The organism is Methylobacterium sp. 88A, from assembly GCF_000376345.1.
In the GTDB taxonomy this organism is placed as follows: Bacteria; Pseudomonadota; Alphaproteobacteria; order Rhizobiales; family Beijerinckiaceae; genus Methylobacterium; species Methylobacterium bullatum.
Genome location: NZ_AQVT01000001.1, coordinates 3,825,430 through 4,049,636, shown reverse-complemented (window position 1 = coordinate 4,049,636; position 224,207 = coordinate 3,825,430). Strand labels below are relative to the sequence as shown.

At 68.0% G+C, this 224,207-nt stretch carries 205 protein-coding genes, 2 tRNA genes, 1 pseudogene and 1 riboswitch (2 of these 209 only partly in view); of the genes and pseudogenes, 106 read left to right on the top strand and 102 right to left on the bottom strand.

The features are described from left to right. Both A3OM_RS0119355 and A3OM_RS0119350 read left to right on the top strand, forming a co-directional pair. A protein-coding gene (locus A3OM_RS0119355; protein ID WP_018045436.1) for a putative DNA modification/repair radical SAM protein crosses the window boundary here: on the top strand, window positions 1–1,168 show its 3' portion. Its footprint begins 47 nt before the window's first position; only the last 1,168 of its 1,215 coding nucleotides appear in the window; its start codon lies off the left edge, out of view; the stop codon is at window positions 1,166–1,168. Window positions 1,169–1,450: 282 nt separating this feature from the next. Continuing rightward, window positions 1,451–2,860 carry a UdgX family uracil-DNA binding protein gene (locus tag A3OM_RS0119350; protein WP_026176217.1) on the top strand — a complete coding sequence of 470 codons (1,410 nt, stop codon included), beginning with the start codon at window positions 1,451–1,453 and terminating at the stop codon, window positions 2,858–2,860. Window positions 2,861–2,905: 45 nt separating this feature from the next. Here A3OM_RS0119350 and A3OM_RS24360 read toward each other — a convergent pair whose 3' ends face one another. The 4 genes and pseudogenes from A3OM_RS24360 to A3OM_RS0119330 form a co-directional block, all read right to left on the bottom strand. Beyond that, a complete protein-coding gene (locus tag A3OM_RS24360) occupies window positions 2,906–3,091 on the bottom strand; it encodes a hypothetical protein (protein WP_018045434.1) in 186 nt (61 codons plus the stop codon). Then, a pseudogene (locus tag A3OM_RS26430) lies at window positions 3,088–3,294 on the bottom strand (PepSY domain-containing protein); the annotation flags it as partial. The pseudogene A3OM_RS26430 and the gene A3OM_RS24360, both read right to left, overlap by 4 nt. 113 nt (window positions 3,295–3,407) lie before the next feature. Continuing rightward, window positions 3,408–4,286 carry a TonB-dependent receptor gene (locus A3OM_RS0119335; RefSeq protein WP_018045432.1) on the bottom strand — a complete coding sequence of 293 codons (879 nt, stop codon included), beginning with the start codon at window positions 4,284–4,286 and terminating at the stop codon, window positions 3,408–3,410. Between the two features lie 51 nt (window positions 4,287–4,337). Then, on the bottom strand, window positions 4,338–4,607 hold the full coding sequence (locus A3OM_RS0119330) for a hypothetical protein (RefSeq protein ID WP_018045431.1): 270 nt from the start codon (window positions 4,605–4,607) through the stop codon (window positions 4,338–4,340). A 282-nt stretch (window positions 4,608–4,889) separates the two neighbouring features. Here A3OM_RS0119330 and A3OM_RS0119325 point away from each other — a divergent pair, with 282 nt between their 5' ends. The 4 genes from A3OM_RS0119325 to A3OM_RS0119310 are packed head-to-tail and all read left to right on the top strand — an operon-like array spanning window position 4,890 to window position 7,872. After that, window positions 4,890–5,420: a sigma-70 family RNA polymerase sigma factor gene (locus A3OM_RS0119325; protein ID WP_026176215.1), complete on the top strand. Its 531-nt coding sequence runs from the start codon at window positions 4,890–4,892 to the stop codon at window positions 5,418–5,420. A 2-nt stretch (window positions 5,421–5,422) separates the two neighbouring features. Beyond that, on the top strand, window positions 5,423–6,208 hold the full coding sequence (locus tag A3OM_RS0119320; RefSeq protein WP_081612752.1) for a hypothetical protein: 786 nt from the start codon (window positions 5,423–5,425) through the stop codon (window positions 6,206–6,208). A gap of 9 nt (window positions 6,209–6,217) precedes the next feature. Further along, window positions 6,218–7,330, top strand: a complete 1,113-nt coding sequence (locus tag A3OM_RS0119315) for a catalase family peroxidase (protein WP_018045428.1) — start codon at window positions 6,218–6,220, stop codon at window positions 7,328–7,330. Beyond that, complete coding sequence (locus A3OM_RS0119310) at window positions 7,327–7,872, top strand: cytochrome b/b6 domain-containing protein (RefSeq protein ID WP_018045427.1); 546 nt, start codon at window positions 7,327–7,329, stop codon at window positions 7,870–7,872. Before A3OM_RS0119315 ends, A3OM_RS0119310 begins: the two co-directional genes overlap by 4 nt. A 310-nt stretch (window positions 7,873–8,182) precedes the next feature. Here A3OM_RS0119310 and A3OM_RS24830 read toward each other — a convergent pair whose 3' ends face one another. Further along, window positions 8,183–10,381 carry a right-handed parallel beta-helix repeat-containing protein gene (locus tag A3OM_RS24830; RefSeq protein ID WP_018045426.1) on the bottom strand — a complete coding sequence of 733 codons (2,199 nt, stop codon included), beginning with the start codon at window positions 10,379–10,381 and terminating at the stop codon, window positions 8,183–8,185. Window positions 10,382–11,089: 708 nt separating this feature from the next. On the opposite strand from A3OM_RS24830, the gene A3OM_RS24350 reads away from it, so the two are divergent. Beyond that, window positions 11,090–12,133, top strand: coding sequence for an acyltransferase (locus A3OM_RS24350; protein WP_018045425.1), 1,044 nt, complete (start codon window positions 11,090–11,092; stop codon window positions 12,131–12,133). A gap of 237 nt (window positions 12,134–12,370) precedes the next feature. On the opposite strand, the gene A3OM_RS0119295 is transcribed toward A3OM_RS24350, so the two are convergent. Further along, window positions 12,371–13,438 (bottom strand): spore photoproduct lyase family protein, encoded by a 1,068-nt coding sequence (locus A3OM_RS0119295; RefSeq protein WP_018045424.1) that lies wholly within the window; start codon window positions 13,436–13,438, stop codon window positions 12,371–12,373. Between the two features lie 238 nt (window positions 13,439–13,676). Between A3OM_RS0119295 and A3OM_RS25930 the strand changes: the two genes are divergently transcribed. Beyond that, the gene (locus tag A3OM_RS25930; protein WP_157196508.1) at window positions 13,677–13,823 is read left to right on the top strand and encodes a hypothetical protein; all 147 of its coding nucleotides are present in this window, start codon (window positions 13,677–13,679) and stop codon (window positions 13,821–13,823) included. A 175-nt stretch (window positions 13,824–13,998) separates the two neighbouring features. Here A3OM_RS25930 and A3OM_RS0119285 read toward each other — a convergent pair whose 3' ends face one another. From A3OM_RS0119285 to A3OM_RS0119250, 9 genes are all read right to left on the bottom strand, one after another. Next, window positions 13,999–16,626, bottom strand: a complete 2,628-nt coding sequence (locus A3OM_RS0119285) for an EAL domain-containing protein (RefSeq protein WP_245257808.1) — start codon at window positions 16,624–16,626, stop codon at window positions 13,999–14,001. A 443-nt stretch (window positions 16,627–17,069) separates the two neighbouring features. After that, complete coding sequence (locus A3OM_RS25420; RefSeq protein WP_081612751.1) at window positions 17,070–17,321, bottom strand: hypothetical protein; 252 nt, start codon at window positions 17,319–17,321, stop codon at window positions 17,070–17,072. 426 nt (window positions 17,322–17,747) lie between these two features. Beyond that, the gene (locus A3OM_RS0119280) at window positions 17,748–19,529 is read right to left on the bottom strand and encodes an ABC transporter ATP-binding protein (protein ID WP_018045421.1); all 1,782 of its coding nucleotides are present in this window, start codon (window positions 19,527–19,529) and stop codon (window positions 17,748–17,750) included. Beyond that, on the bottom strand, window positions 19,523–20,236 hold the full coding sequence (fhuF, locus tag A3OM_RS0119275) for a siderophore-iron reductase FhuF (protein WP_018045420.1): 714 nt from the start codon (window positions 20,234–20,236) through the stop codon (window positions 19,523–19,525). Before fhuF ends, A3OM_RS0119280 begins: the two co-directional genes overlap by 7 nt. Next, window positions 20,233–21,471, bottom strand: coding sequence for an MFS transporter (locus A3OM_RS0119270; protein WP_018045419.1), 1,239 nt, complete (start codon window positions 21,469–21,471; stop codon window positions 20,233–20,235). The genes fhuF and A3OM_RS0119270 overlap by 4 nt, the downstream gene beginning before the upstream one ends. 334 nt (window positions 21,472–21,805) lie before the next feature. After that, a complete protein-coding gene (map, locus tag A3OM_RS0119265) occupies window positions 21,806–22,558 on the bottom strand; it encodes a type I methionyl aminopeptidase (RefSeq protein WP_018045418.1) in 753 nt (250 codons plus the stop codon). Between the two features lie 140 nt (window positions 22,559–22,698). After that, entirely contained in the window at window positions 22,699–23,922 is a 1,224-nt protein-coding gene (locus A3OM_RS0119260; RefSeq protein WP_018045417.1) for a CoA transferase, read from the bottom strand. 159 nt (window positions 23,923–24,081) lie between these two features. Further along, window positions 24,082–25,377 (bottom strand): MFS transporter, encoded by a 1,296-nt coding sequence (locus A3OM_RS0119255; protein ID WP_026176213.1) that lies wholly within the window; start codon window positions 25,375–25,377, stop codon window positions 24,082–24,084. A gap of 121 nt (window positions 25,378–25,498) precedes the next feature. Further along, window positions 25,499–26,674, bottom strand: a complete 1,176-nt coding sequence (locus tag A3OM_RS0119250; RefSeq protein ID WP_026176212.1) for an aminotransferase class V-fold PLP-dependent enzyme — start codon at window positions 26,672–26,674, stop codon at window positions 25,499–25,501. 158 nt (window positions 26,675–26,832) lie between these two features. Between A3OM_RS0119250 and A3OM_RS0119245 the strand changes: the two genes are divergently transcribed. Then, complete coding sequence (locus A3OM_RS0119245; RefSeq protein ID WP_018045414.1) at window positions 26,833–27,588, top strand: GntR family transcriptional regulator; 756 nt, start codon at window positions 26,833–26,835, stop codon at window positions 27,586–27,588. Between the two features lie 7 nt (window positions 27,589–27,595). Here A3OM_RS0119245 and A3OM_RS0119240 read toward each other — a convergent pair whose 3' ends face one another. Beyond that, on the bottom strand, window positions 27,596–28,642 hold the full coding sequence (locus A3OM_RS0119240; RefSeq protein WP_018045413.1) for a threonine aldolase family protein: 1,047 nt from the start codon (window positions 28,640–28,642) through the stop codon (window positions 27,596–27,598). A gap of 126 nt (window positions 28,643–28,768) precedes the next feature. On the opposite strand from A3OM_RS0119240, the gene A3OM_RS0119235 reads away from it, so the two are divergent. The 4 genes from A3OM_RS0119235 to A3OM_RS0119220 all read left to right on the top strand — a co-directional run bounded on the left by A3OM_RS0119235 (window position 28,769) and on the right by A3OM_RS0119220 (window position 33,578). Next, window positions 28,769–31,771, top strand: coding sequence for an FAD-binding and (Fe-S)-binding domain-containing protein (locus A3OM_RS0119235; protein ID WP_018045412.1), 3,003 nt, complete (start codon window positions 28,769–28,771; stop codon window positions 31,769–31,771). 104 nt (window positions 31,772–31,875) lie between these two features. After that, window positions 31,876–32,259, top strand: a complete 384-nt coding sequence (locus A3OM_RS0119230) for a nuclear transport factor 2 family protein (protein ID WP_018045411.1) — start codon at window positions 31,876–31,878, stop codon at window positions 32,257–32,259. Window positions 32,260–32,733: 474 nt separating this feature from the next. Beyond that, window positions 32,734–33,150, top strand: a complete 417-nt coding sequence (locus tag A3OM_RS0119225; protein WP_018045410.1) for a YeeE/YedE thiosulfate transporter family protein — start codon at window positions 32,734–32,736, stop codon at window positions 33,148–33,150. After that, window positions 33,150–33,578 (top strand): DUF6691 family protein, encoded by a 429-nt coding sequence (locus A3OM_RS0119220; protein WP_018045409.1) that lies wholly within the window; start codon window positions 33,150–33,152, stop codon window positions 33,576–33,578. Before A3OM_RS0119225 ends, A3OM_RS0119220 begins: the two co-directional genes overlap by 1 nt. 157 nt (window positions 33,579–33,735) lie before the next feature. On the opposite strand, the gene A3OM_RS0119215 is transcribed toward A3OM_RS0119220, so the two are convergent. The 9 genes from A3OM_RS0119215 to A3OM_RS0119175 all read right to left on the bottom strand — a co-directional run bounded on the left by A3OM_RS0119215 (window position 33,736) and on the right by A3OM_RS0119175 (window position 43,061). Further along, window positions 33,736–35,769: a family 2A encapsulin nanocompartment cargo protein cysteine desulfurase gene (locus tag A3OM_RS0119215; protein ID WP_026176211.1), complete on the bottom strand. Its 2,034-nt coding sequence runs from the start codon at window positions 35,767–35,769 to the stop codon at window positions 33,736–33,738. Further along, window positions 35,756–37,147 (bottom strand): family 2B encapsulin nanocompartment shell protein, encoded by a 1,392-nt coding sequence (locus A3OM_RS26620; protein WP_018045407.1) that lies wholly within the window; start codon window positions 37,145–37,147, stop codon window positions 35,756–35,758. The genes A3OM_RS0119215 and A3OM_RS26620 overlap by 14 nt, the downstream gene beginning before the upstream one ends. A gap of 350 nt (window positions 37,148–37,497) precedes the next feature. Next, on the bottom strand, window positions 37,498–38,364 hold the full coding sequence (cysE, locus tag A3OM_RS0119205) for a serine O-acetyltransferase (RefSeq protein ID WP_018045406.1): 867 nt from the start codon (window positions 38,362–38,364) through the stop codon (window positions 37,498–37,500). 66 nt (window positions 38,365–38,430) lie between these two features. Then, on the bottom strand, window positions 38,431–38,622 hold the full coding sequence (locus A3OM_RS0119200) for a hypothetical protein (protein WP_018045405.1): 192 nt from the start codon (window positions 38,620–38,622) through the stop codon (window positions 38,431–38,433). 472 nt (window positions 38,623–39,094) lie between these two features. Beyond that, window positions 39,095–39,874, bottom strand: a complete 780-nt coding sequence (locus tag A3OM_RS0119195) for a molybdopterin-dependent oxidoreductase (RefSeq protein WP_018045404.1) — start codon at window positions 39,872–39,874, stop codon at window positions 39,095–39,097. Then, the gene (locus A3OM_RS0119190) at window positions 39,871–40,518 is read right to left on the bottom strand and encodes a cytochrome b/b6 domain-containing protein (protein WP_043764908.1); all 648 of its coding nucleotides are present in this window, start codon (window positions 40,516–40,518) and stop codon (window positions 39,871–39,873) included. Before A3OM_RS0119190 ends, A3OM_RS0119195 begins: the two co-directional genes overlap by 4 nt. Window positions 40,519–40,739: 221 nt before the next feature. Next, the gene (locus A3OM_RS0119185; protein ID WP_018045402.1) at window positions 40,740–41,339 is read right to left on the bottom strand and encodes a hypothetical protein; all 600 of its coding nucleotides are present in this window, start codon (window positions 41,337–41,339) and stop codon (window positions 40,740–40,742) included. Between the two features lie 112 nt (window positions 41,340–41,451). After that, a complete protein-coding gene (locus tag A3OM_RS0119180) occupies window positions 41,452–42,057 on the bottom strand; it encodes a hypothetical protein (protein WP_018045401.1) in 606 nt (201 codons plus the stop codon). A gap of 143 nt (window positions 42,058–42,200) precedes the next feature. After that, window positions 42,201–43,061, bottom strand: coding sequence for a universal stress protein (locus A3OM_RS0119175; protein WP_018045400.1), 861 nt, complete (start codon window positions 43,059–43,061; stop codon window positions 42,201–42,203). A gap of 369 nt (window positions 43,062–43,430) precedes the next feature. Between A3OM_RS0119175 and A3OM_RS0119170 the strand changes: the two genes are divergently transcribed. Next, the gene (locus tag A3OM_RS0119170) at window positions 43,431–44,132 is read left to right on the top strand and encodes a DUF4142 domain-containing protein (protein WP_026176209.1); all 702 of its coding nucleotides are present in this window, start codon (window positions 43,431–43,433) and stop codon (window positions 44,130–44,132) included. A gap of 168 nt (window positions 44,133–44,300) precedes the next feature. On the opposite strand, the gene A3OM_RS0119165 is transcribed toward A3OM_RS0119170, so the two are convergent. The 3 genes from A3OM_RS0119165 to A3OM_RS0119155 all read right to left on the bottom strand — a co-directional run bounded on the left by A3OM_RS0119165 (window position 44,301) and on the right by A3OM_RS0119155 (window position 46,439). Further along, window positions 44,301–44,972, bottom strand: coding sequence for a carbonic anhydrase (locus A3OM_RS0119165; protein ID WP_026176208.1), 672 nt, complete (start codon window positions 44,970–44,972; stop codon window positions 44,301–44,303). Between the two features lie 144 nt (window positions 44,973–45,116). After that, window positions 45,117–45,677, bottom strand: a complete 561-nt coding sequence (locus tag A3OM_RS0119160) for an NUDIX domain-containing protein (RefSeq protein WP_081612694.1) — start codon at window positions 45,675–45,677, stop codon at window positions 45,117–45,119. Between the two features lie 9 nt (window positions 45,678–45,686). After that, complete coding sequence (locus A3OM_RS0119155; protein ID WP_018045396.1) at window positions 45,687–46,439, bottom strand: DUF429 domain-containing protein; 753 nt, start codon at window positions 46,437–46,439, stop codon at window positions 45,687–45,689. A 123-nt stretch (window positions 46,440–46,562) separates the two neighbouring features. Between A3OM_RS0119155 and A3OM_RS0119145 the strand changes: the two genes are divergently transcribed. From A3OM_RS0119145 to A3OM_RS0119135, 3 genes are all read left to right on the top strand, one after another. Then, the gene (locus A3OM_RS0119145) at window positions 46,563–46,961 is read left to right on the top strand and encodes a DUF3775 domain-containing protein (protein WP_018045395.1); all 399 of its coding nucleotides are present in this window, start codon (window positions 46,563–46,565) and stop codon (window positions 46,959–46,961) included. 341 nt (window positions 46,962–47,302) lie between these two features. Beyond that, on the top strand, window positions 47,303–47,875 hold the full coding sequence (locus A3OM_RS0119140; protein WP_245257853.1) for a transglutaminase-like cysteine peptidase: 573 nt from the start codon (window positions 47,303–47,305) through the stop codon (window positions 47,873–47,875). A 114-nt stretch (window positions 47,876–47,989) separates the two neighbouring features. Beyond that, window positions 47,990–48,334, top strand: a complete 345-nt coding sequence (locus tag A3OM_RS0119135) for a hypothetical protein (RefSeq protein ID WP_018045393.1) — start codon at window positions 47,990–47,992, stop codon at window positions 48,332–48,334. A gap of 8 nt (window positions 48,335–48,342) precedes the next feature. Here the strand turns inward: A3OM_RS0119135 and A3OM_RS0119130 are convergent, their stop codons facing one another. Continuing rightward, entirely contained in the window at window positions 48,343–50,538 is a 2,196-nt protein-coding gene (locus A3OM_RS0119130; protein ID WP_245257807.1) for an EAL domain-containing protein, read from the bottom strand. 451 nt (window positions 50,539–50,989) lie between these two features. Here A3OM_RS0119130 and A3OM_RS0119125 point away from each other — a divergent pair, with 451 nt between their 5' ends. The 3 genes from A3OM_RS0119125 (at window position 50,990) to dut (ending at window position 52,702) form a co-directional block, all read left to right on the top strand. Continuing rightward, entirely contained in the window at window positions 50,990–51,205 is a 216-nt protein-coding gene (locus A3OM_RS0119125) for a hypothetical protein (protein WP_018045391.1), read from the top strand. 106 nt (window positions 51,206–51,311) lie between these two features. Continuing rightward, on the top strand, window positions 51,312–52,199 hold the full coding sequence (locus A3OM_RS0119120; protein ID WP_018045390.1) for a CoA ester lyase: 888 nt from the start codon (window positions 51,312–51,314) through the stop codon (window positions 52,197–52,199). After that, window positions 52,196–52,702, top strand: coding sequence for a dUTP diphosphatase (gene dut, locus A3OM_RS0119115; RefSeq protein WP_018045389.1), 507 nt, complete (start codon window positions 52,196–52,198; stop codon window positions 52,700–52,702). Before A3OM_RS0119120 ends, dut begins: the two co-directional genes overlap by 4 nt. A 150-nt stretch (window positions 52,703–52,852) precedes the next feature. Here the strand turns inward: dut and A3OM_RS0119110 are convergent, their stop codons facing one another. Further along, window positions 52,853–53,848, bottom strand: a complete 996-nt coding sequence (locus A3OM_RS0119110; RefSeq protein ID WP_018045388.1) for an aldo/keto reductase — start codon at window positions 53,846–53,848, stop codon at window positions 52,853–52,855. 97 nt (window positions 53,849–53,945) lie between these two features. On the opposite strand from A3OM_RS0119110, the gene A3OM_RS0119105 reads away from it, so the two are divergent. Beyond that, window positions 53,946–54,839, top strand: a complete 894-nt coding sequence (locus A3OM_RS0119105) for a LysR family transcriptional regulator (protein WP_026176207.1) — start codon at window positions 53,946–53,948, stop codon at window positions 54,837–54,839. A gap of 276 nt (window positions 54,840–55,115) precedes the next feature. Continuing rightward, on the top strand, window positions 55,116–56,177 hold the full coding sequence (locus tag A3OM_RS0119100) for an HD domain-containing phosphohydrolase (RefSeq protein ID WP_018045386.1): 1,062 nt from the start codon (window positions 55,116–55,118) through the stop codon (window positions 56,175–56,177). Window positions 56,178–56,190: 13 nt separating this feature from the next. Here the strand turns inward: A3OM_RS0119100 and fabI are convergent, their stop codons facing one another. The 4 genes from fabI to fabA form a co-directional block, all read right to left on the bottom strand. Beyond that, on the bottom strand, window positions 56,191–57,018 hold the full coding sequence (gene fabI, locus A3OM_RS0119095; protein WP_018045385.1) for an enoyl-ACP reductase FabI: 828 nt from the start codon (window positions 57,016–57,018) through the stop codon (window positions 56,191–56,193). Window positions 57,019–57,170: 152 nt separating this feature from the next. Beyond that, window positions 57,171–57,293 (bottom strand): hypothetical protein, encoded by a 123-nt coding sequence (locus A3OM_RS26615; protein ID WP_018045384.1) that lies wholly within the window; start codon window positions 57,291–57,293, stop codon window positions 57,171–57,173. Window positions 57,294–57,403: 110 nt separating this feature from the next. Then, entirely contained in the window at window positions 57,404–58,630 is a 1,227-nt protein-coding gene (gene fabB / locus A3OM_RS0119085) for a beta-ketoacyl-ACP synthase I (RefSeq protein WP_018045383.1), read from the bottom strand. Window positions 58,631–58,725: 95 nt separating this feature from the next. Beyond that, a complete protein-coding gene (gene fabA / locus A3OM_RS0119080) occupies window positions 58,726–59,283 on the bottom strand; it encodes a 3-hydroxyacyl-[acyl-carrier-protein] dehydratase FabA (protein WP_018045382.1) in 558 nt (185 codons plus the stop codon). 353 nt (window positions 59,284–59,636) lie between these two features. On the opposite strand from fabA, the gene irr reads away from it, so the two are divergent. Beyond that, on the top strand, window positions 59,637–60,143 hold the full coding sequence (irr, locus tag A3OM_RS0119075) for a Fur family transcriptional regulator Irr (protein ID WP_018045381.1): 507 nt from the start codon (window positions 59,637–59,639) through the stop codon (window positions 60,141–60,143). 166 nt (window positions 60,144–60,309) lie between these two features. On the opposite strand, the gene A3OM_RS0119070 is transcribed toward irr, so the two are convergent. Further along, complete coding sequence (locus A3OM_RS0119070) at window positions 60,310–60,885, bottom strand: SH3 domain-containing protein (protein ID WP_018045380.1); 576 nt, start codon at window positions 60,883–60,885, stop codon at window positions 60,310–60,312. A 265-nt stretch (window positions 60,886–61,150) separates the two neighbouring features. On the opposite strand from A3OM_RS0119070, the gene A3OM_RS0119065 reads away from it, so the two are divergent. From A3OM_RS0119065 to A3OM_RS0119055, 3 genes are all read left to right on the top strand, one after another. Beyond that, complete coding sequence (locus tag A3OM_RS0119065; RefSeq protein WP_018045379.1) at window positions 61,151–62,155, top strand: D-glycerate dehydrogenase; 1,005 nt, start codon at window positions 61,151–61,153, stop codon at window positions 62,153–62,155. A 189-nt stretch (window positions 62,156–62,344) separates the two neighbouring features. Continuing rightward, the gene (locus tag A3OM_RS0119060; RefSeq protein ID WP_018045378.1) at window positions 62,345–63,385 is read left to right on the top strand and encodes a PAS domain S-box protein; all 1,041 of its coding nucleotides are present in this window, start codon (window positions 62,345–62,347) and stop codon (window positions 63,383–63,385) included. Window positions 63,386–63,487: 102 nt separating this feature from the next. Further along, entirely contained in the window at window positions 63,488–63,910 is a 423-nt protein-coding gene (locus tag A3OM_RS0119055; RefSeq protein WP_018045377.1) for a SufE family protein, read from the top strand. 15 nt (window positions 63,911–63,925) lie between these two features. Here the strand turns inward: A3OM_RS0119055 and A3OM_RS0119050 are convergent, their stop codons facing one another. Further along, window positions 63,926–64,732 (bottom strand): DUF6456 domain-containing protein, encoded by an 807-nt coding sequence (locus tag A3OM_RS0119050; protein WP_026176204.1) that lies wholly within the window; start codon window positions 64,730–64,732, stop codon window positions 63,926–63,928. Window positions 64,733–64,928: 196 nt separating this feature from the next. Continuing rightward, on the bottom strand, window positions 64,929–65,363 hold the full coding sequence (locus tag A3OM_RS0119045; RefSeq protein WP_018045375.1) for a MucR family transcriptional regulator: 435 nt from the start codon (window positions 65,361–65,363) through the stop codon (window positions 64,929–64,931). 533 nt (window positions 65,364–65,896) lie between these two features. Here A3OM_RS0119045 and A3OM_RS0119040 point away from each other — a divergent pair. Further along, the gene (locus A3OM_RS0119040; protein ID WP_245257806.1) at window positions 65,897–68,047 is read left to right on the top strand and encodes a S9 family peptidase; all 2,151 of its coding nucleotides are present in this window, start codon (window positions 65,897–65,899) and stop codon (window positions 68,045–68,047) included. Between the two features lie 77 nt (window positions 68,048–68,124). After that, window positions 68,125–68,829: a DUF4163 domain-containing protein gene (locus A3OM_RS0119035; RefSeq protein ID WP_244478981.1), complete on the top strand. Its 705-nt coding sequence runs from the start codon at window positions 68,125–68,127 to the stop codon at window positions 68,827–68,829. A 29-nt stretch (window positions 68,830–68,858) separates the two neighbouring features. Here the strand turns inward: A3OM_RS0119035 and A3OM_RS24345 are convergent, their stop codons facing one another. Both A3OM_RS24345 and A3OM_RS0119025 read right to left on the bottom strand, forming a co-directional pair. Continuing rightward, on the bottom strand, window positions 68,859–72,515 hold the full coding sequence (locus A3OM_RS24345; protein ID WP_018045372.1) for an AsmA family protein: 3,657 nt from the start codon (window positions 72,513–72,515) through the stop codon (window positions 68,859–68,861). A gap of 130 nt (window positions 72,516–72,645) precedes the next feature. Beyond that, on the bottom strand, window positions 72,646–72,897 hold the full coding sequence (locus tag A3OM_RS0119025; RefSeq protein WP_018045371.1) for a hypothetical protein: 252 nt from the start codon (window positions 72,895–72,897) through the stop codon (window positions 72,646–72,648). A 142-nt stretch (window positions 72,898–73,039) separates the two neighbouring features. Between A3OM_RS0119025 and A3OM_RS0119020 the strand changes: the two genes are divergently transcribed. From A3OM_RS0119020 to A3OM_RS0119010, 3 genes are all read left to right on the top strand, one after another. Next, the gene (locus A3OM_RS0119020; RefSeq protein WP_018045370.1) at window positions 73,040–75,445 is read left to right on the top strand and encodes a UvrD-helicase domain-containing protein; all 2,406 of its coding nucleotides are present in this window, start codon (window positions 73,040–73,042) and stop codon (window positions 75,443–75,445) included. Between the two features lie 437 nt (window positions 75,446–75,882). Then, entirely contained in the window at window positions 75,883–76,599 is a 717-nt protein-coding gene (locus A3OM_RS0119015) for a PhoH family protein (protein ID WP_026176203.1), read from the top strand. A gap of 131 nt (window positions 76,600–76,730) precedes the next feature. Next, a complete protein-coding gene (locus A3OM_RS0119010) occupies window positions 76,731–76,976 on the top strand; it encodes a hypothetical protein (RefSeq protein ID WP_018045368.1) in 246 nt (81 codons plus the stop codon). 288 nt (window positions 76,977–77,264) lie between these two features. On the opposite strand, the gene A3OM_RS24340 is transcribed toward A3OM_RS0119010, so the two are convergent. Beyond that, entirely contained in the window at window positions 77,265–78,809 is a 1,545-nt protein-coding gene (locus tag A3OM_RS24340) for a L,D-transpeptidase family protein (RefSeq protein ID WP_245257852.1), read from the bottom strand. Between the two features lie 393 nt (window positions 78,810–79,202). Further along, entirely contained in the window at window positions 79,203–80,165 is a 963-nt protein-coding gene (locus A3OM_RS0119000) for an acetyl-CoA carboxylase carboxyltransferase subunit alpha (protein WP_018045366.1), read from the bottom strand. 280 nt (window positions 80,166–80,445) lie between these two features. Between A3OM_RS0119000 and A3OM_RS0118995 the strand changes: the two genes are divergently transcribed. From A3OM_RS0118995 to A3OM_RS0118985, 3 genes are read left to right on the top strand one after another with little or no spacing between them, the layout of a single operon-like run. Continuing rightward, window positions 80,446–81,564 carry a patatin-like phospholipase family protein gene (locus A3OM_RS0118995; RefSeq protein WP_018045365.1) on the top strand — a complete coding sequence of 373 codons (1,119 nt, stop codon included), beginning with the start codon at window positions 80,446–80,448 and terminating at the stop codon, window positions 81,562–81,564. 35 nt (window positions 81,565–81,599) lie between these two features. Continuing rightward, on the top strand, window positions 81,600–82,343 hold the full coding sequence (locus A3OM_RS0118990; protein WP_018045364.1) for an acetoacetate decarboxylase: 744 nt from the start codon (window positions 81,600–81,602) through the stop codon (window positions 82,341–82,343). Window positions 82,344–82,369: 26 nt separating this feature from the next. Further along, window positions 82,370–83,155: a 3-hydroxybutyrate dehydrogenase gene (locus A3OM_RS0118985; protein WP_018045363.1), complete on the top strand. Its 786-nt coding sequence runs from the start codon at window positions 82,370–82,372 to the stop codon at window positions 83,153–83,155. A gap of 69 nt (window positions 83,156–83,224) precedes the next feature. Here the strand turns inward: A3OM_RS0118985 and A3OM_RS0118980 are convergent, their stop codons facing one another. The 3 genes from A3OM_RS0118980 to meaB form a co-directional block, all read right to left on the bottom strand. After that, window positions 83,225–83,569: a CsbD family protein gene (locus A3OM_RS0118980; protein ID WP_018045362.1), complete on the bottom strand. Its 345-nt coding sequence runs from the start codon at window positions 83,567–83,569 to the stop codon at window positions 83,225–83,227. A gap of 127 nt (window positions 83,570–83,696) precedes the next feature. Next, window positions 83,697–84,329: a hypothetical protein gene (locus A3OM_RS0118975; RefSeq protein WP_018045361.1), complete on the bottom strand. Its 633-nt coding sequence runs from the start codon at window positions 84,327–84,329 to the stop codon at window positions 83,697–83,699. After that, a complete protein-coding gene (gene meaB, locus A3OM_RS0118970; RefSeq protein ID WP_018045360.1) occupies window positions 84,326–85,330 on the bottom strand; it encodes a methylmalonyl Co-A mutase-associated GTPase MeaB in 1,005 nt (334 codons plus the stop codon). Before meaB ends, A3OM_RS0118975 begins: the two co-directional genes overlap by 4 nt. Window positions 85,331–85,563: 233 nt before the next feature. Here meaB and A3OM_RS0118965 point away from each other — a divergent pair, with 233 nt between their 5' ends. The 3 genes from A3OM_RS0118965 (at window position 85,564) to A3OM_RS0118955 (ending at window position 87,694) form a co-directional block, all read left to right on the top strand. Beyond that, on the top strand, window positions 85,564–86,601 hold the full coding sequence (locus tag A3OM_RS0118965) for an alpha/beta hydrolase (protein WP_026176202.1): 1,038 nt from the start codon (window positions 85,564–85,566) through the stop codon (window positions 86,599–86,601). Between the two features lie 147 nt (window positions 86,602–86,748). Further along, on the top strand, window positions 86,749–87,111 hold the full coding sequence (locus A3OM_RS0118960; RefSeq protein WP_018045358.1) for a hypothetical protein: 363 nt from the start codon (window positions 86,749–86,751) through the stop codon (window positions 87,109–87,111). Window positions 87,112–87,319: 208 nt separating this feature from the next. Next, complete coding sequence (locus tag A3OM_RS0118955; RefSeq protein WP_018045357.1) at window positions 87,320–87,694, top strand: VOC family protein; 375 nt, start codon at window positions 87,320–87,322, stop codon at window positions 87,692–87,694. Between the two features lie 5 nt (window positions 87,695–87,699). Here the strand turns inward: A3OM_RS0118955 and A3OM_RS24335 are convergent, their stop codons facing one another. Further along, window positions 87,700–89,217 (bottom strand): L,D-transpeptidase family protein, encoded by a 1,518-nt coding sequence (locus A3OM_RS24335; RefSeq protein ID WP_018045356.1) that lies wholly within the window; start codon window positions 89,215–89,217, stop codon window positions 87,700–87,702. A gap of 144 nt (window positions 89,218–89,361) precedes the next feature. Here A3OM_RS24335 and A3OM_RS0118945 point away from each other — a divergent pair, with 144 nt between their 5' ends. Further along, on the top strand, window positions 89,362–90,198 hold the full coding sequence (locus A3OM_RS0118945; RefSeq protein ID WP_018045355.1) for an SDR family NAD(P)-dependent oxidoreductase: 837 nt from the start codon (window positions 89,362–89,364) through the stop codon (window positions 90,196–90,198). A gap of 42 nt (window positions 90,199–90,240) precedes the next feature. Here A3OM_RS0118945 and A3OM_RS0118940 read toward each other — a convergent pair whose 3' ends face one another. After that, on the bottom strand, window positions 90,241–91,785 hold the full coding sequence (locus A3OM_RS0118940) for a Dyp-type peroxidase (RefSeq protein ID WP_018045354.1): 1,545 nt from the start codon (window positions 91,783–91,785) through the stop codon (window positions 90,241–90,243). Between the two features lie 739 nt (window positions 91,786–92,524). Here A3OM_RS0118940 and zwf point away from each other — a divergent pair. Together zwf and A3OM_RS0118930 are read left to right on the top strand one after the other, a co-directional pair. Then, entirely contained in the window at window positions 92,525–94,003 is a 1,479-nt protein-coding gene (gene zwf / locus A3OM_RS0118935) for a glucose-6-phosphate dehydrogenase (RefSeq protein WP_018045353.1), read from the top strand. A gap of 144 nt (window positions 94,004–94,147) precedes the next feature. Beyond that, window positions 94,148–94,822: a GntR family transcriptional regulator gene (locus A3OM_RS0118930; protein ID WP_018045352.1), complete on the top strand. Its 675-nt coding sequence runs from the start codon at window positions 94,148–94,150 to the stop codon at window positions 94,820–94,822. Window positions 94,823–94,894: 72 nt separating this feature from the next. Here A3OM_RS0118930 and A3OM_RS0118925 read toward each other — a convergent pair whose 3' ends face one another. Together A3OM_RS0118925 and A3OM_RS0118920 are read right to left on the bottom strand one after the other, a co-directional pair. Continuing rightward, a complete protein-coding gene (locus A3OM_RS0118925) occupies window positions 94,895–96,571 on the bottom strand; it encodes a methyl-accepting chemotaxis protein (protein ID WP_018045351.1) in 1,677 nt (558 codons plus the stop codon). A gap of 127 nt (window positions 96,572–96,698) precedes the next feature. Next, window positions 96,699–97,355 (bottom strand): GntR family transcriptional regulator, encoded by a 657-nt coding sequence (locus A3OM_RS0118920; RefSeq protein WP_018045350.1) that lies wholly within the window; start codon window positions 97,353–97,355, stop codon window positions 96,699–96,701. Between the two features lie 163 nt (window positions 97,356–97,518). Here A3OM_RS0118920 and dctP point away from each other — a divergent pair, with 163 nt between their 5' ends. From dctP to A3OM_RS0118905, 3 genes are read left to right on the top strand one after another with little or no spacing between them, the layout of a single operon-like run. Further along, entirely contained in the window at window positions 97,519–98,538 is a 1,020-nt protein-coding gene (dctP, locus tag A3OM_RS0118915; protein ID WP_018045349.1) for a TRAP transporter substrate-binding protein DctP, read from the top strand. After that, window positions 98,535–99,179 carry a TRAP transporter small permease gene (locus A3OM_RS0118910; protein WP_018045348.1) on the top strand — a complete coding sequence of 215 codons (645 nt, stop codon included), beginning with the start codon at window positions 98,535–98,537 and terminating at the stop codon, window positions 99,177–99,179. The genes dctP and A3OM_RS0118910 overlap by 4 nt, the downstream gene beginning before the upstream one ends. After that, the gene (locus tag A3OM_RS0118905; RefSeq protein WP_018045347.1) at window positions 99,176–100,528 is read left to right on the top strand and encodes a TRAP transporter large permease; all 1,353 of its coding nucleotides are present in this window, start codon (window positions 99,176–99,178) and stop codon (window positions 100,526–100,528) included. Before A3OM_RS0118910 ends, A3OM_RS0118905 begins: the two co-directional genes overlap by 4 nt. 109 nt (window positions 100,529–100,637) lie before the next feature. Here the strand turns inward: A3OM_RS0118905 and A3OM_RS0118900 are convergent, their stop codons facing one another. After that, the gene (locus tag A3OM_RS0118900) at window positions 100,638–101,234 is read right to left on the bottom strand and encodes a TIGR00730 family Rossman fold protein (RefSeq protein WP_018045346.1); all 597 of its coding nucleotides are present in this window, start codon (window positions 101,232–101,234) and stop codon (window positions 100,638–100,640) included. Window positions 101,235–101,449: 215 nt separating this feature from the next. Here A3OM_RS0118900 and A3OM_RS0118895 point away from each other — a divergent pair, with 215 nt between their 5' ends. The 10 genes from A3OM_RS0118895 to A3OM_RS0118850 all read left to right on the top strand — a co-directional run bounded on the left by A3OM_RS0118895 (window position 101,450) and on the right by A3OM_RS0118850 (window position 115,159). Then, complete coding sequence (locus A3OM_RS0118895) at window positions 101,450–103,060, top strand: LysM peptidoglycan-binding domain-containing protein (RefSeq protein WP_018045345.1); 1,611 nt, start codon at window positions 101,450–101,452, stop codon at window positions 103,058–103,060. Window positions 103,061–103,182: 122 nt separating this feature from the next. Then, window positions 103,183–105,150: an ABC transporter ATP-binding protein/permease gene (locus A3OM_RS0118890; RefSeq protein WP_018045344.1), complete on the top strand. Its 1,968-nt coding sequence runs from the start codon at window positions 103,183–103,185 to the stop codon at window positions 105,148–105,150. Between the two features lie 223 nt (window positions 105,151–105,373). Then, the gene (locus tag A3OM_RS0118885; protein WP_018045343.1) at window positions 105,374–105,628 is read left to right on the top strand and encodes an acyl carrier protein; all 255 of its coding nucleotides are present in this window, start codon (window positions 105,374–105,376) and stop codon (window positions 105,626–105,628) included. Further along, window positions 105,625–106,788, top strand: a complete 1,164-nt coding sequence (locus tag A3OM_RS0118880) for an acyl-CoA dehydrogenase family protein (RefSeq protein ID WP_018045342.1) — start codon at window positions 105,625–105,627, stop codon at window positions 106,786–106,788. The genes A3OM_RS0118885 and A3OM_RS0118880 overlap by 4 nt, the downstream gene beginning before the upstream one ends. Then, window positions 106,788–107,723 carry an amino acid--[acyl-carrier-protein] ligase gene (locus tag A3OM_RS0118875; RefSeq protein WP_018045341.1) on the top strand — a complete coding sequence of 312 codons (936 nt, stop codon included), beginning with the start codon at window positions 106,788–106,790 and terminating at the stop codon, window positions 107,721–107,723. The genes A3OM_RS0118880 and A3OM_RS0118875 overlap by 1 nt, the downstream gene beginning before the upstream one ends. A gap of 3 nt (window positions 107,724–107,726) precedes the next feature. Continuing rightward, window positions 107,727–108,692 carry a DUF1839 family protein gene (locus tag A3OM_RS0118870; RefSeq protein WP_018045340.1) on the top strand — a complete coding sequence of 322 codons (966 nt, stop codon included), beginning with the start codon at window positions 107,727–107,729 and terminating at the stop codon, window positions 108,690–108,692. 11 nt (window positions 108,693–108,703) lie between these two features. Continuing rightward, window positions 108,704–111,178, top strand: a complete 2,475-nt coding sequence (locus A3OM_RS0118865; protein WP_018045339.1) for a glycoside hydrolase family 2 protein — start codon at window positions 108,704–108,706, stop codon at window positions 111,176–111,178. Continuing rightward, entirely contained in the window at window positions 111,168–112,898 is a 1,731-nt protein-coding gene (locus A3OM_RS0118860) for an alpha/beta fold hydrolase (protein WP_018045338.1), read from the top strand. The genes A3OM_RS0118865 and A3OM_RS0118860 overlap by 11 nt, the downstream gene beginning before the upstream one ends. Before the next feature lie 61 nt (window positions 112,899–112,959). Then, window positions 112,960–113,880: an ADP-ribosylglycohydrolase family protein gene (locus tag A3OM_RS0118855; protein WP_018045337.1), complete on the top strand. Its 921-nt coding sequence runs from the start codon at window positions 112,960–112,962 to the stop codon at window positions 113,878–113,880. Window positions 113,881–113,983: 103 nt separating this feature from the next. Further along, window positions 113,984–115,159: an MFS transporter gene (locus A3OM_RS0118850; protein ID WP_018045336.1), complete on the top strand. Its 1,176-nt coding sequence runs from the start codon at window positions 113,984–113,986 to the stop codon at window positions 115,157–115,159. A gap of 30 nt (window positions 115,160–115,189) precedes the next feature. Here the strand turns inward: A3OM_RS0118850 and A3OM_RS0118845 are convergent, their stop codons facing one another. From A3OM_RS0118845 to A3OM_RS0118830, 4 genes are all read right to left on the bottom strand, one after another. Next, window positions 115,190–115,510, bottom strand: a complete 321-nt coding sequence (locus A3OM_RS0118845; RefSeq protein ID WP_018045335.1) for a hypothetical protein — start codon at window positions 115,508–115,510, stop codon at window positions 115,190–115,192. A 67-nt stretch (window positions 115,511–115,577) separates the two neighbouring features. After that, on the bottom strand, window positions 115,578–116,351 hold the full coding sequence (locus tag A3OM_RS0118840; RefSeq protein WP_018045334.1) for an ABC transporter ATP-binding protein: 774 nt from the start codon (window positions 116,349–116,351) through the stop codon (window positions 115,578–115,580). Beyond that, window positions 116,348–117,388, bottom strand: a complete 1,041-nt coding sequence (locus A3OM_RS0118835; RefSeq protein WP_018045333.1) for an iron ABC transporter permease — start codon at window positions 117,386–117,388, stop codon at window positions 116,348–116,350. The genes A3OM_RS0118840 and A3OM_RS0118835 overlap by 4 nt, the downstream gene beginning before the upstream one ends. Beyond that, complete coding sequence (locus A3OM_RS0118830) at window positions 117,385–118,482, bottom strand: iron ABC transporter substrate-binding protein (protein WP_018045332.1); 1,098 nt, start codon at window positions 118,480–118,482, stop codon at window positions 117,385–117,387. Before A3OM_RS0118830 ends, A3OM_RS0118835 begins: the two co-directional genes overlap by 4 nt. 262 nt (window positions 118,483–118,744) lie before the next feature. Here A3OM_RS0118830 and A3OM_RS0118825 point away from each other — a divergent pair, with 262 nt between their 5' ends. Beyond that, on the top strand, window positions 118,745–120,061 hold the full coding sequence (locus A3OM_RS0118825) for a UDP-glucose/GDP-mannose dehydrogenase family protein (protein ID WP_018045331.1): 1,317 nt from the start codon (window positions 118,745–118,747) through the stop codon (window positions 120,059–120,061). A 13-nt stretch (window positions 120,062–120,074) separates the two neighbouring features. On the opposite strand, the gene A3OM_RS24330 is transcribed toward A3OM_RS0118825, so the two are convergent. Then, window positions 120,075–121,061, bottom strand: a complete 987-nt coding sequence (locus tag A3OM_RS24330) for a M10 family metallopeptidase C-terminal domain-containing protein (protein ID WP_245257805.1) — start codon at window positions 121,059–121,061, stop codon at window positions 120,075–120,077. Window positions 121,062–121,261: 200 nt separating this feature from the next. Further along, on the bottom strand, window positions 121,262–123,238 hold the full coding sequence (locus A3OM_RS0118815; protein ID WP_018045329.1) for an acyl CoA:acetate/3-ketoacid CoA transferase: 1,977 nt from the start codon (window positions 123,236–123,238) through the stop codon (window positions 121,262–121,264). 612 nt (window positions 123,239–123,850) lie between these two features. On the opposite strand from A3OM_RS0118815, the gene A3OM_RS0118810 reads away from it, so the two are divergent. Continuing rightward, on the top strand, window positions 123,851–124,771 hold the full coding sequence (locus tag A3OM_RS0118810) for a bestrophin family protein (RefSeq protein ID WP_018045328.1): 921 nt from the start codon (window positions 123,851–123,853) through the stop codon (window positions 124,769–124,771). 22 nt (window positions 124,772–124,793) lie between these two features. Here A3OM_RS0118810 and A3OM_RS0118805 read toward each other — a convergent pair whose 3' ends face one another. After that, complete coding sequence (locus A3OM_RS0118805; RefSeq protein WP_018045327.1) at window positions 124,794–125,936, bottom strand: type II asparaginase; 1,143 nt, start codon at window positions 125,934–125,936, stop codon at window positions 124,794–124,796. Between the two features lie 378 nt (window positions 125,937–126,314). Here A3OM_RS0118805 and A3OM_RS0118800 point away from each other — a divergent pair, with 378 nt between their 5' ends. From A3OM_RS0118800 to A3OM_RS0118785, 4 genes are all read left to right on the top strand, one after another. Next, a complete protein-coding gene (locus A3OM_RS0118800; protein ID WP_018045326.1) occupies window positions 126,315–126,782 on the top strand; it encodes a MarR family transcriptional regulator in 468 nt (155 codons plus the stop codon). Between the two features lie 400 nt (window positions 126,783–127,182). Beyond that, a complete protein-coding gene (locus A3OM_RS24325; RefSeq protein WP_043764370.1) occupies window positions 127,183–127,671 on the top strand; it encodes an NUDIX hydrolase in 489 nt (162 codons plus the stop codon). Window positions 127,672–127,730: 59 nt separating this feature from the next. Further along, window positions 127,731–127,805, top strand: a tRNA-Thr gene (locus tag A3OM_RS0118790). 355 nt (window positions 127,806–128,160) lie between these two features. Then, window positions 128,161–128,763 carry a hypothetical protein gene (locus A3OM_RS0118785; protein WP_245257804.1) on the top strand — a complete coding sequence of 201 codons (603 nt, stop codon included), beginning with the start codon at window positions 128,161–128,163 and terminating at the stop codon, window positions 128,761–128,763. Between the two features lie 73 nt (window positions 128,764–128,836). Here the strand turns inward: A3OM_RS0118785 and argB are convergent, their stop codons facing one another. Beyond that, a complete protein-coding gene (argB, locus tag A3OM_RS0118780; protein ID WP_018045323.1) occupies window positions 128,837–129,748 on the bottom strand; it encodes an acetylglutamate kinase in 912 nt (303 codons plus the stop codon). Window positions 129,749–129,975: 227 nt separating this feature from the next. Here argB and A3OM_RS0118775 point away from each other — a divergent pair, with 227 nt between their 5' ends. Together A3OM_RS0118775 and A3OM_RS0118770 are read left to right on the top strand one after the other, a co-directional pair. Next, entirely contained in the window at window positions 129,976–130,239 is a 264-nt protein-coding gene (locus A3OM_RS0118775; RefSeq protein WP_018045322.1) for a hypothetical protein, read from the top strand. A 196-nt stretch (window positions 130,240–130,435) separates the two neighbouring features. Then, window positions 130,436–130,711 (top strand): hypothetical protein, encoded by a 276-nt coding sequence (locus tag A3OM_RS0118770; protein ID WP_018045321.1) that lies wholly within the window; start codon window positions 130,436–130,438, stop codon window positions 130,709–130,711. A gap of 117 nt (window positions 130,712–130,828) precedes the next feature. Here the strand turns inward: A3OM_RS0118770 and A3OM_RS0118765 are convergent, their stop codons facing one another. After that, a complete protein-coding gene (locus tag A3OM_RS0118765) occupies window positions 130,829–131,620 on the bottom strand; it encodes an MOSC N-terminal beta barrel domain-containing protein (protein WP_026176199.1) in 792 nt (263 codons plus the stop codon). A gap of 202 nt (window positions 131,621–131,822) precedes the next feature. Here A3OM_RS0118765 and clpB point away from each other — a divergent pair, with 202 nt between their 5' ends. Continuing rightward, complete coding sequence (clpB, locus tag A3OM_RS0118760) at window positions 131,823–134,453, top strand: ATP-dependent chaperone ClpB (protein WP_018045319.1); 2,631 nt, start codon at window positions 131,823–131,825, stop codon at window positions 134,451–134,453. 124 nt (window positions 134,454–134,577) lie between these two features. On the opposite strand, the gene A3OM_RS0118755 is transcribed toward clpB, so the two are convergent. After that, complete coding sequence (locus A3OM_RS0118755; RefSeq protein ID WP_018045318.1) at window positions 134,578–134,934, bottom strand: hypothetical protein; 357 nt, start codon at window positions 134,932–134,934, stop codon at window positions 134,578–134,580. A 188-nt stretch (window positions 134,935–135,122) separates the two neighbouring features. On the opposite strand from A3OM_RS0118755, the gene A3OM_RS0118750 reads away from it, so the two are divergent. Continuing rightward, entirely contained in the window at window positions 135,123–136,604 is a 1,482-nt protein-coding gene (locus tag A3OM_RS0118750) for a TIGR00366 family protein (protein WP_018045317.1), read from the top strand. 104 nt (window positions 136,605–136,708) lie between these two features. Here A3OM_RS0118750 and A3OM_RS0118745 read toward each other — a convergent pair whose 3' ends face one another. From A3OM_RS0118745 to rpmH, 6 genes are all read right to left on the bottom strand, one after another. Further along, window positions 136,709–137,296: a hypothetical protein gene (locus tag A3OM_RS0118745; protein ID WP_018045316.1), complete on the bottom strand. Its 588-nt coding sequence runs from the start codon at window positions 137,294–137,296 to the stop codon at window positions 136,709–136,711. Between the two features lie 60 nt (window positions 137,297–137,356). Beyond that, window positions 137,357–137,737 (bottom strand): DUF423 domain-containing protein, encoded by a 381-nt coding sequence (locus tag A3OM_RS0118740; RefSeq protein ID WP_018045315.1) that lies wholly within the window; start codon window positions 137,735–137,737, stop codon window positions 137,357–137,359. Beyond that, a complete protein-coding gene (yihA, locus tag A3OM_RS0118735; RefSeq protein ID WP_018045314.1) occupies window positions 137,734–138,384 on the bottom strand; it encodes a ribosome biogenesis GTP-binding protein YihA/YsxC in 651 nt (216 codons plus the stop codon). The genes A3OM_RS0118740 and yihA overlap by 4 nt, the downstream gene beginning before the upstream one ends. A 142-nt stretch (window positions 138,385–138,526) precedes the next feature. After that, entirely contained in the window at window positions 138,527–140,371 is a 1,845-nt protein-coding gene (gene yidC / locus A3OM_RS0118730; protein WP_018045313.1) for a membrane protein insertase YidC, read from the bottom strand. Beyond that, window positions 140,364–141,008, bottom strand: coding sequence for a ribonuclease P protein component (gene rnpA / locus A3OM_RS24825; protein ID WP_051074341.1), 645 nt, complete (start codon window positions 141,006–141,008; stop codon window positions 140,364–140,366). The genes yidC and rnpA overlap by 8 nt, the downstream gene beginning before the upstream one ends. 52 nt (window positions 141,009–141,060) lie before the next feature. Then, window positions 141,061–141,195 (bottom strand): 50S ribosomal protein L34, encoded by a 135-nt coding sequence (rpmH, locus tag A3OM_RS0118720; protein ID WP_018045311.1) that lies wholly within the window; start codon window positions 141,193–141,195, stop codon window positions 141,061–141,063. Window positions 141,196–141,737: 542 nt separating this feature from the next. On the opposite strand from rpmH, the gene A3OM_RS0118715 reads away from it, so the two are divergent. Continuing rightward, window positions 141,738–142,265 (top strand): DUF1465 family protein, encoded by a 528-nt coding sequence (locus A3OM_RS0118715; RefSeq protein WP_018045310.1) that lies wholly within the window; start codon window positions 141,738–141,740, stop codon window positions 142,263–142,265. Between the two features lie 149 nt (window positions 142,266–142,414). On the opposite strand, the gene rpmE is transcribed toward A3OM_RS0118715, so the two are convergent. Next, window positions 142,415–142,669 (bottom strand): 50S ribosomal protein L31, encoded by a 255-nt coding sequence (gene rpmE, locus A3OM_RS0118710; protein ID WP_018045309.1) that lies wholly within the window; start codon window positions 142,667–142,669, stop codon window positions 142,415–142,417. Between the two features lie 170 nt (window positions 142,670–142,839). Between rpmE and A3OM_RS0118705 the strand changes: the two genes are divergently transcribed. Together A3OM_RS0118705 and dnaE are read left to right on the top strand one after the other, a co-directional pair. Next, a complete protein-coding gene (locus tag A3OM_RS0118705) occupies window positions 142,840–144,687 on the top strand; it encodes an ABC transporter transmembrane domain-containing protein (RefSeq protein WP_018045308.1) in 1,848 nt (615 codons plus the stop codon). A gap of 111 nt (window positions 144,688–144,798) precedes the next feature. Further along, entirely contained in the window at window positions 144,799–148,308 is a 3,510-nt protein-coding gene (dnaE, locus tag A3OM_RS0118700; protein WP_018045307.1) for a DNA polymerase III subunit alpha, read from the top strand. 5 nt (window positions 148,309–148,313) lie between these two features. Here dnaE and A3OM_RS0118695 read toward each other — a convergent pair whose 3' ends face one another. Further along, the gene (locus tag A3OM_RS0118695) at window positions 148,314–148,703 is read right to left on the bottom strand and encodes a helix-turn-helix domain-containing protein (protein ID WP_018045306.1); all 390 of its coding nucleotides are present in this window, start codon (window positions 148,701–148,703) and stop codon (window positions 148,314–148,316) included. A 99-nt stretch (window positions 148,704–148,802) separates the two neighbouring features. Here A3OM_RS0118695 and A3OM_RS0118690 point away from each other — a divergent pair, with 99 nt between their 5' ends. The 3 genes from A3OM_RS0118690 to A3OM_RS0118680 all read left to right on the top strand — a co-directional run bounded on the left by A3OM_RS0118690 (window position 148,803) and on the right by A3OM_RS0118680 (window position 150,561). Beyond that, window positions 148,803–149,573, top strand: coding sequence for an SDR family oxidoreductase (locus A3OM_RS0118690; RefSeq protein WP_018045305.1), 771 nt, complete (start codon window positions 148,803–148,805; stop codon window positions 149,571–149,573). A 179-nt stretch (window positions 149,574–149,752) separates the two neighbouring features. Further along, a complete protein-coding gene (locus A3OM_RS0118685; protein WP_026176196.1) occupies window positions 149,753–150,112 on the top strand; it encodes a hypothetical protein in 360 nt (119 codons plus the stop codon). Window positions 150,113–150,126: 14 nt separating this feature from the next. Next, the gene (locus A3OM_RS0118680; protein WP_018045303.1) at window positions 150,127–150,561 is read left to right on the top strand and encodes an MEKHLA domain-containing protein; all 435 of its coding nucleotides are present in this window, start codon (window positions 150,127–150,129) and stop codon (window positions 150,559–150,561) included. Window positions 150,562–150,719: 158 nt separating this feature from the next. Here A3OM_RS0118680 and putA read toward each other — a convergent pair whose 3' ends face one another. The 3 genes from putA to A3OM_RS0118665 all read right to left on the bottom strand — a co-directional run bounded on the left by putA (window position 150,720) and on the right by A3OM_RS0118665 (window position 155,852). Beyond that, entirely contained in the window at window positions 150,720–154,472 is a 3,753-nt protein-coding gene (gene putA, locus A3OM_RS24315; protein WP_051074340.1) for a bifunctional proline dehydrogenase/L-glutamate gamma-semialdehyde dehydrogenase PutA, read from the bottom strand. Window positions 154,473–154,639: 167 nt separating this feature from the next. Continuing rightward, entirely contained in the window at window positions 154,640–155,356 is a 717-nt protein-coding gene (locus tag A3OM_RS24310; RefSeq protein ID WP_018045301.1) for a gamma-glutamylcyclotransferase, read from the bottom strand. Between the two features lie 58 nt (window positions 155,357–155,414). Continuing rightward, a complete protein-coding gene (locus A3OM_RS0118665) occupies window positions 155,415–155,852 on the bottom strand; it encodes a hypothetical protein (protein WP_018045300.1) in 438 nt (145 codons plus the stop codon). Window positions 155,853–155,994: 142 nt separating this feature from the next. On the opposite strand from A3OM_RS0118665, the gene recO reads away from it, so the two are divergent. The 3 genes from recO to A3OM_RS0118650 all read left to right on the top strand — a co-directional run bounded on the left by recO (window position 155,995) and on the right by A3OM_RS0118650 (window position 159,362). After that, on the top strand, window positions 155,995–156,735 hold the full coding sequence (gene recO / locus A3OM_RS0118660) for a DNA repair protein RecO (RefSeq protein WP_018045299.1): 741 nt from the start codon (window positions 155,995–155,997) through the stop codon (window positions 156,733–156,735). A gap of 53 nt (window positions 156,736–156,788) precedes the next feature. Beyond that, window positions 156,789–159,041 carry a DNA topoisomerase IV subunit A gene (parC, locus tag A3OM_RS0118655; RefSeq protein ID WP_018045298.1) on the top strand — a complete coding sequence of 751 codons (2,253 nt, stop codon included), beginning with the start codon at window positions 156,789–156,791 and terminating at the stop codon, window positions 159,039–159,041. 84 nt (window positions 159,042–159,125) lie between these two features. Then, a complete protein-coding gene (locus A3OM_RS0118650) occupies window positions 159,126–159,362 on the top strand; it encodes a hypothetical protein (RefSeq protein WP_018045297.1) in 237 nt (78 codons plus the stop codon). 32 nt (window positions 159,363–159,394) lie between these two features. Here A3OM_RS0118650 and infA read toward each other — a convergent pair whose 3' ends face one another. Both infA and A3OM_RS0118635 read right to left on the bottom strand, forming a co-directional pair. Continuing rightward, window positions 159,395–159,667 carry a translation initiation factor IF-1 gene (gene infA, locus A3OM_RS0118645; protein WP_018045296.1) on the bottom strand — a complete coding sequence of 91 codons (273 nt, stop codon included), beginning with the start codon at window positions 159,665–159,667 and terminating at the stop codon, window positions 159,395–159,397. Between the two features lie 435 nt (window positions 159,668–160,102). Continuing rightward, window positions 160,103–161,248: a branched-chain amino acid ABC transporter substrate-binding protein gene (locus tag A3OM_RS0118635; protein WP_018045294.1), complete on the bottom strand. Its 1,146-nt coding sequence runs from the start codon at window positions 161,246–161,248 to the stop codon at window positions 160,103–160,105. A 265-nt stretch (window positions 161,249–161,513) separates the two neighbouring features. Here A3OM_RS0118635 and A3OM_RS0118630 point away from each other — a divergent pair, with 265 nt between their 5' ends. The 4 genes from A3OM_RS0118630 to A3OM_RS0118615 are packed head-to-tail and all read left to right on the top strand — an operon-like array spanning window position 161,514 to window position 164,186. Beyond that, window positions 161,514–161,837, top strand: coding sequence for an XdhC family protein (locus tag A3OM_RS0118630; RefSeq protein WP_018045293.1), 324 nt, complete (start codon window positions 161,514–161,516; stop codon window positions 161,835–161,837). A gap of 9 nt (window positions 161,838–161,846) precedes the next feature. Beyond that, window positions 161,847–162,563, top strand: coding sequence for an XdhC family protein (locus A3OM_RS0118625; protein ID WP_018045292.1), 717 nt, complete (start codon window positions 161,847–161,849; stop codon window positions 162,561–162,563). Continuing rightward, window positions 162,560–163,600, top strand: coding sequence for a molybdopterin-binding protein (locus tag A3OM_RS0118620; protein WP_018045291.1), 1,041 nt, complete (start codon window positions 162,560–162,562; stop codon window positions 163,598–163,600). The genes A3OM_RS0118625 and A3OM_RS0118620 overlap by 4 nt, the downstream gene beginning before the upstream one ends. After that, window positions 163,593–164,186 (top strand): nucleotidyltransferase family protein, encoded by a 594-nt coding sequence (locus A3OM_RS0118615; RefSeq protein ID WP_018045290.1) that lies wholly within the window; start codon window positions 163,593–163,595, stop codon window positions 164,184–164,186. The genes A3OM_RS0118620 and A3OM_RS0118615 overlap by 8 nt, the downstream gene beginning before the upstream one ends. A 16-nt stretch (window positions 164,187–164,202) precedes the next feature. Here A3OM_RS0118615 and A3OM_RS25415 read toward each other — a convergent pair whose 3' ends face one another. After that, window positions 164,203–164,364 (bottom strand): DUF2256 domain-containing protein, encoded by a 162-nt coding sequence (locus A3OM_RS25415; protein ID WP_018045289.1) that lies wholly within the window; start codon window positions 164,362–164,364, stop codon window positions 164,203–164,205. Window positions 164,365–164,376: 12 nt separating this feature from the next. Further along, on the bottom strand, window positions 164,377–165,243 hold the full coding sequence (locus tag A3OM_RS0118605) for a formyltransferase family protein (RefSeq protein ID WP_018045288.1): 867 nt from the start codon (window positions 165,241–165,243) through the stop codon (window positions 164,377–164,379). Between the two features lie 113 nt (window positions 165,244–165,356). On the opposite strand from A3OM_RS0118605, the gene A3OM_RS0118600 reads away from it, so the two are divergent. Next, a complete protein-coding gene (locus tag A3OM_RS0118600) occupies window positions 165,357–166,091 on the top strand; it encodes an SDR family oxidoreductase (RefSeq protein ID WP_026176194.1) in 735 nt (244 codons plus the stop codon). A gap of 5 nt (window positions 166,092–166,096) precedes the next feature. Continuing rightward, a complete protein-coding gene (locus A3OM_RS0118595) occupies window positions 166,097–167,638 on the top strand; it encodes a cryptochrome/photolyase family protein (RefSeq protein ID WP_043764889.1) in 1,542 nt (513 codons plus the stop codon). 3 nt (window positions 167,639–167,641) lie between these two features. Here A3OM_RS0118595 and bcsS read toward each other — a convergent pair whose 3' ends face one another. After that, window positions 167,642–168,337, bottom strand: a complete 696-nt coding sequence (gene bcsS / locus A3OM_RS0118590) for a cellulose biosynthesis protein BcsS (RefSeq protein WP_081612691.1) — start codon at window positions 168,335–168,337, stop codon at window positions 167,642–167,644. Window positions 168,338–168,732: 395 nt separating this feature from the next. On the opposite strand from bcsS, the gene A3OM_RS0118585 reads away from it, so the two are divergent. Beyond that, window positions 168,733–169,335, top strand: a complete 603-nt coding sequence (locus tag A3OM_RS0118585) for an exopolysaccharide biosynthesis protein (protein ID WP_274533755.1) — start codon at window positions 168,733–168,735, stop codon at window positions 169,333–169,335. 2 nt (window positions 169,336–169,337) lie between these two features. On the opposite strand, the gene A3OM_RS0118580 is transcribed toward A3OM_RS0118585, so the two are convergent. Genes A3OM_RS0118580 through A3OM_RS26610 form a run of 3 tightly spaced genes read right to left on the bottom strand, consistent with a single transcriptional unit; the run spans window position 169,338 to window position 171,213 of the window. Further along, entirely contained in the window at window positions 169,338–170,162 is an 825-nt protein-coding gene (locus A3OM_RS0118580; protein WP_187273414.1) for a metal ABC transporter permease, read from the bottom strand. 38 nt (window positions 170,163–170,200) lie between these two features. Next, a complete protein-coding gene (locus A3OM_RS0118575) occupies window positions 170,201–171,079 on the bottom strand; it encodes an ABC transporter ATP-binding protein (protein WP_026176192.1) in 879 nt (292 codons plus the stop codon). 2 nt (window positions 171,080–171,081) lie between these two features. Beyond that, window positions 171,082–171,213: a hypothetical protein gene (locus A3OM_RS26610; RefSeq protein WP_018045281.1), complete on the bottom strand. Its 132-nt coding sequence runs from the start codon at window positions 171,211–171,213 to the stop codon at window positions 171,082–171,084. Between the two features lie 133 nt (window positions 171,214–171,346). On the opposite strand from A3OM_RS26610, the gene A3OM_RS0118565 reads away from it, so the two are divergent. Further along, on the top strand, window positions 171,347–171,841 hold the full coding sequence (locus tag A3OM_RS0118565; protein WP_018045280.1) for a Fur family transcriptional regulator: 495 nt from the start codon (window positions 171,347–171,349) through the stop codon (window positions 171,839–171,841). 19 nt (window positions 171,842–171,860) lie between these two features. Here A3OM_RS0118565 and A3OM_RS0118560 read toward each other — a convergent pair whose 3' ends face one another. Further along, on the bottom strand, window positions 171,861–173,366 hold the full coding sequence (locus tag A3OM_RS0118560; RefSeq protein WP_018045279.1) for an exopolysaccharide biosynthesis polyprenyl glycosylphosphotransferase: 1,506 nt from the start codon (window positions 173,364–173,366) through the stop codon (window positions 171,861–171,863). Window positions 173,367–173,646: 280 nt separating this feature from the next. Here A3OM_RS0118560 and A3OM_RS0118555 point away from each other — a divergent pair, with 280 nt between their 5' ends. Further along, entirely contained in the window at window positions 173,647–175,509 is a 1,863-nt protein-coding gene (locus A3OM_RS0118555) for a hypothetical protein (protein WP_018045278.1), read from the top strand. Window positions 175,510–175,596: 87 nt separating this feature from the next. On the opposite strand, the gene A3OM_RS0118550 is transcribed toward A3OM_RS0118555, so the two are convergent. Beyond that, window positions 175,597–175,956 carry an antibiotic biosynthesis monooxygenase gene (locus A3OM_RS0118550; RefSeq protein WP_018045277.1) on the bottom strand — a complete coding sequence of 120 codons (360 nt, stop codon included), beginning with the start codon at window positions 175,954–175,956 and terminating at the stop codon, window positions 175,597–175,599. Window positions 175,957–176,422: 466 nt separating this feature from the next. Here A3OM_RS0118550 and A3OM_RS0118545 point away from each other — a divergent pair, with 466 nt between their 5' ends. Next, window positions 176,423–176,821, top strand: a complete 399-nt coding sequence (locus tag A3OM_RS0118545) for a helix-turn-helix transcriptional regulator (RefSeq protein ID WP_018045276.1) — start codon at window positions 176,423–176,425, stop codon at window positions 176,819–176,821. 11 nt (window positions 176,822–176,832) lie between these two features. Here A3OM_RS0118545 and A3OM_RS0118540 read toward each other — a convergent pair whose 3' ends face one another. The 4 genes from A3OM_RS0118540 to A3OM_RS0118525 all read right to left on the bottom strand — a co-directional run bounded on the left by A3OM_RS0118540 (window position 176,833) and on the right by A3OM_RS0118525 (window position 180,855). Then, window positions 176,833–178,161, bottom strand: a complete 1,329-nt coding sequence (locus A3OM_RS0118540; protein WP_018045275.1) for a cobyrinate a,c-diamide synthase — start codon at window positions 178,159–178,161, stop codon at window positions 176,833–176,835. Continuing rightward, window positions 178,158–178,940, bottom strand: coding sequence for a precorrin-4 C(11)-methyltransferase (gene cobM / locus A3OM_RS0118535; RefSeq protein ID WP_018045274.1), 783 nt, complete (start codon window positions 178,938–178,940; stop codon window positions 178,158–178,160). Before cobM ends, A3OM_RS0118540 begins: the two co-directional genes overlap by 4 nt. Continuing rightward, complete coding sequence (locus A3OM_RS25925) at window positions 178,937–179,392, bottom strand: cobalamin biosynthesis protein (protein WP_051074431.1); 456 nt, start codon at window positions 179,390–179,392, stop codon at window positions 178,937–178,939. Before A3OM_RS25925 ends, cobM begins: the two co-directional genes overlap by 4 nt. Window positions 179,393–179,625: 233 nt before the next feature. Next, window positions 179,626–180,855 (bottom strand): bifunctional cobalt-precorrin-7 (C(5))-methyltransferase/cobalt-precorrin-6B (C(15))-methyltransferase, encoded by a 1,230-nt coding sequence (locus tag A3OM_RS0118525; protein ID WP_026176190.1) that lies wholly within the window; start codon window positions 180,853–180,855, stop codon window positions 179,626–179,628. A 32-nt stretch (window positions 180,856–180,887) separates the two neighbouring features. Here A3OM_RS0118525 and A3OM_RS0118520 point away from each other — a divergent pair, with 32 nt between their 5' ends. Continuing rightward, window positions 180,888–181,622: a cobalt-precorrin-6A reductase gene (locus A3OM_RS0118520; protein ID WP_018045271.1), complete on the top strand. Its 735-nt coding sequence runs from the start codon at window positions 180,888–180,890 to the stop codon at window positions 181,620–181,622. Window positions 181,623–181,792: 170 nt separating this feature from the next. Here the strand turns inward: A3OM_RS0118520 and cobJ are convergent, their stop codons facing one another. The 10 genes from cobJ to A3OM_RS0118470 all read right to left on the bottom strand — a co-directional run bounded on the left by cobJ (window position 181,793) and on the right by A3OM_RS0118470 (window position 192,150). Next, the gene (cobJ, locus tag A3OM_RS0118515) at window positions 181,793–182,548 is read right to left on the bottom strand and encodes a precorrin-3B C(17)-methyltransferase (protein WP_018045270.1); all 756 of its coding nucleotides are present in this window, start codon (window positions 182,546–182,548) and stop codon (window positions 181,793–181,795) included. Next, window positions 182,545–183,336: a precorrin-2 C(20)-methyltransferase gene (locus A3OM_RS0118510; protein WP_018045269.1), complete on the bottom strand. Its 792-nt coding sequence runs from the start codon at window positions 183,334–183,336 to the stop codon at window positions 182,545–182,547. The genes cobJ and A3OM_RS0118510 overlap by 4 nt, the downstream gene beginning before the upstream one ends. Then, window positions 183,336–183,968, bottom strand: coding sequence for a precorrin-8X methylmutase (locus tag A3OM_RS0118505; protein WP_018045268.1), 633 nt, complete (start codon window positions 183,966–183,968; stop codon window positions 183,336–183,338). Before A3OM_RS0118505 ends, A3OM_RS0118510 begins: the two co-directional genes overlap by 1 nt. Continuing rightward, on the bottom strand, window positions 183,965–185,293 hold the full coding sequence (locus A3OM_RS0118500; RefSeq protein WP_018045267.1) for a hypothetical protein: 1,329 nt from the start codon (window positions 185,291–185,293) through the stop codon (window positions 183,965–183,967). Before A3OM_RS0118500 ends, A3OM_RS0118505 begins: the two co-directional genes overlap by 4 nt. Then, window positions 185,290–188,775: a cobaltochelatase subunit CobN gene (gene cobN, locus A3OM_RS0118495; RefSeq protein WP_018045266.1), complete on the bottom strand. Its 3,486-nt coding sequence runs from the start codon at window positions 188,773–188,775 to the stop codon at window positions 185,290–185,292. Before cobN ends, A3OM_RS0118500 begins: the two co-directional genes overlap by 4 nt. A gap of 13 nt (window positions 188,776–188,788) precedes the next feature. After that, window positions 188,789–189,574 carry a DUF4349 domain-containing protein gene (locus tag A3OM_RS0118490; RefSeq protein WP_245257803.1) on the bottom strand — a complete coding sequence of 262 codons (786 nt, stop codon included), beginning with the start codon at window positions 189,572–189,574 and terminating at the stop codon, window positions 188,789–188,791. A gap of 143 nt (window positions 189,575–189,717) precedes the next feature. Next, the gene (gene cobW, locus A3OM_RS0118485; RefSeq protein WP_018045264.1) at window positions 189,718–190,752 is read right to left on the bottom strand and encodes a cobalamin biosynthesis protein CobW; all 1,035 of its coding nucleotides are present in this window, start codon (window positions 190,750–190,752) and stop codon (window positions 189,718–189,720) included. Next, window positions 190,749–191,171, bottom strand: a complete 423-nt coding sequence (locus A3OM_RS0118480; RefSeq protein ID WP_018045263.1) for a DUF1636 domain-containing protein — start codon at window positions 191,169–191,171, stop codon at window positions 190,749–190,751. Before A3OM_RS0118480 ends, cobW begins: the two co-directional genes overlap by 4 nt. Next, on the bottom strand, window positions 191,164–191,943 hold the full coding sequence (locus A3OM_RS0118475; RefSeq protein WP_018045262.1) for a CbtA family protein: 780 nt from the start codon (window positions 191,941–191,943) through the stop codon (window positions 191,164–191,166). Before A3OM_RS0118475 ends, A3OM_RS0118480 begins: the two co-directional genes overlap by 8 nt. Before the next feature lie 30 nt (window positions 191,944–191,973). Next, on the bottom strand, window positions 191,974–192,150 hold the full coding sequence (locus tag A3OM_RS0118470) for a CbtB-domain containing protein (protein ID WP_018045261.1): 177 nt from the start codon (window positions 192,148–192,150) through the stop codon (window positions 191,974–191,976). A 56-nt stretch (window positions 192,151–192,206) separates the two neighbouring features. Continuing rightward, window positions 192,207–192,401, bottom strand: a riboswitch (cobalamin riboswitch). A 106-nt stretch (window positions 192,402–192,507) separates the two neighbouring features. Here A3OM_RS0118470 and cobU point away from each other — a divergent pair. Both cobU and cobO read left to right on the top strand, forming a co-directional pair. After that, window positions 192,508–193,020 carry a bifunctional adenosylcobinamide kinase/adenosylcobinamide-phosphate guanylyltransferase gene (gene cobU / locus A3OM_RS0118465; RefSeq protein WP_018045260.1) on the top strand — a complete coding sequence of 171 codons (513 nt, stop codon included), beginning with the start codon at window positions 192,508–192,510 and terminating at the stop codon, window positions 193,018–193,020. Further along, window positions 193,017–193,637, top strand: a complete 621-nt coding sequence (cobO, locus tag A3OM_RS0118460; protein WP_018045259.1) for a cob(I)yrinic acid a,c-diamide adenosyltransferase — start codon at window positions 193,017–193,019, stop codon at window positions 193,635–193,637. The genes cobU and cobO overlap by 4 nt, the downstream gene beginning before the upstream one ends. 13 nt (window positions 193,638–193,650) lie before the next feature. On the opposite strand, the gene A3OM_RS0118455 is transcribed toward cobO, so the two are convergent. Both A3OM_RS0118455 and A3OM_RS0118450 read right to left on the bottom strand, forming a co-directional pair. Beyond that, window positions 193,651–194,292 (bottom strand): hypothetical protein, encoded by a 642-nt coding sequence (locus A3OM_RS0118455; RefSeq protein ID WP_157196507.1) that lies wholly within the window; start codon window positions 194,290–194,292, stop codon window positions 193,651–193,653. 5 nt (window positions 194,293–194,297) lie between these two features. After that, window positions 194,298–194,711, bottom strand: coding sequence for a RusA family crossover junction endodeoxyribonuclease (locus A3OM_RS0118450; RefSeq protein WP_018045257.1), 414 nt, complete (start codon window positions 194,709–194,711; stop codon window positions 194,298–194,300). Between the two features lie 139 nt (window positions 194,712–194,850). Between A3OM_RS0118450 and A3OM_RS24305 the strand changes: the two genes are divergently transcribed. The 3 genes from A3OM_RS24305 to A3OM_RS0118435 all read left to right on the top strand — a co-directional run bounded on the left by A3OM_RS24305 (window position 194,851) and on the right by A3OM_RS0118435 (window position 198,445). Next, window positions 194,851–195,525, top strand: a complete 675-nt coding sequence (locus A3OM_RS24305) for a hypothetical protein (protein WP_018045256.1) — start codon at window positions 194,851–194,853, stop codon at window positions 195,523–195,525. 57 nt (window positions 195,526–195,582) lie between these two features. Next, on the top strand, window positions 195,583–197,043 hold the full coding sequence (locus A3OM_RS0118440; protein ID WP_018045255.1) for a cobyric acid synthase: 1,461 nt from the start codon (window positions 195,583–195,585) through the stop codon (window positions 197,041–197,043). A 67-nt stretch (window positions 197,044–197,110) separates the two neighbouring features. Then, window positions 197,111–198,445 carry an MFS transporter gene (locus A3OM_RS0118435; RefSeq protein ID WP_018045254.1) on the top strand — a complete coding sequence of 445 codons (1,335 nt, stop codon included), beginning with the start codon at window positions 197,111–197,113 and terminating at the stop codon, window positions 198,443–198,445. 4 nt (window positions 198,446–198,449) lie between these two features. Here A3OM_RS0118435 and A3OM_RS0118430 read toward each other — a convergent pair whose 3' ends face one another. Both A3OM_RS0118430 and cbiB read right to left on the bottom strand, forming a co-directional pair. Continuing rightward, window positions 198,450–199,442 (bottom strand): DUF3616 domain-containing protein, encoded by a 993-nt coding sequence (locus A3OM_RS0118430; protein ID WP_018045253.1) that lies wholly within the window; start codon window positions 199,440–199,442, stop codon window positions 198,450–198,452. A 110-nt stretch (window positions 199,443–199,552) separates the two neighbouring features. Further along, window positions 199,553–200,554 carry an adenosylcobinamide-phosphate synthase CbiB gene (gene cbiB, locus A3OM_RS0118425; RefSeq protein WP_018045252.1) on the bottom strand — a complete coding sequence of 334 codons (1,002 nt, stop codon included), beginning with the start codon at window positions 200,552–200,554 and terminating at the stop codon, window positions 199,553–199,555. Window positions 200,555–200,598: 44 nt separating this feature from the next. Here cbiB and cobD point away from each other — a divergent pair, with 44 nt between their 5' ends. Further along, the gene (gene cobD / locus A3OM_RS0118420) at window positions 200,599–201,618 is read left to right on the top strand and encodes a threonine-phosphate decarboxylase CobD (protein WP_018045251.1); all 1,020 of its coding nucleotides are present in this window, start codon (window positions 200,599–200,601) and stop codon (window positions 201,616–201,618) included. Here cobD and A3OM_RS0118415 read toward each other — a convergent pair whose 3' ends face one another. After that, window positions 201,619–202,806, bottom strand: coding sequence for an MFS transporter (locus A3OM_RS0118415; protein ID WP_018045250.1), 1,188 nt, complete (start codon window positions 202,804–202,806; stop codon window positions 201,619–201,621). It abuts the gene before it with no gap. A gap of 374 nt (window positions 202,807–203,180) precedes the next feature. Between A3OM_RS0118415 and A3OM_RS25405 the strand changes: the two genes are divergently transcribed. The 9 genes from A3OM_RS25405 (at window position 203,181) to A3OM_RS0118370 (ending at window position 213,413) form a co-directional block, all read left to right on the top strand. After that, the gene (locus A3OM_RS25405; protein WP_081612690.1) at window positions 203,181–203,375 is read left to right on the top strand and encodes a hypothetical protein; all 195 of its coding nucleotides are present in this window, start codon (window positions 203,181–203,183) and stop codon (window positions 203,373–203,375) included. A 220-nt stretch (window positions 203,376–203,595) separates the two neighbouring features. After that, entirely contained in the window at window positions 203,596–205,002 is a 1,407-nt protein-coding gene (locus A3OM_RS0118405; RefSeq protein ID WP_018045248.1) for a malonyl-CoA decarboxylase, read from the top strand. Window positions 205,003–205,056: 54 nt separating this feature from the next. Then, window positions 205,057–206,577 carry a malonyl-CoA synthase gene (locus A3OM_RS0118400; RefSeq protein WP_018045247.1) on the top strand — a complete coding sequence of 507 codons (1,521 nt, stop codon included), beginning with the start codon at window positions 205,057–205,059 and terminating at the stop codon, window positions 206,575–206,577. 162 nt (window positions 206,578–206,739) lie between these two features. Next, window positions 206,740–207,819, top strand: a complete 1,080-nt coding sequence (locus A3OM_RS0118395) for a YihY/virulence factor BrkB family protein (protein WP_018045246.1) — start codon at window positions 206,740–206,742, stop codon at window positions 207,817–207,819. 64 nt (window positions 207,820–207,883) lie between these two features. Beyond that, window positions 207,884–208,291, top strand: a complete 408-nt coding sequence (msrB, locus tag A3OM_RS0118390; RefSeq protein ID WP_018045245.1) for a peptide-methionine (R)-S-oxide reductase MsrB — start codon at window positions 207,884–207,886, stop codon at window positions 208,289–208,291. A 292-nt stretch (window positions 208,292–208,583) separates the two neighbouring features. Then, a complete protein-coding gene (locus tag A3OM_RS0118385) occupies window positions 208,584–209,477 on the top strand; it encodes a hypothetical protein (protein ID WP_018045244.1) in 894 nt (297 codons plus the stop codon). A 267-nt stretch (window positions 209,478–209,744) separates the two neighbouring features. Continuing rightward, a complete protein-coding gene (locus tag A3OM_RS0118380) occupies window positions 209,745–211,136 on the top strand; it encodes a dicarboxylate/amino acid:cation symporter (RefSeq protein ID WP_018045243.1) in 1,392 nt (463 codons plus the stop codon). Between the two features lie 9 nt (window positions 211,137–211,145). Then, window positions 211,146–212,066: an ROK family protein gene (locus A3OM_RS0118375; protein WP_018045242.1), complete on the top strand. Its 921-nt coding sequence runs from the start codon at window positions 211,146–211,148 to the stop codon at window positions 212,064–212,066. Between the two features lie 69 nt (window positions 212,067–212,135). Then, window positions 212,136–213,413, top strand: a complete 1,278-nt coding sequence (locus A3OM_RS0118370; protein WP_018045241.1) for a hypothetical protein — start codon at window positions 212,136–212,138, stop codon at window positions 213,411–213,413. A gap of 282 nt (window positions 213,414–213,695) precedes the next feature. Here the strand turns inward: A3OM_RS0118370 and A3OM_RS0118365 are convergent, their stop codons facing one another. Continuing rightward, on the bottom strand, window positions 213,696–214,235 hold the full coding sequence (locus A3OM_RS0118365) for a GcrA family cell cycle regulator (RefSeq protein ID WP_018045240.1): 540 nt from the start codon (window positions 214,233–214,235) through the stop codon (window positions 213,696–213,698). Between the two features lie 369 nt (window positions 214,236–214,604). On the opposite strand from A3OM_RS0118365, the gene A3OM_RS0118360 reads away from it, so the two are divergent. The 4 genes from A3OM_RS0118360 to A3OM_RS0118345 all read left to right on the top strand — a co-directional run bounded on the left by A3OM_RS0118360 (window position 214,605) and on the right by A3OM_RS0118345 (window position 218,789). After that, window positions 214,605–215,684, top strand: a complete 1,080-nt coding sequence (locus A3OM_RS0118360) for an ABC transporter ATP-binding protein (protein ID WP_018045239.1) — start codon at window positions 214,605–214,607, stop codon at window positions 215,682–215,684. 125 nt (window positions 215,685–215,809) lie between these two features. After that, entirely contained in the window at window positions 215,810–216,838 is a 1,029-nt protein-coding gene (locus A3OM_RS0118355) for an extracellular solute-binding protein (RefSeq protein ID WP_018045238.1), read from the top strand. 101 nt (window positions 216,839–216,939) lie between these two features. Beyond that, window positions 216,940–218,571 (top strand): iron ABC transporter permease, encoded by a 1,632-nt coding sequence (locus A3OM_RS0118350; protein WP_043764880.1) that lies wholly within the window; start codon window positions 216,940–216,942, stop codon window positions 218,569–218,571. 143 nt (window positions 218,572–218,714) lie between these two features. Then, window positions 218,715–218,789, top strand: a tRNA-Val gene (locus tag A3OM_RS0118345). Window positions 218,790–218,794: 5 nt separating this feature from the next. On the opposite strand, the gene gph is transcribed toward A3OM_RS0118345, so the two are convergent. Continuing rightward, the gene (gph, locus tag A3OM_RS0118340; RefSeq protein ID WP_018045236.1) at window positions 218,795–219,484 is read right to left on the bottom strand and encodes a phosphoglycolate phosphatase; all 690 of its coding nucleotides are present in this window, start codon (window positions 219,482–219,484) and stop codon (window positions 218,795–218,797) included. Between the two features lie 363 nt (window positions 219,485–219,847). On the opposite strand from gph, the gene A3OM_RS0118330 reads away from it, so the two are divergent. From A3OM_RS0118330 to A3OM_RS0118315, 4 genes are all read left to right on the top strand, one after another. Then, the gene (locus A3OM_RS0118330; RefSeq protein WP_018045234.1) at window positions 219,848–220,315 is read left to right on the top strand and encodes a hypothetical protein; all 468 of its coding nucleotides are present in this window, start codon (window positions 219,848–219,850) and stop codon (window positions 220,313–220,315) included. A 148-nt stretch (window positions 220,316–220,463) separates the two neighbouring features. Continuing rightward, the gene (gene rpiA / locus A3OM_RS0118325) at window positions 220,464–221,174 is read left to right on the top strand and encodes a ribose-5-phosphate isomerase RpiA (RefSeq protein WP_018045233.1); all 711 of its coding nucleotides are present in this window, start codon (window positions 220,464–220,466) and stop codon (window positions 221,172–221,174) included. Window positions 221,175–221,230: 56 nt separating this feature from the next. After that, entirely contained in the window at window positions 221,231–221,821 is a 591-nt protein-coding gene (locus A3OM_RS0118320; protein ID WP_018045232.1) for a DUF2059 domain-containing protein, read from the top strand. Window positions 221,822–221,843: 22 nt separating this feature from the next. Beyond that, complete coding sequence (locus A3OM_RS0118315; protein ID WP_018045231.1) at window positions 221,844–223,127, top strand: O-antigen ligase family protein; 1,284 nt, start codon at window positions 221,844–221,846, stop codon at window positions 223,125–223,127. On the opposite strand, the gene A3OM_RS0118310 is transcribed toward A3OM_RS0118315, so the two are convergent. Beyond that, window positions 223,076–224,207, bottom strand: partial view of a PleD family two-component system response regulator gene (locus A3OM_RS0118310; RefSeq protein ID WP_018045230.1) — the 3' portion only. It continues 242 nt past the right edge of the window; only the last 1,132 of its 1,374 coding nucleotides appear in the window; its start codon lies beyond the right edge, outside the window; it ends in the stop codon at window positions 223,076–223,078. The genes A3OM_RS0118315 and A3OM_RS0118310 overlap by 52 nt on opposite strands.

The following is a 224,207-nucleotide window of genomic DNA, read 5'->3' as shown; positions in this document are numbered from 1 at the left end:
GAAATACGATGCGTCCTGCTCCTCGTCGGGGGCGCCCAAACGGGTGGCCGGCAAGGGCGAACTCGGCTCCACCACGGGCGCCGGCATCTGCCACGCCTACACGCCGGACGGGCGCTGTATCTCGCTCCTGAAGATCCTGCTGACCAATTACTGCCTGTTCGACTGCGCCTATTGCGTGAACCGGCGCTCCTCCAACGTCGCCCGCGCCAAGTTCACCGTCGACGAGGTCGTGACCCTCACGGTGGAGTTCTACAAGCGCAACTACATCGAGGGGCTGTTCCTCTCCTCGGGGATCATCAAGTCGCCCGACCACACGATGGAACTGCTGACGCGGGTGGCGAAGTCCCTGCGGCGCGACCACGGCTTTCGCGGCTACATCCACCTCAAGTCGATCCCGGAGGCGAGCCCGTGGCTGGTGGAGGAGGCGGGGCTCTACGCCGACCGGCTCTCGATCAACCTCGAACTCCCCACCGATGCCAGCCTGCACCGGCTGGCGCCGGAAAAGAACGGCCCGGTCATCCAGAACGCGATGAAGCAGATCGGCGCCCGGATCACCGAGGCGAAGGCCGAGAAGCGCCGGTTCTCGCCCGCCGGGCAGTCGACGCAGGTCATCGTCGGCGCGGACACCACCACCGACGAGGCGCTGATCCGCAAGAGCGCCCTTCTCTACGGCTCGTTCAACCTGAAGCGGGTCTATTACTCGGCCTTCAGCCCGATCCCAGACGGCTCCGCCATCCTGCCGCTGAAATCCCCTCCGCTCCAGCGCGAGCACCGGCTCTACCAGGCCGACTGGCTGATCCGGTATTACGACTTCTCCGCCGACGACGTGGCCGATGCCGCCGAAGACGGAATGTTTTCTCTCGACATCGACCCGAAACTCGCCTGGGCCTTGAAGCATCGGGGGCGTTTCCCCGTGGACGTGAATGTCGCCGACCGGGAGATCCTGCTGCGGGTGCCGGGCCTCGGTGCGCGGGCCGTCGACAAGATCGTGAAGGCGCGCCGCCACACGCGGCTGCGCCTGGACGACGTTGCCCGTCTCACCTCGGGGCTCAAGCGCGCCCGCCCGTTCCTGATCGCCGCCGATTATCACCCGGGACCCGGGGGCACCGACAGGCTGGACCTGCGCGCCAAGCTCGTCGAGCCGGCGCGGCAGCTGAGCCTGTTCTGACGGGGTCGGATGACACGCCGCTCTTCTCTCCCCCCTCCGCCCTCCGATATTCATATATCTCGCGGGCAGCGCGGGTCCCCTCTCCTGGAAGGAGAGGGACAGGGTGAGGTGCGTGACCTCTTCGAAGATGGGCCACACCTCACCCCAACCCTCTCCTTCCAGGAGAGGGAGCCCGCCGTGACCGATGTGGAACACCCTCTGACAAAGGGAACAGCCGTCGAGCAGACGGGTCGATCCAGGAGTTCCGCGGAGGGGACAAGGTCGGGTGGATCACTCCAAACGATCACCCTCCGCGAGGGCGCCGATCTCGACGGGTTCCGCGCCGCCGCGCGCCGGCTCGCCGCCGCATCGGTCCCGCCCGATAGAGCAGTCTGGTCCATCGGGCAGGCCCCCGGCCTGTTCGGACAGGTCTCCCAGCCCGAATCCGGCTCCGATGCGCCACTAAGCCTGCCGCGCGCGGCGGCCGACCTGATCCGCATGGTCGTCCCGCACCGCGACCCCGAGCGCTATGCCCTGCTCTACACCCTGATCTGGCGCGTCATCCATGGCGAGCGCGGGCTGATGGAGGTCGGAAGCGATCCGCTGGTCCATCGCCTCGACCGGATGCGCAAGGCCATCGCCCGCGACCTCCACAAGATGCACGCCTTCCTGCGGTTCCGGCGGACGGAAGTCGATGGCGTCGAGCGCTTCGTCGCCTGGTTCGAGCCGGACCATCACATCCTGGAGGCGGCGAGCACCTTCTTCGTCGCGCGCTTCCGATCCCTGAACTGGTCGATCCTCACGCCTGACGGCTCGGCCCATTGGGACGGCGACACCCTGACCTTCGGGCCGCCGGGACGTCGCGAGGATGCGCCCGAGGCGGATGGGTTCGAGGCCGGCTGGCGCGATTACTACGAGAGCACGTTCAATCCCGCCCGCACCAACCTCGCCGCCATGCGGGCGGAGATGCCGAAGAAGTACTGGCGCAACATGCCGGAGACTGCGGCGATTCCCGGCCTCGTCCGCGCCGCCTCAGCCCGCACGGAAGCCATGATCGAGAGGGAGCCGCAGATGCCGACCAAGCGCAATCCCGCCAAGGCCGTCGCCGCGATGTCCGACCAGGATCCCGCCTCACTGGAGGAGCTCAACGCCATCATCCGGCGCTCCGAGCCCCTGGTGCCGGGCGCGACCCAGGCCGTCCTCGGCGAAGGCCCCGCCCATGCCGCCATCGCCTTCGTCGGCGAGCAGCCGGGCGACCAGGAGGACCGGCAGGGGCGGCCCTTCGTGGGACCGGCCGGGCAGCTCTTGTCCCGCGCCATGGCGGATGCCGGGATAGAGCGGAACGCGGCCTACCTCACCAATGCGGTCAAGCATTTCAAGTTCGAGGAGCGCGGCAAGCGCCGCATCCACCAGAAACCCACCGCCGGCGAAGTGAGCCATTACCGCTGGTGGCTCGACCGGGAGCTGGATTTCGTGGCCCCCAAACTCGTCGTGGCCCTGGGCGCCACCGCCGTCCTGGCCCTGACGGGCAAGGCGATCCCCATCACCCGCGCCCGTGGCCCGGCCGCCTTCGGCAAGGCCTATGAGGGGTTCATCACCGTGCACCCCTCCTATCTCCTGCGCCTGCCGGACGAGGCCAAGGAAGACGCCTACGTGGCCTTCGTGGCCGACCTGAAACGGGTGGGCGACCTCGCGCGCGAGTTGGGGGCCTAGCCGAGCGGCGGTGGCGTCGCCGGGCTTAGCGCCCCCGTCGTGATGCTACGTTGTCCGAGGACGAAACCCTTCGTAGGTCATGTAGATCAGGATTCCGGCCAACACGGCGCTGGCCAGACTGTCCCAGATTCCGTCGACGATCAGGGCGATCACCAGGCTGAGCAGGGTCAGGGCGGCGAGGATCGATGGGATTGCCCAGGTCCGGGACCGGATGAGCGGGCGCGTCTTCATTCCGCGGCTCCTGCGCCAGACGGCCTCGCACCGGGCTGCACCCGCTCGCCGGCCGTCTTCCATCGTCTGGGGGCGATCCAGAGATAGAGCCCGCTGCCGATGACGACGATGGTCGCGAGATCGAGAAGCGCCCAGACGATCTTGAGGGGAAGGCCGCCGTAATCGCCGAAATGCAGCGGTTGCGAGACCAGCAGGGCCTGGATGTCCAACGACACGTGCGCCGTCCCCACCGGCATCGCCGGCACCTCGGGCTCGTAGCCGAGGACGCCGTCGAGCTCGTGATGGAAGATCAGTGGCAGGCCCGTCAGGCACAGCATCAGCATGAAGACCATGCTGACGAGGCTCGTCCAGGTATGGACGAACGACCAGAGCCGGAAGGCTCGCAGGCGCGGCGCGTCGGGGCCCGTCGCCATCGTCGGAAGTCCAGCTGGGCCGAGAGGAGGTAGGTCCGGGGCACTCCGAGGGTCAGGAACCCGTTTCCGGTGGACGCCCAGCAATTCTCGCCCGACACGTTCTCCACCGTGGCCCGCACCGTCACGGGTTTGCCCCACGTGCCGAGGAACGTGTAGCGGAGGCCGGCATCGAACCGCGTCCAATCCGGGATGGGCTGCAGATTGGTCTGATCGTAATATTGGGACGCCGTGTGGATGACCCGGCCTGTCAGGGTCAGGCCGCGCGGCATCCACGGCGGCAGGTCGTATTCGCCGTAGAGGCTGAGCGTGGTGCCGGGGACACCGGGCGCGCTCCTACCGTCGAAGGCCCCGCCCTCGGTCCGCACCAGGCGACCGTCGGTGAAGGCGATGCCCCCGATGAGGCGCGCGCCCGGCGCGATCTCGCCGAACAGACTGAACTCGATCCCCCGGTTCCGCTGCAGGCCGTTGAGCGCGTAGTTCCGCGTCGCCGAGTCCTGGAAGGCGTTGGGCTGGATGATCTCGAACAGGGCGGCGCTGACGCCGACGACACCGAAATCGTACTTCACGCCGATCTCCTTCTGGTCGGCGATGGTCGGCGGGAGCGCCTGGTTCGGGTTGCTCGCCGTGACCGGCGAGGCACCGCTCGAGAGCAGGCCCTCATAGTTGCCGTAGAGCGAGAGGTGCTCCAGGGGCTTGACGACGAGGCCGACCGCCGGCGTCCAGGCGACCTTGTCGTAGCTCGACGTGGCGTCGCCGAAGGCGACGCTGCGGTTGATCTGCATGGACCCGCGGGCATTGCCGACCGGAGACGGACGCCATGGGCCGGCATGATTCTAGTTCGGGATCAGCTCGCGGGCCGGGCCGCCGGTCTCCTGGCCACGGGCCTGGGCATAGAACGGCAGAGCGGGGTTCTTGGCGTTTCCGCTGTCGGTGTCCGGCCCGCCGAGCCAATACGCGGATTGCGCCGGCGCCGGGATCGAGCCGGTGATCGTCGGGCTCTCCAGCCGATGCGGGGCGGGCCGGGCCTCAGAGGCTCCGGTCAGGGCGGCGAGCGTGCAGGCCGACGCGAAAACGACGGCCGAAACGGTCTTGATCATCGTCATGTCAGGTCTCCGGTGGTTTCTGCTCGATCCGATATCGTCGAGCAGTGATGCCGGACAGACGACGTCTTCGGCTGCTTATTCCATGACCCTATCGAAAAATTCCAACGCCATGATCGAGACCAGATCAGCGTGAACGAATACTCGCTGCCGGGTGCGAAATTTTTCGTGCAGGCGTGGAATAAACACGATTTCGCGGCGTCCATGCCCCTGTCGCCGACCCCGAAGTCCGTTCGGTCCGGCCAGCGTGCCGACTGGAGCCCCGCCCATGCCAGGAGACAGGAGATGATGGACATGATGCGCCTCATCGAGCCGCTGATCCCGGCCCTGCGCCGCTACGCGCACGCCCTCCTGCGCAACCCGACCGATGCCGACGATCTGGTGCAGGATTGCCTCGAGCGGGCCGTCACCCGCTGGCACCAGCGCCAGGCCGACGGCGACGCGCGGACCTGGCTCTTCGCCATCCTCCACAATCTCGCCGTGACGCAGATGCGTCAGCGCGCCCGCCGTGGCGCGCACATGCCGATCGAGGACATTGCGGAGGCGAACCTCGCGGTGGCACCGACGCAGGAGAGCGGCCTGCGCCACCGGGACCTGATGACGGCGCTGGACGCGCTGCCGGAAGAGCAGCGCAGCGTGCTCCTGCTGGTGACGGTAGAGGGCCTGTCCTACGCCGAGACCGCCGACATCCTCGCCATTCCCACCGGGACCGTGATGTCCCGCCTGTCCCGGGCCAGGGACCGGATGATCCAGTCGATGGACGGCACCGAAGCCTCCGTCCCTGCCAAGCGCCCGCTCCTGCGGAGGGTGAAATGACCATGCGTCCGATCGGTGACGACGATCTCCAGGGCCTCGTGGACGAGCGGCTCGATACCGCCCGGAGGCGCGAGGTCGAGGCCTATCTCGATGCTCATCCCGAGGCGCGGGCACGGGTGGCGCGGATGATCGCCCTGCGCGAGGAGATGCGGGCCGCCTTCGCGCCCATCGCCGCCGAGCCGGTTCCGGCCCGGCTGAACCTGGCGCGCATCGTCGAGACGCGCCGCCGGCCGGCACATCCGATCTGGCAGGTTTTCCCGATCTGGCAGGCGATGGCGGCTGGGCTGTTGCTGCTCGTCGGAGGCGCCGGTGGCTGGGGTCTGCGCGAGGTGGTCTCGCCCGTGCCCACCGGCATCGAGGCGCTGGCCCAGTCCGCGAGCATGAACTACGCGGTCTACGCGCCCGACCACACCCGCCCCGTCGAGCTCGCCGCCGCCGACCGGGACGAACTCGCCGGCTGGTTCTCCGCCCGGATGAAGCGGCCGGTCGCCGTGCCGGACCTGAGCGGCTCCGGCTACCGCCTGATGGGCGGGCGTCTCGTCGCCACGCAGCAGGGACCCGCCGGGCTGCTGATGTACGACGATGGGCACGGCGCGCGCTTCGTCATGTTGATGCGGCCCATGAGCGTTCCCGGCGACGCGCCGATGCGCGCCCACACGACGGAGACGTCGAACGGCTACGCCTGGGCCCAGGACGGGCTCGGCTACAGCCTCGTGGGTGCGGCCGACCCCACGATCCTGCACCCGCTCGCCAACGAAATCCGCCGCGCCACGGCGAAACCCATCTGAAGGCCCGCCATGTCCCTCCTGAACGACCTGACCGGGGCCGATCCGGCCTTGAGCCCGCGTGCCGCTTGTCTCCGCCTCGCCGCCATCGGGGCGCTCGTCGCCGGCACGGCGGGGGCCTTCGCCTATGCCGGCGGCTGGCTCTCTCCGGGGGACCTGACCCAGGCGCGGATCGTCGACCGCTTCGAGCAGGTGAATGGATCCCATCCGGGCTTTCGGCGCAACCACGCCAAAGGGCTCTGCCTCGCCGGGCGCTTCGAGAGCAGCGGCCGGGGGGCGCGCGTATCGACGGCGTCGCTGTTTGCCGCGGGACGGGTCACGCCCATCACCGGCCGCATCGCGCTGGCCGGCGGCCAGCCCTACGCGGCGGACGCGGCCACGACGGTGCGCAGCCTCGCGCTGCGCTTCCACCTGCCCGACGGCGAGGAATGGCGCACCGGCAACAACGACATTCCGGTCTTCCCGGTCCGCAGCCCGGAGGGGTTCTACGCGCAGCTTCTCGCCGCCAAGCCCGATCCGGCCACGGGCAAGCCCGATCCCGAGGCGCTCAAGGCGTTCTTCGCCGCGCATCCCGAGAGCGCGAAAGCGGCTTCCCTGATCAAGGCGCGGACGATCACCTCGGGCTTCGCCGACGACACCTTCCGGAGCCTCAACGCCTTCCGGTTCATCGCCGCGGACGGGACCCGGACGCCCGTGCGCTGGGCGTTCGTGCCGGAGCAGGCCGCGACGGCGGAGAGCCCAGCCCAGGGGGCTCGCGCGGACGAGAACGTTCTGTTCGACGACTTCGAGTCTGCCGTCCGTCGGGCGCCCGTGCGGTGGCATCTCGTCGTCACCCTTGGGCAGCCCGGCGACCCCACGGCCGATGCGACGCGTCCCTGGCCGGTCGAGCGCCAGAGCCTGGACGTCGGGACCGTGATCGTCGCGGACACGCAGTCGGAAGCGGACGGCAATTGCCGCGACGTCAATTTCGATCCTCTCGTCCTGCCCGCCGGCATCATGGAATCGGACGATCCGCTGCTCAGCGCCCGCTCGGCGGCCTATGCGCAATCCTTCACGCGCCGCGCCGGCGAACCGAAAACGCCGAGCGCCGTCCAGAACACGCCCGCAACGGGAGCCGGATTGTGAGCCACACCGCGCGCTTCAACCTGCCGGCCCGGTTGCTGCACTGGACCATGGCGGCCCTGATCCTTGCCATGCTGTTCATCGGCGTGGCGATGGTGACCTCCCTGGCGCATTACCACACCCTGGTCGCGCTGCACCGCCCACTCGGGATCGGCATCCTGGTCCTCGCGCTGCTGCGCCTGCTCAACCGCTGGCGCCATCCCCCGCCCGACCTTCCGTCGGACCTTCCGGGCTGGCAGCGGCGGGCGGCCCATGTCTCGCACGTCCTGCTGTATGGGCTGATGCTCGTCCTGCCACTGGTCGGCTGGGCGATGCTGTCGGCGGCCGGCTATCCGATCGGGCTCGCCGGCTCCCTCGTCTTGCCGCCGATCCTGCCGCGCGATCCAAGTCTCTATGCGTGGCTCCGTCCGCTTCACACAATCCTGGCCTACACCCTGTTCGGTCTCGTCCTCACCCATCTGGGGGCGGCCCTGATGCATGGGCTGATCCGCCGGGATGGGGTTTTCTCCAGCATGGTCCCGGCTCGTCCGTCCCGTGTCCGCTGATGTGGCACGCAGCGGCCCGCGAAGCCGTCATGCCAGAAACGAAACCGGCCGGTCGCTCGATGTCGGGTGCCGATCGGGCCGGTCTTCCCGATCGTGGGGGTGAGGGTGTGACCAGCGTCGCAGGAGGGCGGGGATGCCGGATGGCACAATAGGATGTCGAACACGAATGGGGCCCCGACCATTGCCGGTCGGGACCCCATATTTGTTTCGCGTTCGGCTGCGACACCAGATCGTCGATGCTCTTCACACCGAACGTCTGGCGTCATGCGCTTCGGCCCAGCCTAAGCTTTGTCCGAAGGCACGGACCGGATCAGCTCCAGGTGAACTCGTTTGTCAAATGGGCCATGGGTGCCTGGCCGGTCACTTCGGTCACGTCGATGCCGGCGCCGATATTGCCCTCGCCCCAGACGATGTTGCCCGGATTTCCCGCGTTCTGATACGAGGAATCCGTCACCACCGTACTCTCGTTCACGCCCCAGAGCAGGGCGTTCGAGAGCGGGTTTCCACGCCCCTGGTCCGCCGCGATGTTGTCGAAGGAGCGGGTGAACTCGAACGTGTTGTTCTGGCCGTAATCCGCGAAGGCGCCGTTGCCCATATGGATCGCGTCGACGTTGCGGACTGTGCCGTTGTTCGATCCCTCGAAGATGACACCCTGGCCGCTCGGTGAGTTGTTGCCGTCGATGACCCCGTTCGAGACGGTGACGTTGTCGCTGTAGTAGATCGAGATGTTGTCCTCGGTCCAGGCGACGTTCGGATCGTTGTGGACGTAGAAGTTGTTGAGGGTGCTGTCCGGCGACTGGCCCATCTGCACGAGTTGCCCGCGGGGGAAGGGCCCGCGCATATCGTACCCTTCGATGTTTTCCAGTTCTGCACCCGGCGAGTATTGGATGAGCACGCCCGTCGACGTGTCGTGGAACGTGGCGTTCGACACGCTCAGGTCTTCGGCCTCGAAGGCCGAAATCCCGTAATGGTCCGGGGTCCGCTCGGCGCCCGTCTCAGGGGCGCCCACGTTGAAGACCTCCACGTTCTGGATATCGACGTTGTCACCCTCCATGACGCGGATGCCGGCGCCTTCCTCGGTGCCACCGTTTCCATTGATATGGATGCGGACGTTCTCGACCGTCACATTGTCCACGTGATCGATGTCGATGCCGGGACCGCTATCGACATAGATGTCCATGTCGCGGATGACATCGCCTTCCCGGGCGACGATCGTCCCGTCATGGCGTGTCAGCGGAGCCGTGTCGTCCCCGGGCACCGGATCGGATGGCGGCGCGACCACCGGAGGCTCCTCGGGCGAGGGCGCCGGTCCGATGTCCGGAACCACCGGATTCGGTCCCTCGGAGACGGGATCCGGTTTGCCGACGTCCGGCACCGGGTCCGAGACGCCCTGGCCGAAGTCGTTCGTCCAATGCGCCATGGGCGCCTGGCCGGTCACTTCGGTCACGTCGATGCCGGCGCCGATATTGCCCTCGCCCCAGACGATGTTGCCCGGATTTCCTGCGTTCTGGTACGAGGAATCGGTCACCACCGTGCTCTCGTTCACGCCCCAGAGCAGGGCATTCGAGAGCGGATGTCCACGCCCCTGGTCCTCCGCGATGTTGTCGAAGGAGCGCGTGGAATCGAAGGTGTTGTTCTGGCCGTAATCCGCGAAGGCGCCATTGCCCATATGGATCGCGTCGACGTTGCGGACGGTGCCGTCGTTCGATCCCTCGAAGATGACCCCCTGGCCGCTCGGCGAGTTGTTGCCGTCGATGACGCCGTTCGAGACGGTGACGTTGTCGCTGTAGTAGATCGAGATGTTGTCCTCGGTCCAGGCGACCTTCGGATCGTTGTGAACGTAGAAGTTGTTGAGGCTGCTGTCCGGCGACTCGCCGAACTGTACGAGCTGGCCGCGGGGGAAGGGCCCGCGCATATCGTAGCCTTCGATGCCCTCGAGTGTGGCGCCCGGCGAGTATTGCACCAGGATGCCCGTCGACGTGTCGTGGAACGTGGCGTTCGTCACGCTCAGAGCCTCGGCCTCGAAGGCCGAAATCCCGTAATGGTCCGGGGTCCGCTCGGCGCCCGTCTCGGGTGCGCCCTCGTTGAAGACCTCGACGTTTTGGACGGTGACGTTGTCACCCCGCATGATACGGATGCCGGCACCTTCCTCGGTGGCGCCGTTTCCATTGATATGGATGCGGACGTTCTCGATGGTCACGTTGTTTACGTGATCGACGTCGATGCCAGGCCCGCTATCGACATAGATGTCGAGGTCGCGAATGACATCGCCTTCCCGGGCGACGATCGTCCCGTCATGGCGTGTGAGCGGAGCCGTGCCGGCGCCGGATTCCACCGGATCCGGACTGTCGGAGAGAGGCTCCCGGCTGCCCATGTCCGGAACCGGGCTCGAAATACCGTTCTCTGTGAAGCTTGAAACGAAGTCGTATGTCGGGCTCGACCAGAGACCCGTATCGAAGGTGGAACGCTCCTCGTCTTGCGACGCGACGTCATGATGCGAATGCTGCATTCGTTTTCCAGTTGTGTCTGCGATCGGTCCTGATGCCGATCCTCTCAATCCGCGCCGATTCTGGTCACGGATCCCCCTCAGCATCGGCGTTGTCCGCTGACACTATTCCCAAGATTATTATCGCAATGATGAGCGAATAATCGGATTTGTTGATTTATCGGGCAGTACTAAGAAGAACTTCCTCTATGTTTTCTGGCAAATGTACAGATAGGTACACTTCGGTAATCTAGTACTTTATTGATACAACAAATCTTAGTGAGCAGAACTTGTTCAAAATGTGTCGCGGATGATTTTCGATCCTGTCGAGCGGCTCACCGATCGTGCCGGACGAGAGGGGGGAGGCATGCCGGTGCGTGCACAGCGCGGACCCGTTTCTACCGGACGGAAGCAGGGTCCCGGCCCGGCGATCAATCATCGGATCGAGAGCGGTGGAGCGGGGCGGCGGGAGTTGGGAGGAGGCCGTCTTCACCCGAAGGCGGGAGGTGGCCTCGGATGCTGCCGGCCGCACCGAGCGGGTGGGTGTAGGCTCGAATGCCCGACCTGGCGGGGCCACTGTCGCTCAAGACGGACGTAGTCCCGATGCGCACTTCCTCGCGGAGCCCAAGGCCGCGATGATACGGGTGGTGCGCTCCCGATCAATACAGTCGATTGCAACACTCTGGATAGCGTCGAACGCCCGCTCATATCATCGTATGTGGAAACAATCTGATGATATACAATATCCACTCCTTGAGGGCGGTCGCAGCCTATCTCGTCGTCTGCTTCCACTGCCAAGTCTTGCTGTTCGGCCATCTCAAATATTCGATGGGCTCCTGGGGGGTCGATATCTTCTTCGTCATCAGCGGGTTCGTGATGGCCTACACCACCGACGGCCGGATCGCGCCACCATATCAATTCCTCATGAAACGGCTGGTTCGCGTCGTTCCGCTGTACTGGTTCATGACGATGGCCGTCTTTCTCGCAGCCCTCTCGACGCCCTTCCTGTTTCGCAGCATCGATGACGGGCTGGGCCATCTGCTCATGTCATTGGCGTTCATCCCCTTCGAGAAGTCGAACGGCCTGATACAGCCTATCCTGTTCCTTGGATGGACGCTCAACTACGAGATGTTCTTCTATTGTCTCTTTTTTCTGGGTCTGTACATTTATCCGGAAATAAACCGGTACATTTATGTCAGCCTCGTCATCGTGGCCCTCGTGATGATCGGGCTGCTGCTTCGGCCGGAAAATGCGCTGGGCCGATTCTATACGAATGCTATTATCCTTGAATTCGCTGCGGGCATGTGGATTTGCTATGTTGTCCGCCGCATCACTATTCCGGCTGGTCTTCTCAACGTCTCGATGATCGGCGCCTTGGGCCTCGCCAGTTTCGGTCTGTTGCTGGCGGCAGAATTTCTCTGGCCGACAGCACCTCGCTTCGTCGCACTCGGCCTGCCCGCGGCCTCACTCGTCACTGCCGCAGTGTTGCTGGAAGCCAACGGCATCAGTTCGAGAACCGCCTTTGCCGTGGAGCAGGGAGACAGTAGCTATGCGCTGTACCTCACGCACTTCCTGTCTTATCAAGTATGTGAGAAAGTATTGTTTAAATTCTTTGATCCTCAGAATTTCTCTCTGAGGATGGTCGCATTCGTCGGCGCAGTCGTACTCGCCGGACTCGTTGCCTGGATCATGCATCGTCGGATCGAGGTTCCTTTGACCCAATGCGTCAGAGGCTTGTTCAGTGGCCTGAAGCGCCCGTCTCACGCTAGTCCATAGATATTTTCCGAAATATCCGATGTCATTCTGATTATTTGATAATATAATTTTATTATGCTAGGTGAAAGCCAATATACAAATTAAAAATAACCGGATACGCAATTTATAATCCTCAGGATCTATTTGTTCCGTCATCCTCCGGCAACTTGTGCGCCCACGCGGTCGCTGATGTTCGCGAGACCATCGAGGCGGTCCGAGCACGGGGGCTCCACGTCCCGCCCTACGGTCGCGACCTGCTCAGAAGGCGTAGCGAACGTGGCAATAGGGCATCAGCTCGGCCAGATGATCCTTGAGGCGCGCGATCCATCGGCCCTTCCAGCCGGTTCGATAGCGCAGGTTGTCGCCTCCTCCCTGCGACCGTTTCCCCTCCTGGATATCGGGCCGCCAGAGCAGGTCTTCCGCGCGGGGATGCCAGTTCAGGTTGACCGCGTGGAGATCCGCATTGTGCGTGAGCAGGATGATCTCGGCCTTGAGCTGTGCCTTGGCCGCCGGGCCGATCCGCTCGTCTATGGCGGTGAACAGGTCGCGCCAATCGGCCTCCCAGCCTTCGTAGAGGATGACCGGCGAGAAGTTCACGTGGACTTCGAAACCGGCCGCCACGAAATCGTCGATGGCGGCGATGCGCTCATGCATCGGGGCCGTGCGCACATCGACGACCTTGGCGATCCGCTCCGGCATCAGCGAGAAGCGGATACGGGTCTTGCCCCGGGGATCATAGGTGAGCAGTTCCCGGTTCACGGCCTTCGTGGCGAAGGAGGCCTTGGCGTTGGGGAGATCGCGGAACAGCCCGACCATGTCGCGCACGTTGTCCGACAGGGTCGCGTCCACGGACAGATCGCCATTCTCGCCGAGATCGTAGACCCAATGGGCCGCATCCACCGTATCGGGCTCCGGTAGCGGCCCCTGGCGTGCGGCGTGGCGGGTGATCGCGGCGCAAACTTGCTCGATGTTCACGAAGAGGGAGATCGGATTGGCGAAGCCCTTGCGCCGGGGGACGTAGCAGTAAGCGCAGGCCATCGCGCAGCCATTCGAGGTCGAGGGCGCGATGAAGTGGGCGCTGCGCCCGTTCGGCCGCATCGTCAGGCCCTTCTTCACGCCGAGCACCAAGGTCGAGCGTTTGATCCGCAGCCAATCCTCCGCGGAACCTGCGTTTCCGTGCAGGTTCGGGATGTTCCAATGCGACGGGACCTCGATCCGCTCGGCGTGGGGAAAGCGGTCGAGGATCGCGAGCCCGCGCGCGAAATCCGCCACGGCGGGCTCGTGGTAGATCGTGCGGATATCCAGGATGTCGCGGGAAAGGGCCATGCGGTGTCCAGCGGCGCGCCGTTGCACCTCGGCCGGATAGATAGGGCGGTGAGCGCCGGAGAGGATGACGTTCCGGCCGGGGCGCGGCTCCGCGGACACGTCGTTAACAGGAAGTTACCGTCCGCCCCTTTGTGGCGGCACCGAAACATGCGCTCAAGGCGCTTGCGCTCGGCTCCCGTCGCAGGAGGTGAAACCATTGCCTTGGCTACCGCGTATTCCAGGCATGGTCAGTTTCGACATGCTCATCGATGATCTGGAACGAGAGAAGCAGGCGCTCGTGCAGGACACGGCACGCCGTGGACCTGCGTCCTATGCCGTCATCGATATGCTGATCGCGCTCGACCTGAAGATCTTCGCCTTGAGAACGCTGAGCGAGGACCGCTGAATCCGGCCCGGACAGGACCGGGTCGCTCGTCTCGATGTCGTCGAAACCACCGGATTCTGCCTGCGGCATCGAAGGGTCCGAGCGCCTCGGACGGCGCCGGGTCGCATCCCGCAGGCGGGGGAGTTCGTGTTCCGGGGCGAGCGCCGGTCGTCGGGTTTGCCGCTCGTGGAGCCTGTCAGGCCGCGGCGGCGTCCTTTTTGGCAAAGGCGAACTTGTACGCGTCTGCGGCGGGTAACGGCTCGCTCAGGAGGTAGCCTTGGGCTTCCGTGCAGCCTTCGCGACGGACGCGAGTCAGCTGCGCCTCGTCCTCGATGCCCTCCGCCGTGATGCTCGCCCCCAGCCGTTCGCCGAGTCCGACGATGGCGCGCACGATGGCGGCCGTGTCGGCATCGGCGATCTCACGAATGAACGAACGGTCGATCTTGATCTTGTCGAAGGGAAACCGCCGCAGGTAGCTGAGCGACGAGTAGCCGGTGCCGAAATCGTCCAGGGCGATGCGGACCCCGAATGCGCGAAGCCGGTGGAGACAGGCGGTCACGCTTTCCACGTCACCGATCAGCACGCTCTCGGTGATCTCCAGCTCCAGACGGTTCGGCGGCAGGCCGGAAGCGGCCAGAGCCGATATCACGCAATGTTCCAGGCCGGGCTCCGCGAATTGCACCGCCGAGACGTTGACCGCGACCCGCAGATCGCCCGGCCAGGTCGCCGCTTCCCGGCAGGCTTCCTGCAAGGCCCATGTCCCGAGGGGAACGACGAGGCCGGTCTCGTCGGCCAATGGAATGAAATCGGCGGGCGAGACGATGCCTCTCACGGGGTGGTGCCAGCGCATCAGGGCCTCGAACCCGCTGGCGGTGTCGGTGGCAAGGTCGATGATCGGCTGATAATGCAGTTCGAACTCGCCGCGCCGCACGGCTTCGCGCATGTCGAGTTCGAGGACGTTTCGCGCGGCGATCGCCGCATCCATGGCGGGTTCGCAGAAGCGGAACGTGCCCCGGCCGGCCGCTTTCGCGCGGCCGAGGGCGATGTCGGCGTTCTTCAGCAACTGGTCCGGGTCCCCGCCGTCCTGAGGCCCGACGGCGATGCCGATGCTGACGCCGATGCTGACCGAACGACCGTCGAGATCGAAGGGCAGCTTCAGCGCCTCGATGACCTGCTGCGCCGCGGCACTGGCATTCTGGGGTTGGTCGAGTCCCCTCAGCACGATGGCGAACTCGTCGCCGCCGAGCCGGGCGACGGTGTCCCCCTCGTGAACGGTCGCCGTCAGGCGCTCTGCGACCTGGCGCAGCAGGCTGTCTCCCGTCGGGTGACCGAGGCTGTCGTTGATCGCTTTGAAGCGGTCCAGATCGCAGGCGAGAACCGCGAAGATGTGCCCGCGCCGTTCGACATTGTCCATTTCCCGGCCGAGTCTGTCGCGGAACAGCACGCGATTGGGCAAGCCGGTCAAGACATCGTGCAACGCCAGATGCTCCAGCTGCTGCTCCGCATGCTTGCGCCTTCCGATGTCGATATGCGTCCCGACGATGCGCAAGGGAAGGCCTTCCGCATCGCGCGTCACCACCTTGCCGCGCGACAGGACCCAGCCGTAGGGTCCGGCCTTCGTCCGCATCCGGAGCTCGCATTCGAAAACCGCCGTCCGTCCGTCGATATGGTCCGTCAGGAGCCGCCGGGCCGTCGCGACATCGTCGGGATGCGCCAGCTGTTCCAAGATGCGCATATGTCCGTCGATCTCGCCCGGTTCGTAGCCGAGCATGGTCTGCCAACGGTCCGAGAACCAGACGTTGCCCGTGGGGATGTCCCAATCCCAGAGGCCGTCGCTGCCGCTGTCCAGGGCGAAAGCCAGCCGTTCCTCGCTGGACCGTAACGCCGTTTCGGCGGCCTTGCGGTCGGTGACGTCGCGAAGCGACGACACGTAGCCGATGGGCTCGGACGCGCCCGGAAGGCGCGTCACCTCGAGGCACGCCTCGATCCACACCCATGATCCGTCCCGCCGACGATGGCGCTGGGTCCTGATGGCCGCTTCGATCCGTCCCGCCACGAGATCGGCGAGCACGTGCTCGAGGTCGGCGACATCGTCCGGATGGATGAAATCGAGGGGCCGAGTGCCGATGATGTCCTCCGGGCGATAGCCGAGGACGGCCATCGAGGCAGGCGACACATACCGGCGGATCGTATCGAGATCGGACCAGATGATGACGTCGGTGGTGTTCTCGGCCAGGAGCCTGTAGGCGGCTTCGCTTTCGCGCAAGGCGTGATCGGCCCGGCGCATACGGTCGACGAACAGGGCGAGCGCCGCGAAACCGAGAATCGTGAGCATGATCGCGGCAATGCCCGCGGCGAGCGCGAAACGCGGCAGACTCGATGCCGTGTCGGGCGCGGCCATGTTCGGAATCAGCTCGGCTGCGCCCATGGCGACGAAATGCACGCCCGCGATGGACACCGTCAGAAGCATCGCCGCCACGGCTGTCGCGTATCGGAGCGTGTCACGCGCGAAGATGACGAAGGCGATGGCGGTAAGCGACCAGCCGACGAGCAGCGCGGTCACGAGGAGCGGCAAGTTCATTGATTGGACGACGGCGAACCGGATACTCGCCATCCCTGCGAGATGCATCCCCGTCATGCTCATGCCCAGGATCACCGCGGCCGCTACGGCCACCACGGGTGAGGCGCACCACCGGGACAAGGTGAGCGCCGCCATGGAACCGAGGATGCCGACGAGAAGCGAGACGAGGGTGAGTTTCAGATCATAGGCGATCGCGATGCCGGGATCGTAGCCGAGCATCCCGATGAAGTGGGTGCTCCACATCCCGGAACCGGCCGAGAAACCAGCCGCGAACAGCCAGGCCCATGCCTCGAAGCCCCGGCTCCGAAAAACGTGGCGAGCGAGCCGCAGGGCAGTATGGCACGATACCCAGCATACCAGCGCCGCAAGCGGCAGGACCCACCAATGATGCTGCTCGGTCATGCACAAAAAGGCACGATACATCCTACGACAGCCTTTCGCCACCTTAGGGGCGACACTGCCGAAGTGTGGTTTAACAAAATCGGAATTTTGGCCGCAAAATAGAATATAGCTCTATTTGAGGAGTGGATTGCTTCAATGGAGCCTGCTCTTCGTGCCTCGGCGCCGATCCGTTCCCATACCGATTGTTGATGATGGGCCATGCACGGTGACCCTCGCCGTGTAAGGCGGCGGACAATCTGCCTTGATGCGCGCGCATCGCCCGCCTCTCGGAGGGGGCGGACCGGCTACTTCCATCCGCCCCCGGGCAGGCGGCCGTGATAGGGCGTGTTGCGGCAATGGCCCCACGGCCCGCGCCAGTAACCGGGCGGGCAGCCATTGCCGGCCCGTGCCTGATACCACCCGCCCGGAAGGCGGCCGACATAGGGTGTCGAGCGGCAATGCCCCCATGGGCCACGCCACGCTCCGGGGCCGCAGCCGCCCGCGACACGCAGCACGGGTGCCTCGCTCTCGGGGGCTGGGGCGATGGGAAAGGCCATCGCCGGCAGCGATGCCAGGCTACAGATGACGACCATGGCGGCAAGGCGTGGCTTCACATGCTGATCCTCTCATGACGAGGGAATTACACATGGGCGCGTCACGTTCGGCAACCAACATCATGAGCGGCGGTTAGCGAAATCTATCGACAACCTACGCATTCATTGATGAATGTCGCTAGGGCGTGCGCGAAGACGCTGGGCGCCTCCTGTCGCGGGTCGCGAATTCCGCTGAAACCCGCATCGCTCAGGGCGTCCATTTCCCGCCAGCCATCCCGCATCGCGGGCGCGCCGCCGATGGCGACGCGATCGTGGCCGCCCCTTCAGGTCACCAAGCCCATGCGGCCATTGCCGCGCATGACTTCTTCCCATCCCATCCCAGTCTTCACCGAGGGAGACGGTGCGGTTCGAGCGCGCCGGCCATTCGGATCACGGCGTAGCGCGCTCCAGAACGCCATTCCGGGCGGCCATCCGCACCCGGTCCGCCGCATCGTCGGCCTGGGCGAATTGCGCGTTGTAAAGGCGCCGGTAGGCCCCGTCCGCCGAAAGGAGCGCCTCGTGCCGTCCCTGCTCCACGATGCCCTCCGAGCCGACCACGACGATCCGGTCCGCCTTGCGGATGGTGGCGAGCCGGTGGGCGATGACGAGGGTGGTGCGGCCCTCGGAGAGTTCCACGAGGGAGCCCTGGATCGCCTGTTCGGTCTCGCTGTCGAGGGCCGAGGTGGCCTCGTCCAGGATCAGGATCGGCGGGTTCTTGAGAAACACGCGGGCGATGGCGAGGCGCTGTTTCTGGCCGCCCGAGAGCTTCACGCCGCGTTCGCCGACGACGGTGTCGAGGCCGTTGGGCAGGCCCTCGATCAGGGCGGTGAGCTTGGCCCGCTCCGCGGCCTGCGCGATCTGCGCCTCGGTGGCGTCGAGCCGGCCATAGGCGATGTTCTCGCGGATCGTGCCCGCGAACAGGAAGACGTCCTGCTGCACGATGCCGATCTGCCGGCGCAGTGAGGCGAGGGTGAGGTCGCGGATGTCGATGCCGTCGATGGTGATGCGCCCGCTCTCCACCTCGTAGAAGCGCGGAATGAGGGAGCACAACGTCGTCTTGCCGGCCCCGGACGGGCCGACGAAGGCGACGGTCTCGCCGGCGGCGATGTCGAGATCGAGCCCCGACAGGACGGGCCGGCCGGCGGTGTAGCCGAAACTCACGGCCTCGAAGCGGATGTCGCCCTTCAGCGCCGGCACGGAGACGGCGCCGGGGCGGTCGACGATGTCGGGCTCGGTGGCGAGCAGCTCGGCGTAGCGCCGGAAGCCCGCGACCCCCTTCGGGTAGGTCTCCACGACGGCACCGATCTTCTCGAGCGGCCTGTAGAAGACGCCCACCAGCAGCAGGAACCCGATGAACCCACCGGGCGAGAGCTCGCCACGCACGACGAAGGCCGCGCCGCCCAGCAGCACGACGATCTGGACGAGCCGCATGCCGAGATAATTGATCGACAGGCTGGCGGCCATGATCCGGTAGGCTTCGAGCTTGGTCTCGCGGTATTTCCGGTTGTCGGAGGCGAACAGGCGCCGCTCGTGCGGCTCGTTGGCGAAGGCCTGCACCACGCGGATCCCGCCGACATTCTCCTCGATGCGGGCGTTGAAGGCGGCGACCCGGCCGTATTGCGTCTGCCAGTTGCGCGTCATGCGACCGCCGTAGCGGAGGGTGACGAAGGCGATCACTGGCAGGATCGCGGCGGTCAGGAAGGCCAGCGGCGGGTGGACGTAGACCATCAGCGCGAAGGCGCCGATGAGCGTCATCACCGCGATGAAGAGGTCCTCCGGCCCGTGATGGGCGACCTCGCCGATCTCCTCCAGGTCCTTGGTGACGCGGGCGACGAGGTGGCCGGTCTTCTGGTTGTCGAAATAGCGGAACGAGAGCTTCTGCAGATGATCGAAGGCACGGCGACGCATCTCGGTCTCGATATTGATGCCGAGCACGTGCCCCCAATAGGTCACCACCACCATGAGGCCGGCATTGGCCACGTAGATCACCCCGAGGCCGAGGGCGGCGAGCACGATCAACTGCCAATCCTGGCGCGGCAGCAGCACATCGACGAAGGCCTTCACGGCCATCGGGAAGCCGAGTTCGAGCAGGCCCGACAGGACGGCGCATCCGAAATCGACGAGGAACAGGGTCCGGTGCGGGCGGTAATAAGCGAGGAAGTCCTTCAGCATGATGCTTTCGTCAGGTGATCGACGGGGCAGAGGGCACCGCAGGAGGGGACGCCCGGTATGCGGTAGCGCATACAGCAAACCCGCCGCCGCCGCTCCGCGCCGCCTCGGAAAGCCTGGGCCAGCGGGCAGCGGCCGAACGCATCGCCACCGCAACGGCCGAGGCACGCTTCGGCGCGGGAGGAGGCCGGCACCGCGTCGCGGCTCAACTCGCGCAGGGCGAAATCGGCGGTGACGCCGGCATTGCACCAGAGGACATGGCGGGAGAGACCGTAATGCGTCTGGCACAGGTCGAAGAACGGTCGCAGATGCCCCTCGATCAGGGGATCGAGCCCCGGCTCCGGGCCTCCGTTCCTGTCGTCCTCCTCCGCCACGATGAATCGCGAGACGATGCCGTTCTCGTCGAGTTCGAAGCCGACTCGGTCGAACCCGATCGGCAGGGCTCGGCCGAGGCGGCTGAGCGCGGTGAAGTAGGGGACGATCAGGGCAGGAAGGTAGTACTGCGTCCAGAGCGAGACCAAGGCGCGACGGTCGGCGGTCTCGAAGCCGTCGCCTGACGCCCTGCCGAACCCGTCCACCACCTCGTCGAAGGCCGCCTTGCTGGTGAGGATCGAGAGCGGCCGGGTTCCGGACCCGGACGGTGCCGTGGCGATCCGGCAGCCGAAGGCCGACAGTGACGGCGGAACCAGCGCGGCGAGTTGATCGATCATGCGCGCCCCTCCACCCGATCGGCATCGAGGGTCCGGCGGATCGTCGCGCGCAGGGCGGCAACGGCGACGGCGTAGAACAGGATCGCGATGCTGAAATAGGCCGGCCAGCCCACATGCGCCGCGAGCGCCGGCGCGGCGACGCGCAGGGGCATCGCGGCAAAGAACGCCGCTCCGAACAGGAGCGCGTAATCGGTGGCGGGACGAGGCCCCTGCGCCCAGCGATAGATCATGTTGAACACCGGCACTCCGAGCCCTCCGCCGCCGACGATGCCGAGGATCGTCGCGGCGATCGCGAGAGCCGCCGACCCGGTGGCGGCGCCGGCGATCATCACCCCGCCGCCGGCGATCACGCCCAGCGCGGAGACCGTGATGAGCCGCAGGGTCCCCACCCGTCGCACGAGGACGCCCGAGACCAGGGCCATGACGAGGTTGATGACAGGCGAGAGAGAACCGGTCACGAACCCGACCTCCCGCAACGGCACCCCAAGATCCAGCAGGGCGAGGTTGTTCAGACCCGAGAGGGCGAACATGGCCGCGAAATACAGGCCCAGGACCAGGATGCGCGGCGCCAGGACGCGCAGGCGTTCGAACGGGGCCGTCATGCGTTCCGCCGGACCGGCATCGCGGCGAAGCCGGATTTCCGGGTAGCGCAGCATGGGCAACAGGCAGAGGAGATTGAGACCGGTGATGCAGAGCACGGCGGCCTGCCAGCCGATCGTGTCGTAGTACCCGACCAGCAGGCCCGAGCCGGCGATTCCGCCCAGCGACGCTCCGGAGAGTTTGGCCGAGGCCACGAAGGGCCGCCGGTCCGCCGGCACCGTCTCGACCACCAAAGCTTCGAGGGCGATGTCCATGGTGGCGACGCAAAAGCAGGTCGCCACCGCGAGGCCGAGGAGGAGGCCGAGCGGCCACGCCTCGCCCAGGCTCAACACCAGCAGCAATGCGATGGTCGCGCCTTGCATCAGCGCGATCCAGCCGATGCGATGCGGCAGGCCGGGCAGGCGCAGCCTGTCGATGGCGACGGCCCAGAGAAACGTCAGGCCGACGGGCAAGTTGATGAGCTGCAGCAGGCCGATCTCGGCGAGCTCGACGCCGCGTGCCCGCAGGATCAGCGGGGCGCCGCTGGCGAGGAAGCCGAGCGTGGTCCCGAAGGTGATGTAGAGGCAGAAGAACGGCAGCAGGGGCCGCGCCCGGCGCCACACTCTGGACGCGCCGTCGAACCGGATGCTGCTCATGCGCTCCGCGCCGCCCGGCCCGGTTGCTCGTTGGGGATAGGCATGGACCCTGGGAACCATGCTCCCGCGCCGGTCACGCCGGCTCCTCCGAGACGGCGCTGTACCGGCCTCGACTGACGCGGCGACCGATCCGCGATCCGGCGCGCGACGTGACAGGGCCTCCCTTCGGACATCCGGAGCCTCCCTGTGTCTTGACGTGCGCGCAGTTTTTAAACAGTCTAATCTACTGTAAACATTGGCCTTTCGTTCGGATTATGACGTGCCCGCCCATCATGCAAGGTCCGTTTGGACGCAGTGCCGCCGGCCTTCGCTCCTCTCGCTCCGTATCCGGCTCCTATTGCCCCGGCATGGTGAGGATCAGCGGCCCGCTGCGCGAGGCGATGACCGTATGCTCGTATTGCACCGTGAGGGCCTTCGGCTGACTGTAGAGGGTCCAGGGGTCGTCGCCATCCGCGGCGAACTCGGCGCCGAGGGACAGGAACGGCTCGACGGTGAAGACCAGCCCCTCCTGCATGATCCGTCGCTCGGAGGCGTCGGGCCAGGTGGCGATCTCGGTCGGCTCCTCGTGCAATGACAGGCCCACGCCGTGGCTCGCGAGGTTGCGGACCAGGGTGTAGCCGTTCTTCCGCGCGAAGGCCCCGACGGCCCGTCCGATATCGGCCAGGGGCTTGCCGGTACCGACCTGGCGCAATCCCGTCCACATCGCCCGGCGCCCGTCCCTGCACAGTCGCTCCACCGCCCGCGTCACCGGCGGCACGGCGAAGGACGCGCCCGTATCGGCGAAGTAGCCGTCCTTCTCGGCGGACACGTCGATATTGACGAGATCGCCCGGATTGATCCTGCGGTCGCTGGGAATGCCGTGGGCGATCTCCTCGTTGACGCTGATGCAGGTGGCTCCGGGGAAGGCGTAGACGAGTTCCGGTGCCGGGCGAGCTCCGGCCGCCTCCATGATCCGCCGCCCGATCCCGTCGAGGTCGCGGGTGGTCATGCCGGGCTCGATGGCCTTGCCCATCGCCTCGAGGGTGTCGGCGACGATGCGCCCGATCCGCTTCAGGCCGGCCAGCTCGTCGTCGTTCGACACCGTCATGTCGTCATCCCTTCATGGCGCCGGAGGCGGCTCCGCTCGCGCGGTTCTGCCATCCTCCGCGAGCCCGGCAAAGCCTGGGCCGCCCCAGATGCCGTTCGCTCCCCATGGGTCTGACGGGCCTATGACGTGCTGGCTCCCGCTCAAGCGGCGAAGGCGCCGCGCGAGCGCAGGGCCTCGATCTCGTGCGCCGAGAGGCCGAATTCCGAGAGCACGTCCTCGGTATGCTCGCCGAGAAGCGGCGCGTGCCTGCGGGCGCGTTGCGGCGTGCCCGTGAGCTTCACGGGAAAACCGATATTCGGCACCGTGCCCTCGATCGGATGGGGAACCTCGATGCGCATCTCCCGGTGCCGGCCATGCTCGCTCTCGAACGCTTCCGGATAGGTGTTCATGCGGCCGGCCGGAATGCCGGCTTCGAGGAGCAGGGACACCCATTCCTCACTGGTCCTCGCGGCAAAGCTCCGCTCCAGCTCCTCGATCAGCTCTTCGCGGTTGGCGAGGCGCGCGGGGATGTCGACGAAGCGGGCATCCTCGAACAGTTCGGCGCGGCCGAGCACGTCGCAGAGCAGGCGCCAGAGCTTCTGGTTGGTGGCCCCCATGACGAAGTAGCCGTCCGAGGCCCGCACCGCCTGGTAGGGGGCGCTCATGCGGTTGGAGGTGCCGAGCGGCTGCGGGATCCGGCCCGTCCCCCAATATTCCGACACGTCCCAGATCGAGAAGGCCAAGGCCGCGTCGAAGAGCGAGGCGTCGATATACTGGCCCCCGCCGCTGGCCTGCCGGCCGATATAGGCGGAGAGGATCGCGTAGACGGTGAACAGCGCGCAGCCGATATCGGCGACCGGCACGCCGGCCTTCACCGGCGGGCCGCCCGGATGGCCGGTCACGCTCATCACCCCCGACATCGCCTGGGCCATCAGGTCGTAGCCGGGGCGCTTCGCCCAGGGACCCGACTGGCCGAAGCCCGAGATGCTCGCATAGATGAGCCCCGGATTGCGGGCGCGCATCGCCTCGTATCCGAGGCCGAGGCGCGCCATCACGCCGGGCCGGTAATTCTCGACCAGCACATCCGCATTGGCGGCCATATCGAGGAGCAGGTCACGCCCGGCATCGGATTTGAGGTTCAGGGCGAGACTGCGCTTGTTCCGGTTCATGTTGAGGAAGCCCATGCTGTCAGGCCCCTTCATCTTGAACCCCATGGCGCTGCGGGTCTGGTCGCCCGTGCCCGGCGGTTCGATCTTGATGACGTCCGCTCCGAGATCGCCGAGCAGCATGCTGCAGAACGGCCCTGCCATCACCTGCGTCACGTCGAGGACGCGGATGCCCGCGAGGGGGAGGGGGCGGGGTTCTTCGTGCACGGAGTGATCCATCGTGCTCGGTTCCTGTTTTGCGCCGGGGGCGGGTGCGGCCCGCCGGCGGTGGCGTTACGCGAGGAGGACACGACTCGCCGTGTGCATCCCCTCTCCCCGCGTGCGGGGAGAGGGGATTGCGCTCTGGCTTCGGCTCAAGCCAGCGCAGCCAGGATCGCGCTACTCCGCAGGAACCGCCCGTCCCAGGGGCGGTACCACCGGCTCCTCTTCGAACGGGCGCTCCGGGTGCATGGTGAAGGCGAGGACCGCGCCCAGGAGGCAGAGGCCGATGGAGCCGACGAAGGGCAGGGTCCAGCTTCCCGTCATGTCCACGATCATCCCGAACACGATCGGCGAGATGATCGCCGCCACCGCCGAGCCGGTGTTCATCAGGCCCGCCGCCGTGCCCGAATATTTTGGCGCGATGTCCATCGGCACCGACCAGATCGGGCCGATCACCAGTTCGGCGAAGAAGAAGCCGGAACTGAGCAGCAGCGCCACCAGGGTCAGGTCGCGGGTGAAGAACACGCCGGTGAGACTCGCCGCCGCGCCGAGGAAGCCGACCACGATGACGCTGAGCCGGGCGAGCTTGAGATCCCCTGTGCGCTTCAGGATGCGGTCGCTGAACACGCCGCCCAGGGTATCGCCGACGACGCCGGCGAAGAATACGCCCGAGGCGAACAGGGCCGAATTCTTCAAGTCCAGCCCATAGTTGAGCTTGAAGAAGCTCGGCAGCCAGCCGAGGAACAGCCACAAGGTCCAGCCGTAGCAGAAATAGGTCAGCGTCACCGGCAGCATGCGCCGGGTGAGGCGGCCCCAGGGCACGTTCTGCTTTGCACCGACCTTGCTCGGGGGCGGCAGCACAGCGAGTTCCTCGGGCGTGATCGCCGGATGATCTTTCGGGTCATCGCGGAAGTAGAGGTACCAGACCACGACCCAGGCGAAGCTCGCCACCCCCAGGATGACGAAACCGATGCGCCAGCCGAACTGGTAGATCAGGAAGGCCACGATGGGCGGCGCCACCGCGTTGCCCAGCCGCGCGAAGGCATGCGTGATGCCCTGCGCGAAGCCGCGCTTGCCCGGCGCGGTCCAGTTCTGCATGGCGCGGGTGGCAGTGGGGAAGGTGGCGCCTTCGCCGAAGCCGAGGAGGACGCGGGCGAGGAACAGGCTGATGAGCCCGCCCACGAACCCGGTGAGGATCGTCGCCGAGGCCCAGATCAGGCCGCAGACGAGGAGGGTCCGCCGCGCGCCGAACTTGTCGCCCACCGAGCCGCCGATGACCTGGAAGATCGCGTAGGGATAGGCGAAGGCGGACAGGATCAGGCCGAACTGGGTGTTCGAGAGCCCGAGATCTTTCATGATCTCGCCGCCCGCCGTGGCGATGTTCACCCGGTCGAGATAGGTGACGAAATACATCAGGCAGAGCAGGAACAGCACCATGTTCGACGCGGAGACGCGTCTTTTAGCTGGCGTCATCGGGGTTTCCTCGGGTTGAGCGCGCCACCCCGCCCGATCTGAGCGTCGGTTGTTTGTGGGGGACGCGCAAAGGGTGCGATCGGCACGATCCCCCCCTCCCACAAGGGGAGGGAGGTGCTGCTCAGTCGTCCAGGCCGGAGCGCAGGGCGTCCATGGCCGCCAGCACACCGCCGCGCGCGTGCGGGACGCCGCCGGCCTTGAGACCCATCTCGACGCCCGACAGCGCCGCCATCAGCATCAGGTCGTTGCATTCGCCGAGATGGCCGATGCGGAAGATCTTGCCCGCCATCTTGGCGAGCCCGGTGCCGAGCGAGAGGTCGTATTTCTCGAGGATCAGAGTGCGCAGGGCATCCGCGTCATGGCCCTCCGGCATCACCACGGCGGTGAGCACGGGCGAGTATTCCGACGGTTCCCGGCACAGAACCTCCAGGCCCCAGCCCTCGACGGCGGCGCGGGTGGCGGCGGCGAGACGCTGGTGGCGGGCAAAGACCTCGGCCAGGCCTTCCTCTCGCAACATGGCGATGGCTTCGCGCAGGCCGTAAAGCAGGTTCGTGGCGGGGGTATAGGGGAAGTAGCCGCCGGCATTCGGCTTCAGCATGTCTTCCCAATCCCAGTAGGAACGGGGCAGAGTCGCTGTCTTCGCGGCGGCCAGAGCCTTGTCCGACAGGGCGACGAGACCGAGGCCCGGCGGCAGCATCAGGCCCTTCTGCGAGCAGCTCACCGCGACGTCGACGCCCCATTCGTCATGGGCGTATTCGGCCGAGCCGAGGCCCGAGATCGTATCGACGAGGAAGAGCGCGGGATGGTTCGCCCGGTCGATCGCCTTGCGGATCTCCGCGATCCGGCTCGTGGCGCCGGTGGAGGTCTCGTTATGGACCACCATCACGGCCTTGATCGACTTGGCGCGGTCCTCGGCCAGGATCGCCTCGACCTGCGCCGGATCGACCCCGCGGCGCCAATCGCCGGGGACGAACTCCACCTCGATACCCCAGCGCGCCGCCATCTGGCGCCACAGGGTGGCGAAATGGCCGGTCTCGAACATCAACACCCGGTCGCCGGCCGAGAGCGTATTGACGATGGCCGATTCCCAGGCACCCGTGCCGGAACCCGGATAGATGATCACCGGCGACCGCGTCTGGAAGACGGCCTGGGCGCCTTCCAGCACCGCCTTGCCGAGTCCGGCGAAATCGGGGCCGCGATGGTCGATCACCGGCATGTCCATGGCGCGCAGGACGCGCTCGGGCACCGGGCTGGGGCCTGGAATATGCAGGAAATGGCGTCCGGTCCGTGTCGTCATCGAGATCTCCGCGATGGCCAGTCGAGGGAAAGCTGCGCCCGGATCGATGATCCACTGTGCGTCGGAGCAGAAAATTGCATTCATTTTTTGAGAGGGCAAGCATTATTATGCGGACATCTCGTCTCGACCTTCCTGCTTTCGGCTGCTAGGTTCGCATTATGGTGCTTGAGCCTGTCACTGAACCGGAGGCCGATGCCGGCCTCGAACCCGCCGATGGAGCGCGTCTTTCCGCGATGCCGTCGCTGGCGAAATCCCTCCACGGCGAGCTTCTGGCACGCCTGCGGGACTACATCGTCGAGGGCAATCTGGCCGCCGGCGCGCGGGTGCCGGAGCGGATGCTCTGCGAGCGCTTCGGCATCTCGCGCACGCCACTGCGCGAGGCGCTGAAGGTGCTGGCTTCGGAGGGGCTGATCGAGCTCCTGCCGAACCGGGGCGCGCGGGTGCGCCAACTCGGCGCCGAGGAACTCGTGGACCTGTTCGACGTCATGGGCGGGCTCGAGGCCCTGGCCGGACGCCTCGCCTGCGAGAAGATCACGCCCGCCGCCTATGACGAGATCGAGCGGCTGCATCACGAGATGTACGGCTGCTACATGCGGCGCGACCTGCACGGCTACTTCGCCTGCAACCAGGCGATCCACGACCGGATCGTGCAGGCGGCGGACAACGAGCCGTTGCGGGCGAGCTACGCCAATTTCGCCGGGCGCCTGCGCCGCGTGCGCTACTCGGCCAATCTCGACGAGAATCGCGACCGCTGGGGCGAGGCGATGCGCGAGCATGAGGAAATCCTCGATGCATTGCGCAGGCGCGCCGGCAATGAGCTCAGCGACATCCTGTTCGGGCATCTGCGCAACAAGCGCCGGGCGGCGGCGGGGCGGGAGACAACGTGTCCGCCGGACGCCGGCGTCGCATCGTGACGGCGGCTCAGCGGCGCACCTCATGAAACCGTGCGGCCTGCGCCCGGATCACGTCCGCCGCTTGCAGGATGCCGGCCCGGTCGACGTCGAGATGGGTGGTCGCCCGGATCTGATGCGCGCCGATGGCGCGGATACGCACATCGCCCGCGAGACACGCCTCGGCGAAGGCGGTCGCGGTGATGCCCAGCGGCTCCACCGAGAAGCACAGGATGTTGGACTGGGCCGCATCGGGCGCGATGGCGAGGCCGGGCGCGCCGGTGATGCGGGCCTTCAACTCGCCGGCATTGGCGTTGTCGAGTTCCAGCTGGTCCACATGATGATCGAGGGCGTAGAGGCCGGCCGCGGCGAGGATTCCCGACTGGCGCATGGCGCCACCGAGCCGGTACTTCCACCGCCACGCCTCGACGATGAAGTGCCCCGAGCCGCACAGGACGGCGCCGACCGGGCAGCCGAGTCCCTTGCTCAGATCGATCCAGACGCTGTCGAAGCCTTTGGCGTAGTCCCTGGCGGAGATGTCGGTGGCGGCCACGGCATTGAGGAGGCGCGCCCCGTCGATATGCGCCTTCATGCCCTTGTGATGGGCGAGGTCGCGAATGCGGCGCATGTCGGTGAGCGGCCAGACCGAGCCGCCCGAAAAGCTCGTGGTCTGCTCCACCGAGACCAGGGCCGAGCGCGGCGCCGTGCGGGCGGGGGGGCGGATCGCCGCCTCGAACGCCTCGGGCGTGTAGAGGCCGGCCGGGGTGGCCAGGGCCTTCACCGAGACGCCGCCGATGGCCGCCGAGCCGGCGGCCTCGGTGTTGTAGATATGGGACTGATCGTCGACCACGATCTCGTCGCCGGGCCGGGTCTGGACCAGGATCGAGACGAGGTTGCACATCGTGCCCGAGGGCATGAACACCCCCGCTTCCATGCCGAGCAGGTCGGCGACGCGCTCGCACAAAGCCAGGGTCGTCGGATCGGAATCGGATTGCTCGTCACCCACCTCCGCGCGGGCCATGGCCTCACGCATGCCGGGTGTGGGCCGCGTCTGCGTGTCGCTATACAAATCGATCATCTGACGGCCCTGTTTTGCATGCAATCCGTGTGGGCCATTCTAGCCGGTCGGGACGATCCCGCCACCCTACCGGAACCCGCATCGCTTTGAAGCCGGCCCACGGCACTCCCACGAGGACGATGGATCATGACCGCAACGGCTGAGCCCGCCACCGGCCCGAACCGCGCCCCTTCGCCCGTCGCCGGACCGGGGCCGGTCAGTCCGCGCGCCGCCAACCGGCAGGGCGCCGGCCTGCCGCGCCGCCTCGCCGAGGCCCTCGCCGGCGAGGCGAAGTTCGATGCCTTCACCCGGGGGCGCTATGCCAACGACGCGTCGATCTACCAGATCATGCCGGCGGGCGTGGTCCTGCCCCGCAGTGCCGCCGACATCGCCGCCACCCTGAAGATCGCGGCCGAGCACGACGTGCCGGTGATCCTGCGCGGCGGCGGCACGTCCCAGAACGGCCAGCCCATCGGGCGCGGCCTCGTGGTCGATTGCTCGCGGCATTTCAACGGGATCATCGCCTACGACGCGCAAGCCGGAACCATCACCGTCGAGCCCGGCATGGTGCTGGAACGGCTGAACACACGGGTGAAGGCCGATGGCTGGTTCTTTCCCGTGGAGCCCTCCACCGCCACCCGCTGCACCATCGGTGGCATGGCCGGCAACAATTCCTGCGGCGCGCGCTCCCTGCGCTTCGGCAAGATGAGCGACAACGTGCTCGGGATGGAGGCCTTGTTCCATGACGGAGAGCCTTTCGGCTTCGGCCTCACCGGGAACGCGGCGACGGGCGTCACCGGCTCGCGGCGGGCGGACGCCCTCGCCGCCGCCATGCGGGCTCTGGCCGAATCCGAGCGCGACGAGATCCTGCGCATGTACCCGCGCGTGCAGCGCCGGGTCGGCGGCTACAATCTCGATGCGCTGATCGAGGCGCGGCCGAACCTCGCCCATCTCCTCGTCGGCTCGGAAGGGACGTTGGCGGCCACCACCAGCGTGACGTTGAAGCTGTCGCGCCTGCCGACGCACCGGGTCATGGGCGTCTGCCACTTCCCGTCGTTCCGCTCCGCCATGGAGACGACGAAGGCCATCGTCGACCTCGATCCGGTGGCGGTGGAGCTCGTCGACAACAACGTGCTGGTGCTCGGCGCCGACATCCCGCTGTTCCGGGCGACTTTGGCCGACATCACCCATGGCACGCCGAATTGCCTGCTCCTGGTGGAATTCGCCGGCGACGACCGGGACGCGCTCCTGGCCGATCTTCGGCGTCTCGACGCGTGCATGGCCGATAACGGCCATGTGGACGCCGTGGTGGAGGTGCCGGAGCCGATCCGCCAGAAATCGGTCTGGGAGGTGCGCGAGGCCTGCCTCAACATCATGATGTCGATGAAGGGGGATGCCAAGCCGGTCTCCTTCATCGAGGATTGCGCGGTGCCGCTGGAGCATCTCGCCGATTACACCGACGCGGTGACGGAGGTGTTCACCCGCCACGGCACGCGCGGCACCTGGTACGCCCACGCCTCCGTCGGCTGTCTGCATGTCCGCCCGATCCTCGACATGAAGCAGGGCGGGGACGTCGCCAAGATGCGCGCCATCGCGGAGGCCGCGAGCGAACAGGTCCGCCGCTTCAAGGGCTCCTATTCGGGCGAGCATGGCGACGGCATCTCGCGCTCGGAATACATCGCGCCGATGTTCGGCGAACGCCTGACCCGCGCCTTCGAACAGGTGAAGGACGCGTTCGACCCCGAGAACCGGCTCAACCCCGGCAAGATCGTCCGGCCGCTCAAGATGGACGACCGTTCGCTGATGCGATTCCAGCCGGGCTACGCGGTGAGCCAGCCGAAGAGGACCGCCCTCGACTGGTCGGAATGGGGCGGCTTCGGCGGTGCCGTCGAAATGTGCAACAACAACGGCACGTGCCGGAAGCTCGCCGGCGGGGCGATGTGCCCGTCCTACCGGGCCACGAAAGACGAGCAGCATCTGACCCGTGGCCGGGCGAACTCCCTGCGGCTCGCGATTTCGGGTCAGCTCGGCGCGGACGCTTTCACCAGCCGCGAGATGAAGCGGACCCTGGATCTCTGCGTCTCGTGCAAGGCCTGCCGCCGCGAATGCCCCACCGGCATCGACATGGCCAAGATGAAGGTCGAGTTCCTGCACCATTACCACGCCCGCCACGGCCTGCCCTTGAAGGAGCGGCTGGTGGCGGCCCTGCCGCTCTATGCCGGCACCGCCGCCTGGCTGGCGCCGCTCCTCAACCTGCGCGACCGGGTGCCCGCCTTGGCGAGGCTGTCGGAGCGGGTCGCCGGGCTCTCGGCGCGGCGCACCCTGCCGCGCTGGCGCAGGCCCTGGGTCGAGCAGGGCGAGCCGGCCCATCCGGGCGACGTGACCGGGGATTTCCGCGACATCGTGCTGTTCGGCGACACGTTCAACCGCGCCTTCGAGCGGGAGAACCTTGAAGCAGCAGAGCGTGTGCTGATCGCCGCCGGTTACCGTCTGCATCGGGTCTTCCCCAACCGTGGACGACGCCCCCTCTGCTGCGGCCGCACCTATCTCGCCTCCGGCCAGACCGACCGGGCCCGCGAGGAGGCAAGCCGCACGCTCACCGCGCTGCTGCCCTTCATCCGGGCCGGTGCCCGGATCGTCGGGCTCGAACCGTCCTGCCTGCTGACCTTCCGTGACGAGTTCGCGTCCCTGCTCCCCGGCCCGGGGGCGGGGGAGTTAAGCAAGGCGAGCCTGCTGTTCGAGGAGCTGCTCGCCGTCGATCTCGATGCCGGGCGGATCGCCCTGCCTCTGGCGGACCAGGGCGGGCGGGTCGCCCATCTGCACGGCCATTGCCACCAGAAAGCCTTCGCCGCCATGGGCGCGGTGGAGACGGTGCTGCGCGCGGTGCCGGGGCTCGACGTGCGGGTCATCGAGTCGAGTTGCTGCGGCATGGCGGGCGTCTTCGGATACGGCGCCGAGACCATCGACGTGTCGCTCGCCATGGCCGAGCTCTCGCTGTTCCCGGCCCTGCGCAAGGCCGGCCCGGACGATCTCGTCGTGGCCGACGGCACCAGCTGCCGCCACCAGATCCATGACGGTCTCGGGCTCGAAGCGCTCCATGTGGCGCGCGTGCTGGACGCGGCGATGGCGGCGTCGGCCGACCGTCACTGACGGCCGGGCAGGGCGGCCGGTCATGGTCGTGAGGGCGTGATGGATGGTATCGAGAAAGGCGGGCCGCCTTTCTCGAGTGGACTCCGCCTCGCTCAGGGGACAACATGACCGACCTAGAGCAGAACAAGGCGACTGTGATCGCCTTCTATCGGTTGATGTTCGACGAGTGCCTGCCGCGCGAAGCCATCGAGCGTTATGCGGGCGACGACTACATCCAGCACAACCCGCATGTGGCGAACGGCAAGGACGGCTTCATCGCTTATTTCGAGCGCATGGCGCATGAATGGCCGGGCAAGCGGGTGGAGGTGAAGCGGGCGGTCGCCGAGGGGGATCTCGTGGTGCTACATTGCCTGCAGCACTGGCCGGGCGACCACGATTATGCGGCCATCGATATCTTCCGGCTCGATCAGGGCGGCAGGATCGTCGAGCATTGGGACGTGCTGCAGATCCTGCCCGATTCTTCCGCCAACCCGAACGGGATGTTCTAGGGAGCGCGTGGCACGCTTTCGGTCTTGGCCATTTCAGTCTCAGCCATTTCCAGTCTTGGCCATGTCATCCGGATGTCGTCTGGCCGATGACGTCTGGCGATCTGGGCACGTCAGAGCTCCCCACACTCTGACATGATGCGCTGCCGGCCGCTTCTGCCGTTCGACGCTCGATCGTGCCCCGATCTGGACCCAGCTGGGCGTCGATGCGCTCGGTTTGCCCAGGATGCGTATCGAGATCCGCGTCATCGCCATCATTCCCTGAGCCATCCCGGCACGCTCTGCGTCGGGCCGTGGCGACAGGATATTTTGGATTGACAGCAACGCTTCGGCGTTCGACCTCTCGGTGGGCGCGGGGGCTACCGCCGGGGCGTCGTTTCTCATTCTCGATGGCGGGTTCTCTACGGTCGGCCGCGTTGGTCCGCCACGAAAGAACTCGTTCCAAGTGGCTCCCTCGACTGGAGCCGGAGTCTCCGAATGATCGTCTACCTGTCAGCTCTTGCCGGTGGTGCCCTGATCGGGACCTCCGCCGCCCTGCTCCTCGTCCTCAACGGCCGCATCGCCGGGATCAGCGGCATCGCCGCCGGGGCGATGCTGCCGTTGAGCCGGGACACGCCGTGGCGCTGGGCCTTCCTCGCCGGCCTGCTCCTCGGCCCGGTCCTGTATCGCCTCGCCTTCGGTGCATGGCCCGTCGTGCAACTCGACGCGCCGTGGAGCCTCATCGTCCTCGGTGGCCTCCTCGTCGGCTACGGGACGCGGCTCGGCGGGGGCTGCACCAGCGGCCACGGCGTCTGCGGCCTCGCCCGGCTGTCGCCCCGCTCCATCGCGGCGGTGGCGACCTTCATGGCCGCCGCCGCCGCGACGGTGTTCCTCGTCCGCCACGGAGGATGGTGATGGACACCTTGCGGTCCGCGGTGGGCTTGCTCGCCGGCCTCCTGTTCGGATTCGGCCTCGCGCTCTCGGGCATGATGGACCCGGCGCGCGTTCTCGGCTTCCTCGACGTGGCCGGCGCCTGGGACCCGAGCCTCGCCTTCGTGCTGGCCGGCGCGGTCGCCGTCTCGGCGCTGGGCTATGTCCTCGTGTCGCGGATGCGCAGGCCCGTGCTGGCCCAGCGCTTCGAGATTCCCCACAACCGTCCCATCACGGCGAGCCTGATCGGCGGCGCTGCTTTGTTCGGCATCGGCTGGGGCCTCGTCGGTCTCTGCCCCGGCCCGGCGCTGGCGGGCCTGACGCTGGGCCTGCCGCAGGTGATCGGGTTCGTGGCGGCGATGGTGGCGGGCATGCTGCTCCACCGCTTCACCGCCGCCGCATCCGGCAAGTGATACCGGCCGACTGCGCGGCGGCGGGCGTCCGCCGGACGCGCCGAGGACGACCATCGGCCGGGATCGGCGCCGCTTGGTATGAAACGCAAACGCATTCGGCCCGGTCGGAGAACCGACCGGGCCGAATGCTATCGCCTTGCGTCTTCGGGCCGTTGCGCTATCGGCGCGGCAGGCTGTGGAGCCCCTTCAGGAAGGCGTCCACGTCCGCGCGGGTGTTGTAGAAGGCCAGCGAGGCGCGCACCGACTGATCGACGCCGAAGCGGCGCAGGGCCGGCAGGGCGCAATGGTGGCCCGAGCGCACGGCGATGCCGCGGGCGTCGAGGTGCTTGGCCACCGCTTCGTTGTCATGCCCGTCGACGACGAAGGACATGACGCTGGCTTTCTGTCGCGCGGTCCCGATCAGGCGCAGACCCTTCACCTCGGCGAGCCCGGCTTGCGCGTATTCGAGCAGGTCGTGCTCGTAGGCCGCGATGCCGGGAAGTCCGACGCTCTCGAGGTAGTCCAGGGCCGCGCCGAGCCCCACCGCTCCCGCGATGTCCGGCGTGCCCGCCTCGAACTTCTCGGGAACGCCCTTGTAGACCGTCTTCGAGAAGGTGACGTCCTCGATCATGTGGCCGCCGCCCTGCCACGGAGGCATCGCCTCCAGCAGCGCGCGCTTACCGTAGAGGGCGCCGATGCCCGTCGGCCCGAACACCTTGTGCCCGGAGAAGACGAGGAAGTCGGCGTCCAGCGCCTGCACGTCCAGGGGGATGTGCGGCGACGATTGCGCCGCATCCACCAGCACCGGCACCCCATAGGCATGCGACAGGGCGATGATCTCACGGACCGGGTTGATGGTGCCCAGAGCGTTGGCCACATGGGTGATCGAGACGATCTTGGTGCGGCCCGACAGGAGGGTCGCGAACTGCTCGAAGATGATCTCGCCGCGATCGTCCACGGGAATCACGCGCAGGGTCGCCCCGGTCGCCTGGGTGAGGAGCTGCCAGGGGACGATGTTGGCGTGATGCTCGATGGTCGAGATGATGATCTCGTCACCCGGGCCGATATTGGCGCGACCGTAGGAGTTGGCGACGAGGTTGATCGCTTCCGTGGTGCCCCGGAGGAAGATGATCTCGTCCGTCGAGGCTGCGTTGATGAAGCGACGCACCTTCTCGCGTCCGCCCTCGAACAGGTCCGTGGAGCGCGCCGCGAGGGTGTGCGCGGCCCGGTGGATGTTCGAGTTGTGGCGGGCGTAGAATTCGGACGTCGCGTCGATGACGCTCTGCGGCTTGTGGGTGGTGGCCGCATTGTCGAGCCAGACCAGCGGATGCCCGTTGATGCTCTGGTGCAGGGCCGGGAAGTCCTTGCGCACCCGCTCCACGTCGAAGGGGGCCGCCACCGGGCTGGAGCCCTGCGACGAGACATGGGGCGCATGGCCGGGGCGAGGCTCGTGGCGAGTCGACGGGGCGGGCGCGGCGTTGCCCGTCCGGCTGCGGTCGGTCAGGAAGTAGTACTCGCCCAACGAGAACGGCTCGTCGGCGATCTCCACCTTCCGGCCGGCGCGGGAGACCGTCTCCCGCGAGGCGTCCTGACGCGAGGCGTTCTGGCGCCCATGACCGGGCGCTTCCGGCACCAGGGACGGCGCGAACCCATGCGCGAAGGCATTGGCGCGCGGGTGATCCTTGGCGATCGTGGCGTGGAGATCGTGGCCGCCCGGGAGGAAGGCGGCGACATCGGCGACGCTCGGCACGAAGAACTCGGGCAGGCCCCCACGGGGAGCCTGCGCCTCGGGATGGACCGAGGGAAACGCCGATGCTTGAGCGAAGCCCGGACCGGTGAGGCCGGGAAGGCCGACCGGAGGGGCGCCGAACGAGCGGGCGGCCAGCGCCGAGGCGTCGGGCTGAAGGCCCGACGGCGCGGCGCCCGAGGGGATCGACGGCGTGCCGAGATCCGCCTTGGGGGCAAAGGCCTGGGGGGCAATCGGGTGGCCGAAGCCCTGGGGAATGTTCTCCAGGGCCTGCGGCAGCCGTGGGGTGGCCTGCGGCGCTTGCGGCGTCTGCGGCAGGTTGGGGGTCAGGGGCGCGGACGCCGTCTGACCCTGACCGTAGATCTCGCGGGCCAGGCGCCCGACGAGATCCGCATGCGCCGTGTCGCCGAACACCCCCGTAGGGAGACTGCCCGTGGGGAGACCCGGCGCGTTAAGCGTAGTCATGGTAGTTGCCCAGCAGCACGTTATCGAGGCGTGCGATGGCGTCTTCCACCAGCACCGCGGCCGAGAAGTAGCGGGTCACGAGGTGCGAGGCGATGGAATGGTCGTTGGTGCCCATGTAGCGCACCGACAGGCCGGTCTCGATCTCGCCGGTGACGCCGGACTTCTGCAGGCCGACCACGCCCTGTTCGCCTTCGCCGACGCGGAGGAGCAGGATCGAGGTGGTTTGGGCGCCGGTCACCGGGTCGATGTCGATGGGGAGCTTGTCGCTGGGCACGATCGGCACGCCGCGCCAGGTGATGAAGGGCGAGCCGAACAGGTGGATCACCACCGGCGGCACGCCGCGACGGGTGGCTTCACGGCCGAAGGCCGCGATGGCGCGAGGGTGGGCCACGAAGAAGGCGGGCTTCTTCCAGACCAGGGTCAGGAGCTCGTCGAGATCGTCCGGAGTGGGCGGTCCGCCGCGCGTCGGGATGCGCTGGCGCTGGCTGACTTCGTGGAGCAGGCCGAACTCGGAATTGTTGAACAGCTCCCACTCTTCCCGCTCCTTCACGGCATCGACCGTGAGGCGGATCTGCTCGCGCAGCTGGTCGATCTCGTTGGAGTAGAGATCGGTGACGCGGGTGTGGGTGTGCAGGATCGTCTGGATCGTGGAGAGGTGGTACTCGCGCGGGTCGACCTCGTAATCGACATAGGTCGTGGGCAGGCGCGGCTCGCCGGTATGGACCGCCAGAAGCTCGATGCCCTGCTCGCCCTCGCTGTTGGTGTGGCCCTTGAGGCGGTCACGCTCTTCCACGAACTGCGAGATGCGCGAGCGGATGCCCTCGTCCTCGATGGCGGAGCGGTCGAGGGTGAGCAGCGTCACCGCCGAGAGCGCCTTCACGGCGGGAGCGGGCGCGTTCTCGCTCACGAGATCGTTGTCGCCGAAATAGTCGCCGCCGGTGGCGAGACCCTGGCGCAGGCGGTTCTTGAACGGGCCCGACAGGGTCAGTTCGACGGTGCCCTCGGCCACGACGGTGAGGCTGCGGCCGGTGGAGCCCTCCTCGGCGATGACGTCGCCCGCCTTGTGCTGGGAGACGGTGAACTTGGAGGCCAGCGCCGACAGCTCGTTGTCGCCGAGGCGGCTGAACAGCGGGACGCTGCGCAGGGAGGCCGGGCGCACGGTGCGGGTGCCGCCGTCATTGGCGAGCTCGATGCGGCCGGGCTTGGCCAGCACCACGGCGCGGCGGTTGACCCGGTAGACGCCGCCGGCGACGTCGACGAAGGGGAGCAGGCGATGGAACCAGCGGGGGGTGTTGGCCGCGTTCTGGACCGACGTGACGGTCGCCGTTGCAAGATTGCGTGCCGCCGAGGCGCTCACGCTCAGACCGGGTCCACTCATGGGGGTTCGTCTCCGTATTGCGGCAGGAGGCGTTGGCCGGCCGTGACGCGGCGCATGCCGCATCGTAGCCGCGCCTATCACGCGTCCGCTCTCGCTCGATGATGATCTTGGACTGATCTTGATCGGCCCCCGCTGCCTCAGACAAAGCGTCACTGCGGGGACGGGTTGTTTCTAACGCTTGATCTTGAAGGGGGTCAATGAAATTCTGTTCTATAAATTATCGTCTTTAGAGAATGTATATTCTATTTTATGCCGTATAAGATATTTTAATTCTATTAATAGCAACTATAGGAGATGATTTATCTCGTGCTGCGCGGCTCCGTGGGACGAGAAGAGTTGAAAAATCGTTCCTAAATCCCGTCACCGAAAAACTGGTCCATGCTGAGGGCGGGGTCCTCGGTGGGGCTGATGCGCGACACGACGCGGGCCGGCACGCCCGCGACGGTGGTGTGGGCGGGCACGTCGTGCAGCACCACGGCGGCGGCGGCGACCTTCGCGCCCTCGCCGACCCGGATATTGCCCAGCACCTTGGCGCCGACGCTGAGCAGAACCCCGCGTTCGATCTTCGGATGGCGGTCGCCGCTCTCCTTGCCGTTGCCCCCGAGGGTCACCGATTGCAGGATCGAGACATCGTCGGCGATCACCGTGGTCTCGCCGATGACGACGCCGGTGGCGTGATCGATGAACACGCCCGAGCCGATTCGCGCGGCGGGATGGATGTCGGCCCCGAACACCTCCGAGATCCGGCTCTGGATATGCAGCGCCAGGGTGGCGCGGCCCTGGTGCCAAAGCCAATGGGCCACCCGGTAGCCCTCCAGAGAGGCCAGCCCTTTGTAGAACAGGAAGGGATCGAGATAGCGGCGGCAGGTGGGGTCGCGCTCGCGGATGGCGACGATGTCGCGGACCGCGTGACCGCCCGCATGCGGGTCCGCCTGGAAGGCGGCGAGGCAGAGGTCGCGGGTGGACAGGCGGGAGAGATCGCCGTCGCCGAGGCGATGGGCGAGCCGGTAGGCGAGGGCATGGATCAGGCTCGGCTGATCCAGGACCGTCGCCTGGATGATGCCGGCATAGAGCGGCTCTTCGATCAACGCGGCTTCGGCCTCGGCGCGCATGGCACGCCAGAGGTCGGCTTCGACGGTGGTCTGGCTCACGGTGCGCAGGGGCGGACGGAGGATGTTGGTGGGAACGCTGCGCGTCGCCAGGCTGCCCGCTGTCATGATCGGTCTTCCACTCCTCGCGCCCGGCTCGCGAGAGCCTGCCTTTAACCCCCGCAGACCGCGCGCTCAGCCGATGCGTTGGAACAGCGTCGCGATGTAGCCGACGAGCAGGCCGTGGCCCTCGAACTGGACGTTCACCGCCTCTGCCCCGTCGGGGCCGGATACGATGTCGACGATACGCCCCGTGGCGTGACGCCAGATGCCCAGCGCCTCGGCGACATCGAGTCTCGCGAACACGACCTGATCTCCGAGAACCATCGTTCCCTCCTCCGGGTGTCGTTTTTCAGTGTTGGGGGATCGTCCGAGCACCTGACGGCCAATGCCGGTCAGGGCCTCACATGCCTCGAAACGCTCGTCTCATGGGTCGAACCTATGAGCTTTCGCCGAGTTTCGGCATTCGTGCGAGGCGAGGCGTGCACTCGGCATGCGCCGGGTGGATCGTCACGTGGGCGGGTAACAGTCCAAGGCGTAACGACACGGATTTCCAATCCAAGCATTGCCTGCGGACAAACCTGTCTCGGGAGGCATGGTGCAGGCAGGCGGTTCTTTCTTTTGTCTCCCTGCATTGTGCATATCTTGGCTCGTTCGGGTCAACGAGAGTGATTTTCAAAGACTAGGCGCTTCCCGAAAGATCCTTCCCTCGAGTCCGGTGCGGGGAGCAGGCTTGTCCTTCCGCTTCGATTCCCGGCCATCGGCCTCCGGGGCCGGCATCGCCGGTGTCTGACCCCGGTCAGATTCCGCTGAACCAGTTGTAGCCCTGGTCCTCCCAGTAGCCGCCGGGATAGTCGTTGGTCACGAAGACCGAGACGATGTGCTTGGGGCTCTTGAAGCCGAGCTTCGTCGGCACGCGCACCCGGAGGGGGTAGCCGTATTCGAGAGGCAGGGCGCTGCCGCCGAAATCCAGGGCCAGCACCGTCTGCGGATGGAGGGCGCTCGGCATGTCGAGGCTGCCGTAATAGCGGTCGGCGCATTTGAAGCCGACATACTTCGCGGTGAAGTCGGCCCCGACCCGCTCCAGGAAGGCCTTCAGCGGCACGCCGCTCCACTGGCCGATCTGGCTCCAGCCCTCGATGCAGATGTGACGGGTGATCTGGCTCTCCTGCGGCAGGGCGCGCAGCTTTTGCAAGGTCCAGGGCGTCTTGTCGGCGACGAGGCCCGACACGTCGAGCTTCCAGGTCGCTTCGTCGATCTCGGGGATGTTGTCCGGCGGGTAGTAGGCGTTGAAGCGGAACGGCGTGTCGATCATGCTCGCCGGATAGGTCGGTGCCAGCGTGTTCGGGTCGAACAGCCAGGCCTGGACCCGGTCATTGGCGCGCGACATCGCCCACAGCGTGCGGTCGATCAGGGTACCGTTGGTGCCGGTGGAGAGGTCGCAGCCCGAAAGCAGCGACAGGGCGCCGAGGGACAGGCCCGAGCGCAGGAACAGGCGGCGCTCCAGCTTCACCAGTTCCGGCTGGATCTCCCGGCGAAGCGCGCGCAGGCGGTTCGCCTCAGTCTCGTCACGGCTCATGAGCGCGTCTCCACGGGGTCCACGGGAATGCGGGCGCGGCCTGTGACCATCGCCACGAGGGTGCGCGGCACCAGGATGACGAGCGCGAGATGGAGCAGGATGAAGCCGACGAGGCCGGACATGGCGAGGAAATGCACGCGCCGCGCCCATTCATAGCCGCCGAACAAAGCGGCGAGTCCCTGCAACTGGACCGGCTTCCACAAAGCGAGGCCGGAGGCGACGAGGAGGATTCCGAGAAGGAACGCCACCAGATAGGCGACCCTCTGCACCGCGTTGTACTCGCCGATCCGGTGGGCGAGGCGCAACCTGACGGCGTCGGCGGCGTCGCGCCAGAACGCCCTCGGGCTCAGCGGCAGGAACGATCTGGCGAAATGCCGTGCGAACAGGCCGTAGAGGACGTAGGCGAGTCCGTTCAGGGCGAACAGCCACATGGCGGCGAAGTGCCAGGCGAGCGCCCCTCCCAGCCATCCGCCGAGGGTCGCCCATTTCGGGAAGACGAAGGGAAAGAACGGCGAGGCGTTGTAGATCGCCCAGCCGCTGAACAGCATGCAGAACACCGCGACCGCATTGATCCAGTGGGTCACGCGCACGATGAGCGGGTGGATCACCGTGATGCGAAACTGCGTGTTCGAGGAGACGGTCATCCAGAACATCCTATGAGCGGTGGCGTCTCGGTCCCTGCTCCCATCCGCTACCTCATTCTGAGGCGCCGGAGCGAAGCGAAGGCCTCGAAGGAGATCTCCAGATATCGCTGTGCGTTCCGGAGGGCTCCTTCGAGGCTGCTGCGCGGCACCTCAGGGGGAGGTGTGTGGGTGGGGGAAGCGGTCGACGAGGCTTCTGAATGGCTTCGTCGACGTTGCCTCATTCACATCGACGGGACGGTGCCGTTGCGGCCGACGATGAGGATCACGGCGGTGGGCTTGCCGTCGGTGCCCTTCTTGGTGAAGGCCACGACCTTCGCTCCGTCGACGACGATGGACTTGTCGCCCGGATCCACCAGGGTCACCGGCACGTCGTCCAGAACATTCACCTTCTTCTCACCGCCCTGGTACTTGACCAGCAGGGTCCGCCCCTCGGTGCCGGAGATGGTGCCGATGGCGCCGTTGGTCATGGTGGAGTTGGAGCCGAGATCCCACGGGTAATGCCCGTCCGCCGTTCCACGCAGGGAGGAGGCGAAGACGGTGACCTGGAGCGCCTTCTGCGAACCGTCCGGCTGCGGGATCGCCGCGGTGCCGATGTAGCTGTCGGGCTTGATGTCGGTGATCTTGCCGGTGGAGGCCGCCAGTACCTTCACGTCGTGTGCCATGCTGACCGTCAGCGCCTCGCCCACGCGCGGCTTGATCGTCACGGCCGTGCCGTCCACCTTCTCGATGGTGCCGCGATAGCGCGTGATGTCGTCGGCCTGGGCGGCGGTGGCCGTCACCGCGAGGGTCAGGGTGAGCGTCGTCAGGAAGGATTTCAGCATGGCGGTTCCTCGGTGGTTCGGCGTCGTTGTGGTCGGGGCGGATTCATGAGGTCCGGCCCCGGTGCCGGGGCTGCGCCGCCGCCCCGGAAGGGTGTGTTCGCGAGGCGGTCGCCTACATGGGCGGGACGGTGCCGTTCTCGCCGACGATCATCCGGTCGGCGACCATCGTGCCGGCGGCATCCGCCTTGGTGATCGCCACCACGCGGGCGCCGACCTTGATGACGGATGTGTCGGAGGGGTTGAGGGAGACGATCGGCACGTCCTCGGGGACCGTGATGGTCTTCTCGCCGCCCTTGTAGGTCACGGTGATCGTGCGGCCGGTAGTGCCCGCGAGGGCGCCCACGGCGCCGTTCGTCATCGTGTTCTCCTTCTCGAGGTCCCACGGATAATGGCCGTCGCCCGTACCGCGCATGCTCGGGGCGAAGACGGCGACTTCGAGGGCCTTGAGGGTGCCGTCGGCCTGGGGCGTCGCGGCGGTTCCGACGTAGCTGTCGGGCTTGATGTCGCCGATCTCGGCCTTGCTGGCGGCGGCCACCCTCATCGCATCGGCGAACTTCACCGAAACGGCCTGACCGATGCGGGGCTTGATCGTGACGTGATCGGCCGCGACGGATTCGATCGTTCCGCGCACGCGGACCAGTGGAGAATCGGCCAGGACGGGCAGGCTGGAAGACAGGCCGACGCACAGGGTGGCGGCCGCGATGATCCGTCGTGTCATGGAATGCCTTGCGCTGGAGCGATCCCGGCTGTCGGGACCCTCGCCGGACGCTTCCGCCTGCACGGCGGGATGCGCTCGGACAACGCGCGATGTGGCATCGGGTTCGTATGCGCACAAATCAATTGCGCGCTATCGTGGGCCTGTCAGTGGGCCATCAGCATCGGCATGGTGGCATGGGCCAGCACATGGCTGGTGGCTCCTCCGAAGATCATCTGACGCAGGCGGCTCTGGGTGTAGGCGCCCTTGATCAGGAGATCGCAGCCGAATTCCTGCGCCTCGTTGAGAAAGACCTCGCCGGGTGTGCGCCGGCCTTCGGTGAAGGCCTTGTGGTCCGCGAAGATGCCTTCGCAGGCGAGCGCCTTGGCCAGATCCTCCGCGCTCGGCCCCGGCACCATGCCGCCCTCCGCGCTGACGACGCGGATACGCGAGGCCTTGCGCAGGAAGGGCATGGCGAAGGCCACGGCCCGCGCGGTCTCGCTCGACCCGTTCCAGGCGATCAGGATCGCCTCGCCGAGGCTCGTCGGAGGAGTGGGGGGCGCCAGCAGGATCGGCCGGCCGCTCTCGAACAGGGCCGTCTCGAACGTGGTCATGCGCGGGGCGCCATCCCCGGACCCGGGCCGGCCCACCACGGTGGCGGTGAACAGGCGGGCATAATGTCCGAGGAAGGCGTCGCCCGCCGGCACGTCCGGGCGCCAGCGGTAGCGGGTTCCGGCGGCGGCCACGAATTCGGGGGTGCACGGCCCTTCCGTGGCGACGGGAATGCCGGCGCCGGCGAGGAAATCGACGAAGCGCTTGCCGGCATCCTCGGCCTCGGCCTTGTCGGCCTCCTCGTCGCGCAGCCACGTCATGCCGCCGACCATGTCCACCGGAACGTATTCGGCGAGGGCCGGACGCAGGGAGACGCCTTCGATCAGGCTGCCGAAGCGGCGTCCCACCAGGAGCGTGGTCGCGAAGACGGAGGGCAGCGCGTCATGGAGCGCCACCGGAACGAGCAGGGTCTTCATCGCCGGGAGCCTCCATCCACATCATCGCCGCCGACGGGCAGGCTAGTGCGGTTTCGCGTTCCCGAAAACTCCGGCTCGTCGTCAACCCACGCTTTTCTGCGGCCTTCGCGGGTCACGCCGTGAATCCGTGCCTACGAGGAGCCCGCGAGGCTAAAACGACAGGTGAAGCTTGGCTATAGAGCCGTGCCGATCATCGCCGTGATCCGGTCGATATCAGTAGAATGGCCCGCATGACGATGACATTCTTCGGGAACCCAATGGAGGGGCTGTCGTTGTCCGGCAAACGTGGCGTTGTCGGATACGCCGATCCGCAGAGATGTGGTCCGGTCCGCCGCCTTTGCGTTTTCAAGATCATATCCAGAGGTCAGAATCATGAATAAGTACGTTGCGCTGTCCGCCATTGCAGTCGTCATGGCGACCCCCGCCGCCGCCCAGACCATGTCCGGCGATTTCCGGCTCCAGGCGATGCAGGCCAATGCGTTCGAGGTCCAGTCGAGCCAGATCGCGCTGTCGAAGAGCCGCAACCCGCAGGTCATCCGCTTCGCCCGTGACGCCGTGCGTGACCACCGGGCGGCGAACGTGGCCCTGGCCGGCGGCGAGCGGACCTATGCCGGCAACGGTGGTCCCGGCGGCCTGATCGGCGCGCCTCTGGCGATTGCCGGCGGCGCGGTGGGCGCGGCCACGGGTGCCGCCACGGGCGTCGTGGCCGGTACGCTCAGCGGCGGCCCTGTCGGCGCCGTCGAGGGGATCGGCAGCGGCGCGAGCCGTGGCGCCGCCGCCGGCAGCCAGGCCTTCAACGGCGATGTCGACACCACCGCCGGCACCACCATGGTCCCGGTCGATCCGCAGCAGCAGGCCATGCTCTCCGAGCTCGCCGCCGCTCCGGCCGGCCCGCGCTTCGACCGTCTCTACGGCCAGATCCAGGTGAGGTCGCACGAGGCGGCCATCGGCATGTACCAGTCCTACGCCCAGACCGGCACGAACCCGGCCCTGCGCGCCCATGCCGAACAGGCGCTGCCGGTGCTCCAGCAGCATTACCAGATGGCGCAGCGCCTCCCCGGCGCCCGCTAAGGGGTTGAAACCCACCGCCGGTCGATGGGCCGGCGGTGGAACGGATGCACGAAAAAACGCCGAGCCGATGAGGCCCGGCGTTTCGCGTTTGCCTGCATCTCACCGGATCGGGTGATGGACCCCATATCCGGCAGGATACGGGGGCTCAGGTTATGTGGGCCGATGCGATCAGACTTCGCTGCTGTGCATCAGGGAAGCCGGGGTCATCGTCTTTCCGCCGCCATCGACGGCGGGCTCGAAATCACCCGTCTCGGGATTGCGCAGGAGAAGCTCGCCATGAGCGATGCCGAAATGCGCGCCGTGGAGCGCCAGGCGGCCATCGGCGACGCGCTCGCGCACGAAGGGGAACGTCATCAGGTTCTCGAGGCTCTGCGCCACGGTGGCGTATTCCAGGCGCGTCAGGTGGTCCGGTCCCTTCTGCACCTTGAGTTTCTCCTCGGCGCCCTTCACCAGGGAGACCCATTTGCCGATGAAGTCGCTCGTCGAGAGCGGGCCTGGCGGGTTGGCGTAGGCCTTGATGCCGCCGCAGGTGGCGTGGCCCAGAACGACGATGTGCTTCACTTCCAGGGCCTGGACGGCGAACTCGATGGCCGCCGACGTGCCGTGATACTCGCCGCCCTCCTCGAAGGGGGGAACGAGGTTGGCCACGTTGCGGATGATGAAGAGTTCGCCCGGTCCGGTATCGAAGATGACTTCCGGCGAAACGCGGCTGTCACAGCAGCCGATCAGCAAGACTTCCGGGCTCTGCCCTTGTGCCAGGGCGGCGTAGCGTTTGGCCTCGTGGGACAAGCGTCCATCGAGGAACGACCGGTATCCTGAGGTCAGCTTTTGTGGGAACATGCGTTTTCCTTCCTTGAGCGTTGTTGTTGGGGGTCGCCGTGACAACCCGGTTCTCGACATTCAGCCTCGACTAGCGAGACCTGTGCCGTATCTGGTTCCGAGGCCCTATCTGGCCCAGTCTCGGGCCGGTGGCCCAGTGCGGGTTCACACCTGATGCCAGGTCAGGGTTACGGGCGGCTCGGGCCGCTCGCCCGACGCGATGCGTCTGGCCAGGCGAGCGAGGCCCGCGGGCTCGATCCGCTCACCGCTGGCCTCCAACTCGTCGAGCGTCCACCAGCGCGTGCCGAGGACCGTGCTGTCCTCGGTCTCGGCGAGGCGGCTGGTATCGACCTCGTCGCTGGGCAGACGCACGACGAAATAGCGTTCGCGGGCATCACGCGGCTTCGGGAACAGAAAGAACGGACCGTCGCAGGCAGCGACCTGCGGCCCGATCTCGGCATCGAAAACCCCGATTTCCTCACCGAGTTCCCGAAGGCAGGCTTGCGCGTGGCTTTCGCCGGGCTCCAGCCCGCCACCGGGCATGAACCAGAAGGTCCGCTCCTCCGGCCTCGATGGATCGATGGGGCGTTGCGCCTCGTAGGCGATCAGGAGCAGCCGGTCCTGCGGGTCGAAGACGAGGGCACGGGCGACGTGGCGCAGGGGAGGCACACCGGACCCTTGGCTGGACTCGGGTTCGGGGGGCTGGGTCGACGAGGGACGAATCATGACGACGGTCTAGCAGGGAATCGGACCCTCGCCAGCAGGCGCCCAGATCACCACGGGAAGGCCATGGCGGTCGCGTCCCGGCGGGTCGGGCATCGGGATGGCGCGTCCGAGGACGATGTCGCGGGCGACGACCAGGGCGGCGAGGGCGTCGAGGTGATCGTCGGCCCCTACGCCCGCCGGTCTGCCTGCGTCCACCAGCATCGCGGGTAGACCGGCCCATCGCAGGAGCGCGCGGCGCTCTTCCAGCCCTTCCCGACGCCCCGGCCCCTTCTTGGCCGATGCCAGCGGACGGTCGCCGTTGAGGCGGCGGAACGCCACTTCCGGGTGAACCTCGTGAACCCGCTCGCGCAGCGGCGGCCGCGCCAGGAGCAGGTCATCCACCTCGCGGATGTAGCGGGTGATGTTCCAGCACTGGATCGAGGGTGCGAAGGGAGGGACGCTGGCGGCGCGGGAGAGCGCCTTGGCCTCCTCGTAGCTGCCGGCATGGACCGCTGCCCGTGGCGGCACCGGGAAGACGCTGGATCGCCCGCCCGCGAGATAGGCCCTGGCCGCGCGGTCGGCGACCCGGCCGCCGCCCTCGACGCGGTCGGGCAGGCCGATCGGGACGTCGATCCCGACGCAGACCGGGGATTCCGGCCCGTCCAGGATATCGGAGACGCGGGCAAAGCGCCCGGCGCGGTAGCGGCTGGGATCGTCGAGATCGAGGAGGGCTCCGGCCCAGGCGCCGCGGCAGCCGTCGAGTCCGGCGATCCAGCGCGTCATGCGAGCCCCGCGAACCGCGACGGCTCTGGCGGGTTGATGCTGCTCACGGACGGCCGGCTTCGAGGGCCGTCCCGTCGCACCGGATAACGCCGCCGCCGGCGGCACGCTTCACAGGATCGTTCCATGGACATCGCCGTCGACAAGGTCACCGAAATCATCCTCCGGGTCAGGGCGCTCGACGTGAAGGAGGGTGCCACCGACCCCGATTCGGGCTCCAACCCGATCGACGACGGCTCCACCGACGTGCTCACGTCGGGCACCGACGATGCCACGGAATCGGAGGTCCGTTCGATGATCTCCGGCCTCAACGACGACGAGCGGGCCAATCTCCTCGCCCTTCTCTATGTCGGGCGCGGTGATATGGAGGCGGAGGAATGGGGTGAGGCCGTGCGCTTCGCCCGCGAACGCGAGGCGGTGGGCGAGGGCGCGCTGCACGAGATCATGGCCTCGCCCGATGCGGGCGATCTCCTCGACGAAGGGCTCGCCGCCCTCGGGATCAGCCAGGACGTCTCGGAGGCTTGAGACCGGACGGTGGTGAGCCGGCCTCTTCACCATCCGCCCGCGTGGTGGCTCGTGTCCCCGCCGAACCCGCCGTAGTCGCCTGGTGCGGTTCGGCGTGGCGCCGGGGCAACGATCTCTTGTTTCCGCAATCATGCCCCGAAATCCACAGCGTTAACCTTTTATTAACCCGGCGATTGCCGATCCAACGTGGCCGTGAGACGTTCGTTAACAACAGATTAACGAGACGAGCGGCGGCCATGCGGATCGCGATTTCGAAGTTCCACGATGCGGTGCACGCCCTCAAGCGCGGCATCGGTGGTTTGGGTCTGCTCTCCGGCCTGGCGGTCGCGTCCCTCGCCGCCATGCCGAACCTCGCCTCCGCTCAGACCCTGGCCTCGCTCCCCAGCGTGGCGAGCACCATCTCCACCACCGGTGCCGCCCGACCGATCAGCGCCTGGGTCACCTTCTGCGAGACCTACGCCTCCGAATGCGCGGTGAATGTCTCGGAGCCCGCGACGATCAGCCTGACGCCGGGCGTCTGGAACACCATCGTCTCGGTGAACCGCCGCGTGAACAAGTCCATCCTTGCCGTCACCGACATGGACCAGCTCGGCATGGCCGACCGCTGGGATCTGGCCGAATCCGGTGCCGGCGATTGCGAGGATTTCCAGCTCCTGAAGCGCAAGCTCCTCGCCGAGGCCGGCCTGCCGCGCCGGGCCATGCGGATGACGGTGGTCATCGACGAGAAGGGGGAGGGGCATGCCGTCCTCACCCTGATCACCGACCGGGGCGACCTCATCCTCGACAACAAGACCAACAGCGTGCTGCCCTGGCGCCAGACCGGCTACACGTTCATCAAACGCGAGAGCCAGAATGCCATGGCGTGGGTGTCCCTCGGCCGTGCCGCGTCGCCGGTGACCACCGCCAACCGATAGGAGCGGGATTCGCTGGGACGAGCCGTCCCGGAGGGGGATCGCATCAAAGGCGATAGATTAGCGACTTGTTAAGCGCGTGCGGGTGAGGGTTGCCGGGTTCGGGAATCCCTCGCCATGACGAAGCTGAGCCGCTCGCCCGCAGCCTTGCTGCTGGCCTCCATCCTGCCCCTGTGCTGCACGGCCCCTGCCTCGGCCCTGAATTCCGACGTCGGTGCCCTGCACGCCTCCTGGCGCGGATGCCTGCATCGGAATTTCGACTTGCAGGCACTCGTGACGAGCCGGACACTGGCCGTCGAGTCGGCCGTGAAATCCTGCCGCGCCAGCGAAGCGGCTTATCTCGCCGCCCTGTCGACGTCCCCCCTGGTGGATGACGAGGACGTGTCCCGGGTCCGTCCGGCCCTGATCCAGCGCGCCAAGGGCTGGCTTCTCCAGAAGGCCGGCGCGACGCGCCCGCTCTGACGCCTCCGTCAGGCTGCCCTGGGACCCCGCCTGGCTTCGACCCGCCCGCCAATGACCAGGGCCGCTAGCGCCTCGGCGGTCATGGCCCGGCCGTAGAGATAGCCCTGGCCCTCGCGGCAGCCCATGATGCGCAGCATCGTGTCCTGCTCGATCGTCTCGATTCCCTCCGCGATGACATCCAGGCCGAAGCTCTGAGCCATCCCGAGCACGGCCCGGACGATCTCGGCGTCGTGCCGATCCGTGAGGATGTCCCGCACGAAGCCGCGGTCGATCTTCAGGCGCGTCAGCGGGAAACGCTTGAGCGAACTCAGCGAGGCGTAGCCGGTGCCGAAATCGTCGAAGGCGATGGAGACGCCGTGCCGATGGAGCTCGCGCAGCGGGTCCAGCAGGGAATCGTCGGTCTGAAGGGCGATCCGCTCCGTGACCTCGATTTCGAGCAGGCTCGGCGGCAAGGCGTGGCGTTCCAGGGCGCCGATCACCTCGCGAGCCAGCCGCCCCGTCCTGAGATGAGCCCCGAACAGGTTCACGGCGACCCGCAAGGGAGGCAGGCCGAGGGCGCGCCAGAGCGCGGATTGCCGGCAGGCATCGTCGACGATCCATCGGCCGATGGAGGCGGCGAGGGGATGGGCTTCGAGGGCGTCGATGAAGGCGGCCGGCAAGAGCAGGCCGCGGGTGGGATGCTGCCACCTCAGCAGGGCCTCGGCACCGATGACCTGTCCCGAATCCAGCTCGACCTGCGGCTGGTAGTGCAGCACCAGTTCGGCACGCTCCACCGCTCGGGTCAGCTCGTCGTGGAGCGTCCGCCGGGCGACCACCGCATTGCGCATGGATTGTTCGAACAGGCGAAAGCAGCGCCGCCCGTCACGCTTGGCCTGGTAGAGGGCCAGATCCGCATCGGCGATCAGCTCGTCCCGGACGGTTCCCGGCCCGCCTATCGCCGCGCCGATGCTGAGACCCACATGGAAGACGTGCCCTGCCACCGGGAACGGGGTCTGGAACGCCTCCAGGATCTGCGCGGCCAGGGCCCCCGCATCGAGCGGGCTGCCCCGGCCCGGCAGGAGCAGCGCGAACTCGTCCCCGCCGAACCGGGCCACCGTGATCTGGGCGGTGACCCAGGACGACAGCCGAACCGCCACGGCCTGGAGCAGCACGTCCCCGACGGCGTGGCCCAGGCTGTCGTTGACCTCCTTGAAGCCGTCGAGATCGAGCAGCATCACCGTGGCGTACCGGTCCGTCGCCAGGCTGGCGTCCAGGCGCTCGTCGAAGAGGGCGCGGTTGGTGAGGCCGGTCAGCTTGTCGTGGTGGGCGAGTTGAACCAGCTTGGCGTCGCGGGCGCGCCACTCGCTGATGTCGCGGATGACGGCGCCCATCCCGATCCCGTCGGGTCCCTGCCAGATCGACATCGAGAACTCGACCGGGAACGTGCGACCGTCGCGGTGCAGCGCTGTCAGTTCGATGGTGCGGCCGGCGAGGTGTGACGCGCCCCCGGAGACGATCCGGCGAAGCCCCGCTTTGTGGGCGGCGCGGAGCGGCTCGGGAATGATGATCTCGGCGGGCCGGCCGACCATCCCGCCCGCGCCATGGCCGAACAAGGCCTCGGCCGAGGGATTGCAGAAAGTGATCGTGCCCGTCCCATCCACCACGAGCAGGGCATATTCGGCGGCCTGAGCGAAGCCGATCGCCGCCGCGTTGGCCAGTTGCGCCCGGCGAATCTCCAGCCGGTCCATGACGAGGCCGGCGAAAGCGGCGAGCTTCGACCGCTCGGCATCGTCGAAACCGTCGTGCGGCTTCGTGTCGAGAACGCAGAGCGAGCCGATGCAATGCCCCTCGGCCGTGATCAGAGGCGCGCCGGCATGGAACCTGACGCCCGGCAGGTCGCGGAAGAGGAGCCCCTCGTCGTCCGCGTTCACCGTCACGATCCCGGACTGCGTGAGGACGCGTTCGCAGGGCAGGCCGTGTCGCGGCAGCCGGTGAAGATCGACGCCGATCCGGGCCACGAGCCAGGAGACCTCGTCGTCCACGAGGCAAACCCAGGCCATCGGCATGGCGAGGCTCGCCGCCGTCACCGCGACGATGCGTTCGAGGCCGGCATCCGGGACGGCGCCGATCACGTGGCAGGAGCGCAGAGCGGTCAGACGCTCGGCCTCGTCCGTCGGGGCCGTTCGGTCGTCGGTTCCGGCGGGTGCCGATGGTGGAGGAATCATGGAATCGGCACCGAACATGAGCGGTTTCGATGGGAATACTCTGTCAAATGCTAACAGACCGTGCCGCAAGGGCTCGCAGGTATCGATGTCGTTGGTGTGTTCGAGATACCGCTTTCATGGGGCGAAGGCAGGACGATCGGCCGTCTCAGAAAGAACAGGTCAACAATCCTGACGGATATTGCGGGACCTCTTGAGAGGCGGTCGACGATACCTCAAACATCAGATCTGGCCATGGTTCCGCTCATGGGCCGACTTGGGGCGACATTGGTCACGTGCGTCGGTTTTTGGACCGATTGACGTCTGGGGAAATGCTGCGCGAGGATCAATCAAATATCCGAAATCCTATTAAAATCTCTTAACCATGTCGAAAAATCACCGCAAACCAAACCTTTGATAGTGGCTTGATGTATATCTATCGTTCCATCAGATTTCGATCCGGCGGAGGTCAATCATGGCGCATTCGATCTACGTGAGGAAGATCGGCGAGGGCTGCGAGAGTTCCTGGAAGACTCTGGCCCATGCCATCCAGACCCGGAGCGAGGCGGTCATGCTCGCTCGGAGACTGGCATCGTCCTATCCGGAGTCGGGTGCGGATCCCTTCAAGCGGGTGTTCTGGTTCCGCGACCGGACCGGGCTGCACGAGATCCGGGCCTCCCCCGAAAGCTAATTCCGGATCGCTCTTCCTGCGCGGTGAGAGCTTGAAACGGGAGGGGGGCGGCGGTATCGCCGGGCGGCCGGTGCATCGAGCCACGGCGTCAGGAGATCGCCGCGCCATGACCGAGATCCGTCCGCGTCGCAGCGTCCTTGCCATGCCCGGCTCCAATCCACGGGTCCTGGAGAAGGCGCGCGGCCTGCCCACCGACGTCGTGATGATCGATCTGGAGGATGGCGTCGCCCCCGAAATGAAGGCGGAGGGACGGGACGCCGTCGCCGCCACGGTGGCTTCCCGGCCCTACGGGCGGCGCGAGGTCGTGGTCCGCATCAATGGCCTCGACACGCCATGGGGGGAGGCCGATCTCGCGCGCATCGCCCCTGCCGGGCCGGACGCGATCGTGATCCCGAAGGTCTCCGGACCCGATGCCCTCGTGGCGGTCGGCTCGCGCCTGCGCCGCCTCGGCGCGCCGGACCATACCCGCGTCTGGGCGATGATCGAGACGCCGCTGGCGATCCTCCACATCGCCGAGATCGCCAGCGCCGCCCGCGACGTGGATACGCGCCTGTCGTGCCTGCTCGTCGGGCCGAACGACCTCGCCAAGTCCAGCCGGGTCCGGCTCGGAATGCCGGGCCGTCCGGCCCTGATGCCGTGGCTGATGAACGTGGTCATGGCAGCCCGAGCTTACGAGGTCGACGTCATCGACGGCATCTACAATGCCTTTCGCGATGAGAGCGGGTTCAGGGCCGAGTGCGAGCAGGGCCGCGACTGCGGCTTCGACGGCAAGATGCTGATCCATCCCGGCCAGATCGCCACCGCCAACGAGCTGTTCGGTCCCTCGGAGGCCGAGATCGAGGAGGCGCGGGCGATCATCGCCGTCTTCGCCGAGCCGGAGAACCGGACGCGCGGGGCCATCGCCTTTCGTGGCCGGATGATCGAGCGGCTCCATGCCGTGGAGGCGTCCCGGATCGTCGCCCTCGCCGACGCCATCGCGGCACGGGCGGCGTGAGCGGCCCACCTCCGACTGTTCCCCCGGCGGTCGACCTGCGAATCCGCGACCCGCGATTGCGGGAATGGGGCTTTCCGCGCTGGGGCTCGGCGGCGGCGGCGGGACTCGACCTCCATGCCTGCCTCGACGAGCCCGTGACCCTGGCGCCGCAGGCTCCCGCAATCCTGATCCCGGCGGGGTTCAGTGTGCTGATCCGGGATCCGGACTGGTGCGGCCTCGTCTTCCCGCGCTCCGGCCTCGGTCACCGCGAAGGGCTGGTGCTGGGGAACGGGACCGGCGTCATCGACGCGGATTACGAGGGGCCGCTCATGATCTCGGCCTGGAACCGCAACGCCGACCCTGCCGCGACGATCGTCATCCGCCCCGGCGAGAGGATCGCGCAACTGGTCTTCACGCGCGTGACGCGGCCGGCCTTCACCATCGTCGACGCCTCTGATCTCGACGAACCCGGCCCGCAATCCGGGCGCGGGCAGGGCGGCTTCGGATCGACGGGCCGGCACTAGCCGCGACACGGCGGGCGCACCGCGCCCGACCATGCTGAGCGATCCGTGTACGCCATAACCCTCTGAAGCCGCCGAAATGTGGACCACGGGGGCGTACCGGGGCAAGACACGACCGTCGGCGGCGTGTCCAACCACCGACTGGCTGTGAACTCAGCCATCGACCAAGGCCAGTGCGTTAGCCGTATAGCGGCCGCCGCTGATCGCGTCCTTCGGCATCGACCACGCGATCGCAGAAGCGTCTTCGCTGGACAGCGTCACCGCCACTGCGGCCGCGTTCTCTTCGAGGTGCCTGATTTTGCGTGCGCCGGGAATGGGCACGATGAAATCGCCCTGATGCAGGATCCACGCGAGCGCGAGTTGCGCGGGCGTGATGCCCTTCTCGGTGGCCATCGTTTCGAGGACATGGAGCAGCGGCCGGTTCGCGGAAAGATTCGCCGCCTCGAACCGCGGCAGCGTGCGACGAAAATCATCCGCGCCTAGGCTCTCGCGGTCCCGGATGGACCCGGTCAGCAGGCCGCGTCCGAGCGGGCTGTAGGGGACGAAGCCGATGCCGAGTTCCCGGCAGGTCGGCAAGACCTCCGCTTCGGGCTCCCGGCTCCACAGCGAGTATTCACTCTGCACCGCCGCGATGGGATGCACGGCGTGCGCACGCCGAATGGTGGCAGCGCTGGCTTCCGACAATCCGAGCGCCCGCACCTTGCCGGCCCGCACGAGATCCGCCATGGCGCCGACGGTTTCCTCGATGGGCACGGCGGGGTCGACGCGGTGCTGATAGAAGAGATCGATCACGTCGACGCCGAGGCGCTTCAGCGAGGCCTCGCAGACGGCGCGGACATGCTCCGGCCGGCTGTCGAGGCCGATCATCCGCTCCGTCCCGCTCCCCTGGTCACTGATCTTGAAGCCGAACTTGGTGGCGATCACGACGCGCTCGCGCATTCCCTTGATCGCCCGGCCGACGAGTTCCTCGTTTTCGTAAGGACCGTACACCTCCGCCGTGTCGAGGAAGGTGACGCCGAGTTCGATGGCCCGGTGAAGGGTGCGGATCGACTCGGCTTCGGGCTGCCCGCCATAGGCGAAGCTCATTCCCATGCAGCCCAGGCCCAAGGCCGACACGGCCAGATCCGGTCCAAGATGACGATCGTCCATGGCATCGCTCCTTGTTGAACAGGGCCACGAATTAGCGGTTGCCGGATTGATCGATAAGCTGCGACAGTTTCAACGACCTGTTCTACGATGTTCATCAATGAAGCGGGCCGACCTTCCAGCGCTGTCGATTTTCGCTACGGTTGCCAGGCATGGCAGCTTCCGGGGAGCCGCTCGGGCGGAGGGGATATCGGTCTCGGCGATCAGCCACGCGGTTCGCGGGTTGGAAGAGAGCCTCGGCTTTCGGCTGCTGGACCGCACGACCCGCAGCGTCGCTCCGACGGAAGCCGGTCGCCGTCTTCTCGAAGGCTTGGCCCCGGCGCTCGCCTCGATCGCCGACGCCGTGGAAGTCGCGGGTGAAACCGGCCATCAATTGACGGGCACGATCCGGCTGTCGGTGCCACGCTCGGCGGCCGAACTCGTTCTGTTGCCGCTGGTGCTCGCCTTCACACGTCACCATCCCGGCGCGGTGGTGGACATGCTGGTCGAGGACGGGCTGACCGACATCGTTGCCGGAGGCTTCGATGCCGGCGTGCGGTTCGGCGAGAGCCTTGAGCAGGATATGATCGCTGTCCCGATCGGTCCTCGTCAGCGCGCGGCGGTGGTGGGGGCGTCCGCCTATTTCAAAACGCATCCGATCCCGACGACACCGCACGATCTGGCCGATCATGTCGGTATCCGTCGGCGTTTCGCGAGCGGGGCCCTCTACGACTGGGAGTTCGAGAAGAACGGCGCGACGATGGCGGTCGCGATGCAGGGGCCGATCACGTTGAACGATGACGGATTGATCGTCGATGCGGCCTTGGCGGGCGCGGGCCTCGCTTACGCGTTCGAAGGACAGGTGCTGGCCAACATCAAGTCCGGAGCGTTGGTGCGCGTGTTGGAGGACTGGTGCGATCCCTTCTCCGGCTTCTTTCTCTACTATCCCAGCCGCAAGCTGATGCGGCCCGTGATGCGAGCCTTCATCGATTGCATCCGCAGTTCACCCCGATGACGGGCAGTGTGCCGGCCGGCCATCGGTGGCTCTTGCGTACCCATCGCGCGCAATACCGCGCCACGGGGAAGAGTGGACACGGCGGGCCGACGGCGAAGTCAGAGAACTGAGGCGCGCTCCTCAGCCGCAATTTCCGTTTATGAGCCTTGTGTCCGGCCTGCCGGCGATGGACCTTGCATCCATCGCGGTCTGGCCCAATTGCGTCCCGTCTTCCGGATCGTCCGGCAGTCGCCGCGGCTTTCGATGGTCGGGAGAGACCGTGTCCTGATGCCTGCCATGCCCGCATCCGTAGAAACGGCTTCGGCCCTCATCGCCATCGTCTGCGCCTCCGCGCCCGTCCATCTCGTCCTGAATCTCCGAAGCCTCGATTGCGCCATCCGGCTCGTCACCGGGGCGAAGGCCGCCGCGAGCGACGAGCTGTTTCACCCGGCCGATCTCATCATCGTGATGCACGATCCCCATAGCGGGATCGATGGTCCGACCGTGATCCGGGACCTGCGCGGTCACGATGGACATGCCCGCACGGCGGTCCTGTTGCTCGGGGCCTCCTCCGCCCTGCGGCGGTCGGGGATCGAGGCTGGCGCCACCGACGTGATGACCGGTCCCATCGATCCCCTCGATCTGCAGATCCGCGTCTGCAACCTGCTCGAACTCGCCCTGGCGCGTCAGGTTCTCCACCGGCAATCGGTCGCGATGTGCCGCGACGTGGACCGGGCGGGCGCCGAGGCGGCCTCGCGGGAGCGGGAGATCATCCGCCGCCTGATGCTGGCCGCCGAGTTCCGCGACGATCAGGCGGGGGATCACCTCACGCGGGTCGCCGGCTGCGCCATCGCCATCGCCGAAGGGCTCGGCCTGTCGGAGGGGGATGCGAACGACATCGCCCTGGCCTCGACGATGCACGACATCGGCAAGATCAGCATCCCCGACAGCATCCTGATGAAGCCGGGGCCTCTCAGCGACAGTGAGCGCGAGGAGATGAAGCACCACGCGATCCGCGGCTACCGCATGCTCTACGACAGCCCCTCGCATCTGCTGCAGCTCGCCTCCGACATCGCCCTGACCCATCACGAGCGCTGGGATGGCGGCGGCTATCCGCAGGGATTGAGCACGACGCAGATCCCGCTCGCGGGCCGCATCGTCGCCGTCGCCGACGTGTTCGACGCCCTGATCTCCGAGCGGGTCTACAAGAAGGCCTGGACCCCGGAGGCCGCGCGCCGGCATCTCGAAGAGCATGCCGGCACCCATTTCGACCCGGATTGCGTGGCCGCCTTCGTGGCCCGCTGGGACGACATCCTCGGGCTGGTGGAAAGCAACCCGCCGGAATCCGCCACCGTGTGAGCCGCCTGGAGCGTCAGGCGTCGGCGACGCCGGCCTCGTCCTGTGCCTGGAGCACGTCCGGCCGGGGCATGGAGATGATGTTATAGCCGGAATCGACGAAATGGACCTCGCCGGTGACGCCGCCGGACAGGTCCGAGAGCAGATAGACGGCCGACCCGCCGACCTCTTCCAGCGTTACCGTGCGCCGTAGGGGGGCGTGGGCGCGCTGGTGATTGAACATCAAGCGCGCATCGGCGATGCCGGCGCCGGCCAGGGTCCGCATCGGGCCCGCCGAGAGGGCGTTGACGCGGATTCCCTCCGGGCCGAGATCGCCGGCGAGATAGCGCACGGACGCTTCCAGTGCGGCCTTGGCGACGCCCATGACGTTGTAGTTCGGCATGATCCGGGTCGAGCCGCCATAGGTGAGCGTCAGCATCGAACCGCCACGTCGCATGCGCTTGGCCGCCCGCTGCGCGATCTCCGTGAAGGAGAAGCACGAGATCACCATGGTCCGTGAGAAGTTCTCGCGGCTGGTCACGTCGACATAGCGGCCCTTGAGCTGGGCCTTGTCCGAGAAGCCGATGGCGTGGACGACGAAATCGATCCCGTCGCTGAAGCGCTCGTCGAGGGTGGCGAACAGCGCGTCCACGCTGGCGATGTCCTCCACGTCGCAGGGGATGACGATGTCGGAGCCGAGGGAGGCGGCGAGCGGCTTGACGCGTCGCCCGAGGGCGTCCCCCTGATAGGTGAACGCGAGTTCCGCGCCGTGGTCATGCAGGGACTTGGCGATGCCCCAGGCGATGGAATGATCGTTGGCGACCCCAAGGATCAGGCCGCGCTTGCCTGCCATCAAACCCGTCATACGTGTCCCCGCATCCATCACGCCGAAGTGTCAGACAGTTCCGGCCATTGCGAGGACGCTTAGCGCGTGCATCGACGAACTGTCCAATCCGGCATCGAATGGATGAGCGGGCAACCGCTCAGGTGGGGCACGCTCAGAGAGACAAGTGGCGATCAGAAATAACCGCGCGTCTCGTCCAGGGCCGTATCGACGAGCGCCTGTTTGGCCCGGATGCAGGCTGTGGCCACGATACCGAGGCCTGCGAGAGTGCTCAGGGAAATCAGGATCATCACCATCGTGGACTTTCGGCTTCATTCAGGAAACGCGATGTCGAATCCGCGGTTCCGCAAAAAGAAGCCGGCGTCACGCCAGCAAAGCCGAAGTCAATCTCCGAAAGCTTGGCCGTTCAGGCGTCGATATGCTTGAGGACGAGGGTGGAATTGGTTCCGCCGAAGCCGAAGGAATTCGACACGACATGGCCGAGCTGGACGTTGTCGCGGCGCTGCCGGAGGATCGGCATGTCGGCGAAGGCCGGATCGATCTCGTCGATATGCGCGCTCTCGCAGATGAACCCATTCTGCATCATGAGAAGGGAATAGATCGCCTCGTGTACGCCGGTGGCGCCGAGGGAATGCCCGGTGAGCGACTTGGTGCCCGAGATCGGCGGACAATCGTCGCCGCGGCCGAAAACCTCACGGATCGCCTCGATCTCCTTGAGATCGCCCACCGGCGTCGCGGTGGCATGGGGGTTGATGTAGTCGATCCGGGCGCCCTTCAGCCCTTCCATCGCCTGCTTCATGCAGCGCACGGCGCCTTCACCGGAGGGGGCGACCATGTCGTGGCCGTCCGAGGTGGCGCCGTAGCCGGCGAGCTCGCCGTAGATCCGCGCGCCGCGCGCCTTGGCATGCTCCAGCTCCTCGAGGACGAGGACGCCGGCGCCGCCCGCGATGACGAACCCGTCGCGGTTGACGTCATAGGCGCGCGAGGCCCGGGCGGGGGTATCGTTGTAACGCGAGGACATCGCTCCCATCGCGTCGAACAGGACGGAAAGCGTCCAGTCCAGATCCTCGCAGCCGCCGGCGAAGATGATGTCCTGGCGCCCGCTCTGGATCACCTCGCCGGCATTTCCGATGCAGTGGTTGGACGTGGCGCAGGCCGACGAGATCGAATAGTTCACGCCCTTGATCTTGAAGAAGGTCGCCAACGTCGCCGAAGCCGTCGAGCACATCGCCTTCGGGACGGCGAATGGGCCGACGCGCTTGGGTCCTTTCTCGCGGGCGAGATTGGCGGATTCGACGATCGCCTTCGTCGAAGGGCCGCCGGACCCCATGATGATCCCGGTGCGGTCGTTCGAGACGTCACCCGCCTCGAGGCCGGCATCGCGGATCGCCTGATCCATGGCGATGTGGTTCCAGGCGGTGCCGCCGCCGTGGAAGCGCATGGCGCGCCGGTCGACGAGGCCCTCGGGGTCGACGCTCGGGCGTCCCTCGACCTGGCTGCGAAAGCCGAGTTCGGCATAGGAGGCCGAGTGGCCGATCCCCGACTTGGCCTCGCGCAGCGAGGCAAGGACTTCCTGGGTGTTGTTGCCGATGGACGAGACGATGCCCATCCCGGTGATCACGACACGCCGCATGGAAACGCTCTTCTCTTTCGCCGAAGCGCCGTCGCACCGACGCGTGTCAGGTAGGATGATGCCGGGGCAATCTCAACCACCGGCGGGCCGGAGGGCTAGCCTTGTGCCTGGAACAGGGCAACCCTCAGATCCTTGGCGTCATAGATCCGGGCACCGTCCGCTTCCAGCCAGCCATCGGCGATGCCGAGGACGAGCTTGCCCTGGCGCACGCGCTTGATGTCGATGCCGTAGACGACCTTGCGCACGGTCGGCAGCACCTGGTCGCTGAACTTCACCTCGCCGACGCCGAGCGCCCGGCCCCGGCCCGGCGCGCCGAGCCAGCCGAGATGAAAGCCCACGAGCTGCCAGAGCGCGTCGAGGCCGAGGCAGCCCGGCATCACCGGATCGTTCTTGAAATGGCAGCCGAAGAACCAGAGGTCCGGCCGCACGTCGAATTCCGCCAGGACGTGGCCCTTGCCGTAGGCGCCGCCCTCGGTCCCGATCGAGGTGATGCGGTCGAACATCAGCATCGGCGGCAGGGGGAGCTGCGCGTTGCCGGCGCCGAACAGTTCGCCACGGCCGCAGGCCAGCAACTCCTCATGGGAGTAGTGGGAGGCGCGGGGAACGGTCTGTTCTGAGCCGGCGGCGGCGGGCGATTCGGAATCGGAAGACATGATCGGTGTGTCGGTCCTTGGTGGAGGGCGCGTTCGAAACGCCGGACATCGCCCACGAACGCCGGAACGGTCGTGGCCATCGCGGGTCCACGACATCGTCCGAACCCGCGAGCGGCGCTTCGTTAACACACCGCCTGAGCGGCACAAAACATCTCGTCTCCATATGAGGCGAAGGACGCGCCGCGAAGTTGGTCGCAAGGCTGGTTGCCTGCCCTGTTGAATGGAATGACTTTAAACAAGCCGCATGTTCACACTGCGTAGCTACTCAGCACCGGCTTGGGTTGCGACGAGGGGGGAGGTTCGTATAGAGTTGTCTTGTATTTTGTTGGTTCCGTGAGATGTCAGTACCGCCGATGTCCAATCCGCTGCCGCTGCAGGCCATGCTGAACGCACGTGGCGCTTCCCTCGATATCGCTTCGGTCGCGGGGCGCCGGGGATGCCCCCTGTCCGACCTGCGCGACCGTCTGCGCCGCTCCGGCCTCCGTCCGACCCGTCAGCGCCTGTCGCTCGGCTGGCTGCTGTTCGGGCGTGGCGACCGCCACCTGACGGCGGAAATGCTCTACGACGAGGCCATGCGCGCCAAGGTGCCGGTCTCGCTCGCCACGGTCTACAACACCCTGCACCAGTTCACCGAGGCCGGGCTTCTGCGCCAGCTGGCCCTCGACGGGTCCAAGGCCTATTTCGACACCAACCCGAGCGAGCACCACCACTTCTTCCTCGAAGACGAGGGGCAGGTTCTGGACATGCCCGATTGCGGCATCACCGTCGATTCGCTGCCCGATGCCCCCGAGGGCATGGAAATCGCCGGCGTCGAGGTCATCGTCCGCCTGCGTCGCCGACACGGTGCGCGCCAGTCCTGAGAGAGGCTTCTTTCGCTTCTCACTCCATGAAAAAGGCCCGGCTGAGCCGGGCCTTTTTCGTGAGGCGCTACCGATGCTGCCGGACTCGGAGCGCCTCACGACACTCCCGATCACGGTCAGTTCTCGCTCCGAGCGCGACGGCGCAGCGGGAACTTGTGGGAGACACTCAGTCGATCTTCTCGTTCGGGTAGACGCCCCAGAGCCGGTCCTGGCGGATGTACCCGTCCACGTCGCCGCTCCTCTGGGGGAGCGCGACGATCACCCGGCACCAGCTTCCGGTGCAGCTCTTTACGCTACCGATGACGCCGGGCTGGAGCTTGGCCTCCACGCCCGACCCCTCTTCCGCCCGTGAATGAAGCGGGATCGCGGCGTCGCCGCCCCTGGCCGCCATGACGATGGACGTGCGCCGGCCGGAGAGGAGGGAGTGGAGCACCCAGCCTTCGGTCCCCTCGGAATCGCGGATGCGCCGCCAGGTCTCGAACTCGGCGACGATCTCGATGGGCAGGCCGGCCCGCTGGAACACCCAGAGCGTGCGGTGGTCCTTCGACGGACCCTCGCGCAGGTTGACCCGATCGGTCTTGAGGCTCGCATAGCGTGGCAGGGGCAGGCCCGTGGCCGGGCCGCGATTCGCGTCCGACGCGCCTCCCGCCGCCGGGGCGGCCAGCGCCGGGGAGAGGGGCGCCACGAGGGAGGCGGCCGCCGTCAGGCACGTAAAGAACAGAAGTCCAGGCAGGCGCGTCATCGGTCTTCCCAAAGGTTCACGATCGTCATGGCCACGATCGCCATCGTCAATCCTCGTCTAGCGATCCCTCGCGCGCGATGTTTCGGGCGCGGGGGCACGTTGTGTTCCGTGCCCTCTCTGGTAGAGAAGCCTCAAGAACCGGCAGCCGAGGCGTCGGGGCTATGGGACCTGTCTGGCCGATGCGTGGTTAATGCCGGGTCAAGCCTCGGCATGAACCGTCGCTCCCGGCAGCGGCCGGCCTGGCAGAAACGTTCGCGGAGGGTGCATGTCGTCGTTGAAGCGCAAGCCACTCGTTGTGGTCACGCGTCGCCTCCCCGAGGTGGTCGAGGCGCGCATGCGCGAGTTGTTCGATATCCGCCTCAATCCCGACGACGCCCCGATGGGCAGCGAGGCGCTGGCCGCCGCGTTGCGCGAGGCCGACGTGCTCGTTCCCACCGTTACCGACAGGATCGATTCCGGTCTCCTCGCCCAGGCCGGGCCCAACCTTCGCCTGATCGCGAATTTCGGCAACGGCGTCGACCACATCGACGTGGCGGGGGCCCTGGAGCGGGGCATCACCGTCACCAACACCCCCGGCGTCCTCACCGAGGACACCGCCGACATGACCATGGCCTTGATCCTCGCCGTGGCCCGCCGCGTGGCGGAGGGGGCGCGCATCATCCCGGACGACAATTGGGACGCGGGCTGGTCCCCCACCTGGATGCTCGGCCGCCGCATCACCGGCAAGCGCCTGGGCATCGTCGGCATGGGCCGGATCGGCCAGGCGCTGGCGCGCCGAGCCAAGGCGTTCGGCCTGCAGATCCACTATCACAACCGGCGCAAGGTGCCGGTGCAGATCGAGCGCGAGCTCGACGCGACCTATTGGGAATCCCTCGACCAGATGCTGGCGCGGGTGGACATCGTGTCGGTGAATTGCCCGCACACCCCGGCGACCTATCACCTGCTCTCGGCCCGCCGCCTCAAGCTGCTCAAGCCGGAGGCGATCGTCGTGAACACGGCTCGCGGTGAAGTGATCGACGAGAACGCCCTCGCGCGCCTGATCGAGGCGGGCGAGATTTCGGCGGCCGGCCTCGACGTGTTCGAGCAGGAACCGGCCGTGAGCCCCCGCCTCGTCAAGCTCGCCCGGTCCGGCAAGGTCGTTCTCCTGCCGCATATGGGGTCGGCCACCCACGAGAGCCGCACCGATATGGGCGAGAAGGTCATCATCAACATCAAGACCTTCATGGACGGACACCGCCCGCCGGACCGGATCCTGCCGAGCATGCTCTGACGGCCGGCAGCCGGCCCCGGGGGGCTAGATTCCGGCGCCGGGCGCGGGTGCGGTTTGCACGGTGCTTGCAGGGCGGTTGATCTATGTGCACTCGCATACCGAGGCCGTAGGAACGGCGTCATGTTCGATACGTTGACCGGCGCCGATAGGGATCGTCGGTTGTCGCGTATCGGGTAGAGTGGGAGCAAAATGGCCGCGGAGACAGAGTCGACCGAGGCGAGCATCGCAGAGGCCGTCCCGTGTGACGAGTTTCGTCGCTTCGCGGATTTCGTGCCCCTGATGATGTGGCGCTCCGACATCGAAGGGGCGGCGGTCCATCACAACGAGTGCTGGCTCGATTTCACCGGCCGGAGCCGCGAAGACGAACTCGGCCATGGCTGGCGGCGTGGCCTGCACCCGGACGATTTCGACCGTCATGCCGCCCTGGTCCAGGAAGCCTTCGCCTCGCGCAGTCCCTACTCCATCGAGTTTCGCCTGCGCCGTCACGACGGTGCCTACCGCTGGCTCCTGAACAACGCCCGTCCCCTCACCGAGAACGGCACGTTTCAGGGTTATCTCGGCTCGTGCTTCGACATCACCGACCGCAAGCGGGCCGAGGAGCATGCCGAGCATGCTCTCGTGGAGAAGGAGGCCCTTCTCGCCGAGGTCTATCACCGGGTGCGCAACAACCTGCAGGTGATGGTGAGCCTGATCGGTCTCTACGGCCGCGCCGCGCCGCCGCCGTGCCGCGGGAGCTTCGAGGCGCTCGGCCAGCGTGTCCGTGCCATCGCCCTCGTTCAGCAGCATTTGCACGAAGCGCCGCACATCGCCTCCATCGACCTGCGCGATTACCTTCACCGGCTCGCCTCCGGCCTCGGCCAGTTGCGGCGGGCGGGCCGCATCAGCGTGGCGGTGGGCGGCAGCGGCACGAGCCTCGTGGAACCGCGCACCGCCAACGCCCTCGGCATGATCGTGGCCGAAGTCGTGGCCGAATGCCTCGACGCCACCGCCGATTCCGTCTCCTGCACGATCGCGATCACCATCGACGCCCGGGCCGGCGCGCCGGTCCGTCTCACCATCGTGTCGGGCGGCGATCAGCCCGGGGCCCATGCCACGGACGTGCCCAATCTCGGTCCTCGGCTGGTGGCGGCCTATGCCGCTCAGGCCGAGATCGCCGTTCGCGGCACCGGCACGCAGGCCGATCCGATGGAACTGCAGCTGCCCGAAGCCCTCGTGCATCCGTCGGAGTAGCGGACATGGACGCTCGCCGGACGGCGGGCCACTCCCTATATCGATGGGGCGAGGAAGTGCCGTCGCTTCGCTCGATCGTCGCCGAGAGTTCAGCCTGACACCATGCTTCCACCCATCGCAACGATCATCGACAATTTCGAAATCCTCGACGACGGGCCGGACCAGCTCGAGTACCTGATGGAACTCGGCCGTGCCCTGCCGCCCTTTCCGGACGAATTGCTCACCGAGCAGAACCGGGTCCATGGCTGCGAAAGCCAGGTCTGGGTCGATTCGAATGTCGATCATTCGCAGTCGCCGCCGCGCCTTCACCTGCGCGGCACCAGCGATTCCTTCATCACCAAGGGGCTGATCGCCCTGGTGATGGCCCTGCACGACGGGAAGACGCCGACCGAGATCGCGGATGTCGACGTCTTCCAGGTCTTCAAGCAGATCGGCCTCGGCGCTCACCTGACGTCGAAGCGTTCCAACGGGGTCCGGGCCATGGCCGAGCGCATCCATCGGGACGCGGCGCGGCTCGCGGCCTGAAACAGGGTCCGAGCCTCAGGCCCGCTCGCGCCACTGGCGCAGGCGCGACCGGCTCGGACCCACCGCCTCCCGTTCCAGCCCGTAATGCTCGGCGAGTCGCGCCAAGGCGATGCGGATGACGACCTTGGCCGAGCGTGCCGGCCAGCGGCGCTCCGCCTCGATCGTCTCCAGGCCTTTCACGAAACCGCACAGGTCGATCAGCAATCCGGACAGGTCGCTCCCAACCGCCGACAGGGCCGCGCGGACGCGCTGTCGGGCCGCCAGCATGGCATCCGACCCGGCCGAGGGATCGCGGGGGCCGCCGCCATCGACTTTGACCCCACTCCAGTCCGACCCCAAGCGCGGCATCAGCGCCCCCATGGTCATGTCGCGGCGCAGCCGCTCGCCCGCCTCGAAACAGGCGGCGTCGATCAAGGGGCTTCCATCGCGATCGCGGCGCCGTGCCATCCAGGCGAGGGGACTTTCCGAGGCGTCGCGGACAGGCCGGGTCGGCTCACCTTTGCCTTCGAGGTCGAGATGCTGGGCGAGGTAGGGCGTGTCCCGGCCGGCCCGGTCCCGCCGAAGCCTCGCCCGCCCGGCGGCGCTGATGGTGAGCCGGGCGCGCCGTCCCGCCGCCTGTTCGGCGAGATCGCAGGAGAGGAGAGCCTGTCCCGCCTGCGCGCCATAGCGTCCGCTGCTCACCGAGATCCCATCACCTCCGCTTCGCACGATGATCTCGCCCTCCGTCAGCGGATCGGGCAGGGCATAGGCTCCCTCTTCGTCGAGGGCCGCGAGGAGCCGGGCCGCATCGCGACCGAGTTCCGCCTGAGCGCGCGCCGGCATGGATCGCCGACCCATGCCGTGGATCGCCGCATTCGGGGTTTTGTTCATGATATGTTCCCTGGCGCATCGATGCGGCAATCGCCGCGGCACCGGGGATGTTATAAGAAATTAGTCCTAAAGCAAGTCTCAATCACGAGGTCAACGACGACGGGGGAACCGGGCGGCGAGCGTTCGCCAGCGCCCGGCCCCGCTTCGCTTACGCGGCTTCGTCGTAGGTCCCGTTGCGGGTCTGGCCGAGGCCGATGGCCTTGGCGAGGTCCGAACGCGCCTTGGCGTAGTTCGGAGCGACCATCGGATAATCCGAGGGGAGGCCCCACTTTGCGCGATATTGTTCCGGACTCATGTCGTACTTCGCGCGCAGGTGGCGCTTGAGCGATTTGAATACGCGCCCGTCTTCGAGACAAATGATGTGATCGGCTGTCACCGACTTCTTCACGGGGACGGCGGGCTGCTGCGGCGCAGAAGCGACCTTGGCCTCGGCCTCACCGCTCGCGACCTGGGTCAGCGAGGTATGGACGCGGGTAATGAGCTGCGCGAGCTCGCCGACCGGCACCGGGTTGTTGCTCACATAGGCCGAGACGATATCGACCGTCAGTTCCACGAAGTCGGCCGAATTCTCAATGTCGCTCATTGTTTAAACAGTTCCTTTAAGCACGATTTAGCACGATGCCGGACGAGGTCTTTTGAGTATGCAGGCGATGGGCCAAGGGACAGTTTGGCAATCCATAGTTGGACTCTCGGCATCGTGGCTTCATCCAGTGGCGCTCTACGATGGTGGGCGACGATAACCGCCATTTCGCCCATTTAATATATTCACATTGATCTCGCAAGACGGGAGTCAGTCATGATGGGTCGCCGAATCAACGGTTCTGAACGATATTTCAATTTAATGTGAGTTCGCATCGACGCAGGCTAAGTCGACGCGCTGTCAACGAGGCCTCTCAAGGATAGAGAACCAGTTGCATCCATGATGCCAAAGCCTGTCGTCGGTCGAGCCGTCCGGCACCGCGCCGAAAAGACTTCCCTCTCGACCTTGCCCATGGCCTCCGGCTGGGACACATGCAGGCATCGAAGGCGACCGGTGAACGGATCGGTCGCCGCTACGCTATTCAGCCGACGGTGGTTGGCAACCTTACAGGTCTATCCATGGACGATCTTTTCCACTTGGAAAGCAAGCCACCCGGCGCCGAGGTGCGCCCGCACACATTCACCGTGCATGGCCGAGCAATTTCCGACAATTATTCTTGGCTGAAGGCCGAGAACTGGCGCGACGTGCTCAAGGATCCCGCTGCCCTCCCGGCCGATATCCGGGCATATCTCGATGCCGAGAACGCCTATACCGAAGCGGCGCTCGGCGATCTGGTTTCTTTACGCAAGACTTTGGTTGCGGAGATGCGCGGGCGCATTCGCGAAGACGATAGCGGTGTGCCCGAGCCGGACGGCGCTTTCGCCTATTACACCCGCCATCGCGAGGGCGGGCAGCATCCCCTCGTCTGCCGCCGTCCGCGCACGGTGGTGGTGATCCCCGGACAGGGTGCCGAGACGGCCGGGACGGGCGGTCCGGAAGAGGGCGAGGAGATCCTTCTCGACGGTGACGAGGAGGGCAAGGGATTGCCCTTCTTCGAGCTCGCCGCGGCGGTTCACGCGGACGATCACACCCGCCTCGCCTGGAGCGCCGATTCCAAGGGGTCCGAGCTCCACACCATCCGTGTCCGCGACCTCGGCACCGGGCAGGATCTCCCGGATGGTATAGAGGCGACCACCGGCGAGGTGGTCTGGTCCGCCGACGGGCTGTCGTTCCACTATGTGGCCGTGGACGAGAACCATCGTCCCGCCCGCGTCATGCATCACGTGTTGGGCACAGAGCAGGCCGCCGATACGTTGCTCTACGAAGAGCGAGATTCCGGATTCTTCGTCCATATCGAGACGACGCAATCGCGCGATTACCTTGCCATCACGGCGAGCGACCATGAAACCTCCGAAGTGCATCTCCTCGACCGCAAGTCGCCGGACGCAACCCTGCTATGCGTTCAGCCGCGGGAGCCGCTGCTGATCTACTCCGTGGAGAATTGGGGGAACCACCTTTTCATCCTGACCAATGCGGACGGGGCGGAAGACTTCAAGATCGTCACCACCCGCATCGGCGCGTCGGGCCGCGCCCATTGGAACGACCTCATCCCGCACCGGCGCGGCGTGATGATCCGCCACCAGCACGTCATCGCCCAGCACCTCGTGCGCCTCGAGATCGAGAATGCGCGGCCCCGCATCGTCGTCCGCGACACGCAGGGCAACGAGCACGTGGTGGCCTTCGCCGAGGAGGCTTATTCCCTCGGCCTCCAGCCGGGGCACGAGTTCGAGACAGCGGTGATCCGGTTCACCTACTCGTCGATGACGACGCCGGCCGAGACCTACGATTACGATTGCACGACCCGCGCGCGGCAGTTGCGCAAGCGCCAGACGATCCCGAGCGGGCACGATGCCGCCGCCTATGTGACGCGCCGGATCTTCGCCACGGCCCCGGACGGGGAGAGCGTGCCGATCTCGCTCCTCCACCGCCGCGACCTCGTCCTCGACGGCTCGGCTCCGCTGCTGCTCTATGGCTACGGGTCCTACGGCACGATGATGCCGGCCGCGTTCCGCACCAACCTGCTGTCGCTGGTGGATCGCGGCTTCGTCTACGCCATCGCCCATGTCCGCGGCGGCACCGAGAAGGGCTGGCACTGGTACATGGACGGCAAGCGGGGCAAGAAGCCCAACACCTTCACCGATTTCGTCGCCTGCGGCCGTGCCCTGGCGGAGGCCGGATACACCACGCCCGGCCGCATCGTCGCCCATGGCGGGTCGGCCGGCGGGATGCTCATGGGGGCGGTGGCCAACCTTGCGCCGGAGCTCTTCGCGGGGATCGTCGCCGACGTGCCCTTCGTCGACGTGCTCAACACCATGCTCGACGGCGACCTGCCCCTGACGCCGCCGGAATGGCCGGAATGGGGAAATCCGGGCGCGAGTGAAGAGGATTTCGAGACCATTCTGTCATACTCGCCCTACGACAACGTCTCGGCCCAGAACTACCCGGCGATCCTCGCGCTCGGCGGCCTCACCGACCCGCGCGTGACCTATTGGGAGCCGGCGAAATGGGTGGCGCGGCTGCGCGCCACGATGACCGGCGGCGGCCCCGTCCTGATGCGGATCAACATGGAAGCCGGCCATGGCGGGGCGGCGGGACGATTCGACCGGCTGGAGGAGGTGGCCTTGATCTATGCCTTCGCCCTGCGGGCAGTGGGCCGGGCCGGAGCCGGCGAGGGGCCGCAATCGTGACGGCCTTCGCCCGCACCGCAACCGCCGCCGCGTGTCTGCTGGCGACCTTAGGCCCGGGCGCGGCGGCGGACAGGGCGGTGTCCCTCGAGGTCCCCCCCGATCTCGCCAAGGATCTGCCGGCGATGCCGCGGATCGCCAACCCCGTCGACGACGCGGAACGGCGGATCAACGCCGCCGTGCAGCGCCTCGACGGAGCGGTGCGGAAAGCCGCCGCCGAGTGTCTGGCGGAGGGAGGCAAACATGCCGATTACGGCCGGCACATCGAGGTGACCATGCGGGGTCCCCGCTTCCTCAGCTACACGATGACGGACAGCGCCTTCTGCGGCGGCGCACATCCCAATACCGGCACCTCGGCGATCGTCTACGACCTCGTCTCCGGTGCTCCCGTCGATTGGACCGCGCTGCTTCCGCCCGCCCTCACCGGCAAGGTGGCGCTCCAGACCGAGATGGATGGAAGCAGGATGGTGTCCCTGTCCTCCAAGCGGCTCTTCGACCTCTACCTCAAGGCTTATCGCCCCAGGACCGGCCAGGCGAAGGCGGATGCCGATGACGACGAGTGCCGCGAGGCGGTCGCCATGCCGAATGGCGACGGGCCTCCGGCCATGACCGTCTGGCCCGATGCGAAGGCGGGCGGCCTCGCGGTGCAGTTCGACCTCGCCCACGTGGTCCAGGCCTGCGCCGACGTGGTGGTCGTTCCGGTGGCGACCCTGACGGCCGAGGGTGCCAATCCGGTGCTCACCGATGCGATCACCGCCGCCCGGGCCGCGCGGCCGGCTCCCTGATCGTCTTGACGCCTCGAAGCCGGTCGTCATCAGGGCTGCGGCGCGGTCGGATCGACGGCCCGGCCTGGAACCTCCAGCACCGGCAGCCCGTCGGCGGCACGGCGCGCGGCATCCTCCAGGCTCGGTGCCAGGGCGCGGATGCGCGCCTGACGAGCGGCTTCCTCGGCGGCCGCCTTCTCCGCTGCCGCTTTCTCGGCCGCGGCTTTCTCCGCCGCGGCCTTGTCGGCCGCCGCCTTGATGGCCGCGGCGCGGGCCCTGTCCATCTCGATCCGTGCGCGACGCCGCTGGCGCTCGATCTGATCCGCCTCGAACAGCTCGATCTTGTCGAGCTCTCGCTGGAGGACCACGGCGGCGAGGCCGTTGGTCAGCGGGCCGGCATCGACGCTGCGCTCGGGTTTGCTGAGCAGGCCGGAATAGGCGAGCTGCACTGCCGGAACCCCGCCCGTCCAGCCCTTCGGCGATCCGCCTCCCGTCAATGTCCCGCGCGCATCGAACCGCCCGGTATTCAGGTCGATGGCGAGGGTGCCGGCCCAGCGCGGTCCACCGAGATCAAAGGCGAGGGGGGCCGCGCGGAGCGACCCGCCGGAGAGGGTCGCGGGCGCCTTCACGGTCCCCTTCACCGCCATCGGCGCGGCGGCGAGTTCCTCGGTAACGAGGGCCTGGAGCCGTCCGTCCCGAAGCGGATCGTTCTCTGCGAGGGCTTTCACCAGGGCGCGCTCGATCCCGCCCGGATCGCCGCCGGGCAGCACGAGATCGGTCAGGGCGATATCGCCGCTGCCGCCGAGATTGTTCGCCATGTTCGCGACGCTCTGGCCCGAGGCACCGAAGCGCAGGGTCGCGCTGGCGCGGCCGGAGATCGGCCCCGGACCGACGAGATCGGCGATGGAAGCGTCGCTCAGGCTCCCTTCCCCGGTGAGCGCCGCCGCTCCGCCCTGCCGGGACAGCGTGACGGTCCCCATGAGACGGCCCCCGGCGAGGCGGCCGCTGAGGTCGCGGATCGAGAGGACGCCGTTGTCGAGACGGGCACCAAAGGCCGCGCCCTCTGCGGTGAAGCGTCGGCCGAGTTCGAGCGCGTCTACTCTCACGTCGAGGTCGATGGGCGGCCGGTCCGCCGGCGGGGTGCCGAACCGGGCACCGTCCCCGGCCTCTTGCTTCTTCCCGTCCGGGGGAATCACCAGGGCCGCGGCGAGCCAGGGCAACGACAGCCGCCCCAGCGCCACGCTGCCGAAGATGTCGCCCGCCGGCGACCGGTTGACGTTGGCGAGGATCGTGGCCCCGGCGATCCGCCCGGCCACATCCGCATGGGCATCCCGCCCCGCCCGCGACAACCCCACCAGCAAGTCCGCCGGTAGCGGCGAGGGCAGGGCGGAGGTGCTGCCGGCGAGGAGGAGGAAGGGCGCGATGTCGGGTGTCTTCACCTGGATCTCGCCAGCCTCCGGCGGGGCCTGCCCCGGACCGGGCACGACCGGATTCACCGTCGAGAGGGTGAGGTCGGCGATGGTGCCGGAGATGTCGAGGCCGAGGGGCGGGACCGCGCCATCGGCTCCGGCCTGTCCACGTGTCCCGGTGATGCGCAGGGCGGCGGGCTTGCGCAGGGCCACCATGTCCTCGCGTTCGAACCAGCGCCCGGCGAGCGGGGTGGTCAATCCAAGGGAGAGGCTGTCGATGCGGCCGCCCCGCGACAGCAGGTCGAGGTCGAGGCTGCCGCCCGCCGCGGTCCCGTCGGCGCTGGTGCGCAGGGTGTCGGCGTCCCCGGCCTCGCGCTCCAGGGTCACGGCGAGGTCGAGGGCACCGGCCCGGAGGAAGCCGGGGATCATCCGGGCCTCGGCGATCCAGGTCCTGTCGAGGAGGGCGATGAGGGGGGCGGCCACCGGCGCCCACATCCGGCCGGCGATGCGGCCGGACCCGTCAGGGGCGATGCGGCCGGAGAGCTTAGCGTTGGCGCCGGCCACATCCGTGACGTCGAGGCTGCCGACATTGAGGCTCGCCCCGTCCGATTGGATGCTCGCGGCGATGGTCCCATTGCCCGAACGCGCTCCGGCCGGCCCGTAGCGCACGTCCCGCGCTTGGATCGTCAGACCGATATCGTGGTCGTGGAGGCCGGACAGGGCACTGCCGAAGGAGGGCAGGGCCGCGATGTCGACGCCCTGCGCCGAGAGCTGCGCGTCGAAGCGGCCGCGCCCGCCCGCCTCCGCCTGGGTGTAGCGGGCGTTGCCGGTGATCCGCGCCTCGCCGAGGGAGAGCCGCAGGTTGCGTAGCGACAGCGACGGGCTCGCCGTCGAGAGGTCGGCGGATGCCTGGATCGGGCGCCCGTCCATCACCGCGACGGCCGGGCCGCCGAGGCCGAACTTGCGCAGGTACCGTCCGAACCCGTCCGATGCGGCAGCGTCGAGGGAAATGTTGCCCGTGAACCGGAGGGCAGGCTGCGTATCGAGCTCACCGGAGGCGGTGAGGGCCGCCTCGCCCGGTGCCGTCACCGAGAAGCGCCGGAGGGCGAGCCCCCCCGTCCGGTCGAACGTGCCGGAGAGTTGAAGCTTGGTCCAATCGTCGAGACCGAGGGCGACGCTCTCGATGCCGAGATCGAGATCGACCATCATCGGCAACTCGGAATTCGCGCGCGGCATCCCGCGCGCCAGGAGGGCCTGTCCTCCCGTGGAGATCAGGAAGGCGTCGAGGTCCAGGCGGCGCGTCTCCAGGGTCAGTGCCGCCCTCCAGGCCCGCAGGTCGATCCGCCCGGTGCCGGCGAGGCGCATGGCCTGACCGCCGGGATCGATCTCGGCCTTCACGTCGGAGAAGCGCACGATGGGGCCGCGGGCCTTGAACGTCCCGCCCAGCGAGAACGGCAGGTAGGCGCCCGCGACCTGGACCGGCGGCCCGACCACGACCCGTGCCGTGCCTTCCGCTTTCGGGATCATCGCCCGCGGGGCGTCCCCGGTCGCCTCCGGCTCGCCCGCCATCGGGTCGAGGCGGATGCGGGCATCGGCCTCGAAACGCGGATGGGTGTCGCCGCCGCCCGAAATCTTCACCGCGACGCTGCCGTCCTCCGCGGGCTCGCCGGTGGCGATGCGGAAGGCGACCGCGCCGCTCATCCCCTCGATCCGCCAGGGTCCGAGCAGCCGGGGCGCGGAGAGATGCACCGCCTCGGCCCGGACCTGATCGGTGCGGCCGCTCTGCGGCACGAGGGTGGTCAGCACGACCTGCCCGATCGTCAGGTCCTCGATGGCCAAGTCTTGGCCGGCGAGGGTCCGGTAGAGGTCGGCGGGCAGGCGGATCGCGTCGTCGTCGCTGATCGGAAGCTTGATCTCAGCCCGGCCGATCCGCGTCTCGGTGAAGCGGATGTCTCCCGTGAGCAGCGGCGTGAGGCCGATCTCGGCCGCGACGGACTGGAGGTCGAGGGCCGGCTTGTCGGCCTGTCCCCCGATGCGGAGGCGATCGACGCTCAATCGCGGCGAGGGCAGGAGCCTGATGCCGATCCGCCCTTCGGTCCGTGCCTCGAGGCCGAGGGATCGCCCGATCGCCCGGTCCACCAGCATGCGGTAGCTTTCCCAGGCCACGAGGGGCGGGACCGCGAGGGCCGCGACGAGGATCAGGATGACGGCGCCCGCCAGCGCGGTCAGGATGTCTCGCACCGTCTTGGTTTCCGCCTCGATCCGGCCCGGTCTCGGAGCCTGCCATGGGGCGGTCACGTGGTCTCAACCGGACGTCATGCCCGGTTCGTGCCCCCACCCCATGCGGCATAGCACACCGATCCCGGATGCGCGCCAGGGTCGAACCCCGCGGTCAACAGGTGCCGGGCGTCACCCTTGACCGGTCCGATCAGCGGCGCGGGGCGATGCCGGGGCCGATCGGCGCCGGACGGGTGATCTCGTTGCGCTGCATCTGCATGCGGATCTGGTTGTTCTCGAACTGCTGCTGGTGCCGGACGCCGCGAATCTCACTCTGTCTGGAAAGACGGTCGTTGGTCTCGTTAAGCGACCGGGTGCCGGGGGACTGGGCCATGGCCGGAGACAAGGCGAGGCCGCCCGCCAGGGCCGCGAGGCAGAGGACGGACAAGGAACTCGTGCGCATGGTGGAGCCTTCTGTGATGACGGCCGGGATATGGTCAGACGACGCCCGAAATGAAGCCGGAGTTCCGTATTCCGGCCGAGGGCGGGGCGGCCCCGTTGTCCCGACCCTCGACGCCGTTCGCGTTTTGGTCCAGGGAGGCAGCATGAAACAGCATCCCGACGCAGCGGCGGCGTCCGTGCCGGCGCCGGCCTCCGGCGTGGCGGCCGAGGCCGCGCAGAGCTCCATCGCCGCCCGCGCCATGGCCTCCCTCAGGCCGCAGGGCTCCCCCTATCTCGAAGGGCTGAACCCCGAGCAGCGCCGCGCCGTCGAGACGACGGAAGGGCCGGTCCTCGTCCTCGCGGGCGCGGGCACCGGCAAGACGCGGGTGCTCACCACGCGAATCGCCCATCTGGTCTCGACCGGTAAGGCGCGGCCTTTCGACATCCTGTCGGTGACCTTCACCAACAAGGCCGCCCGCGAGATGAAGCACCGCATCGGTTCCCTCATCGGCCCGGCCGGCGAGGGGATGCCCTGGCTCGGCACGTTCCATTCCATCGGCACCAAGATCCTGCGCCGGCACGCCGAGATGGTGGGGCTGAAATCCGACTTCACGATCCTGGGGATGGACGACCAGCTTCGCCTGATGAAGCAGGTCATCGTCGACCAGAACATCGACGAGAAGCGCTGGCCCGCCCGCGCCCTGTCCTCGGCCATCGACGGGTGGAAGAACCGCGGGCTCCTGCCCGAGCAGGTACCCCCCGGCGAAGCGAGCGCCTTTGCGTTCGGCAAGGGCGGCTCCCTCTACACCGCCTATCAGGCCCGGCTCCTGACCCTGAACGCCGCCGATTTCGGCGATCTCCTGCTGCTCTGCCTGAAGCTGTGGCGCGAGAACCCGGACGTGCTGGCCAATTACCAGCAGCGCTTCCGCTACATCCTTGTGGACGAGTACCAGGACACCAACGTCGCCCAGTATCTCTGGCTGCGACTGCTGGCGCAGGGCCACCGCAACGTCGCCTGCGTCGGCGACGACGACCAGTCGATCTATGGCTGGCGCGGGGCGGAAGTCGACAACATCCTGCGCTTCGAGCATGATTTCCCCGGCGCCGTGGTGGTCAGGCTGGAGCGCAACTACCGCTCCACCGGCCACATCCTCGCCGCCGCCTCGGGGCTCATCGCCAGGAACGAGGGCCGCCTCGGCAAGACCCTGCGCACCGAGGACGTGGCCGGCGAGAAGGTGACGGTATCGGGCGCCTGGGATTCGGAGGAAGAGGCGCGCCAGCTCGGCGAATCCATCGAGAGCCTGCAGGCCAGGCAGCATCCGCTCTCCGAGATCGCCGTGCTGGTGCGCATCTCGGCCCAGATGCGCGAGATCGAGGACCGGTTCGTCCAGCTCGGCCTGCCGTATCGCGTCATCGGCGGCCCGCGCTTCTACGAGCGCGCCGAGATCCGCGATGCCCTGGCCTATCTGCGCGTCACCATGAACCCGGCCGACGACCTCGCCTTCGAGCGAATCTTCAACACACCGAAGCGCGGCCTGGGCGATGCCACCCTGCAGATCCTGCACGGTTATTCCCGCTCGCAGCGCGTGCCGCTGCTCCAGGCGGCGCGCAGCCTGATCGAGACCGACGAGCTGAAGCCCCGCGCCCGCTCCGGCGTCCGCGCCCTGGTGGAGAGTTTTTCGCGGTGGGCGCGGATGGTCGGCACCCAGCCCCATTCCGAGGTGGCCCAGACCGTTCTGGAGGAATCCGGCTACACCGAGATGTGGCAGAAGGACAAATCCGCCGATGCCGCCGGGCGTCTCGAAAACCTCAAGGAGTTCGTGCGCTCCATGGAGGAATTCCCCGACATGGCGGCCTTCCTCGAACACGTCTCCCTGGTGATGGAGGCGAGCGAGCAGGAGGGGGCGGACCGGGTCTCGCTGATGACGCTGCATGCCGCCAAGGGGCTCGAATTCGACACGGTGTTCCTGCCCGGCTGGGAGGACGGCCTGTTCCCGAACCAGAGGGCGCTCGACGAGAGCGGCCGGGCCGGGCTCGAGGAGGAGCGCCGCCTCGCCCATGTGGGCCTGACCCGCGCGCGCAAGCGCGCCAAGCTGTCCTTTGCCGTCAACCGGCGCATCCACGGCCTGTGGTCCTCCACGGTGCCGAGCCGCTTCATCGACGAGTTGCCCGCCGACGCCGTCGACGTGGTCGACGCCCCCGCGCATTTCTCCGCCGGTGCCTCGCGCTTCGACCGGAACCCGGCGCCGTTCGGCTCGTCCTACGGGACGCCGGGCTGGCAGCGGGCGCAGGCCAACACCGCGGGAAACCAGGGGTTCGGAGGCGGGGGTGGGCAAGGTTTCGGAAGATCGTCCTCGCCCGGCCGGAGCAACGGCGGACCGCGCCAGATCGAAGGCGAGCTCGTGGCGAAGTCGACGGGTGCGCCATCCGCGTTTTCGGATGGTATGCGAGTCTTCCACACCAAGTTCGGCCCCGGCAGCGTGGCGGCTGTCGACGGCAACAAGCTGACGGTTGACTTCGATAAGGCCGGCCGCAAGATGGTTCTCGACAGTTTCATCCAGCCAGGGTGAAGCACCCCGCCGGCCGCATGCGACACGTCGTGCGGACCCGGCCGGTTTCGCCCCTCGTGAAGGGCCGTGGTCGAGATGGATGCTTCGTCGTTCCACCATCTCACCTGTCGAAAACTGAAACTCTCCCGCATCTGCGCGTTTCCGAAGCGAAACTTCGACACACGTCCAGGATTTCGTGCCGTCATGCCCCTGTCGCCACCGGAGCGGCATGGTGTGTGCGTGGGTGATTCGTGGCTTGCCGCACCGGGAGCCCGTCACTCATAGGCCAAGTCGTCCACAGGTCGTGGGTCGACATCTGGAACTAAAAGACCTGCCGTCGAATTCTTTCGTTAACGATTGTCAGAGATAGTGTAACAAATATTATCGAGGGCAGGGCGCGTAGGCAGGTCGAAGATCAGTTGAACCCTAGTTGGCAAGTCCAGTTGGAGTGTTGATCGATGAAAAGACGGCGCACACGACTTGAGCTGGTAGAAGACCGCCCGGTGCGGCTGCACCGCACCCGGTTCGACGACGAGCGTAACTTAGGCCCTATCCAGCCTCTCACCGTCCGACAGGCCGAGTACCTGGATGCCCTCGCCGTCAGCAAGCAGGTCATCGTTCTCGGTCCGGCCGGCACCGGCAAGACCTACATCGCCGGAACCCGCGCCGCGGATCAGCTCCGCCAGCGCCGCATCGCCAAGGTCATCATCACCCGTCCCAACGTGCCATCGGGCCGCTCGCTGGGCTTCTTTCCCGGCAGCTTGGAGGAAAAGATCGCGCCCTGGGTCACGCCGCTGACCGAGACCATGAAGGAGCGCATGGGCGACGCCGCCTACGAGATCGCCATGAAGACCGGCGACATCGAGGTGGTCCCCTTCGAGGTGATGCGCGGACGCACCTTCAAGAACTGCCTCGTGATCCTCGATGAGGCGCAGAACACCACCACCGCCGAGATCAAGATGTTCCTGACCCGCATCGGCGACGATTGCCAGGTCATCATCAACGGCGACGTGTCCCAGACCGACCTGCGCGAGACGTCGGGCCTCAGGACCGTGATCCATCTCGTGAAGAGCCGCATGATGCAGGTTCCCATCGTCGAATTCACCCTCGACGACATCGTCCGCTCGGGCATCTGCGCCGAATGGGTTCGGGCTTTCGAGGAAACGAAACTCTGACTTGAGTGTTATCAGCGGCGGGTCGAACCGGCCCCGCCGCACGTCTCGGCGTGCGGCAATCGTCTCTCCGGCGCGAGCGGGGGAGATCAATCCGAGCGCCGCGCTCGGGTGAAAGAGAACGGAAACGCCCGATGAAAAAATTGATCTTCGCGCTTGCCATGGTCGGAAGCCTCGGTGCTGGCGCCCTCGCGACAAGCGCTTCGGCCGCTCCCGGCGCCCCGATGGGCGTGACGTCCTCCGAGACCGTCACCCCCGTGCGCATGCACCGTGGGGAGCACCGGATGCATCGCCGCATGCACCGTCGTCACCACATGCGCATGCACCGCAACCACATGCGTCACCGGATGATGCATCACCGTCGCATGCACCGCATGTGATCGCAGCAGCGATCCGAACGACGAAAGGGCCCTGAGGGGCCCTTTTTCTTGGCCCATCGAATTTCCCGGTTCACCGAATCGGACGATCTCGCCGCTCGCGGCCCGTCCCCCGCTGGGTCTCGCAAGACCCTTCGCTGGCCCTGCGGGTCTCCGGGAAGGGGGCGTTGGCGTGAGGACGGCGGGAGAGTTCGATCCCGGCTCCGTTCCCCGGGGAGTGGGGCGCTAGCGGAACCCGATCCGGGATTCCGCCGATAAAGTTGCGATGCGTCTATTCGGCCAAAGCGAGCCTCAGAGCTTCGGCGTCGCCTTCGCGGTACCATCCTTCACCAAACCGTCCTTGGCCGTGGCCTCCTTGGCGGGAACGGCCTTGGCCGCCGGAGGCTTTCCGGCCTTGGCGGGCTCGGCCGCCACCTTGGCCTTCTGCCCGACGGCGCCGGTCACCGTCGGCACCGTGATCGCATGGGCGGTATGGGTGGCCTTGCCGGATTTCGGCGCCGGCTGGATCGTCTCCGGGGCAGCGGCGGCGGCGGCCGGGATCGTGGCGGCGTCGGCTGCAGGGGTCGGCGAGGCCTTGCCGGTGAGGAGACTGCCCAGAACCTTCGTGTAAGAGGGCGAATCCACATCGGCATCGGCCACCATGATGCGCGCTGGCGTCGCGGGCTTCAGCGGTTCGGGTGCCGCGTTCGTCTTGGCGACGACGCTGCCGGGCTTGGTCTTGTCGGAACCCGCCTTGAGGACCGCCGCAGCGGCCTTGGTCGGGATCGGAGCCTCGGCGGCGGCCAGCATCACCGGACGTCCCTTGGCATCCACCTCGACCTCGCGCTCGCCGGCAGCCAGGCTCTCGGGCCGGCTCACTTCGCCGAGATGGTGGCGGGCGTATTCCTTGGGGTCGTAGGGCGCCTCCGGCTCGTCCTTCTTCGTCAGGTTGGCGAAGGCCAAGGTCGAGGCGGGAGCCTGGGGACGGAAGACCGGGTTCTGGCCGCCATCGTCATAGACGACCCTGGTCGCCGGCGTGCCCTTGGCGACGAGTTCGGCGATGTCGTGGTTGTCCTTCGCCCGCTTCTCGGCGACGAGCGTGTCCACCTTCGGCGAGCACGAGCCGGCGGCCACGTCCTGGCCGCCGAAGACGTAGCGCGTGCCGCAGACGTTCACGCGCGGCTCCTCGCGCAGGGCCTCGAAATAATCCGAGCCTTCCTTCAGGTTCTTCCAGAACGGCGCGTTCGGGTCGTTGCGATACTTGGCGAAGTTCTGCGCCGTCATCCGGAACGGATAGGACTGGAACTGGAACGCGCGCTGCCCGCCGGCGAAGGAATCGCGTGCCAGGGCGTAGAGCTCGCCCATGGACTCGTCGGTCATGGCGAAACAGCCCGAGGACGAGCAGGTGCCGTGCACCATGATGTAATTGCCCGTCCGGCCGTTGGCCCGGTCGTAATTGTTCGGGTAGCCGGTATCGAAGGAGAGGTAATAGGACGAGTTCGGGTTCATCTGCCCCGGCGTCACCGTGTAGAAGCCCTCGGGGGCCTGCCGGTCGCCCTGCTTGGTCTTGGGGCCGAGCTGGCCCGACCAGCGGCAGATCGGGAAGGTCTTGAGGAGCGCGTACTGGCCGTTCGTGCCGCGCTTCCACACCTCCATCTCCGCTTCCTTCTTGTAGGCGCGGATCAGGATGGGGTCGTTGGCGGACATGCCCTTCTGGGCCATCAGCGCCAGGGTCTTGGCCGGGACGGGCGTGAGGGCGCGCAGCGGCACGCCGCCGCCCATCGAGCCATCCTGGCAGGCGGTGAGGGAGAGAGCGAGCGCAACGACACCGGCAGCCGTAGCCAAGCGTAGAGCCAGCGGGCGCAAAGCCATGGGGAACCCCGTCCTCATACATGCGCTCGCGGGATCTCGCCCGTCGAACGCCACTCCCCAACCCAATAGCGTCGTTAAACTTACCCGGTTGTTACCGCAAGAAGACGCAAATGGCCGGCGTGGCGAGATGTGGATTTCGGTGGCTTCCTCAGTGTGGGCAACACCTTGCCGCAATCGGTCGGTCGGCCTCGACGTTCGGGGACGCCGGCTGGACGGCAATCGACTTGATTCCGCTGGTATTTCCGGTCCCAGCGCGGAGGGCGTGGAGACATGCCGCCCGAAGCGGCGAGCTCCAAATGGGCAGAAGAGGCGGGGTTTAACAAAACCCTTCTCGGTTCCTTGAGGCTTGTGCGCCAAAACGACGCATAGATAACCGGCCTACAGTTTGCGGCCGATATCGAGGAACTTCGCCGCCCGGCGGTCGCGGATCTCGTCGGGGCTCAGACCGTCGAATTCGGCCAGCGCCTTGGCCACGGCCTTGCCCGTGTTGGCGATCGCCGCGTCGCGTCCGCGATGAGCGCCGCCGGTGGCCTCCGGGATGATGCCGTCGATGATGCCGAGACGCAGGAGATCCTGGGCCGTGATCTTCATGGCGGTGGCCGCATCCGCCGCCCGGCCCTGATCGCGCCAGAGGATCGAGGCCGCGCCCTCCGGCGAGATCACGCCGTAGATCGCGTGTTCCAGCATGAGGACGCGGTTGGCGGTGGCGAGCGCGATGGCGCCCCCAGACCCGCCTTCGCCGATGACCACGGCGACGTTGGGCACGCCGAGTCCGAGGCAGGTCTCGGTGGAGCGGGCAATGGCCTCGGCCTGGCCGCGCTCTTCGGCCTCGATGCCGGGAAAGGCACCGGCCGTATCGACGAAGGCGAGGACGGGAAGGCCGAACCGGTCGGCCATTTCCATCAGCCGCACCGCCTTGCGGTAGCCTTCGGGCTTGGCCATTCCGAAATTGTGGCGCAGGCGGCTTTCGGTGGTGGAGCCCTTCTCCTGGCCGAGCACGCAGACGGCGCGGCCCTCGAAGCGGCCGAAGCCGGCGACGATGGCCTGGTCCTCTCCGTAATGGCGGTCACCGGCCAGGGGCGTGAACTCGGTGATCAGGCCGGCGCAGTAATCGATGAAGTGCGGGCGCTGCGGATGGCGCGCCACCTGCGTCTTCTGCCAGGGCGTCAGGGTGGCGTAGATATCGGAGAGGGCGGACGCCGCCTTGGCTTCCAGGCGGCCGACTTCCTCGCTGATGGAGACTGCGCCGTCGCGGGAGGCCAGGGTCCTCAGCTCCTCCAGCTTGGATTCGAGCTCGGCCACCGGCTTCTCGAAATCGAGATAGGAGCGCGTCACCGACATCGGTCAGAGATCCTTGTTCGTCGCCGTCGGCGCGCCGTCGGGCCGTGCCGGGCATGACGGCGGCGGGAGGCGTTCGGGGCGGGCGGGAAAAGCCGCGGTTGGCCCGGCGGTGTTGGCGAAGGAACACCGCCTGTCAACCATCCCGCCCTCCCGAGCCGTCTTCGCACTGCGGGACGATGGTCATTGGTTCGGCCTTGGGTCATGGTGCCGTCATCGTTCGACGTCCACCTTGCTTCACCGGTGAACGGCGTCGAGGGACGTCCGTGAGAGGTCCGCGCCCGTGACAGAGTTTTCCAGCGGCGAGTCCCATGTCCTCGTGCTTCAGGGAGGCGGAGCCCTCGGCTCCTATCAGGCCGGCATCTACGAGACACTGGCGGCGGAGGCCATCGCGCCCGATTGGGTGGCGGGCATCTCCATCGGCGCCATCAACGCGGCCCTGATCGCCGGCAACCCGCCCGAGCGCCGCGTGGAGCGGCTGAGGGCGTTCTGGGAGCAGGTCTCCTCCGGGGTAATGGGCTCGCCCTGGTTCCCCGGTGAGCAGGCGCGGGCGGCCTTCAACGAGGCCAGCGCCAATTGGATCGCCACCGTGGGCGTGCCCGGTTTCTTCAAGCCGCGCTTTCCTCCGGCCACCCTCTACCCACCCGGCGCGCCGGAAGCGCTGAGCTACTACGACACCGCTCCGCTGAAGGCGACGCTGGAGCGGCTCGTGGATTTCGATCTCATCAACGAGGGCCGGACCCGGCTCAGCATCGGCGCCGTGAACGTGCGCACCGGCAACTTCGTCTATTTCGACAATCGCTGCGACCGGATCACGCCCGAGCACATCATGGCCTCTGGCGCGCTACCGCCGGGGTTTCCGCCGGTGACCATCGACGGCGAGCAATATTGGGACGGCGGCATCGTCTCGAACACGCCCCTGCAATACATCCTCGACGAGGAGCGCACCCGCGACCTCGTGGTCTATCAGGTCGACCTGTTCGCGGCGCGCGGGCCGATGCCGCGCACTCTCATCGAATCGGCAGAGCGCGAGAAGGACATCCGCTTCTCGAGCCGCACCCGGCTCAACACCGACAAGAACCTCGAAGCCCGCCGGGCGAAGGCCGCGTTCCGGCGGCTGGCCGAGAAGCTGCCGCCGGAGCTGATGAGCGACGAGGACGTCAACTACCTGCGCCAGGTCACCCACGCCAATTTCACGACCGTGATGCAGCTGATCTACCGGCGGAAGGCCTATGAAGGGAACTCGAAGGATTACGAGTTCTCCCGCGCCACCATGCTCGAACATTGGGCGGCGGGTGCCGGTGACATGCGCCGCTCTCTGCGCTCCCCCGCCTGGTGCGACCGGGTGCACGACGAAACCGGCGTCGCCGTGTTCGACCTGACGCGGGACGCCCGCGACTGACCCTGCCCTGACCTTCTACACGGGAGCCCCACGCCATGACCCGCGACGAGATCCTGCACGTCCCCTCGATGCCCGCCTTCAGCCCGAGCTATCCGCGCGGGCCGTATCGCTTCCTCAGGCGCGAATACCTGATCATCACCTACGAGACCGATGCGGAGGCCCTGCGCTGGGCGCTGCCGGAGCCCCTGGAGCCGCACCCGGAGAACCTCGTCTATTACGAGTGGATGAAGATGCCGGATTCCTCCGGCTTCGGCGATTACGAGGAGAGCGGCTCGGGCGCCATCGCCACCTATAACGGCGAAGCCTGCAACTTCTCGATCCAGATGTATCTCGACGACGAGCCGCCGATCACCGCCGGCCGCGAGATCTGGGGCTTCCCGAAGAAATGGGGCGTGCCCCGCCTCAAGGTCACGAAGGACACCCTCACCGGCACGCTCCATTACGACGAGGAGCGGGTGGCGATGGGCACCATGACCTACAAGCACAAGAGTCTGGAGAAGGAGCTCGATACGGTGAAGGCCGGTCTCGGCCGCCTCAACGTCAACCTCAAGCTCCTCCCCGACGTCACCGGCGCGCCGAAAGTGGCCCAGCTCGTGGGCTATCGCCTGGAGGACATCACCGTCCACGGCGCCTGGGACGGCGAGGCCCGCCTCGACCTGATCCCGCACGTGAACTGCCGGGTCGCCGACCTGCCGGTGAAGCGCATCGTCGGGGGTCGGCACATGATCGTCGACTTCACCTTGCCCTACGGGCAGGTGCTGCACGACTATCTCGCCTGATCGCTCAGTTGACCCGAGAGGCTTCAATGATCCTGACATCCAAGACCGCCATCGTCACGGGGTCCACCAGCGGCATCGGCCTCGCCTATGCCCGCGCCTTCGCCAAGGAAGGCGCCAACGTCGTCATCAACGGCTTCGGCAAGCCCGAGGACATCGAGAAGGAGCGCGCCGGGATCGAGGCCGATTTCGGCGTGAAGGCGGCCTATTCCCCGGCCGACCTGACCAAGCCCGGCGAGATCGAGGGATTGATCCGGCTGGGCGAGGAGACGTTCGGTTCGGTCGACGTGCTCGTGAACAATGCCGGCGTCCAGTTCGTCTCGCCGATCGAGGATTTCCCTCCGGAGAAGTGGGAGCAGATCATCGCCCTCAACCTGTCCTCGGCCTTCTACACCATGCGCTACGCCATCCCCGGCATGAAGGCGCGCAAATGGGGCCGGATCATCAACACCGCCTCGGCCCATTCGCTGGTCGCCTCGCCGTTCAAGTCGGCCTACGTCTCAGCCAAGCACGGCATCGCGGGCCTCACCAAGACCGCCGCCCTCGAACTCGCCACCCACGGCATCACCGTGAACTGTATCTCGCCGGGCTATGTCTGGACGCCGCTGGTGGAGGCGCAGATCCCCGACACGATGAAGGCGCGGGGCCTGACGAAGGAGCAGGTCATGAACGACGTGCTGCTGGCAGCCCAGCCCACCAAGCAGTTCGTGACGGTGGAGCAGGTGGCGGCCCTCGCCGTCTTCCTGTGCGGCGACGGTGCCAGCCAGATCACCGGCGCCAACATCCCCATGGATGGCGGCTGGACCGCGCAGTAGCCGACACAGAAAGCCCTGCCTCGCCGGAGGGCGAGGCAGGGCGATCGACAGGCGATTGGCCGTGAAGGCTCAGCGGCGGCCGTGCAGCAGCAGGGCGAGGCCGTAGCCGACGGCTCCGGCGATCACCAGGGCGATGAGCGGGTTCTCCTCGACGCGGCTCTCCACGGCGCGGGCGCCGTCGCGGACATAGGATCCGCCGCGATCGTAGGCCTCGCCGGCGTAATCCGACACGTTTCCGGCGACATCGCGCAGGGTGTCCTTGGCCTGGCCGTAGACCTCCTGGGCGCGGCCTTCCGCCTCGCGGTAGCGGCCTTCCGCCGAATTGCGCGACGATCCTACGGCATCGCCGATGGCGCTCTGTGCGCGGCCGCCGAGGTCCTTGGCCGCTCCGACGACCCGATCCGTATCAACCATTGGTCTGCTCCTTCAGAATCGACAACGCGTGATCGGCGCTTCCAAGGCGGCGCCCGCATCCGATGGTCACAGAACGTGCGAACCGGCCAAGCGCACCATCGCACGACAACTTTCTTGAGCGAGCGGTTTACGGGGCGTGTCGCTCCCGGGCTTCGATGAGCAGCAGACGCACCACCTCGGCCACCGCCCTGGGAAGGAGCGCCAGGGGATCGCGCCGTTTTCGCGCGGGCGACGCGGATCGCCGCCATGCCGCCCGGACGGGTGGGATGTGGAGGAACAGAACCGGGCAGGGCTCGGCCAGCGCCTGGAAGTAACTGGCATTGCAAAGGTAGCGGCCGGCATTCCGGGACGGGATCGCCGAAATTCCCTGTCGTTTCAGGCAGACCAAGGCGCGGGCCGCGATGGCGGTTTCGCGCTGCGCCGGTCCCTGACGGTCGAGCCGCAAGGTGGTCGGAATCCGCCCCGATGCGTCGGGAAACAGCCGGCTCGCCCGGTTGAGGGCGCGGGCCTCGACGCGAACCCGTTTGGCGCGGCCGGCGACGCCGATCATCAGCACGGCGGCCGGGCTCTCGGCGAGGGCCGGCTTCAACGACTCGGAAAGAGCCGCATAGGCGGTGCGCAGGATCAGCGTGCGCACCGGGAACCCCGCGATGCCATGCCGGCCGAGATGCCCGACCTGCCGGGCGAGCGTCTCGCTCGGGTTGCGCGGCATGCCGGGGAAGGGGCCGAAGCCGGTGACGAGGAGATGCCTCCGCGTCACAGCCCGATCAGGGTCGCGATGGCCTCCGCGCCGGCGGCCGGGGAGGATTCGCCCCGCGCCACTCCGGCTTCCGCCTCCGCGGTCTGCTTGCGCACCTCGGGCGAGCCGACGAGGCGCTGGTGCAGGCGCTCGTGGACGAGGGCCCACATCCACTTCACGTCCTGCGCCCGGCGCTTCTTCGCGATCTCGCCGGTGGCGGTGAGCTTGTTGCGGTGGTCGACCACCTTGTCCCATAGCGCGTCGAGGCGCTTGTTGTTGAGCCCGGAGATCGTGACGACGGGGGGCGTCCAGCTCGAACTCGGTGCGCTGAGGATGTGGAGCGCGGCCCGGTATTCACCGGCCGCCGCATTGGCCCGTCGCTCGCCCTCGCCGTCGTCGGCCTTGTTCACCGCGATCATGTCGGCGAGTTCGAGGATGCCTTTCTTGATGCCTTGCAACTCGTCGCCGGCGCCGGGCAGCATCAGCACCAGGAAGAAGTCGGTGAGGTCGGCCACCGCCGTCTCCGACTGGCCGACGCCCACCGTCTCCACCAGGATGACGTCGAACCCCGCCGCCTCGCAGAGGAGCATGGTCTCGCGGGTCTTGGCAGCCACGCCCCCCAGCGTTCCCGAGGAGGGGGAGGGGCGGATGAAGGCGTTGGGATCAAGCGCCAGCTGCGCCATCCGGGTCTTGTCGCCGAGGATCGACCCGCCGGTGCGGCTGGAAGAGGGGTCCACCGCCAGCACCGCAACCTTGTGCCCGGCGGCGGTGAGGTTGGCGCCGAGATTGTCGATGGTGGTGGATTTGCCGACTCCCGGCACCCCGGTGATGCCGACGCGGATCGCGGTGCCGGTCTGCGGCAGCACCGCATCGATGAGGTCGCGCGCCGCCGCCCGGTGATCGGCCCGTTTCGATTCGGCCAGGGTGATCGCCCGCGCCAGAGCCGCACGGTCGCCCGCGAGCAGCCGCTCGCGCAGGGAATCGAGATCGAGGGAAGGAGGAAGAGCCATGAACCCCTTCATGCCGGGCCGGCCCGGTTTCGTCGAGGGGGCGCGTGTCGTCGCACCGGGGTCCCTGGCACGGGAGTACCTGTAGCAACCGGGCCACGGACCGGGCTCTGCCCGCAATTCACATCGCCCCCGCCACGCCCGCGCCCTGCCATGGTCACGATCGTCGCCGACAGGGTAGGACGAGAGAGCCGGGACCGAGCGCCGGGCCATCACGGGGCCGTCGACACGCCATGATCCGAAACCGCATGCCGGGAGCACCATCGCAGACCCGCCGCTCGCTCATCCGCGGCGCCGCCCTTCTGGGCGTCGCCGGCCTCACGCCGGGCCTCGCCGGCTGCGTCACCGACGGGCTCGTCACCGGGGGCACCGGCCCCGAGCGGCAATCGAACCTCGACGTCAGCCCGATCCTGCTGGTGGCGACCACCCGCAAGCCCGTGGGCAGCCCGCCCAAGAGCCCGTATTTCAGCTCCGAGCGCGGGCGCGGTCTGAGCTTTGCCGAAGTCCGTCTCTCGGCCCCCGATCGCTCGCTCATTGGCAAGGTCTCCTCCGTGGTCAGCGGGGACTGGGCGGTGACGGCGGTGCCGCAGGTCGAGACCGGACCCGGCGCGGCGGCGGCCTTCACCCAGGCCGCCTTCGGGCGAGACGTGCTGATCTACGTCCACGGCTACCGCGAGAGCTTCGCTTCCGCGGCGGTGAGTGCGGCGCGCCTGTCGGACGGCATCCGTTTCCGGGGCGCCTCGGCCCTGTTCACCTGGCCGTCCGCCGCCGCCACCTTCGATTACGGCTACGACCGCGAGAGCGCCCTGTGGTCGCGCGACGCGTTCGAGGATCTCCTCAAGGCGCTGGCGGGCTCGCCCTCCGGTGGGCGCATCAACATCGTCGCCCATTCCATGGGGACGCTGCTGACCCTGGAGACCATCCGCATGCTGCGCGCCGAAGCGGGCGAGGCGGCGATGGCACGCATCGGTGCCATCGTCCTCGCGGCGCCCGACATCGACATCGACCTGTTCACCGGGGCGGTGGAGCGGATGGGGCCGGACGTGTCGAAGATCACCGTGATCTCGTCCACCAAGGACCGGGCGCTGGAACTCTCCGGTGCCATCGCGGGCGGCGTCGTGCGTGCGGGCGCAGCCGACCGCGAGCGCCTCGAGGCCCTCGGGGTCCGCGTGGCGGACGCCTCGGATTACGGCGGCGGCCTGATCAACCACGACCTGTTCCTGTCGAATCCGGAGGTCCAGGGCGTGGTCAAGCGCGCCATCGGCCGGGCGGCGGGCGGCGCCTGAATATTGCGCTGCAAGAAGACTCAGCTTGAGGACGTGACTTGAGGTCTTGGCCTCGGCCCCGTTCGCCCCTACACGGGCGGCTGTCGGTCTGACGATTCCCACGCCGACGCGGCCGCCTCCCGGCGCGCCCAGAATGAGGATTGTGCGATGTTCACACTCGATATCGATGGCGTGGCCATCGCGGTCATCAACGGGACCGAGGAAACCGCTCGCGACCTGTTCACCTGCGACGGCTTCAAGGAAGACATCCAGGCGATGAAGAGCGACGGCAAGGTGCTGTGGAACGGCACCTCCGAGCTCAAGATCCGCCCCGCCACCGAGGACGAGATCGAGATCTTCGAGGATGCCCTCGCCGAGGACGATTCGGAGGAGGACGCCCCGTTCGAGCCCGACATGCGCCACGCCAAGAGCGCCGAAGAGCCCGACGAGGACGAGGATGAAGACGGCGAGGACGACGCCGACATCGTGTTCCTCGTAGATATCGACGAGGATGCCGGCCTCGATTCGTAAGGCCTGATCCCTCAGGACCATCTGCCGCCGACCGCCTCGCCCGGACACGGGCGGGGCCTTGTATCGCGATCCCCTCTGCCAGCCGTTGACGGCGGCTCCTGCGGGCTATTCCTGAGCCTCTGGGGCATCCGCCGGGATAGGGCAAGGTCTTGAGAACACGGCATGGGCGCGATGCCTGCCACGAGTCTCGGCACAGAGCGAGGACCGCATGACTTTCCGCTTCGAACACCTTCATCTTCGCAGCCAGGACGCCGTGGCGGCCGCCGGTTTCTACGCGGAGACCTTCGGCGCCCGCGAGATCGCCCGCGAGGGTGCGCCGTCCGTGACGCGCGTCGTCCTCGACCTGTCGGGGCTCACCCTCTTCATCGAGCACGCGCCCGAGGCCGGCCCCGCCGCCAAGCCGCCGAACCGGGGCATCGAGCATATCGGCCTGGCCGTCGACGACCTCGAGAGTACGGTCGCCGATCTGAAGCGCCGCGGTGTCGCCTTCGTCATCGACATCACCGACGTCCGCCCCGGGCTTCGCACCGCGTTTCTCGACGGACCGGACGGAGTCCGGATCGAGCTGTTGCAGCGCGGCTGATCCGGTCAGTTCGCGGCCGGTCGCGCCGCCTTCTGCGGGATCAGGCCCGGCGGCACCGGGGCGTTGCCCGGAGCCTTCGCCGGAGCGGCGGGCGCCGCCTTCTTCGGTGTGATCGAGCCCGTCATGACCGCGTCCCGCATCGGCACCGCCGGCGAATCGATGCCGTAGATGTCGTCGCGGAAATGCGCGCGTCCGTCCGGGGTGGCGTAGCCGGTGAGATAGACGAAGGTGACCGGGATCTGTTTCGGCAGCTTGATATCGAGCCGCTCGTTGGTGGCGATATTGGCCTCGATCTCCATCGGTCCCCAGGTCGAGCCGGGGCCGCTCGGGCCGGGAGTGCCCTCCAGAAGCCAGCCCGCCAGCTCCTTCACCTGGGCCACCCGTACACAGCCATGCGAGTGGAAACGCACCTCGCGGGCGAACAGCGATTTCGACGGCGTGTCGTGCATGTACACGGCCTGTTTGTTCGGCATGTCGATGCGGACCTGCCCCAGCGAGTTGTCGAGGCCGGAATCCTGGCGCAGCGTGTAGCTCGCAGCCTTCTCGCCGGCCCAGTCGATGGTCGTCGGATCGACCTCGACGCCGCCGGGGCCGAGGATGCGGATCCGCTCGCGGGCGAGATAGCCCGGGTCTTTCCGCATCTTGGGGATGATCTCCTTCTTGATGATGGAGACCGGCAGGGTCCAGGTCGGGTTGAGGTTCACGTCGGTGATGCGCGCCTCGATCCGCGGCGTCGCCTTGTCGGGCTTGCCGACCACGGCCACGTAGCGGCGCACCACGATGCCGTTCTCCACCGCCTCCACGGCGGCCGACGGGATGTTCACCACCACGTAACGGTCGCCGTAGGGGAAGTTGGAGCCGATCTGCCGCGCGGCCGAGGCCGAGAGTTGGCGCTGGCGGGTCGCCGCCGGCACGTTGAGGGCGGTCACCGTCTGGCGGCCGACAATGCCGGTCTCGGGCAGTCCGTGGCGTGCCTGGAACGCCTTCACCGCCGAGACGAGGATGGGGTCGAGCACGTCGGAGCTCGGCACGCCGGCCGGCAGATCGCCGGTGAGGACGAGGTGCTGGCGAAGTGCTGGAATGTTCGGGTCGCGGGCACCCGGTTTGATCGTCAGGTCGGCGGGCAGGGTCCCCCAGCCCCCGGCATCGACGATGGCCTGATAGCGCTCGGCCATGCGGAACGTGTCGAGGAAGGTCGAGGGCGCCAGCGTCGGGACGGGGTCGTCCGAGACGCGCGCCACCACGAGGGGAGGCAGTTCGCGGGATTTCTTCGGCGCCGCCGGTGCCGGCTCCGCGCCTTGCGCCAGCGGGACCGCATTCGCCGGCCCCACCTGTTCGGGCTTCGGAGCGACGTCGGGTCTCGGACCGGCCTCGGCCTTGGTCGCAGGCTTGGCGGCAGCCGGGGGCGCCTCTGGGGGAACCGGAGCCGGTTCGGCGCCAGCGCCGGTCAGGCACAGCATCAGCGCGAGCGGCGACAGGCCGGCACTTAGGATCGACGGGAACACGACGCAACGCGACGACACAGGCAGCCCTCGTGAGCAGACAGAGCCGGATCATGCGGGCGGGATGGTTACCAAGTTCCTCCGCCTCCCTGTCGGGCGGCCCTGACAAAACGGGACACCCCGCCCTACCTCCCGGCCAACCCGAACCGCCAAGGAGGCCGTGCCATGATCCATCATCCCGCGATCCGCAGAGGCGGCACGGCCGTCGTGACGGGAGCCGCGAGCGGCATCGGGCTCGCCGCCGCCAGGCGGTTCGCCGTTTCCGGCATGAGGGTCGTCCTCGCCGACCTGCCCGGCGAGGCATTGGAGACGGCGCGCGGGGAGATCGCGGCGACGGGCGCCGATGTGCTGGCCCGTCCCACCGATGTCGGCCGCCGCGAGGACATGGACGCTCTGCGCGAGGCGGCGGGCGACGCGCCCGCGCTCGTCATGCTCAATGCCGGGATCGAGGCCGGAGGTCGCCTGTTCTCGGACGACGCGACCTGGCGGCGCATCCTCGACACCAACCTCTGGGGCGTCGTCAACGGTATCCAGGCCTTCGTTCCGGGGATGATCGAGGCGGGTGAGCCCGGCGCGGTCATCGTCACCGGCTCGAAACAGGGGATCACCACGCCGCCGGGCAACACGCCCTACAACGTCTCGAAAGCCGGGGTGAAGGTGGTCGCGGAGGCCCTCGCGCATGACTTGCGCGGGCGGGAGGGCGCGCCGGTCAGCGCCCACCTGCTGATCCCCGGCTTCGTCTTTACCGGCCTGACGAAGGCGCGCGGCGTGGCCGAGAAACCCGAGGGCGCCTGGACACCGGAGGAGACGGTGGAACTCATGATCGAGGCGATGGGCCGGGGCGACTTCTACATCCTCTGCCCCGACAACGAGACCTCCCGCGAGCAGGACGAGCGCCGCATCGCCTGGGCGGCGGGCGACGTCATCGAGAACCGGCCCGCGCTCTCACGCTGGCATCCGGACTTTGCCGAGGCGTTCAAGGACTTTCTCGCTTCCCGATGAAGGGCGGTCCCCGGAGCCCGCCGGGGCGATGCGGCCGCCCCGTCACGACAGTTCCTTCAGGGCCAGGATGGAGGGGGCGAAGAAATACTCGCCGCCTTCCATCCGGACGAAGCTCCTGAGGTTGAAATCCGGCCTGTTCGCCTCCACCAGCGAGAACGGAGCCGCGCCCTTGAAGGGACGGTCGACAGAGGCCGATTGGCCGATGATCGGATCGATGCCGCTGGCCGGCTGGGAGAAGTCGTCCGCGTTGCACCAGCTCCGTTGGACGAACTCGAACTGGTCGTCGATCGAGGTAACGTAGCATTTGAACAGTAACCCGCGGGACAGCCGCACCTTGCTGTCTTCGTCGGGGGTGCCGGCGTTGTCGATCGCGCCCGAGACGCCGGACAATGCCTCGGCCTCGGTGACTTCCGGCCCAAAAGAGATGCCCCGGCGCATCATGCGGTGGCTCTGCGTGAACGCTTCGGCGCTGCCGATGGCCTTCTCGTCGGGTTCGAGTTCGTGCCGGACATCGTCGCGCGGATAGGCCTTGCGGATATGAGCGGCCCACGGGCAGACGACGCCCTCTCGATCCTCGCCGAATTCGAAATCATTGGCGCGCGGCGTGTTGTCCCCGACGCTGCGGTCGTCACCTCTCGGCGCGTTGATCATGGCCGCACCGCTCTTCCAGCGCCCCACCATCTGGGCGCCGAGGAGGTCGGCGTCGGCTGGGTCCGCTCCGGCGGGGATCGCCGCGGAAGCCGTCTTCACCGAGGCGTTGAATTCCGGAACAAACTGGGCGAGGCGCCGAATGACAAGATAGGCCCCGTGGTTCATGAAAGGGATCGGCGGTTCGGCGACCGGGCCTTTCACCTCGAACCGCGGGGCGTTCGGATTTTGTCCGGGGAAGCCGAACACGAACTCGCCCGGCCACAGGAGATCTTGGCCCAGGGCGGCCTGATTGTCCTTGCCACCCTCGGCCGTCGGATGGAACGGGGTGTCGTGGCCGATCCGGCCCCGGAGGCCCGGTTGAGAGACGCCGTCCGCGTATCCGAAATGTTCGTGACCCACCACCGGCTCCGGTCGCACCTGACCGACCTCCTCATGGAGCAGGCTCCATCCGTTCTCGGCTGGCGGGACCAGCCTCAGGGACATGACGTCGACGACTTCGGCGTGCGAAGCGCCGGTGACGATGAAGACACCGTGGAGATCGGGGTCTGGATTCAGTGCCGTCCACTCGGACGACGGCGGGTCTTGCAGGATCGCCTGGCGACTCGCCATTCCCTCCCTGAAGGCATCCGCTCCGGTCATCGTCGCGGCATCCTGCACATCGAGCCTGTGCAGACCCGCGAAGGTGAATGCGAGGTTCAGTCCGGGCGTCGGGACGAGCTGTGCGTTGATGAGCTTCTGGGCCGCGATTTTGGCCCGATCGTCTATGCAATCCTGCATGCTCGTGATGTGCAGGGACTTGAGGAATGCCTTGAACGCTGCCGGGTCGGTGATCGTGAAGAACATCAGGTGCTCGTGGCGCTTGGGCAAACCGGCGAGGATGTCGCCCTGGATGGCGTCGAGCGGGAACAACGGCTCGTCTGCGATATCGCGGGCCATGTGGTCGTCCCTCCGGAATGGTCACACGGACCCGTTCACGCGGGTCCCGTTGCGTGTTTGCAGGTTTAAAAAGTGGTTATCTACAGTTGCCGGGGCATAATATTTGAGCCGTATCCGGCATTTAATACAAGCTGATGGACTTTTGGAAATGAATTGATCTCTCGGCATCTGCGAGTCGCCGGGGATAGATCACGCTTCGGGATTCGTCCCGATCGGAAGTCCTGGCAGGATTTGCCACTGAAATGCTGTGTCTTCCGCTAACACGTCTATACTTCGCTCTGGTCGAAATCGAAAGGACGAATTGGTATGATGATAGATCGCGGGGTGACCAAAAGGTGTTACACTCGGAACCGGACCGTCACCGCTTGAGCACGACGGGGGGGCGGTCTGGCGATACGCTGGAGTGAAAGCTGCCGGCGGAAGGAGCGCGGTTTTCGACTGAAAATGTCGTCGCAGGACTGGTTCGTTCCCGTCCATGATTCCCGTGTGCGTAGACTCACTGGGCATCTCGCGCCGTCCCGGGTTAATGCTCGGTTCCCGGCTTCGGCCGACCCGGCGGAGGGCGCTTCCGAGCAGGAGGCGGGCGCCAGGCGAGTGATGCAATTACCCGGCAGCCCTGCTGGCGGCGCTCTTGCTTGCAGGGTATGGCATCGCCACGATCGCGGGGCCGGATTGCCGGGGCCGCTGGGCCCAAGATCGGCCCGTTTCAACCGGCGCTGACAAACCCGGGAGTAGCCCTTTGGCCACCATCATCCCCGTCGCCTCCTTCGATTGCGTCGTGTTCGGCGCCACCGGCGATCTGACCACCCGCAAGCTGCTGCCGGCCCTGTATTACCGTTACAAGGACGGGCAGATTCCCGGCACCAGCCGCATCATCGGCGCGTCCCGCTCCGAGATGAGCGTCGAGGCGTTCCGCGAGCGGGCGCGCGACGCGCTCAAGCGCTTCGTCCCGGCCCGCGACCTCGACGAGGACAAGCTTGCCGCCTTCCTCGACCATCTCGACTACGTGGCGGTGGACGGGGCCGGCGACGACGGCTGGGAGGATCTCGCCGCCAAGCTCGCCGAACGGCCGGACCAGGTGCGGCCCTATTATCTCGCCACCTCGCCGGATCTCTACGGCTCGATCTGCCGCAACCTCTCGGTCCACGGGCTCATCGGCGAGAAGTCGCGGGTGGTGCTGGAAAAGCCCATCGGCAAGGATCTGAAATCGGCCCGCGCCATCAACGACGCGGTCGGCGAGGTCTTCCCCGAGGAGCAGATCTTCCGCATCGACCATTACCTCGGCAAGGAGACGGTGCAGAACCTGCTTGCCCTGCGCTTTGCCAACACCATCTTCGAGCGCCTGTGGACGGCGGACGTGATCGACCACGTCCAGATCACGGTGGGCGAGACGGTGGGGGTCGAGGGCCGTGCCGGTTACTACGACACGTCGGGGGCGCTCCGCGACATGGTGCAGAACCATCTGCTCCAGCTCCTCTGCCTGATGGCGATGGAAAGCCCGCTCACCCTCGACGCCAATTCGGTGCGGGACGAGAAGCTGAAGGTGCTGCGTGCGCTGAAGCCTATCACGCCCCACGACGTCCAGGCCGTCACCGTGCGCGGCCAGTACGCGGCCGGCGCCGTGGACGGCAAACCGGTTCAGGGCTACCGCGCCGATCTCGGCGGCGAGACGGAGAGCCGCACGGAGACCTTCGTCGCCCTCAAGCTCGAAGTTCAGTCCTGGCGCTGGGCCGGGGTGCCCTTCTACATCCGCACCGGGAAACGCCTGCCCCAGAAGCTCTCCGAGATCGTGGTGCAGTTCCGCGCCTCTCCCTTCTCGATCTTCCCGGCCGAATCCTTCGGGCGCGAGCCCAACCGCCTCGTCATCCGACTCCAGCCGGAGGAGGGGATCAAGCTCGAAGTGATGACCAAGGACCCGGGACCGGGCGGCATGCGCCTGCGGCCGACCAACCTCGACATCTCCTTCGAGGAGACGTTCAAGCAGCGCTATCCCGATGCCTACGAGCGCTTGCTGATGGACGTGGTGCGCGGCAACGCCACCCTGTTCATGCGCCGCGACGAGGTGGAGGTGGCCTGGGCCTGGGCCGATTCGCTGCTGAAGGCCTGGGCGGACCGGCCCGAGCCGCCCCGCGCCTATCCGGCCGGAAGCTGGGGCCCAACCGCCGCCATCGCCCTGATCGAGCGGGACGGACGGACCTGGCACGAGGAAATGCACTGATCGGCGGGGGGCGTCGTCTCAGGTGCTAAGTTATTTGTAAGACCGGAATAAAAACAACTAATCGGGCGCTCCCTCGACAGGCCGATGCCCGACGCCTAAACCTCGGGAGAGTATCCACCCTCCAACGACAAGACCTACGCCCCCATGGAAAAGCTGGACTCGGCGGTCGGGATCAATCGCCGCTACCTCCACGACGAAGTCGTGGACCGGATGCGGGATCTCATCCAGTCGGGGGAACTCGAGCCACGGGCGCGGGTGAACGAGAGCGAGCTCACCGAGCGGTTCGGCATCTCGCGCACGCCTCTGCGCGAGGCGATCAAGATCCTCGCCACGGAAGGGCTGCTCGAACTGCTGCCCAACCGCGGGGCGCGGGTGGCCAGCCTGTCCCAGGTCGAGATCGAGGAAATGATCGAGGTCATCGCCGGCCTCGAGGCGACCGCGGCCGATCTCGCCTGCCGCACCATCGGCGACGAGGAGGTCGCGGAGATCGAGCGGGCTCACCACGCCATGGTGAAGGCCTGGAAGGACGGTGAGGAGGCCACGTATTTCCGGCTCAATCGCACGATCCACGACGCGATCATGGCCGCGAGCCGCAATTCTGTGCTGGGCAGCATCTACGCCAGCCTGTCGGGCCGCATCCAGCGCTCGCGCTATGCCGTTCACCAGACCGCCGAGCAATGGAGCCGTGCCGTCTCCGAGCACGAACGGATGATCGAACTCCTCCACGCCCGGAACGGTCCTGCGCTGGCGACGCTCATGCGCGACCATATCCGCTCCAAGACCCCGGTCATCGCCGAGAATTTCGGCGCGGGGACCTGAAGGGCCGACCCGACGACGGGATTCGGCCTCAGGACCCCGATAGGGTGCGGGACGTCGACGGGCGGGTCCGTCTCAGGCCGCGCGGATCGTGGCCAGGAAGCGCCCCACTTCCGCGTTGAGATGCTCCGATTCCCGGGAGAGTTCGGAGGCGGAGGCCAGTACCTGAGAGGCTGCGGCGCCCGTCTCCTCGGCGGCGCCCGCCACGCCCGCGATGTTGGTCGTCACCTCCCCGGTCCCCTCGGCGGCCTGGTTGATGTTGCGCACGATCTCCTGGGTCGCCGCCCCCTGCTCCTCCACTGCCGCCGCGATCGACGTGGCGACGGAACTGATCTCGCGGATGCGGGCGGTGATCGTTTCGATCGCCGTGACGGCTTGGCCGGTGGAGCCCTGGATCCGGCCGATCTGGCTGCCGATCTCGTCCGTGGCCCGCGCGGTCTGGTTGGCGAGTTCCTTCACCTCGGCCGCCACGACGGCAAAGCCCCGGCCCGCCTCACCGGCACGGGCCGCCTCGATGGTGGCGTTAAGGGCGAGGAGGTTGGTCTGGCCAGCGATGGTGGCGATCATCGCGACGACGTCGCCGATCTTCGCCGCGGCGTCGCTCAGATCCCTCATCTGCGCGCCCGTCCGCGTCGCATCCTCCACCGCCTGGTGCGCCAGGTTGGTGGAGCCGTCCACCTGACGGCCGATCTCCATGACGGACGAACCGAGTTCCTCCGCCGCTGCCGCCACCATGGTGACGTTGGTGCCCGCCTGTTCGGCCGCCGCCGCTACGGCGACGGATTGGTGCGCCGTCTCCGTGGCGGTGCCGGACATGCCCTGGGAGGTCGAACGCAATTGCGTCGCCGCCGCCGAGACCCGGGTCAGGATACCGCCCACCGCATTCTCGAAACCGTCGGCCAAGGCCAGGGCGGCGGACCTGCGCTGGGCTTCCGCCCCGGCACGGGCCAGGGCGGACTCACTCTCCAGGGCACGGGTACGGACCAAATTGTCCCGGAAGGTGTCGAGGGTCGCGGCCATGGCGCCGATCTCGTCCCGCCGTCCGGTGCCGGGGATGGTGACCTCGGTATCGCCGGAGGCCAGACGGCGCATGGCGGCCGTCACCCGCTCGATGGGACGCGACACCCCGAAGAAGGCGAAGGCCATGGCGGCCAGCGCCATGACGACGGCCGCGACCAGCATGATCTGCGTGGTGTAGACCGCCTGCGCCTGTTCCTCGCGCGCGGCCGCGCTGGCTGCCGCTCCGGCCCGGCCGTTGAATTCGACGAGCCTGCGTCCGGCCGCGGTCGCGGCGAGGTACTCGGCGTTCATCGGACCACGAAAACGCTCGGTGATCGCCGCGCGCTGGGAGGGATCGATCTTGCTCAGGCCATTCCAGCCGTCGAGCATGATCTGCCACTTCGCACCGAACTCATCGAACAGCGCCTGCTCCTCGGGCGAACCGATGAGGGGACGATAGGCGTTCCTGTTCTTCTCGACGCTCTGGATCATCTCGCCGGCATTCTTGACGCTCAGGGCACGCTCGGCCTCGTCCTCCGCCATCAGGTAGCGGAACTGCCAGAGGCGGGTGCGCATCACCAGCGCATTCAGGGCATGGGCCGCATCGACCGAAGGTAGCGCATTCGAGGCCAGCAACTCGATCCGGCCACCGATGGCGTCGAGCTTCCGCAGTGCAACCACGCCCTGCACGGTGGTAATGATGGCGAGCGCGGTGAACAGGCCGATGAGCGTCGTCTTGATGGAGAGGCGCATGAAACGATCCGGGGAACGAGCGAATTTATGCAAAATCGCCGTAACCATGATGGCTAATTCCTAACGAAAGTTTGGTCTCCGCCCGAAAGCTTGCCGGCGATATCTCACTCTTGTCGGCCGGCCGGTTTCACGCCGCGTCGCTGATCGAGCGCAGGTTGGCGACGAGATCGGAGAACCTGTCCCCTTGGACGATGACATGGGCGCGCAGCCGGTCCGACGCCGCGATTTCGTCGCCGGCGACGATGGCGGCGACGATGGCCTCGTGTTCGGCCAGGGATTGCCCCAGCCGGTGACGCGCTCTCAGCTGCATCCGCCGGAACGGGGTCAGGCGCCGGTGGAGAAGCCGCGCCTGCTCGCACAGGAAGTCGTTGCGGCAGGCGCGGTAGATCACCGTGTGGAAGACGTAATTCTCCTGGTAGTAGGCCTCGGGGTCCTCGTCGGCCGCCGCCGCCGCGCAGGCGGCGAGCGCTTGTTTCAGGGCGGTCTCGTCGGCCGCGATCAGCCGGCGGGCGGCGAGCCGGCCGCACGAGGCCTCGATCTCGGCCATCGTCTCGAACATCGCGACGAGCAATTCCGGATCGGGCGCGCTGACGATGGCGCCCCGGCGCGGCTTGATCTCCACGAGGCCGGTCATCGCCAGCTGCAGCAACGCCTCGCGGATCGGCGTGCGCGAGACGCCGAAGCGCTCGGCCAGCTCGGTCTCGTCGAGGCGGGAGCCGATGGCCAGCCGACCATCCACGATCTCCGTCTCGATCGTCTGCCTGAGGCTGAGCGATCGGGTCATGGCGTTCCCGTCCTATAGGTCATGAAATTCGTTGCGATCCATTATTCAATGTCGTTGACAAAATATACAAGACATAGTTCGTTGGTATATCGAATGCGCGTTGCAGTATAAATGTTGCGCCGCAAAACAGCGAGACCACAAAGGTCCGCCCGGGAGAGACGCCATGACGTTGACACGCCGCGCCCTCGTCGCATCCGGCCTCGCCGCCCCCGCTATCCTGTCGATGGGGCTGAAGGCCAAGGCGGCGACGACCCTGAAAATCTCGCACCAGTTCCCCGGCGGGACCATCGACGAGGGCGACTTCCGCGACCGCATGTGCCGCAAGTTCGCCGCTCTCCTGGCCGAGCGCTCGAAGGGCGCGCTGGAGGTGCAGGTCTATCCCGGCTCGTCGCTGATGAAGACGAACGCCCAGTTCGGCGCCATGCGCAAGGGCGCCCTCGATATGAGCCTCTACCCGTCGCCCTATGCGGGCGGCGAGGTGGCGGAGATGAATATCGGCCTGATGCCGGCGCTCGTGAGTTCCTACGAGCAGGCCGTCGCCTGGAAGGCGGCGCCGGTCGGCCGGAAGATCACCGAGATCCTCGATTCGAAGGGCATCCTCCTCGTCTCCTGGGTCTGGCAATCGGGCGGCGTCGCCAGCCGCGAGCGTCCCCTCTATGCGCCGGCGGACGCCAAGGGCCTCAAGGTCCGTGGCGGCTCGCGCGAGATGGACCTGATGATGAAGCAGGCGGGTGCTGCCACCCTGTCGATTCCGTCGAGCGAATCCTACGCCGCCATGCAGACCGGCGCCTGCGATGCGGTGATCACCTCGTCCACCAGCCTGATCTCGTTCCGCCTGGAGGAATTGTCGAAGTCCCTGACGTCCGGCCGCGAGCGCTCCTACTGGTTCATGCTCGAGCCGATCATGATGTCGAAGATTGCCTTCGAGCGCCTGCCCAAGGACCAGCAGGATCTCATCATGGCGATCGGCGCCGAACTCGAACCCTTCGGCCAGGCCGGCGCCAAGGCGGACGACACAAAGGTCGAGGAGATCTTCACCAAGGCCGGAGCCAAGGTCCAGAACCTCGACGAGAAGACGCTGGGCCAGTGGCGCGACATCGCCCGTGAGACCGCCTGGAAGGACTTCGCGGGCAAGTCGGCCAGCTGCGCCGAGCTCCTCAAGCTGGCGGAGCAGGTGTCGTGAGCCACGCCTTCGACGCGGCCTCGGCCGCTTCAGAGACCGCCGCGGCCGCGCCCGAGCCCCGGATCCCCGGGATTCTCGGGCATCTCGACAGGGGGATGAAGGCCATCAACCGGGTGATCATGCTGCTCGGCGGCATCGCCCTGGTCTGCGCCTGCCTCGTGCTCAGCTACAGCGTGGTCGTGCGCTACGCTTTGCACGAGCCCACCGATTGGCAGGACGAGATGGCGGTGTTCCTCATCGTGGGGGCCACCTTCTTCTCCGCCGCCGCCGTGCAGGCCAAGCGTGGCCACGTGGCGATCGAGGCCCTGAGCGGCCTGCTCTCGCCCCGCGTGAACCGGGCCCGCCTGCTGATGGCCGACATCATCAGCATCGTGTTCGTCACCTTCTTCGCCTGGAAGAGCTGGACGCTGCTGCACGAGGCCTGGGTCGACGGGCAGGTCTCGCAATCCTCCTGGGGGCCGCCCCTGTGGATTCCCTACGCGCTCATGGCGATCGGCATGAGCTTCCTCGGCCTGCAATTCCTGCTGCAGATCGTCGAGGCGCTCACCTACGGCCCGCGCGCGGCGGGCTGGGCCAACCCGAAGGTCGGCCTCGGTGCCGATCTCAACAAGACTCCTCTGAAGACGGGCAACCACCCATGAGCGTCGCGGCCATCGGCTTCCTCTATGCGGGCGCGACGCTCAGCGCGATGCTCGCCGGTATCCCCATCGCCTTCGCCCTGGGCTTCGTCGCCCTGGCCTTCATGTTCTTCTTCATGCCCGGCGCCTCCCTCGATACGGTGGCGCAGAACGTCTACGAGGAAATGGCCTCCATCACCCTGCTGTCGATCCCGCTCTTCATCCTGAAGGGCGCGGCCATCGGCCGGTCCAAGGCGGGGCAGGATCTCTACTCGGCCATGCATGCCTGGATGCACAAGATCCCGGGCGGCCTCGGCATCGCCAACGTCTTCGCCTGTGCGCTATTCGCCGCCATGGCGGGATCTTCGCCCGCCACCTGCTCGGCCATCGGCTCGGCGGGCATTCCGGAGATGAGGAAGCGCGGCTACTCGCCGGGCTTCGCCGCCGGCATCATCGCGGCGGGCGGAACCCTCGGCATCCTGCTGCCGCCCTCCATCACCATGATCCTCTACGCGGTCGCCGCCGAGCAGTCGCTGGGCCGTCTGTTCCTCGCTGGCATCGGGCCGGGCCTGCTGCTGGTCGGTCTGTTCGCCGCTTGGTCGGTCTATCGCTTCCGCTCGGAATACGCCGCCGCGAAAGACGCCTACGAGCGCCACGGCACCGCCTCGGCGATCCTGGCCGAGGACACCTACAGCATGCGCCAGCGCTTCTCGACGCTGCCGCGCGTGCTGCCCTTCGTGATCTTGCTGACCGGCGTGATGGTGGCACTCTATGGCGGCTACGCCACGCCCTCGGAGACGGCCGGCCTCGGCGGCCTTCTGGCGCTCGGCCTCATCGCGGTCATCTACGGCGTCTGGCGCCCGAAAGACGTGACCCCGATCCTCGCGGCGACCCTGCGGGAATCCACCATGCTGATGCTCATCATCGGCATGTCGCTGCTCTACGCCTACGTGATGAGCTACCTGCACATCTCCCAATCGGCGGCGGCCGCCATCGTGGCGATGCAGCTGTCCAAGTGGGTACTGCTGGTGACGATCCTCGGCCTCGTGATCCTGCTCGGCTTCTTCCTGCCGCCGGTCTCGATCATCCTGATGACGGCGCCGATCATCCTGCCACCGTTGAAGGCCGCCGGGTTCGACCTCGTCTGGTTCGGCGTGGTGATGACCATCACCATGGAGATGGGGCTCATCCACCCGCCGGTGGGCCTCAACATCTTCGTCATCAAGAACATCGCCCCCGACATCCCGCTGAAGGACATCATCTGGGGCACGCTGCCCTTCGTGATCCTGATGGCCGTGGCGATCCTGATCCTCTGCCTCGTCCCCGGCATCGCCATGTGGCTGCCGAACTGGCTCCTGCCTTCGACGCGGTGACGGAGACAACCACACGGCCCTCTTCCACACGGCCCCCTTCCCCTGCCCATCCCAGGGGAAGGGGGCCGTGCCGTACGCCAAGAGTTGAGGCGGCGAAACCGGCGTGCCGTCAGAGCCGCTCGGCCACAAAGGCCTCCGCCTCCGGCGAGGTCTCCGTCGATTCGGTGCGCAGCAGGCCGATGACCTCGGCGGCGTCCTTGGCCACGAGGTAGTTCAGCTCCAGCCCCTCGCGGATGAAGCCCTGGTCGCGCATGTGATCCAGGAGGGTCAGCAGCGGCGTCCAGAAATCGGCGATCGAGAGCAGCAGGATCGGCTTCTTGTGCTGGCCGAGCTGCGCCCAGGTGAGCTGCTCCACGAGTTCTTCCAGGGTCCCGATGCCACCGGGCAAGGCTACGAAGGCGTCGGACCGCTCGAACATCAGCCGCTTGCGGGTATGCATGTCGCCGACGACGATGGTCTCCTGGATGGCGTCCAGCATCCGCTCGCGCGATTTCAGGAAGTCCGGGATGATGCCGGTGACATGGCCGCCAGCATCGAGCACCGCCTGAGCCACCGTGCCCATCAGCCCCACATTGCCGCCGCCATAGACGAGGCCGAGCCCGGCTTCCGCCAGGGAGCGGCCAAGCGCCGCCGCGGCCTCGGCGAAGGCCGGGTCGCCCCCGAAGCCCGAGCCGCAATAGACGCAGACGTTTTTCACCGGGGCCATGCCGAGCCTCCCCCGATGAGGGGCAGGGAGGCGCCATCCAGGGGCCAAACTGCTGATTTCGTGAATGATCCCGCCTTTCGGGGGGAAGCGCGATTTGGTGTTGAGATCATGTCGGCTAGTATGTCGCCATCAATCGACGTTTTGTCGACAGCCAGAGTCGAAACCCGACGATGTTATCTGCCGCAAAGTCGAGGGATTTGAAGAGCGGGGGTGCCATGACGGCGCAGTGGCGGCGAGGCCTGATTCTCGCGGGCGGCGGCCTGCTGGCCGGATTCGCCCTGGTCGTCGTGCTGTTCGGCACCGGCGAGATGTTCAAGCTCGCGCAGGGCGACAAGCAGCCCGTCGCCGCGGCGACGTCGCCTCGGACGAAGGAGACCAGCACGCCCGAATCGCGGGCGGCGGAATCGCCCGCCGCTCCCGGCTCGCCGGTGACGCCTCCGGCGCGCCGCGATGAGGGGGCTTCGACGACGCCGGGAAAGTCGTCGGCGGGGGGCAGGGGCGCCACCGGGCAGACGGGCAACCCGCCCGCCGCGCAGGATCAGGCGCAGGCTCCGACCTTCGACATCATCCGCGTCGAGCCGACGGGCGAGACCGTGATCGCCGGTCGCGGAACCCCCAACACCACCGTCGAGATGCTGCGCGACAACCACCCGATTGCCCGTGCGCTCATCGACCCGTCCGGCCAGTTTGCCATCGTCCCGCCTGCGCTCCCCGCCGGTAGCAGCGAGATCACCCTGAGTTCGATCGGGGCCGACGGCCAGGGTCGGCAGGCGCGGGAGACCGTCATGGTGGTGGTCTCCGCCGACCGTACCACCAAGCCCCTCATCGCCCTGACGTCCCCCGACAAACCCACCGTCGTCCTGTCGCAGCCGGATCGTCCGGTGGATGCGGCCTCGGCCAAGGTGGCCGGCGGCGGTCCGAAGGGCGCCGGTGCGGACAAGTCCGGCGGCACGGCCAGGGCCCCGGGCGATCCAACTCAGGCGAATGGCGCGGTTGCCGCCAAGCCTGAAGCGGCCGGTCCCGACTCGTCCGGCGCGCCGAAGCCGGATGCCGTGCCGGTGAAGGTCGTCAGTGTCGATGCGGAGGAGGGCGGACGCCTCTTCGTCACCGGGCAGGCGCCGGCCGGTGCCACCGTCCGCCTCTACATCAACGACGCCCAGATCGCGCCCGGCAGCGTCGGCGCCGACGGGCGGGTCTCGTTCACGATCGGGCGCGGGGTCGCCCCCGGCGATTACCGGATCCGCATCGATCAGGTGGATCCCGTCTCGGGCAAGGTGAAGAACCGGTCCGAAGTCGCCTTCTCCATGCCGCATGCGGCAAAGCCCGTGGTCGGTCCGGTACAGGACGCGCCGCCGAACGCGGCGCCGCCGACTCTCGCGGCCAAGCCTTCGCCGAGTGCCGCGCCGGCGGCGAGGCCGCATAGCAAATCCTCGCCGGTTCTTGCCTCGTCCCTCGGTCGCCCGATCCAGGGCGCCCCTCAGGATGCCTCGCCGAGCGCGCCGGCCTCCGCCATGACGATGGGCCGGTCGCAGCCGAGCCCGACGACGGACGAAGCCGGCGCGAGAGCGGTGTCGGCCCTGGCGATCCAGCCCTCGTCCGCGCCTCAAAGCGTGTTCGTGCCGGAGATCAACACCGCCCGGATCACCCGCGGCGACAGTCTCTGGGAGATCAGCCGGCGCGTCTACGGCAAGGGAACCCGATACACGGTGATCTTCGATGCCAACCAGCCGCAGATCCGCAACCCCGACCTGATCTATCCCGGCCAGATCTTCGTCGTCCCGTCCGAGAGCGCGTCCACGCTGCCGCAGGACAAGCGACGCAGCTGAGCCGCGACCGCGCATCCTGCATCCCGGCCCTGCGCCGCCGGGCGACTGTCTGGAACGGTTCGAGGGACTATATCGGGGGCTGAATTCGACCGCTCCCGGTCCCGCTGCCCGAGTTTGCCTGAATGAGCACCGATCCCACCTCCGCGGCGGGCGGCGGCACGACGCCGCCCGAGCGCCCCGGCCTGTTCGCCACCTATCGGCGCCTGTGGCCCTATCTCTGGCCCCATACCCGGCCGGACCTGCAGCGGCGCGTCTTCCTGGCCTTCGGCCTCCTCCTCGTCGCCAAGTTCGTGACGATGCTGACGCCCTTCACCTTCAAATGGGCGACCGACGCCCTTGTGGCGGCGGTGGGGGACAAGGACGGACTCGGCGCGACGCTCCCCACCGGCCTGTTCGCGGCACCGATGCTGATGATCGGGCTCTACGGCCTGTCGCGGGTGATCATGGCCGTGCTGACCCAGGTGCGCGACGGACTCTTCGCCAAGGTGGCGATGCATGCGGTGCGCCGCCTCGCGCTCCAGACCTTCGAGCACATGCACCGGCTCTCCCTGCGCTTCCATCTGGAGCGCAAGACCGGCGGCCTCACCCGCGTGCTGGAGCGCGGGCGCGGCGGCATCGAGGAACTCTCTCGCCTGATGGTGCTGACACTGGTCCCCACCATCGTCGAGTTCCTCCTCGTCATCGGCGTCCTCGCCTACGAATTCGACTGGCTCTATTCGTTCGTCGTCTTCGTCATGGTGTCGGCCTACCTCGCCTTCACATGGAAGGCGACGCAATGGCGGATCGAGATCCGCCGGCGGATGAACAACTCGGATACCGACGCCAACACCAAGGCCGTCGATTCCCTGCTGAATTTCGAGACGGTGAAGTATTTCGGCGCCGAACGGCGCGAGGCCGAGCGCTACGACGGCTCCATGGCCAAATACGAGAAGGCCTCGACCCAGACCTACGTCTCGCTCGCCGTGCTCAATGCCGGCCAGGCCCTGATCTTCACCATCGGCATGACGGTGGTGATGTGGCTCGCCGCGCGGGACATCATGGCCGGCCGCACGACGCTCGGCGGGTTCGTCCTCGTCAACACGATGCTGGTGCAGCTCTCCATGCCGCTCAACTTCATGGGCATGATCTACCGCGAGATCAAACAGGCGCTCATCGACATCGACGACATGTTCCAGATCCTGCATCGCAACCCCGAGATCGCCGACAGGCCGGGCGCGAAACCCCTCGCCGTGTCGGACGGCGTGGTCCGGTTCGAAGATGTCCGCTTCGCCTACGACCCGGCACGACCGATCCTGCGCGGCGTCAGCTTCGAAGTGCCGGCCGGGCGGACCATCGCCATCGTCGGTCCCTCGGGGGCCGGCAAATCGACCCTGTCGCGGCTTCTGTTCCGGTTCTACGAGCCGCAATCCGGCCGCATCCTCATCGACGGGCAGGACATCGCCGCCGTCGAGCAGGGCAGCTTGCGGGCCGCCATCGGCATGGTCCCGCAGGACACGGTGCTCTTCAACGATACGATCGGTTACAACATCCGCTACGGTCAATGGGACGCGAGCGACGAGGCGGTCCGCGAGGCCGCTCGTCTCGCCCAGATCGACCGCTTCGTCTCCTCCCTGCCGGAGGGCTACGACACGCCGGTGGGCGAGCGCGGGCTGAAGCTGTCGGGCGGCGAGAAACAGCGCGTCGCCATCGCCCGCACCATTCTCAAGGGGCCGCCGATCCTGGTCCTCGACGAGGCGACCTCGGCCCTCGATTCCTTTACCGAGCGCGAGATCCAGGACGCGCTCGACAAGGTGAGCCGTGGCCGCACCACCCTCGTCATCGCCCACCGCCTGTCGACGGTGGTGAATGCGGACGAGATCATCGTCCTCGACCGGGGTGTGATCGTCGAGCGCGGCGACCATCAGAGCCTGCTCGATCTCGGCGGTGTCTATGCCTCCCTGTGGAGCCGTCAGCGCGAGGCCGACGAGGCCCGCGAGATTCTCAAGAGGGCGGAGGAGCGGCGGGCCGACGAGGAAGTGTCACTCTCCGATGTGCAGGCCAATCCTCAACCGATGAGGCCTGTCGTTCCGGAGCCGATGCCCGCCGAATAGGGCATCGGCAAGAGGCCCTCGGCAAGGGGACATGGCCATGCGCGATCATGGGTGGTCGTATCCACGATGCGATGACTGTTCAGGAGGGGGCGCGGTAAGAAACTCTATTGACCAGTATTTCATGCCGGCTTGTGCCGCTCATTAACTACCTGAGCCGAATGGTCTTGACCGGCATGGGCACCGCGATATTTTACGAGAAATATTACGTAAAAGGCGCGGCAACATGGTGCTTCCCGAAGATATCCGCGACACGCTCAAGAGCGTCGCGGCCCTGACCGAGGTGGTCGACAGTCTCGGAGAAGACGACAGCCTGTTCGACAGAGGCCTGGACTCGTTCGGTTCGGTCCAGCTGATGCTCGCGCTCGAAGAACGCTACAACATCGAGTTCCCCGACAACCTCCTCAACCGGCGCTCCTTCTCCACCATCCGCATCATCGTCGAGACGGTGAGCAAGCTGACCGTTTCGGCAGCCGCATGACCGACATCGCCATCCGCGCCAAGCGGGTCGCTTCTGTCGCTGCCCTCCATGCCGACGACGTCGACCGTCAGGCCCGCTTTCCCGCCGAGGCGGTGACGGCTCTCAAGGCGGAGCGCCTGATCGGGATGCAGATCCCCATGCAGTTCGGCGGCGAAAGCGCGAGCCTGTCGCAGATCGCCGAGGTCTGCTTCACCTTGTCCCAGGCCTGTTCCGCTGCGGCGATGGTCTTCGCCATGCACCAGATCAAGGTCGCGAGCCTCGTCTCGCACGGCCTCGACAGCGAGTGGCATTGCACCCTGATGGAAAGGGTGGCGCGCGATCAGCTCCTCTTCGCCTCGGCCACCACCGAGGGGGGCATCGGTGGCGACCTGCGTAACAGCCTCTGCGCGGTCGAGACGGCGGGCGACGTGTTCCATTTCGCCAAGGACGCCACCGTCATCTCCTATGGTGCCCATGCCGACGTGATCCTCGCCACCGGTCGCCGTCATCCGGAGGCGGCCTCGTCGGATCAGGTCCTCGTGGCCTTGATGAAGGAACAGATGTCCCTGGAGCGCACGAGCACCTGGGATACGCTCGGCATGCGCGGCACCTGCAGCGACGGGTTCAAGCTGGAAGCCCGCGACGTGCCGGTGGCGCAGATCCTGCCCAAGCCCTTTGCCGAGATCGCGGCGCAATCCATGCTCGCCTGGTCGCACCTGCTCTGGAGCAGCGTCTGGTTCGGCATCGCCAGCCATGCCCTCGACAGGGCCAGGGCCTATGTCCAGGGCGAAGCCCGGCGTCGGCCGGGCCAGGTTCCGCCCGGCGCCCTGCGTTTGGCCGAAGCCGCCAACGAACTCCAGGCCATGAAGGCGACGGTGATCGCCGCCCTCAAGCGCTACGAGGCGGCGCAGGGCGACGCCGACGAACTCGGCTCAATCGGGTTCGCCGTCATGCTCAACAACGTCAAGACGACGATCTCCGACAAGGCGGTCGACATCGTCCAGCGCGCGCTGGGGATCGTCGGGCTCTCCGGCTACAAGAACGGCACTCCGTTCAGCCTCGGCCGGCAACTCCGCGACGTGCTGTCGGCGCCGCTGATGATCAACAACGACCGCATCCTCGCCAACACCGCAAACCTCCTGCTCGTGCAGAAGGGCGGGGGCCAGCTCCTGAGCGCATGATGGACCAGCTTCCCGCCCGCGATCCCGTGTCCGGGCCGCGCTCCCTGCTGGACCGGCTCTTCGACCAGGGCCTCCTCGTTCGCACCGGCGTCGACGGGCTCTATGGGCGCAGCGGCGAGTTCGAGAGCGTGGTCGAGGCCGTGGACCGGATCGCCACCCGGCTCGGCGCCGGCGACGGGGCCGAATCCCTGCGCTTTCCGCCCGGCATGAGCCGGCCGGCCTTCGAGCGCAGCGGTTACCTCAAGGGGTTTCCGAACCTCGCCGGCACCATCCACTGCTTCTGCGGAAACGACGCCGATCACGCTCGGCTGCTGGCCTGCATCGAGGCCGGCACCGACTGGACCGGCGGCCAGGCCGCCAGCGAGATCGTGCTGACGCCCGCCGCCTGCTACCCGCTCTATCCGGTGGCCGCCGCGCGCGGGGCGCTGCCCGAAGGCGGGCTGCTGTTCGACCTGCAATCCTACTGCTTCCGCCACGAGCCCTCGCTGGAGCCGACGCGGATGCAGATGTTCCGCATGCGCGAATACGTGCGCATGGGCAGTCCCGATCAGGTTATCGCCTTCCGCGAGCTCTGGCTGGAGCGCGGCACCGCGATGATGCGCGAACTCGGCCTGCCGATCGCGGTGGACCCGGCCAGCGATCCGTTCTTCGGCCGCGCCGGGCGCATGCTCGCCAACAACCAGCGCGCCCAGGGGCTGAAATTCGAGCTGAACGTGCCGGTCAACAGCGAGGACAAGCCCACCGCCTGCCTCAGTTTCAACTACCACCAGGACCATTTCGGCACGATCTGGGATATCCGGCAGGCCGATGGCGAGGTGGCGCACACCGCCTGCGTCGGGTTCGGGCTGGAGAGGATCACCCTGGCCCTGCTCCGCCATCACGGGCTCGACATCGAGGCGTGGCCGGACGTCGTGCGCGACCGGCTCTGGGGCTAGAAGGTGTCCGCCACCGCCCTCCGCGAAGAGGCTTCGGACCCGTCGCCATCCGCCTCCCATGCCCTTCATGGCTCCGACCGGATCTGGCCGGAGACGAACTGCTACGTCGATCTCTGGATCGAGCTGCTGCACGGCCGGGGCCTCGTGCCGGAAGCCATGCTCGGCTTCACCCTGCGGCAGGATTTCGAAGGCGACCAGTTCACCTTCTTCAAGCCTCCGCCCGGCGACATCGAACGGCTCTACGGATTGTCGATCCAGGAACTCGCGATCTTCGAGAGCCTGGAGGCGCATGCCGGCGTGCAGGTCGCGCGCGGATGCCCGGTCCTCGTGGAAGTGGACGCGATCCACCTGCCCGACACAGTCGGCACTGCCTATGGTCGCGAGCATGGCAAGACCACGATCGGGATCCTCGGCCTCGACGCGGGCGAGCGCACGCTCGACTACCTCCACAATGCCGGCCGCTTCCGTCTGCAGGAGGGCGATTACGACGGCATCTTCGCCGCCGGAATCCTTTTTCCCTATGCCGAATTCGTGAAGCCGGTCGGCCCGCCGCTGTCGCCGGGCGACCTGCCCCGTGCCGCCCTCGACCTGCTGCGCCATCACCGGCGCTTCGCGCCACGGACCAATCCGATCCTCGCTTTCCGGGATGCCCTGGCGGAGCGGGCGGAGGTGCTGGTGCAGAACCCGCTCAGCGTCTTCCACGGCTACGCCTTCAACACGACTCGCCAGCTCGGAGCCAATTTCGAGCTTCTCAGCAGCCATCTCGCCTGGCTCGACAGCCATGGCGTTGCCGACATGGCTTCCGGCTCGGAACTGGCGCAAAAGCTCGCGGCGGAAGCCAAGGCCTTCCAGTTCCAGCTGGCGCGCGCCTTCGGCCGGCGTAACGCCGCGGGTCTCTGCCAACGCCTCGACGGGCTGGCCGGCACCTACGATGCGGTCTTTGCCGCCCTCGACCGCGCGCTGTCCTGAGAGGCATCGCGGTGGCGCGTATCCTCGCCGTCGACGGCGTGCCGGCCCTCAACGTCGAGGGACCTTGGCACCTGGTGGTGACGCCGTCGAACGCCTGCGCGACACCCTGCGACCTGCCGGGCGAGGGATGGATCGCGGCCCGCGTTCCCGGCACGGCGGCGGCCTCCTTGCGCGAGGCCGGGCTCTGGTCCGAGGCGGCGCCGACGCCGCTCCACGACTCCGATGTCTGGTATCGGGCCACTCTCTCCGGCACCGGCCGCGAGCGACTGCGCTTCGAGGGGCTGGCGACACTCAGTGAGATCTGGATCGACGGGGTGCTCGCCGGTACCGGCCGCTCGATGTTCCTGGCCCGGGAGGTCGAGGCGGATCTCCCCGGTAAGACCGAGATCGCCCTCTGCTTCCGCTCGCTTTCGGCCGAGTTGGCGCGCCCGCACAAGCGTGGCCGCTGGCGACCGCTCCTGGCGAGGCCGGGCTCGCTGCGCCATGTCCGCACCAGCCTGCTCGGCTTCATGCCGGGCTGGTGCCCGTCCATCGACAGCGTCGGCCCCTATCGGCCGGTGACGCGCAAAGTTCTTCGCGGGGACGACGTGGACATCGCGTCCGTCGATCTGCGCACGGCCCTCGATGGCGGGACGGGACGCCTCACCGTGCGGATCGAACTCGACGGCGTGGCCGAGGGACCGGCGTTCCTGATCTGCGACGGCCGCGAAGTCGCCCTTCGTCAGGTCGCCCCCGGAGGGTTCGAGGGCGAACTCCTGTTGCCGGACATCGCCCCGTGGTGGCCCCACACCCATGGCGAGCCGAGGCTTCACGCGGTTGAAGTTCTGGTCGCGGGCAGGCGCATCGATCTCGGCCGCGTCGGCTTCCGCACCATCGCCCTGACCCGCCCGTTCGAGGAGGGGTTGAGCCTCGCGATCAATGGCGTGCCGGTTTACTGCCGCGGCGCCTGCTGGACGCCGCCCGACCTCGTCGGTCTGCCCACCGACCGCAACAGCTATCGGCCCCTTCTCGAACTGGCGCGGGAGGCCGGCATGAACATGCTGCGCGTGCCGGGCATCACGCTCTATGAAGCTTCGGCTTTCCACGATCTCTGCGACGAACTCGGCATCCTGGTCTGGCAGGATCTGATGCTGGCCAATTTCGATTATCCGACCGACGATCCCGCCTTCCGCGAAATCCTCGTCGAGGAGATCACGCAGTTCCTCGACCGCACGCAGACCTCGCCCTCGCTCTGCGTACTGTCGGGCGGAAGCGAGGTCTGGCAGCAGGCGGCGATGCTCGGTTTCCCGCGCACGGTCTGGGCCGGCAGCTTCGTTACGGAGGCGCTTCCCGATCTGGTGGCCAAGACCAGGCCCGACCTCGTCGTGGTGCCCAACTCCCCCTCGGGCGGCGATCTACCCTTCTCCACCTCCGCCGGGGTGACGCATTATTACGGCGTCGGCGCCTATCGCCGTCCGTTCGAGGATGCCCGCCGGGCCGAGGTCGGATTCGCCTCCGAATGCCTCGCCTTCGCCAACGTGCCGGACGCCGCGACCCTCGCCGAATGCGGCCTCACCGATCTCGCGTCACCCCGCTGGATGGCGGGAATCCCCCGCGACCGGGGGGCGGATTGGGATTTCGAGGGCGTGCGCGACCATTACGTGGCGACTCTGTTCGGTGCCGATCCCGAACGGCTCCGCCGGGAGAATCCCGAGCGCTACCTCGCGCTCGGCCGCGCGGCGAGCGGCGCGTGCATGGAGGCGGTGTTCGCGGAATGGCGCCGGGCGCGCTCGCCCAATGCCGGCGGGCTCGTCTGGCTTTTTCGCGATCTCGCGCCGGGGGCGGGATGGGGCGTCGTCGACTGCCTCGGGCGTCCGAAACCCGCCTGGTACGCCCTCAAGCGCGCGTTCAGGCCGGTCCAGGTCACCCTGTCCGACGAAGGCTTGAACGGACTCCATCTCCATGTCCACAACGAGACGGCGCAGCGGCTCGATGCGACCCTCCGCCTCGCCTTCACCGATGCGGGCGGCCGGGTGGTCGTGGGGGCCGAGCGGGTGATCGAGGTCGGCCCGCGCGGCTCCGTCTCATGGTCCTCGGCGGAACTGCTGGGGCGCTTCTTCGACGCCACCCATGCCTACCGGTTCGGGCCGCCGGCCCATGTGCTCGGCCATGCGAGCCTCATCGAGACCGGCACGGACGAGGTGATCGCCGAGGCGTTTCACTATCCGCAGGGGCGGGATTCCGAACCGCGTGATCTCGGTCTCGGCGCCGAACTCATCGCCGATGAATCCGGCTGGGCGCTCCGGATCGCCACCGGACTGCATGCCCTCGATGTCCAGATCGTGACCACGCTCGGACGGCCGTTGGACAATGGTTTCTCCCTCGCGCCGGGGGCGAGCCGTCTCGTGCCGCTCCTCTGCACTTCGGAGACAGCGCCCGAGCCGGCGGGACGCATCAGCGCCATCAATGGCATCGAGGTCGTGAGGTTCGGTCGGGATGGCGTTTGAGACAGTCCCTGTCGGGAGCGATACCGCTGCGTCGCCCCTGCCGCTGAGCCCCGTCTCCTTCGACGGCCTGTTCGGCTGGTTCAGCCCGGGGATCTCGCGCTGGGGTGTCGTCCTGTGCGCCACCCACGGCTACGAGCAGCTTTCGGCGCATCGCCCCTGGCGGGCCCTCGCCGAGGGGATCGCCGCCACCGGCTGCGCCACCCTGAGCTTCGACTATCCCGGTGCGGGAGATTCCGCCGACGCGGAGGCCGACAGCGTCGAGGGCCGGGTGCGGGCGATCCGCCGGGCGATCCGCCATCTCCGCGAGGAAGCGGGGGTGGAGGAGATCGTCCTCGTCGGGCTTCGCCTCGGCGGCACGCTCGCGGCCCTGGCGGCGGAGGGGGATCACGTCGACCGGCTCGTCCTGCTGGCGCCCTTCGCGACCGGGCGCGCCTATCTGCGCGAAATGAAGATGCAGTCGCGCACCATCGGGCGCCTGCCGGACGGATCGCCACTGCCGCAGGAGGAGGGCTGCCTCACCGTGGGCGGATTCCATCTCGGTCCCGCTCTCGCCGCCGAACTTTCCGTCATCGACCTCACCAAGGCCGAGCGGGCGCCGGCTCCTGACATCCTGCTCGTCGGGGCTGAGGCCGGCGGGCTCGGCCCCCGTTACGCGGCGCTGGGGGCGCGGGTGACGACGCGGCCCTTTCCCGGCCTCGCCGCCCTCGTCGCCAACCCGCTCTATGCCGAGACGCCGGACGAGGTGTTCTCGGCGGTGATCGCTTCCGTCGCCGAAGGGGCGCAGCCCCGTCCCGTCCCGGCCGCCGCGCTCCCGCCGCTCCCAGCCGATCCGATCCGGGGGGACGGCTGGTGGGAGGAGCCCTCGCGGTTCGGCCCGTCTCTGTTCGGCATACTCTGCCATCCGCGCGACGTGGAAGCGGCGCGACCGATGGTGCTCTTCGTCAATGCGGGCACCAACGTGCATTCCGGCTGGGGGCGGCAGACGACCACGCTCGCGCGACGCCTCGCCGGCCAGGGCTTTCCGTCCCTGCGCATGGACCTGCGCGGCATCGGCGACAGTCCGAACCGGCCGGGCGGTGCGTCTCCCCTCTACAGCCTCGACGCGCTCGACGATGTCCGCGCCGCCCTCGACCGTCTTGAGACCGTTCGATCTGGTCCGATCGTCATCGTGGGCGCCTGTAGCGGGGCCTATCTCGCCTTCCGGGCCGTCTGCCGCGAGGAGAGGCTGAAGGGCGCGGTGCTGGTCAACCCCTATTGCTTCGACTGGAACCCGGCGGACGACGTGGATAGTGTCATCCGCAACGTGTTCCGGAACGCCTCGACCTATGCCGGCCTGCTGAAGCAGGGAGCCGCATGGCGACGCCTCGCGCGCGGCGAGATCCGCGTCGGCGCCATCGCGCGGGCGATCAGCCGGGCCGCCATCGGGCGGGTGGGTAAGCGGCTCGCCCTCCTGCTCCGGCCCCGCCCTGCCGGCGGAACCGTGGCGCAGCGCATCGCCGCCCTGCGCCGGCGCGGTGCCCATCTCGAACTCGTCTACAGCGCGGGCGATCGTGGCCTTGCCGCCCTGCACGAGGCGCTCGGCCGCTCCCCCGCGAGGATGGCCCGCCGCCTCGGCGGCCCGGTGACGATCATCGAGGGGGCGGATCACGATCTCAGTCCGGTCGCGGCCCAGGCGCGGATGATCGAGGTGCTCGAGCGGCTGCTCGCGCGCCTGCGCTGAAGTCTGGATCGCCGCGCCCCTCCGCGACGGGTATGATCGCCGGAGCCAACGGAGCCTCCGCGTGACCTTGCCCGATCCGACGCACTCACCCGCTCTCCGCGACCGCGCCCGCGGCGCTTTCCTCGGCCTCGCGATCGGCGACGCCCTCGGCACCACCCTGGAATTCAGCCGCCGGGATACGCTTCCGCATCACACCGAGATGACCGGCGGCGGCCCGTTCGATCTTGAGCCCGGTCAATGGACCGACGATACCAGCATGGCTCTGGCGCTTGCCGAGAGCCTGCTTCAGGCCGGACCTTTCGACCCCTACGACCTCGCCACCCGTTTCGTCGCGTGGTGGAAACAGGGCGCCTATTCCTGCACCGGCGCCTGTTTCGATATCGGCCTGACGACGCGGGACGCCCTGGCCCGGTTCGTCGAGACCGCCCGAGCCGAGTCCGGCTCCACCGATCCGGACACCGCCGGCAACGGCTCTCTGATGCGGCTCGCCCCCGTCGCCCTCGTCACTCTGCGCGATCCCCGCGAGGCCGAACGGATCGCCGAGGCGCAGAGCCGGACCACCCACGGCGCGCCGGAGGCCGTCGAGGCCTGCACCTATTTAGTCCAGCTCCTCCGTGGTGCGATTCTCGGCGAGGCGGATATCCTGCGTCCGCGCACCGTCGGCGGCTCCGCCACATCGGCCATCGGGGCGATCGCCCGTGGCTCATGGCGCGGGAAGACACGGGCCGGGATCCGTTCGTCCGGCTACGTGATCCACACGCTGGAGGCGGCCCTCTGGGCGGTCGGCAGCACCGAGACCTTCGAGGACGCGCTGATCCTGGCCGTCAACCTGGGCGAGGACGCCGATACGGTCGGCGCCGTCACCGGCCAGCTCGCGGGCGCCCTCTACGGCGCCTCGGCGATCCCCGAACGCTGGCTCCGGCCCCTGGCCTGGCGCGAGCGGATCGTCGATCTCGCCGACGCCCTGGTGGCGAAAGCCTGATCCCGGGCGCATCGCGCGTTGCCGTCATGATCCGCGTATGAAACACACCCCTGTGGACGCTCGCGCGAGGGCCGACCGGATCGTCCCCGTTTCGAGGGTGTGAATGACCGCAGCGCCAACGGCCTTCTCGACCACGCGGCTCATCGTGATCCTGGCCGTGGCCGGCTTTGCCAGTACCTTCGCCGGGCGCGCCATCGAGCCCCTCGTCGGCGTCCTCGCCCGCGATCTGCGCAGCGATCCGCATACGGTCGCTTTGCTGTCGACGGCCTTCGCGCTGCCCTACGCCCTGATCCAGCCGATCCTCGGGCCGGTGGGGGATTCGCTGGGCAAGGAACGGGTCATCGCCGTCTGTCTCGGCATCCTCACTTTGGCGCTCGCCGGATGCGCGCTCTCGGCGGATCTCACCGTACTGTTCGGGCTGCGCGTGCTCGCGGGCGCGGCGGCGGGCGGCGTCATCCCGCTGGCGCTGGCCCTCATGGGCGACAGGATCCCGCTGGAGCGCCGACAGGTCGCCATCGGCCGTTTCCTGGTCGCCGTCATCCTCGGGCAATTGTCCGGCTCGACCTTCGCCGGTCTGATCGAGGCCGATGTCGGCTGGAAGGGCGTCTTCGCCATCACGGCGGCCATCGCGGCGGTCGGCTGCGCTGCGGCGATCCTCGGCTTCGAATGGGCGGCCGGCGCGGCACCCAAGCGCTTCGCGCTGGGCGAGGCGGTGGCGCGCTACCGCACCATCGTCGCCATTCCCCGTGCGCGGGTGCTGTTCGCCGCCGTGTTCATCGAGGCGATCGCGGTGTTCGGCATCTTTCCCCATCTCGCGCCGCTCATCGAGGCACGCGGGGAGGGCGGCCCCCGCGAGGCCGGACTGGCGCTGGCGGGCTTCGCCGCCGGTGGTTTGCTCTACTCGGCCTTCGTCGCCCTCCTCCTGCGTTTCCTCGGGATGCGCCGGATGCTGGTCGGCGGAGGCGCCATCTGCGCCGGCGCCCTCCTCGTCATCGGCAGCGCGGGAAGCTGGCAGGTGGATTGCGCGGCCCTCGTGGCGCTGGGCCTCGGCTTCTACATGCTCCACAACACCTTCCAGGTGCAGGTGACCGAGGTCGCGCCCACGGCCCGCGCCTCGGCCGTCTCCCTCCACGCCTTCTCGTTCTTCTGCGGACAGGCTCTGGGCGTGGCGATCCTCGGCGCGGCGCTTCAGGGACTCGGCCAGTTCACCGCGCTCGCACTCTGCGCCATCGTGATTCTGGGTGTCGGCAGTCTCACCGGGAAGCTGCTCTCGCGGTAGGATCACGCGCCCATCGTCGGGGGAGGCCGCCTACGTCTCCGGGAGCCCCGCATACCACTCGGCATAGGTCGTGTTCGCGACCATGCGGCGGTTCTGGTCGGGGGCGCCGTCCGTCCACCAGACGGGGCCGCGTTCGCCCAGACCGTGCTTGGCGGCGTCGACCGCCGCGCGGGCGCGCTTCATGTCGGCCTCGTCGCCCGAGCGCTTGGCCTCCTTCACCGCGCGTCGGGCATCCATCAGGGCCTCGACCAGATGCTCCCGCTTCTCTTCGCTCAAGTTCGGATCGGTGCGCCGCCAGAGCCGTCCCTTGACGACGATGTAGCGGCCGTCGGGGGTCTCCAGCGCTGGCATCCGGTCTCCGTTCCCTCATCGACGCTCATCGGCACGGCAACGCGCGGGCGGGTGCCGGCGTGCCGCGTCAGCGGGGCAGGATCGGCGTGCAGACGAAGCGTCCGCTGCCCGGCAGGGGGACGATGGCGACGTCGATGCCGTAGAGGAGGCGCAGGGTCTCGGGCGTGACGGCCTCCTCCGGTCTGCCGAGTGCCAGGAGCCGGCCCTCGTGCAGGAGTGCGACCGTGTCGCAAAGGAAGGCGTGATCCGGGTCGTGGGTCGAGAGAACGATGCCCATGCCGCGTTCCTTGAGGCGCCGCACCTGGTCGAGGACGCGGGCCTGATTGCCGAAATCGAGGCTGGCGGTGGGCTCGTCCATGACGAGGAAGCGGGGTTCTCCCGCTAGCGCCCTGGCGATGAGGACGAGCTGGCGCTCGCCCCCGCTGATCTCCGTGTAACGCCGCTCGGACAGATGCCGGATGCCGAGGGTGGCGAGCGCCTCGAGGGCGATCGCCTCGTCCGCACTGCCGGGGGCGGCGAAGGCACCGAGGCGGCTCGCCCGGCCCATCAGCACCACGTCCTGCACGCGGAAAGGAAAGAAGGCGGCATGGGCCTGGGGCACGTAGGCGACGCTGCGCGCGAACCGCGCCCGCGACCAGGTGGTCACATCCTCGCCGTCGAGGGTGATCCGCCCGGCTTTCGCGGGGAGCAGGCCGAGGAGGGTCTTGAACAGGGTGGTCTTGCCGCCGCCATTCGGACCCAGAAGGCCGAGCACCTCGCCCGCCTTCAAGGTGAAGCCGATGCCCACGCCGAGGGGCTTCGTGCCGTAGCCGAAGGCGAGGTTCTGGACTTCCAGGCTCAAGCCCAGCCCCCCTTCGCGGTGGCCAGGAGCCAGAGGAAGAACGGTGCGCCTATGAGCGCGGTGAGGATGCCCAGCGGCACCTCGATCGGTGCGACGGTGCGGGCGACGAGATCCACCGCCAGGAGATAGCCCGCCCCCATCAGGAGGGAGGCCGGAAGCAGGCGGCGGAAGTCCGGCCCGACGATCAGCCGGGCCACATGCGGGATGATGAGGCCGATCCAGCCGATCACGCCGGTGACGGAGACGGCGGCGGCGGTCACCAGGGTCGCGGCGGCGATGAAGAGCGGGCGCAGCACGCGCGTCTCGACGCCCAGCGCCCTGGCCTCTTCCTCACCGAGACTCATGAGGTTCATCCGCCAGGCGAACAGGACGAGGGGCAGCAGGCCGAGAACCATCGCCGGCAGGATCGCGCCGACATCGCCGAGAGTGACGGAAGCGAGGCTGCCGAGCAGCCAATAGGTGATGGCGGGCAGCTGGTTGTAGGGGTCGGCCAGCACCTTCAGCAGTGAGATCGCTGAGCCGAGGACGGCCCCGATGGCGACGCCGGCCAGCACCAGGGTGAGCACCGGATCGTGCCGCCGCACCGCGAGGCCCACCGCATAGACCGCGCCCACGGCGAGCATTCCCCCGGCAAAAGCGAGGAGCTGGATCGCGCCGACGGGGAGCGAGAGGAAGATGCCGAGGACGGCACCGAGGCTCGCGCCGGCCGAGACCCCGAGGATGTCGGGCGAGACCAGGGGGTTGCGAAACAGGCCCTGGTAGGTCGAGCCCGACGCGGCGAGGGCCGCGCCGACGACGAGGCTCGCCGCCACGCGCGGCAGGCGCACCTGCAGCACCACGATCTGCGCGGTCGGATCCATGGAGGAGGAGAGCCCAAGCAGCTTCGCCCAGAGGATGCGCGCCACGTCGGCGATGGGCACGGCGTACTTGCCCGTCGCCAGGGAGACGAGAACGAGGAGCAGCAGCGCGAGAAGCGGGAGCACGCCCGCCACGGCGAGGCGCAAGGCAGGCCGGGCGGCGAGGGAGGAGGCTGTCACGGGCGTGCGGCCCCTGCATCCTTCAGCAGGGTGTCCAGCTGCGCCGCGTCGAGGTCCACATGGTAGAAGCGCCTGTAGAAATCGCGCGTGATGCCCTCCATCGGCTCGGGGAACAGGTCCGGATACAGCCGGGCCGCGAGCCAGCGCAGGCCGATCAGGCGGTTGATCCCCGGTGGGGAGTCGAACCAGCCGAAGGGCAGGCGCGGTGTCTGGTAGACCCGGCCGGCCCGCACGGCCCGCAGCGTGCTCCAGAGCGGATCGGTGGATATGGCCCTGTGGAAGGCGGGATCGAGGGTGACGATGGCGTCGGGATCCCAGGCGAGAACCTGTTCCGGCGAGATCGTGGTGAGTCCCGCTGCGCCCCCGCCCTCCGCGACATTGCGAGCGCCGGACAGGTCGAGGATCTCGGTATTGATCGAGCCCGAAACCCCCGTCTCCAATCCGCGTGGCCCGCGAGCGTAATAGACGCGCGGCCGCCGGTTGGCGGGGACCGAGGCGATCCGGCCCTTCACCTCGGCGATCATCGCCTCCGCATGGGTAGCGAGATCGCTGGCGCGCTCCGGGACGCCGATGAGTTCCCCGAGCTTGGCATAGGTCTCGGACGTGCGGTCGATGGCGCCGTCGAGGAGAATGTACGGAATGCCCGTCTGGGCCTGAACCCGGTCGGCGAGGGAGACATAGGTCGGCGCCGTGCTGCCCACGTCGATGATGAGATCCGGCTTCAGGGTCAACACGGCCTCGACATTGGCGGTGTTGCCCTTGCCCGTCAGCCGGCCGTAGGCGGGCAGGTCACGCGTCTCCGGCGTCAGGAAGGCGGCCTCGTCGGGGGAGGGGGCGCGGACCCAGCCGATCATGGTCTCTGGGGCCAGGGTGTAGAGCAGGACCGAGGCCGGCGGACCGGCGGCGAGGATGCGGCGCGCACGCTCCGGCACCTCCACCGTTCGCCCGGCCGCATCGACGAACGGGCGGGCAAAAGCCGCCTCCACGGAGAGGGCGATGCCCGCCAGAGTTATCGCGACCGCCACGAGCGCCTTCAAAGCACGGGACGGAACGTGGTTCCGGGCGGTGGCCGGCGGGATGAAGCGAAGGATCATGGCCTGGATCGTATCATGGCGACGGGCGCGGCGCTCCGTGGCGCACGCGCCCGGAACCGAGGCCGCCGTACCCTCTCGTTTGTCATCCGCAGGGGGCTGCTATACAGCCCCGGCCTACCGATCCGCCCGGCGGAGGTGGAGGCTTCGGGACCTGCCGACGTGATGGTCGGCCATCCTCCCGGTCCGTCATGGATCTGTCACCGCCGGCGGCGAGAGACGGTTGGTCGAGACGCCTGATCGAGGCGGCCGAGGAGAGAGCCTGATGAAGATCGCGATGATCGGCGCGGGGTATGTCGGCCTGGTCTCCGGTGCGTGCTTCGCCGATTTCGGCCACACGGTCTGTTGCGTCGACAACGATCCGGCCAAGATCGAAGCGCTCGAGCAGGGGCGCATCCCGATCTTCGAACCGGGCCTCAACACGCTAGTGGCCGACAATGTCCGCCAGAACCGCCTGACCTTCACCACCGACCTGACGAGCGCGGTGGCCGCCGCCGACACGGTGTTCATCGCGGTGGGCACGCCGTCCCGGCGGGGCGACGGCTTCGCCGATCTCTCCTACGTCTATGCGGCGGCGCGCGACATCGCCGCCGCGCTCACCGGCTATACGGTGGTGGTAACCAAATCCACCGTTCCCGTCGGCACCGGCGACGAGGTCGAGCGCATCATCCGCGAAGTGCGGCCCGATGCGGATTTCGCCGTGGTGTCGAACCCCGAATTCCTGCGCGAAGGCGCGGCGATCGGCGATTTCAAGCGGCCCGACCGCATCGTCATCGGGGCCGACGACGCCCGCGCGGCCAACGTGATGAACGAGGTCTACCGCCCGCTCTATCTCAACCAGGCGCCGATCCTCGTCACCGGCCGGCGCACGGCCGAACTGACGAAATACGCCGCCAACGCGTTCCTCGCCACCAAGATCACCTTCATCAACGAGATCGCCGATCTCTGCGAGCAGGTCGGCGCCAATGTGCAGGAGGTCGCCCGCGGCATCGGCCTCGACAACCGCATCGGCTCGAAGTTCCTGCATGCCGGGCCGGGCTATGGCGGCTCCTGCTTCCCGAAGGATACCTTGGCGCTGGTGAAGACCGCCCAGGATTGCGGCACGCCGATCCGGCTGGTGGAGGCGGTGGTCGCCGTCAATGACCAGCGCAAGCGGGCCATGGCGCGCAAGATCGTCACCGCCTGCGGCGGCTCGGTGCGGGGCAAGACCATCGCGCTGCTGGGCCTCACCTTCAAGCCGAATACCGACGACATGCGCGACGCGCCGTCCCTCTCCATCGTCGCCGGCCTGCAGGATGCCGGCGCCCGCGTCCGCGCGCACGACCCGGAGGGGATGGAGGGCGCGAAGCACCTGATGCCGGACATCGCCTATGCCGACGACCCCTATTCCTGCGCCGAAGGGGCGGACGCCCTCGTCATCGTCACCGAGTGGAACGCCTTCCGCGCCCTCGACTGGGCGTTGCTCGCCGAGAGCATGGCCGCCCGGGTGGTGGTGGACCTGCGCAACGTCTACCGGGGCGAGGACGTAGCTCGCCACGGCTTCCACTATGTCGGCATCGGCGTTCCGACGCCGGAGGCGTGAGCCTCCCGCGGGATCAGAGGATGAAGTCGCTCGCCTGAAGATCGCCGACGATGGTCTTCAGCAGGATCTGGAAATCCGCCCGCCCGTTCCCGTCGACATCGCCTTCGAGGAAGGTGGAGCTTCCGGACACCCGCATATGCAGGTCCCCGGCTCGGGCGAGGGCGGCATTGCTGATGAAGGTGAAGCTCTGGTCGCCCTCGGCACCGGTCACCGCCTGGATCGCGGAGAGGTCGATCCGGTCCTGGCCCGAAGCGAAATCCGTGATCGTGTCGTAGCTCTTGCCGGTGGGGCTGTCCGAGATGGCCTGGAAAGCGAAAGTGTCGTTACCGACGCCGCCCGTGAGCGTATCCTTCCCCGCGCCGCCGACGAGAATGTCGCCGCCTCCGCCACCCTTGAGCTTGTTCGCCGCATCGTTGCCGAGGAGCACGTTGTCGAGCGTGTTGCCGGTACCGTTGATGGCTGCGTTCCCCGTCAGGGTCAGGTTCTCGATGAATTGCTTGCCGAGGGAGAACGAGATGGAGGCCTCGAGGCGGTCTGTGCCCGCCATTGGCCGCTCGAACACGCGGTCCCCGGCATCGTCGACGATGTAGACGTCGTCGCCACCGCCACCGGTCATCGAATCCGCGCCGGCATAACCGTCGAGGAGATCTGCGTATTTCGATCCGGTGATGGTATCATCGCCCGACAGAATCGCGACCCGAACGCTCGCGGCATCCTGCTCGCGATAGATGAGGGCCTGCTCGGCCGTGATCGCCAGACCCTGGATCTCTACGAGGGTGCTGGCGCCGAAAGACAGGGTGATGCCGTTCGTCACGCCCGTGACGGGGTAGGGGCCGGAATCGTAGGAGAACCCGGACCCGACGATGTCGAAGAAGATGTCCTCGCTCAGCGAGGCGCGAAAACCCGTCTCGACCTGATGGGAAGTGCTGACCTGATCGTCATATGAATAGATGTCGATCGTATGCGTATCCAAGGGCAGCGAGGATTTGATCGTTACCACGCACGCACTCTCCATCACCGTGTTCGCCCGCTCCCCAAGAGGAGCGGGCGGTGTCGATGATGTGATTGCAACCGAAACCTGAGAAAGGCTTAAGGCCGAGCATCCGCCCTGTGGGCGGAGCCGTCGGACGCCGCAGGATGATGCTGCAGTTCATCCCCAACGGTACGCCGTCTCCGAGCCTTGCCCAGAGCCGGCGTGTCTCACGCCGCCGCGTCGATGGCGGTGGAGGCCCGGCGCACCTTGCGGTCCATGCCGTCGAGGAAGGCGTGGGCGTCTTCCTTGCGCTCGAAGACGTGCGGGGCGAGGCCACGATTGTTCAGCGCTTCTTCCATCTTGAGGCGCAGGAAGGCGCTCGTCGCGTAGCGCGTGGTGGTGAGGTAATAGTTCGCCGACAGGTATTGGATCATGCTGGCGTAATCGTCGTACAGGTTCTCATTGATGCGGAATCCGTCATGGTTGACCACCGAATTGACCCGCTGGCCGGCCTTCTTGCAGGCATCGACCAGAACCTTGCGCAGGTCGTCGATGTCGCTCTTGATGCGGGCGTGCCAGCCTTCGAGGTTGAGGAAGAGGATGTTGCGCTCGGCGTCGTAGCTGACCCGTTCCGGCAGGTTGAGGTTGAGGAGATCCGAGAGCAACTCCATCGGCTCGTCCCGGAACAGTCGGGCATCCATCTGCGCCGGGTGCTTGATGATCGGTGTGAAACCCATATGGGGCAGGATATCGCGCTCGATATCGATGCCGGGCGCCACCTCGATGAGTTCGAGACCTTCGTCGGTGAGTTGGAAGACGCAGCGCTCGGTGACGTAGATCACCGGCTGCGAGCGCTTCTGTGCGTAGGGGCCGCTGAAGGTGATCTGCTCCACCTGCGGCAGGAACTTCTGCGAGCGCCCCTCGGTGACGATCTTGAGCTTGCCGTCCTCGATCGTGGTCTCCAGGCCGCCCACGGTGAAGGTGCCGGCGAAGACCACGCTTCGCGCGTTCTGGCTGATGTTGATGAAGCCGCCGCAACCGTTGAGCTTGCCGCCGAACGCGCTGGTGTTGACGTTGCCGTGCTGGTCGCACTCGGCCATGCCGAGGCAGGTCATGTCGAGGCCGCCGCCATCGTAGAAGTCGAACATCTGGTTCTGGTCGATGACGCAATCGGCATTCGTCGCCGCGCCGAAGCTCGACCCGGACGCGAGCACGCCGCCCACGGCACCGGCTTCCGTGGTGAGGGTGATGTAGGGCGTCACCTTCTCCTCGTTGGCCACCGCCGAGATGCCCTCGGGGGCGCCGACACCGAGATTGACCACGCCGTTCGGCGGTAATTCGAAGGCCGCGCGGCGGGCGATGATCTTGCGGGCGTCGAGCTTCATCTTCTTCATGCCGCTCACCGGCACGCGGATCTGGCCGGCGAGCGCCGCATCGTGCTGCACGCCGTAATTCATGCGGTGCATCTCGGGCTCGGCCAGCACCACGCAATCGACGAGGATGCCCGGCACCCGCACGTCCTTGGGCAGCAGGAAGCCGTCATCGACGATGCGCTCCACCTGCGCGATGACGATGCCGCCATTGTTGCGCGCCGCCATGGCCTGGGCCAGGCAGTCGAGGGTGAGCGCCTCCTTCTCGAAGGAGATGTTGCCGGCCGGGTCCGCCGAGGTGCCGCGGATGAAGGCGACGTCGATCTTGGTGGCGGTGTAGAACAGCCACTCCTCGCCATCGACCTCCACGAGCTTGACGATCTCGTCCGTCGTCACTTGGTTGACGCGGGCGCCGCCATGGCGCGGATCGACATAGGTGTGCAGGCCCACTTTGGAAAAGAGGCCGGGCTGGCCGGCGGCGCAGGCGCGGTAGAGCTGCGAGATCACGCCCTGGGGCAGGTTGTAGCCGACGATCTTGTTGTCCTGGGCCGCCTTGGCCACCTTCGGCATGCGGCCGAAATTGGCGGCGATGACGCGCTTCAGCAGGCCCTCATGGTGGAGGCGGCCGGTGCCGAGGCCTTTGCTGTCGCCGGCGCCGGCGGTCATGATCAGGGTGAGGCCGCGCGGGGCGCCCGTGTCGACGAAGCGCTTCTCCAGGGCGGCATGAAGCGCCTCCGGGATGCAGCTCTGGACGAACCCCGTGGTGGTGACGACGTCGTCGTGCCGGATGAGGGCGATCGCCTCCTCGGCCGTGATCACCTTATTTTTCTTCATCGACCGGTCTATCCTCGGAGCGCCTCCCCCGTCCCGTCCCTAACACAAGTGATATCTTGCATAGTGTCGGGAGTGCGGAAGTCTTGTTTGGCGCCCATAGCGTAAAGATACGGTCCAGTTTCCGCAAGGGGCCGGTCTAGGGGTAGTAGCGGTGCGAATGTCTTGTTGCACTGCAGCGGATTGGTTGGTTCTCGCCCCCCGATATCCGGCCTTTCCGGCGGTTCGCGAGGATTTTGCGCAATTGTCCGCTCTTGGTTGAGCGGCACGAAGACTTTTGCGGTGCGGGAACGTCGACAATATTCAACATTCTGCGTTCCACCGCTGCCGAGCGCTCCGTGCCGATCTTCATTTCCGGTTTTCCAACCAAGCGGCGAGATCGGGCGCGGTGCGCCGTGGATCGATGGCGTTCATGGCGGGCAGACCTCGTGAAAGTCGTCCATCGGTCTTGCATCCTGGAACCAGCGACGCTCGAAAGGACTGAGCGAGGGACGCGTCGGCTTGCCGGTGCGAGCCTGCTCGGACTGTCGTGTCGTCGAACGCGCGGTGACGCGGGCTCGTCCGGGCGGTCCTTTCGCGCGGCCCTCGATCCCATCAACGGAACCTCGAACCACCATGATCGTCCGTTCGCGTCCAAACCTGATGGCGGTGCTGTTCACGCTTCAGGGCTCGATCCTGCCGAGGGTGGCGCTGAAGGTGAGTTTCATCACCGCGGCTGCCATTGCAGTCGTCGCGGTGGAGCGGGCATGGCCTCATCCCTTCCCGATGAGTGCCGGCATCGGCCCCTTCACGCTGGTCGGGTTGGCACTCTCGATCTTCCTGAGTTTCCGCAACGGGGCCTGCTATGACCGTTGGTGGGAGGCGCGCAAAGCCTGGGGAACGCTGATCCTCGAAGCGCGCTCCTTTGCCCGCCTCCTGGCCGCGCTCCTGCCCGAGGAGCAGCATCGCGCCCTTCGCGCGCGGACGCTGAGGCGCGTCATGGCCTTCGCCCTCGCCCTGCACGCGCAAATGCGCCGTGCCGACGAGGCGGCGGCCGCCATCCCGTGGCTCCCCGAGGCGGAGGCGGCGGATCTGCACGCCCGGCCCAGTCCGGCCGAGGCGGTGCTCGTCCACCAATTGGCCGATCTCGGGCGGGCCCGGCGCGAGGGCGCCGTCTCCGACATCCTGTTCGGCCTCGTGGAGCAGAAGATCGCCGCCCTCGGCCAGGTTCAGATCGTCTGCGAGCGCATCCAGAGCACACCGCTCCCCTTCGCCTACACCCTGCTCCTGTACCGCACGGCCTGGATCTACTGTCTGCTCCTGCCCTTCGGGCTCGCGGGCACCCTGGGCTGGGTGACGCCGCTCGTGACGGCGCTCGTCGCCTATACCTTCTTCGGCCTCGATGCCCTGGGGGACGAACTGGAGGATCCGTTCGGCACCGAACCCAACGATTTGCCCCTCGATGCCCTCGTCCGCGTGGTGGAGGGGATCGTCCGCGACGCACTCGGTGAGCCCGCGCCGCCGCCCCTCGCGCCGGAGGGTTTCCTCCTGCGCTGAGGCGATGGTCGGGGCGATCCGCTCAGTATTCCCAGAAGATCCGCTGCAGCTCCTTGGTGTCCTGCGTCTTCGTCAGGGCGACGGCGGCGAGGATCTTGGCCTTCTGCGGGTTGAGGTCGTGGGCGACGACCCAATCGTACTTGTCGTCCGGCTGCTCGGCATTGCGCAGGACGAAGCCGTCGCCGACGCGGGACGAACGGATGATCTGCACCCCCTTGGAGCGGATGTCCTTCAGGGTGTCGACGAGGTAGCCCGCCACCGAGCCGTTGCCGGTGCCGGCATGGATGATGGCCTTCGCGCCGCCGGCCACGGCCGAGGTGTAGGGTTCGGGGTGCATGTTGCCCGAGCCGTAGACGATGGCGACGTCCGGCAGGGAGTCGATCGTCTCGATGTCGAACTCGGAGGTCGTGCCGTGGCGCTTCACCGGTGCGCGGAACCAGTAGGTCTTGCCCTCCACCACCATGCCGAGCGGCCCCCACTGGCTGAAAAAGGCGGAGGGCTTGATGTTCACGCGCTTGGTGCTGTCGCGTCCGGCCTGGATCTCGTCGTTCATGGTGAGGAGCACGCCCTTGGCGCGGGAATCCTTCGCGCCGGCGACCACCACGGCGTCGAGGAGATTGAGGGCGCCGTCCGCCGAGATCGCGGTGGAGGGGCGCATGGAAGCGACCATGACGATGGGCTTGTCGGTCTTCACAACGAGGTCGAGGAAATAGGCGGTCTCCTCCACGGTGTCGGTACCATGGGTGATGACCACCCCATCGACGTCGTCGCGTTTGACCAGGGCCGAGACCTGCTTGGCGAGCTGGATCAACTGGGCGTTGGTGAAGCTCTCCGACGCGATCTGGAAGGCCTGCTCTCCGCGCACCTCGGCGATCTGGGCGATGGCGGGCACGGCGGCGATGAGCTTGTCCACCGGGACCTTGGCCGCCTGGTAGGTGGCGCTGTTGGCGGCATCCGCACCGGCGCCGGCGATGGTGCCGCCGGTGGCCACGATGACGACACGGGGCTTGGCCGCCGCCGCCGCCGTGGCCTCACCCGGTTTGGCCGGAGCCGGGCCTTCGAGCGCCGAACCCGAGACCGGTGCCAGGGGCAGGCCGAGGCCGAAGGCCAGGGCGATGGCCATCGGAAGAGCGCGGGAGCGGGAGGCTGAAGGGGCGAGCTGCATCGTGGTATCCTGTCACGGGCTTGATCCCCGCATTGTGGCCGCTCCCTCCGCCGAGGCACAGGCCAAAAAGGGGGCGGTCACAGGCTGTTCGTGCATCAATCCGCCCCGTTCGTAACAGGGAGGGTGCGCTTGGGCCGGCTGCGTCGCGCGGCTCGCGCGATCGCGTGGCATCCCGTCCATGGCCGCCATCGGGTATGGATGCGGCCTGTGGTCCGGTAAATGCTTGCAATCGGAACGAAATGACGAGACTTTCGGACGTTGGCAGCCCCTCGTCCGGCTCCGCGTCCGATGCCCCGGGCGCGGAGCCGGACGCGAGGAACCGAGGTCGCCGGTCGTGCGTCGTCTCGTCTGGATCTGGGGATCGATCGCGTGGTGTATATGGTCGATGCTCCAGAGCAGCAGGTGAGTTCCACCACGGACCCGCTGCTGCTCGACAATCAGCTCTGCTACGCGCTCTACGCCGCCGCGCATCGGATCACCCGGTCGTACCGGCCCATGCTGGAGCGGATGGGGCTGACCTATCCGCAATATCTGGTTCTCCTCGTCCTGTGGGAGACCGACGGCGTGACGGTGTCGGATATCGGTCGCCGTCTGAGGCTCGATTCCGGCACGCTGACGCCGGTTCTGAAACGGCTCGAGACGGCCGGTTTCCTGATCCGCAACCGACGGCGGAGTGACGAGCGCGAGGTCGAGATCCAACTGACCGAGCATGGCCGTGACCTTCGCGCCGAGGCCCGCCTCGTGCGGGAATCCGTGATGTGCCAGCTCAACATGTCGGAGCCGGAGGTCCAGGCCATGCGTGCCGACCTCAATGCCCTGATCGAGAACCTCAGCGCCGCCGGCTGAACACCGCCTTGCATCGCCGTGCCGAGGGTCATTCCGCCGGTGCCGGTTGAGTTCGCGGTGTCACACGCGTGTCGTAGGAACGCGGATTTTCTACGCTGGAGGCACGGGAAGCCGTTTTAGTTTGCCGGATAAATTTTGCCTTGAGGGCAATCTTCTTTTTCCGGTAGAGCCAACCCGTGTCCGACACGTCCAAGCCAGCCTCGGCTGTTCCACACCTGCGGGCCCGTCCTCGCGTGACAGACAAGGGGCTTCCGATGATCCGGAGTTCGATGGTCCTCGTACCGATCGCTCATGCTGCGAAAGCGCCCGTCTCGTCGCGGATGCGTACAGTGCCCCGTCACGAGCCTCACTGTCGGCCTCGGCCCGTCGAACCCGGACGGCGGCTGGGCGTTCACCTGCCATGAGTTCAATCCAATTGGAGAGTGAGGCGGAGCCTCGACGCCAAGTCGGTGCCTTGCCGTTCCGGCGCCTTCCGGATGGCGGGTTCAAGATCCTCCTCATCACCTCGCGCGAGAGCCGCCGGTGGGTGATCCCGAAAGGCTGGCCGATGAAGGGCCGCAAGCCGTTCGAGGCCGCCGCCCGGGAAGCCTATGAGGAGGCCGGTCTCCTGGGCGAGATCGGCAAGAGGCCGCTCGGCTTCTATCTTTACGAGAAACGCCTGAAGAGCCGCGATTTCGTCCTCTGCCAGGTCAAGGTGTTCCCCCTGGAAGTGCGCAAGCAGCTCAAGCACTGGCCGGAGCGGAACGAGCGCGAGGACCGCTGGTTCTCTCCCTCCGACGCGGCGGAAGCCGTCGCCGAATCCGGTCTGGCGGGCATCATACGAGCCGCCTGCAAGAGGGAAACCGGGCTGCTCGTTTCAAACGGATTGCTCAAAGGTGGCGAGAAGTGATTGCCAAGCCGCGTTTGATCCGCTAACTCCCCGCTCGTCCCGACACGTCGCGACGATCGGCTGCTGTAGCTCAGTGGTAGAGCACCTCATTGGTAATGAGGAGGTCGACAGTTCAATCCTGTCCAGCAGCACCATTTTCTCTGATCACATCATTGATTTATCTGATGGTGTCCCGATGGTCACGGGACGTGTCGGTCGAGTGCTCAGACATGGCTGGGCACCTTACTTTCCTTCCCATTTTTGATTCACCCGTATCGCCATGAGGCGGATGTGGTGGCGATTGCCTTGACGCTGTCGCGGCCGAGGCGATAGGGCTACGCCCCGTCTCGGCAGCCGGCCTGCGAAACCAAGGCTCGAGCGCGGGGCACACGTGTGCGGCGGTGTCGCCGGTTTCTCGGCATGGCGGCTTCCGACACGGGAGCGGCAGCGCGAACGGTCGGGGAAGCGATCCGCGGCGCGGCGCCCCAGATCGATCGAGAGGGTTTCATCGTGAGCTTTGAGCCGGACCACAAGGCATTGGCGATTCCCGGCCCCGACGTTTCCGACGAGCGACCTTCGGCGGACGCGGAGTCCATCATCGCAGCCCTGGAGAAGGCGGCCGTTTCAGCCTCCGAGTCCCCACCGTCGCTCAAGATGGTGGATATGGCCAAGCGTCTCGTCGTCGAGCTGCGGGTAGCCTGTCGGGGGCGACCCGACGCCAGGCCGATGATCCTGCGCGGCCGCGCCGCCCTCAAGAAGGTTGAGGCTGCGTACCGGCCCGACGGGGCGGATGTGACCGAGGATGCGGTCTCCGCCGACGAGCGCCGCGCCGCGAAGGCCGAGGCGGCCCGCCGTCGCGTGGCCGAGCGCGAGGAGGTGTTCGCGCAGAATGCCGACCGCATGCGCAAGATCGTGGGTGCGTTGACGGCCGCCGCGAAGACCGAGGATCCAGGCCGCTTCACGGTCCAGGCCGGCCTGTGTCAGCAGATATGGGACGAGATCGGCCCCGCGGGCCCGGAAGGGCCCGCCCTGCTCAAAGCCTATCGCAAGGCGACGGCGTTGTTCTGGGCCAAGGCCGGTGTGCCCGAGCCCGGCAAGGCCGAAGACGCGTGACGGTCTCCGGCCCCGGCCGGCTTCGAATGTGCCGTGCCCCGGGACGCAGACGAGACGTCCCGGGGCTTCGTGGCTACGTACGGCGGATCAGGGTACCCGCGCCGTGGTCGGTGAAGAGCTCCAGCAACACCGCGTGGCTGACCTTGCCGTCGAGGATGACCACGGCCTCGACGCCCTGTTCCAGCGCGTAGATGCAGGTCTCGATCTTCGGGATCATCCCGCCCGTGATGGTGCCGTCGGCGATGAGGCGGCGGCAATCCTCGAGGGTCAGGTCGGTGATCAGCTTCTTGTCCTTGTCGAGCACGCCCGGCACGTCGGTGAGCAGCAACAGGCGCTTGGCCCGCAGCGCCCCGGCGATCGCTCCGGCGAACGTATCGGCATTGACGTTGTAGGTCTGGCCGTCCGCCCCGAACGCGACCGGGGCGAGGACCGGAATCAACTCGGCTTTCAGCACCGCATCGAGGACGCCGCGTTCCACGTGCTCGGGCTCGCCCACGAGGCCGAGATCGATCTCCTGCTCGGTCTGGCTCTCCGGGTCGAGGACGGTACGCGTCGCCTTGCGGGCGCGGACCATGTTGCCGTCCTTGCCGCAGAGACCGATGGCGCGGCCACCCTCGGCCGAGATCCAGCCGACGATCTGTTTGTTGATCGAGCCAGCGAGCACCATCTCGACCACCTCCACGGTGGCCTCGTCGGTCACGCGCAGGCCGCCGCGGAATTCGGATTCGATCCCGAGCCGGCCGAGCATCCGTCCGATCTGCGGGCCGCCGCCATGGACGACGATGGGCTTCAGGCCGGATTGCTCGAGGAGGACGATGTCCTCGGCGAAATCCTCCGCCGCCGCGCGGTCGCCCATGGCGTGGCCGCCATACTTGATGACGACGATTTCCTGGTCGTAGCGCTGCATGTGTGGGAGCGCCTGGACCAGGACTTCCGCGCGGACATGCACGTTCGGGAGGGCGTCTTTTGCCAGAGATTCTTTCATCGTGAGGCACTGTCCTCGCTACGGCGCCGGATCGGGATGCGCGACGACGCGCTTCTAGCGCAGCGATGTCGCACTGCGAAGCGCCATAGCCGCCAAAGCTCGGAAAAATGGTCCCGTTGTGAAAGGCGGATCGGTGGTGAGAACGGTCGGCACCAAGGGGGAGGGTATAACCATGCGTTAACCATGTCCTGTGATCCTTTGGACGATTGCACAGGACGCTTCCTCCGATGCTCGCCGCGGATCCCACCCTCGCCCGTCCGACCCTCACCGGCCTTCGGAATCTGACTGCCGCCCTCGCCCAGATCGGGAAGGACACCGCCTCTCCCGCAGAAGTCTGGCGCAGACTGACCGACAGCTACGTCGTCGATCTCGATGCCGTCGCCAGCATCCTGCCCCGCGCCGAGCCCGAGCCGACCTGGCTCGTGCCCCGTAACGAGGATCGCCTCGTCACCGGCCGATCGCGGGCCGGCAAGGTGTCGCTTCGCGCGTGAATCCGAAGTCTTCGCGCCGCGCATGAGAGCCATGTCCGGCCCGGATCGAGGCTACCTTACGACAGGTTTGGCATCTGTCATGCTAGACCAAGTCCAATGAAAAACGACGAGGAACGCTCAGGCAACAATCACGCGGCCGCTCGACGCCTGAGCAACACCGCGGACCTTATTCGCCGAACCGAAAAAGGGGTCCGTCATGTCCGAATTGTTAGCCGTCGCCCTCGTTTGCTCCAGCATGATCGCGGTGCAGGATTGCTCCCGCACCACCGCCCTCGACGTCATCGTGTCTCCCGCGCACACGCCGATGGAATGCATGATCCATGGCCAGACCATGGCTGCTTCCACTTGGAGCGATGATGGTGAGAAGCGCTACGTGAGGGTGACCTGCGAGCGCCGCCATGCCGATCTTCGCGGCCTGCGCCGGGCGGGCTACGCCGCAGCTATAGTCCTCGTGCCGCGTCACGCGATCTGAGCGATCCCGCATCGGGGAACGCGACGGACGATCAGGGCCCGCAGGCCTCGTGACTCTCCGAGGAAGGTTTCGCCGACGTGGCCGCCGCGCTTCTGCGATACAAACCTGTTGAGCGCCTCACGCCTCGATCCGGAGCCTCTCGCCCCGTTCGAGGCGGCCCCCATGGAGCACCTCCGCGTAGACCCCGCAATCGGCATGGCCGAGACGCGTGGAGAGCGTCCGGGGGATCGCGAGGTCACGGATGCCGGTCGCCGGATCGACATTCGTCGCCGCACAGCGCTCCGTCCGCTTCGAGATCCGCAGGCGCACGCCTCCCGCCGTGGCGAGAATGCGCCCGACGAGGTCGAGTTCGGCGAAGGGGGGAAGGCCGGTGAGGTGAAGGTTCGCGCGGAAGCGCAACGGATCGACGGGCGCGCCCACCATGTCCTGCGTCGCCGCGACGCTGGCGAGGTTGAGGAGCGAGACGAAGCCGCGTGCTGAATCGGTGAAGCGGAAGCCGTCCGGTGCGGCGAGCAGCCTCGGCGGCCCGCGCAGGGAGTCCGCAAATTCGGCACGGAAGAACGCTTCCACCGCCTCGCGCCCCTCCGGCGTCGAGAGGTCGGCCTCGACCACGAGGCCGTCCCCCTGGCGGATCGTCAGCACCGACGTTTCGTCGTCGTAGCGCGTAATGAGGCGGGCCAGGGCCTCGTTGCGCATCAGCATCAGGAACTTGATCTTGGGCTGATGCTTCGGCGCGGCCGGATCGAAGCCGGACGGCCCGTTCTCGATGGCGAACAGCCGGTCGCCCGGAAAATAGCGTCCCGCTTCCAGCGTCACTTGCTCCAACTCCTCGGGCGAGAGCCCCTTCACGGGGTAGCGGTGGAGCGCCTCGAGGCGCAGTTCGGGAAGGCTGGTCGGCGTCGCGGTCATGCCGTCAGCCTCGCCCGAAGCCATACTCGCACGCAAGTCCGTGATCGGGTCTTGTGGTGCTCATTTGCAACACTACATCGTGAGCAATCGGCGGCCCTCGCGGCGCCGAGGCTTCCCGGACCATCCGGTCGGGAAGCGACGTCTCGACGGGGCCGCGCCGCTTGGCGGGCGGTGGATCGTCGGCACGGGGGAGAGGACAGACATGAATTTCGAGATCTATACCGAACGCGCCCGCGGCTTCGTCCAGGCCGCGCAATCCCTGGCCCTTCGCGAAGGCCATCCGCAATTGCAGCCCGGCCACTTGCTCAAGGTGCTCCTGGACGATCCAGAGGGGCTCTGCGCCGGTCTGATCGACCGCGCCGGCGGGCAGTCCCGCGTGGCCCTCGCCCAGGTCGAGCAATGGCTGGCCAAGCAGCCCAAGGTCTCCGGCAACTCGGCGCAGCCCCAGGCGACGCGCGAACTCGTGCGCCTGTTTGACACCGCCGAGAAGGCCGCCCAGAAGGCGGGCGATTCCTACGTCACCGTGGAGCGCCTGCTGCTCGCCCTCGCCGTGGAGAAGGACACCGAGTCCGGCCGTGCCCTCGCCGCCGCCGGCGTCACCGCCGCGTCGCTGAACGCCGCCATCAACGCGCTCCGCAAGGGCCGTACGGCCGACAACGCCACGGCCGAGAACGCCTACGACGCCCTGAAGAAATACGCCCGCGACCTCACCGAGGCCGCCCGGGAGGGCAAGCTCGACCCGGTGATCGGCCGTGACGAGGAGATCCGCCGCACCATCCAGGTCCTGTCCCGGCGCACCAAGAACAACCCGGTGCTGATCGGCGAACCCGGCGTCGGCAAGACCGCCATCGTCGAGGGGCTGGCCTTGCGCATCGTCGATGGCGACGTGCCGGAGAGCCTGAAGGACAAGAGTCTGCTGGCCCTCGACATGGGCGCGCTGATCGCCGGCGCGAAGTATCGCGGCGAGTTCGAGGAGCGGCTGAAGGGCGTGCTGTCGGAAGTCACTTCGGCCGCCGGCGGCATCATCCTGTTCATCGACGAGATGCACACGCTCGTAGGGGCCGGCAAGGCGGACGGGGCGATGGACGCTTCCAACCTGCTCAAGCCCGCTCTGGCGCGCGGCGAGCTGCATTGCGTCGGCGCGACCACCCTCGACGAATACCGCAAGCACGTGGAGAAGGACGCGGCCCTCGCCCGCCGCTTCCAGCCCGTCTTCGTGTCCGAGCCCACCGTCGAGGACACGGTCTCGATCCTGCGCGGCATCAAGGAGAAGTACGAGCAGCACCACGGCGTCCGTATTCAGGACGCCGCCCTCGTGGCGGCCGCGACCCTGTCGAACCGCTACATCACCGACCGCTTCCTGCCGGACAAGGCCATCGACCTGATGGACGAGGCCGGCTCGCGCCTGCGCATGCAGGTCGATTCGAAGCCGGAGGAGCTCGACAACATCGACCGCGAGGTGGTGCGCCTCAAGATCGAGGGCGAGGCCCTGAAGAAGGAGACCGATTCCGCCTCCCGCGACCGTCTGGTGCGGCTGGAGAAGGAACTGGCCGATCTCGAAGAGCAGTCGGCCGCGATCACCTCCCGCTGGAAGGCCGAGAAGGACAAGTTGGGTGCCGCAGCCGAACTCAAGAAGAAGCTCGACGAGGCGCGCAACGAACTCGCCTCGGCCCAGCGCCAGGGCCAGTACCAGCGCGCGGGCGAACTCGCCTACGGGGTGATCCCTGGGTTGGAGCGGGAGCTCGCCGAGAACGAGGCGGCCGCTGAATCCGCCGTCGCCCGCGACGGTATGGTCGAGGAGGCGGTGACGCCGGCCCATATCGCCGGTGTCGTCTCGCGCTGGACCGGCGTGCCCGTGGACAAGATGCTGGAAGGCGAGCGCGAGAAGCTGCTCGCCATGGAAGCGGCGCTCGGGCAGCGTGTCGTCGGCCAGCGCGAAGCCGTGGAAGCCGTGGCCACCGCCGTGCGGCGTGCCCGTGCCGGCCTGCAGGACCCGAACCGGCCGATCGGCTCGTTCATGTTCCTCGGGCCGACGGGCGTCGGCAAGACCGAGCTGACCAAGGCGCTCGCCGGGTTCCTGTTCGACGACGACACCGCCCTCGTGCGGATCGACATGTCGGAATACATGGAGAAGCACTCCGTGGCCCGGCTCATCGGCGCGCCTCCGGGCTATGTCGGCTACGAGGAGGGCGGAGCGCTCACGGAAGCCGTGCGGCGCCGGCCCTATCAGGTCGTGCTGTTCGACGAGATCGAGAAGGCGCATCCGGACGTGTTCAACGTCCTGCTGCAGGTTCTCGATGACGGGCGACTCACGGACGGGCAGGGGCGGACGGTGGATTTTCGCAATACGCTCCTGATCATGACCTCGAATCTCGGCTCCGAATATCTGGTGGCGCAGACGGAGGGGCAGGAGACGGACGAGGTCCGCGAGGAGGTGATGGGCGTGGTCCGCCATCATTTCCGGCCGGAATTCCTCAACCGGATCGACGAGATCATCCTGTTCCACCGTCTCCGGCGGTCGGAGATGGGGGCGATCGTCGATATCCAGCTCAAGCGGCTGCAGACCCTCCTCGACGAGCGCAAGATCGCCCTCGACGTGGAGCCCGATGCCCGCGACTGGCTCGCCGACAAGGGCTACGACCCGGCCTACGGGGCGCGTCCGCTCAAGCGTGTGATCCAGAAGGCGGTGCAGGACCGGCTGGCCGAGCAGCTGCTCGCGGGCCGCATCCATGACGGCGAGGCGGTGCCGGTCCGGCTCGGCCCGTCCGGCCTGATGATCGGCGACGATCCCGGCCTGCCGGAGCGGCGCCCGGCGAGCGTCACGCTGAACTGAGGCGCGGCCTGTCTCACGGCCCCGGCGGGATCGTCCCGCCGGGGCCGGTCAGGCGATGGCCGCCATCTCCCGTGTCATCTCACTAAAGGAATGCGCTCATCCCGGGCGGGGAGCAAGGCGTCGATCAGCGACCCGAGCCGCGCAGCGTCATTGTCACCCGCTGTTCGAGCAGGTTCCACCGCGCTGAGAACCCGCTCGCCACGCAGCCCCCATAGGTCTGGCCCACGAAGAAGCCCTGCGCTGCCCGGTTTCGGCAATCGAGCACGGGCGGCAGAGCCAGGACGACGAGGACGGCGCCGGCAATCGCCGCCACGCTGGCCAGGATGCCGAACAGCCACGCCAGTTGCGAGCCGTAGGCCTTCCTCCCACCGTCATCACGGTCGGACCCGGTCCCGTCGGTCAAATCGCGGGACATCGCATTCGCCCGGGGGCGGCGGTCGCGGATGATCTCCACGGGGGATTGGCTCGCCGGCTTCGTCACGCCTCGTGTTCCTCAAGAATTGCCGATGCGATCTAAGCGTGCAGTGTTGAAGGAAGATTGAAGGGGAGGCGTGCCTGTCGCCTTTGCTTGGTGACAAGCCAAAACGCCGGGCTTGAGCCTGCTCCATGTTTGGGCAACATGCACGGCGTCGGCCTGGTGGACCAGGCCGGATCACGGCGGGATTTCAGATGTCGGCACGCAATCCAGAATCCCGCGATCCGGTTCCGTCCAAACCGGGAACCGGCCGCCCCGTTGGCGAAGTCGCCACCGATGGTGCCCTGTCCCGCCTCGGCATCCGCTTCACCGTCTGGGCCGAGCGCTGGTTTCCCGACGCGTTCATCTTCGTAGCCATCGCGGTGGTCATCGTGGCCCTCGGGGCGCTGGCCAATGGCGCTCCCGCGATGACGGTGGCCAAGAGCTTCGGCGACGGATTCTGGAGCCTGATCCCCTTCACCATGCAGATGGCCTTCGTCACCATCGGCGGCTACGTGGTGGCGACGGCGCCGCCGGTTCAGCGGCTGATCGACCGGCTCGCCCTCGTGCCGAAGACCGGCCGGGGTGCGGTCGGCTTCGTGGCGGCGGCGACGATGCTGTCGTCGTTCCTGAGCTGGGGCCTCAGCCTGATCTTCGGCGGCCTTCTCGCCCGCGCGCTCGCCCGCCGTACCGAACTCCGCATGGACTACCGGGCCGCGGGGGCGGCCGCCTATCTCGGCCTCGGCGCCACCTGGGCCATGGGCCTCAGCTCATCGGCCGCGCAGTTGCAGGCCAATCCCAAAAGTCTGCCGCCGAGCCTCCTGCCGATCACCGGCGTGATTCCGTTCAGCGAGACGATCTTCCTCTGGCAGTCGATGCTGATCGCCCTGATCCTCTTCGTGATCTCGATCATCATCGCCTACGTGTCGGCGCCCCAGCCCGCCACCGCCGTGACGGCCGACGACCTCGGCCTCGACGTCTCGCGCGACAAACCGGACGAGTCCCGGCCGCAGCAGCCTTCGGAATGGCTGGAGCATTCGCCGATCCTGACCCTGCTTCTCGTCATCATCGCCGGCGGTTGGCTCTACCAGGAATTCGCGCGCCAATCCTGGATCACCGCGATCTCCAACCTCAACACCTACAATCTGCTCTTCCTCACCCTCGGCCTGCTGCTGCATTGGCGGCCGCGGAACTTCCTCGCCTCCGTCGCCAAAGCGGTGCCGGCCACCGCCGGCGTGCTGATCCAGTTCCCCCTCTACGCGGCGATCAGCGCCATGCTGACCAACGCCAAGAACGCGGGTGGCACCTCGGTCTCGGACGTGATCACCCACGCCTTCGTGGCCCTGAACACCACGGGCAGCTTCCCGATCTCCATGGGTGTCTATTCGGCGGTGCTCGGCTTCTTCGTGCCGTCCGGCGGCGGCAAGTGGCTGCTGGAAGCGCCCTACGTCATGCAGGCGGCCAACGAGCTGCAGGTCCATCTCGGCTGGGCGGTGATGATCTACAACGCCGCCGAGGCGTTGCCGAACCTGATCAACCCGTTCTGGATGCTGCCGCTTCTCGGCATCCTCGGCCTCAAGGCCCGCGACATCGTCGGGTTCAGCTTCCTACAGCTCATCATCCACCTGCCGGTGGTGCTGTTCCTGCTCTGGGCGCTGGCCTTCACGCTGACCTACCACCCGCCGGTCATGCCGTAGGGGGCGGCCTCTTTTTTGGGGGGCTGACCCGACTACGTGACGCGAGCCCGCCGATCGTCCTGATCAGACATTCCGATCCGCCGCATGGGACAAGGTTCGGGCTTTCAGGGGCGCCCCTGCGGCGGACCGCCCATGGCGATCACGCCGGCATCGGCGAGGCCCCGGGCCTCGTCGGCGCCAGAGGCCACGAGCGAGAAGCTGATGGGCCGCAGCGGACCGCTGTCGTGGCCGGTTTCGCCCTCGGACCAGGAACTGACGGATATCGGCGTGAACGCATCCGCCATACCGCTGCTCGTCAGACCCTCGGCGCGGGCGCGCGCATCGACGCGTTGCAGGAAGCCATCGCTCGGTACGCCAAGGCGCACCGGCCGGGTGTCAGGCTCGGCCTGCCAGATCGTACGGATGAGGCAATGCCGGCCGTTCCCGTCCTGGCCCCAGGATGCCACGTAGCGCGGCGACAAAAGCTCCACGGCCTTCTCCCGGTCCGGCGCCCGGCTCGGGATGGTGTCGATCGCCTCCCGCGAGGCGGGCCGCGTCGCGAGCCCCTGGAACGGCATGCGGCCGTGGCGGATGTAGCCGAGGCAATCCTCGAAGATGATCCGCATCACCAGCGGCTCGTTCTCCTCGATCGGCGCGGCGCTGGCAGGCAAGGCCGCGAGGCAGGCGGCGAGCAGAATCCAGGGTTTGCGCAAACGATCCTCCGTTCGGATTGGGCCGGGGGAGCGTACACCATCGTTCCTGCAGGCCGAGAGTCAGCGTTCGGAACGCCGTGTCGGGATCAGTGCGACCAGTGCGGCCAGGAGCCAGCCGGCCATCAGGATGACGCCGCCGGCCGGGGCGGCCATGGGAAAGAGCGGAATGCCGTGCATCGCCCGTAAGGACAGATCGCCGGAGAACAGAGCGAGCCCCATCACCAAGGCGGCGGCGGCGACTCGGGTCGTGAGGCGATGAGTCATCCCGGTTGCGGTCAGGGCCACCAGAGCGATGATGGCGGGCGCGTGGAACAGCAGGAATTGCGCCGCCGTCTTCAGGCTGTCGGTGCCAGGAATATGGGCTGCCGCCGCGCTCGCGGCGACGCCCAGCAGGCCGGCGAGAGCGCCGAGTGCGAGAAGGGCGCGGTCGAAGCCGGTCATGCACCGCGCTCGGACAGGAGACGGGCAACGCTGGCGCGCAGTTCCGGCACGCCACGATCGTCGCGGCTCGATGTGAGCAGGATTTCGGGGTAGGCCGCCGGGCGTTTGGCGATGGCCGAGCGGATGCCGGCGATGCGCGCCTCGATCTCCGCCTTCTTCAGGGCATCGCCCTTGGTCAGGACGATCTGGTAGCTCACGGCGGCCTTGTCGAGCCCATCGAGCACGTCGGTATCGATGCTCTTCAGCCCGTGGCGGGAATCGATCAGCATGAAGACGCGGGCGAGGTTGGCGCGGCCCTTGAGGTAGTCGTGGATCAGGTCGGTCCAGGCCTCGACCTTGGTCTTCTCCACGGCGGCGTAGCCATAGCCCGGCATGTCCACCAGGGTCAGGCGCCCGCCGATATCGAAGAAGTTAAGCTGCTGCGTCCGCCCCGGCGTGTGCGACGTCCGCGCCAGGGTGTTGCGGCCGGTCAGTGCATTGACGAGGCTCGATTTGCCGACGTTCGAGCGGCCGGCGAAGGCGATCTCGACGCCCTTCATCGGCGGCAGGGCGGCGACGGTGGGCGCGGAGGACAGGAAGTCGGCCACGCCCGCGAACAGCAGACGGCCGGATTCGAGGAGGGCCGCGTCGGCTTCGGCTTGGGACATGGATGGGTTCCGGATCGTGGGCGGCGCATCCGCCAGCGTGAGGCGCCGACACGCGGGAAACAGGAAGGTCCTCCCCGTCGCGAAACGGAGAGGACCCGTGATCGAGTCGTCGTTGCGGAGCGGTGTCCAGCCCCGGAGCGGGTCAGCTCTTTGCGACCGCACCCTTGTCGGCGGGCTTCTTCTTGAACATCCCGCCGAGGTTGTCCCACAACTCCACCTTCACGCCGTTGCGGCGCATGATGACGTATTGCTGGATCACCGAAAGGGTGTTGTTCCAGGCCCAGTAGATCACCAGACCGGCCGGGAACGAGCCGAGCATGAAGGTGAACACGATGGGCATGAAGGTGAAGATCTGCGCCTGGACCGGGTCCGGCGGCGCGGGGTTCATCTTCATCTGGATGAACATCGTGATGCCCATCACGATCGGCCAGATGCCGAGATGGATGAAGTCCGGGGCGGCGAAGGGCAGGAGCCCGAACAGGTTCAGGATGTTGGTCGGATCGGGAGCGGCGAGATCCTGGATCCAGCCGAAGAACGGCGCGTGCCGCATCTCGATGGTGATGAACAGGACCTTGTAGAGCGCGAAGAAGACCGGGATCTGGATCAGCACCGGCCAGCAGCCGGCGACCGGGTTGATCTTCTCCTTCTTGTACAGCTCCATCATCGCCTGTTGCTGCTTCATCTTGTCGTCGCCGTAGCGCTCGCGGATCGAGGCCATCTCCGGCTGCACGGCCTTCATCTTGGCCATGGACTGGTACGACTTGTTGGCGATCGGCAGGAACAGAAGCTTGAGGCAGAAGGTCACCACCAGGATCGACACGCCGAAATTGCCGAACAGGTGGAAGAAGAAGTCCAGCGCCCGGAACATCGGCTTGGTGATGAAGTGGAACCAGCCCCAGTCGATCATCAGATCGAACTGCTTGATGCCGAGATCCTTCTGGTAGTTGTTGATCGTGTTGACTTCCTTGGCGCCGGCGAAGAGCTGCTGGGTCGCCGTCACGGTGGTGCCCGGCGCGACGTTGCGGCCGTCGCCGCGCACGCTGGCCTGATAGACCTTGGTGGCGCCGTCGGTGCGCTCGGTGAAGCTGCCGGTATAGGGCGTGGCCTGGTCGGGGATGGTGGCCGCCGCCCAGTACTTGTCGGTGATGCCGACGAAGCCGCCGGTCACGTTCGCCCAGGCCTTGCCCTTGGTGCTGGCATTGCCGAGCACCGGCTCCTTGGCGACGTGATCGTAGGTGTATTCCTGCAGGCCGTCGGCGCCGACCACGCCGATCATGCCCTCGTGCAGCACGTAATAGCCCTGCGTCGTCGGCTTGCCCCAGCGCGAAACCAGCCCGTAGGGATACAAGGTGACGGCGTTCGCGCCCTTGTTCTCGACTTCGTCGCGGATCGTGAACATGAACTTGTCGTCCACCGCGATGACGCGGCGGAACACGAGGCCGGCGCCGTTGTCGTAGGTCAGCGTCAGGGGCTTGGTCGGCGTCAGCACGGTCTCGTCGGCGGTCCACACCGTGTCACCGGTGGGGAGGGGGCCGGTATTCTGCCCGACCCAGCCGAACTCGGCGTAATAGGGATTGGCGCTGCCGGTGGGCGAGAGCAGCACGATGCGCGGGCTCTTGTCGTCCACGGTCTCGTGGTAGCCCTTGAGCGAGACGTCGTCGACGCGGCCGCCCTTGAGGGCGATCGAACCGGCGAGCGCCGGGGTATCGATGGTCACGCGCGGCGAGCGGGCGAGCGCCGCCTCACGGCTTTCCGCCGGCGTCTGCGCATTCGGCAGGGTGCCCGGCACGGGGGCCGAAGGGCCGCCTTCCGCCGGGCTCGCCGACGGCGCGCCGTTGGGATTGGCCGCCTGCTGCGCCGCCTTGCTCTGGAGCGCGGCCTGACGCTGCTCCTCCACGCGCGGGGCGGCGATGAAATAGTTCCAACCGAGCAGCACCGCCAGCGACAAGGCGATCGCGACGATCATGTTCGTCTTGTCATTACCCATCGAGAGATCCGTCGCGTGTGTTCGGAGGAGGGGAGGGAAGGCAAGCGTCGCCCGAGGCAGGAGGCATCGTCCCCGCCTCGTTTCGCGCGGGCGAACGCGCCGACGTCAGGGCGAGTGATGCTGTTTTGGAGGATGCGATTCCATCGGAGCCCGAGCCGGGCTTGCCCGCATCGGGCTTTCCGGACCTGCGCCGGCCCCGCGAGGAGGGCGCCGATTCGCGACCCTTGGTCCCGCCGGGCTTGATCACCGCACCGACGGAGCGGCGCAGGTCGGCGATCAGCGTCTCGAACGGGGCGTGGAGCGCCGGACGTCTCGCGATGAGAACGATGTCCGCAGAGGTATCGGGAAGATCCGCCGAGGCACGGGCCACGGCATCGCGCAACCGGCGGCGAATCCGGTTGCGCTCGGTGGCATGACCGACGCGCTTCGTGATCGTGAAGCCGATTCGCAGCCCCCCGATCGGCGGAGCATCGGCAAGTGGCGTCCCTGACGCTGCCTCATGCAGCCGCCCCTGGGCGCTCATGAGCTCAGTATGGAACCGTCGCCCCCCCGCGGCAGCGAGGAAGTCCGGTCGCCGCTTGAGCCGTCCGATCGTCGACACTGCCGGTTCGATCCTGCGGCCTAGGGGCGAGGTCATGGTCTGAGCGGGGCTGGCCTCGGCGTTCCGTGCCGCCGAAGGCACGGATGCCTTAGGCCGAGAGCTTCTTGCGGCCGTGCGAACGACGGGCTGCGATGACCTTGCGGCCGCCGGCCGTGGCCATACGGGCGCGGAAACCGTGGCGGCGCTTACGCACGAGCTTGCTGGGCTGATAAGTTCTCTTCATGGCGCGATCTCCGATGGCCGAGGATCGATCCGGCTGGCTGCAGGAGCCCCACCGACATCTTCACTCGCCCTGAAATGTGTCTGCAAGCGCGAAGAGCGCCCACGTGGGGCGCGGCGACGCGATGGCGCGGCTTATGACGGAGAGGGGGGGCGAAGTCAATTCTGGCGCGGGCATTTCCCATCGCGCCCGCCGCCGTCCGAGCGGGGTCGGCGTTAGCCGTGCATTAACCTTTTCAGCTTATGAAGGAATCATGTCCGGCTTTCCGGATGTTGGGCAGGTTTCGATCTGCCGTTGTTTTGATGCCTCTGTCGACTTCACCAAAGCCGCCCCTCCCGGGCGGCTTTTTTTTTCGTCCTCGCTCATGCGCATGGCCGGCGCCGTGCGACTTTGCTCGTTTGGCACGATGTCCGCTTGTTAACGTTAACCCCCGGTCAACGGCGCGGGGCGGCGCGTTCGGCGCTAGTGTTGCGCCTCTGGTCGCGAACGCACTGATCGTGTCCCAGGTCGGGACACAACGGTCCGAGAGCGGCACAGGAGGCAGGATGAACGAGTTCAACGTCACCTTTCGCGACGAGCGCGACTGGGTCAGCTTCGGTGACACCTACGTGAACTCGGAGGCCTTCCGGGTTCTGTTCCGCGAGGGCATGACCATGGTCGAGGAGGCGGCGGCCTATCTCGATGGAGATGGGCGCGAGGAATCCCGCCTCCTGTCGCGCGACAGTACCCTGTCCTATGCCAGCGAGAGCATGCGTCTGACCACGCGGCTGATGCAGATCGCCTCCTGGCTGCTGGTGCAGCGCGCCGTGTCGGAGGGTGAGATCACCCCCGCCCAAGCGCTTCAGGAGAAGACCCGCGTCCGCCTCGCGACGCCGGAGGCCTTCCGCGCCGAGACGTTCGGCGCGCTCCCGGCCCGTCTTCAGGACCTCACCATCCGCTCGCGCCGGCTCCATGCCCGCATCCTGCATCTCGACGGGCTCATCTCCGACGACCACCCGACCCCGATCGTCCGCGAGAGCCCCGTCGCCGCCCAGCAGGGCCTGCTGCGCAGCGCCTTCGGCGTGGCGCATTGAGACCTGCGCTTTAAGATGTGGCGCGTCGAGGCCCGGCGTGGCCTCGATGCCTGGAAACGCGAAAGGGCGGCGCCTCGTAAGCGCCGCCCTTTCGCGTTTCGAAAACCCTCCGACGCCACCAGCCGGTCGCGTCGGTCAGTCCGCAGAGATCACTTCTTGCCGAAGGAGAGGGCGCCGAAACGCGAATTGAAACGCGAGACGCGACCGCCGCGGTCGAGCATCTTCTGCTCACCACCGGTCCAGGCCGGGTGCGTGTTCGGATCGATGTCGAGGTTGAGGGTGTCGCCCTCCTTGCCGTAGGTCGACCGGGTCATGTAGTCGGACCCATCGGTCATCACGACCTTGATGAAATGGTAGTCGGGATGCTCGGTACCCTTGGCCTTGTCGGCCGCACTCTTTGCCATGACGAAATCCTTGAATAGCCACGCCGACCGGCCCGCCTGGCGGCCCGCGGCCTTAGATCACGCGCAATCGGATGAAGGCGGGCCTATACCCCACGTGCTTCCTCCGAACAAGCGTCCGGGCGCGGGAGATCGCCCGGGCGCGTATTTTCTTGAGACGATGACGAGGCAAGATGGCTCGCGGGCGTAACAAAATTTCCGGCGGCGATGGCCGCGGCAAGGCACCCCTCGGGTCGCTGAAGCCGCTGATTCCGTTCGCACTGGTCTATCGCGGCCGCATCCTGGCGGCGTTCCTGTCGCTGCTGGCGGCTTCCGGGGCGACTCTGGTCGTGCCCATCGCGCTCCGGCGTGTGATCGATCACGGCTTCTCGCCGGAGGGCCACAGCGTCATCGACGCCTATTTCATGGCGCTGATCGGCGTGGTGTCGGTCCTCGCCCTCTCGAGCGCGGCGCGGTACTACACCGTGGTGACCCTGGGCGAGCGCGTGGTCGCGGACCTGCGCAGCGCGGTCTTCGCCCGCCTCACCATCCTCGATCCGGCCTTCTTCGACCGCTCTCAATCGGGCGAGATCGTCTCGCGGCTCACCGCCGATGCGACGCAGGTGAAGGCGGTTTTCGGCGTCTCGATCTCCATTCTCCTGCGCAACGCCTTCCTGTTCGTCGGCGCGGTGGCGATGATGGTCATCACCAGCCCGAAGCTGTCGATCCTGGTGCTGGTAGCGATTCCCCTCATCGTGTTCCCGCTCATCCTGTCCGGTCGCGGCGTGCGGCGGCGTTCCCGCGCGGCGCAGGACCGGCTGGCCGATGCCTCGGCCTATGCGGCCGAAGCCATCGGGGCGATTCGCACCATGCAGGCCTTCGGCATGGGACGCGCCACGGCGGAGCATTTCGGGCAGGCCTCCGAGAATGCGTATTCCGCCGCGCGCAATTCGGTGCAGGCCCGCGCCCTCCTCACCGGGGTGGCGATCTTCCTGATCTCGGCCAGCGTCGTCGGGGTGATGTGGTACGGCGCGCAAGGGGTGCTGGCCGGCACGATGACGGCGGGCCAGCTCTCGCAATTCGTGCTCTACGCGGTGTTCGGCGCCAGCGCGCTGGGCCAGCTCTCCGAGGTCTACGGCGAGCTCGCCCAGGCGGCCGGCGCCGCCGAGCGCCTCGGCGAGATCCTGGCCGCCGAGCCGGCGATCCAGGCGCCTGCCGATCCGGTGCCGCTGCCGGTGCCGCCGCGCGGCGAGGTGGCGTTCGAGCAGGTGCGCCTGACCTATCCGACCCGGCCCGAGCACCCTTCGCTGGACGGGATCAGCTTCCAGGTGGCCCATGGCGAGCGCGTCGCTCTCGTCGGCCCCTCGGGCGCCGGCAAGACCACGGTGCTGCAGGCGCTGCTGCGCTTCTACGATCCGCAATCGGGGGTGGTCCGCGTCGACGGGGTCGACATCACCGCCGTCGATCCGGATTCGCTGCGCGAGCGCATGTCCCTGGTCCCGCAGGACCCCACCGTGTTCTCCGGCTCGGTGATGGACAACATCCGCTACGGCCGGTCCCTCGCCAGCGAGGCCGAGATCCATCGCGCCGCCGAACTCGCCCATGCGGACGGGTTCATCCGCGCCCTGCCGCAGGGCTACCACACCCAGGTCGGCGAGCGCGGCGTCACCTTGTCCGGCGGTCAGCGCCAGCGCGTCGCCATCGCCCGCGCCATCCTCAAGGACGCGCCGATCCTGCTCCTCGACGAGGCGACCTCGGCGCTGGACGCCGAGAGCGAGCGCGCGGTGCAGACCGCGTTGGATACCCTCATGCGCGGGCGCACCACCCTGGTCATCGCCCATCGGCTGGCCACCATTCGGGCCGCCGACCGCATCCTCGTCCTCGATGGCGGCAGGATTGTCGAGACCGGAACGCATGAGAGCCTGCTTGCGCAGGGAGCGCTCTACGCTCAGCTCGCCGCGCTCCAGTTCACCGACGCGCTGGACGAAACCGCCCGCGGCAAGGAGCCGAGGCCGAAGCGCCTGGCGCTCCCGGCCGAATAGGCAAAGGCGGGGGAGGGGGCCTGTGACCCGAAAGGCCCTCTTCCACAGGCAATTGCGCCGGACGTGGTAATGGTAATGGACCGTGAACCGCGACTCGGGATGGGTTGAGTCATGGCGCGCATCCTCAAAGATCCCGGTTTCGTCCACCTCCACGTCCACTCGTCCTTCTCGCTCCTCGAAGGGGCACTGAAGGTCGCCGACATCGTCAAGGCGGCCGCCGCCGACCGGCAACCGGCCCTGGCGCTCACCGACACCAACAACCTGTTCGGGGCGCTGGAATTCTCCGAGAAGGCCGCCGGAACGGGCATCCAGCCCATCGCCGGCATGCAGCTCTCCGTGGCCTTCGAGGCGCCGGACCCGATGGCGCGGCTGTCGCAGATCGTCACCTCCAACGTCGTGGTGCTGGCCCAGAGCGAGGCCGGCTACGGCAACCTCCTGCGTCTCGCGAGCCGCGCCTATTTCGACGGCCCCCTGGGGGATGCGCCCCGGCTCACCGTGGAAGCCCTGGCGGAGAATGCGGGCGGCCTCATCGCGCTCACCGGCGGCACCACCGGCCCCCTCGACACAGCCCTGCGCGGCGGACGCGTCGAACTCGCCGCCGCCCGCCTCGAGCAGCTGAAGGGAGCGTTCGGCGAGGACCGGCTCTACGTGGAGATCCTGCGCCACGGACTCGACGACGAGCGCATGGTCGAGCGCGAATTGCTGAGGCTCGCCGATTCCAGCGGCCTCTCGATCGTGGCCACCAACGAGCCGTTCTTCGCCAAGCCCGACGATTACGACGCCCACGACGCGCTGCTCGCCATCGCCGAGGGACGCCTCGTCTCGGACGAACGCCGCCGCAAGCTCACCCCGCGCCACGGCTTCAAGACCCGGGCCGAGATGGCCAAGCTGTTCCACGACCTGCCGGATGCCCTGTCCGCCACCGTGGAGATCGCCATGCGCTGCGCCTATCGCGTGCGCACTCGCAAGCCGATCCTGCCCAATTTCGGCGTCGTCGCCGCCCTCGATGCGCTCCCGGTGAAGACGGTCTCGCCGGATGTCGCGGCGGAGATCGCCCTCGACGAGTCGTCCGAGCTCCGCCGTCAGGCCGAGGCCGGCCTCGAACTGCGTCTGGCCCAGCACGGCCCCTGCGAGGGCATGACCGAACAGGTCTATCGCGATCGTCTCGCCTTCGAGCTCGACGTCATCGTGAAGATGAAGTTCCCCGGCTACTTCCTCATCGTGTCGGACTTCATCAAATGGGCCAAGGACCACGACATCCCGGTGGGGCCGGGCCGTGGTTCGGGTGCCGGCTCGCTGGTGGCCTATGCGCTCCTCATCACCGATCTCGATCCGCTGCGGTTCGGCCTGCTGTTCGAGCGCTTCCTCAACCCCGAACGCGTCTCGATGCCGGATTTCGACATCGACTTCTGCGTCGACGGCCGTGAGCGCGTGATCCAGTACGTGCAGGAACGCTACGGCCACGAGCAGGTCGCGCAGATCATCACCTTCGGTACGCTGCAGGCGCGCGGTGTGCTGCGCGACGTCGGCCGCGTGCTGGAGATGCCCTACGGGCAGGTCGACAAGCTGACGAAGCTGGTGCCGCAGAACCCGGCCAACCCCGTCACCCTGGTCCAGGCCATCGAGGGCGAGCCAAAGCTCCAGGCGGCGATGGAGGAGGAGCCCGTCGTCGCGCGCCTCATGCAGATCGCCAAGAAGCTCGAGGGTCTGCACCGCCACGCCTCGACCCACGCGGCGGGCGTGGTCATCGGCGACCGGCCGTTGGAACAGCTCGTACCGCTCTACCGCGACCCGAAGACCGGGATGCGGGTGACCCAGTTCAACATGAAATGGGTCGAGGCGGCGGGCCTCGTGAAGTTCGACTTCCTCGGCCTCAAGACCCTGACCATGCTGCGCTGCTGCACCGACCTCCTGGCGCAGCGCGGCATCATCGTCGATCTCGCCTCGCTGCCGCTGGACGATCCCAAGACCTACGCGCCGATGAAGCGCGGCGAGACGGTGGGCGTGTTCCAGGTGGAATCCGCCGGCATGCGCAAGGCGCTGGTCGAGATGCAGGCCGACCGGTTCGAGGACATCATCGCCCTCGTGGCGCTCTACCGGCCCGGCCCCATGGCCAACATCCCGGTCTATTGCGAGCGCAAGCTCGGCCGCGATGCCGGCAACGAGGCGAGCTGGTACCCGCACGAGAAGCTGGAGCCGATCCTCAAGGAGACCTTCGGCATCATCGTCTACCAGGAGCAGGTGATGGAGGTGGCCAAGCTTCTGGCCGGCTACTCGCTCGGCGACGCCGACATGCTCCGCCGCGCCATGGGCAAGAAGATCAAGGCCGAGATGGACGCTCAGCGCGACCGTTTCGTGAAGGGTTCCGTCGCGGGCGGCCTCACCGAGGCGAAGGCCAACGAGATCTTCGACTTGCTCGCCAAGTTCGCCGATTACGGCTTCAACAAGTCGCACGCCGCCGCCTACGCCCTGCTGACCTACCAGACCGCTTATCTCAAGGCGAACTACCCGGTGGAGTTCCTGGCCGCCGCGATGCAGCTCGACATCGACGTCACCGACAAGCTCGCCGAGTTCCGCCAGGACGCCCAGCGCCTCGGCATCCCGGTGGACCCGCCCTCGATCAACACATCGGGCGTCAATTTCGAGGTCCATGACGGGCGGATCGGCTATGCGCTCGCCGCGATCAAGGGCGTGGGCCGGGCCGCCGTCGAGGCCGTGGTGGAGGCGCGCGGCGACACGCCGTTCAAGGATCTCGCCTGCCTCGCACGCCGGCTCAACCCGCGCCTCATCAACAAGCGGACCCTTGAGAACCTCGTCGCGGCCGGCGCCATGGATTGCATCGAGATCGACCGGGCGCGGGCCTGCGCCGCCGTCGAGCCGATGATGAAGCTGGCCCAAGGGGCGGCGGAGGCGGCCAGTACCGGCATCGTCGACATGTTCGGCGGCATCGCCTCGGCCGACGTGACCCTGCGCGTCCCCGCCTACGAGCCCTGGCCCATGGCCGAGAAGCTGAAGAAGGAATACGAGGCCATCGGCTTCTTCCTCTCCGGCCATCCCCTCGACGAATATGCCGGCCTGCTGGAGAAACTCCGCGTCCAGAGCTGGGCCGAGTTCTGCCGCTCGGTGCGCGCCGGCACGTCAAGCGTCGGCAAGGTCGCCGCCTCCGTCCTCGACCGCTCGGAGCGCCGCACCAAGTCCGGTAACAAGCTCGGCATCGTCACCCTCTCGGACCAGACCGGGCATTTCGAGGCGATCATCTTCCAGGAGGGCCTCGGCCAGTACCGCGAGATCCTGGAACCCGGCCGTCCCCTCGTGCTCCAGATCCAGGCCAATCTCGAAGGCGAGGACGTGCGCGCGCGCATCGTCACCGCCGAGCCCCTCGACGAGGCGGTGGCCCGGTACCAGAAGGGCATGCGCGTCTATCTCCGCGACGAGCGCCCCATCGTCAGCGTCCAGCAGCGCCTGCAGGTGCGCGGCGAGGGCGAGGTCTCGCTGATCCTCCTCCTCGACGGCGGCGACCGGGAGGTCGAGGTCAAGCTCCCCGGCCGCTATCAGGCGACGCCGCAGATCGCGGGTGCCCTCCGCGCTGTGCCCGGTGTGGTGCAGGTCGAAGTGAACTGACGGGTTCAGCCTCCCGAGGGGAGGGGCCCGTCGAACGTCTCGCGCGCCGTCTCCACCGCCGCGAGGTTCTGCTCGGCCCAGATCCACACGCCGCAGAAGGCGGCGCCGAGGCTCTGGCCGAGTTCCGTCAGCCGGTACTCGACCTTGGGCGGCACCACCGGATGCACGGTGCGGATCACCAACCCGTCCCGCTCCATGTGGCGGAGCGTCTGGGTCAGCATCTTCTGGCTGATCGTGCCGATGGACCGGCTGAGTTCGGTGAAACGAAGCTCGCCCTTTTCCTCCAGGATTTCGAGGATCAGCATCGTCCATTTGTCGGCGACGCGGCCGATGAGGTCGTGGACCAGAGCCTCGACGCGCGGATCCGCGTCGGCGGGCGGGTGCGGAGCCGGCATCTCACGCTCTCCTTTTGGTAAGTACAAATCTTTTTGGTGCCTTCTACCCATCGGAGAGTAGGCGCGGCATCTGTTTGGGACAATCAGGAGGGAAGTCCCATGAAGACGAGCGGCAACACCATTCTCATCACCGGCGGCGCCTCGGGGATCGGCCGAGAACTGGCGGAGCGGTTCCAGGCCCGGGGCAACACGGTGATCATCGCCGGCCGCCGCCGCGATCGGCTCGATGCGGTCACGGAGGCCAATCCCGGCATGGTCGGCTATGTGCTCGACGTGGAGGACAAGGCGGCAATCGACGCCTTCGCCGCGACGGTGATCGCCGCCCATCCCGACCTGAACGTCCTGATCAACAATGCCGGGATCATGCAGTTTGAGGATCTCACCAGCTCCCGTGATCTCGCGGATGCCGAGGCGATGGTGACCACCAACCTGCTGGGGCCGATCCGCCTCACCAACGCGCTGATCGACCATCTCTCGGCTCAGCCGGACGCGGCGGTCGTCAACGTCTCGTCGGGCCTCGCCTTCGTGCCGCTGGTCTCGACACCGACCTATTCTGCGACGAAGGCGGCGATCCATTCCTACACGGTCAGCCTGCGGGACGCCCTGAAAGGCAAGGTCGAAATCATCGAACTCGTGCCGCCCGCCGTGCAGACGGAGCTCACACCCGGCCAGTCGACGCGGGAGGGGTACCTGCCCCTCTGTGCATTCATGGACGAGGTGATGACGCTGTTGGCGACGCAGCCGACCCCGCCGGAAATCCTGGTGGAACGCGTGGGATTCCTGCGCTTCGCGGACAGCGAGAAGCGGTTCGACCAAGCCTTGGCTGCCGTGAACGACTTCGCCGACAAGGCGCGCGCGGAGCAGCACTGACGCTCCGTAGCGGCCATGCGCGCCGGCGTGCCGGTCGGACAGACGCGGCGGGAAACATCTGTCGCGTAACCGCGTCTTAATTAGACCTTCAGCATGGTCGAGATCAGGCTGGACCCGGTGCTTGCCCGACAAGTCCCGGCATGACGCGAACTGGCGTCGCGGTTCGGTGGCACGCTTCGATGACGAGAACTCTCTTGCGCCTGTCGGTCTTCGTCATCCTCGCGATCCTGGTCTTCGTGACGCTGTCGCCGATCGGGCTCCGGCCGGTCGTCGCCTCGGCGAATGTCGAGCGGATGAGCGCCTACGCCCTGTTCGGCTTCCTGTTGATCCTGGCCTATCCCAAGCGCTGGTATCTCGGGCTCGTGACCGGAATGGCGGTGGCCGGCATCCTCGAATTCGGCCAGGAATTGTCGCCGACCCGCCATGCCCGGATGTCCGATTTCCTGGTCAAGGCGGTCGCCGCGGCGTTCGGCAGCCTCGTCGCTTACCTCGCCCTGGCCGCCTATGCCCGGTTCGAGCGGCCTTCGGCCTCGCGCTGACACAGGTGCCTGACGTGGATATCTCCGACGATCCCGGTTTTTACGCGCTCCTGACCGGGAGTTTCCACCGTGCCGTCGGCCGGCCGCTGGTGCCGGAGCCGGGGCGCGATGCGGCCTGGCTCGATGCCGACGCCCCCTTCGCGGTCCTCGCCCATGACGGAGGGGACGACCCGCGTTTCATCTATGCGAACCTGACCGCCCTGCGCGTCTTCGGCTACGAGAAGACCGAACTCATCGGCCTGCCCTCCCGCTTCTCGGCCGAGGCCCCGGAGCGGGCCGAGCGGCAGCGCCTCCTCGACGCGGTCACCCGCCACGGGTTCGTCGACAACTATGCCGGCATCCGCATCCGCAAGGACGGAACCCGCTTCCCGATCCGAGACGCCATCGTCTGGCAGCTCGTGGACGAGGCCGGCCTGTTCCACGGTCAGGCCGCGACCTTTTCCGTCTGAGCGGGGTCGCCGCTGTCGACGCGGGAAGGCATGACGATTTTCCTCCTCCACCCGACGACCTCATCCTGAGGCGCCGCGTAGCGGCCTCGAAGGAGGGATCCAGAACCCGCTGTGCGAACTGGACGTCTCCTTGGAGGACTTCGCTGTGCGTCGGCACTTCAGGATGAGGCGGCGGGTGGGATCGCGATGGCATTGCTATCCTCGCCGAGTGTCATCAGGGCGGCATTGCCGCCTGCCGCTGCGGTGTTGGTGCTGACGCTGCGCTCCCGGAGCAGCCATTCGAGGGAGTAATCCTCGACTCCCTTCTCCAATCCGTCCGGCGACACGGCGAGGACCGGGATGATGGCGCCGGGCAGCGCGGCGGCTCTCCGCGCCGCCGTGAGGGTCGCCTCCGCTCCGCCCTCCACCAGGATCGCCGCGCAGCCCATGGCGTCCGGCCCATCGGCGATGTCGATCGTACCCCGGACCGCACGGGGCAGGAGGTCGAGCATGGGTCGCAGGCCGGCGGGCGGGACGAGGCGGATCGTGTTGCCGGTGACGAGGCATGCCGCGATCTGTGCGAACAGCCCGGTCTCGCTGGCCGGCAGGCACAGGACCGTGCCGCGCGGATGCAGGCTGTAGCGGTTGCTCTCGCCCACCGGGCCGGGCAGGGCGATGTCGAGCCCGAGGAGGCTCCGTTCGGCATAGGCGTCGCAGCGCGCCGCCTCCCTCTCCCTGCCCGCCGTTGACAGGGCGTCGCGCAGGGACGCCAGCGCCTCGGGCATCGCGGCGGGGCGCCGGACGAGGCCGGTCTCCACGGGCGCCGAGGCCAGGAGGCGGCGGAGGTAGAGCGGGCCGCCGGCCTTCGGCCCGGTCCCCGACAGGCCCTCGCCGCCGAAGGGCTGCATGCCGACCACGGCCCCGATGAGGTTGCGGTTGACGTAGAGGTTGCCGGCGCGGACCCGGTCCAGGAGGCGCGCGACGGTGGCGTCGATCCGGCTGTGCACGCCGAAGGTCAGGCCGTAGCCGGTCTCGTCGATGGCGGCGGCGAGCCCGTCGAGACCGTCGCGCCCGTAGCGCAGGATGTGGAGGATCGGCCCGAAGACCTCGCCGGTGAGGTCGTCCAGCCTGTCGATGGCGATCAGGCTCGGCGGGACGAAATGGCCCGCCGCGCAGGAGGCGGGCAGCGGGAGCCGGTCTACGGCATGGCCGCGCTCCCGCATCCGCGCCACATGCGCCTCGATCCTTTGTTGCGCTGCCTCGCTGATGACCGGCCCGATATCGGTGGCGAGCTGGTCGGGATTGCCGATGGTGAGCTCGGCCATCGCCCCCTTCAGCATCGAGAGGATGCGCTCGGCGATCTCGTCCTGCAGGCAGAGCACGCGGAGCGCCGAGCAGCGCTGGCCGGCCGAATCGAAGGCCGACACCAGCACATCGGCTACCACCTGCTCCGGCAGGGCGGAGGAATCCACCACGAGGGCGTTCTGGCCGCCGGTTTCCGCGACGAACGGGATCGGTCGCCCCAGAGGGCCGAGGCGTCCGGCCAGTTCGGTCTGTATCCCTTTGGCGACGTCGGTCGATCCGGTGAACAGGACGCCGTCGATGCGCGGATCGGCCACGATGCGGGCGCCGACCCGCCCCTCTCCCGGCAGCAGGCCGAGCACGCCCTCCGGAATTCCGGCCTCGATCAGGATCTCCACCGCGAGCCCCGCCACCAGGGGCGTTTCGCCGGCGGGCTTGGCGAGGACCGCGTTGCCCGCCGCGAGGGCCGCCGCGACCTGCCCGATGAAGATGGCGAGGGGGAAGTTCCACGGGCTGATACAGGCGACCACGCCGAGGGGGATATGGGTCGCGGCTTTGAAGCCCGCCGTCTGCGCCCCGTAATAGCGCAGGAAATCCACCGCCTCGCGGATCTCGGCTGCGGCGTTGGCGAGGGACTTGCCCGCCTCCCGCACCAGCAGCCCGAGGAACGCGTCGCGCCGCGCCTCGATCAGGCCGGCCGCATCGGCCAGGATCTCGGCCCGCCGCGACGGCGCCGTCGCGGCCCAGCCAAGAGCCGCCGAGGCGGCCCGCGCGATGGCGGCATCGACGCATCCGTCATCCGCCTCCACCACGTATCCGACGACATCGTCTCGGTCCGCCGGGTTGAGCACGGCCCGCCTCGCGCCTTCTGTCCCCTCCGACGGAACGGGTCGGCAGAGGAAGGGCGTCGCCGCGCCGCGTGGCAGGGCCTCGCCGAGGGACGCGAGCACGTCCTCGTCGGCGAGATCGAGGCCGCGCGAATTGGGCCGGCTTCCGGCGAACAGGTGACGCGGCAGGGGGATCCCCGGATGCCCCGAGCCGGGTGGCGAGACCCGGCGCGCCCGCTCCACCGGGTCGGCGACGAGGTCGTCCACCGCGACGGCGGGGTCGGCGATGCGGTTGACGAAGGAGGAATTCGCGCCGTTCTCGAGCAAGCGCCGGACGAGATAGGCGAGCAGGGTCTCGTGCGTGCCCACCGGGGCGTAGATCCGGCACGGACGGTTCAGGATCGATCCGCCGACCACCTCCTCGTAGAGCGTCTCGCCCATGCCGTGCAGGCACTGGAACTCGTAGTCGCCCGGCCGGAAGTCCGGCCCCGCCATGGCGACGATGTCGGCCAGCGTGCGGGCGTTGTGGGTGGCGAATTGCGGGAACACCGCGTCACCGGCCATCAGCAGCCGGCGCGCGCAGGCGAGATACGATACGTCGGTATGCACCTTCCGGGTGAAGACCGGGAATCCGTCGAGGCCGTCGACCTGGGCGCGCTTGATCTCCGAATCCCAATACGCCCCCTTCACCAGGCGGACCATGAGGCGGTGCCCGCTCCGTCGCGCGAGGTCGACGACCCAATCCACCACCGGGAGCGCACGCTTCTGGTAGGCCTGGACGACGAAGCCGAGCCCGTCCCAGCCGGCCAGACGCTCGTCCATCGCCAGGGCTTCGAGGAGGTCGAGGGAGAGATCGAGACGGTCGGCCTCCTCGGCGTCGATGTTGAAGCCGATGTCGTGACGGCTCGCCGCGAGGGCGAGGCCCGCCAATCGCGGCAGCAACTCGGCCATCACCCGCCCGCGCTGAGCTCGCTCATAGCGTGGATGCAGGGCCGAGAGCTTGACGGATATGCCCGGCCCGGCGAGCGGTCCGCGCCCACCCGATGCCGCGCCGATCGCCGCGATGGCGCCGGCATAATCCTCGGCGTACCGGGCGGCATCCCCGGCATTCATCGCCGCCTCGCCGAGCATGTCGTAGGAGTAGGTAAAGCCCATGGCCTCCCTGCGTCGGCCGTTGCGCAACGCCTCGGCGATGCTGCGGCCGGTGACGAACTGGCCGCCGAGCATGCGCATGGCGAGATCGACGCCTTTTCGGATGGCGGGTTCTCCCGCGCGCCGCACCACGCGCGTCAGTGCCGCCGTCAGGCCGGGCTCGTCCGGCGCGCCCACGACCCGTCCCGTCAGGACCAAGCCCCATGTGGCCGCGCCGGCAAAGAGGGAGGTGGCATGGCCGAGATGCGACCACCAATCGCCATGCCCGATCTTGTCGCGGATCAACGCGTCCCGGCTCGCCGCATCCGGAATGCGCAAAAGCGCTTCGGCGAGACACATCAGGGCGACACCCTCCGCGCTCGACAGGCTGAACTCGCGCATCAGCTGCTCGACGGGGGCGCGCGAGCCCTTGGCGCGAAGGGTGGCGACGAGGTGCCTCGCCAGATGCATCGCGGCCGCGTTTTCGTCCGGGTTCCGGCGCGCGGCGGCCATCAGGGGGGCGAGGCACTCGGATTCGGAAAGACGATGGGCGGCCCGGATGGCGGCCCGGAGCGTGGCACTCGGTGCCGAAGGCCCCGCGAGGTCGGCGAAGGGCGCCCTTGGACCAGGCGGGATCGGCGCTGCGGAGGGGAGGGAGGGACCATTGCTCACGGGTCGAGGCCCTCCCGCCGCTGCGCCGTGCGGCCGCCGGTTCCGGGCGGCGATCTTGCGGGGATGGATGCTTCGGACGTCGCCGCCGCATCGGCCCCGTTGCACCCGGTGGAATCGGGACTATCCCGCGCCTGCAAGCAAAAGCGATGCTCGGCGGGGCGGTTCCGTCAACGCGCCGCGAGGCGGGGTTCCTTCTCCTGCCGGTGGCCAGCTTCCAGGCGCTCGGCGACGAGGCGCTGCAGCCGCCAGAGATGGTCGTCGAGAATGCCGGCCTCGGCGCAGGCCCGCGCCGTGCGAAAGAGGTATTCCGCGCTCGGGCCGAGATGCCCCGCGCCGGTGGCGATCCGGTCGGCGATCTCTTCCTCGGTGAGGCGGCCGGTGTAGCGGTCGCTGGCGCGGTTGACGACGAAGGTCAGGGCGGTGACCGGGCCGGTGCCCGTCTCCACCGTGACCCAGCGTCCCTCATAGCCGCCGCCGCGCATCTCGCGGCGCCACACCGGCATCAGGGTCGCGGCCGGGTCGATGCCCTCCAGTCTGAAAGCGGTTCCCCGGCAGATGCCGCCCCGGTCGAGGGCGAGGACGAGTCCCGGCCGCTCGCGGCTCCCGCGAAAGCGCCGCTGCAACAGGCAGAAGCGCCGGTGATAGCCCCGCACCGTGCCGGTGCGCCGCTCGGCCACGGCGAATTCCGGCTGCCAGATCAGCGAGCCGTAGCCGAACACCCAGAGCCCGTTCCCCTGCCTCGGCCTGCCACGGAGCATCCGGTCGAGGCCGGGCGCGAGATCGCGATCGGTGAGGAGATGCAGGGCGCTCGCATCGTCGGCGACGGGAATCGGATGGGCGCGGGCGATGAGATCGAGGGTGAGCGAGAGCGGACGATGCGGCATGGACCGTATCGGAGCATCACCGGTCGGTCCGGGCAAGCCGTTCGAACGATCGACGTCCTCAACCCTTCGCGTTCCCCAGCGCCTCCAGCTCCTTGAACGGCTCCGTCTTGTGGCCCTCGCAGACCTCCTCGGCATCTTCGAGGATGCTGAGCTTGCCGGCCTCCTCGCGGATGACGGCCTTGGCCTTCTCGCCCTTGAGGAAGCGGCGGCCCATCATCCGGGCGGACACGCAATAGAGGGTGCGGCCGTCATCCTCGAACGGTCCGGCGATGCGGCTGTGCTCGAACCGGACCGGGATCACCGAGATCGAGCCGAAACCGCTCTGGCGCAGGGCCAGGGCGGCCACCCGCTCGCGCATGGTGAAGCTCGCGCCGGGCGCGGGCGCCGGATCGGGCCGCCCGCACCCGGTGAGCGCGATGGCGACGAGGCCAAGCCATGCGCCGCCAGCGCGGCGGGAGATTGCACGGTCCGTGCGGGCGCGCGGTAAGACGGTCATGGTCGTCGGGTCTCGAACCAGGGGAGCACGAGGCATAGCGTCGAACACGCCCTGCGGGAATGCCGATGCCGATGCAATCCACGCCCTCGAGTGGACGGACCGGCCCGTTTCCAACGCACGGTCCGCGCTCTAAGGAGGGGGTATGCAATGGACCGACGACGGCGTGGTGCTGGGGCTGCGCAGGCAAGGCGAGACCGGCGTCGTCCTCGAAGTGATGACCCTGGACCACGGCCGCCATCTCGGCCTCGTCCATGGCGGGCGCTCGAGGCGGATGCAGCCGGTGCTGCAGACCGGCAATCACGTCCGGCTGACATGGCGGGCGCGCCTCGACGAGAGCCTGGGGGCCTTCGCGGTGGAGCCCCTCGAATCCGCCGCCGCGCGGCTCATGGGCTCCGGCCTCGCCCTTTACGGCGTGACCCACATGGCCGCGCTCCTGCGCCTCCTGCCCGAGCGCGATCCCCATCCCGCCGTCTACGAGGCGGCCCGCATCCTCGTCGCCCATCTCGACGACCGGGTGATCGCGCCGCTCCTGATGGTGCGGTTCGAACTCGCTATCCTGGCCGAGCTCGGCTTCGGGCTCGATCTCAGCGCCTGCGCCGCCACGGGAGGCAACGACGCGCTGATCTACGTCTCGCCGAGGACCGGGCGGGCCGTCAGCGCCTCGGCCGGGGAGCCCTTCCGGGACAGGTTGCTGGCGCTGCCGGGCTTCCTTCTCGACCGGGAGGGCGGCCGGACCGGCTTCATGCCGCCCGACGAGCGGGATGTAGCCAATGGGTTTACCTTGACGGGGTATTTCCTCGACCAGCACATCTGGGGGCCGCGCGCCATCGCGCCTCCGGCGGAGCGGGCGCGATTCGTTGCGTTGGGGACGCAGAGCGCCTAAGTCACGTTCGCGTTATGTTCTGATTTGGGCCATGTCCGGCCCGGGAGTTCGTCATGGGCCAGCCCTTCGATCCGCCATCGGGATCCGACGGCATCGAGAGCGTCGAGCTGAAGTCGGCGCTGGAAGAGCGCTACCTCGCCTATGCGCTCTCCACCATCATGAACCGGGCGCTGCCGGACGCCCGCGACGGGCTCAAGCCCGTCCATCGCCGCATCCTCTACGGCATGCGGCTGCTCCGGCTCGACCCGAACACCGCCTTCAAGAAATGCGCGAAGATCGTCGGCGACGTGATGGGCGATTTCCATCCCCACGGCGACCAGGCGATCTACGACGCGCTGGTGCGTCTCAGCCAGGACTTCGCGCAGCGCTATCCGCTGGTGGATGGCCAGGGCAATTTCGGCAACATCGACGGCGATGGCCCCGCCGCATACCGCTACACCGAGGCGCGGCTGACGGAGGTCGCCCGCCTCCTGCTCGACGGGATCGACGAGGACACGGTCGATTTCCGGCCCTCCTACAATGGCGAGAAGGACGAGCCCATCGTCCTGCCGGCGGCCTTCCCGAACCTGCTCGCCAACGGCTCCCAGGGCATCGCGGTGGGCATGGCCACCTCGATCCCGCCGCACAACGCGGCCGAACTCTGCGACGCGGCGCTCTATCTCATCGGCCATCGCGACGCGACCTCGGCCCAGCTCCTCACCTTCGTGAAGGGGCCGGATTTCCCCACCGGCGGCATTCTCATCGACAGTGCCGAGTCGATCGCCGAGGCCTACCGCACCGGGCGCGGCGGTTTTCGCGTGCGAGCGCGCTGGGCGAAGGAGGATACGGGGCGCGGCACCTGGAACATCGTCGTCACCGAGATCCCATACGGCATTCCCAAGGCCCGGCTCATCGAGAAGCTGGCCGAGCTGCTGCAGGAGAAGAAGCTGCCGCTGCTGGCCGATGTGCGTGACGAATCGGCCGAGGACGTCCGTGTCGTGCTGGAGCCGCGCTCGCGCAGCGTCGACCCGGTGATCCTGATGGAATCGGTGTTCCGGCTCACCGAGCTCGAAGCCCGCATCCCCCTCAACATGAACGTCCTGGTGGGCGGTCTCGTCCCGCGCGTGATCGGGCTGGCCGAGGCCCTGCGCGAATGGCTCGACCATCGCCGCGTCGTGCTCCAGCGCCGCTCGCGCCACCGCCTCGCGCAGATCGAGCGCCGCCTCGAAATCCTCGGCGGTCTCCTCATCGTCTATCTCGATCTCGACGAGGTGATCCGCATCATCCGCGAGGAGGACGAACCGAAACCGTCCCTGATGAAGCGGTTCGAACTCACCGAACTCCAGGCCAACGCCATCCTCGACACCCGCCTGCGCTCGTTGCGCAAGCTGGAGGAGATGGAACTCAAGCGCGAACTCGATACGCTGACCAAGGAGAAGGACGGGCTCGAAGAGCTCCTCAGCTCCGAGAAGATGCAATGGTCGGACATCACCAAGCAGATCCGCGCCGTGAAGAAGGCCTTCGGGCCCGAGACCAAGCTCGGTGCCCGCCGCACCACCCTGGAGAACCCGCCCGATACCGCCGGGATCGACTTCACTTCCGCCATGGTGGAGCGCGAGCCGATCACCGTCATCGTCTCGGCCAAGGGCTGGATCCGCGCCCTCAAAGGGCATGTCGCCGATCTGTCGGGCGTCGCCTTCAAGGGCGACGACGCCCTCAAGATCTCGTTCCTCAGCGAGACCACGGCCAAGATCCTGGTGCTCGCCTCCAATGGCAAGGTGTTCACCCTTGAAGCGGCGAAGCTTCCGGGCGGGCGCGGCTTCGGTGATCCGATCCGATTGATGGTGGATTTCGACGACGGCGCCGAGATCGTCGCCGCCCTGCCGTATCAGCCGGGCGGCAAGCTCCTGATCGCAGGCTCGGATGGGCGCGGCTTCCTCGCCCCCGCCGACGCGCTGGTGGCCAATACCCGCAAGGGCAAGGGCATCATGGGGCTCGACGAGCCGGCCCAGGCCATGCTGCTCGTGCCTGCCGGCGGCGGCGATCATGTCGCCGTCTGCAGCGCAGACCGGTTGCTACTGGTCTTCCCGCTCTCGGAAATGCCGGAACTGTCGCGCGGCAAGGGCGTGCGCCTGCAGCGCTGCCGCCAGAGCACGCTCACCGACGCCCACGTCTTCACCCTGGCCGAGGGCCTGCCCTGGCGCGACAGCGCCGGTCAGGAGCGGCTCGCCAACGCGGCACTGCTGGAGAAGTGGATGGGCCACCGGGCCGAGGCCGGCACGCTGATGACCCGGAGCTTCCCGAAATTCGAGCGGTTCGGGAAGTAGATGCTGAACATACCATCGCGGCTTGATCCGCGCTGGTGCTGCGACGATGTTTATCGGGTAGTCGCGTGATGAAGGAGTAATCGGATGGCCGACGCCGTAAGCCCGCTGACGCCCGATCTCGAAGAGCAGCTCGGCGGCATTCGGCGAGCGCGCGAAGCGAGTGAGAAATTCGTTGCCGAGCAGAAGAAACTCACGGCCGAAGCATTGAAGCTGGATCGCGACCGCATGTTCGCGCCCTGGCAGATCGCGTTGTCCGGCATGGCTGCCGGAGCAGCGTTCTTTGGCGCTGGCGCTGCCTTCGTGAAGATCCTCGGTCCCTAGCGGACAGACAAGATATCCGACAGCGCTCTCGCTCAGCGGCGGCGGAACTGGCCGCGGATCGGCGGGCGCGGACCGGAGGAGCGCTCGTCCTTGTGACGGAACACGAGGCGGCCCTTCTCGAGATCGTACGGTGACATCTCGACGGTGACACGGTCGCCGGCCAGAGTCTTGATGCGGTTCTTCTTCATCTTGCCGGCCGTGTAGGCCACGATCTCGTGGCCCTGGTCGAGCTGCACGCGATAGCGTGCGTCCGGCAGGATCTCGATCACGAGACCGTCGAACTGCATCAACTCTTCTTTCGCCATCCACACTCTCCAGCCGGAACGCCAGAACGGGGCATTCCGGGACACCAAAAACATAGCCGTTCGGCAAAACGCTGCGGGCGGCGGGTCCGATCCCATCGGATGCGCAACACCGGCGAGCGTCGGCACGACATAATGTTCGCGCGTCCCGTAAGCAAGCTTTTACCGCCTGGAACGCTATCGCGTCGACAGAAAATCACATGCTGTCCTGGTCCCTCGACAGTGTCGCGGGGGACTCAACTGCCCGATTCGGCAGGCTCGTGCCGGACGACGACAAGGAGACCTCATCGCCGTCCGCCCGCGCGACTGCGCGGTGGCGGGTGTTCGCCGAACGCGCCGAGGACGACCATAGGTCGTGATCGGCGCCGCTTGGTATCGAGCCGCATCCGTGGCGAGTACGGCTTTCCCGAGCCGGCGGCGATACGCCGGCCCCTTGCATCAGGGCGTCACGGCGTTGCCGGCGTAGTCGATGCGGCCGTCCGGCGTCTTCCTCCAGACCTGCAGCACGTAGCCGGGTGCCTTGGACTGGCCGTTGGCATCGAACGCGATCTCGCCGATGGCGGTCTTGAGCGGCGCACCGCCGTGCAGGACATCCGCCACCTTGCGGCCCTCGCTCGACTTCGCTTGCTCCACGGCCTGTCTGAGGATCTCCACCGCCGCATAGCCCTGCGCCGCCACCATGTCGGCCTCCGGCGTCCTCGGCCTGGCCGCCACGCCCTTGGATTCGGGCAGCTTTCGCGGCTCCGGCAGGAGGGTCATCACCGTCCCCTCGGCGCCCGGGCCGGCCCCCGTGGCGAAGTCCTTGTCGAGGAGCCCGTCGCTGCCGACGAGGGGTATGGCGAGACCCGCCTCGCGCAGGGAGCGGATCAGCTGGCCGGCTTCCGGCGCGAGGCCGCCGAAATAGACGACCTCGACCTGCGCGCGTTTCAGGCGCGCGACGAGGGACGACAGGTCCCTGTCGCCGCGGTTGAGGCTCTCGAAAGCCGTCTCGGCCTGCCCGTTCGCCTTGAGGATGCGGGCGACGTCGTCCACCAATCCGCGCCCGAACGTGCTCTTGTCGTGAACGAAGCCGATCCGCCGCCCGCGGAAACGTGCGAGGAGATAGGTGGCCGCGATCGGCCCCTGCTCGGCGTCACTGCCGCCGATACGGAAGACGTTCCAGGCCCCGCGTGTGGTCAGGGCAGGCCAGGCGATGCCGGGCGTCACCGCGATGATTCCCGCGTCCTCGTAGATCGGCAGGACCGACGCCGCCACGGTGGCGTTGAACGGCCCGACGACGAGGGGGACCCGATCGGCGATGAACTTGCGCGCGACCGCGAGCCCCTGCTTGCCGTCGCCGGCATCGTCGGCCACCACGAGGGCGAGCTTGAGCCCTTTTGGGCCGGCTGCGCGGTTGAGATCCGCCACTGCCTGTTCGGCTCCCGCCCGGAGCCCCTGTCCGAAGGCGGCATCCGGCCCGGTGAGAGGGAGCGAGAGGCCGATCCGGACCGGTGCCTGGGCCGGACTCTGTGCGGCGGCGCCGGATGCGACGAAGGCCAGCGCGGCGAAGAACGGTGCGGCGGCCGCGGGTAAGATGCGTCTCATGGTGCGAGGTCCGGATGGTCGGCACGAGGCCGATCCAGCCTCTTTAGCGCAGCCTGGCGCAATTGGCGCGGCCCGATCGAGATGGTCCGTCCTTCCACGGGGCGATCCAGTGGGCGATGCCTGTGTGCCGGTCGGCACGCTTCGGGGACCGGGGATGGCACTGGCTTCGCTTGCGCATTGCACCGAGGGTGCCGGAGCCTATCTCCCCGAGGCGGCGTTGCGTGAGTGCCGTCATGCCCTGGACGCGCAGCGCGCGGAGTGTCCCATGCTCTCCACCGAAACAGACATCCTCCACGCGGCCGAGGCGTGGCGCCGTAGCGGGCGGGGCGTGGCGCTCGCCACCGTGGTCGAGACCTGGGGCTCCGCGCCTCGCCCGGTGGGCAGCCACCTCGTCGTCGACGAGGGTGGCAACTTCCTCGGTTCGGTCTCGGGCGGCTGCGTCGAGGGGGCGGTCATCACGGAAGCGCTGGACGCCATCGCCGACGGACGACCCCGGGTGATCGAGTTCGGCGTCGCCGATGAGACCGCCTGGCGGGTCGGTCTCTCCTGCGGCGGGCGCATCCGCGTCTTCGTCGAACGCATCGACTGAAGCGGCGCCATGAAGCTCGATTCCCTCCATGCCCTCAACGTCGAGCGTGCCGCGCGCCGCGCCGCGATGCTCGTCACCGACCTCGACGACGGCAGCCAGCGCGTGGTCCGCGAGGCAGAGATCCCGGCCGACCCCCTGGCCGACATCCTGGTGCGACGCCTCGCCTCCGGAAAGAGCGGCCTCGTCGAGGTGGAGGGGCGGCAGTTCTTCCTCACCGTGCAGGTGCCCGCCGTACGGCTCGTGCTGATCGGGGCGGTGCATATCAGCCAGGCGCTCTGCCCGATGGCGACGGCGGTCGACCTGTCCGTGAGCGTCATCGACCCGCGGACGGCCTTCGCCACGCCCGAGCGCTTTCCGGAGGTTCCCCTCCTGCCCCTCTGGCCCGACGAGGCCCTGGCCGGCCCCGTTCCGCCCCTCGACCGCTATTGCGCCGTCGCGGCCCTGACCCACGATCCGAAGATCGACGATCCCGCGCTGATCGCGGCCCTGAGGGCCGAATGTTTCTATGTGGGCGCCCTCGGCTCGCGGAAGACCCATGCCGCACGGGTCGAACGCCTGTCGCAGGCCGGGCTCTCGCCCGAGCAGATCGCGCGGATCGAGGCGCCGATCGGCCTCGACATCGGCGCCGTGAGCCCGGCCGAGATCGCCGTCTCCATCCTGGCGCAGATCGTGTCCGCCCTGCGCGGCGGCGGTCCGCGTGCCGTCAAAGGCGGAGTCCCCGCGTGAAGTTCGGTTCGGTCGCGATCACGCGGGCCGCGGGGCTCATCGCCGCCCATACCCTGCGGGCCGATGACGTGATCGTCCGCAAGGGGCGGCCGATCCAGGGCGACGACGCGCGTCGTCTCGCCGAGGCCGGCCTCGACAGCGTGGTGGCGGTGACCCTGGAGACGGGCGATGTCGGCGAGGACGAGGCTGCCGCCCGTCTCGCCGCTCGGGTGGCGGGGTCGGGTCTTTCCACCGGCCCCGCCTTCACCGGGCGCTGCAACCTCCAGGCGGAGGTGGCGGGCATTCTGATGATCGACCGTCCTGTCGTCGACGCGGTGAACGCGGTGGACGAGGCCATCACGCTCGCGACCCTGCCGCCGTTCCGACCGGTGAGTCCGGGCGAGATGGTGGCGACGGTGAAGATCATTCCCTATGCGGTGTCCGGCTCCGCCCTCGACCGCGCCTGCGGGATCGCGACGCCGGCGCCCCTCACGGTCATGCCCTATCGCCGCTTCCGGGTGGGTGTCGTCTCCACCCTGCTGCCGGGGCTCAAGGAGGCCACCGTCGCCAAGACCCTCCGCAACCTGGAACGCCGGCTCGGGCCGACCGGGGCGGGGATCGCCTCCGACCTTCGGGTCTCGCACGAGGCCGGTGCGGTGGCGACCGCCATCCGCGAGGCCATCGACCGCGACGGATGCGATCTCGTCGTGGTGTTCGGCGCCTCGGCCATCGCCGACCGGCGCGACGTCATCCCCGCCGGCATCGAGGCGGCGGGCGGGGAGGTGGAGCATTTCGGCATGCCCGTCGATCCCGGCAACCTGCTCCTCGTCGGCCGTCGCGGCGAGGTTCCGGTGATCGGCGCTCCGGGCTGCGCGCGCTCGCCCGCCGAGAATGGGTTCGACTGGGTTCTCCATCGCCTGCTCGCCGGCCTCGTGGTGAGCCGCGCCGACATCGTCGGGCTCGGCGTCGGTGGCCTGCTCATGGAGATCGTGTCCCGGCCCCAGCCGAGATCGGGGCGACAGGGTCCGTCGGAAGAAAGCACGTCGGAGGATGCCTGACGCCGTCGGCATCGTCCTCCTCGCCGCCGGACGGGGAACGCGCTTCGGTTCGGCCGCGAAGATGCTCGCACTCCTCGATGGCCGGCCGCTCGTCCGCCACGCGGCCGAGACTGCGATCGCGGCGAATCTCGGTCCCGTGGCGGTGATTCTCGGCTCGCATGGCGCTGCGGTCCGGCAGGCGCTGGCGGGCCTCGACCTGCGGATCGTCGACAACCCGGCCCATGCAGAAGGTCTGTCCACCTCCCTGCGATGCGGACTCGACGCCTTTCCGGAGACCGCCCGCATCATCGTGATGCTCGGGGACATGCCGCGTATCCGGCCCAGCCACCTCGCGTCCCTGGTCGAGGCCTTCCTGGCCGCCGACCCGGCGCCGGCCGCCATCGTCCCGGTCCATCGCGGATCGCGCGGAAACCCGGTTCTCCTCAATCGCGCGCTCCTCGCGTCCGATCTGGCGTCGCTCACCGGGGATCAGGGCGCCGGCCGTATCCTGGCGGCGCGGACGGATGTCGTGGAACTGGAGATGGATGCGGCCGTCGCCCTCGATATCGATACGCAGGCCGCCCTGATCGCTGCCGCCCGCGCCTGATCAGGAGGCCTTGTGATCAGGAGGCCTTGCCCGGCCGCTTCGCCTCGTTCCGGCAGCGGTCGGAGCAGTAGCGGACCTCGTCCCACACCCGTTCCCATTTCTTGCGCCAAGCGAAGGGCTTGCCGCAGATGGCGCACACCTTGGTGGGCAGATCCGTCTTCTTGCGCATGCGCGGCATGGGAGGCTCGTCCTATCGTCCGAGCTGCCCGGCATCCGCGACGGCGACCGGGCTCCAGCGGGTGATCTGGATGAAGCCGTCGCGGGCGGCGACGACGATGTGGCGGCGGTAGCGGTGGACGATCGTTCCCGGCGAGTGGCGGTGTGGCTCGCGCCAGCCCTCCGCCGCCGCGACGAAGACACGGTTGTCGCCCAACTGTACGATGGTCTCGATGGTGCCGAAGGCCCGCATGCGCCGCAGAATCGCCTCCACGTCCGTGCGGAAATCGAGGGTCCTGTCCGCATCCGTCACGCGGGGCCAGTAGGAGCCTTCGCCCTGGGGCTGGGCCGCCCGCCAGCGAGTCGGCAGGTCGCGCGCGATCGGTCCCGAGGCCAGCCGCCGGGCTGCGATCTGGCATTTGGCGAGCAGGGTCTCGTGGGTCTCCTGCGGCGCCATGGCGAACGTCTCCTGCGCGAGGATGTCACCCGTGTCGAACCCCTCCTCGGCCAGCACGTGCGCGGTCACGCCCCAGTCGGCGCGTGCGTCGGTGATCGCCTTGAAGAGGGGGTAGGGGCCGCGCCCGACCGGCAGGGGCGAGGGATGGAAGTTCAGGGCGTAGCCGGCCCGGTTGCGCCAGCCCCGGATGAGCCAGGGGTAACCGGCCACCACGAGAGCCCAGTCCGTCCCGTGGATCTGCGTCAGGGCGTCGAGATCCGCGAGCTTGATCCGCGAGAGCTGCATCGGGATGCGGTGACGGCGGCTCTGGGCCACGACCGCCTCGTTGTGGTCGTAGAGCCCATCGCAGGGCCGGGTGAACAGCTTGATCGGCGTCCATCCGGCATCCACCAGCGCTTCGAACACGCCGCCGAGGAAATCGATGCCGGCGAAGGCAAACTTCATGAAGAACCCCGGGAGCGGATGCGCGGCGTGCGACTCTACGGATGGTGCCCTGCGGGCTCCACGGTCGCGCCGTCCGCCTTACCTAACCGATCCGGCACGGAATGGGAGCGGTCATGAATCGGGTTGTGATCTACGGCGGAACCGGCGGTATCGGCATGGCCACGGCGCGGGCCCTGCGCAAGCGCGGGATCCCGCTGCATCTCGCGGCGCGGGATGCCGGGCGGCTCGAGGAAGTCGCCGCCGACCTCGGTGAGACCACCTTCACCGCAGGCGACGTCACGGACCCCGCCCATTTCGCGATCGTCACGCAGGAGGCGGGCGACACCCTGGCCGGGCTCGTCTACGCGGTCGGCACCATCAACCTGAAGCCGCTGGCGAAGCTGACCGCCGACGACGTGGCGATGGATTTCAAGCTCAACGCGCTTGGCGCTCTCCTGGCCCTCCAGGCCGCGGCGCCGGCGCTCAAGGCGGGGGCGGGCGTGACGGGGGCGGGCGTCGTCCTGTTCTCCACCGTGGCGGTGGCGCAGGGATTTGCGGCCCACGCCTCCGTCGCCATGGCAAAGGGCGCCGTGGAAGGACTCGCACTGTCCCTCGCCGCCGAGCTCAGCCCTCATATCCGGATCAACGTGGTCGCGCCCTCGCTGACGCGCACGCCGCTCGCCGCTGCCATCACCGGCAACGAGACGCTGGCATCGGGAATCGCGTCCATGCACGCACTCCAGCGGCTCGGCACACCCGAGGATATAGGCGCGCTGGCCGCCTTCCTCGTCTCGGCGGAAGCCGGCTGGATCACCGGGCAGGTCATCGGCGCGGATGGCGGCCGCTCGACGCTGCGGACGAAGGGGTGACGTCGCTGCGCACCCTCCGCTTCGTCCTCGGCGACCAGCTTCACCGACGCGTCTCCTCCCTCACCGATCTCGACCCGCAATCCGACGTCGTGCTCATGGTCGAGGTGCGGGAGGAGGCCACCTATGTCCGCCACCACAAGCAGAAGATCGCCTACCTGTTCGCCGCCATGCGCCATTTCGCGGCCGATCTGGAGGCCGAAGGTGTCACTGTCGACTACGTGCGCCTCGACGCGCCGGGCAATACCGGCTCGTTCACCGGCGAACTCCGGCGAGCGGTCGAGCGGCACGAGCCCGACAAGATTGTCGTCACCGAGCCCGGCGAGTGGCGCGTCTGGGAGATGATGCAGGGGTGGCGCGATGACCTGCCGGCGCCCGTGGACATACGCGACGACAACCGCTTTCTCTACCCGCGCGCGGATTTCGCGCGCTGGGCCGAGGGGCGGCACGCCTTGCGGATGGAGACGTTCTATCGCGGCATGAGGAAGCGTACCGGCCTGCTGATGAAGGACGGCGAGCCGGTGGGCGGCCAGTGGAACTTCGATCACGACAACCGCAAGAAGCTGCCGCGCGGGCACCGCTCCCCGGAACGCCCCGGCTTCGTGCCCGACGCGATCACGTCGGAAGTCATCGCTCTGGTATCAGACCGTTTCGCCGACCATTTCGGCGATCTCGACGCATTCCGCTGGCCGGTGACCCGCGCCGACGCCCTCACCGCCCTGAAGCATTTCCTGGACGAGTGCCTGCCGCATTTCGGCGATTACCAGGATGCGATGAAGACGGGCGCCCCCTTCCTCTACCATGCTCTTCTCTCACCGGCGCTCAATGCGGGCCTGCTCACGGCGGAGGAGGTCTGCCGGGCGGCTGCCCGCGCCTATGACGAAGGGGCGGCGCCGCTCAACTGCGTCGAGGGCTTCATCCGCCAGATCCTCGGATGGCGCGAATACGTCCGGGGACTCTACTGGGCCAGGATGCCGGCCTATGCCGAGACCAACGCTCTCGCCGCCAAGCGCGACCTGCCGTGGTTCTACTGGTCGGGCGAGACGCGCATGAACTGCCTCGCGCAATGCGTCGCCGATACGCGGGCCCATGCCTATGCCCATCACATCCAGCGGCTGATGGTGACGGGCAACTTCGCCCTGCTGGCCGGGCTCGAACCGGCTCAGGTGGAGGAATGGTATCTCGTCGTCTATGCCGACGCCTACGAATGGGTGGAGTTGCCCAACGTCCACGGTATGGTCCTGTGGGCGGATGGCGGCGTCATGGGCTCGAAACCGTATGCGGCCTCGGGCGCATACATCAACCGCATGTCGGATTATTGCCGGGGCTGCACCTACGACGTCGCTGCCAAGTCCGGCGAGAGTGCCTGCCCGTTCAACTACCTTTACTGGAACTTCCTCATCGAGAATGCGGATCGTCTGGCGGGGAACCCGAGGATGGCCATGCCCTATCGTACCCTCGACGGATTGGGCGAGCGGCGAAGGGAGGAGATCACGACGGACACGGCCCGCTTCCTGGCCGGCGCGGAGATGCGTTCCGCCCCGTCCTGAATCTCACCAGGGCTGCCAGACACTGAGGGTGACGTAGGGGCTTCCCCCGCCACCGGTTTCGGTCTGGTAGCCGAGCGAGGCGCGGAAGCTCACGTCGCCGATGCGAAAGTCGGTGACGTGGACGCCGATCCCGAGCTTGGAATAGCCGGTCCCGTCCGCGTAGAGCGCAGCCTCCGGGCCGAGATAGGCACCGAGCACGTCGTAACCCCAGGCAAGGCGGCCCCAGGCGCTCTGGCGCGTCGAGCCGAGGATCGCGGTGGCGGTGAGGAGGGATTCCGCTGTCGGCCGCGCCCAGACTTCCCCGTGCAGTCTGATGCCGTAGCGGTCGGGGAGCACCATTGTGCCGAGGATGCTCTGCTCCACCTCGATGCTTCCCTCAGGCCCTGCGAAAGCGGCGACGACGCCCCAATCGTGGAACCATTGGTATCCGGCGAGCACTGCTCCGAGCGCCGTCAGGCGCGTCTGACTCGTGGCGATGCCCCGTATCGAGGGACCACGCTCGACCCTCGCTCCCGCTCCCCCGCTTGCGAGGATGGCGAAACCGTCCCGATCGCGCCCGTCGAACGTGATCTTCGTGCCCACCGTGATGAAGGAGGATGCTCCGGCATCGAGGCTGCCGAAGATCAATGCCGAGATCGAGCCTCCTTCCGATTGAGCCGGGTTCGAGACGAGGCCACAGCAGAGTGTGGCACAGCACATGAGTATCGGCCGAGCCGAAGGCAGTGACCGTTTCGTCGATCTGGCCGATCGTCCCACGTCCCTTCTCGCTCCGTCTCACCGCAGGGCAAGTGTACGGCATCCTATGAGAAGTTGCGCTGATTCACCAATAATCGACTGTGGGTCGTACGCGTAGACCGCCCAAGCTTATCCTTGAGAAGGCGCCGTTTCCATTTCGTTCTATTTGATAAAACTTCAGGATGTATTCATCCGATCTGAAGTTGTGCAGTGTCAGTGGTCGATCTACCGGTGTGTTCGGACCGTGTCGGGACGGGAGGACCCGCGATGCCGCATGGAGGTGAAAGCTGATTCGGTTGGCGTCGGGCGGGGACTAGGATAGAGCCCGCGACGGGACCGTCGCCAAAGGCCGAGTTTTCTTGTCACCAGCTGCTCGAACGTCCGAAGTTCTCACGGTGCTCGCGGCACAGGAGACGGATCGCTTGACCATCGGCGACATCGTCGCGGTGCTGAAGGACCGTGCCTTCGCCCTGCTCATCGTCATCCTCGGCCTGCCGAATTGCCTGCCGATGCCGCCGCCGATCCCCCTGGTCTGCGGCCTGCTACTGTTGCTCGTGGCCGTTCAGATCACGGCGGGAATGTCGGCGCCTTGGCTGCCCCGCGTTCTCCTGAGCCGCTCCATTGCCCGGAGCGACGTGGAGCGTGCCGCCAAGCGCGCGGTGCCGCTGCTTCGGCGGCTGGAGCGCTGGTCGCGTCCGCGCATGAGCCTGTTCGAGACCGGCCTCGGCATGCGGACGGTGGGGCTGATCCTCCTCACCCTGTCGCTCGCCCTCGTGGTGGCGGCGCCCCTGGTCGGGCAGATCCCCCTCGGTCTGGCGATCTGCCTCGTCGGCCTCGGCCTCGTCGAGCGGGATGGGCTGCTCGTCGTCATGGGGCTCGGCGTCGGTGCCGTCGGCGTGCTCCTGAACGCCGGCTTCGTCTACGCCATCGTCTCGGGCCTCATGAGCCTCTTCAGCGTGTAGTTTCAGCCTTCGAGGTGGCGCGGCTTGAACAGGCGCCAGACGAGGCCGCCCCTCGGTCCGAACAGGAGCGAGAGGAGGTAGAGGCTTCCCGCCGCCAGCACGATCGCAGGCCCCGTGGGCAGGTCGGCGCGGTACGAGGCGGTCAGTCCGGCAAAGCTCGACACCATCGCCACCACCATCGCCATGGGGATCAGGCCCGACAGGTCGGCGGCCCAGAACCGCGCGGTGATCGCCGGCAGCAGCATCAGCCCCACCGCGAGCAGCGTCCCGAGGGCCTGGAAGCCGCCCACGAGGTTCATCACCACGAGGCCGAGGAAGGCGTAATGCACCGGCCCGCCGGCACGGCTGACCGTGCGCAGGAACAGCGGGTCGACACATTCCATGACGAGGGGGCGGTAGAGCGCGGCAAGCGCGAACAGCGTCACCGTGGCGATCCCGCCGAGGAGCATGAGCGCCGGATCGTCGAGGGCCAGAACCGTGCCGAACAGGATGTGCAGGAGATCGATCTGCGAGCCGCGCAAGGAGACGAGCAGCACGCCAGCGGCGAGAGAGATCAGGTAGAAGGCGGCGAGACTCGCATCCTCCTTGATCGAGGTCGTGCGTGTGACGATGCCGGCGAGCAGCGCCACGAACAGGCCGGCGGCGAGCCCGCCGATGGTCATCGCCGGCAGCGATAGGCCGGCGACGAGGAAGCCCACGGCCGCCCCCGGCAGGATCGCGTGGCTCATGGCGTCGCTCATCAGGCTCATGCGCCGCAGCATGAGGAAGACCCCCACCGGCGGGGCCGAGAGCGAGAGGGCGAAACAGCCGGCCAGCGCCCGGCGCATGAAGCCGAACTCGATGAAGGGGCCGAACAGGAGATCGATCACGCGGCGTGTCCGTGGTCGTGACGATGATCGTGCGCGTGACCATGGGGATGGTCGTGATCGTGGCGATGCAGGTCCCCGCCATCGGCAGGGGGCGGTGCATGATGATGGCCCTCGCCCCGCCCGCAGATGGAGGCATCCTCGTCCCAGGCTTCGGACAAGGCCTGGGCGCGCGCGAGATTCTCCCGGGTCAGCACCGTCTCCGTGGCGCCCCAGGCCACCGGCTCGCGGGCCAGCAGGAGCGTGGTCGGAAAATGCGCCTTGACCTGATGCAGGTCGTGAAGCGCGGCGACGATGGTGCGGCCCTCCGCATGCCATCCGCGGATCAGGCCGATCAGATCGGCGGTGGTGCGTCCGTCGATCCCGGTGAACGGTTCGTCGAGGAGGATGATGCGGGCGTCCTGGACGATCAGCCGCGCGAACAAGGCGCGCTGGAACTGACCTCCGGACAGGGTGCCGATCGGCCGATCCTCGAAGCCGAGGAGGCCCACGGCGGAGAGGGCGCTGACCAGCGTCCGGCGGTCGGGGAGGGCGCTGCGCCAGAAGCCGAGGCGGCGCCATCGTCCCATCGCCACGAGGTCGAGGACGCTCAGGGGAAAGCTGCGGTCGATCTCGCCGGCCTGGGGCAGGTAGGCGATGGAATCGGTTCCGCCGGGCCGGTCGATCCGGCCGTCGAGGCAGCGGATCTCTCCGATAATCCCCTTGAGCAGAGTCGATTTGCCGGCGCCGTTGGGGCCGACCAGGGCCATCAGGGCTCCGGCGGGGATGGTACCGTCGAGATGGTGCACGGCGGGATGGCGGTCGTAGCCGAGCGTCAATCCGCGCAAGGCGATGGCGCCGGGCTGAACGGGGGCGTCCCCCATGAGGGCGTGTGTCATCGTTATCCCATGGCCCAGAGGATCGCCCCCCAGACCAGCCCGGACAGGATCGCGGCGATGATCAGCCGCGAGGCGGCGCCGGCCTGGAACAGGGAGCGACGGGGGGGCGGTTTGATCTGGGGAGGACGCGTCACAGCGGTTCGGGTACCAGGAAGGGGCGGAATTGTCCGAACGGGAGCGGCGAACTATCTCTGGTGCTGATACACTGTAACATCGCATCAGTTCAACGTGCCGGACCACATCGACCGGCGATCAGGGGAGGATGGCGTGCACGACCATAGTGCCGTCCACGATCACGGCGCCTGCTGTGGCAATGCCACGGATGCGCTGGCGCGAGCGGAGCGTCTCTGCGCCGAGCGTGACCTGCAGTTCACGCGGCTGCGGCGGGACGTCCTCGAAGCGGTGGCGTCCGAGGCGAAGCCGCTCGGCGCCTACGACATCGCCGAGCGGCTGAGCGGTCAAGGTCGCCGGGTCGCCGCCGTCTCGGTCTATCGCGCCCTCGACTTTCTTACCGAGAACGGTCTCGTCCATCGCATCGCCACCCGCAACGCCTTCGTCTCCTGCGGGCACCAGCACGGCGACGGGGCCGGCCTCGTCTTCCTGATCTGCCGGACATGCGGCAGCATCGACGAGACGACCTCACCGGAGGTGGACGACCAGCTCGACAGGGCCTTGGCGAAAGCCGGGTTCAAGCCGTCGAGCCGGATCCTCGAAGTGGAGGGCGAATGCGGCGCCTGCCTCGGCCACGAACCGAACCCCTGAGCGACACGGTGCGCGAGGTTCAGCGCGCGTTGCGATAGGCCCGCCGCGAGGCGATGGTCTGGATCATGATCTGGATGTCGAGCCAGACCGACCAATTGTCGATGTAGTGCAGGTCGTGGTTCACACGCCGCTCCATGTCGAGATCGGTCAGGGTCTCGCCGCGTAGGCCGTTCACCTGTGCCCAGCCGGTGATGCCGGGCATCACGTTGTGGCGGCGGGCATAGAGTGCGATCCGCCGTTCGAAGCTGCGGTCGTGAGCAAGGGCATGGGGGCGAGGACCGACCAGGGACATCTCCCCCATCAGGACATTGATGAGCTGGGGCAACTCGTCGAGATTCGTCCGGCGCAGAATGGCGCCGATCCGGGTGATCCGTGAATCGTTGCGGGTCGCCTGTCGGAAGACGGCGTTCTGCTCGGTCTTCATGCTGCGGAACTTGAACACGCCGAAGGCCTGCTGGTTGAAGCCGTACCGGCGCTGGCGGAAGAAGACCGGCCCGGGGCTGTCGAGCTTGATCAGCAGGGCGATGGACGCCAGGAGCGGCGCGAGCAGCACCAGCGCGATGGCTGACAGGACGACATCGAGGCCGCGCTTCAGGGCGATCTCGCTGAAGGTGAGCGGCCGGCGGCCGATATTGATGCCCGACAGCCGTCCCACCCGCGCGAGCTTGAGATCGGGAAATCGGTCCATGACCGAGCCGGGACGAAGATGGAGCGCGGCCGGGACGCGCAGGAACGCGTCGACGCAGCGCTCGATATCCGCCGCATCCGTCCAGGGGACCAGGATGAAGACGTCGTCCGGCCGCAGGAACCGCACCACCGACACCGCGAGGTCGAGGTCTTCCGACATCTGTGCCTGCCGCACCGACGCGTCCTCCCGCGGGTCCACACGACGCAGATAGCTGGTCCCGATGACCCGGAGATTCAGGGCCTGCGCGTCGTTGTTGGCGTGGAAACTGGCAATGTCCTCCTCGAAGCCGACGAGGTGAATGCGACTGATCGACGGTGAGCCGGAGGTCATCGTCCGCCGCACGAGGCCCACGATGACGAGACGGGACAGGTACAGGGCCGGCAAGCCCGTGAGGAAGAAGCCGATCGCCACCGCGCGCGAGAAGCCGTTCGTGGTCTTGGTGGCGAAGCCGACGACGAGCACGATCCCCCATGCGGCGAGCCAGAGACTCGCCATCCGGCGGCGGTGAAGGCCTCGGGTCAGCTGCGTCTCGATGCTGTACTCGTCCCGCACGAGGTTGGTCAGGAGCACGAAGACGGCCACGAGGCCCGCCAACTGGAAGCTCCCGGTCATGCCCGTGGCGATCTGCTGGTCGAAGGCGAACTCATAATAGATCGCCTCTACGAAGTAGGCCGTGACGAGGATCGCGACGAGGTCGGAGACGGCCAGAGCCGTGGACAGCCCGAAGCGGATCGCTCCGCGCCACCGCCGCGGAAGGACGGCCGCCCACGCGTCGCGTCGCGTGTCGCGCGCGGCGGGCAGGGTCTGGTAGATTTCGGGAAGACGTTGCTGGAACATCTGGGACGCTGTGTGCCGGGGTGAGACTTAGTTTGTGCCATAATGGGACATTGTCCCATCCGGCCATCGTCATGTCTGCCCGGGGCGCAAACCTCGGACCCGCCGGTGCCGCCCAAATCTCTCCTTCATGCTGTCCGAAAGCTTGGCTGGCCGTTATGGCGAAAGGCCTGGGGCCGTTCCGTGGTCTGCTGGGGGAGCTTTCATGCCGCGCGTGACGCTTTCAGGAACACATCACCGGTACAACGCCGTCGCGGCAGTAGAAGACGGCGGCACATGGCGGATGTTCCTGCCATTTCCGGACGGATCGATCCGTGACGCGGCGTTCGTCGGCCCGGACCGCCTCGTCTGCCTGTCCGCCGATGGGGAGATCTGCCTCATCGACTGGCGGCTCGACAGGGAGATCGCTCGGCAACCAGCCGGGACGGATCGCCCCCGCCACATCTTCGTGCCGGCCGATTCCGGATGGATCGTCCTGTACGACGGCAAGCGGCCCCTCGACGAGGAGCGCTACCTCCATTCCCTTCAGGTTCGGCGCGCGACGGACCTCGCTGTCGTCGCGGACGGAAACGGTCTGCAATGGACGGCCGGCCAAACCGTAGGCCTATTGGCGGGCGGCGGTGAATTTGTCCCCGACCCTGGCGAGCCGACCGCCCTCACGATCCAGGATGACGTGTTTCGGGATCCGGGCGGCCAGCTGGCGTTCGTCGGCTTCGAATGCGGTGCGCCGGGATCGCGGTATGGGCTGTACCGACTGGATCCCTCCACGGGAACGGTGCGCTGCGAACCGCTGCCGGATGCGGCGAGACCGTGGTGGTTCAGCCCGAGCGGTCGCTACGCCGTGACGCCCTTGTCCGCTTTGCCGGCGGTCCATGACGGCTCCGCCGCGTCACCGCCGCATTGGGATGCGGTCGCGGATGGAAGGCGCCGAGTGAGCCAGGCCCTCGAACTCTGGACGACCACGCCTCTCGGCCTGGCACGGACCATCGTGGCGCGCATGACGCCCGAGCCCCCCTTGGCGATCCGAAACGTGGTGTGGGAGCCGGCCGAAACGGCGTTCTGGGTCCAGTACGGCCATTTCTGGGATAAGCGGGCGGAGTTTCAGCGCGTCGGCCTGGACGGCTCGCTCTCGCCCGTTTTCCATTTCGAACGCTTTCACGGAACCAAGGTCCTGGCCGATATCGCCGACGTGACGCATGCCGAGCATGTGGAGATCCAGGCCTTGCCGGATGCCGTTCGCATCCAGCGCGCCTGGTGCGCGAGCGACCTTCCGGTCCGGTCGATCTCGCAGGGCGAAGACGGCTTCCGGGCTTCGGTCTGGTCGGGCCCGAAAGAGGCGGCGGTCCGGCGCTTCCTGGCCCGGTCGAGCCGCCGCCATGTGGTGATCGTCGAGGCGTTGTCACAGGCGGCCGTCGCCGAGGGCCTGCGTCGTCTCACCCACGACATCCGCGAGCGACTGGCCGACCTGCTGCAGACCGATGTCCTGGAACTGTCCTTCGTGGTCGGCGGCCGGACGATGACGGAATCGGCCTTCTTCGCACGCGTGTCACGCGACCGTATCGCGGTCGCTCCGATGCTACGGGAACTCCTGACGACCTATCTGGAAGTGCATCCGAGCGCCGTCGAAGCCAAGGGCTTGTATCGTCAGATCTGGGGACCGAAGGAGAGCCACGGCGCGCTCGCCGCTGCCATGCAGGCCCTGCTGCGCCTCGACCCGGACGCGCACGACGTGTTTCGCGGCTATCTCGCCAGGCGTGACGGCGAGCACGAGACCTACACCACCGACGTGATGATGAAGACATACATCGCCGAAACCGGCTGGCGCGACCGAGCCATGATCGGCTTCGGCATATACTTCGCGTTGATCCGGCACCGGGACGGTCTCATCAACCTGAACGGCGGTTTCCTGGAGGAGTACGGCCTCCTCGACGCCGTCGAACCGATGATGAGCCCCGAGGAGTTCGCTGAGGCAATGCTGGATGAACTCGACAGGTTCGTGGAGATCCCTGATATCGACTGCCGCTTTGGATGGAACGACCTGTATCTCGGGCTCATCGGCGGCCTCCCCGACACGGCGTTCGGCCGGCGGGTAGTCGCTGCGCTCGCAGCGCGGCGCGGCGACGTCATCGTGGCCGTTCGAGACTGAGCGAGGCAGAGGGCGGCCGCCCTCGAAGCGTGGTGGCATCCCCATCGGACGGTGAGGGGTGAGGATGCCGCCGGATAGCGAGGTCGATCAGGCCACCGCTTCGGGATGCCGCTCCGCCGACGGGACTTCCTGTGTCTTGCTCAAGGTCTGGATCGGCTCGAACCCCTCGAATTGCGGATGGCCGAGGTAGAGAGGTTTCGTCGTCGGTGCGCGGCTATGCGCCTTGCGGAACTGCTCCGACCGGGTCCAGGCCTCGAACGCCGCTTTGGAGGCCCAGACAGTGTGCGAGGCATACAGCACATGATCCTCGTAGCTCGGGCCGCGAAGCAACTGAAACTCGACGAAGCCCTCCATCTCGCCGAGTTGGCTGTCCCGCCCGAGCCAGACCTGCTCGAATTCTGTCGTTGCGTCCGGAACAACTTTGAATCGATTCATGGCGATGAACATGAAGCACCTTCGTACAAAAGGCCGGGAGCGGGGGCGGCCGGCGATCCGCGCCGCATTTTAAACCGCAATATCCCGATTGGAAAATGATGGGAAAAGCCGCACAATCCCGTATTAAAATAGCGCTATTTCTGTCACAAGGGTTCTGGATACAAGAATGTTTCCCTCACGTCGTTGTGGAGCCGGTGTCCGGCCTTCCTCGGTTTGCGACGGCAAGTTCGTGGTGACTCTTGCCATCCTTGCCCGGTTTGTGGTCAAGCTGGTTTCGCGTTCCTCGGACCCAGGGGATCGCTCCCGGTTCCTTGGTGGTTTCTGGAAATTCCTTCTCCCTCCGGTGGAGGGCCGTGGAGACTACGGGTTCACTTTCTTTTAACTTCCGACCGTACCGAATGCGGCGTATCAAAGTTGCCGCATCGGTTGCGGAGACCAGCAAAACCGGCCGAGACCGTATTAAGCACTGAAACGAGTGATGATGCCCAAGCAAACTACCGATGTCGACCGCCTGGTTGGGTTGCGGATCACGGCCCTGCGCAAGGCTCGTGGCCTTAGTCAGACTGCCCTCGGGACCGCCGTCGGTGTGACCTTCCAGCAGGTCCAGAAATACGAGAAGGGGCAGAATCGCGTTGGTGCTGGCCGGCTCCGAGAGATTTCCCGTCTCTTGGAAGTGCCTGTCTCGGCGTTCTTCGAGGAGGACGACGCGGGAGGAACACAATCTGAGGTGTTCGGCTTCTTGAGCGCACACGGCGCGATCGAACTGCTCCAGGCCTACGCCCTGATCGAGGACGACCAACTCCGGCGGGACGTTTTGGCGATCGTGCGAACTGCGGCAAAGATGGGAAAGCGCTCAGAGACTCCTGCGGCCGTTTGATCGATTTTCAGTCATCCGATAAGATGGAAGAAACTGCCTGACACTCGGCCGCATCGGTGGCCTGCCATGCCTAACGGAACTCCTTCCGCGTCGGTCACCACCGCGAGGGCGACATCCTCGGCAGGAGGCGGCGTCAGTTCGCTGGCATAATGGAACTCGTGGCCGACGAGGCGCGATCCGCCCTGCCCGAGGGGGCCATCGCCGATGAGCGTCGCGACGCGGTAGCCGAGATGCAGGCGGCGCACCTTGTAGGAGGTCGCAACCGGGAGCAGGCCCGCCATCGCATGCGTGACGCCCGCCGCGTCTTCCAGCCCGAGACCGAGAGCCATGTAGCCGCCGCACTCGCCATGGACGGGATTGTGTTCGGCAAAGCTCCGGAGGCCGTTCAGGAACCGGCCCGCCGCTGCGAGTTTCCCGGCATGAAGCTCGGGATATCCGCCCGGTAGCCAGCAGGCGTGGCAGTCCTCCGGGGGCGCCTCGTCGGCGAGGGGTGAGAAGGCGACCAGTTCGGCGCCCGCCGCGCGCCAGCCCGCTTCCATATGTGGATAGAGGAACGAGAAGGCCTCATCCGAAGCGATGGCGATGCGCTGCCCCGGGGGAGGAGGCAGGGCGGTATCCGACACGTCCGGCAGGCGTCCCGATGCGGCCGCGAGGATGGCGTCGAGGTCGAGACCGGCCTCCGCCAGATCGGCGAGGCGGTCGAGCCGCGCGGTGAGATCGCCCGTCTCGCGAGCCTGGACCAGACCGAGATGACGCTCGGGCAGGGAGAGGGTCGCGTCGCGCATGAGCACTCCGAGAACCGGGATGCCGACCCGCGCGAGACCGGCTTCGACCAGACGCCGATGGCGGGCGCTGGCGACCTTGTTCAGGATCACCCCGGCGATGCGGATACGAGGATCGTAGCGGGCGCAGCCGAGTGCCACGGCGGCGGCCGATTGGGCGGCACCCGAGACGTCCACGACGAGGAGCACAGGCCAGCCGTAGCGGGCGGCGATGTCGGCATTGGCGCCGGTCCGGCCCTCGCTGGCGACGATGCCGTCGAACAGGCCCATGGAGCCCTCGGCGATGACGATATCAGCGCCATGGCCCGCCATCGCCGCCACCGAATCGAGCATGGCATCCGGCATGGCGAAGCTGTCGAGATTGACGCTGGGATAGCCCGTGGCGGCCTGGTGGAAGGCCGGGTCGATATAGTCCGGCCCGCATTTGGCACCACGCACGGCAAGGCCGCGCCGGGCGAGCGCCCGCATCAGCGCCAGCGTCACGGTGGTCTTGCCGGAGCTCGACCGTGGAGCGGCGACGAGAAGGCCGGGCGGATGCGATCGGTCCGTCATCGTCATGACTCGACTCCGGGGGCCGGCTGCCCCGTGGGGCGGAAGCGGCGGTCGTAATCGGTGGAGTAGAGCGCGCTTTCGCGGAACTCGCTGGCCGCGAGGGCCGGGCCGACGAGGATCAGCGCCGTCCTCTCCAGACCGGCGGCGCGCACATCCTCCGCGATGGTGGCGAGGGTGCCTGAGATGACGCGCTCGTCCGGCCAGGTGGCGCGGAACACCACGGCGGCGGCGCAATCCGCTCCATAGAAAGGTACAAGCTCGGTCACCACGGTCTCGATCACGTGGATGGAGAGGTGCAGGGCCAGGGTCGCGCCGGTGGCGGCGAAGGCTTGGAGCGTTTCGCGTTCCGGCATGGCACTGGCCCGGCCCGAGGTCCGGGTGAGGACCACGGATTGGGCTAGGCCCGGCACGGTGAGTTCGCGCCGGAGCAGGGCGGCGGCGGCGGCGAAGGAGGGCACGCCCGGGGTCACCGTGTAGGGAATGCCGAGCCCGTCGAGGCGGCGGGTCTGCTCGGCCAGCGCGCTCCAGATCGAGAGGTCGCCGGAATGCAGCCGCGCCACGTCCTGCCCGGCCTCGTGCGCGGCGACGATCTCGGCCACGATCGCGTCGAGGTCGAGGGGAGCGGTGTCGACGATGCGGGCGTCGGACGGGCACCAGGACAGGATCTCCGGCGCCACCAGCGAGCCGGCGTAGAGGCAGACGGGGCAGCGCGCGATGAGATCGCGCCCGCGGATCGTGATGAGGTCGGCCGCACCGGGGCCGGCGCCGATGAAATGTACGGTCATCGCGCTTGAGTGGCGAAATACGCGGGAAGCGCAAGGGCGCATGTCACCGCTGGTGACGCGATACGCGGCAGAATGAGGGTTCCGCCATCGCCGGCCATGGCCAGCGCGGCGGCTTCCGCCACCGATCCGACCCCCCGGCTCGCTTCGATCCGGCCCGAGCGGGTCGTTACGCGCGCATCGACGGCGATCATCTCGGCGGGGGACATTCCGACGGGCACGAGGCCGAACGCGGCGGCGGCCTCGACGATCGACGGCTCATTCGCGCGGTCCTCGGCGGTGGCGATCGCGCCGAGCCGCTCCGGCTCATGGCCGCTTTCGGCAAGCGCGCGGTGGATCAAAGCGACGATCTCGTCGGGCATGGCCCCATGCCGGAAGCCGATGCCGGCGACAAGGATTCGAGGCCCGAACGCGTCTTTCTCGGTGCTATCAAGCTCAACACGTTCGGCGGGCAAAGATTTCCCCTCGCCCCGCTCGCGGGGAGAGGGACGTGTCTCCCCCTCGTCGGGGAGCACGTCGTGGCGGCAGCCGAGGGTGAGGGGGCGACTGCGGATGAGGCCTATCCGGCGATACCCCCTCACCCTCCCTTCGGCTTCGCCTCCGCTTATCGCGGACACGACGAGGTGCCCGCGATCCTCTCCCCACCCGGCGGGGAGAGGGAAGAACCGGTGCACCGCCAAGCCGCCCGTCACCGCTTCGTCCAGACCCATTGCGTCACCGGCATTGCGGCGCGCCAGCCGTGGAGATGGCCGACCGGGTCGGCATGGGCCACCGACAGTCGCTTCAGCTGCCCGCCGAGACGGGCGAAGGCGCCAAGCAGAACCGCCTCGCCCTCCAGGGTGACGACGTTGGCGACCAGCCGGCCCCCCGGCTCAAGGGCGTCGAGGGCACGGTCGAGCACGCCAGGCCGCGCAACTCCGCCGCCGATGAAGATCGCGTCCGGACGCTCGAGGCCTTCCAGGGCGGCGGGCGCTTCGCCCTTCACGACGCGCAGATCCGGTACACCGAGGCGGGCGGCGTTGCGGGCGATCCGCGCCGCACGGGCCGGGTTCGCCTCGATGGCCAACGAGCGCAGGCTGGGATGGCGCAGCATCCATTCGATGGAGATTGAGCCGGCTCCGGCGCCGATGTCCCAGAGGCGCTGGCCGGCGCGGGGGCGCAGGGCGGCGAGGGTCACGGCGCGAATATCGGCCTTGGTGAGCTGGCCGTCATTCTCGAACCAGGTATCGTCGAGGCCAGGGCTCAGGCTGACGACGCGAGCATCGGCATCGGCGACGACCTCCACCGCCAGGGTGTTGAGCGGATCGATCCCGGTGAGGGAGAACGCATCGGCCCTTGCTTCGAGCCGGCGCTCGCGCGGGCCACCCATGGCCTCGAGGACGACGAGGCGAGAGGCACCGAAACCGCGTTCCGTGAGCAGGGCGGCGACGGCCTCCGGCGTCGTCTCGTCCCAGGTCAGGGTGAAGAGCCGGGCTCCGGGCTGGAGATGGGGTACGATCCGCTCCAGCGCCCGCCCGTGCAGGGTGAGGCAGGTGGTCTCGGCGAGCGGCCAGCCGAGCCGTGCCGCCGCTAGGCTGAATGCCGATAGGTGGGGGAACACGCACATCTCGGCCGCCGGCAGCAGCCGCGCGATCTCGGCGCCGATGCCGTAATGGAACGGGTCGCCGGTGGCGAGGATGCAGGTCGGGCGTCCGCGCCGGGCGAGGAGGCCGGGATAAGCGTCGGAGATCGGGCGCGGCCAGACCCGCGTCTCGGCCCTCAACGGTCCTCCGAGGGCGAAATGGCGGGCTCCGCCATAGACCACCTCCGCCCCGTCGAGGGCGGCTGTGGCGGCGGGGCTCAGGCCCGCGCGCCCGTCCTCTCCGATCCCAACGATGGTGAGCCAGGGGGCGGTGCTCGACACGGGGGCGGCGCTCATGGACAAGGTTGCCGGATAGGGAAAGGGCGACGATGCGAGTTCTGATCCTCGGCGGCACCACCGAGGCGAGCGCTCTTGTGAAGGGGCTCGATCCGCGGATCGACGCCACCTTGTCGCTGGCCGGCCGCACCAGCGCACCGAAGCGCGAGCCGGTACGCACCCGAATCGGTGGCTTCGGCGGAGCTGAGGGCCTCGCCGCCTGGATTGCCGAGAATCGGATCGACGTGGTGATCGACGCCACGCACCCGTTCGCGGCGCGGATCGGCCGCAACGCGGCGCTTGCCTGCGAGCGGACCGGTGTGGCGCTCCTCGCCATCCGCCGCCCGGCCTGGGAGCGGAGGCAGGGAGATCGCTGGACCGAGGTCGAGACCATGGTGGAGGCCGTCCTCGCCCTCGGCGAGACGCCCCGGCGGGTGTTCCTGACGATCGGCCGCCTCGAAGTCGGCGCCTTCGCGACTGCCCCGCAGCACGATTACATCGTCCGCGCCATCGAGCCGATCGGCGACGCCCTGCCGGTGCCACGCCTCACCGAGATCGCCGCACGCGGTCCCTTCGGTGAGGCCGCCGAGATGACGTTCCTCGCCGAGCGGCGGATCGACATTCTGGTCACCAAGAATTCCGGCGGCCCCGCCACCTACGGCAAGATCGCCGCAGCCCGCGCGCTCGGTCTGCCGGTGGTGATCGTGCGCCCGCCCGATAAGCCGGATGTCGACAGCGTGCCGGATGCCGAGGGCGCGTTGGCGTGGCTGCGCGCACGTGAGGGCTAAACCGGGATGCGCGCGCATTCCCCTCCCCCCTTTGCGGGGGAGGGTGGCCCGCGAAGCGGGTCGGGAGAGGGGAGCGCCATCTCCGGAGAGGTCGCCCCCTCTCCCGCCTGCTCCGCAGGCACCCTCCCCCGCAGGGGGGGGAGGGTTCGAAACGATCCGACCGTCCACCCTCACGCCGGCACGCTGCGCGGGGTGTAGACGAAGGGTGTCGCGTCACCGCGCGGGATCAGCCGGGTGGCGGATGCACCGATGATGACCATCGTGGCCATGTCCGCCTTGGTCTCACGCGCCTGCGCCAGGGTGAGGATCCGGATCGCCTCGTCCGGGCGGGAGACCGCGCGGGCGAAGATGACCGGCGTCTCCGGTGCGCGGTGTTCGGCGGCGAGACCGAGCGCGGCCCCGAGCTGCCAGGGTCGGGCCGAGGAGATCGGGTTGTAGAGCGAGATCACGAAATCGGCCCGCAGCACCGCCTTCAACCGGGCGGTGATGACCTCCCAGGGCTTGAGATTGTCCGAGAGGGACATCGCGCAGAAATCGCCGCCGAGGGGCGCGCCGAGGCGGGCGGCGGCCGCCAGCATCGCCGTGATGCCGGGCTCGACCGTGATAGCGAGGTGGCGCCAGGCCGGGTCGCCGGTCTCCACCGCCTCGAAGATCGCCGCCGCCATGGCGAAGACCCCCGGATCGCCGCCGGACACCACCGCGACCCGGCGGCCGGAAGCGGCGAGCCGAAGGGCATGGCCAGCGCGGTCGATCTCGACGCGGTTATCGGTGGCGTGCTTCGTCAGCCCCGGACGATCGGGCACGCGGGCGACGTAGGGGATGTAGCCGATGAGATCCTGCGCCTGTGCCAGCGCCTCGCGCGCCGCCTGGGTGAGGAGACGCGGATCGCCCGGCCCGAGGCCGACGACCGTGACGGAGCCGGTCACGGGCGGCGCCCCTCGCCGGGGACCAGGACCATCGAGAAGTAGGGAGCGTCGTCGTCCGGCTTCTCGGCCAGCGCGATCACCTTCTCGCCGGCCATGGTGCCGCGTTCCACATAGACCGCGCGGTCGAGGAGGCCGGTCTCGGCCAGCGCCTTGCGCACCTTTGGCAGGTGGCGGCCAAGCTTCATGATGACGGCGGCGTCTGTGATGCGCAGGCGCTCCACCAGGGCGTCATGGCCCAGCGTCGCCGGCAGAATGGTCAGCACGTCGTCGCCCCAGGTGATCGGGGTTCCGGCCCTGGTCCAGCAGCCGGACATGCCGGTCACGCCGGGCACCACCTCTACCGGGAAACGGTCCTTCAGGCGGCGCCACAGATGCATGAACGAGCCGTAGAAGAACGGATCGCCCTCCGACAGGATCGCCACGTCCCGCCCGGCCCCGAGATGGTCGGCGATCCGCGTCGCCGCATCGTCGTAGAAGGACGCGAGGGCGGAGACGTACTCGCCATGCTCGGGCGGAAGCTCGGTGGTGTAGGGATAGACCAGCGGCATCTCGCGGGCCGGGTCGCGCATCACCGCGTCGGCGATGGTGCGGGAATTGCCGCGCCGGCCCTTCTTGCAGAAATGCACCAGGATCGGCGCCTCGGCGAGAAGCTTCATGGCGCGCACGGTGAGATAATCCGGGTCGCCCGGTCCCATCCCGACGCCGTAGAGCGTGCCGGTGGTGACCTGTCGCGGGATCTCGGTGATGTCCGCCGGCTCGGCGTGGGGAAGCCGCACGCTCGAATCCATCACTCGATCTCGTTGGCGAGGGCGTTGATCGCGGAGGCGGTCATGGCGCTGCCGCCGCGCCTTCCATGAACGACGATGAAGGGCACCCGCCCGTCGCGGGCGAGGGCTTCCTTGGACTCGGCGGCCCCCACGAAGCCGACGGGGATTCCGATGACCGCCGCCGGCGGGGCGATGCCTTCATCGAGCAGTTCGAGCAGCCGGAACAGGGCGGTAGGGGCGTTGCCGACGGCGACGATGCTGCCGGGAAGATGCTCGCGCCAGAGTTCCATGGCGGCGGCCGTGCGGGTCGTGTTCATCTCGGCGGCGAGGCCGGGCACGCGCGGGTCGGTGAGGGTGCAGATCACCCGGTTGTCGGCGGGAAGACGCGAGCGGGTGACACCGTCGGCGACCATGCGCACATCGCACAGTATCGGTGCCCCGGCCTTGAGCGCAGCCTCGCCGCTGGTGGCGAAATCCTCGGAGGCTTCCACGTCCTTGGGCAGGTCGGTCATGCCGCAGGCATGGATCATCCGCACGACGACGCGTTCGGCGGTGCCGGAGAAGCGGGCGAGGTCGGCCTCGGCGCGGATCATGGCGAAGGAGCGGGCGTAGATCGCCTGTCCGTCGCGCAGATAGTCGAGGCGCGAACTCATGGGGATGTCCTGAAAGCGTGGGCGAGGGGTTCGGGATAGGCCGGATCGGCCCTCCTTACGCGCTCCAGCGCCGCGTCGAAAGTGAGGAGGGCCGCCGGCAACGCATCGGGCCGGCCGTCGACGACGATGCCGTAGAGGCCGTCTTTTCCGACCAGGGTGAGCGAGGCGGCGGCGGGATGGGCGCAGCCCTTGGCGCAGCCCGACACATGGGCCGACAGCCCTCGCGCCGAAAAGGCCTCGAAGGCGTCGGCCAGTCGCGCCGCGTCGACAAGCGTCGTCGTCGAGCCGGAAGCGCAGGCTGGCGCTCCCGGACAGGCGGCAACCGCCCGCCTCGGATCGTCCGGCTCCGTCAAGAAGCCTGCCGCCGCGAGGATGGGTCGCACCGCCTCCGCCGCCGCCGCGTTGGGGGCAACAAGCAGAAACCCCCTCGTCGGCGAGAGCCGCAGGGGCTCCATCCCGAGAATTTCGGTCGCATCGGCGAGGGAGTCCAGGGCGTCCGCCGTGCAGCGGCCGAAGGGTGCGTCGACCAGGATGGCGATGGGCGACGCTTCGCTTGGGGGGGATTCGTGCTGCCCGCGAGCGGTGGAAAGACGTGAGTTCAGGGCAAGTAGGCCAGGACGCGGGAGCGATGCGACGGTCGGGGCCGTTGCAGGGCGCAGGCCGAGACCGAGCGCCAGGCCGCCTCTGTCTGCGGAGGATACATCCCGCATCCGGCGTTGCCCGCTCTCCGCGAGCCGGCGCAGGGCGGCGTCGAGAACAGAATGCACGTCGTCGGCCGGGACATCCCACCAGCCCGCGTCGCCTGCGAGTTGCAACGCCAAGCCCTCCGCCGTGGCGACGAGGTGGCAATCGGGCTGAGCGGCGCCGAGGCAGGTGCCGCGCTCTGCCGCCTCGACGGCGACCAGTGCCTTGGGGGGCAGGCCTGGGATCGCCAGCCCGATCGCCTCGATCGCCCCGGCCAGGGTCGGAATGTCGATGGGCGTCGCTTCGAGGCCGGCGAGCGGCGCGGTCAGGGTGAGCCGCTGCGGCCCGCCGTCGCCACGCACGTCGTTGAGCGCAACTGCGCCGAGAGCCTCCGCGAGGCCGCAGCGGGTTGCCTCGGTGACGCCCCGGACCTGCAGGTTCGCCCGCGCCGTCACGTCGATATGGCCGTTGCCGAAGCGGCGCGCGCCTTCCGCCACCGCCCGCGCCTGCGCCGGCGTGAGGATGCCCAGTGGTGGATGCACGCGGGCAAGCAGCCCGTCTCCCGTCGGCATCGGCCGGGCGAGGCTCGGGCACCAGCCCCGGCGCGCGGGCTCCGGCGAGACGCGGCGCGGCGCGCTCATTCGGCCGCCTCCGGCATCAGCTCGTCGGCGGCCATGGCGTTGCGGCGGGTGGTCCAGAGACCGCGCCGGCGCGCTTCGTCGAACCGTTCGAGGATAGCGCGGGCGGCATCGGGATTGGCCGCGCGCAGGGCATCGAACGTATCGAGATCGGCGATCATCGCGCCGTAGAGTAGGTCGAGATCGGCGTCGGAGATGGCGTCCGTGGCGGCGGCGAGGACGAAGACCGCGTCGATCCCCTGTGCCAGTTCCTGGGCGCCGCGATAGCCGTGGCGCAGCTGCGCCGCGATCCAGCGCGGGTTCGCGAGCTTGGCGCGGATGAGGCGCGCCGCATCCTCGCGGGCGGTGCGCGCCTTGGGCTTTTCCGGGTCGGCCACGTCGAGGCTGTAGAGCGCGGGAGCGCGCCCGCCGAGCGCGGCGGCGGCGGCGGAGAACCCGCCCATGGCATCGGCCGCGGCGTCGCCGTCGAGGAGGTCGCGTTCGGCCACGTCGAAGGCGTGGACATAGGCGTCGGCCTGCGCGACGCGGGCAGCGAAGCCAGCATCGGCCATGTCCTCGGTCCCGCCATAGGCGTGCGAGGTGGCGTCGAGATAGGCTCGGCCGAGATCGTCGCGGCTCTGCCATTGTCCGTCGAGGGCGAGTTCGCCGGCACCGGCGCCGTAGCGGCCTGGTGCTGCGCCGTAGACACGAGCGGGGGCCTCGCCCCGGCGGCGCGCGGCGGCGAGCGGGTTCTCGTCGTCTTCCTCTTCGCGCTCGGCGACGGCAGATGCCGCGCGGGCGAGTAGAGAGAGGGTCTCGGGAAAGGTGTCGCGGAACGCGCCCGAGACACGCAGGGTCACGTCGATGCGCGGCCGGTCGAGAAGTGCCAGCGGCATCACCTCGAAACCGGTGACGCGGGTGGAGGCGTGGTCCCAGGTCGGGCGCACGCCCATGAGTGCCAGGGCATGCGCCACGTCCTCGCCGCCGGTGCGGAGGGTCGGAGAGGCCCAGAGATCCATGACGATGCGGGCCGGGTAGTCGCCCTCGTCCTGCAGGTAGCGCCGCACCACCGCGTCGGCGGCTTTCGCGCCGAGCAGCGTGGCGGCCCGCGTCGGCAGGCTGCGTGGATCCAGCGTGGTGAGGTTGCGCCCCGTGGGCATCACGTCGGTCCGACCGCGCGAGGGCGAGCCGGCGGGGCCGGGGGGAACGAAGCGTCCGTCGAGGGCCGCCAGCAGCCCCTCGCGCTCCGCGGCCGCGCAGGCTTTCAAAGGGTCCGGCGCGTCGTCCGGTGCCGATCCGAACACGTGGAGCCCATCGCGGGTGGTCACCTCGCCGAGGTCGCACAGATGCGCGTCGAGGGCGGTGAGCGCGTCGGCCATGGGCGTGTCGGCGTCGATCCCGACGCCCGACAGAAGGCCGGCATCGGCCGCATCGTCGAGGATCGCGCGGGCGATGATGTCGGCCCGGCGCGGGTCGAGGACGCTGGCCGAGGAATATTCCTCCACGAGTTCGCGTAGCCGCGCGGCCTCGGGGGTCAGGCCGGCGCATTCGGTCTGGGGCGTCAGGTGGCCGAGCGCGATGCCACCGAGCCGACGCTTCACGGGGGCCGCCTCGCCGGGATCGTCGACGATGAAGGGGTAGATCACGGGCAGATGCCCGATCGCCCGCGCCGGCCAGCAGGCCGGCGACAGGGCCACCGCCTTGCCCGGCAGCCATTCGGTGGTGCCGTGGGTGCCGAGATGGATCAGGGCGTCGAACCCTTCCCGCAATCCGAGATGGAAGGCGAGATAAGCATGGGTCGGCGGCTCGTCGGGGTCGTGATAGCCCGCCTTGCGATCCGCCGCCCGGCCACGGTCGGGCTGAAGGAAGACGGCGAGACGTCCTCTCATCCAACCAATGACCTCATCCTGAGGTGCCGCATCAGCGGCCTCGAAGGAGGCTTCCAGATCTCTCTGAGGCAGCTGGAAGCCTCCTTCGAGGCCGGCGCTGCGCTCCGGCACCGCAGGATGAGGTCGTGGGGGGGGAGCAATAGTGGCCACGACCATCGGGAAGCGGAACGCCCCATCGACACAGACCGGGTCGGCCTCCGGCTCGCCCCACCGTTGATCGAGCGTGTCCCGCTCGTCCGGTGACAGTGTGAAGAGCCAGTCGCGATAGGCCGCGAGCGGCACCGCGAAGGTCGGAGCCTCCTTCGTCAGCGCGTGCATCAGAGCGTCCGGCTCCGGCAGGTGGCCCACCGCATAGCCGGCCCGCCGCAGCGTCTCCGTAATGATTCCCGCGCTCGCCGGCGTGTCCAGCCCCACGGCGAAGCCCGCCCGGCCGCCACGGGCAGGGTAGTCGGACAGGACCAGGGCGAGGCGACGCGTTGCGCGCGGCCGGTGTTTCAGCGCCACCCAGGCCGAGGCGCGGTCGGCCAGGGCCGCGATGCCGGCCGGGAAGGGAACGGCGCGGCGCTCGCTGAACCCGTCGAGTTCAGGCCCGTCCTCCTTGAACGAGATCGGGAAACCGGAGAGCCGGCCGTCGAATTCGGGAAGCGCCACCTGCATGGCGAGGTCGGCGGCGTTCATGCCCCGCGCCGAGGCCTCCCAGGCCTCCCGTGAGGCCCCGATCGTGTACGCTTGAAGGATGGGCGCGTCGGCGCCATCGAGGACGAAGCCGCCATCCTCCCGCGCCGAGAAGGCCGTCGCTGCGATGACAATGTCCGGGCTTCGTGCAGCCAGAGCTTCCCGCACGGCATCGAGGGCGAGCGCGTCCTTGAGGCTCGCGACCGCGAGGGTGGCGGCACCGATGCCGCGCTCGCCGAGGGCGGCGATGAGGTCGGCCACGGGCCGGGTGTCGCCGCCGAGCACGGCCGAGCGATAGACCAGGATCAGGGCGAGGGGGCGGTTCTTCCCGGCTGCGGCGAGGGCGGTCTCGTGTGCGACCGGTCCGCAGCCCGGGCACCAGGCGAAGCCGCGCGGCAGGGCGACAGGCGGCAGCGCGTCGACCGCGTGCCCGATCTCCAGGGAGAGGCGCCGGATCATCCGGCGCAGGTTGTCGGACCCGCCCGCGCGGCAATAGCCCTCGAGTGTCTCCACCAGTTCGGGAGCCACCGTCGAGAAGGCGGTGAGGCGGGAATCAGGCTTGTCGCAGCCCGGAATGACGGCGAGCTTAACGCCGTTCGCGCGAGCCGCGGCGGCGGCGCGCTCGACGCCGTAGCGCCAGTAATCGAGGCCACCGAGGCAGCGGATGACCACGACTTTCGACCGCGCGATGACGTTGTCCACGTAGAGATCGACGGACATCGGATGGCGCAGCCGCGCCAGCTTGGCGAGGCGGAGCGTCGGGACGTCGCTCGCCGACGAGTCCCGTGCCGCCGCCTCCCGCTCGGCCGCATGCGCGCCGGCCATGCCGGAGAGGTCGGAGTCGGTGAAGGACAGGAACACGATGTCGCCGGGCGCCTGGCCCAGATCGATGGCGGCTTCGCCTTCGTCGAGGGAGACCGTGTCGATTCGGATCAGATGCATGGGCGGCGCGCCGTCATGGCTGTGCCCTGGAGGACGTCCGCTCGGTCATGGCGCTTCGGCGGCCTCGCCGGCGCCACAGCGCGCGAAGGAGAAGCACGCCGATCAGCACCAGCGGCAGCCAGGGCAGGCCTGCGACGAAGAAGCGCAAGGCCGATCCGGCGCTCGCGCCGAAGGTCTGGCCCGCCTGATCCCAGGCTTCCTCCACGGGGGCGAGGGTACCGGCGCGCGCCTCGTCGGAGCGCATGGCGACGGAGACGAGCTCCGTGTCGACGCGCTGGCTCAGGCCGCGCTGCTTGGCATCGGCTTCCTCGATCTGCGACTGAACCTGCGCCAATTCCTGCGCGATGCGGATCAGATCCTCCACGCGCGGGTCGGGCCGTGCGGCGATCGCATCGAGCCGGGCGCGATAGGCGGTGAGCTGGGCCAAGCGCCGGCCCCCATCCTCAATGGCGTCCGTCAGGTCGTCGGCACGCGTCGACTGGCTCCGGAGCACGACGTCGCCCGTCGCCTCGCCGGGCAGGGGCGACGTGACGAAGGCCATGAAGGGAGCGACGGATTCATGCGGCAGTCGGACCTGGACCTGCGCCTGCGGACGGCCCGCAGGCCTCCGGCCATCGTCGATGGATGCAGCGACGAGGACGCATTTCCGGGCCGCCTCGTTCAGGCAGCGGTCGCGGGCCGCCTCGAAATGCGCGTTCACCCGCTGGGGCGGCAATCCGATGGTCAGCTCGTGGGTATAGGCGAGCTTCGCATCGCCCGTCTGGGCGAGAGGGCGAGCCACCGGAGAAAGGCGTGCCATCGCCCGGCTGTCCGAGGCCTGAAACTCCGGTTTGGGCGGACGTGAATCCGAGCACCCACCGATCGCCGCGAGAGCCGCCAGGCCGGACGCGACCACGAGGCCGCGGCACCCGCGCGCCGGGATCCGTCGGGCGGTCAACGCGCTCACCCCGCCAGGGCGGCTGCCACCGCCCCTTGGTCGAAACCCTTCAGCCCGATGACCACGAGCCGGCCGTCGCGGTTCTCGCTCGCCCGCCAGGGGCGGTCGTAATGATGGGCGATGCGGGCGCCGACGCCCTGGACCACGAGGCGCATCGGCTTGCCGGTGACCTCGGCGAAGCCCTTGATCCGCAGGACGCCGCTGGTCTCAGCGGCGCGGGCGACGCGGGCGGCCAGATCCTCGGCGCTCGCCGTGGCAGGCACGGCAATGGCCACGGAGTCGAAATCGTCGTGATCGTGATCCTCGCCCTCGCCGTGATGGGAGGGGCGGGCGTCGAGATCGTCCTCGGCGGCGGCGCCGAGACCGAGGATCACGCGCGGATCGAGGCGGCCATGCTCGGACTCGACCATCTTCACCGCGCGCGGCAGCTGGCGCTCCACCTCGGCGCGGACCTTGGCCTTTCCGGCCTCGTCGAGGAGGTCGGCCTTGTTCATGACCACGAGATCGGCGCAGAGGAGCTGGTCCTCGAACACCTCTTCCAGCGGGTTGTCGTGATCGACGCTGGCATCGTCGGCGCGCTGTGCGGCGAGGGCCGCCGGATCGTCGGCGAAGAAGCCGGCCGCCACGGCCGGTCCGTCGATCACCGCGATCACCCCGTCCACGGTCACCCGCGAGCGGATCGCCGGCCAGTGGAAGGCCTGGACCAGGGGCTTCGGCAGAGCGAGGCCGGACGTCTCGATGAGGATGTGCTCGGGCGGGTCGGCCCGGTCGAGCAGCTTGTTCAGGGCCGGCACGAAATCGTCCGCCACGGTGCAGCAGATGCAGCCATTGGCCAGTTCCACGATGTCCTCGTCCTGGCAACCCTCGATGCCGCAGGCGGCCAGGAACGATCCGTCGAAACCGATATCGCCGAACTCGTTGACGATGATGGCGAGCCGACGACCGCCGGCATTCTCCACGAGGTGACGCACGAGGGTCGTCTTGCCGGCTCCGAGGAAGCCGGTGACGATGGTGCAGGGGATCTTCTCGACGATGCTCATTCGGCGGCGTCCGGAATTCTGTCCGCGCGCGGCGGAGGAAACGGGGGAATGCGGGCGACGACGCCTTTGCGGAACGCTTCCGGCCGTGCCTTCCAGGGCACGATGCCGTCGGGCGTCTCCGCGTACAGGCCGATGCCCGCGAGGATGGTTCTGGCCGATTCGACCGGGTCGAGATCGCCGTAGACGTAGGTCCAGCGGCCTTCGGACGCCACGGCGACCGTGCAGGGGCGCTTGCAGACCGAGAGGCACTCCACGCTCTCGACGGCGATGCCCTCGATCGCTGCTTCCGTCACCGCATCGAGCAACGCCGAGACGAGGCGGGCCCCGGCGCGGGGCTCGGACGTGTCGCCGGCCGTGCGACAGGTGGCGCAGACGTAGAGTACGACCGCGCTGCCGGCCGGGATGTCCTCGTCAGGCATGCGACGTCGCCGGGTTCTTGCGCCCGACGCTGTTCCAGGCCCAGCCGAAGGCGAGGCCGATCACCGCCCAGAACACGAAGGCGATGCCCAGCGACCGAGCGGCGAATTGGGCTGCGTAGCCCGGGGGCAGGGCGGAGGCGGTGTGGCTCGTCTCCGGAGCGCCTGCCAGATGCGGTGCGACGAGGAGCACGATCCCTCCGGCGATGGCGATGGAGGAGCGGCGGATCGCGATGAGGTAGAGCCCCATGGCGGTGGCGGCCGCAGTCATGATCCACCAGAACTGGCGTTCGGCGAGCGGAGCCGCCTCCATGCCGGGCAATTCCGGCGGCAGGCCGAGGGCCGGGGCGAGCGCCACGGCGAGGAACCCCGCGATGGCGAAGCGCAGGCCGGTTTCCGGGCTCGGCTCGCGCCCGCAGGCGATGAGAGCCGCGCCCAGCAACAGGGCATAGCCGACGCCGCCGACCAGGGTCGCGAGGGCGGTGAAGACCATACGGGGCAGGCCGGGCCCGGGCTGCCAGGCCGGTGCGACCTCGCCGCCTTCGACACCGTCCGTCTTGCCACCATGGTCGTGGCCCGAATGGACGGGCACGATGAGGGAGGCCGGCGAGGCGCCGCGCGGCATCCACTGCGCGGCCGGCGCAGTGGCTTCGCCGCTCTCGTAACGCTCGGCCGCGATGATCAGCGGCGAGGTGAGGGCGAACTGCAAGCCCGTGGCGACGACAGCCGCCAGGAAGCCGGCGACCAGGGCCGCCGACACGAGTCGGATCATCATGGAATCAGGTCCTGACTGAGCGCGTGGCGGTCAGTGGCAGGGGAAATTCTGGGCGTGCCGGAAATCGTGGGCCGCGTTGTGCAGCGCCATCGCCGGGGCAAAGCCGGCCATGAAGACGAGCCCGAGGCCGAGGAAAGCGGCCATGAGCACCGCGCCGAGACGCTCGTTGCTGCGGGTGCCGGTGAGGACGAGGGTGTTGGTGGTCATCGTGTCAGGTCTCCGGCCGCCCCGCCGGCGGCGTTCGAGGATCGAGCGGGAGGACGATGTGGTCCCCTTCGGATGGCAGGTCTCCTGGCTCGCGGGTCATCCGGTCCTGCCGCCTTCCCGGATCGCTCCAGTGGCCGATGGCAGGCCCGTCTCCGCTCACAGTTGCGGGGGCAGCTGCGGTTTCAGGCGCGAGCCCTCACCGCATTCCCTTTTCACCCCGTCGCCGGGGCACCGTCCGAACCTCGCTTCTACGCGCTCGCGCGACCGCTGACAACGCGCCGCCAAAGCGTTTTACCGCCTTTGACGGGGCAGGGCGGTTTCGCGCTAAAGGGAGCCATGCGGCAGCCTTCCCCAAGAATGACACTGGTCCTCGGCGGCGCGCGCTCGGGCAAGAGCCTGCACGCCGAGCGCCTGATCGAAGCCTGCCCCGCGCCGTGGCTCTATCTCGCCACCGCGCAGGCCTGGGACGACGAGATGCGCGAGCGCGTCGCCCTTCACCGGTCGCGCCGCTCGCCCGATTGGATCACGCGGGACGTGCCGATCGACCTGGCCGAGGCCGTCGCTGCGGCGACCGGGCCGGTGCTGGTCGATTGCCTGACCCTGTGGCTCACCAACCTGATCCTGTCCGAGGCCGATACCGAGGCGGCGAGCGCCGCGCTGATCGAGGCCTGCGGCAGTGCGCCTGGCCCGGTGGTGCTGGTGGGCAACGAGGTCGGGCTCGGTATCGTGCCGGACAACGCGCTGGCCCGCCGCTTCCGCGACGCGGCCGGGCGCCTGCACCAGCGCCTCGCCGCACGGGCCGACCATGTGGTGTTCATGGTGGCGGGACTGCCGATGATCGTGAAACCCCAACCCGGAGCAGCCGCATGAGCGAGTCAGACACGAACGACCCGGAGGCCGACCGTCACCGCGAAAAGATGGAGAAGCGCAAAGCTGTGCAGGACGCCGAGGTCGCGGGCAAGACGATCGAGAAGGGCCTTCTCATCGTCAATACCGGCCCCGGCAAGGGCAAGACCACGGCCGGGCTCGGCCTCCTCCTGCGCGCCTTGGGCCATGGCTGGCGGGTCGGCGTGGTCCAGTTCATCAAGGGCGCCTGGGACACCGGCGAGAAGCACGCGCTGAAGGCTTTCGGCGACCAGATCGAATGGCATACGCTCGGCGAGGGCTTCACCTGGGAGACCCAGGACAAAGCCCGCGACATCGCGGCGGCCGAGCATGCCTGGGCCAAGGCCGAGGAATTGATGGCCGACCCGACCATCCGCCTCGTCCTCCTCGACGAGCTCAACATCGCCTTGCGCTACGATTACCTGCCCATCGACGCCGTGGTGGCGGCCTTCCGGGCGCGGCGGCCCGATCTCCACGTCATCGTCACGGGGCGCAACGCCAAGCCGGCCCTCATCGAGGCCGCCGACCTCGTCACCGAGATGGGCAGCGTGAAGCACCATTTCGCCGCCGGGGTGAAGGCGCAGGAGGGGATCGAGTTCTGACTACTGGGCGCGGTCAGGCCCCAGCGCCGACCGGCTGGTTCTCGTGGAGGACGAGCTTCAGCGTGGCGACGAAATCCTCCAGGGCGGTGCGATCGAGGTCGCGCTGCAAGGCCCCGTGGGCGACGGCGTTGCGCAGGTTCGCGATGGGACGAAGACGATCCGCCTCGTCCGGCGTCACGATGCCTTCGCCCGCGAGCTGCTCGATCAGCCGTGCGGGCGATTGAGAGTGTGACAGGCGGTTCGGAATCAAGGCCCGCCCGATGGCTTCGAAGGTCGACCAGCCTAGCAGCAGAGCCGCTTCCATCTGGCCGGCCGCGATGAGGGCCTCGACCTTCGTAATCGTGCGGTCGATGATGTCTGGCGTCACGCCGTCGATGGCGGGCACGCCGCCGCCGGAGCGGGCGTAGTAGATCCGAAGCTCCCAATCGGTGACACCGAGGAACCGGTCAGCGACCCTTTTCCGGCTTCCGGATCGCGTGCCATCCCGTACGATTTCGATCGCCAGATTCTTTGGTTTGCCAAGCGCGATGGCGTCTGGAACGTAGTCGCCCATGAAGGAGGGCAGAAGCTGGCGTGAAGGGTGAGTATAGACCTCGTAGCCGGCATCCGTAAGTGCCGGGATGATGAGGTCGAGGACCGGCCGTTCTGATTCCATGCCGCTCATGCCAGTTCCTCGAAGGGATCGTCCGAAAGCCTTACGTATAGGATCGGCTTCTGTGCCGACAGAGCCGCCGCCAGGACTGGGCTCGGCTGCGTGAAAGAAAACACCCGCTGCGGTTCGAACTTCTGGATGACTACCCGTTCGATCTGGGAATCATCCATGTAGATATGCTGGTTGAGGGCATCGAGAACCAGTTTGACGATATTGTCCACGTCGCCCTGCACGGGGCCGACCGGGAAGTAGAACAGCGTCACGGCGAGTTTGCCCTCGCAGGCGAAGTGGTTCTCGGGCAAAGAGCCGTCGCTTGCTGCCCGGACCTTCTGCTTCCACTGCGATTTGGAACTCGGTCGGGCCGATTGGAACGAGACCGGTGTGCCGCTGACGAGGAACTCGATGGGAAAGATGAGCTCCACGAGAGATCACCTAGCGTCGCGGGCTTCGGTCCCGCAACTTATGCACGGCTTCGTCAACGTGTATAGTATGATTCTAAATCGCCCTTGGGTTGTGTCTCGTCGCTGCTTCCGGCGCTGCCTCGTTCCTCTCACGATTTTTTTGTCCGGTGCCGGTGCGGCATCCGCCCAATCCGTCACGTCCTGGCCGGACACCTATCTCGGCCGGGTCGAGGCGCTGGCGGTGATGGAGGGGCTGAATGCGCGGCTCCTGGCGGGCCGCAGCGCCACGGTGACCCTCGAAGGCTGGTGCTCCGAGCACGGCATGGCGACGGACCCGCGGCTCACGGCGACCCTCCTGCGCGATGTGGACAAGCCCGCCTCGGAGGAGACGCGTCGCCGCCTCGCCGCCGGACCCGACACCGTCCTGAAATATCGCCGGGTCCGGCTCGCCTGCGGCGACCACGTTCTGTCGGAGGCCGACAATTGGTACGTGCCGGAGCGGCTGACCCCGGAGATGAACCGCCTGCTCGAGACCACGGACACGCCGTTCGGCAGGGCGGTCCAGGCGTTGGGCACCACCCGCCAGACCATCGGGGCGGACCGTCTCTGGCAGCCCTTGCCGCCCGGGTGGGATCAAGCGGTCCCGCCGGATCCCGCCTGCGCGCCGCTCGCGATTCCGGACCGGCTGTTCAGCCATCGCGCCGTGCTGTTCACGGCCGAGCGGGTGCCGTTCTCGGAGGTGGTCGAGACCTACGCCTCCGCCATCCTCGATTTCCGCCGGGCCGCGCGGCCTGCCGATCCCGCCTGCGGCGCCGGCCCGCCGTCGCGGCCCTGACGCGGCCGTGCTAGGGCTCGCCGGCGCCCCTCGGCACACCGGACGAGACCCGATCGCATGACCGCCCGCGCCTTCATGATCCAGGGCACCGGCTCGGATGTCGGCAAATCGCTGATCGTGGCCGGCCTGTGCCGCGCCTTCACGCGGCGAGGCCTCGCCGTGCGGCCGTTCAAGCCGCAGAACATGTCGAACAACGCGGCCGTTACCGCCGATGGCGGCGAGATCGGCCGGGCCCAGGCGCTGCAGGCGCGGGCCTGCGGGGTGGCGCCCTCCATCCACATGAATCCGGTCCTGCTGAAGCCCCAGAGCGAGACCGGCTCCCAGGTGGTGGTGCAGGGACGGATGGTCGGCACCGCGAAGGCCCGAGACTATCAGGCCTGGAAGCCGCGCCTGCTGGCTTCCGTGCTGGAGAGTTTTTCACACTTGAAGGCTCAGGCCGATCTCGTGATCGTGGAGGGCGCCGGTTCGGCCTCCGAGGTGAATCTGCGGCGCGGCGACATCGCCAATATGGGTTTCGCGCGGGCCGCCGACACGCCGGTGATCCTGCTCGGCGATATCGACCGGGGCGGCGTCATCGCCAGTCTCGTCGGCACCAAGGCTGTGATCGACGCGGCGGATGCGGCCATGATCGCCGGTTTTCTCGTCAACCGCTTTCGCGGCGATCCCAGCCTGTTCGCCGACGGCATGGACATCGTCGCCGCGGCGACCGGCTGGCCCGCCCTTGGGCTCGTGCCGCATTTCCCCGAGGCCGCGCGCCTGCCCGCCGAGGATGCGCTCGGCCTCGCCGGTTCCGCCTCATCCGGCCGGACGCGCATCCGCGTCGCCGTGCCGGTCCTGCCGCGCATCGCCAATTTCGACGACCTCGATCCGCTACGGGCGGAGCCGGAGGTGGAGGTCGTGCTGGTCCGGCCCGGCGAGGCGATTCCGGGCGACGTCGCCCTCGTGCTGCTGCCGGGGTCGAAGACCACGATCGACGACCTCGACGCCCTGCGCCGCGAGGGATGGGACATCGACATCCGCGCGCATCTGCGCCGGGGCGGCCACGTGCTCGGGCTCTGCGGCGGCTACCAGATGCTGGGCCGGACGTTGAGCGACCCGCACGGGATCGAGGGCGAGCCGCGCAGTGTCGCCGGACTCGGCCTGCTCGACGTCGAGACGGTGATGACGCCGCTGAAGCGGCTCGAAGCGGTGAGCGGCCGGACGCTGGCCGACGATCTGCCGTTCAACGGCTACGAGATGCATGTGGGCGACACGGCCGGTCCGGACACGGTGACGCCGCTGCTGCGCTTCGCCGACGGGCGGACGGACGGCGCCGTCTCGGGCGACGGGCGGGTCAGCGGCACCTATGTCCACGGCCTCTTCTCCGACGACCGGCAGCGGGCCGCCTGGCTCGCGCGCCTCGGTGCGGCGTCTGACGGCCATTCCTACGAAAGCGGGGTCGAGCGCGTCCTTGACGAATTGGCGCGACACATCGAGGCCCATGTCGATTGCGACCGCCTGCTGGCGCTGGCGCGTTAGCGGTTTTGCGGCGTAGGCTCGCCCCGTAAGACCCCCGTTCGAGGGGCGAGCCTCGAGGAAACCGACGATGACGCCGCCGCCCCCGCAGGTCGATGCGCGCCTCGCGCACGATACGGTCAGAACCGTCACGCTGCGGCTGATGCCGCTCCTTGGGCTGATGTACCTGATCGCCTATATCGACCGGCAGAACATCTCCTATGCCAAGCTCCAGATGGTCGGCGACCTATCCTTGAGTGAGACCGCCTATGGGCTCGGGGCGTCGCTGTTCTTCCTTGGCTATTTCCTGTTCGAGGTTCCCGCGAACGTCATCCTAGAGCGGGTCGGCGCGCGGCGCTGGTTTGCCCGGATCATGCTGACCTGGGGCGTGATCACGATCCTGCTCGGCTTCACCCAGAACACGGCGATGTTCTACATCCTGCGCTTCCTCCTCGGTGTGGCGGAGGCGGGGTTCTTCCCCGGCGTGCTGTTCGCGCTCACCCTGTGGTTTCCGCAATCGCACCGGGCCCGTATGATCGGCTGGTTCATGATCGCGAGCGCGCTCGCCAACGCGGTCGGCGCGGCCATCGGCGGCGCCCTCCTCGATCTCGACGGTCTCCTCGGCCTCAAGGGATGGCAATGGGTCTTCGTGGCGACGGGTATTCCGGCCCTGATCCTCGCCGTGGTGGTCCTGCGTATCCTGCCCGACGGGCCGGAACAGGCGCCGTGGCTGTCTCGCGAGGGGCGCGACTGGCTGGCCCGCACCCTTGCCTTCGAGCGCGAAACCGGGGGACAGGTGGAGCACGGAAACCCCTTTGCCGCGCTCCTCGACCGACGGGTCTGGATGCTGGCCTCGGTCTACATCGCCTTCCCCCTGGCGGCCTATGGCTTGAGCTACTGGCTACCCACCGTGGTCCGGAGCTTCGAGGTGTCGAACACCGTGAACGGCTTCATCAACATCATCCCCTGGCTGATCACGGCCGTCGCCCTGTGGTGGGTGCCGCGCCGGGCGGCCCGCTCGGGCGACCAGGTCTGGCACGTGGTGGTGCCGGGCCTCGTCGCAGCGCTCGCATTGGTGCTCAGCGTGGTGCTGCCGGGGGCGGTGCTGAAATTCGCCTGCCTCTGCGTGGCGGCGGCGGGGGTGTTCTCGGCCCAGCCTGTGTTCTGGTCCCTGCCCGCCACTTTCCTGAAGGGGGCGAGCGCCGCCGCCGGCATCGCCGCCATCAACTCGGTCGGCAATCTCGGCGGCTTCATCTCCCAGAATGCCGTGCCCTTCATCCGCGACCGCACCGGCAGCGACCTCGTCCCCATGTTCTTCCTGGCCGCCTGCCTCGCATGCGGCTCGAGCCTGATGTTCCTGGTGCTGTCCGCCCTGCGCCGGGACGCGGCGCGCCGGGGCGACGTCATCGCGCCGCGTCCGGCCTGACCCCTCAGGGCAGTGTGTATTCGAGCGGCCCGCCATCCTTGACGCTGTCGAACATGACGAGGATGCGCTTGTCGCCCAGCACCGCGACACCTTCCGCCTTGGCGCCCTTTTCCGCCCCGGTGAGACGTCCGATCGGCTCGAGCTTGGCGTTGACGGACGCGCCGGCTGCGAACAGGCTGTAGGGCACGTCGGTTTGTCCTTGAGCCGGCCCGGTGAGGACGAGGAGCCGCCCGTCGGGCAGTATGGCGAGATCGCGGATCCCGGCCCCGCGGCCGACGGAGAGCGGGATCACCTGCGGGGCCGCCTTGAGCGGCTCGTGCCCCTGCGCGAACAGAGCTCCCACATCCGCCTCGACGACGAAGGTCTTGCCGTCATGGGACGGCGCGCGCAGCCCGGCGAACAGCCGCGTCCCGTCGACGGCGACCCCCTCGATGTTGAGGCCGTTGGGCGTCGCGTCGCCGTCATCGGTCTGGAGATCCTGCGTGTAGTAGGCGCTGACGGTCTCTGCCAGACCGAGTGCATCACCCAGGCGGTAAGTGGTCTCCACCGCATCCGGTCCCGCCGGCTCGCCGTTCGCGTCGACTCGGATGCGCGCCAGCACGAAGGTGGAGAGCTTGAACTTCGCCTTGCCGCGCGAGCAACCGTGCGAGCCGACCACGTAGAAGTAGGGAGCCGCATAGGCCACGCCTTCGCCGTCGAGATCGTCGAACTTGCCCTCTCCGCCGGAGCATCCGTTCTTCGAGGGCGGGGTTCCCAGCGTGTTCGGGCTCGGTCCCCCGCCGACGAGGTCGATATCGGCGCCTGGCGTGATCGTATGCCCCTCGATGGTGATGAACTGCGCGCCGGTATTCTCGTCGTTGACCACGAGGCAGCGGCGCTTGCCGTCCTTCTGCGGCATGCAGGCGATGCCGCTGATGTCTTTGGCGGGTTTGCCGTTTTTGCCGTTCAGACCGGACGTCATCGTGTAGGGCGGGTCCACCGGAACGAGGTCTCGCATGACGCCTCCCGCCGCGAGAGCCGGCGCAGCGGCTCCGTGGAAAAGCAGGATCGCCAGAAGACCAGTCCGTATCATTGCCCGCCCGCCCATAGGAATGTGAGTGATCTCAATTATATCAAAACAACCTTGAGTATAGATGCGCTGAGGACGATACATCCGAAAAGTATCGCGCAGGCGATGCGGTACAAGGCCAGCGCCCGTTCCAAATCGCGCGGACCCGCCTCCGCCCGGCCATTGCCCATCCAGGCATCGTCCACGATATCGGCGCCGTACATGCGCGGCCCCGCCAGCCTCAGACCAAGCGCGCCCGCCATCGCCGCCTCGGGCCAGCCGGCATTGGGCGAGCGGTGACGGCCCGCATCGCGCCGGACGGCGTGGAACGCCCCCGCCGCCGAAGCTCCGGGATGGAGGAGGCACGCCGCTACGATCAACCCCGCCGAGAGCCGCGAGGCCGGGAGGTTCACGAGATCGTCGAGGCGGGCCGAGGCCCAGCCATAGGCCTCGTGTCGGGGCGTGCGGTGGCCGATCATGCTGTCGGCGGTGTTGATCGCCTTGTAGAGCGCCCCTCCCGGTAGGCCGCCGATCCCGATCCAGAATGCCGGGGCCACGATGCCGTCGGAGAAGTTCTCCGACAGGCTCTCGATGGCGGCGCGGCAGATGCCGGCTTCGTCGAGGCTCTCCGGGTTGCGCCCGACGATCATCGAGACCTCGCGCCGCCCGCCCGCCAGCCCTTCGGTGCGTAGGCCCCTGGCGACGCGGGCCACATGGTCGTGGAGGCTGCGTTGTGCCGGCAGACTCGCGCAGGCGAGGCCGAGGAGCAGCATGGCCGGGATTTGACCCGCAGCGGCGGCGAGCGCCGTTCCCGCGATGGACACTGCCGCGACCGCTCCCAGGAGGATGAGGAGACCGAGGATCCCCGCCGCGCGCCGCCGTCTCCCGCCGCCCGTATTGAGCGTCCGGTCGAGCCAGCCGATCAGACGGCCGATCCAGGTGACAGGATGGCCCAGCGCCCTGTAGAGCCGGTCCGGATAGCCCGCCGCCGCCTCGATGGCGAGGGCGAGACCCAGCACCACGAGCGTGTCCGGCGGATGGGCGAGGGCGGTCCAGGTCATCTGTTCGGGAATGGGGTTCGGTGCGGCAGGGTGATGGGAGAGCAATGATTGGGACGGAGGAGGCGAGCGGGCGTGGCGGGCCCATCGCCCATGGCGGCGATCTCGATGCCGCCCAGGCGCTGTTCCCGCACGGCGAGCTGCCCTGGATCGACCTCTCCACCGGGATCAATCCGGTCCCGTATCCCTGTCCGCCGCTGGAGGCCAGCGCGTTCCGGCGACTTCCCTCCCGCGCCGACCTGAACGCCCTGTGCGCCGCCGCCGCCCATGCCTACGGCGTCGCCGATCCGGCGCGAGTCGCGGCGGCGCCCGGCACGCAGATTCTCATCGAGACGCTGCCGCGCCTGAGGCCGCATTCGCGCGTGGCCGTCATCGGTCCCACCTATGGCGAGCACGAGGCGGCGTGGCTCCGGGGCGGACATGCCGTGACGTTGGTGCCTGATCCGGCCCAGGCCGAGGGGGCGGACGTCGTCGTCGTCGTCAACCCGAACAATCCCGATGGCCGGACCTGGGAAGCGGGCCGTCTCCTCGATCTGGCGGGACGGATCGCCGGGCGCGGAGGCTGGCTCGTCGTCGACGAGGCCTTCATCGACCTCGAAGCGGTGGAGTCCCTCGCACCGCGAGCGAGATCCGGCCTGGTGGTGCTACGCTCCTTCGGCAAGACCTATGGCCTTGCCGGCATCCGTCTCGGCTTCGCCCTTGCCGAGCCGGCGCTCGCCCTGCGGATCGGCGCGGCGCTCGGACCCTGGGCGGTGCCGGGACCGGCGCTCGCCATCGGCCGGGCGGCGCTGTCCGATGGCGCCTGGCTGCGGGAGGCGGCCATCGATCGTCACGCCGACGCGCTGCGCCTCGATCGGCTGCTCGCCTGCCGGGGAGGGCGCATCGTCGGCGGCACGTGCCTGTTCCGCACGGCTGCGTTCGACGACGCGCCAAGTCTTTTCCGGCGCCTCGGCGAGGCCGGGATCTATGTCCGCCGGTTCGAGGCCAACCCGCACTGGCTGCGCTTCGGCCTGCCGGCCGACAAGGGCGAATGGTGCCGCCTGTCCCACGTCCTCAAACCCGCCTGATCAAGCGGGCTTCGTCCGCGACCGGTCGAAGATCGCCACGAGGAGCCCCCCGCCCGAGAGCAGGGCGCCCACTGCGCAGACGCCCGGCCACCCCGCCATCAGGAACGCCTGCGAGCCGGCGAAGGCCCCCAGCGCCCCGAATACGAACATCACCGTGAACAGCACGGTGTTGACCCGGCCCCTCGCTCCGGGAACGAGGGCGTAGGCTCGGGTCTGATTGGCGATGAGCGCGCCGTTGAGGCCGATATCGATGAGCAGAACGCCGACGGCCACCGCCACCAGCGAGACCTCCCCCCCGAGCCAGAGGACGAGGAACGACGCGAGGACGAGAGCGGCGCCGGTGACGACCACCGGTCGGGCGCCCTTCCGGTCGGTATAGCGTCCGGAGAGCGGGGCGACGAAGGCGCCGCAGACCCCGATCACGCCGAACAGGCCGGCGCCGGCGGCGGTGAGATCGAAGGGCGGGGCCTCGACCAGGAGGGCCAGGGTCGCCCAGAACGCATTGAAGCTCGCGAAAAGAAGGCCCTGCGAGAGGCTGGCATTGCGCAGGATGGGCTGCGTCTTCACGAGATGCAGGATCGACAGCATCAGCGCGCGGTAGCGCAGCGGTTTGGTCTGCTTCGTCTTCGGTAGCGTCGCGGCCGCCACGGCGGCGATGACCAGGGCCACGACAGCGGCGGCGAAGAACACCGCGCGCCAACCAAAATGCGCGCCCACGAAGCCGCTCACCGTCCGGGCGAGGAGGATGCCCGTGAGCAGGCCCGTCATCACTTGGCCTACCATCCGGCCGCGGCTCTCGTCCGGCGCGAGCTCGGCCGCGAAGGGGACCGCCTGCTGAGCGGCCGAGGACAAAAACCCGATGAGGAGACAGGCGACCGTCAGGAAGGCGAGGGTCGGCGCGAGGGCGGCACCCAGAAGCGCCACGCTCAGGCCCAGCAATTGCACCACGATGAGCGTCCGCCTCGGCCAGGCATCCCCGAGGGGCACGAGGCCGAGAATGCCGAGCCCGTAGCCCACCAGGCACGCGGTGGGAACGAGGAGGGCGGCACGCTCACCGAACTCGCTCACCAGAACCGCGAGGAGGGGCTGGTTGTAGTAGATGTTGGCGACGGCGCCCCCGGCGATCAGGGTCAGGCCGAAGCGCGCCCTGGCGGTGAAGCCGTGGCCGGAACCGGTGCCGGGCTGCATGCTCAGGCTCGCACCGGAGCGGCGCCGTCCGCCGTGCCAAGCCGATGGAAAAGCGATGAATTGTTCGTCATCCGGTGGGGCGGGTCCGTGAGCGACGGGATGGGTGTGCCTCCGGTTAGGGGCGCCAGCGCGCGGGGGCAACCCGTGGGCGCGCGAAATGGCCCCACGTCAGAGAGCGGGCCGCGACGGGCCACACCTTCCATCGGATGCGTCGATCCCCATATACGAATCGTTACCGGATAAAGACGTGGCGCGTCTCTGTGGCGAAGTCCCGCTTGGCAGGAGCCAAGTCGTTCTGTCACACTCCCGACCGTCGAGACGAGTCGGTCTTCAAGTCCAGGGGACAACACCGCGTATCGACAACGGAGTTTGGAATGCCGAATTACCGAGTCAGCTTCGCCAAGCAAATTTTCGGCGTGCCGTTCACGATTGGATGTGTCGAGATTTCACGGGCGCGTGATCCTCGCCGGGCTCAACGCGCGGCGGAACTTCGTTTCGCGCGCCAACATGGCGTCGAGGATTGGCGCGAGCGAGCCGATCGTGTTGCCATCGAGGCCGCTCAAGCCTGACACGACAGGTGATCCGCCCCGAAAGTGAGTACAGGACTTCGGGAAGACGGTTCTTGGGTCGTCGCCTCGTTTCCCCAATCCGCAGCGGCTGCGGCATGGTTCCGCGGTCAAAGCCCTGGCCCTCGGTCGGTCTGCGACATAGACTGGAGCTTGCACGTGTGTTCGGCGGGTTCGGCATCTCGCGGAACTTGCGACAGGGGCAAGGAGCAGGCGGCGAGCCATGGCGGCGATCTCGTTTTTCGGCGACCTGCTTCAGACCATCAGCGACCGTGGTCGCGATCTCATCGGAATCGGCCGCGGCGACCTCGCCTCAAAGGCCAATGCGCATGAGCTCATCAAGCTCTGCGAGGATCTGATCTCCCGGCGCGGCGAGGCGTCGGGCGTTGCGCTCGCCCGCCTGATCCTCGAACGCTACGCCAGCCTCGCGCGTGCCGAACGGCTCGTCTTCCTGCAGGGTATCGCCACCGTCTTCGGCGCCGATCACGAGGCGGTGGACGATGCCATCGCCGCCTATCGTCGAGACCCGACGCGCGCCGCCCTCGGCGTGCTCCACGAGGCGGCCGAGCCGCGCAGCCAGGAACTCATCCGCCGGCTCAACCTCGCCCGCAACGGCACCCTCGCCCTGGTGCGGATGCGGGAGGACCTGTTCGTCCTGCGAAAGGACCTGCGCGGGAACGAGGCCGATCCCGACCTCGTCGATGCCGTCGACAGCCTCGACAGCGATTTCGAGCACCTGTTCGCCTCGTGGTTCAACCGGGGGTTCCTGGTGCTGCGCCACATCGACTGGACCACCCCCGCCCATATTCTCGAGAAGATCATCCGCTACGAGGCGGTGCATGAGATCGCTGGCTGGGACGAGCTGCGCCGACGCATCGAACCCACTGACCGGCGCTGCTTCGCCTTCTTCCATCCCGCCTTGCAGGACGAGCCGCTGATCTTCGTGGAAGTGGCGCTCACGGACGGCATCGCGCCGGCCATCGCGCCGATCCTCGCGCATGGGCGCGAGCCCCTGCCCACTCGGGCCGCCACCACCGCGATCTTCTACTCGATCTCGAACTGCCAGAAGGGGCTTGCCGGCGTCACCTTCGGCAATTTCCTGATCAAGCAGGTGGTGGAGGATCTCGCCCGCGAGATCCCGAGCCTCAAGACCTTCGTGACCCTGTCGCCGGTGCCCGGCTTCTCCGCCTGGCTCGATCGTGAGCGCCGCTCCGATTCGCCGCAGGGCCTGACCCGGGACGACGTCGAGGCTCTGCGGGCCATCGACGAGCCGGGCTGGCACGCCGACAAGGGCAAGTCCGATGCGGTGAAGAAGGTGATGATCCCCGCCGCCGCCGCCTATTTCTTGCGGGCCAAGAACGAGCGAGGCAAGCCCCTCGACCCCGTGGCGCGGTTCCATCTCGGCAACGGAGCCCGCCTGGAGCGGCTCAACTTCCTCGGTGACGTCTCGCCCAAGGGGCTCGGCCAGTCGCGCGGGCTGATGGTCAATTACCTCTACGATCTCTCGGCCATCGAGAAGAACCACGAGACCTATGCCAATCTCGGCACCGTGGCGGCATCGAGCAGCGTGAGCCGCGAACTCAGGACCAACCTGCCGCCGATTCGCGCCGTGGCGTTGGCCGAGGCTTGATTTCGAGGCGTCGTCCGGCCACGGCTGTCCGTTCGATAACGGCTGGACGACGTCATGCGTAACCATCTCTTCGATCTCATCCGGGCGAGCCTGCCCGCCGATCCCGCCTCGCGGACTTTCATCGAGACCGGCGACGGCGCACGGATCACCTATGCGGACATGCTCGACCGCTCGGCTGCCTATGCCTCCGCCCTCAAGGCGCTCGGGGTGAAGACCGGTGACCGCGTCGCCGTCCAGGTCGAGAAGAGCGCCGAGGTGGTGTTTCTCTATCTCGGCGCCGTTCGCGCCGGCGCCGTCTTCCTGCCGCTCAACACCGCCTATACGGCCCCCGAGATCGCGTATTTCCTCTCGGATGCCGAGCCGACCCTGTTCGTCTGCGACCCCGCCCGGCTCGCCGCTCTCGAACCGGTCGCCGCCGAGGCGAAGGTGCCTGCCCTGCGTACCCTCGACGGGGCGGGGCGCGGTAGCATGGCGGAGGCGGCTGACGCGGCCGGCACCGCTTTCACGGATGTGGAACGCGGCCCCGACGATCTCGCGGCGATCCTCTACACCTCGGGCACCACCGGGCGCTCCAAGGGCGCCATGCTCAGCCACGACAATCTCGCCTCCAACGCCGTGACCTTGGTGAAGGCCTGGGGCTTCACCGCCGACGACGTGCTGATCCATGCCCTGCCGGTGTTCCACACCCACGGCCTGTTCGTGGCCACCAACATCGTGCTGCTCGCCGGGGCCACGGCGATCTTCCTGCCGAAATTCGACCCGAAGCAGGTGCTCGCCCTGATGGGCCGGGCGACCTCGATGATGGGCGTTCCGACTTTCTACACGCGCCTGCTCAAGGAGCCGGGCCTGACCCCCGAAGCGGCGGCGACGATCCGCCTGTTCGTCTCCGGCTCGGCCCCGCTCCTCGCCGAGACGCACCGGGATTGGCAGGCTCGCACCGGCCACGCCATCCTCGAACGCTACGGCATGACCGAGACCAACATGAACACCTCGAACCCCTATGACGGCGAGCGCATCGCCGGCACGGTGGGCCTGCCCCTGCCGGGCGTCTCGCTCAGGGTGGTCGATCCCGAGACGGGACGGGCCTTGTCCGCCGATACGGTGGGGATGATCGAGGTGAAGGGGCCGAACGTGTTCCAGGGCTATTGGCGCATGCCCGAGAAGACGGCCTCCGAATTCAAGACGGACGGGTTCTTCATCACCGGCGATCTCGGCAAGGTCGACGAGCGCGGCTACGTCCACATCGTCGGGCGCGGCAAGGATCTCATCATCACCGGCGGCTACAACGTCTATCCGAAGGAGGTCGAGAACGAGATCGATGCGCTTCCAGGCGTCGTCGAATCCGCCGTGATCGGCCTCTCCCATGCGGATTTCGGCGAGGGCGTCACGGCCATCGTCGTCGCGCGTCCGGACGCTCCGGGGGAGCAGGAGATCCTCCGTATCCTCGAAGGGCGTCTCGCCCGGTTCAAATGCCCCAAGCGCGTCCTCTTCGCCGACGAATTGCCGCGCAATGCCATGGGCAAAGTGCAGAAGAACCTGCTGCGCGAGGCGCATGCGGATCTCTATCGCCGCTGAAGGGTAAGACGGCGGAACGCTTTGGCGGGCCGGCGGTTCTCGTCATCGAACGGCCAAGCTCGCGCCGTCTCCGTACCGGTTGCCGTCATGCCCTCGTCTCAGCCTCACCGTCCCGAGCCCACGGGGCCGGGCTCCACCCATTCCGTGGTCTGGACTCTGGCGATGGGGGCGGCGCTCGTAGCCCTGTCGCTGGGGCCGCGGTCGCGCCGCGCCAGACGCCAGGCTGAACCACCTCAGCCGCGACGCGACGAAGGCGCCCGCTCGCATAGTGGGCGCAGCGCCGAATGGGTCGCGGCGACACAGGTCCATCGCGGCCGTGCCGCAGACAGCCCGACCGAGATCACTCGCGCCGGTTGGAAGGACATCGCCGTCCGCGTCTATCTGGAATTCAACAAGGACCGCGTGCTCGCGGTGGCCGCCGGGGTGACGTTCTTCACCCTGCTGTCGCTGTTCCCCGCCATCGCCGCCCTGGTCTCCTGCTACGGTCTCGTTGCCGATGTCGGCGCCATCAACGAGCACCTCTCCAGCATGCAGGGCGTGCTGCCCTCCAGCGCCATCGACATCATCGGCGAGCAGGTGAAGCGGATCGCCGCCAAGGACAACGGCACGCTGGGCCTGACGTTCTTCTCCAGCCTCGTCCTGTCGCTCTGGAGTGCGAACGCCGCCATGAAGGCGATGTTCGATGCTCTGAACGTGGTCTACGAGGAAGACGAGAAGCGCTCCTTCGTGATGTTGAACCTGCGCTCCCTGACCTTCACCGTTGGGGCGCTCCTCTTCACCATCCTCGCGCTCACCAGCATCGTCGTACTGCCGGTGATCTTCAACTTCTTCGGGTTCGGGCAGGGGGCGAGGCTCATCGCCCTGCTGCGCTGGCCCTTCCTCCTTGTCGTCCTCCTCGGCGGCCTCTCGCTGCTCTACCGCTATGGCCCGAGCCGCGAGCGACCGCGCTGGCGCTGGGTCGGCACGGGTGGCGCTGTGGCGGGCATCCTCTGGCTCGCCGCCTCGATCCTGTTCTCGTGGTATGTTGGCAGCTTCGGCAATTACAACGAGACCTACGGTTCGCTCGGCGCCGCCATCGGCTTCATGACCTGGATCTGGATCTCGACGACGATCGTGCTCCTCGGTGCCGAGATCAATGCCGAGATGGAGCATCAGACGGCTCGGGACACGACGACGGGACCGGAGAAGCCCATGGGCGACCGTGAGGCACGGATGGCGGACACGATCGGCGCGGCCGCGTGACAGGGTGCGGTACGGCCTCGGGAGTCCTATTTCTCCAGCATATCCCGATGAACCGGAGGCCATCATGAGCGAGACCCAGGCAGGCACCGTCCAGCGCAGCGAGGACGAGTGGCGCGAGATCCTGACGCCGGACCAGTACCGTGTCCTGCGCGAGCACGGCACGGAGCGGGCGGGCACGAGCTGCCTCAATGCCGAGAAGCGCCCCGGCACGTTCCACTGCGCCGGCTGCGATGCCCCGTTATTCGAGAACACCACGAAATTTGAATCCGGCACTGGTTGGCCGAGCTTCTTCGATCCCATCGACGGCGCGGTGGAGACGACGACCGACCGGAGCCACTGGATGGTGAGGACCGAAGTGCACTGCGCCCACTGCAAAGGTCATCTCGGCCACGTCTTCGATGATGGCCCGGCGCCGACGGGGCTGCGCTATTGCATGAACGGCATTTCACTGCGGTTCGAGCCGAATGCGTGAGCTCATTGGTATAAAAGGATAAAAATCGGGGCCGGGCTTACGAGGCCGGCCTTGATTTAGTCCCATTTTTTCTTAGTCGAATGAAAGTGGTCTTCCCATTTGTGTGCCGTCGGCGGTGCGAGGCGGGAAAACGATCGAATTCGGACGGTTCGTGCCGGCTGGTTTCCACAGGCCGGGCATTCCGTCGCTGCCGAAACAGGGTATGGCTTCGAACGGCGCCGACATTGCGCCCATGGCGCGGCGCTCCGGAGGAGGGCCTGCCATGATGAGCCGATCCGGGGGGAGAGAATACATGAGTGTCGTTCGTCGGTTTCTGGTCGCACCTGCGCTCGTCCGCCTGATCCGCAAGGAGCGCGGCGGTTCGAAGATCACCGAGGGCTATTTCGCTCCCCAGGCCGGTCGCACGTCCTATGTCCGCGTCGATGGCCAGAACTGCCATCTCGTTCTCGTCACGACGGCGCCGGATGGAACGTCGAGCGAGGAGCGGACCGACGTTCCCCGCGCCCATGGCGATGCCCTTCTGGATGTCTGTTCAGGCAAGGCGATCTACGACCGCGCCGTGCTCGCGCTCGGCAACGGCCGCGAGGCGCTCGTCGACCGCTACGCGACACCGGGAGCCCTCGACTTGCTCAGCGTCGTGTTCGACGACACCGCCCAGGCCGCTGCTTTCGTACCCCCAGCCTGGTTCGGCGAGGACGTCTCCGAGAATTCCGCCTATGACCGCCATACCGTGGCGATCCAGGGTGTGCCTCAGACCGGCGAGGTTCCCCTGAACAACGCCGCCCTCGAAGCGATCCTCGATCTGCTCGAGCCGCGCTTCGGTTTCGGCCGCTTCAATGCCCCACCGCCGAAGGCCGGCGAGGACGAGGCGACCCTTCGGGCGAACCGCCGTGCAGCCGCTCTGGCTGCCAAGGCCGCTGCTCCCGCGGCCCTCCCGGTGGAAGAGCCCGCGCCCCAACCCGTCCTTGAGGAACGGAGCGAGCAGCGTCGGGAAGAGCCCGCCGCCGCGGAGGAGACCGCCACGGACACTCCGATCCGCACCGATGCCCGCATCGACGACGTCATCGAGAGCCTGTCTCAGGCTCTGGGTGCCTCTCAGCCGTCCCGCGCTCCTGCACGCGACGACGATCCGGCCGCCGAATTCGAGCGCTGGACCGTACGTCCCCGCCGTACTCCGCAGACCTGAACCCTTGGGACCGGAGGTGGGGCATGCCCATCTCCGGGCTCTTCGCGAGGACCCGGCGGCACCGGGCATATTCGGACAAGTCGATCGCCAACGATTGTATGCAATAGCGCGGCAGAAGCCTGTCGCGTTACAGAAGCAGCCCATCCTCACGGTTTCGGCGGGAAACAAAGATAATCTCTCATAGCCGCGTTGAGGCGAGGGATTAAACTCGCTAGCGTCTCGGCAAGACAGACGAGCGTGCGCTCAACGAGGCGCCTGTGAGGGAACATGGTTCAGACCACCGTCCATGCCGGAGGCAGCGCGCCGGCAGCACCGACACCTCACGAACCTTGGTACAAGGTCCTCTACATCCAGGTGCTGATCGCCATCGCACTTGGCATCCTGCTCGGATATCTGCACCCCGAATGGGGCAAGTCCGTGAAGTGGTTGGGCGACGCCTTCATCGCACTGATCAAGATGATGATCGCGCCGATCATCTTCTGTACCATCGTTCACGGCATCGCCTCCATCGGCGACTTGAAAAAGGTCGGCCGCGTTGGCTTGAAGGCGCTGGTCTATTTCGAGGTTGTCTCCACCATTGCGCTTCTCATCGGTATCCTCGTCGGTGAGGTGGTGAAGCCGGGAGCCGGTTTCAATGCCGATGTGACTAAGCTCGACGGTAAATCGGTCGAGAAATACGCCAAGATCGCCGCCGACGATTCCGTCACCGGCCACATCATGGCTCTGATCCCGAAAAGCTTCTTCGACGCTTTCGCCACAGGCGACCTGCTTCAGGTTCTTCTCATCTCGATCCTCACCGGCGTCGTGGTGACAGGCATGGGCAAGCGCGGCGAGGCCATCACGCACGCCATCGACACGGCGGGCCAAGTCTTCTTCCGCATCATCGGCCTCGTGGTGAAGCTCGCGCCCATCGGTGCCTTCGGCGCCATGGCCTTCACCATCGGTCAGTATGGCATCGGCAAGGTGATCGATCTCGCGTGGCTGGTTGGCACCTTCTACGTCACGGCCTTCCTGTTCGTGGTCCTGGTCCTTGGCGGCATCGCACGGGTGGCCGGCTTCTCGATCTTCAAGTTCCTGGCCTACATCAAGGACGAACTCCTCATCGTGCTCGGCACCTCGTCCTCCGAGACGGTGCTGCCGCACATGATGACGAAGATGCGCCGCCTCGGCGCCTCGGATTCCGTCGTGGGCCTGGTGATTCCTACGGGCTACTCGTTCAACCTCGACGGCACCAACATCTACATGACCCTGGCGACGCTGTTCCTGGCCCAGGCCGTGGGCGCTGACCTGTCCTTCGCCCAGTACGCCACCATCATCCTGGTCGCGATGCTGACCTCGAAGGGGGCCTCCGGTGTCACGGGTGCCGGCTTCATCACCCTCGCGGCCACGCTCAGCGCCATCCCCAACAATCCGGTGCCGGTGGCCGCCATGACCCTGATCCTGGGTGTCGATAAGTTCATGTCGGAGTGCCGGGCCATCACCAACCTCATCGGCAACGGCGTCGCCACGGTGGTGGTCAGCCGCTGGGAGGGTGAACTCGACCAGGAGAAGCTGAACCAGGTCATGGCGCATCCCTTCTCCATCGGCACCGACATATCGGATCATGCGCCCAACATGGACCAGGAGTCCGCTCCCCGTCCGGCCGTCGCCGCACAGTAGCTCCGCATCGTGGATCCTGCGCGCCTGCGCATCGGGATAGACCTCGGCGGCACCAAGATCGCCGGCATCGCCCTCGATGCCGGCGGAGCCGTGCGCGCCGAGGCGAGGATCCCGACCCCGCGAAACGATTACGACGCCACCCTCGGCGCGATCGTGGCGCTGGTCCGGCGCCTGGAGCGGGACGCCGGAGGCGTCGGCAGCGTCGGTATCGGCATGCCGGGGGCCATCACCCCCGGCAGCGGCCTCGTGAAGAACGCCAACTCGGTCTGGCTGAACGGCAGGACTTTCGTCATCGATATCGAGGCACGGCTCGGCCGACCGGTCCGCGCCGAGAACGATGCCAATTGCCTTGCGGTCTCCGAGGCGGTGGATGGCGCGGGCGCCGGGGCACGGGTTGTCTGGGCGATCATCCTCGGGACCGGCGTCGGCTCCGGCATCGCCATCGACGGGGTGGCCCTATCGGGTGCCAACCGCATTGCCGGTGAATGGGGCCACAACCCGCTTCCCGCGCCGCGCGACGACGAACGGCCCGGCCCGTCCTGCTATTGCGGGCGGCACGGCTGTATCGAGACCTGGCTTTCTGGCCCCGGCCTCGCCGCCGATCATGCCCGCCGTGTCGGTGCTCCGGCGGCGACCGGTGAGGCGGTGATCGCCGCTGCGCGCGCCGGTGATGCCATCGCATCCGAGAGCATCACCCGCTATCGGGAGCGTCTCGCCCGCAGCATCGCCGGCGTCATCAACATCCTCGACCCCGATATGGTGGTCCTCGGCGGAGGCTTGTCGACGGTGCCGGAACTGACCGCCGATCTCGACGCGCTTCTTCTTCCGCACGTCTTCTCGGATGAGTGCGGAACACCGATCCGGGTGAGCCACCACGGCGACGCATCCGGCGTGCGGGGTGCAGCCTGGTTATGGGGCATCCCCGCCTGAGCCTCTCCCCATCGCGCCCCGCAGCCGGTATGGACGGGGACAATCACACAACGACGTGAGCGTATTCCCATGACGAGTCTGGCTTCCCTCGATCCCGCCGCCCGCGACGCGCTTCACGCGAAGACCCGCGAGGCCTACGAGGCTTTCAAGAGTCGCGGCCTCAAGCTCGACATGACCCGTGGCAAGCCGGCGCCGGAGCAGCTCGACCTGTCCAGCGCGATGATGTCGTTGCCGGGCAATGGCGATCATTTCGCCGAGGCGGGTGACGATGCGCGCAATTACGGCGGCCTCCAGGGTCTGCCGGAAGCGCGCGCCCTGTTCGCGCCGATGGTGCAGGCGCCGCCGGCCCAGATCGTCATCGGCGACAATTCGAGCCTCGCGCTCATGCACGATTGTATCGCCTGGGCCCTGCTGAAGGGCGTGCCCGGCTCGGTGAAGCCCTGGTCGAAGGAGGACGAGCCGGTCTTCCTCTGTCCCGTTCCCGGCTACGACCGCCACTTCGCCATCTGCGAAGCCCTGGGCATCCGCATGCTGCCCGTCCCCATGACCGGCCAGGGGCCGGACATGGACGTGGTCGAGAAGCTGGCCGCCGATCCGGCCGTGAAGGGCATGTGGTGCGTGCCGAAATACGCCAATCCGAGCGGCGAGACCTATTCCGACGAGACCGTCAGGCGCCTCGCTTCCATGGAGACCGGCGCCCCCGACTTCCGCCTGTTCTGGGACAACGCGTACACCGTCCACCACCTCACCGCGACGCGCCACCCCCTCGCCGACATCCTCGCCCTCTGCGAAGAGGCTGGCCATCCCGACCGGCCCTTCATCTTCGCCTCGACCTCCAAGGTGACCCTGGCGGGAGCGGGCATCGCCATGTTCGCTTCCTCCCCGGAGAACGTACGCTGGTTCCTCGGCCGCTCTTTCTTCCGCACCATCGGGCCGGACAAGCTCAACCAGCTGCGCCACGTCCGCTTCCTGAAGGACATGGCCGGCATTGAGGCGCATATGGAGAAGCAGCGCGCGCTCATCGCGCCGAAATTCCAGGCTGTCCTCGATGCTCTGGAGGCCCGCCTCGGCGGAACCGGCGCGGCGACCTGGACGACGCCCGAAGGTGGCTACTTCATCACCGTCGATACGGTGGACGGTGCGGCGCAGCGGACCGTGGCTTTGGCCAAGGAGGCCGGCATCGCCCTGACGCCCGCCGGCGCGACCTCTCCTTACGGACGCGACCCGCATGACCGCACTCTGCGTCTTGCGCCGACCTTCCCCTCGCTCTCGGACGTGAAGGCGGCGGCGGAGGGAATCGCCCTCTGCATCCTCCTCGCCGGACTCGAGACCGAGAAGGCGGCCTGACGCAGGCCGCCACTCATGGCGCATCCCTCCGCACCGCGCCCGGGCGGGGGGAGCTGCCCGGGACGCGCATCGAAGCATCTGCCTAAGGCGGGGAATTCACCGGGGCCGCCCCATCCCGCTCATTCGTCGCAGATACTACAGGTCGTGATCCTCCCCCCATATTGGCGGACGGTCTGAACGTTCGTGAGATCAGGTGGTGAAGGGGGCTCTCCCGGCCTGCGACAGGGCGGGAGACGTCACCGCCCCGAGGCGGCGGTGACAAGGAAGCCGAGCCCTATGGCCTCAGCGGAAGCCGCCGACCCTGCGGTCGCGCTTGCGCTCGGCGGCGGGTTGATACGCGATCTCGGCGTGGTGGGTGCAATAGGGCAGGCCGGTGATCGAGCGGTCGCCGCAATAGTGGAACTCCGGCGATGTCGGATCGCCCAGCGGCCAGCGGCACATGGATTCGCGCAGATCCATGATGGTTACGCGCTTGGACACGGCGAGCGGCATGCTCGGCGCGGCGACCACCGCATTCGTCTCGGGAAACAGCAGGCTCGGCGCGGCGACGGGATCGGCCGCGGCCGTCATCTCCACGACGTTGTCGGCCTCGGCTTCGCGGATTGCCGGCTTCTTGCGGCCGTTGCCGGGCGAATCCGCCGCTTTCACGCGGCCCGACAGACCCAGCCGGTGGACCTTGCCGATGACGGCGTTGCGGGTGACGCCACCGAGCTGCGCTGCGATCTGGCTCGCGCTCAGTCCCTCGTCCCAGAGGCGCCGCAGTACCTCGACACGCTCGTCCGTCCAGCCAGCACCGGTATCCGTCATCGCCCCCTCCGACATCCGCTCGATTCCCCCGACCGACACGGGACGATCCCTGCGACACCTCGCATGGCCACTCCGTCCGTTGCCATACGGATGGTGGTCGCGCAGGGCACCCTTACGACGACGACCGGAACCGTACAGGACGCCTCGACACGGATGCAAGAGCACCCGGAGGGAGGGGGGGACTTTCCACCGGCAAACCGTCGGGGGCGTCCCGCGCGCACTCCGAAAGAGCCGGCCGGGACGCGGCTCCGCCGTGACGGCGAAGGCGTAATCCCTCGTTCACCCCCGGCCGCGCCGCCCGCTGGCCAAGCTTCTCCTTGACCTGCGGCGGGATCGGGCGAGAAGCGCGTATTTCACCACGAGCCGAGTAGCGAGAGGCAGGTCATGGCCGCGACCGATCCGACCGAGGGACGCCGCCCCGGCGAGGTGCCGCCGCGCCTCGAGACGCGCGGGCTCAGCGTCGAGTTCGGGCGCAAACACGCCCTCGACGACGTGTCCCTCGCGGTCCGGGCTGGAGAAATCATCGCGCTTCTCGGTGATTCCGGTTGCGGCAAGAGCACCCTGTTGCGAGCGGTGGCGGGCCTCGAACAGCCGAGCGGCGGGCTGGTCCTGCTCGATGGTCAAGCGATGAGCGCCCGGGTGCCGCCGGAGGAGCGCGGCGTCGGCCTGATGTTCCAGGATTACGCCCTGTTCCCCCATCTCACCGTCCTGCAGAACGTCCGCTTCGGTCTTCACCGGCTGCGCGCCGATGAAGCCGATGCCGTCGCGAAGGCGCGGCTTGAGCAGGTCGGCCTCGCCGACCGGGCCGCGAGCTATCCCGGCTCGCTCTCGGGCGGGGAGAGCCAGCGCGTGGCACTCGCCCGTGCCCTGGCGCCGGGGCCGCGCGTGCTGCTTCTCGACGAGCCGTTTTCGAATCTCGACCGGCGCAACCGCGACAGGGTGCGGGCCGACACGCTCTCGGTCCTGCGCGTCACCGGCGCCACCGCGCTCCTGGTGACACACGATCCGGAGGAGGCCTTGCTGGTGAGCGACCGCATCGTCCTGATGCGGGGCGGGCGCATCGTCCAGATCGGCACCGGCGCGGATCTCTATCGCCGCCCCGTCTCGTGGTTCGCCGCGAATTTCTTCGGCGATCTCATTGCTTTTCCCACGCGCTGCATCGACGGCGCTGCGGTGACGCCCTTCGGCGCGTTTCCGGCGCCGGGGATCGCGGACGGTGCGCCCGTCACCGCCTGCGTCAGGCCCGAGGCGATCGGGGTGGCGCACGCAGAATCCGGTCATCCGGCGCGGGTGATCCGGCGGCGTTTCCTCGGGCCCGTCGTGGAGTTGACCCTGGCGGCGGATGGATTTCCCGAACCGTTCCGACTCACGGTCTCCCAAGAGACGTCGGCGGGGGAGGGCGATCGTGTGGGCCTGACCGTTGCGAAGGGAGCGGGGCTGGTTTTTGCCGCCGGACTGGATTAACCGAGCCTTGCTGTTCGTGCCCGGTAATATCCAGAAGTATAGTTTTTAACGATGATAAACTGAGGACATAAGTCTTGCTTTTCTCTCGAAGATGCGGCCCAGAACCGGTCATTGAGAGAAGAGGGATGGACGTCATGGTCGGTTGGGTCTCGAAATGTCTGATCGGCGGTGCGACCGCCTTCGCCTGGATCGCCGGAGCGACCGCCGCCGAAGTCAACATCTACACCACCCGTGAGCCTGGCCTGATCAAGCCCCTGCTCGATGCCTACACCGCCAAGAGCGGCGTCACCGTCAACACCGTCTTCGTCGAGAAGGGCCTTGCCGAGCGTGTGGCCTCAGAGGGCGAGCGGTCCAAGGCCGACGTGCTGATGACCGTCGATATCGGCAATCTCATCGAGCTTGTGGATCGCGGCCTCGCCCAGCCGGTCCGCACGGAGACCCTGGAAGCCGCCGTTCCGGCGCCCTCGCGCGATGCCGGCGGCCTCTGGTACGCCCTCTCCATGCGCGCCCGCGTCGCCTATGCCGACAAGGACCTCGCGGAGAAGGCCCTGACCTACGAGGATCTCGCCGACCCGAAATGGAAGGGCAAGCTCTGCCTGCGCTCGGGCCAGCACCCCTACAACACCGCACTCATCGCTCATTACATCGTCAAGCACGGGCCGGATAAGGCGAAGGAATGGCTGACCGGCGTGAAGGCCAACCTCGCGCGCAAGCCGTCCGGCGGCGACCGTGACGTAGCCCGCGACATCCTGGCCGGAACCTGCGCCGTCGGTCTCGGCAACTCCTACTATGTCGGGCTGATGCGTTCGGGCAAGGGGGGCCCGGACCAGCAGAAATGGGGCGACGGGATCAAGGTCGTGCTGCCGGTCTTCACCAGCGGCGGCACTCATGTGAACGTCTCCGGTGCGGTTGTCGCCAAGAGCGCGCCGAACCGCGACGAGGCGGTCAAGCTTCTCGAATACCTCGTCTCCGACGAAGGCCAGGGCCTCTATGCGAAGGCCAATTTCGAGTATCCGGTGAAGGCGGGTGCGCCGATCGACCCCCAGCTCACGGCGCTCGGCCCATTGACCATCGATACCGTGCCGCTCGCCGAGATCGCCCGTAACCGCAAGGCGGCGAGCCTGCTGGTGGATACGGTGGGCTTCGACAACTGAAGCCCCGGCCGATGTCGGCCGCCGTCGAACTGGCCCGATCGCAGCCCGCGATCGGCTCCGAGGCCGCTCCGAGTGCGGCGCCGCGCTTGCGCATCGCCCCCATGGCCTGGGCGGCGGGAGCCCTCGCGCTCGCCGCCCTGATCCTCAGCCCGGTGGCGTCCCTGGCGCTCACCGCGGCGGGAGGGTCGAGCGAGGTCTGGCCGCATCTCCTGGCGCATGTCCTGCCTCAGGCGACGATCACCACGGCACTGCTCCTGGGCGGCGTCGGGCTCCTCGTCGTCATGCTCGGTGTCGGCTCGGCCTGGCTCGTCTCGGCCTATGAGTTCCGAGGCCGCCGCTTCCTGGAAATCGGGCTGCTGCTGCCCCTGGCGGTGCCGACCTACATCGTCGCCTTCGCCTATCTCGACCTGCTCCATCCCATCGGCCCGGTCCAGAGCACCCTGCGCGATCTTCTCGGCGTGGCGCGGCCGAAGGATCTGCTGCTGCCGGAGATCCGGTCCCTGCCGGGCTGCATCCTGCTCCTCGGCTTCGTGCTCTACCCATACGTCTACCTGCCGACGCGGGCGCTTTTCGTGATGCAGGCGGGCACTCTCATCGAGGCGGCGCGCATCCTCGGGCGTTCGCCGACGGCGGTGTTCTTCCACGTCGCCTTGCCGCTGGCGCGCCCCGCCATCGCCCTCGGCACCAGTCTCGCCCTGATGGAGACGCTCAACGATATCGGCGCCGCCGAATTCCTGGGCGTGCGGACACTGACGGTGCAGGTCTACGCCACCTGGATCAACCGGTCCGACCTGCCCGGCGCGGCGCAGATCGCCCTGGTCATGCTGGCGATGGTGCTCCTGCTGCTGACGGCCGAGCGCTGGGGACGGCGTGGGCGCGGCTATGCCGGCACGGCCCAGCGCCAGCGCGGCATGGCCCGCCATCGCCTGTCCGGTGCTGCGGCCACGGCCGCCTTGTGCCTCGGCCTCTTCCCCATCGCCATCGGCTTCCTGATCCCTGCGGCCTATCTCGTCCATTCCGCCATCGCCCGCGTCACCCGGCTCGGATTTCCCCGAGGCGTCATCGCCGAGGCGGGAAACACTCTGCTCTATGCCGGCCTCGCTACCCTGCTCGCGGCAGTCTGCGGGTTCCTCGTCGCCGCCGGCCCCCGCCTCGTCGCGCGGCGCTTCGGGCAGGGGCTGATCCGCATCGCCGCCCTCGGCTACGCGCTCCCCGGGGCGATCCTGGCGATCGGGCTGCTCGGCCCGCTGGCGCTCGCCGATGCCTCTCTGTCCCGCATCACGACGGCGCTGTTCGGCGTCGCTCCGGCGCTCATCGGCGTCGGTGCGGGTGGCGCTCTCGTCATCGCCTATCTCGTGCGCTTCCTCGCGGTCGGTGTCGGCGCCTGCGAAGCAGGCCTGGCGAAGGTGCCAAGCTCTCTCGGGGAAGCCGGGCGCATGCTCGGCCGGGGCCCCGTCGGCACGCTGATGCGCGTGCACCTGCCGATGACATGGCCGGCCGTGCTCAGCGGCGCGCTCCTCGTCTTCGTCGACTGCGTCAAGGAACTGCCGGCGACCTTGCTCCTGCGCCCGCTCAACGTGGAGACCCTGGCGACACACCTCTACGGGGAGGCGGTGCGGGGCACCTACGAGGACGGCGCGGTCGCCGCCCTGCTCATCGTGGTCGTCGGCCTGATCCCGGTGGCGTTGCTCATGCGCCTGGGCTCGGCGGAGAACGCCCCGAGGGGCGGATAACGTCCCGGACCGCATCCCGTCGGAGGAGGGCGAGGACCGTCTCCGGTGGCGAGCTGCCGACCGCCCTCTGATGTCGGCTTAGCGAGAAGGCGACAGAGGCCCTTGACGGGCGCGTGGGCCTCGCCCTAGAAGGCCCTCGGTCCGGGTGCGTAGCTCAGCGGGAGAGCATTCGCTTCACACGCGAAGGGTCACAGGTTCGATCCCTGTCGCGCCCACCATTCCCTCAAGCCGCAGCGACAGCCGGCACGAGGGCATCCACCGCCCCCACCAACTCATCGAAATGCTGGATCACCCGCGTGGGGCCGAGTTGCTCCACCGGCAGGTCGGTATAGCCGAACGGCACCGCGATGACCGGGATCCCCGCCGCCTTGGCCGCGTCGATATCGGCGCGTGAATCTCCCACCATGACGGCGCGCGAGACGTCGCCCTTGGCCTGCTCGACGGTCAGAGTGATATGGGCCGGGTTCGGCTTGTAGACCGGGAAGGTGTCGCGGCCGCAGATGGCAGCGAAGCGTCCGGCGACGCCGAGCTCCTGCAGAAGCTGCTTGGCATGGGCCTCGACCTTGTTGGTGCAGACCGCCAGCAGGAAGCCACGTGCGCTCAGCGCATCGAGCGCCGCCCCGACACCGGGGAACAGGTAGGAATGCTCGCTGAGATGCCGACCGTAATGGTCGAGGAAATCGACGAAGAGCGTCTGCAGGCGGGCGTTGTCGATGGGTTCGCCTGCGGCCTCGAAGCCGCGCTGGATCAGTGCTTTCGCCCCGGCGCCGATCATGTCGCGGGCCCGGTCGAGGGGGAGAGTCGGCAGGCCCTCGCGGGCGAGGATCGCGTTGAGGGTCCCGACGAGATCGCCCGCGGTCTCGGCGAGGGTTCCGTCGAGGTCGAACACGACGATGGGCGGCAGGCTTGGCATGGGGACTCGCAAGGTTGGTGGAGTGGCGACGGGTGATCTCGGGTTGGATGAAGGCGTGACGGTGGGCGGGGCACGGATGCCGCAGGCCGAGAAAAATCCGATGCACACGCAAAGGCTTAACGCACAGGTCGGGCTGCTTTCCGTGCCACGATGCTGTAGAATCCGACCATGATGCGATCAAGGCCGCCGCGAGCGGGTCACGGTTGCGCCGCAAGGCCGCTATAGGGAAGCTGCCGCGAGATTCCCCCTGCAAGATTCATCTGTCTGCATCAGGACATGAAGGCGACCATGCGTTCGACACTGCCGACCGACCGTGCGTTCATATCCGCCGTTCCCGCCGCCTCCACCCGTTCGCGGCGAGCCATGGGATGCCGGGCCGGGATCGCGCTGGCCCTTCTCGCCTTTATGGCCGCCTCCGCCTCCGCCGCCTCGTTCGAGTTCGTCCCCGCGCCGCAGATCGACCTCAACCGGGTCTACCGCGTCGACAAGGTCACGGGCGAGGTCACGTCCTGCCAGTACGGGCTGCGCGAAGGCGCTGTAGGCAGTGTCGGCCTCACCGTCTGCTACGGCTCCGGCGAGGGCGCCAGCGCCCAGGCCCCGTCCGAATACGGCCTCGTCGCCTCCCGCCACACCCGCGAGGCCGGGGTATTCCGCGTGAACTACCGCACCGGCGAGATGAGCATCTGCTACGTCCAGCTCCAGAAGGAGGCGGTGGTGTGTACCGCCCAGGCGAACCCGGCCGCCAGCGGTCCCGAGGAAGCCGTGGCCACGGGACAGGCGCCCGGCCGCGCCGGGCCGAGTGCCACGCCGCCCCAGAACACCCGCCCCTGACGGCGATCGGCGCGCAGGTTCGGCGACAGCCGCGTTGGACGGCGTTGCCAGCCGTGCTAGGGCCACCGGACTTTCAGCGGCCCAGCCCGTAGCCCGAGAGCCCGCCCATGCATCTCGCCCCCTCCCTCCCGATGAACGGGGCTTCCTCGTGAGCGGTCCCGACCTGCGTCGCGCCGCCGCCGCCCGCGCCCTCGATCTCGTCGAGGACGGAATGCGGCTCGGCATCGGAACGGGTAGCACCGCCAACGTGTTCGTGGAGTTGCTCGGCGCGCGGGTGCGTGACGGGCTCAAGGTCACGGGCGTCCCGACTTCGGAGGCGACGCGCATCGCCGCCGAGCGCGTCGGCATCCCCCTGGCGACGCTCGAAGACCTGCCCGAACTCGACCTCACCATCGACGGTGCCGACGAGATCGATGCACGGATGCGCTTGGTGAAAGGCGGCGGCGGCGCGCTCCTGCGCGAGAAGATCGTGGCTTTCGCCAGCCGCCGCATGGTGGTGATCGCCGACGCGGCGAAATCGGTGACGACCCTCGGCGCGTTTCCGCTGCCGGTGGAGGTCAATCCGTTCGGCCTCGGCGCCACCCGCATCGCCGTGGCCCAGGCCATCGAGAGCGCCGGTTGCGCGGGCGACCTCGTCCTGCGTGCCGGCCCCGGCGGCACGCCCTTCGTGACCGATGGCGGCCATCTCATCCTCGACGCCCATCTGAAGGCCATCGCCGATCCCGAACGCCTGTCCGCCGCGCTCTGGGCGGTGCCCGGCGTGGTCGAGCACGGTCTGTTCCTCGGCCTCGCCACCGGCGCTGTCCTGGCGGAGGCCCGTGACGGGCAGGCGCACGTCACCTGTCTCGGCGCGGTCTGACGCGCCTCCACCCTCCTTCGATATCCTGATCGACACGCCTTTCCGGAGCGTTCGCCATGTCCCGCCGCCTCTCTTCCGTCCTGACCGGCTCCATTCTCGCCGCACTGCTCGCCGCCTCGGTTCCGACGATCGTGCACGCCCAGGCGCAGAAGCCTACCGCGCCGGCCAAGCCCGGCGCCAAGCCCGCCGCGCCGGCGCCGTCGACGCCTGCCGCCCAGCAGCCGACCTACACGCCGAACCATCTGGCGCTGGCGCGTGAGGTCACCCTCAGCTCCGGTATCGCCCGCTCGTTCGATTCGATTCTTCCGGCCTTCGGCCAGCAGATCAAGCAGGCGGCCATCACCCGTCCGGACTTGACCAAGGACCTCGATGAGGTTCTCACCTCTCTGGCGCCGGAGATGGAACTGCAGAAGCAGATGATGATCGAGACGGCCGCCAAGATCTACGCGAGCCGCCTGTCCGAGGCCGAGCTCACCGAGATCGTCGCCTTCTTCCATTCGGCGGCGGGCAAGCGCTACGTCGAGACCCAGCCGCAGGTGCTCGACGAGATCGTCCAGGCCATGCAGAACTGGACCCAGGGCGTGTCCGAATACATGATGGTCCGCGTGCGTGCCGAGATGGGTAAGCGCGGCCACGAACTCCAGTAATCGCCCGATCCGCCCGTCTCCGATGTTCGCTCTCCCACCTCGATCGGAGACGGTCGCGCTTCTGCGCACCGCCGGTGCCGTCACGCTCGCCATCCTTCCGGTGGCGATGGCGCTCGCCAACCGGTCGAGCCCGACCGTCGTCGGCCTCGCCGCGTTGTTCTTCCTCGTCGCGGGGCTTATCGAGGATGCGCGCGCTACGACGCGGTTCGTGGCGAGGCCCCTCGCCACGCCGATCGGCCTTGCCGCCCTCGGCTTCGTCGTCTGGTCGCTGGCCAGCATCGCCTGGAGCCCGGCGCAGGATCTGTCCTGGCGCAACATCCAGGAATTCCTGCCGACAATCGCGGGGGCCTATCTCCTCGCCCGCCTCGCGCCCGGGAACATGCCGGCCTTCACGCCCCGGCTCGCCGCCTGGTCTATCGCGCTCGCCGGCCTGTACATCGTCGTGGCCCTGGCCGCCCACCTTCCTCTCCATCGGGCGATGGGCTCGCGGGTGGCGCTGTTCGTCTTCAACCGTCCCGCCCTGACGATCCTGCCCGTGATGGGGCCCCTGGCCTATCTCCTCCACCGGCGCGGGCAGGGAATCGCGGCACTCCTCGCGCTCGTGATCGGTACCGGGGCGATCCTGCGATCGATCAGCGGCGCCGCCGCCCTGGGGCTCGCAGCCGGCGCCGTCACGGCCCTCATCGCCGTCCTGACCCCGCGGCGGGTTGGGCTCGCCATTGTGGGGGCCGTGCTGGGCCTCGCCCTCGTCCTTGCACCGGTGGAGGGGGATATCCTCCAGAAAGTGATGCCCGATGCGGTCCACGAACGGCTCGTGCAGAGCAGTTCACGGGCACGGGTGGCCATCGCCCGCAGCTTCGGCGCGGCCGTGGCCCTCGATCCCTGGAGGGGTGCGGGTTTCGGGACCTCCGCGCGGTTCATCGAGACGCCTGTCGCCGCACGGATCGAGCCGGGACTGCGGCCGATGCTGGCGGTGGGCCACCCGCACAACATCTTCCTGCAGATATGGGCCGAACTCGGCATCGTCGGCGCCGGCCTTGCCAGCGCGATCCTGATGATGATGCTGGCGCTCATCGCCCGCATGCCCCGCGGCGAAGGCGTGGTGGCGCTCGGCCTCGTGGGCTCCTGCACGGCGGTGGCCTTCGTGGAGCACGGCGCCTGGCAGGGCTGGTGGATCGCGGCCCTCGGCGCCGCCGTCGCCTGGGCACGCGAGGCCGGGATGGAACCCTACCGCTGCGACCGCTCGGACCGATCTCAGGCCGCTTCGGCTTCCACCCGGTTGCGGCCGGAGGATTTGGCGCGGTAGAGGGCGAGATCGGCACGTTTGAGCATATCCGCCGGGCCCTTGTCGTCGACATGGCGGCACGCCACCCCGATGGAGACGGTGACGTGGATCTCCCGCGTCTCCTGGTCGATCAGGAACGGGACGGCTTCGATGCGCTCGCGGATACGCTCGGCGATGACATGGGCGGCCTCCGGTTCCGCGTCGGGCAGGATGATGACGACCTCTTCGCCGCCATAGCGGGCGACGATGTCGACGACGCGGGTATGAAGGCGGATACGGTCGGCGAAGGCGCGGAGCACCTCGTCTCCCGCCTCGTGACCGTAGGTGTCGTTGATGGATTTGAACCGATCGATATCGAGCATCAGCATCGATACGGCACGGTGGCGCAAGGCGGCGTCGTCGAACAGCACCGCGAGATGGCTGTCGAGGTAGCGTCTATTGTGGAGCCCTGTGAGCCCGTCGGTGACGGCCATCTCCATCGAGGCCTGGACGGCGCCGCGCAGGGTGTCCGAGAAACGGCTGCGCCGCACCTGGGTGCGCACGCGGGCCACGAGTTCGTTCCGGTCCACCGGGCGCATGAGATAGTCGTGCACGCCGAATTCGAGGCCGCGGATCACCCGTGCCTTGTCGTTCTCCTCCGCGATCATCATCACCGGCATGGTGCGGGTACGGTCGAGGGACAGGACCTGGCTGCAGAGGCGCAGGCCGTCGAACCCCTGGAGGTCGAGGCTGACGAGAGTCAGTTCGAAATCCCCCTCGGTGGCGAGGACCATCGCGTCGTGCGGGTCCGCCACTACCGTGACCCGATGGTGCTGGTTCAAGGCCGCCGAAAGCCGCTCCGCCGAGTTTTTCCGGTCCTCGACCAGCAAAATCGACGCGTTCTGGCCGTCCCCGGCGGCGGCGAGGGCCAGAGGATCGCCGATGCCGAACTCCCGCGAGGCCAGCGCCCTGTCGCGAAGCTCATCGGTGACCGCCTTCAGCCGGACGAGGTTGCGCACCCGCGCGAACAGGGCGGTGTCGTCGATCGGTTTCGTCAGGAAGTCGTCGGCCCCCGCGTCGAGGCCGCGCAGCCGGTCCGACGGCTGATCGAGGGCCGTCACC

Bases quoted from the DNA above. Each gene is read 5' to 3' on its own strand.
- A3OM_RS24360 (WP_018045434.1), bottom strand. From the start codon at position 3,091: ATGAAGACGCGCCCGCTCATCCGGTCCCGGACCTGGGCAATCCCATCG.
- A3OM_RS0119335 (WP_018045432.1), bottom strand. From the start codon at position 4,286: ATGCAGATCAACCGCAGCGTCGCCTTCGGCGACGCCACGTCGAGCTAC.
- A3OM_RS0119330 (WP_018045431.1), bottom strand. From the start codon at position 4,607: ATGACGATGATCAAGACCGTTTCGGCCGTCGTTTTCGCGTCGGCCTGC.
- A3OM_RS0119325 (WP_026176215.1), top strand. From the start codon at position 4,890: ATGATGGACATGATGCGCCTCATCGAGCCGCTGATCCCGGCCCTGCGC.
- A3OM_RS0119320 (WP_081612752.1), top strand. From the start codon at position 5,423: ATGCGTCCGATCGGTGACGACGATCTCCAGGGCCTCGTGGACGAGCGG.
- A3OM_RS0119315 (WP_018045428.1), top strand. From the start codon at position 6,218: ATGTCCCTCCTGAACGACCTGACCGGGGCCGATCCGGCCTTGAGCCCG.
- A3OM_RS24830 (WP_018045426.1), bottom strand. From the start codon at position 10,381: ATGCAGCATTCGCATCATGACGTCGCGTCGCAAGACGAGGAGCGTTCC.
- A3OM_RS24350 (WP_018045425.1), top strand. From the start codon at position 11,090: ATGATATACAATATCCACTCCTTGAGGGCGGTCGCAGCCTATCTCGTC.
- A3OM_RS0119295 (WP_018045424.1), bottom strand. From the start codon at position 13,438: ATGGCCCTTTCCCGCGACATCCTGGATATCCGCACGATCTACCACGAG.
- A3OM_RS25930 (WP_157196508.1), top strand. From the start codon at position 13,677: ATGCTCATCGATGATCTGGAACGAGAGAAGCAGGCGCTCGTGCAGGAC.
- A3OM_RS0119285 (WP_245257808.1), bottom strand. From the start codon at position 16,626: ATGTGGAGCACCCACTTCATCGGGATGCTCGGCTACGATCCCGGCATC.
- A3OM_RS25420 (WP_081612751.1), bottom strand. From the start codon at position 17,321: ATGGCCTTTCCCATCGCCCCAGCCCCCGAGAGCGAGGCACCCGTGCTG.
- A3OM_RS0119280 (WP_018045421.1), bottom strand. From the start codon at position 19,529: ATGCTGAAGGACTTCCTCGCTTATTACCGCCCGCACCGGACCCTGTTC.
- fhuF (WP_018045420.1), bottom strand. From the start codon at position 20,236: ATGATCGATCAACTCGCCGCGCTGGTTCCGCCGTCACTGTCGGCCTTC.
- A3OM_RS0119270 (WP_018045419.1), bottom strand. From the start codon at position 21,471: ATGAGCAGCATCCGGTTCGACGGCGCGTCCAGAGTGTGGCGCCGGGCG.
- map (WP_018045418.1), bottom strand. From the start codon at position 22,558: ATGACGGTGTCGAACGACGACGAGCTGGCCGGCCTGAAGCGGATCGGG.
- A3OM_RS0119260 (WP_018045417.1), bottom strand. From the start codon at position 23,922: ATGGATCACTCCGTGCACGAAGAACCCCGCCCCCTCCCCCTCGCGGGC.
- A3OM_RS0119255 (WP_026176213.1), bottom strand. From the start codon at position 25,377: ATGACGCCAGCTAAAAGACGCGTCTCCGCGTCGAACATGGTGCTGTTC.
- A3OM_RS0119250 (WP_026176212.1), bottom strand. From the start codon at position 26,674: ATGACGACACGGACCGGACGCCATTTCCTGCATATTCCAGGCCCCAGC.
- A3OM_RS0119245 (WP_018045414.1), top strand. From the start codon at position 26,833: ATGGTGCTTGAGCCTGTCACTGAACCGGAGGCCGATGCCGGCCTCGAA.
- A3OM_RS0119240 (WP_018045413.1), bottom strand. From the start codon at position 28,642: ATGATCGATTTGTATAGCGACACGCAGACGCGGCCCACACCCGGCATG.
- A3OM_RS0119235 (WP_018045412.1), top strand. From the start codon at position 28,769: ATGACCGCAACGGCTGAGCCCGCCACCGGCCCGAACCGCGCCCCTTCG.
- A3OM_RS0119230 (WP_018045411.1), top strand. From the start codon at position 31,876: ATGACCGACCTAGAGCAGAACAAGGCGACTGTGATCGCCTTCTATCGG.
- A3OM_RS0119225 (WP_018045410.1), top strand. From the start codon at position 32,734: ATGATCGTCTACCTGTCAGCTCTTGCCGGTGGTGCCCTGATCGGGACC.
- A3OM_RS0119220 (WP_018045409.1), top strand. From the start codon at position 33,150: ATGGACACCTTGCGGTCCGCGGTGGGCTTGCTCGCCGGCCTCCTGTTC.
- A3OM_RS0119215 (WP_026176211.1), bottom strand. From the start codon at position 35,769: ATGACTACGCTTAACGCGCCGGGTCTCCCCACGGGCAGTCTCCCTACG.
- A3OM_RS26620 (WP_018045407.1), bottom strand. From the start codon at position 37,147: ATGAGTGGACCCGGTCTGAGCGTGAGCGCCTCGGCGGCACGCAATCTT.
- cysE (WP_018045406.1), bottom strand. From the start codon at position 38,364: ATGACAGCGGGCAGCCTGGCGACGCGCAGCGTTCCCACCAACATCCTC.
- A3OM_RS0119200 (WP_018045405.1), bottom strand. From the start codon at position 38,622: ATGGTTCTCGGAGATCAGGTCGTGTTCGCGAGACTCGATGTCGCCGAG.
- A3OM_RS0119195 (WP_018045404.1), bottom strand. From the start codon at position 39,874: ATGAGCCGTGACGAGACTGAGGCGAACCGCCTGCGCGCGCTTCGCCGG.
- A3OM_RS0119190 (WP_043764908.1), bottom strand. From the start codon at position 40,518: ATGACCGTCTCCTCGAACACGCAGTTTCGCATCACGGTGATCCACCCG.
- A3OM_RS0119185 (WP_018045402.1), bottom strand. From the start codon at position 41,339: ATGCTGAAATCCTTCCTGACGACGCTCACCCTGACCCTCGCGGTGACG.
- A3OM_RS0119180 (WP_018045401.1), bottom strand. From the start codon at position 42,057: ATGACACGACGGATCATCGCGGCCGCCACCCTGTGCGTCGGCCTGTCT.
- A3OM_RS0119175 (WP_018045400.1), bottom strand. From the start codon at position 43,061: ATGAAGACCCTGCTCGTTCCGGTGGCGCTCCATGACGCGCTGCCCTCC.
- A3OM_RS0119165 (WP_026176208.1), bottom strand. From the start codon at position 44,972: ATGTTCCCACAAAAGCTGACCTCAGGATACCGGTCGTTCCTCGATGGA.
- A3OM_RS0119160 (WP_081612694.1), bottom strand. From the start codon at position 45,677: ATGATTCGTCCCTCGTCGACCCAGCCCCCCGAACCCGAGTCCAGCCAA.
- A3OM_RS0119155 (WP_018045396.1), bottom strand. From the start codon at position 46,439: ATGACGCGCTGGATCGCCGGACTCGACGGCTGCCGCGGCGCCTGGGCC.
- A3OM_RS0119145 (WP_018045395.1), top strand. From the start codon at position 46,563: ATGGACATCGCCGTCGACAAGGTCACCGAAATCATCCTCCGGGTCAGG.
- A3OM_RS0119140 (WP_245257853.1), top strand. From the start codon at position 47,303: ATGCCGAACCTCGCCTCCGCTCAGACCCTGGCCTCGCTCCCCAGCGTG.
- A3OM_RS0119135 (WP_018045393.1), top strand. From the start codon at position 47,990: ATGACGAAGCTGAGCCGCTCGCCCGCAGCCTTGCTGCTGGCCTCCATC.
- A3OM_RS0119130 (WP_245257807.1), bottom strand. From the start codon at position 50,538: ATGATTCCTCCACCATCGGCACCCGCCGGAACCGACGACCGAACGGCC.
- A3OM_RS0119125 (WP_018045391.1), top strand. From the start codon at position 50,990: ATGGCGCATTCGATCTACGTGAGGAAGATCGGCGAGGGCTGCGAGAGT.
- A3OM_RS0119120 (WP_018045390.1), top strand. From the start codon at position 51,312: ATGACCGAGATCCGTCCGCGTCGCAGCGTCCTTGCCATGCCCGGCTCC.
- A3OM_RS0119110 (WP_018045388.1), bottom strand. From the start codon at position 53,848: ATGGACGATCGTCATCTTGGACCGGATCTGGCCGTGTCGGCCTTGGGC.
- A3OM_RS0119105 (WP_026176207.1), top strand. From the start codon at position 53,946: ATGAAGCGGGCCGACCTTCCAGCGCTGTCGATTTTCGCTACGGTTGCC.
- A3OM_RS0119100 (WP_018045386.1), top strand. From the start codon at position 55,116: ATGCCCGCATCCGTAGAAACGGCTTCGGCCCTCATCGCCATCGTCTGC.
- fabI (WP_018045385.1), bottom strand. From the start codon at position 57,018: ATGACGGGTTTGATGGCAGGCAAGCGCGGCCTGATCCTTGGGGTCGCC.
- A3OM_RS26615 (WP_018045384.1), bottom strand. From the start codon at position 57,293: ATGGTGATGATCCTGATTTCCCTGAGCACTCTCGCAGGCCTCGGTATC.
- fabB (WP_018045383.1), bottom strand. From the start codon at position 58,630: ATGCGGCGTGTCGTGATCACCGGGATGGGCATCGTCTCGTCCATCGGC.
- fabA (WP_018045382.1), bottom strand. From the start codon at position 59,283: ATGTCTTCCGATTCCGAATCGCCCGCCGCCGCCGGCTCAGAACAGACC.
- irr (WP_018045381.1), top strand. From the start codon at position 59,637: ATGTCCAATCCGCTGCCGCTGCAGGCCATGCTGAACGCACGTGGCGCT.
- A3OM_RS0119070 (WP_018045380.1), bottom strand. From the start codon at position 60,885: ATGACGCGCCTGCCTGGACTTCTGTTCTTTACGTGCCTGACGGCGGCC.
- A3OM_RS0119065 (WP_018045379.1), top strand. From the start codon at position 61,151: ATGTCGTCGTTGAAGCGCAAGCCACTCGTTGTGGTCACGCGTCGCCTC.
- A3OM_RS0119060 (WP_018045378.1), top strand. From the start codon at position 62,345: ATGGCCGCGGAGACAGAGTCGACCGAGGCGAGCATCGCAGAGGCCGTC.
- A3OM_RS0119055 (WP_018045377.1), top strand. From the start codon at position 63,488: ATGCTTCCACCCATCGCAACGATCATCGACAATTTCGAAATCCTCGAC.
- A3OM_RS0119050 (WP_026176204.1), bottom strand. From the start codon at position 64,732: ATGCCGGCGCGCGCTCAGGCGGAACTCGGTCGCGATGCGGCCCGGCTC.
- A3OM_RS0119045 (WP_018045375.1), bottom strand. From the start codon at position 65,363: ATGAGCGACATTGAGAATTCGGCCGACTTCGTGGAACTGACGGTCGAT.
- A3OM_RS0119025 (WP_018045371.1), bottom strand. From the start codon at position 72,897: ATGCGCACGAGTTCCTTGTCCGTCCTCTGCCTCGCGGCCCTGGCGGGC.
- A3OM_RS0119020 (WP_018045370.1), top strand. From the start codon at position 73,040: ATGAAACAGCATCCCGACGCAGCGGCGGCGTCCGTGCCGGCGCCGGCC.
- A3OM_RS0119015 (WP_026176203.1), top strand. From the start codon at position 75,883: ATGAAAAGACGGCGCACACGACTTGAGCTGGTAGAAGACCGCCCGGTG.
- A3OM_RS0119010 (WP_018045368.1), top strand. From the start codon at position 76,731: ATGAAAAAATTGATCTTCGCGCTTGCCATGGTCGGAAGCCTCGGTGCT.
- A3OM_RS0119000 (WP_018045366.1), bottom strand. From the start codon at position 80,165: ATGTCGGTGACGCGCTCCTATCTCGATTTCGAGAAGCCGGTGGCCGAG.
- A3OM_RS0118990 (WP_018045364.1), top strand. From the start codon at position 81,600: ATGACCCGCGACGAGATCCTGCACGTCCCCTCGATGCCCGCCTTCAGC.
- A3OM_RS0118985 (WP_018045363.1), top strand. From the start codon at position 82,370: ATGATCCTGACATCCAAGACCGCCATCGTCACGGGGTCCACCAGCGGC.
- A3OM_RS0118980 (WP_018045362.1), bottom strand. From the start codon at position 83,569: ATGGTTGATACGGATCGGGTCGTCGGAGCGGCCAAGGACCTCGGCGGC.
- meaB (WP_018045360.1), bottom strand. From the start codon at position 85,330: ATGAAGGGGTTCATGGCTCTTCCTCCTTCCCTCGATCTCGATTCCCTG.
- A3OM_RS0118965 (WP_026176202.1), top strand. From the start codon at position 85,564: ATGCCGGGAGCACCATCGCAGACCCGCCGCTCGCTCATCCGCGGCGCC.
- A3OM_RS0118960 (WP_018045358.1), top strand. From the start codon at position 86,749: ATGTTCACACTCGATATCGATGGCGTGGCCATCGCGGTCATCAACGGG.
- A3OM_RS0118955 (WP_018045357.1), top strand. From the start codon at position 87,320: ATGACTTTCCGCTTCGAACACCTTCATCTTCGCAGCCAGGACGCCGTG.
- A3OM_RS0118945 (WP_018045355.1), top strand. From the start codon at position 89,362: ATGATCCATCATCCCGCGATCCGCAGAGGCGGCACGGCCGTCGTGACG.
- A3OM_RS0118940 (WP_018045354.1), bottom strand. From the start codon at position 91,785: ATGGCCCGCGATATCGCAGACGAGCCGTTGTTCCCGCTCGACGCCATC.
- A3OM_RS0118930 (WP_018045352.1), top strand. From the start codon at position 94,148: ATGGAAAAGCTGGACTCGGCGGTCGGGATCAATCGCCGCTACCTCCAC.
- A3OM_RS0118925 (WP_018045351.1), bottom strand. From the start codon at position 96,571: ATGCGCCTCTCCATCAAGACGACGCTCATCGGCCTGTTCACCGCGCTC.
- A3OM_RS0118920 (WP_018045350.1), bottom strand. From the start codon at position 97,355: ATGACCCGATCGCTCAGCCTCAGGCAGACGATCGAGACGGAGATCGTG.
- dctP (WP_018045349.1), top strand. From the start codon at position 97,519: ATGACGTTGACACGCCGCGCCCTCGTCGCATCCGGCCTCGCCGCCCCC.
- A3OM_RS0118905 (WP_018045347.1), top strand. From the start codon at position 99,176: ATGAGCGTCGCGGCCATCGGCTTCCTCTATGCGGGCGCGACGCTCAGC.
- A3OM_RS0118900 (WP_018045346.1), bottom strand. From the start codon at position 101,234: ATGGCCCCGGTGAAAAACGTCTGCGTCTATTGCGGCTCGGGCTTCGGG.
- A3OM_RS0118895 (WP_018045345.1), top strand. From the start codon at position 101,450: ATGACGGCGCAGTGGCGGCGAGGCCTGATTCTCGCGGGCGGCGGCCTG.
- A3OM_RS0118890 (WP_018045344.1), top strand. From the start codon at position 103,183: ATGAGCACCGATCCCACCTCCGCGGCGGGCGGCGGCACGACGCCGCCC.
- A3OM_RS0118885 (WP_018045343.1), top strand. From the start codon at position 105,374: ATGGTGCTTCCCGAAGATATCCGCGACACGCTCAAGAGCGTCGCGGCC.
- A3OM_RS0118880 (WP_018045342.1), top strand. From the start codon at position 105,625: ATGACCGACATCGCCATCCGCGCCAAGCGGGTCGCTTCTGTCGCTGCC.
- A3OM_RS0118875 (WP_018045341.1), top strand. From the start codon at position 106,788: ATGGACCAGCTTCCCGCCCGCGATCCCGTGTCCGGGCCGCGCTCCCTG.
- A3OM_RS0118860 (WP_018045338.1), top strand. From the start codon at position 111,168: ATGGCGTTTGAGACAGTCCCTGTCGGGAGCGATACCGCTGCGTCGCCC.
- A3OM_RS0118850 (WP_018045336.1), top strand. From the start codon at position 113,984: ATGACCGCAGCGCCAACGGCCTTCTCGACCACGCGGCTCATCGTGATC.
- A3OM_RS0118845 (WP_018045335.1), bottom strand. From the start codon at position 115,510: ATGCCAGCGCTGGAGACCCCCGACGGCCGCTACATCGTCGTCAAGGGA.
- A3OM_RS0118830 (WP_018045332.1), bottom strand. From the start codon at position 118,482: ATGATCCTTCGCTTCATCCCGCCGGCCACCGCCCGGAACCACGTTCCG.
- A3OM_RS0118825 (WP_018045331.1), top strand. From the start codon at position 118,745: ATGAAGATCGCGATGATCGGCGCGGGGTATGTCGGCCTGGTCTCCGGT.
- A3OM_RS0118815 (WP_018045329.1), bottom strand. From the start codon at position 123,238: ATGAAGAAAAATAAGGTGATCACGGCCGAGGAGGCGATCGCCCTCATC.
- A3OM_RS0118810 (WP_018045328.1), top strand. From the start codon at position 123,851: ATGATCGTCCGTTCGCGTCCAAACCTGATGGCGGTGCTGTTCACGCTT.
- A3OM_RS0118805 (WP_018045327.1), bottom strand. From the start codon at position 125,936: ATGCAGCTCGCCCCTTCAGCCTCCCGCTCCCGCGCTCTTCCGATGGCC.
- A3OM_RS0118800 (WP_018045326.1), top strand. From the start codon at position 126,315: ATGGTCGATGCTCCAGAGCAGCAGGTGAGTTCCACCACGGACCCGCTG.
- A3OM_RS24325 (WP_043764370.1), top strand. From the start codon at position 127,183: ATGAGTTCAATCCAATTGGAGAGTGAGGCGGAGCCTCGACGCCAAGTC.
- argB (WP_018045323.1), bottom strand. From the start codon at position 129,748: ATGAAAGAATCTCTGGCAAAAGACGCCCTCCCGAACGTGCATGTCCGC.
- A3OM_RS0118775 (WP_018045322.1), top strand. From the start codon at position 129,976: ATGCTCGCCGCGGATCCCACCCTCGCCCGTCCGACCCTCACCGGCCTT.
- A3OM_RS0118770 (WP_018045321.1), top strand. From the start codon at position 130,436: ATGTCCGAATTGTTAGCCGTCGCCCTCGTTTGCTCCAGCATGATCGCG.
- A3OM_RS0118765 (WP_026176199.1), bottom strand. From the start codon at position 131,620: ATGACCGCGACGCCGACCAGCCTTCCCGAACTGCGCCTCGAGGCGCTC.
- clpB (WP_018045319.1), top strand. From the start codon at position 131,823: ATGAATTTCGAGATCTATACCGAACGCGCCCGCGGCTTCGTCCAGGCC.
- A3OM_RS0118750 (WP_018045317.1), top strand. From the start codon at position 135,123: ATGTCGGCACGCAATCCAGAATCCCGCGATCCGGTTCCGTCCAAACCG.
- A3OM_RS0118740 (WP_018045315.1), bottom strand. From the start codon at position 137,737: ATGACCGGCTTCGACCGCGCCCTTCTCGCACTCGGCGCTCTCGCCGGC.
- yihA (WP_018045314.1), bottom strand. From the start codon at position 138,384: ATGTCCCAAGCCGAAGCCGACGCGGCCCTCCTCGAATCCGGCCGTCTG.
- yidC (WP_018045313.1), bottom strand. From the start codon at position 140,371: ATGGGTAATGACAAGACGAACATGATCGTCGCGATCGCCTTGTCGCTG.
- rnpA (WP_051074341.1), bottom strand. From the start codon at position 141,008: ATGACCTCGCCCCTAGGCCGCAGGATCGAACCGGCAGTGTCGACGATC.
- rpmH (WP_018045311.1), bottom strand. From the start codon at position 141,195: ATGAAGAGAACTTATCAGCCCAGCAAGCTCGTGCGTAAGCGCCGCCAC.
- A3OM_RS0118715 (WP_018045310.1), top strand. From the start codon at position 141,738: ATGAACGAGTTCAACGTCACCTTTCGCGACGAGCGCGACTGGGTCAGC.
- rpmE (WP_018045309.1), bottom strand. From the start codon at position 142,669: ATGGCAAAGAGTGCGGCCGACAAGGCCAAGGGTACCGAGCATCCCGAC.
- A3OM_RS0118705 (WP_018045308.1), top strand. From the start codon at position 142,840: ATGGCTCGCGGGCGTAACAAAATTTCCGGCGGCGATGGCCGCGGCAAG.
- dnaE (WP_018045307.1), top strand. From the start codon at position 144,799: ATGGCGCGCATCCTCAAAGATCCCGGTTTCGTCCACCTCCACGTCCAC.
- A3OM_RS0118695 (WP_018045306.1), bottom strand. From the start codon at position 148,703: ATGCCGGCTCCGCACCCGCCCGCCGACGCGGATCCGCGCGTCGAGGCT.
- A3OM_RS0118690 (WP_018045305.1), top strand. From the start codon at position 148,803: ATGAAGACGAGCGGCAACACCATTCTCATCACCGGCGGCGCCTCGGGG.
- A3OM_RS0118685 (WP_026176196.1), top strand. From the start codon at position 149,753: ATGACGAGAACTCTCTTGCGCCTGTCGGTCTTCGTCATCCTCGCGATC.
- A3OM_RS24310 (WP_018045301.1), bottom strand. From the start codon at position 155,356: ATGCCGCATCGTCCGCTCTCGCTCACCCTCGATCTCATCGCCCGCGCC.
- A3OM_RS0118665 (WP_018045300.1), bottom strand. From the start codon at position 155,852: ATGACCGTCTTACCGCGCGCCCGCACGGACCGTGCAATCTCCCGCCGC.
- recO (WP_018045299.1), top strand. From the start codon at position 155,995: ATGCAATGGACCGACGACGGCGTGGTGCTGGGGCTGCGCAGGCAAGGC.
- parC (WP_018045298.1), top strand. From the start codon at position 156,789: ATGGGCCAGCCCTTCGATCCGCCATCGGGATCCGACGGCATCGAGAGC.
- A3OM_RS0118650 (WP_018045297.1), top strand. From the start codon at position 159,126: ATGGCCGACGCCGTAAGCCCGCTGACGCCCGATCTCGAAGAGCAGCTC.
- infA (WP_018045296.1), bottom strand. From the start codon at position 159,667: ATGGCGAAAGAAGAGTTGATGCAGTTCGACGGTCTCGTGATCGAGATC.
- A3OM_RS0118635 (WP_018045294.1), bottom strand. From the start codon at position 161,248: ATGAGACGCATCTTACCCGCGGCCGCCGCACCGTTCTTCGCCGCGCTG.
- A3OM_RS0118630 (WP_018045293.1), top strand. From the start codon at position 161,514: ATGCTCTCCACCGAAACAGACATCCTCCACGCGGCCGAGGCGTGGCGC.
- A3OM_RS0118625 (WP_018045292.1), top strand. From the start codon at position 161,847: ATGAAGCTCGATTCCCTCCATGCCCTCAACGTCGAGCGTGCCGCGCGC.
- A3OM_RS0118615 (WP_018045290.1), top strand. From the start codon at position 163,593: ATGCCTGACGCCGTCGGCATCGTCCTCCTCGCCGCCGGACGGGGAACG.
- A3OM_RS25415 (WP_018045289.1), bottom strand. From the start codon at position 164,364: ATGCCGCGCATGCGCAAGAAGACGGATCTGCCCACCAAGGTGTGCGCC.
- A3OM_RS0118605 (WP_018045288.1), bottom strand. From the start codon at position 165,243: ATGAAGTTTGCCTTCGCCGGCATCGATTTCCTCGGCGGCGTGTTCGAA.
- A3OM_RS0118600 (WP_026176194.1), top strand. From the start codon at position 165,357: ATGAATCGGGTTGTGATCTACGGCGGAACCGGCGGTATCGGCATGGCC.
- bcsS (WP_081612691.1), bottom strand. From the start codon at position 168,337: ATGTGCTGTGCCACACTCTGCTGTGGCCTCGTCTCGAACCCGGCTCAA.
- A3OM_RS0118580 (WP_187273414.1), bottom strand. From the start codon at position 170,162: ATGCGCCGGGCGCTGGCCGGCTGTTTCGCCCTCTCGCTCTCGGCCCCG.
- A3OM_RS0118575 (WP_026176192.1), bottom strand. From the start codon at position 171,079: ATGACACACGCCCTCATGGGGGACGCCCCCGTTCAGCCCGGCGCCATC.
- A3OM_RS0118560 (WP_018045279.1), bottom strand. From the start codon at position 173,366: ATGTTCCAGCAACGTCTTCCCGAAATCTACCAGACCCTGCCCGCCGCG.
- A3OM_RS0118555 (WP_018045278.1), top strand. From the start codon at position 173,647: ATGTTCCTGCCATTTCCGGACGGATCGATCCGTGACGCGGCGTTCGTC.
- A3OM_RS0118550 (WP_018045277.1), bottom strand. From the start codon at position 175,956: ATGTTCATCGCCATGAATCGATTCAAAGTTGTTCCGGACGCAACGACA.
- A3OM_RS0118545 (WP_018045276.1), top strand. From the start codon at position 176,423: ATGATGCCCAAGCAAACTACCGATGTCGACCGCCTGGTTGGGTTGCGG.
- A3OM_RS0118540 (WP_018045275.1), bottom strand. From the start codon at position 178,161: ATGACGATGACGGACCGATCGCATCCGCCCGGCCTTCTCGTCGCCGCT.
- cobM (WP_018045274.1), bottom strand. From the start codon at position 178,940: ATGACCGTACATTTCATCGGCGCCGGCCCCGGTGCGGCCGACCTCATC.
- A3OM_RS0118525 (WP_026176190.1), bottom strand. From the start codon at position 180,855: ATGAGCGCCGCCCCCGTGTCGAGCACCGCCCCCTGGCTCACCATCGTT.
- A3OM_RS0118520 (WP_018045271.1), top strand. From the start codon at position 180,888: ATGCGAGTTCTGATCCTCGGCGGCACCACCGAGGCGAGCGCTCTTGTG.
- A3OM_RS0118510 (WP_018045269.1), bottom strand. From the start codon at position 183,336: ATGGATTCGAGCGTGCGGCTTCCCCACGCCGAGCCGGCGGACATCACC.
- A3OM_RS0118505 (WP_018045268.1), bottom strand. From the start codon at position 183,968: ATGAGTTCGCGCCTCGACTATCTGCGCGACGGACAGGCGATCTACGCC.
- A3OM_RS0118500 (WP_018045267.1), bottom strand. From the start codon at position 185,293: ATGAGCGCGCCGCGCCGCGTCTCGCCGGAGCCCGCGCGCCGGGGCTGG.
- cobN (WP_018045266.1), bottom strand. From the start codon at position 188,775: ATGCATCTGATCCGAATCGACACGGTCTCCCTCGACGAAGGCGAAGCC.
- A3OM_RS0118490 (WP_245257803.1), bottom strand. From the start codon at position 189,574: ATGGCACGCCTTTCTCCGGTGGCTCGCCCTCTCGCCCAGACGGGCGAT.
- cobW (WP_018045264.1), bottom strand. From the start codon at position 190,752: ATGAGCATCGTCGAGAAGATCCCCTGCACCATCGTCACCGGCTTCCTC.
- A3OM_RS0118480 (WP_018045263.1), bottom strand. From the start codon at position 191,171: ATGCCTGACGAGGACATCCCGGCCGGCAGCGCGGTCGTACTCTACGTC.
- A3OM_RS0118475 (WP_018045262.1), bottom strand. From the start codon at position 191,943: ATGATGATCCGACTCGTGTCGGCGGCCCTGGTCGCCGGCTTCCTGGCG.
- A3OM_RS0118470 (WP_018045261.1), bottom strand. From the start codon at position 192,150: ATGACCACCAACACCCTCGTCCTCACCGGCACCCGCAGCAACGAGCGT.
- cobU (WP_018045260.1), top strand. From the start codon at position 192,508: ATGACACTGGTCCTCGGCGGCGCGCGCTCGGGCAAGAGCCTGCACGCC.
- cobO (WP_018045259.1), top strand. From the start codon at position 193,017: ATGAGCGAGTCAGACACGAACGACCCGGAGGCCGACCGTCACCGCGAA.
- A3OM_RS0118455 (WP_157196507.1), bottom strand. From the start codon at position 194,292: ATGGAATCAGAACGGCCGGTCCTCGACCTCATCATCCCGGCACTTACG.
- A3OM_RS0118440 (WP_018045255.1), top strand. From the start codon at position 195,583: ATGACCGCCCGCGCCTTCATGATCCAGGGCACCGGCTCGGATGTCGGC.
- A3OM_RS0118435 (WP_018045254.1), top strand. From the start codon at position 197,111: ATGACGCCGCCGCCCCCGCAGGTCGATGCGCGCCTCGCGCACGATACG.
- A3OM_RS0118430 (WP_018045253.1), bottom strand. From the start codon at position 199,442: ATGCGAGACCTCGTTCCGGTGGACCCGCCCTACACGATGACGTCCGGT.
- cbiB (WP_018045252.1), bottom strand. From the start codon at position 200,554: ATGACCTGGACCGCCCTCGCCCATCCGCCGGACACGCTCGTGGTGCTG.
- cobD (WP_018045251.1), top strand. From the start codon at position 200,599: ATGATTGGGACGGAGGAGGCGAGCGGGCGTGGCGGGCCCATCGCCCAT.
- A3OM_RS0118415 (WP_018045250.1), bottom strand. From the start codon at position 202,806: ATGCAGCCCGGCACCGGTTCCGGCCACGGCTTCACCGCCAGGGCGCGC.
- A3OM_RS25405 (WP_081612690.1), top strand. From the start codon at position 203,181: ATGCCGAATTACCGAGTCAGCTTCGCCAAGCAAATTTTCGGCGTGCCG.
- A3OM_RS0118405 (WP_018045248.1), top strand. From the start codon at position 203,596: ATGGCGGCGATCTCGTTTTTCGGCGACCTGCTTCAGACCATCAGCGAC.
- A3OM_RS0118400 (WP_018045247.1), top strand. From the start codon at position 205,057: ATGCGTAACCATCTCTTCGATCTCATCCGGGCGAGCCTGCCCGCCGAT.
- A3OM_RS0118395 (WP_018045246.1), top strand. From the start codon at position 206,740: ATGGGGGCGGCGCTCGTAGCCCTGTCGCTGGGGCCGCGGTCGCGCCGC.
- msrB (WP_018045245.1), top strand. From the start codon at position 207,884: ATGAGCGAGACCCAGGCAGGCACCGTCCAGCGCAGCGAGGACGAGTGG.
- A3OM_RS0118385 (WP_018045244.1), top strand. From the start codon at position 208,584: ATGAGTGTCGTTCGTCGGTTTCTGGTCGCACCTGCGCTCGTCCGCCTG.
- A3OM_RS0118380 (WP_018045243.1), top strand. From the start codon at position 209,745: ATGGTTCAGACCACCGTCCATGCCGGAGGCAGCGCGCCGGCAGCACCG.
- A3OM_RS0118370 (WP_018045241.1), top strand. From the start codon at position 212,136: ATGACGAGTCTGGCTTCCCTCGATCCCGCCGCCCGCGACGCGCTTCAC.
- A3OM_RS0118365 (WP_018045240.1), bottom strand. From the start codon at position 214,235: ATGTCGGAGGGGGCGATGACGGATACCGGTGCTGGCTGGACGGACGAG.
- A3OM_RS0118360 (WP_018045239.1), top strand. From the start codon at position 214,605: ATGGCCGCGACCGATCCGACCGAGGGACGCCGCCCCGGCGAGGTGCCG.
- A3OM_RS0118355 (WP_018045238.1), top strand. From the start codon at position 215,810: ATGGACGTCATGGTCGGTTGGGTCTCGAAATGTCTGATCGGCGGTGCG.
- A3OM_RS0118350 (WP_043764880.1), top strand. From the start codon at position 216,940: ATGGCCTGGGCGGCGGGAGCCCTCGCGCTCGCCGCCCTGATCCTCAGC.
- gph (WP_018045236.1), bottom strand. From the start codon at position 219,484: ATGCCAAGCCTGCCGCCCATCGTCGTGTTCGACCTCGACGGAACCCTC.
- A3OM_RS0118330 (WP_018045234.1), top strand. From the start codon at position 219,848: ATGGGATGCCGGGCCGGGATCGCGCTGGCCCTTCTCGCCTTTATGGCC.
- A3OM_RS0118320 (WP_018045232.1), top strand. From the start codon at position 221,231: ATGTCCCGCCGCCTCTCTTCCGTCCTGACCGGCTCCATTCTCGCCGCA.
- A3OM_RS0118315 (WP_018045231.1), top strand. From the start codon at position 221,844: ATGTTCGCTCTCCCACCTCGATCGGAGACGGTCGCGCTTCTGCGCACC.